This is a genomic window from Collinsella aerofaciens (genome assembly GCF_001404695.1).
Lineage (GTDB): Bacteria > Actinomycetota > Coriobacteriia > Coriobacteriales > Coriobacteriaceae > Collinsella > Collinsella aerofaciens_E.
The window spans coordinates 1-161766 of record NZ_CZAQ01000001.1; the positions used below are offsets into that span (position 1 = coordinate 1).

At 60.4% G+C, this 161766-nt stretch carries 153 protein-coding genes and 7 tRNA genes; 103 read left to right on the plus strand and 57 right to left on the minus strand.

Features of this window, described 5'->3' with window-relative positions:
• Positions 1–53 precede the first annotated feature (53 nt).
• Positions 54–1508, plus strand: coding sequence for a sugar nucleotide-binding protein (locus tag AQ996_RS00005; protein ID WP_055249952.1), 1455 nt, complete (start codon positions 54–56; stop codon positions 1506–1508).
• A 102-nt stretch (positions 1509–1610) separates the two neighbouring features.
• Here AQ996_RS00005 and AQ996_RS00010 read toward each other — a convergent pair whose 3' ends face one another.
• The gene (locus AQ996_RS00010; protein WP_055249954.1) at positions 1611–2582 is read right to left on the minus strand and encodes a glycosyltransferase family 2 protein; all 972 of its coding nucleotides are present in this window, start codon (positions 2580–2582) and stop codon (positions 1611–1613) included.
• 160 nt (positions 2583–2742) lie between these two features.
• Between AQ996_RS00010 and AQ996_RS00015 the strand changes: the two genes are divergently transcribed.
• From AQ996_RS00015 to AQ996_RS00025, 3 genes are all read left to right on the plus strand, one after another.
• Positions 2743–3588, plus strand: coding sequence for an ABC transporter permease (locus AQ996_RS00015; protein ID WP_253274571.1), 846 nt, complete (start codon positions 2743–2745; stop codon positions 3586–3588).
• A gap of 11 nt (positions 3589–3599) precedes the next feature.
• On the plus strand, positions 3600–4367 hold the full coding sequence (locus AQ996_RS00020; protein ID WP_022094777.1) for an ABC transporter ATP-binding protein: 768 nt from the start codon (positions 3600–3602) through the stop codon (positions 4365–4367).
• A 54-nt stretch (positions 4368–4421) separates the two neighbouring features.
• Positions 4422–4498 (plus strand) — tRNA-Arg (locus tag AQ996_RS00025).
• Positions 4499–4805: 307 nt separating this feature from the next.
• Here AQ996_RS00025 and AQ996_RS00030 read toward each other — a convergent pair.
• The 10 genes from AQ996_RS00030 to aroF form a co-directional block, all read right to left on the minus strand.
• Positions 4806–5807 carry a DEAD/DEAH box helicase family protein gene (locus tag AQ996_RS00030; protein ID WP_055249956.1) on the minus strand — a complete coding sequence of 334 codons (1002 nt, stop codon included), beginning with the start codon at positions 5805–5807 and terminating at the stop codon, positions 4806–4808.
• Positions 5807–6256: a DUF4869 domain-containing protein gene (locus AQ996_RS00035; protein ID WP_055249958.1), complete on the minus strand. Its 450-nt coding sequence runs from the start codon at positions 6254–6256 to the stop codon at positions 5807–5809. Before AQ996_RS00035 ends, AQ996_RS00030 begins: the two co-directional genes overlap by 1 nt.
• Positions 6257–6386: 130 nt before the next feature.
• Complete coding sequence (gene aroQ, locus AQ996_RS00040; RefSeq protein WP_055249960.1) at positions 6387–6824, minus strand: type II 3-dehydroquinate dehydratase; 438 nt, start codon at positions 6822–6824, stop codon at positions 6387–6389.
• A gap of 64 nt (positions 6825–6888) precedes the next feature.
• Positions 6889–8139, minus strand: coding sequence for a shikimate kinase (locus AQ996_RS00045; RefSeq protein WP_055249962.1), 1251 nt, complete (start codon positions 8137–8139; stop codon positions 6889–6891).
• Complete coding sequence (gene pheA, locus AQ996_RS00050; RefSeq protein WP_055249964.1) at positions 8140–9285, minus strand: prephenate dehydratase; 1146 nt, start codon at positions 9283–9285, stop codon at positions 8140–8142.
• Positions 9286–9339: 54 nt separating this feature from the next.
• The gene (gene aroC, locus AQ996_RS00055) at positions 9340–10437 is read right to left on the minus strand and encodes a chorismate synthase (protein ID WP_055249966.1); all 1098 of its coding nucleotides are present in this window, start codon (positions 10435–10437) and stop codon (positions 9340–9342) included.
• Position 10438: 1 nt separating this feature from the next.
• Positions 10439–11758, minus strand: a complete 1320-nt coding sequence (gene aroA / locus AQ996_RS00060; RefSeq protein ID WP_055249968.1) for a 3-phosphoshikimate 1-carboxyvinyltransferase — start codon at positions 11756–11758, stop codon at positions 10439–10441.
• Positions 11752–12858, minus strand: coding sequence for a 3-dehydroquinate synthase (gene aroB / locus AQ996_RS00065; protein ID WP_055249970.1), 1107 nt, complete (start codon positions 12856–12858; stop codon positions 11752–11754). The genes aroA and aroB overlap by 7 nt, the downstream gene beginning before the upstream one ends.
• Before the next feature lie 36 nt (positions 12859–12894).
• Entirely contained in the window at positions 12895–13809 is a 915-nt protein-coding gene (locus AQ996_RS00070; protein ID WP_055249972.1) for a prephenate dehydrogenase, read from the minus strand.
• 3 nt (positions 13810–13812) lie between these two features.
• Positions 13813–14838 carry a 3-deoxy-7-phosphoheptulonate synthase gene (gene aroF / locus AQ996_RS00075; protein ID WP_055249974.1) on the minus strand — a complete coding sequence of 342 codons (1026 nt, stop codon included), beginning with the start codon at positions 14836–14838 and terminating at the stop codon, positions 13813–13815.
• A gap of 204 nt (positions 14839–15042) precedes the next feature.
• Here aroF and AQ996_RS00080 point away from each other — a divergent pair.
• From AQ996_RS00080 to rsfS, 19 genes are all read left to right on the plus strand, one after another.
• Positions 15043–15119 (plus strand) — tRNA-Arg (locus AQ996_RS00080).
• Between the two features lie 76 nt (positions 15120–15195).
• Complete coding sequence (locus AQ996_RS00085; protein WP_055249976.1) at positions 15196–17913, plus strand: HAD-IC family P-type ATPase; 2718 nt, start codon at positions 15196–15198, stop codon at positions 17911–17913.
• A gap of 103 nt (positions 17914–18016) precedes the next feature.
• Entirely contained in the window at positions 18017–19159 is a 1143-nt protein-coding gene (locus tag AQ996_RS00090; RefSeq protein WP_055249978.1) for a zinc ribbon domain-containing protein, read from the plus strand.
• A gap of 107 nt (positions 19160–19266) precedes the next feature.
• Entirely contained in the window at positions 19267–19809 is a 543-nt protein-coding gene (locus tag AQ996_RS00095) for a peptidylprolyl isomerase (protein ID WP_055249980.1), read from the plus strand.
• 11 nt (positions 19810–19820) lie between these two features.
• Positions 19821–21125 (plus strand): tetratricopeptide repeat protein, encoded by a 1305-nt coding sequence (locus tag AQ996_RS00100; protein ID WP_055249982.1) that lies wholly within the window; start codon positions 19821–19823, stop codon positions 21123–21125.
• A gap of 127 nt (positions 21126–21252) precedes the next feature.
• On the plus strand, positions 21253–22284 hold the full coding sequence (locus AQ996_RS00105; protein ID WP_006236061.1) for a rod shape-determining protein: 1032 nt from the start codon (positions 21253–21255) through the stop codon (positions 22282–22284).
• Positions 22285–22362: 78 nt separating this feature from the next.
• Complete coding sequence (gene mreC, locus AQ996_RS00110) at positions 22363–23304, plus strand: rod shape-determining protein MreC (protein ID WP_082435448.1); 942 nt, start codon at positions 22363–22365, stop codon at positions 23302–23304.
• A gap of 11 nt (positions 23305–23315) precedes the next feature.
• Positions 23316–23882: a rod shape-determining protein MreD gene (locus tag AQ996_RS00115; protein ID WP_055249984.1), complete on the plus strand. Its 567-nt coding sequence runs from the start codon at positions 23316–23318 to the stop codon at positions 23880–23882.
• A 13-nt stretch (positions 23883–23895) separates the two neighbouring features.
• Positions 23896–25965, plus strand: coding sequence for a penicillin-binding protein 2 (mrdA, locus tag AQ996_RS00120; RefSeq protein ID WP_055249986.1), 2070 nt, complete (start codon positions 23896–23898; stop codon positions 25963–25965).
• 9 nt (positions 25966–25974) lie between these two features.
• The gene (locus AQ996_RS00125) at positions 25975–27201 is read left to right on the plus strand and encodes an FtsW/RodA/SpoVE family cell cycle protein (protein WP_055249988.1); all 1227 of its coding nucleotides are present in this window, start codon (positions 25975–25977) and stop codon (positions 27199–27201) included.
• Positions 27202–27219: 18 nt separating this feature from the next.
• Positions 27220–28149: a YcjF family protein gene (locus tag AQ996_RS00130; protein ID WP_055249990.1), complete on the plus strand. Its 930-nt coding sequence runs from the start codon at positions 27220–27222 to the stop codon at positions 28147–28149.
• Between the two features lie 10 nt (positions 28150–28159).
• Positions 28160–30037 carry a TIGR03960 family B12-binding radical SAM protein gene (locus AQ996_RS00135; RefSeq protein ID WP_055249992.1) on the plus strand — a complete coding sequence of 626 codons (1878 nt, stop codon included), beginning with the start codon at positions 28160–28162 and terminating at the stop codon, positions 30035–30037.
• A complete protein-coding gene (locus AQ996_RS00140; RefSeq protein ID WP_055249994.1) occupies positions 30034–30846 on the plus strand; it encodes a TIGR03936 family radical SAM-associated protein in 813 nt (270 codons plus the stop codon). Before AQ996_RS00135 ends, AQ996_RS00140 begins: the two co-directional genes overlap by 4 nt.
• 67 nt (positions 30847–30913) lie before the next feature.
• Positions 30914–31288, plus strand: a complete 375-nt coding sequence (gene rplU / locus AQ996_RS00145) for a 50S ribosomal protein L21 (protein WP_035138585.1) — start codon at positions 30914–30916, stop codon at positions 31286–31288.
• Between the two features lie 33 nt (positions 31289–31321).
• Complete coding sequence (gene rpmA / locus AQ996_RS00150; RefSeq protein ID WP_006236075.1) at positions 31322–31579, plus strand: 50S ribosomal protein L27; 258 nt, start codon at positions 31322–31324, stop codon at positions 31577–31579.
• An 84-nt stretch (positions 31580–31663) separates the two neighbouring features.
• The gene (gene obgE / locus AQ996_RS00155; protein ID WP_172674577.1) at positions 31664–33130 is read left to right on the plus strand and encodes a GTPase ObgE; all 1467 of its coding nucleotides are present in this window, start codon (positions 31664–31666) and stop codon (positions 33128–33130) included.
• A gap of 3 nt (positions 33131–33133) precedes the next feature.
• Positions 33134–33811 carry a nicotinate-nucleotide adenylyltransferase gene (gene nadD / locus AQ996_RS00160; protein WP_055249998.1) on the plus strand — a complete coding sequence of 226 codons (678 nt, stop codon included), beginning with the start codon at positions 33134–33136 and terminating at the stop codon, positions 33809–33811.
• 86 nt (positions 33812–33897) lie between these two features.
• Positions 33898–34431, plus strand: a complete 534-nt coding sequence (yqeK, locus tag AQ996_RS00165; RefSeq protein ID WP_197736885.1) for a bis(5'-nucleosyl)-tetraphosphatase (symmetrical) YqeK — start codon at positions 33898–33900, stop codon at positions 34429–34431.
• Between the two features lie 28 nt (positions 34432–34459).
• Entirely contained in the window at positions 34460–34915 is a 456-nt protein-coding gene (gene rsfS / locus AQ996_RS00170; RefSeq protein ID WP_055250002.1) for a ribosome silencing factor, read from the plus strand.
• A gap of 98 nt (positions 34916–35013) precedes the next feature.
• Here the strand turns inward: rsfS and dinB are convergent, their stop codons facing one another.
• The gene (gene dinB, locus AQ996_RS00175) at positions 35014–36267 is read right to left on the minus strand and encodes a DNA polymerase IV (RefSeq protein ID WP_082435449.1); all 1254 of its coding nucleotides are present in this window, start codon (positions 36265–36267) and stop codon (positions 35014–35016) included.
• 201 nt (positions 36268–36468) lie between these two features.
• On the opposite strand from dinB, the gene rpsP reads away from it, so the two are divergent.
• The 26 genes from rpsP (at position 36469) to AQ996_RS00305 (ending at position 63153) form a co-directional block, all read left to right on the plus strand.
• The gene (gene rpsP, locus AQ996_RS00180; protein WP_022094749.1) at positions 36469–36810 is read left to right on the plus strand and encodes a 30S ribosomal protein S16; all 342 of its coding nucleotides are present in this window, start codon (positions 36469–36471) and stop codon (positions 36808–36810) included.
• Between the two features lie 42 nt (positions 36811–36852).
• The gene (locus tag AQ996_RS00185; protein ID WP_171021534.1) at positions 36853–37098 is read left to right on the plus strand and encodes a KH domain-containing protein; all 246 of its coding nucleotides are present in this window, start codon (positions 36853–36855) and stop codon (positions 37096–37098) included.
• 34 nt (positions 37099–37132) lie between these two features.
• Positions 37133–37621 carry a ribosome maturation factor RimM gene (gene rimM / locus AQ996_RS00190; RefSeq protein WP_253274575.1) on the plus strand — a complete coding sequence of 163 codons (489 nt, stop codon included), beginning with the start codon at positions 37133–37135 and terminating at the stop codon, positions 37619–37621.
• A gap of 13 nt (positions 37622–37634) precedes the next feature.
• On the plus strand, positions 37635–38393 hold the full coding sequence (gene trmD, locus AQ996_RS00195) for a tRNA (guanosine(37)-N1)-methyltransferase TrmD (protein WP_055250008.1): 759 nt from the start codon (positions 37635–37637) through the stop codon (positions 38391–38393).
• Positions 38394–38395: 2 nt separating this feature from the next.
• The gene (gene lepB / locus AQ996_RS00200; RefSeq protein ID WP_055250011.1) at positions 38396–38959 is read left to right on the plus strand and encodes a signal peptidase I; all 564 of its coding nucleotides are present in this window, start codon (positions 38396–38398) and stop codon (positions 38957–38959) included.
• Between the two features lie 59 nt (positions 38960–39018).
• Positions 39019–39930 carry a glycine--tRNA ligase subunit alpha gene (locus AQ996_RS00205; RefSeq protein ID WP_006236091.1) on the plus strand — a complete coding sequence of 304 codons (912 nt, stop codon included), beginning with the start codon at positions 39019–39021 and terminating at the stop codon, positions 39928–39930.
• A gap of 3 nt (positions 39931–39933) precedes the next feature.
• On the plus strand, positions 39934–42030 hold the full coding sequence (gene glyS / locus AQ996_RS00210) for a glycine--tRNA ligase subunit beta (RefSeq protein ID WP_055250013.1): 2097 nt from the start codon (positions 39934–39936) through the stop codon (positions 42028–42030).
• A gap of 34 nt (positions 42031–42064) precedes the next feature.
• Positions 42065–42940: a pyruvate, water dikinase regulatory protein gene (locus AQ996_RS00215; RefSeq protein ID WP_055250015.1), complete on the plus strand. Its 876-nt coding sequence runs from the start codon at positions 42065–42067 to the stop codon at positions 42938–42940.
• Between the two features lie 296 nt (positions 42941–43236).
• Complete coding sequence (gene ppdK, locus AQ996_RS00220; protein WP_055250017.1) at positions 43237–45987, plus strand: pyruvate, phosphate dikinase; 2751 nt, start codon at positions 43237–43239, stop codon at positions 45985–45987.
• 210 nt (positions 45988–46197) lie between these two features.
• Positions 46198–46539 (plus strand): 50S ribosomal protein L19, encoded by a 342-nt coding sequence (rplS, locus tag AQ996_RS00225; RefSeq protein WP_006236098.1) that lies wholly within the window; start codon positions 46198–46200, stop codon positions 46537–46539.
• Positions 46540–46632: 93 nt separating this feature from the next.
• Complete coding sequence (rnhB, locus tag AQ996_RS00230; protein WP_055250018.1) at positions 46633–47421, plus strand: ribonuclease HII; 789 nt, start codon at positions 46633–46635, stop codon at positions 47419–47421.
• 189 nt (positions 47422–47610) lie between these two features.
• Positions 47611–48096 carry a YraN family protein gene (locus tag AQ996_RS00235; protein WP_055250020.1) on the plus strand — a complete coding sequence of 162 codons (486 nt, stop codon included), beginning with the start codon at positions 47611–47613 and terminating at the stop codon, positions 48094–48096.
• Positions 48096–49619 carry a YifB family Mg chelatase-like AAA ATPase gene (locus AQ996_RS00240; RefSeq protein WP_055250022.1) on the plus strand — a complete coding sequence of 508 codons (1524 nt, stop codon included), beginning with the start codon at positions 48096–48098 and terminating at the stop codon, positions 49617–49619. Before AQ996_RS00235 ends, AQ996_RS00240 begins: the two co-directional genes overlap by 1 nt.
• Complete coding sequence (locus tag AQ996_RS00245) at positions 49619–50551, plus strand: DNA-processing protein DprA (RefSeq protein WP_117745984.1); 933 nt, start codon at positions 49619–49621, stop codon at positions 50549–50551. Before AQ996_RS00240 ends, AQ996_RS00245 begins: the two co-directional genes overlap by 1 nt.
• 14 nt (positions 50552–50565) lie before the next feature.
• Complete coding sequence (gene trmFO / locus AQ996_RS00250; RefSeq protein WP_055250026.1) at positions 50566–51903, plus strand: methylenetetrahydrofolate--tRNA-(uracil(54)-C(5))-methyltransferase (FADH(2)-oxidizing) TrmFO; 1338 nt, start codon at positions 50566–50568, stop codon at positions 51901–51903.
• Positions 51904–51911: 8 nt separating this feature from the next.
• A complete protein-coding gene (locus AQ996_RS00255) occupies positions 51912–52820 on the plus strand; it encodes a tyrosine recombinase (protein ID WP_316242502.1) in 909 nt (302 codons plus the stop codon).
• Positions 52821–53039: 219 nt separating this feature from the next.
• On the plus strand, positions 53040–53768 hold the full coding sequence (rpsB, locus tag AQ996_RS00260; protein ID WP_006236109.1) for a 30S ribosomal protein S2: 729 nt from the start codon (positions 53040–53042) through the stop codon (positions 53766–53768).
• Between the two features lie 45 nt (positions 53769–53813).
• Positions 53814–54683, plus strand: coding sequence for a translation elongation factor Ts (gene tsf / locus AQ996_RS00265; RefSeq protein ID WP_022094736.1), 870 nt, complete (start codon positions 53814–53816; stop codon positions 54681–54683).
• A gap of 118 nt (positions 54684–54801) precedes the next feature.
• Positions 54802–55524 (plus strand): UMP kinase, encoded by a 723-nt coding sequence (gene pyrH, locus AQ996_RS00270; protein ID WP_035138557.1) that lies wholly within the window; start codon positions 54802–54804, stop codon positions 55522–55524.
• Between the two features lie 2 nt (positions 55525–55526).
• Positions 55527–56063 carry a ribosome recycling factor gene (gene frr / locus AQ996_RS00275; protein WP_055250029.1) on the plus strand — a complete coding sequence of 179 codons (537 nt, stop codon included), beginning with the start codon at positions 55527–55529 and terminating at the stop codon, positions 56061–56063.
• Position 56064: 1 nt separating this feature from the next.
• Positions 56065–56859: an undecaprenyl pyrophosphate synthase gene (uppS, locus tag AQ996_RS00280; protein ID WP_055250031.1), complete on the plus strand. Its 795-nt coding sequence runs from the start codon at positions 56065–56067 to the stop codon at positions 56857–56859.
• A gap of 2 nt (positions 56860–56861) precedes the next feature.
• Entirely contained in the window at positions 56862–57761 is a 900-nt protein-coding gene (locus AQ996_RS00285) for a phosphatidate cytidylyltransferase (protein ID WP_253274573.1), read from the plus strand.
• Positions 57761–58948: a 1-deoxy-D-xylulose-5-phosphate reductoisomerase gene (gene dxr, locus AQ996_RS00290; RefSeq protein WP_055250033.1), complete on the plus strand. Its 1188-nt coding sequence runs from the start codon at positions 57761–57763 to the stop codon at positions 58946–58948. The genes AQ996_RS00285 and dxr overlap by 1 nt, the downstream gene beginning before the upstream one ends.
• 25 nt (positions 58949–58973) lie before the next feature.
• Positions 58974–60335 carry a M50 family metallopeptidase gene (locus tag AQ996_RS00295; protein ID WP_055250035.1) on the plus strand — a complete coding sequence of 454 codons (1362 nt, stop codon included), beginning with the start codon at positions 58974–58976 and terminating at the stop codon, positions 60333–60335.
• 13 nt (positions 60336–60348) lie between these two features.
• A complete protein-coding gene (gene ispG / locus AQ996_RS00300) occupies positions 60349–61431 on the plus strand; it encodes a flavodoxin-dependent (E)-4-hydroxy-3-methylbut-2-enyl-diphosphate synthase (protein WP_082435450.1) in 1083 nt (360 codons plus the stop codon).
• Positions 61432–63153 carry a proline--tRNA ligase gene (locus tag AQ996_RS00305; RefSeq protein ID WP_055250039.1) on the plus strand — a complete coding sequence of 574 codons (1722 nt, stop codon included), beginning with the start codon at positions 61432–61434 and terminating at the stop codon, positions 63151–63153.
• A 179-nt stretch (positions 63154–63332) separates the two neighbouring features.
• Here the strand turns inward: AQ996_RS00305 and AQ996_RS00310 are convergent, their stop codons facing one another.
• The 3 genes from AQ996_RS00310 to rpmB all read right to left on the minus strand — a co-directional run bounded on the left by AQ996_RS00310 (position 63333) and on the right by rpmB (position 67334).
• Positions 63333–64097, minus strand: a complete 765-nt coding sequence (locus tag AQ996_RS00310; protein ID WP_006236119.1) for an aminoglycoside phosphotransferase family protein — start codon at positions 64095–64097, stop codon at positions 63333–63335.
• An 88-nt stretch (positions 64098–64185) separates the two neighbouring features.
• Complete coding sequence (gene adhE, locus AQ996_RS00315) at positions 64186–66834, minus strand: bifunctional acetaldehyde-CoA/alcohol dehydrogenase (RefSeq protein ID WP_055250041.1); 2649 nt, start codon at positions 66832–66834, stop codon at positions 64186–64188.
• A gap of 311 nt (positions 66835–67145) precedes the next feature.
• Complete coding sequence (gene rpmB, locus AQ996_RS00320; protein WP_022094725.1) at positions 67146–67334, minus strand: 50S ribosomal protein L28; 189 nt, start codon at positions 67332–67334, stop codon at positions 67146–67148.
• 452 nt (positions 67335–67786) lie between these two features.
• Between rpmB and pyrR the strand changes: the two genes are divergently transcribed.
• The 42 genes from pyrR to hflX all read left to right on the plus strand — a co-directional run bounded on the left by pyrR (position 67787) and on the right by hflX (position 113573).
• Positions 67787–68371, plus strand: coding sequence for a bifunctional pyr operon transcriptional regulator/uracil phosphoribosyltransferase PyrR (gene pyrR / locus AQ996_RS00325; protein WP_006236123.1), 585 nt, complete (start codon positions 67787–67789; stop codon positions 68369–68371).
• A 4-nt stretch (positions 68372–68375) separates the two neighbouring features.
• Positions 68376–69320, plus strand: a complete 945-nt coding sequence (locus tag AQ996_RS00330; protein ID WP_035138537.1) for an aspartate carbamoyltransferase catalytic subunit — start codon at positions 68376–68378, stop codon at positions 69318–69320.
• Positions 69304–70593: a dihydroorotase gene (locus AQ996_RS00335; protein ID WP_055250043.1), complete on the plus strand. Its 1290-nt coding sequence runs from the start codon at positions 69304–69306 to the stop codon at positions 70591–70593. Before AQ996_RS00330 ends, AQ996_RS00335 begins: the two co-directional genes overlap by 17 nt.
• Positions 70594–70709: 116 nt before the next feature.
• Positions 70710–71477 (plus strand): dihydroorotate dehydrogenase electron transfer subunit, encoded by a 768-nt coding sequence (locus AQ996_RS00340; RefSeq protein WP_055250193.1) that lies wholly within the window; start codon positions 70710–70712, stop codon positions 71475–71477.
• Positions 71478–71491: 14 nt separating this feature from the next.
• Positions 71492–72400: a dihydroorotate dehydrogenase gene (locus tag AQ996_RS00345; protein WP_055250195.1), complete on the plus strand. Its 909-nt coding sequence runs from the start codon at positions 71492–71494 to the stop codon at positions 72398–72400.
• On the plus strand, positions 72394–73110 hold the full coding sequence (gene pyrF, locus AQ996_RS00350) for an orotidine-5'-phosphate decarboxylase (protein ID WP_055250045.1): 717 nt from the start codon (positions 72394–72396) through the stop codon (positions 73108–73110). The genes AQ996_RS00345 and pyrF overlap by 7 nt, the downstream gene beginning before the upstream one ends.
• 240 nt (positions 73111–73350) lie before the next feature.
• On the plus strand, positions 73351–73659 hold the full coding sequence (mihF, locus tag AQ996_RS00355) for an integration host factor, actinobacterial type (protein ID WP_006236130.1): 309 nt from the start codon (positions 73351–73353) through the stop codon (positions 73657–73659).
• On the plus strand, positions 73660–74229 hold the full coding sequence (gene gmk, locus AQ996_RS00360) for a guanylate kinase (protein ID WP_055250048.1): 570 nt from the start codon (positions 73660–73662) through the stop codon (positions 74227–74229).
• Positions 74230–74234: 5 nt separating this feature from the next.
• Positions 74235–74516 carry a DNA-directed RNA polymerase subunit omega gene (locus tag AQ996_RS00365; protein WP_055250050.1) on the plus strand — a complete coding sequence of 94 codons (282 nt, stop codon included), beginning with the start codon at positions 74235–74237 and terminating at the stop codon, positions 74514–74516.
• Positions 74517–75761, plus strand: a complete 1245-nt coding sequence (gene thiI, locus AQ996_RS00370) for a tRNA uracil 4-sulfurtransferase ThiI (protein ID WP_055250052.1) — start codon at positions 74517–74519, stop codon at positions 75759–75761.
• A 214-nt stretch (positions 75762–75975) separates the two neighbouring features.
• Positions 75976–76686, plus strand: a complete 711-nt coding sequence (locus tag AQ996_RS00375) for a helix-hairpin-helix domain-containing protein (RefSeq protein ID WP_055250054.1) — start codon at positions 75976–75978, stop codon at positions 76684–76686.
• A gap of 203 nt (positions 76687–76889) precedes the next feature.
• Entirely contained in the window at positions 76890–78986 is a 2097-nt protein-coding gene (locus AQ996_RS00380; RefSeq protein WP_262348761.1) for a DNA internalization-related competence protein ComEC/Rec2, read from the plus strand.
• Between the two features lie 78 nt (positions 78987–79064).
• The gene (holA, locus tag AQ996_RS00385; protein WP_055250058.1) at positions 79065–80027 is read left to right on the plus strand and encodes a DNA polymerase III subunit delta; all 963 of its coding nucleotides are present in this window, start codon (positions 79065–79067) and stop codon (positions 80025–80027) included.
• A 133-nt stretch (positions 80028–80160) separates the two neighbouring features.
• Positions 80161–80427 carry a 30S ribosomal protein S20 gene (gene rpsT, locus AQ996_RS00390; protein ID WP_022094714.1) on the plus strand — a complete coding sequence of 89 codons (267 nt, stop codon included), beginning with the start codon at positions 80161–80163 and terminating at the stop codon, positions 80425–80427.
• Between the two features lie 96 nt (positions 80428–80523).
• Complete coding sequence (gene lepA / locus AQ996_RS00395) at positions 80524–82335, plus strand: translation elongation factor 4 (RefSeq protein WP_055250059.1); 1812 nt, start codon at positions 80524–80526, stop codon at positions 82333–82335.
• Between the two features lie 5 nt (positions 82336–82340).
• Positions 82341–83384, plus strand: coding sequence for a tRNA dihydrouridine synthase DusB (gene dusB, locus AQ996_RS00400; protein ID WP_055250061.1), 1044 nt, complete (start codon positions 82341–82343; stop codon positions 83382–83384).
• A gap of 2 nt (positions 83385–83386) precedes the next feature.
• On the plus strand, positions 83387–84619 hold the full coding sequence (locus AQ996_RS00405) for a coproporphyrinogen-III oxidase family protein (RefSeq protein ID WP_055250063.1): 1233 nt from the start codon (positions 83387–83389) through the stop codon (positions 84617–84619).
• Between the two features lie 58 nt (positions 84620–84677).
• A complete protein-coding gene (locus tag AQ996_RS00410; protein ID WP_172674578.1) occupies positions 84678–85781 on the plus strand; it encodes a DnaJ domain-containing protein in 1104 nt (367 codons plus the stop codon).
• A gap of 81 nt (positions 85782–85862) precedes the next feature.
• Positions 85863–87011 carry a molecular chaperone DnaJ gene (gene dnaJ, locus AQ996_RS00415; protein WP_055250065.1) on the plus strand — a complete coding sequence of 383 codons (1149 nt, stop codon included), beginning with the start codon at positions 85863–85865 and terminating at the stop codon, positions 87009–87011.
• 9 nt (positions 87012–87020) lie between these two features.
• Complete coding sequence (locus AQ996_RS00420; RefSeq protein WP_055250067.1) at positions 87021–88313, plus strand: MiaB/RimO family radical SAM methylthiotransferase; 1293 nt, start codon at positions 87021–87023, stop codon at positions 88311–88313.
• The gene (locus AQ996_RS00425) at positions 88294–89280 is read left to right on the plus strand and encodes a PhoH family protein (RefSeq protein ID WP_055250069.1); all 987 of its coding nucleotides are present in this window, start codon (positions 88294–88296) and stop codon (positions 89278–89280) included. The genes AQ996_RS00420 and AQ996_RS00425 overlap by 20 nt, the downstream gene beginning before the upstream one ends.
• Positions 89277–89786, plus strand: coding sequence for an rRNA maturation RNase YbeY (gene ybeY, locus AQ996_RS00430; RefSeq protein ID WP_055250071.1), 510 nt, complete (start codon positions 89277–89279; stop codon positions 89784–89786). The genes AQ996_RS00425 and ybeY overlap by 4 nt, the downstream gene beginning before the upstream one ends.
• 9 nt (positions 89787–89795) lie before the next feature.
• On the plus strand, positions 89796–90173 hold the full coding sequence (locus tag AQ996_RS00435) for a diacylglycerol kinase family protein (RefSeq protein ID WP_022094706.1): 378 nt from the start codon (positions 89796–89798) through the stop codon (positions 90171–90173).
• Positions 90174–90185: 12 nt separating this feature from the next.
• Complete coding sequence (gene era, locus AQ996_RS00440; protein WP_172674579.1) at positions 90186–91262, plus strand: GTPase Era; 1077 nt, start codon at positions 90186–90188, stop codon at positions 91260–91262.
• A gap of 15 nt (positions 91263–91277) precedes the next feature.
• Positions 91278–92027: a DNA repair protein RecO gene (recO, locus tag AQ996_RS00445; protein ID WP_055250073.1), complete on the plus strand. Its 750-nt coding sequence runs from the start codon at positions 91278–91280 to the stop codon at positions 92025–92027.
• A 138-nt stretch (positions 92028–92165) separates the two neighbouring features.
• Entirely contained in the window at positions 92166–92444 is a 279-nt protein-coding gene (gene rpsO, locus AQ996_RS00450) for a 30S ribosomal protein S15 (protein WP_035138510.1), read from the plus strand.
• A 150-nt stretch (positions 92445–92594) separates the two neighbouring features.
• The gene (locus AQ996_RS00455) at positions 92595–94841 is read left to right on the plus strand and encodes a polyribonucleotide nucleotidyltransferase (RefSeq protein WP_055250075.1); all 2247 of its coding nucleotides are present in this window, start codon (positions 92595–92597) and stop codon (positions 94839–94841) included.
• 639 nt (positions 94842–95480) lie between these two features.
• Positions 95481–97151 carry a ribonuclease J gene (locus AQ996_RS00460; protein ID WP_055250077.1) on the plus strand — a complete coding sequence of 557 codons (1671 nt, stop codon included), beginning with the start codon at positions 95481–95483 and terminating at the stop codon, positions 97149–97151.
• A 1-nt stretch (position 97152) separates the two neighbouring features.
• Positions 97153–99930, plus strand: a complete 2778-nt coding sequence (locus AQ996_RS00465) for an FtsK/SpoIIIE family DNA translocase (protein WP_253274574.1) — start codon at positions 97153–97155, stop codon at positions 99928–99930.
• A complete protein-coding gene (locus AQ996_RS00470) occupies positions 99930–101441 on the plus strand; it encodes a helix-turn-helix domain-containing protein (protein ID WP_055250079.1) in 1512 nt (503 codons plus the stop codon). Before AQ996_RS00465 ends, AQ996_RS00470 begins: the two co-directional genes overlap by 1 nt.
• Before the next feature lie 26 nt (positions 101442–101467).
• Complete coding sequence (locus AQ996_RS00475) at positions 101468–101965, plus strand: YajQ family cyclic di-GMP-binding protein (protein ID WP_055250081.1); 498 nt, start codon at positions 101468–101470, stop codon at positions 101963–101965.
• Positions 101966–101992: 27 nt separating this feature from the next.
• Positions 101993–103342, plus strand: a complete 1350-nt coding sequence (gene rimO, locus AQ996_RS00480; protein WP_055250083.1) for a 30S ribosomal protein S12 methylthiotransferase RimO — start codon at positions 101993–101995, stop codon at positions 103340–103342.
• Between the two features lie 99 nt (positions 103343–103441).
• On the plus strand, positions 103442–103990 hold the full coding sequence (gene pgsA, locus AQ996_RS00485) for a CDP-diacylglycerol--glycerol-3-phosphate 3-phosphatidyltransferase (protein WP_233502347.1): 549 nt from the start codon (positions 103442–103444) through the stop codon (positions 103988–103990).
• 12 nt (positions 103991–104002) lie between these two features.
• Positions 104003–104533 carry a CinA family protein gene (locus tag AQ996_RS00490; protein ID WP_055250088.1) on the plus strand — a complete coding sequence of 177 codons (531 nt, stop codon included), beginning with the start codon at positions 104003–104005 and terminating at the stop codon, positions 104531–104533.
• Between the two features lie 257 nt (positions 104534–104790).
• Positions 104791–105939 carry a recombinase RecA gene (gene recA, locus AQ996_RS00495; RefSeq protein WP_055250090.1) on the plus strand — a complete coding sequence of 383 codons (1149 nt, stop codon included), beginning with the start codon at positions 104791–104793 and terminating at the stop codon, positions 105937–105939.
• An 11-nt stretch (positions 105940–105950) separates the two neighbouring features.
• The gene (locus AQ996_RS00500) at positions 105951–106643 is read left to right on the plus strand and encodes a regulatory protein RecX (protein ID WP_082435453.1); all 693 of its coding nucleotides are present in this window, start codon (positions 105951–105953) and stop codon (positions 106641–106643) included.
• Between the two features lie 257 nt (positions 106644–106900).
• On the plus strand, positions 106901–108451 hold the full coding sequence (gene rny, locus AQ996_RS00505) for a ribonuclease Y (RefSeq protein WP_055250092.1): 1551 nt from the start codon (positions 106901–106903) through the stop codon (positions 108449–108451).
• A gap of 1 nt (position 108452) precedes the next feature.
• Positions 108453–109538, plus strand: coding sequence for an ATP-binding protein (locus tag AQ996_RS00510; protein ID WP_055250094.1), 1086 nt, complete (start codon positions 108453–108455; stop codon positions 109536–109538).
• Between the two features lie 74 nt (positions 109539–109612).
• Positions 109613–109930, plus strand: coding sequence for a stage V sporulation protein S (locus AQ996_RS00515; RefSeq protein ID WP_006235982.1), 318 nt, complete (start codon positions 109613–109615; stop codon positions 109928–109930).
• Positions 109931–109975: 45 nt separating this feature from the next.
• Positions 109976–111346 (plus strand): tRNA (N6-isopentenyl adenosine(37)-C2)-methylthiotransferase MiaB, encoded by a 1371-nt coding sequence (gene miaB / locus AQ996_RS00520; protein ID WP_055250097.1) that lies wholly within the window; start codon positions 109976–109978, stop codon positions 111344–111346.
• Positions 111346–112284: a tRNA (adenosine(37)-N6)-dimethylallyltransferase MiaA gene (gene miaA / locus AQ996_RS00525; protein WP_055250099.1), complete on the plus strand. Its 939-nt coding sequence runs from the start codon at positions 111346–111348 to the stop codon at positions 112282–112284. Before miaB ends, miaA begins: the two co-directional genes overlap by 1 nt.
• A complete protein-coding gene (gene hflX / locus AQ996_RS00530) occupies positions 112284–113573 on the plus strand; it encodes a GTPase HflX (RefSeq protein WP_055250101.1) in 1290 nt (429 codons plus the stop codon). The genes miaA and hflX overlap by 1 nt, the downstream gene beginning before the upstream one ends.
• Here hflX and AQ996_RS00535 read toward each other — a convergent pair.
• Positions 113558–114262 carry a heparan-alpha-glucosaminide N-acetyltransferase gene (locus tag AQ996_RS00535; protein ID WP_055250103.1) on the minus strand — a complete coding sequence of 235 codons (705 nt, stop codon included), beginning with the start codon at positions 114260–114262 and terminating at the stop codon, positions 113558–113560. The genes hflX and AQ996_RS00535 overlap by 16 nt on opposite strands.
• Entirely contained in the window at positions 114262–114906 is a 645-nt protein-coding gene (gene lexA / locus AQ996_RS00540) for a transcriptional repressor LexA (RefSeq protein WP_055250104.1), read from the minus strand. Before lexA ends, AQ996_RS00535 begins: the two co-directional genes overlap by 1 nt.
• 163 nt (positions 114907–115069) lie before the next feature.
• Between lexA and AQ996_RS00545 the strand changes: the two genes are divergently transcribed.
• Genes AQ996_RS00545 through dut form a run of 3 tightly spaced genes read left to right on the plus strand, consistent with a single transcriptional unit; the run spans position 115070 to position 116462 of the window.
• Positions 115070–115519, plus strand: a complete 450-nt coding sequence (locus AQ996_RS00545; protein ID WP_055250106.1) for a LysM peptidoglycan-binding domain-containing protein — start codon at positions 115070–115072, stop codon at positions 115517–115519.
• 51 nt (positions 115520–115570) lie between these two features.
• Entirely contained in the window at positions 115571–116014 is a 444-nt protein-coding gene (nrdR, locus tag AQ996_RS00550; protein WP_055250107.1) for a transcriptional regulator NrdR, read from the plus strand.
• Positions 116015–116018: 4 nt separating this feature from the next.
• Complete coding sequence (gene dut / locus AQ996_RS00555; protein ID WP_055250109.1) at positions 116019–116462, plus strand: dUTP diphosphatase; 444 nt, start codon at positions 116019–116021, stop codon at positions 116460–116462.
• Between the two features lie 393 nt (positions 116463–116855).
• Here the strand turns inward: dut and AQ996_RS00560 are convergent, their stop codons facing one another.
• Positions 116856–118157, minus strand: coding sequence for an MGDG synthase family glycosyltransferase (locus tag AQ996_RS00560; RefSeq protein WP_082435455.1), 1302 nt, complete (start codon positions 118155–118157; stop codon positions 116856–116858).
• 119 nt (positions 118158–118276) lie between these two features.
• Between AQ996_RS00560 and AQ996_RS00565 the strand changes: the two genes are divergently transcribed.
• Positions 118277–119215 carry an NAD(P)/FAD-dependent oxidoreductase gene (locus AQ996_RS00565; RefSeq protein ID WP_055250111.1) on the plus strand — a complete coding sequence of 313 codons (939 nt, stop codon included), beginning with the start codon at positions 118277–118279 and terminating at the stop codon, positions 119213–119215.
• Between the two features lie 154 nt (positions 119216–119369).
• Positions 119370–119981: a DUF1836 domain-containing protein gene (locus AQ996_RS00570; protein WP_172674580.1), complete on the plus strand. Its 612-nt coding sequence runs from the start codon at positions 119370–119372 to the stop codon at positions 119979–119981.
• Between the two features lie 72 nt (positions 119982–120053).
• On the opposite strand, the gene AQ996_RS00575 is transcribed toward AQ996_RS00570, so the two are convergent.
• The 6 genes from AQ996_RS00575 to AQ996_RS00600 all read right to left on the minus strand — a co-directional run bounded on the left by AQ996_RS00575 (position 120054) and on the right by AQ996_RS00600 (position 124908).
• Positions 120054–120920, minus strand: a complete 867-nt coding sequence (locus AQ996_RS00575) for a DegV family protein (protein ID WP_055250113.1) — start codon at positions 120918–120920, stop codon at positions 120054–120056.
• A gap of 178 nt (positions 120921–121098) precedes the next feature.
• On the minus strand, positions 121099–122217 hold the full coding sequence (locus AQ996_RS00580; protein ID WP_055250114.1) for a C40 family peptidase: 1119 nt from the start codon (positions 122215–122217) through the stop codon (positions 121099–121101).
• 32 nt (positions 122218–122249) lie between these two features.
• A complete protein-coding gene (locus AQ996_RS00585; RefSeq protein WP_055250116.1) occupies positions 122250–122780 on the minus strand; it encodes an adenine phosphoribosyltransferase in 531 nt (176 codons plus the stop codon).
• A 40-nt stretch (positions 122781–122820) separates the two neighbouring features.
• Complete coding sequence (gene ftsR, locus AQ996_RS00590) at positions 122821–123699, minus strand: transcriptional regulator FtsR (RefSeq protein WP_055250118.1); 879 nt, start codon at positions 123697–123699, stop codon at positions 122821–122823.
• 3 nt (positions 123700–123702) lie between these two features.
• The gene (locus AQ996_RS00595) at positions 123703–124137 is read right to left on the minus strand and encodes an FHA domain-containing protein (RefSeq protein ID WP_006236002.1); all 435 of its coding nucleotides are present in this window, start codon (positions 124135–124137) and stop codon (positions 123703–123705) included.
• Between the two features lie 66 nt (positions 124138–124203).
• The gene (locus tag AQ996_RS00600; protein WP_055250120.1) at positions 124204–124908 is read right to left on the minus strand and encodes a CDP-alcohol phosphatidyltransferase family protein; all 705 of its coding nucleotides are present in this window, start codon (positions 124906–124908) and stop codon (positions 124204–124206) included.
• Between the two features lie 396 nt (positions 124909–125304).
• Between AQ996_RS00600 and AQ996_RS00605 the strand changes: the two genes are divergently transcribed.
• The 6 genes from AQ996_RS00605 to AQ996_RS00630 are packed head-to-tail and all read left to right on the plus strand — an operon-like array spanning position 125305 to position 130140.
• Positions 125305–126033 carry a lantibiotic protection ABC transporter ATP-binding protein gene (locus tag AQ996_RS00605; RefSeq protein ID WP_055250122.1) on the plus strand — a complete coding sequence of 243 codons (729 nt, stop codon included), beginning with the start codon at positions 125305–125307 and terminating at the stop codon, positions 126031–126033.
• The gene (locus tag AQ996_RS00610; RefSeq protein WP_055250124.1) at positions 126030–126800 is read left to right on the plus strand and encodes an ABC-2 family transporter permease; all 771 of its coding nucleotides are present in this window, start codon (positions 126030–126032) and stop codon (positions 126798–126800) included. The genes AQ996_RS00605 and AQ996_RS00610 overlap by 4 nt, the downstream gene beginning before the upstream one ends.
• Positions 126800–127615, plus strand: coding sequence for an ABC-2 family transporter permease (locus AQ996_RS00615; protein WP_055250125.1), 816 nt, complete (start codon positions 126800–126802; stop codon positions 127613–127615). Before AQ996_RS00610 ends, AQ996_RS00615 begins: the two co-directional genes overlap by 1 nt.
• Complete coding sequence (locus tag AQ996_RS00620) at positions 127608–128009, plus strand: hypothetical protein (RefSeq protein WP_055250127.1); 402 nt, start codon at positions 127608–127610, stop codon at positions 128007–128009. The genes AQ996_RS00615 and AQ996_RS00620 overlap by 8 nt, the downstream gene beginning before the upstream one ends.
• Positions 128010–128053: 44 nt before the next feature.
• Positions 128054–128716 (plus strand): response regulator transcription factor, encoded by a 663-nt coding sequence (locus tag AQ996_RS00625; protein WP_055250129.1) that lies wholly within the window; start codon positions 128054–128056, stop codon positions 128714–128716.
• Between the two features lie 26 nt (positions 128717–128742).
• The gene (locus tag AQ996_RS00630; protein WP_055250131.1) at positions 128743–130140 is read left to right on the plus strand and encodes a sensor histidine kinase; all 1398 of its coding nucleotides are present in this window, start codon (positions 128743–128745) and stop codon (positions 130138–130140) included.
• Between the two features lie 607 nt (positions 130141–130747).
• On the opposite strand, the gene AQ996_RS00635 is transcribed toward AQ996_RS00630, so the two are convergent.
• The 20 genes from AQ996_RS00635 to AQ996_RS00730 all read right to left on the minus strand — a co-directional run bounded on the left by AQ996_RS00635 (position 130748) and on the right by AQ996_RS00730 (position 148135).
• A tRNA-Pro gene (locus AQ996_RS00635) sits at positions 130748–130824 on the minus strand.
• An 80-nt stretch (positions 130825–130904) separates the two neighbouring features.
• The gene (gene coaBC / locus AQ996_RS00640) at positions 130905–132119 is read right to left on the minus strand and encodes a bifunctional phosphopantothenoylcysteine decarboxylase/phosphopantothenate--cysteine ligase CoaBC (protein ID WP_055250133.1); all 1215 of its coding nucleotides are present in this window, start codon (positions 132117–132119) and stop codon (positions 130905–130907) included.
• 2 nt (positions 132120–132121) lie between these two features.
• A complete protein-coding gene (locus tag AQ996_RS00645; protein ID WP_055250135.1) occupies positions 132122–132841 on the minus strand; it encodes a zinc ribbon domain-containing protein in 720 nt (239 codons plus the stop codon).
• Positions 132838–133647 carry a Nif3-like dinuclear metal center hexameric protein gene (locus AQ996_RS00650; protein ID WP_055250137.1) on the minus strand — a complete coding sequence of 270 codons (810 nt, stop codon included), beginning with the start codon at positions 133645–133647 and terminating at the stop codon, positions 132838–132840. Before AQ996_RS00650 ends, AQ996_RS00645 begins: the two co-directional genes overlap by 4 nt.
• Positions 133644–134822: a cysteine desulfurase family protein gene (locus tag AQ996_RS00655; RefSeq protein WP_055250138.1), complete on the minus strand. Its 1179-nt coding sequence runs from the start codon at positions 134820–134822 to the stop codon at positions 133644–133646. Before AQ996_RS00655 ends, AQ996_RS00650 begins: the two co-directional genes overlap by 4 nt.
• 6 nt (positions 134823–134828) lie before the next feature.
• On the minus strand, positions 134829–135500 hold the full coding sequence (rpe, locus tag AQ996_RS00660) for a ribulose-phosphate 3-epimerase (protein ID WP_055250140.1): 672 nt from the start codon (positions 135498–135500) through the stop codon (positions 134829–134831).
• An 18-nt stretch (positions 135501–135518) separates the two neighbouring features.
• Positions 135519–136526, minus strand: a complete 1008-nt coding sequence (locus AQ996_RS00665) for an NAD(P)H-dependent glycerol-3-phosphate dehydrogenase (protein ID WP_055250142.1) — start codon at positions 136524–136526, stop codon at positions 135519–135521.
• Positions 136527–136535: 9 nt separating this feature from the next.
• Entirely contained in the window at positions 136536–137219 is a 684-nt protein-coding gene (plsY, locus tag AQ996_RS00670) for a glycerol-3-phosphate 1-O-acyltransferase PlsY (protein WP_055250144.1), read from the minus strand.
• The gene (gene der / locus AQ996_RS00675) at positions 137212–138546 is read right to left on the minus strand and encodes a ribosome biogenesis GTPase Der (protein ID WP_055250146.1); all 1335 of its coding nucleotides are present in this window, start codon (positions 138544–138546) and stop codon (positions 137212–137214) included. Before der ends, plsY begins: the two co-directional genes overlap by 8 nt.
• 10 nt (positions 138547–138556) lie before the next feature.
• The gene (locus AQ996_RS00680) at positions 138557–139999 is read right to left on the minus strand and encodes a DUF512 domain-containing protein (RefSeq protein WP_055250148.1); all 1443 of its coding nucleotides are present in this window, start codon (positions 139997–139999) and stop codon (positions 138557–138559) included.
• Positions 140000–140001: 2 nt separating this feature from the next.
• Complete coding sequence (locus AQ996_RS00685; protein WP_082435456.1) at positions 140002–140901, minus strand: 4-hydroxy-3-methylbut-2-enyl diphosphate reductase; 900 nt, start codon at positions 140899–140901, stop codon at positions 140002–140004.
• Between the two features lie 2 nt (positions 140902–140903).
• The gene (locus AQ996_RS00690; protein WP_055250152.1) at positions 140904–141632 is read right to left on the minus strand and encodes a lysophospholipid acyltransferase family protein; all 729 of its coding nucleotides are present in this window, start codon (positions 141630–141632) and stop codon (positions 140904–140906) included.
• Between the two features lie 3 nt (positions 141633–141635).
• On the minus strand, positions 141636–142322 hold the full coding sequence (gene cmk, locus AQ996_RS00695) for a (d)CMP kinase (protein ID WP_055250155.1): 687 nt from the start codon (positions 142320–142322) through the stop codon (positions 141636–141638).
• 66 nt (positions 142323–142388) lie between these two features.
• Entirely contained in the window at positions 142389–143321 is a 933-nt protein-coding gene (locus tag AQ996_RS00700; RefSeq protein ID WP_148315791.1) for a pseudouridine synthase, read from the minus strand.
• 31 nt (positions 143322–143352) lie between these two features.
• Positions 143353–144072, minus strand: a complete 720-nt coding sequence (gene scpB, locus AQ996_RS00705; protein WP_055250158.1) for an SMC-Scp complex subunit ScpB — start codon at positions 144070–144072, stop codon at positions 143353–143355.
• Positions 144073–144083: 11 nt separating this feature from the next.
• On the minus strand, positions 144084–144893 hold the full coding sequence (locus AQ996_RS00710; protein WP_055250163.1) for a segregation and condensation protein A: 810 nt from the start codon (positions 144891–144893) through the stop codon (positions 144084–144086).
• A gap of 84 nt (positions 144894–144977) precedes the next feature.
• Positions 144978–145661, minus strand: a complete 684-nt coding sequence (locus AQ996_RS00715; RefSeq protein ID WP_055250166.1) for a site-2 protease family protein — start codon at positions 145659–145661, stop codon at positions 144978–144980.
• Between the two features lie 9 nt (positions 145662–145670).
• Entirely contained in the window at positions 145671–145967 is a 297-nt protein-coding gene (locus tag AQ996_RS00720; protein WP_055250169.1) for a hypothetical protein, read from the minus strand.
• Entirely contained in the window at positions 145954–147987 is a 2034-nt protein-coding gene (locus tag AQ996_RS00725) for an ABC-F family ATP-binding cassette domain-containing protein (RefSeq protein WP_055250171.1), read from the minus strand. Before AQ996_RS00725 ends, AQ996_RS00720 begins: the two co-directional genes overlap by 14 nt.
• A gap of 75 nt (positions 147988–148062) precedes the next feature.
• Positions 148063–148135 (minus strand) — tRNA-Ala (locus AQ996_RS00730).
• A 649-nt stretch (positions 148136–148784) separates the two neighbouring features.
• On the opposite strand from AQ996_RS00730, the gene AQ996_RS00735 reads away from it, so the two are divergent.
• A tRNA-Ile gene (locus AQ996_RS00735) sits at positions 148785–148860 on the plus strand.
• A gap of 209 nt (positions 148861–149069) precedes the next feature.
• Here the strand turns inward: AQ996_RS00735 and AQ996_RS00740 are convergent.
• From AQ996_RS00740 to AQ996_RS00790, 13 genes are all read right to left on the minus strand, one after another.
• Positions 149070–149142 (minus strand) — tRNA-Ala (locus AQ996_RS00740).
• 367 nt (positions 149143–149509) lie between these two features.
• Positions 149510–150667 carry a putative endonuclease domain-containing protein gene (locus AQ996_RS00745; RefSeq protein WP_055250173.1) on the minus strand — a complete coding sequence of 386 codons (1158 nt, stop codon included), beginning with the start codon at positions 150665–150667 and terminating at the stop codon, positions 149510–149512.
• Between the two features lie 447 nt (positions 150668–151114).
• A tRNA-Val gene (locus AQ996_RS00750) sits at positions 151115–151189 on the minus strand.
• A gap of 138 nt (positions 151190–151327) precedes the next feature.
• On the minus strand, positions 151328–152116 hold the full coding sequence (locus AQ996_RS09525) for a DUF3825 domain-containing protein (protein ID WP_070097101.1): 789 nt from the start codon (positions 152114–152116) through the stop codon (positions 151328–151330).
• Positions 152117–152161: 45 nt separating this feature from the next.
• Positions 152162–152581, minus strand: a complete 420-nt coding sequence (locus AQ996_RS09575; protein ID WP_082435457.1) for a helix-turn-helix domain-containing protein — start codon at positions 152579–152581, stop codon at positions 152162–152164.
• Positions 152582–152593: 12 nt separating this feature from the next.
• Positions 152594–152869: a hypothetical protein gene (locus AQ996_RS09580; RefSeq protein WP_055250177.1), complete on the minus strand. Its 276-nt coding sequence runs from the start codon at positions 152867–152869 to the stop codon at positions 152594–152596.
• A 1155-nt stretch (positions 152870–154024) separates the two neighbouring features.
• Entirely contained in the window at positions 154025–155650 is a 1626-nt protein-coding gene (locus tag AQ996_RS00770) for a reverse transcriptase domain-containing protein (RefSeq protein ID WP_055250178.1), read from the minus strand.
• 1192 nt (positions 155651–156842) lie between these two features.
• Positions 156843–156977: a hypothetical protein gene (locus AQ996_RS10180; RefSeq protein WP_262348760.1), complete on the minus strand. Its 135-nt coding sequence runs from the start codon at positions 156975–156977 to the stop codon at positions 156843–156845.
• Between the two features lie 300 nt (positions 156978–157277).
• Positions 157278–158054: a DUF1828 domain-containing protein gene (locus AQ996_RS00775; protein WP_055250181.1), complete on the minus strand. Its 777-nt coding sequence runs from the start codon at positions 158052–158054 to the stop codon at positions 157278–157280.
• Between the two features lies 1 nt (position 158055).
• Complete coding sequence (locus tag AQ996_RS09710) at positions 158056–158559, minus strand: DUF6978 family protein (protein WP_124786174.1); 504 nt, start codon at positions 158557–158559, stop codon at positions 158056–158058.
• A gap of 556 nt (positions 158560–159115) precedes the next feature.
• The gene (locus tag AQ996_RS00780; RefSeq protein ID WP_055250183.1) at positions 159116–160210 is read right to left on the minus strand and encodes a hypothetical protein; all 1095 of its coding nucleotides are present in this window, start codon (positions 160208–160210) and stop codon (positions 159116–159118) included.
• A 157-nt stretch (positions 160211–160367) separates the two neighbouring features.
• Positions 160368–160586, minus strand: a complete 219-nt coding sequence (locus AQ996_RS00785; protein ID WP_055250185.1) for a type II toxin-antitoxin system RelB/DinJ family antitoxin — start codon at positions 160584–160586, stop codon at positions 160368–160370.
• Between the two features lie 46 nt (positions 160587–160632).
• On the minus strand, positions 160633–161688 hold the full coding sequence (locus AQ996_RS00790; protein ID WP_216594980.1) for an IS1595 family transposase: 1056 nt from the start codon (positions 161686–161688) through the stop codon (positions 160633–160635).
• Positions 161689–161766: the final 78 nt, after the last annotated feature.

Consider the following 161766-nt stretch of genomic DNA (forward strand, 5'->3'; position numbering starts at 1 on the left):
CCCCGCGCGGGCGCCCCCGGTTACCCAACCTCTTCGATAGGAGCTTTTCCCACATGGCAGACATCGCATTCGAGAAGGACCTCTCCGTCGCCGAGACCGGCATCGGGGGCCTCAAGGTCGTCGACCTCGCCGTCCACGGCGACTCGCGCGGCTGGTTCAAGGAGAACTGGCAGCGCGCCAAGATGTGCGCCCTGGGCATCCCGGACCTCCGCGTCGTCCAGAACAACATCTCCTACAACGACAGCCGCGGCGTCACCCGCGGCATCCACGCCGAGCCCTGGGACAAGTTCATCTCCGTGGCCCGCGGCAGCGTCTTCGGCGCCTGGGTGGACCTGCGCGAGGGCAGCGCCACCTACGGCAAGGTCTACACGACCGTGCTCGACCCCTCGAAGGCCATCTACGTGCCGCGCGGCGTGGGCAACTCCTTCCAGGCCCTGGAGGACGGCACCGCCTACACCTACCTGGTGGACGCCCACTGGTCGCCGGAGCTCAAGAGGACCTACACCTTCGTGAACCTCGCCGACCCCGAGCTCGCCATCGAGTGGCCCATCCCGCTCGACGAGGCCACCGTCTCCGATGCCGACCTCAACCACCCGATGCTCGGGGACGTCGTCCCCATGGCGCCGAAGCGCACCCTCGTCACCGGCTGCAACGGCCAGTTGGGCCATGCGGTCCGCGCGCTGGCGGAGGAGCGCGGCGTCGCCAAGGACTTCGACTTCTGCGACATCGACACCTTCGACATGTCCGACCCGGACGCCTACTCAAAATACGACTGGTCGCTTTACGGCACCGTGATCAACTGCGGCGCCTACACGGCCGTGGATAAAGCGGAGACCCCCGAGGGCCGCGTGACCGCCTGGAAGGCCAACGCCGCCGGTCCCGCCCTTCTCGCACGCACCTGCGCCGAGCACGGGATCACCCTCGTCCACGTGTCCTCCGACTACGTCTTCGACGGCACCGCCGAGGTGCACGACGAGGACGAGCCGTTCTCCCCGCTGTCCGTCTACGGCCAGACCAAGGCCGCCGGCGACATCGCCGTGGCCGGGTGCCCGCGCCACTACGTCATGCGCAGTTCCTGGGTCATCGGCGAGGGGCACAACTTCGTCAAGACCATGAAGGGGCTGTCCGACCGCGTCGCCGACCCGGAGGATAAGCTCACGCAGGTCACGGTCGTTGACGACCAGCTGGGCCGCCTGACCTTCACGCGCGACATGGCCGAGGCCATCTTCCACGTGCTGGGGACGCACGCCCCCTACGGCACCTACGACTGCACCGGCTCCGGCACCGTCAAGTCCTGGGCCGATATCGCCCGCGCCGTCTTCGAGGCCGCCAACGGCAACGGGGACAGGGTCGTGCCGGTATCGACCGCCGACTACTACGCGAGCGCCGAGGGCCCCGTCGCCCCGCGCCCGGTCCACTCCGCGCTCGACCTGTCCAGGCTCGAGGCTGCCGGCTTCCACATGCCCGACTGGGAGGAAGAGCTGGGGGAGTACATCAAGACGCTCTAGGCGCTATTAACTTTTCGAGAGTAAAAGCCGCCGTTCTTTAACGGCGGCTTTTCTTGTTGGTGGCTATCTGCGCAGTGGTGCCAATAGTATTTTGCGGAAGATCTACCTCTCGCTTGGCTTGGAAGTAGGGTGGCCGGGCTGGTCGTCGTAGGCGTATTTGCTGTACACGTTGACCTCCCACTGCTTTTTTTCGACCTTTGCTACAGAATCTAGGATGAAGCCGGTCGCAAGGCTCTGGCCGCACAGGAACATAAACGAGGCGGCGAGCATAGCGGTGGGGAAGCGCGGGACGAGGCCGGTCTGGAAATATTCGACAACGATGGGCATGCCCAGGGCGAGGCCGAATACCGCGAACAGAAGCGCTACGAGGCTGAAGAACTTCAGCGGGCGGTAGTCCTTGAACAGCGTGCCGATCATCGCAACGACTTTAATGCCGTCGCTCACTGTGTTGAGTTTGGACTCGGAACCCTCGGGACGGTCGCGGTACTCGATGGGCACATCTTTGATGCGCCAGCGGTGGTCGACGGCGTGGATCGAGAGCTCGGTTTCGATCTGAAAGCCCTCGGAAAGCACTGGGAAGGTTTTAACGAACGGGCGGCTCATGGCGCGGTAGCCGGTCATGACGTCATCGAAGCTGTAGCCATAGATCCACTTGATCATGGCGCGGACCAGATTGTTGCCAAAGCCGTGGAAGGCGCGCTTGTTTTCCTCGGCGTAGGTGCCGTTTGAAAGGCGATCGCCTACGGTCATGTCGGCCGTACCGTTAAGGATGGGCTCGCAGAGGGCCTTGGCCGCCTCGGCGGGGTAGGTGTCGTCGCCGTCGACCATCAGGTAGCAATCGGCGTCGATGTCGCGAAACATCTGGCGGCATACGTTGCCCTTTCCCTGACGGGGCTCAAAGCGGACCGTGGCGCCGTGCTCGGTGGCGATGCGTGAGGTATCGTCCGACGAGTTGTTGTCATAGACATAGACCGTCGCTTGCGGAAGCTCGCGGTGAAAGTCGTCGATGACTTTGCCGATCGTGGGCGCTTCGTTGTAGCAGGGGATGATGACGGCGATGGATTCAGAATTCACTCAATGCTCCTTATACGTTCAATCCTTGAAAGTATAGCCGTTTGGGCTTGGCATCCTAAGATGTGGGTTAGTTCTCCAGTTTTGTTGCGCGAATCGTTTGCATGGCCGTCGGGTCTATACTGTTCGTTTGTCAACGATTACGAGTAAAGGAGTTGCATCCGTGTCGGATCAGACAAAGCAACAAGAAACTCGCAGTCTGCCTGCGACGTTTGCTAAGAACGAATTTGAGAAGGACGCGTTTATCCTTCGTCAGCTGGTTACCAAGGATTTTAAGATCAAGTATCGCCGCAGCGTTCTGGGCGTCGCATGGTCGGTGCTCAACCCGCTGCTGATGATGATTGTCATGGCCATCGTGTTCTCGACGATTTTTGGCCAGGGCCGCAATGGCTCAATGACGCCCGAGATGTACCCGCTGTACTTGATCGTGGGTAACGTTACCTTTGCCGTCATGTCCGAGTCTACGAACCAGGCCCTGACGTCGATCGTGGGTGCTGCCCCTCTGCTCAAGAAGGTTAAGGTGCACCGCTGGGTCTTCCCGGTGCAGAAGGTGCTCTTCTCGCTGGTCAACTTTGCCTTCTCGCTGGTCGCCGTCGCCATCGTTATGCTGTGGTTCCGCGTTATGCCTTCTTGGCATCTGATTCTGCTGCCGGTTTGCCTGCTGCTGCTTATGTGCTTCTGCATGGGCCTGGGCATGTTGCTTTCTGCCCTTACGGTCTTTTTCCGCGACGTTATGCATCTGTGGAGCGTCGTCATTACGGCGTGGACTTATATTACGCCCATCTTCTGGACGACTGACTTTATTGCGCAAATGCCGCATCTCGTGCGTATCTTGATGTATGCGAACCCCATGTACAACTACCTGCAGTTTATGCGCGATATCTTTCTGTTCCAGACTACGCCCTCGCTTATGACGTTTGGTATGTGCGCTGCTTGGGCGGTTCTTGCGCTTGTTATTGGCTATACCGTGTTCCATAAGTCCGAGCGCAAGTTCATCCTCTACATCTAAGGAGTGCTGTGATGACTGAATCTGTTGTTGATTACAGCGAGCAGCCTCTGGCTGTCGAGGTCGACGACGTCACCATGATTTTTAACATGGCGTCCGAGTCGCTGACCAACCTCAAGGAGTACTTCATTAAGCTTGCCAAGCATGAGTTGTTCTTTGAGGAGTTTAGGGCGCTTAAGCATATCTCGTTTGATATTCATCGTGGCGAGGTCGTGGGTCTGGTCGGCACCAATGGCTCCGGCAAGTCTACGATGCTCAAGATTATCGCTGGCGTGCTTGAGCCAAGCGAGGGCAGCGTTAAGGTGCACGGTAACATCGCGCCGCTGATTGAGCTTGGTGCTGGTTTTGACCCCGAGCTGACCGCCCGCGAGAACATCTATCTGAACGGCGCCCTGCTTGGCTATACCAAGGAGTTCATCGATGCCAACTTTGACGGCATTATCGAATTCGCTGAGCTGCAGAACTTTGTCGATATGCCGCTTAAGAACTTCTCCTCGGGCATGGTGGCGCGTATCGCCTTTGCAATCGCGACGATTACCGAGCCCGATATTCTGATCGTTGACGAGACGTTGTCCGTCGGTGATGTGTTCTTCCAGCAGAAGTGCGAGGACCGTATCCAGCACTTTATCCAGAGCGGCGACGTGACGGTTCTGTTCGTTTCGCACTCTATGGAGCAGGTTGAGCGCATCTGCCAGCGTGCCGTTTGGATTGAGAAGGGTGACCTTCGCATGGACGGCCCGGTTGATGAGGTCTGCAAGGCGTATCGCGAGCAGTTCAACTAGGTTATAATTACTTGTGCCTGACAGGCTTGCGCTTGCTTGGGCGTGCGGCTATTTGCTCCATTAGCTCAGTTGGATAGAGCAGGGGACTTCTAATCCCAAGGTCGACGGTTCGAATCCGCCATGGAGCACCATCGTTTATTAAGCCCAGACCGCTTGGTGGTCTGGGCTTTTTCACATGCTGGTGTTCTTTGTTCTTGCCGGGTATACGTTTAGGCCGAAGCCGTGGCGTGAGCTGCTATTGTGCTGCTGATGTGGATTGGTTATACGGCGCGCCAAAGGGGGCTGGAGCCGAGCGTGAGCAAGCCTCTGCTTATGACGCTGCCAGCATCGTGGTTCTTCGCGTCAATCGTACGCTGTGCCTGCGATATTGGATTGGCGTACGTGATCAAGAAGGCGTAACAAAAGCGGGGAGGACCAACTTGGCCCTCCCCGCTGTATCTAGTCTGCCTTCAGGCACTCGGGCAAGACGTTTGCAACTGCATTCATCGCCTGCGGCCTCAGGTACTGCTCATTGAGCTTTACCTTTCTGTAGGCGTAGCGAGTGTCTGCCGAGTATTTGATCAACACATCGGTGAAGAACCGCTCCCAGCTCAGGTAGTCGCGGCTTTCGATATAGCTTGAGGGATCCTCGAGGATTTTTAAGATATCGTTACTGGGAATGAGGCCAGATTGCAGGAGTGTCCACTCGAATGATTCGGGGAGGAACAAGCGTACGTTCTTGTAAACGCGCTGTCCGAGCACCTTTTCGATGTAGGGACCAAATGCTGCTCCGTCTCCAATAGCAAGGATGTTTTGCTCGGGACATTCGTGAATCGTACGTTTTAGATTCGCAACGCCGGTGGCGGTATAGCAGGGGATCCCGAGTCGGTTGCAAAGAGCGTCGTAGAATTGATAGCCAGATTTGCTATCCTCGACAACTACGGCGTCGGGTACCTCGAATCCAACATTTAGATCCTGATACAGCATACTTGCCGTGTGGTCATATAGCGGCTTGGTCACCGAGTAGAAGCGCCTGTCGCTCTTGCGGCCATTGATTGTTTTACTTGTCGTGTTGACTAGCTTCAGGATCTCATCAACGCTGTAGGGGAGCTCGTTGGCATCGCGACGAGATATCAGAACAAAATAGTTGGACGAGCCGTTGACGGCTTTGGCGAAGTCCTTTGAGTAGATAAACTCGTTACCCTCATCTAGAAAGACGATTGAATCTTCGATGATCGATAGCTCGCGCTCCCAGCGTCTGCCGGAAAGCGTTTCGCAAGGCACGTCGCAACTGAGTGCAACGCCGCTTTCCGGTCCTCGGTCGTTGTAGTCGCGAATCATCGAGATGAGCGTCGTTTTACCCGTGCCGCTGTTGCCGCGTATAAAGGAAATATTGCGCTTAAACGTGAGTGTGTATTTGACCTTTGCACGCTCTACGACAACGGTATGCGTTCCCTTCATTACTCATCAACATCCAAAAAGTCATTCGTGGCGCCGACAAACTCCTGCATGTTTCTGACGATGCGGCCATCGTTTTCAATGCGGATTTCAAAGCTCTTCCAGGGGAATTTCATGATGTGGTATAAGGTCACCATCACATCCTGCTCTTTGCCGATCTTGAGTAGCCAGCGGGCACAGTTGTCTCCGCAGGTGGATGCGTTGAACACCATATTTGGGAGATTGCGCACCAGCAGCAGCGTCTTAACGCCGCCGGACAGTTCGAGTGGGGTGATCGAGCCCAGCTGTTTGCTTACGATGTTGTGGGGACCGATGAGCTCTGATCCGTCCACGCTTTTAATAATCTGTGCGGCCATAGGGTCTTCGAACCATGAGTCCAAGTATGAGTTCCTAAAATAGGTTTCGGTATCGTAGATGGAACCGGGGTAATCCCCCAGATGGATGCTTAACATGCGCGTCTCCAGACGTTGTGTGACTGCAATGATTATATGCCAGTAATAAAGTGCCGCCAGTAGCGAGGTTGCTGCTGGCGGCACTGGCATTATTAGCGTGTGAATCGCGTTGATGGATTTGCTCGCGAGGCTACTTTTCGAGACGTTCCCTCAGCAGCTCCAGCGCGTGGGCGTAGCCTTGCAGGCCCTCGCCGGTGATGGTGGCGAAGCAGGCTAGGCGGGCGTAGCTCACCTGGCGGAAGTCTTCGCGCGTCTCTACGGCGCTGATGTGCACCTCGACGGCAGGGATGGCAACGGCCTTGAGGGCGTCGAGGATCGCCACGCTCGTATGCGTGTAGGCAGCCGGGTTGATGACGATGCCGTCGACCTTTCCGTAAGCCTCCTGGATCTTGTCGACGATGCTGCCCTCGTGGTTAGACTGGAAGACATCGACCTCGTCGAAGCCCTGTGCGGCACCCGCTTCCTGGCAGATCTGCACTAAGCGATCGTAGTTGTCGCTGCCGTAGATGCCTGGCTCGCGAATGCCGAGCATGTTGAGGTTGGGGCCGTTAATGACGAGTGCTTTCATGGTTGCTTCCTTTGCAGTTGAAAAACCACCACAAAGGTGCCTGCCCCCTTTGTGGTGGTTTTGGTTAGAGAGCGGGTGGGAGGGTGTCGAGGAGGGCATGGGCGGTGTTGGCGGCGCAGTCGCGTGAGTCGATGATGTAGTCGGCCCAGGCGCGGTAGCGCGGCATACGCTGCTCGGCCAGCTTGTCGATGCCGTCGCGCGCGGTGATGGGGCGGCCCTTGTGGGCGAGCTCGTCGAGCTTGCGGTTGAGCATCACGATTTGGCTGTTTTGGTGCAGCAGAGGGTAGTTCTCGTCGCGCGTAACCACGCCGCCGCCGGTGGAGAGCACCAAGCCGCTGCGCTTGGAGATGTCGGCCAGCGCTGCCGTCTCCTGCTCGCGGAAGGCCGCCTCGCCGCACTTGATGATAAAGTCGGCGCAGGGCATGCCCAGGCGCTCCTCGAGGGCGCGATCGAGATCGATGTGCTCGCGGCCCGTGAGCTGGGCGATCTGCTCGCCCACGCGGGTCTTGCCCGAGCCCGGCATGCCGATCAGCGCGATGTTCTGTTCGCGGCGTGACAGGCGCTCCGTTACGTCCAGGATCCTCTCGCGCGGGGTGGCTTTGCCGGTATAGCGCTCGACAGCTTGTGCCGCCTGGGCAACAAGCATAAGCAGGCCGCCGATGCAGGGGATGCCGCGGCGCTCGGCCTCGAGCATCAGGCCCGTGCGGGCGGGGTTGTAGACAATGTCGATGACGCCCTCGAGCGCATCGAGGCCTTCGAGCGTGCAAGGCGCGTCGGGGCAATGGGGGAACATGCCGGCGGGCGTGCAGTTGACGAGTAGGGAGGCGTCGGACTGCTGCGCGATATTGTCGTAGTTGACCTCGCTCGTGCGACCCACGGGTACGACGATGGCGCCCATGTCTCCCAGCACCATACTTGCCGTGGTGCCGGCGCCGCCGGTGGCACCGAGCACGAGGGCCTTCTTGCCGGCAACCTCAACGCCCAACTCCTCGACCAGGCACTGGAAACCGAAGTAGTCAGTATTATCGCCGTGCAGGCGGCCGTCGGGCAGGCGCGTGATGGTGTTGACGTTGCCCATGCGCTCGGCGAGCGGGCTCAGCTCGTCCAGGTATTCTATGACGGCGCGCTTGTAGGGGATGGTCACGTTGGTACCCTCCCATTCGTCGCCCGTCATAAAGGCCGCGAGGTCCTCGGGCTCGCGCTCAAAACGCACGTACTCAAGCCCCGCGAGCTCCTTGTAGATGGTCGGGGTGTAGCTGTGGCCCAGCACACGGCCCAGCACGCCGTAGGGGCGGGTTGGGGCGACGTCAGTCATCTAGAGCACCTCCGTGTAGCTGCCAAAGTAGGTGAAGCTCTCGCACACGTCGTCAATCGAGTCGAGCAAGTCGTCGAGGGCCTTGCTGCCAAAGGGACAGTCCAGATCGAAGTAGAACATAAACTCAAAGTCGCGCCCGGGGATGGGGCGGCTCTCGAGCTTGATGAGGTTGATGTTGAGCGCATAGAAGCGCTCGAGCACGCGATAGAGGGCGCCCGGCTCGTTGGCCGTGGTGATCATGAGCGAGGTACGGTTGGCGCCGGGGTAGACACGGGGCTCGCGACTGATGACGACGAAGCGCGTGTAGTTGTTGTCCGAGTCCTGAATGTTGGGCTCCAGCACCTCCAGGCCGTAGAGCGCCGCGCAACTGCGCGAGGCGATGGCGGCGACGTCGGTGCGCTCGGAGTTGGCGACCATCTCGGCCGACATGGCCGTGTTGAGATGCTTGGTGGCGTGCAGCTCGTGCGCGTCGATAAAGCCGGCGCATTGTGCGATGGCCTGACCGTGGCTATAGACCTCACGAACATCCTGCAGCTTGGTACCGGGTTTGACGAGCAGGTTGTGATCGATCTTGAGGCGCAGCGAGCGCACAATGTGGAAGTCGAACTGTGCGAGCAGGTCGTAGACCGCGTTGACCGAGCCCGCGGTGGAGTTTTCGATGGGCAGTACGCCAAACTCGCAGAAGCCGTCTCGCACGGCGCGCATGACACCTTCGAAGGTCTCGAAGAACGCGATATCGGGCACGTCGAAGAGCTTGCACGCGGCGATCTGGCTGTAGGCGCCTTCAACGCCCTGGCAGGCGACGCTGGCAGTTTGGGGGAAGGGCATGTCGAAGGCCTCGGCAGTGGCGTGGGCCTTTTGCGAGACCGTGGTGCCCTTGAGCTCGTTGATATAGCGCTGCTGCTCGGCCTTGCTCATGCTCATGAGGAGGCGGAACAGCGTGATGGTCTGCGCCTCGTAGCGCTCGGGCGCGCGGCCGGCAAGGTTGTTGAGCTTGGAGCGCTCGCGGGCGGGGTCGAAGACGGCCTTGCCCATCTCGATTTTTGATTTGGCGACCTCGGTGGCAATGTCCATGCGTTCGACAAAACTGTTGAGGAGCGTGGTGTCGATGCCATCGATGGTTTGGCGGATGTCAGCAAGGTCCATTGGGACCCCTTTCACTGGGTGGGCGTGGGGGCCGGAGTTGGTCCCCGGAGATTTTTAGCGCTGGGCGGCGTCTTCTAGGAGGGCGTCCCAGATGGCCAGCGCTGCGGCTGCTTCGGCTACGGGGACGGCACGCGGGACGATGCAGGGATCGTGGCGGCCGTGGACCGAGAGCTCGGCATTTTCCATAGCGTCCATGTCCACCGTCTGCTGCTCGCGGCCAATGGAGGGCGTGGGCTTTACGGCCATGCGCCACATGACGGGTGCGCCGGTCGAAATGCCGCCCAGGATGCCGCCGGCGTTGTTGGACTCGATCTCGATCTCGCCGGTCTCGGCGTCGATGCGATATGGATCGTTGTTCTCGCTGCCGCGCATGGCGGCAACGGCAAAGCCCATGCCAAACTCCACGCCCTTCACGGCGGGAATCCCAAACGCAATCTGCGCGATGCGGTTCTCGATGCCATCGAACATGGGGTCGCCGATGCCCGCGGGCAGGCCGTAGATACCGCACTCCACGATGCCGCCGATGCTGTCGAGCTCGTCGCGCGCGGCCAGGATCTCCTCGCACATGCGACCGGCAGCTGCGGCGTCAATGCACGGTAGGTCGTTCGAAAGGATCGCCTTGCGGTCGGCCTCGCGATAGACCATGTCGTCCATGGGCAGATCGGAGATGCCACCGATCTGCGCCACGTGCGCCATGACCTTAATGCCGCGGGCCTCGAGCGCCTGCAGCGCGATGCCGCCGGCGATGCACAGGGGCGCCGTCAGGCGGCCAGAGAAGTGTCCGCCGCCGGCGACGTCGTGCATGTTGTGGTACTTCACGCGTGCCGGGAAATCCGCATGGCCCGGGCGGGGCTTGCGGCGCAGCTCGGAGTAATCCTTGGAGCGCGTGTTGGTGTTCTCGATGATCGCGGCGATAGGCGCGCCCGTGGTGTGTCCATCAATTATGCCGGCGATAATGTGGGCGGCGTCGGCCTCGCGGCGCTTGGTCGCGGTCTCGTCACGGCCGGGGGCGCGACGGTCCAAAAAGGACTGCAGCTGCTCCAGGTCAACGGCGATACCTGCCGGAACGCCATCGAGCGAACAGCCGATGGCGGGGGAGTGCGACTGGCCGAAGATGCTTACGTGCAAGACGTTGCCAAAGGTCGAGGACATGCTATTCCTCCTCGAGCGCGACTTTGCCGCCCAACAGGCGGTAGTGGTCGAAGAAATCGGGATAGGACTTGTTGACGGCCTCGGCGCCGTGGATCACGACCTCGCCGGTGGCGCGACTCGCGGCGATGGCGGCCATCATGGCGATGCGGTGGTCGTTGTGCGAATCGACCTCGCCGCCGGTAAAGGCATCGACGCCCTTGATGATGAGGTCGTCACCGGCGATGCGCACCTGCGCGCCCAGCGCGGTGAGCTCGCGGGTGGTGGTGACCAGGCGGTCGGATTCCTTGATACGCAGGCGCGCGCAGTCACGGATGAACGTGCGGCCCTGAGCCAGCGATGCCACGGCAGAGATGACGGGCACCAGGTCCGGAATGTCGTGGGCGCTCATCTCAAAGCCGGCGAGCTTGTCGGACTGGACAGTGGCGGCGTTCGTGGAGCGCACGATGCGGGCGCCAAAGCGCGAAAGCGCGGCGAGCACGTTGCGGTCGCCCTGTGCGGAGCTCAGCGACACGCCCTCTACGGTGATAGGGTCGGTACCGATGGCACCAGCGCACAGCCAAAAGGCGGCGTTGGACCAGTCGCCCTCGACGGCTACGCTGCCGGGCGTGCGGTACGAGCCGCTGTTCACGCGGAAGTTCGTGACCTCGGGCTGGCCATCCTTGGCCGGAATACGCTCGACGTTGACCTCGACGCCGAAGGCCTTCATGGCCTGGATGGTCAGGTTGATATAGGGGCGGCTTTCGATGAGGCCGGTCACCTGCACGCAGGAGGGCTGGGCCAAAAGCGGGGCCGCCAGCAGCAGGCCGGAGATATACTGCGAGCTCACGTTGCCCGGAAGCATAAAGGTGCCCGGGCGCATACGGCCGCTCGTCTTGAGCGGAAAACCGCCCAGCCCCTGCAGGTCGCAACCGGCGGCGATGATCTCGTCCGAGAGCGGGGAGAGCGGGCGGGCGCCCAGACGGCCCTGGCCCACGAAGGTGGCCTCCGCGCCCAGCGCACAGGCGACAGGCAGCATGAAGCGCAGCGTGGAGCCGCTCTCGCCGCAGTCGAGCGTGCCGCCGGCAAGGGCCTTGAGTAGGCCAAATTCAATGCTCTTCATGGTGGGGTGGACCTGGAAGCCGTCCTCGACGGTCTCGATGCGGGCGCCGAGTGCCGTGAGGCAGCGCACCGTGGCCTCGATATCGGCGCAGGTCGTGTTGCAGGTAACGTGCGTCTCGCCGTTGGCAAGCGCGGCGCAGATGATGAGGCGATGCGCCATCGACTTGGACGCGATGGCGGGAACGGTGCCCTTGAGCGGGGACGGGGTGATCCGGGCTAGCATGCGGATGCGTCTCCCTTCTGGCCGAGGCCCTCGGCAATCAAATCGTGGAAGGTGGAAAGCGGCGTGCGGTCGATGCTGCAGCGGCCAATACCGTGCGGAATTACCAGGTCGATGGTGTCGCCCGCGCGTTTTTTGTCGTGGAGCGCCTCGGCAAAGACGGCATCGGCGGAAAGGTCGCAGCGGGTCTCGAGGCCGTGGCGGGCGCAGAGCTCCTCAATACGATCGGGCAGCTCGGCATCGCAGATGCCATGCAGGGCTGCGGCACGCGTGATGATGCCCATGCCGATCGAAACACAGTTGCCGTGGCCGAGCTCAAAGTGCTCGCAGGCTTCGACGGCGTGCCCGGCGCTGTGGCCAAAGTTGAGGAGTTTGCGCTGATTGGTTTCGCGCTCGTCCGCAACGACCACGGCCCGCTTGATGTCGATATTGCGGGCAATGATGAGCGCCACACGGGCCACGTCGCGGTTGAGCAGCTCAAGCGTGAGCGGGGTCTTCTCCAGCTCGGCGAAGAGCTCGGGGTCGGCGATCACGGCGTGCTTAACGACCTCGCCGCAGCCGTCAGCGAACTGCTCGGGCGTGAGGGTGGCAAGGCATCCCACGTCGGCGATGACCACGCTCGGCTGCCAAAAGGCGCCGGCCAGGTTCTTGCCGGCTGCCAGGTCGATGGCCGTCTTGCCGCCGACCGACGAATCCACCATGGCGAGCAGGCTTGTGGGAATCTGCACAAACTTGCAGCCGCGCATGTAGGTGGCGGCCACAAAGCCCGCAACGTCGCCCACGACGCCGCCGCCGAGCGCCACGATCACGTCTGAGCGCGAAAGCTCGTGCTCGGCCACAAACTCCAAAATGGCAACGTAGGTCTCGGCACGCTTATGGGCCTCGCCGGCCTCGAAGGTGCAGATGCTCACCTCGTAGCCTGCGGATTCGAGGCTCTGCTTAACGGGCACCTGGTAGAGCGGGCCCACGTTGGTGTCCGTCACGATGACGGCGCGGGTGCCGCCGGCGGTGGCGCGTACGAGCGGACCTGCCTGCTCCAGCAAAAACGTGCCCACATGCACCTGGTAGGGGCGTGCGGTGTCGATATCGATGGTAATCGCCATAAGCTTCGGTCCTTTCGACCTGGCGTGATGGGTGGTCTAGTGGGAGGCCTTGTCGTCGAGCGCGCGCTTGATGCGGTCGCCCTCGGCAAGGAGATTCTCCAGATAGCGCTGGTCGCGGTCCTTAAGGGCGCGGCTGTATGCGCCAAGCGATTCGATCAGATGGTCGATCTCGAAGGCGAGCGCATCGGCGTCGTCGATCATGAGCTCGGACCACATCTGCGGATTGAGGTGCGCCACGCGGGTGAGGTCGCGGTAGCTACCGGCCGAAAAGCCGTGGTGGACCTGAGCGGTTGGGCTCTTAACGTAGGCGTTGGAGACGACGTGCGCGAGCTGGCTCGTAAAGGCGATGACGCGGTCGTGCTCGGCGGCGCTCGTTACGCTGAACTTGCCAAAGCCCAGGGGACGTACCATCTCGCGCACCTGGCCCAAAAGCTCCAGCTTAAGTGCGTCGTCCACTGCGGGCGGTACAAGCACGAGTGGTGCGCCCTGGAACAGGTCGGCGCGGGAATGCGCGTAGCCCGAGAACTGCGTGCCCGCCATGGGGTGCGCGCCCACAAAGTAAAAACCGTGCTCGCGGGCAAGCTCAAAGGCGCGCTCGCACACGATACCCTTGACGCCAACGGTGTCGATCACCACGGGGCCCATGATGGCCTCGGTGTCGGTGGCGTCGGCGAGTGCCCGGGCGTGCGCCTCGAGCCATTCGATGCAGGCCTCGGGGTAGCATGCCAGGACGATGATGTCGCACTCGCCGAGCGTCTCGTCGTTGAGCTCGCCGGCAACGGTGCCCATGCTGGCGGCCGTCATCACGTCGTCATCGGGGTCCCAGGCCAGCACGCGGACGCCCGCCTGCGCATAGCCGCGGGCAAAGCTGCCACCGATGAGACCCAGGCCCACGATGCCGGCGCACTTGGGGCCACCCTGGTTAACGCGTGCGTTTCTCACCGTACCCATGGGCTACTCCTGAACGGTCTCTTGGCAGACGACCTCGCGGATGGCGCGGATACGGCGCATGGTGTCGTCGAACTGGTCGGGCGTGAGGGCCTGAGCGCCGTCGGACCAAGCGTGGCTCGGGTCGTCGTGGACCTCGATCTCCAGACCGTTGGCGCCGCAGGCGGTCGCGGCGAGCGCCATGGGCTCAACATAGCGGGTGTAACCGGTGGCGTGGCTGGGGTCGGCGACGACGGGCAGGTGCGACAGGTGGTGCAGCACCGGCACGGCGTTGAGGTCGAAGGTGTTGCGGGTGCGGGTCTCGAAGGTGCGGATGCCGCGCTCGCACAGGATGACGTTGTCGTTGCCCTCGCTCATGATGTACTCGGCTGCCATAAGCAGCTCGTCGACGGTGCCGGACATGCCGCGCTTGAGCAGGATCGGAGTCTGCGTCTTGCCGACCTCCTTGAGCAGGGGGAAGTTCTGAGCGTTGCGGGCGCCGATCTGCATGACGTCGATCTTCTTGTCCAGGAAGACCTGCACGTCGCGCGGGTCCATGATCTCGGTGACGATCGGCATGTCGAGCTCGGCAGACGCCTCGCACAGCAGGTCGAGGCCGGCGGGGCCCATGCCCTGGTAGGCGTAGGGGGAGGTGCGGGGCTTGTAGGCACCGCCGCGCAGCATCGTGGCGCCGGCGGCCTTTACGCGGCGGGCGATGCGGATGAGGTTCTCGCCCTCGACGGAGCACGGGCCGGCGATGACCTGGAACTGGTCGCCGCCGATCTTGACGCCGTGGCCGCAGTCGATGACGGAGTCCTCGGGGTGGAACTTGCGGTTGGCACGCTTAAAAGGCTCGGAGACGCGCTGCACGCGCTCGACGACATTCATGGACTCGAGCAGGAACGGGTCGATCTTGGTCGTATCGCCCACCAGGCCGATGATCGTCTCATTCTCGCCGCGCGAGACATCGGTCTTCAGACCCTTTTTCTCAATCCAGCTGACGATATGGCTGACGGCCTCGTCGCTGGCGCTCTGCTTTAAAATTGCAATCATGGTGTGCCTCTCACCTCGATGGATAACTTTTGCAAAAACGGCCCGCATCGCGAGCCGTGTATATATGGTGCATGAGAGTTTATACTATCTGACTCGCTTTTGCCTTCTAAAGCGGGCCGTTGCGCCGCGTCTCCCACGTAATTGCAAAGCTTTTTCTTTTATTTTGATAGCCCGTGGTGCACTTGGGTATAATGCCAAATGTTGGCCCTATTAGCTCAGGGGATTAGAGCGTCTGCCTCCGGAGCAGAAGGCCGTTGGTTCGAATCCAACATGGGGCACCATCGAACGTAAGACCGTCCGAACCTCGCATGGTCCGGGCGGTTTTTCTTATACCGACGCGACGTGATGGGACGTGGTATGGCAGCAACGGATATCGAGCGCGGACTCTCGACCGTCGAGGTCGAGGAGCGCATCGCCGCCGGTAAAATCAACCGCAACATGGAGCTCAAGACCAAGTCGGTCAAAGAGCTCATCATCGAGAACCTCTGCACGCTGTTCAATTTGATCAACGTGATCTTGGCGTTCTTGGTCATTTTGACCGGTTCGTTTAAGAATCTGACGTTCCTGTTCGTGGTGTTCCTCAATACCGCTATTGGCGTCATTCAGTCCATGCGTTCCAAGAAGATGGTCGATAAGCTCACACTGCTGACCTCCAAGAAGGCCATCGCGGTGCGCGACGGTGCCGAGGTGGAGCTCGACTTGGACCAGATCGTACTCGACGACATCATCCGCCTGGGGCGCGGCGATCAGATTCCCGCTGACGCCGTGGTGGTTTCGGGCGAGGCGCTCGTGAACGAGAGCTTGCTGACGGGCGAGAGCGACCTAATTAAGAAACAGCCCGGTTCCGAGCTCATGAGCGGCAGCTTTATCGACTCGGGCCTGCTGCGCGCCCGCGTGATCCATGTCGGCGCCGACAACTACGTTGCCAAAATTAATAACGAGGCCAAGTACGTCAAAAAGGTCAATTCCGAGATCATGAACGCGCTTAACGCCATCGTGCGCTTTGCGAGCATCATCATGATTCCGCTTGGCCTGGCTCTGTTCGCCTCGAGTGTAAGTGGGCTGTGGGATGCCGCGGGAACCCCGGGCGATAGCGCGCTTTCGTGGTGCTTCTCCGAGCTGTTGGCTGGTCATGTGCCTTCGTCGGCGCTGCTGTCCACGGTGGGTGCCCTGCTGGGCATGATCCCGCAAGGCCTGGTGCTGCTGACCTCGTCGGTGCTCGCCATCGCCACGGTGCGCCTGGCCCGCCGCAAGGTGCTGGCGCAGCAGCTCTACTGCATCGAGACGCTCGCGCGCGTCGACGTGCTGTGCCTGGACAAGACGGGCACCATCACGTCGGGTCGTATGGAGGTCGAGGGTACCTATCCGCTGCCGGTCGAGGGTATGGGTGCGGGGGAGGGCGACGCCGCCGTTCCCGTCGATACCACGGTGCTCGATTTTGCGCTGGCTAACGTCGCACGTGCGACCTCGGCCGATGCCAACGAGACCTGTCAGGCGCTGCTCAACTATTACGCCGACCGTCCGGTCGAGGTGTCCGAGCCACTGTCGGTCATTCCGTTCTCGTCTTCCAAAAAGTGGAGCGGCGCGTCGTTTGCACAGGGCTCATATGTGATGGGTGCGGCGCAGTTTGTGCTCTCTGATCGTGCGTTTTCCCAGGTCGAGAACCGTGTCGCCGAGCTTGCCGATACCTGCCGCGTGCTCGTGGTGGCGCTCGTGGACGGCTTTACGCCCGATGGCGATATGGTGGGCGAGGCCGAGCCCGTGGGCTTTGTGACCATCCGCGACGAGATTCGTACCTCGGCGGCCGAGACCATCGGCTACTTTAACGAGCAGGGCGTGACCCTCAACGTGATCAGTGGCGACGACCCGCGTACGGTGTCGTCGATCGCGCGCGTGGTGGGCGTGCCGGGGGCGGACGCTTATGTGGACGCCACGACGCTCGATACGCCGGCCAAGCTCGATGCCGCAGTGGACCGCTACCATGTCTTTGGTCGTGTGACCCCGCAGCAGAAGCGCGAGCTCGTGCAGGCACTCAAGCGCCGCGAGCACACCGTGGCCATGACGGGCGACGGCGTCAATGACGTGCTGGCGCTCAAGGAGGCCGACTGCTCCGTCGCCATGGCGGCCGGCTCCGATGCCGCGCGTAACGTGGCCGAGATCGTACTTGTCGACAACGACTTTGCCTCGATGCCCGCCGTGGTGGCCGAGGGCCGTCGCTCCATCAACAACCTGCAGCGTTCGGCTTCGCTGTTCTTGACCAAGACGCTGTTCTCGATGGGCCTGGCGGCGCTGTGCATCGCGCTGCCGCCGTACCCTTTCGAGCCGATTCAGATGACGCTCATCAACTTCTTCTGCATTGGCGCGCCGGGCTTTGTCTTGGGCCTGGAGCCCAACAATGCTCGCGTGAAGGGGTCGTTCCTGACGAACGTGCTCAAGCGGGCACTGCCGGCGTCGATTGCGGTCATTTTGGCCGCGGCGCTCGATATCTTTGTGGCGCGCGTGTTTGGCTTTAACCAGCTCACGCTGTCTACGATGTGCCTGCTTACGTCGTGCGCGGCGAGCGTCAGCCTGATCTGGCGCATCTCGCAGCCTCTCACGCCCTTGCGCGTGGTGCTCTTTGTGTTTGTAGTCGCTGGCATCTTGGCGGGCGTTATCGGATTCCCGGAGCTGCTGTCTATTGCCAACCTGTCGATGGGCCAGATGGTTATCTTGGCTGTCATCGTGGCCTTTACCTGCTCGGTGTTCTTTAAGCTCGCCACGATGATGGATTCGCTTAAGCCGCGTCGTTGTCATGCCGCAACTGGTTTTGGTCGCGGTGTGCGCGTCCGCCTGGGTCGCGGTGGCGGCAAGGTGAGCTCGACGGGTTCGACGGCGGAGCGTTTTGCCAAGCGCGTCGCCGCCGACATGGCGCAGCGCCGCGAATCTCGCACCGTTCGTGAGGCCGAGGCCCGCGCACTCGAGGGCGTGGCCCAGGCCCAGCCCAAGAAAAAGAAGGGTACCGGAGCCAAGCGCTCTCGCGTAACCAAGTCCGCCCAAGGCATCAAAGTCTCGATGCCGAGCAAAAAGAAGAAGTAACTACGCGCCTTGGCGATGTTGAATTGGTGCCTTGCTCCTGTGGGGCCGTGGCGATGTTATGCTCTAACCTCGATTGTTTGAATTGCTTCGAAAAGAGGATGCCGTGATCTGCCCGCATTGCCTTAAGACTATCGAGGACGGCGCCTCGTTCTGCCCCTACTGCAACGCCTATGTGGGTCCGGGCGATGGTCCCGAGCACACTGAGTTCGTGTTCTGTGAGGGCTGCGGTGCCCGTCTTTCTCCGCATGATCGTACGTGCCCCAAATGCGGACGCCCCGCTCCGGGTATCCTCTCCGAGGACGCGGCAGCATCCGACCTGGCAGCGGGCCGCACGGCGGGCTTTCCGCGCCTAACGCAAGAGCAGATCGATACCGAGGTGCCGCATGCGCCGGCCTCTGCCGCTGCGGTGCTTTCGGACGCCGCCGACCCCAATGAGACCTGCGTGCTGCCAGCTTTCGATAAGGATTTCGGTATCCCCAAGGTCGATATTCCCACGCCCGTTTCCCTGCATGACGATGCTCAAAAACCCAAGCGCAAGGTGCACCCCGACGAGGACGCCTATCACAAGCATAAGCGTCATATCCCCAAGCCGCTCGTCGTCATCGCGGTCCTTGCCGTCGTTTGCGGCGGTGCCTATTGGTTCGTGACGACCGATCCCATGGGTGTCATGCCCGGCTTTTACGACCAGTTTGGCCAAGCTGCACAGACCACCTTCCCCACGCGCCAAAAGGGCGAGGCCACTGAGGACGATACCAAGCAGGACGATTCTGCCGAGGTGGTCCAGGAAGAAACCGTGCTCACCGATGATCAGCTCTATACCAGGCTCGACGGTCTGTATCAGACCATCGTGTCCTACGCTGACGAGGACCAGATCGGCGAGGTCATCGATTCCTTTAACAACGGTTATCTCCGAACGCCGCTGTCCACCCGTCAGGAGCTGTCGCAGAGTGCCTACGCCCTGCGCGACCAGATCAAAAAGACGCAAGATGAGCTCAACAACCTGAAAGTACAGGACGATACGGTCTATGCGGATGACATCGCCCACTTAAAGCAGCTTGCCGAGTGGATGTATGAGCGCGTCGACGTGATCTGCCAGAGCTGGGATATCTCGCTGGCCATTCCCGATAGCGAGTCGATGAGTTCCCACCAAAGCGAGATCCTGGCGCCCATCGCGCAGGGCGGCAACAGCGCGCTGAACCAGTACGACGCCAATGTGGGTTCCTGGAAGCCGCAGCAGCGTTCCTAAAATTAGTTCGCCATAGTCGGCATAACCTACGTGCGCAATTGATGTAAGCCCGTGCTTATTGCTACAATTCGTACAAATATGCTTTAAACGCACGAGGAAGGAACCACATGTTTGGTTTTAAGAAAGAGCTCTACACGCCCGAGTATCAGCTTGTCGGCGACGAGTGCGCCGTAATCGAGACGTCGAAGGGTACCATCAAGGTCAAGTTTGACGGCGAGGGCGCTCCCATTCATGTCGCGAACTTCTGCGAGCTTTCCACGATGGGTTTCTATGATGGCCTTAAGTTCCATCGCTATGTGCCCGGCTTTGTTATCCAGGGCGGCGACCCCAATACCCGCGACATGTCCGGCGCCGACGTCGCCGCCGGTCTTGAGGGCCCCGACGGCATGCCCGGTACCGGTGGCCCCGGCTACTGCATCAAGGGCGAGTTCGCCACCAATCCGCGCAACAGCCATGTCGATGGCGCCCTTGCCATGGCACGCTCCATGGACCCCGATTCCGCGGGTTCGCAGTTCTACTTCTGCCTGGGTGCCCAGCATAACCTCGATTCCGGTTACACCGTCTTTGGTACCACGGTCGAGGGTCTCGATGTGATTTCGCAACTGCGTGCCGGCGACGAGATCGTCCATGTCGAGATCGTTCACGAGTAAAGGGGACTTCCTTGAATAGCCAGCTGATCCAACAGGGCCGCGCCGCTTACCGCGCGGGTGATTTTTCCGCTGCAGCTCAGATGCTTGGGGCGGCAAAAACTCCCGATGAGATTATGGGCGAGGCCGATCACCTTCGTGGCAACGCCTTGATGCACCTGGGCATGTATGCCGAGGCCGCCGAGGCCTATGCCGCCGCCCTCAACGACGGCACCTACGGCAAGCGCGGCGCGCTGCTCACCAACCGCGGCAAGGCGCTCGCCGCCGTGGGCGACTACACGACGGCCGCTCAGGCGTTCTCTGCTGCTACGCAGGATGCTTCCTATGCCACGCCGTTCAAGGCCTATCTGGGCTTGGGCAATGCGCTGTTTCAGTCGGGCGACTATGCCAACGCGGGAACCGCCTTCCGTCAGGCTGCCATCGACGGTGCCAATCCGGCTCCTGCCGCCGCACTCGGCGAGCTCGGTCGTTGCTTCATTAAGCTCGGCCGTCCGGCGGATGCCGTGGAGACCTACCGCACGGCTATCGACTTTGCCGGCCCCCGCGACGACACGCGTGCGCTCAACGCCGGCATGGGTCAGGCCCTTTCTGCCGCCGGCCGTCCCTCCGACGCACTCGACGCCTTTAACGCCGCTACTGCCGATGGCATCCACCAGCTCACCTCCGAGCAGGCCGATGAGCTTGCCCGCGTGCAGGATTCGCTTGCTGCGCTGTCTGCCCAGACGGCTATGGCCACGGCTCCGGCGCCCGCGATGGACGCTCCTGCCGTCGATCCGCTCGATCCTACGGGTGCGACCGGTCAGTTTATGCCCGATCCCTCGGACACCGGCTTCTTTACGCTGTCCGAGTCCGAGATGGTCCAGCAGGACCGTCAGGATCGTAAGCAGGCCAAGGTCCGTCGTCGCCATCGCCACACGGGCCTCAAAGTCTTCATCGTGCTGCTTCTGCTCATTTTGATCGCCGCGGGCGGTCTGGGCTTTGCCTACACGCGCGGCTTTGGCTTCCCGTCTCAGGAGTCTGTCGTTACCGATCTGTTCCAGGCTGCCGGCGACGGTGACACCGCAAAGGCCGAGTCTTGCCTGGCCTCGAGCCTGTCCGAGGACGCTAAGTCGATGATCATCTCCTCGATTCCGCAGGGTGCCACCGTGTCCGTCGAGGGCATGGATCAGTCCATGACCGAGACGACCGCCAAGGTGAAGGCATCGCTGTCCAAGGGCGGCGAGCAGGAGTACACCGTCAAATTCGTGCGCTCCGATAACCATATCGGCTGGGCCGTTTCTTCGCTCGATATGGATTTCTCGGCTGCTGACAACCAGTAGTGACCTTATGGGATTTAGCTTTGCCCGGCGCTTCACCGCAAGTGAGGTGTCGGGCTTGCGCTAGTATGATGAGCTAGTAGTTTTCCAGCAATCATCCAACACATCAGGAGTTGCGTTGTTTTCTTTGATGGATATGTTCTTCGGTAGCTATGCGGGCGATCTTGCCATCGACCTCGGCACCGCAAATACGCTTGTCTCCGTGCGCGGGAAGGGCATCGTCATTCGCGAGCCCTCTGTAGTCGCCATCGACAAGAACGACGAGCGCATCCTGGCGGTCGGTATCGAGGCAAAGCGCATGCTCGGCCGTACGCCCGGCAACATCGTGGCCGTTCGTCCCCTGAAGGACGGCGTCATCGCCGACTTCGATGTTACCGAGGCCATGCTTCGCTACTTTATCGACAAGGCGTCCGAGAAGCGCTATCCGTGGACTCCGCGTCCGCGTGTTGTCGTCTGCGTTCCCTCCGGCGTCACGTCGGTCGAGAAGCGCGCTGTCTTTGAGGCCACGATCCAGGCCGGTGCCCGCCAGGCCTATCTGATCGAAGAGCCCATGGCTGCCGCTATCGGCGCCGACCTGCCCGTCGAGGAGCCCACCGGCTCCATGGTCATCGACATCGGTGGCGGTACCACCGAGGTTGCCGTTATCGCTATGGGCGGTATCGTCGTCTCGCAGTCCATCCGTATTGCCGGCGATGAGTTCGACCAGGCTATCCTCACGCACGTTCGCGATGCCTACAACCTTGCCATCGGCGAGCGTACGGCAGAGGACATCAAGATTAAGGTCGGCTCCGCCGTGCCGCTCAAGGACGAGCTCGACGTCGAGGTCAACGGCCGCGACGTGATCACCGGTCTGCCCAAGACCGTGCGCATCGAGAGCGAGGAGATTCGTCGCGCACTCAACAAGCCGCTCGACGAGATGGCCAAGGCCGTCAAGGACGCGCTCGACGCTACGCCTCCCGATCTTGCCTCGGACCTTATGTACTATGGCATTTTGCTGACTGGAGGCGGCGCGCTGCTGCGCGGTCTCGACGTGCGCCTGCGCGATGAGACCGGCGTTTCGGTCAACGTCAGCCCCACGGCGCTCGATAACGTTGTTAACGGCTGTGCCCGCGTGCTCGAGGCCAATGCGTTTGATGGCGGCTTCGTCCAGACCAATGCTTAATTTCCAAAAGGTGGATTCCATTTGGCACGATCTTCGGGTTTCTCTACAAATCTGAATACCAAGCGACAATCAACGGGTATGCGCCCGTTGATTGTTTTCAGCCTGATTTCGGTGTTGCTGCTCACGTTTTATATCCGTGAGGGCGAGGCCGGGCCGATTCATGCCGTGCGCTCGGGCGTGACGACGATTACCTCGCCGGTGCGCTTTGTGGGCTCGGCTGTGGCGGCTCCCTTCAATGCGATCGGCAATGTGTTCTCTAACCTTACGGCGTCGCAGGACACGCTTGACGAGCTTAAGAAGCAAAACGAGGAACTGACCTCTAAGGTTGCCGAGCTCTCCGAGGCTCAAAAGACCGCCGAGCGTCTGGAGGGGCTGGTCGGCCTCCAGTCGACCTACAACCTCAAATCAACCGCAGCTCGTATCGTCGGCGCTTCGGGCGATGCCTGGACCTCGACCGTCACCATCGACAAGGGTTCTGCCGACGGGCTTACCATCAACATGCCTGTGACGAGTTCTGCCGGTGTCATAGGCCAGATTATCGAGGTCTCGGCCAAGACGTCCACCGTGCGTCTGATTGGCGATGAGAGCTCGGGCGTGTCCGCCATGGTGCAGGACACGCGCGCCCAGGGCATGCTGCAGGGTCAGGCTGACGGTACGCTGCGTCTTGAGTATGTGAGCGTCGATTCCGACGTTAAGGTTGGCGACATCATCGTGACCTCGGGTATTGGCGGTGTGTTCCCCAAGGGTCTACCGCTCGGCACCGTCTCATCGGTTGAGAAATCGGCTAACGACGTGTACTACACCATTGTGGTGCGCGCCCAGACGACGGCCGAGAATAACGAGGAAGTGCTGGTCATTACCTCGCTGACCGACGAACAGTCGGCCTCGGATGAGGACGTGAACACGGCCAACAGCACGCCGCAGGGAACGTCGCGCGATGCTGCGACCAAGACGAAGGACGAGAGCCCGGATGACGGTTCCGACACGTCCGAGACGACCGATTCCGGCTCGAGCGAATAGGGGGCATGTCCATGGATCTACACGAGCAGGGGATGAGCTCCCGCACGTTTGTAATCGCCGCCATCGTGTGCGTGCTGCTGCAGGCAGGCCTGGCACCGCAGATCTCCATTGCGGGCGGTCGCGTCAACTTTATGATTATCCTGGTGTGCCTAAGCGTGTTCTCGGGCGACCCGACCCGTGCCGTCGTATGCGGTTTTTGCAGCGGCTTGTTCTATGACCTTTCCGCTGCCGTGCCGGTGGGCGTTATGTCGCTCCTGCTGACCGTGGGTTCTTTTGCCCTGGTGCATAGCGCCGCCGGTCAGACGGGCGGTACCCCGAGTGCGCGCGGCATCACTGTGGGTGCCTTCGCGCTCGTTATTAATGTGATCTACAGCATCATCTTGCTGTTTATGGGTTTGGAGACGAGCTTTGTCGTGGCGATCTTCGGCCATGCGCTGCCGTCTTCGATCCTGACGGGTCTGGTTGCCATTCCGTTTTTGATGTCCGGCGTCGTGCCGCAGTCCGGTTATGGATTCTCGGCACGTGGCGGACGCCAGACGGGCATGCGCTTTAAGCCCAAGACCCGTAAGCTCAAATAGGGGAGGCCTGTAGATGTCTTCCCAGATGACGGTTATTATCGCCGGTATCGTGCTGGTTGTGGCCATCGTGGTCGCGCTGGTCATCATGCGTCGCGGCGATTCCCGTTTTACCTACGATACGCAGCATGGAACGGCCCCGCGCGCCACCGAGGGCGAGGGCAATACCGCGGCGACCGCCTTTAAGGGCCGCTTCTCCATCCTCACCACGGGTGTGGGCGCGATGTTCGCGGCGCTTGCCGTCAAGCTGTGGGGTATGCAGATGGTCTCGTCGGACTATTACGAAAAGCAGGCTAATAGCAATCAGACGCGCACCGTTACCACACCCGCTGTGCGCGGCCGCATCCTCGACCGCAATGGCGTGGCGCTTGTCCAGAACCGTCCCTCACTTGCTGTCGTGGCCTACCGCGACCTTGCCGAGGATGAGGTTCTGGTTCGCCATCTTGCCAACGTGCTCGGTATGCCCTACGTGGCGGTTCTGCGCAATATTCAGGACAATTCCGAGGGCGCCCAGAGCCTGCATACCATCGCGACGGACGTCCGTCGCTCTACGGTTGCCTATATTCAGGAGCACGCCGGCGAGTTTCCGGGCGTCAAGATTGCCGAGCGTACCGAGCGTCAGTACCCGTACGGCGAGACGGCCTGTCACATTTTGGGCTATACCGGCACCATTACCTCCGAGCAGCTCGAGGCCCAGAATAAGAAAACCTCTGGCGATGATGATGCTTCTGCTGGCCGGATTACGTACCAGTCGGGCGATATCGTGGGCCAGGCGGGTGTTGAGAGCTACTACGAAAACCTGCTGCAGGGTATTCGTGGCGAGCAGACCGTCAAGGTCGATGCCTCGGGCAATGTGACCGGTCAGGCCGGCGCCGTGCCCGCCAAGGCCGGCTCCGACATTAAGCTCACGCTCGACCTTAAGATCCAACAGGCCTGTGAGACGGCGCTGGCGAGCGCCATCGAGCTTGCCAAGACCACTGGCTACAGCAATGCCGGCAACGGCGCTGTGGTGTGTCTCGATCCCAACAATGGCGAGATCCTGGGTATGGCGAGCGAGCCCAAGTTCGATCCGTCCGTCTTTATCGGCGGCGTCTCAAATGACGTGTGGACCGAGCTCAATGACGACAAGGGTTCGCACCCGCTGCTCAACCGCGCCATTAGCGGACAGTACATGTCGGCCTCGACCATCAAGCCGCTCTCGGCACTGGCTGGTCTTGAGTTTGGAACTTACACTTCAACGCAGACAACCAACTGCACGGGCTATTGGACGGGCTTGGGCAAGGCGTGGGGCAAGCGCTGCTGGCTGACGTCTGGCCACGGCACCATGACGCTGCAGTCGGGTATCGCCAACTCGTGCGACCCCGTCTTCTACGACATGGGCAAGGCGTTCTTTTATGACGAGCAACATTCCGAGGGCCTGCAGGAGGTCTTTCGTCGCTGGGGCCTAGGCAAGACCTGCGGTATCGATCTGCCGAGTGAGGGCGCGGGCCGTATTCCCGATGCCGAGTGGAAGGAGTCGTACTTCACCGACGCCTCTGCCGAGGACCGCAAGTGGAATGCCGGCGATATGACCAACATTGCCATCGGCCAGGGCGACATCCTGGTGACGCCCCTGCAGATGGCGTGCGCCTACATGGGCCTTGCCAACGGCGGCAAACAGTACGTGCCTCACGTGTTTTTGTCTGCCGTGTCGCGCGATGGCGACGGCGATGCCTATAAGTACAACGGCAAGGGCAAGAAGAAGCGCCTGGAGGCCAAGATCAACAGCGATTCGGATTTGACTCTTGTTCGCAACGGCATGCACGACGTGATTTACACGGCATCGACGTCCCTGGCGGCTCACTTTGGCACCCTGACGCCGCAGGTATACGGCAAGTCGGGCACGGGCGAGAAAAGCGGCGAGGACGAATACGCGTGGTTCTGCGCCTATGCACCGGCCGATGATCCCAAGTATGTCATCGCTACTGTCCTGGAGCAGGGCGGCGGTGGCTCAGATACCGCGATGCATGTCGTGCGCGACGTGCTCGGCGTGATTTATGACGAGCCCGATACCTCTTCGGCCTCGGGCGATTCTTCGGTTCGATAGGAGGTTGCGATGGATTTTTCTCCGGCGGATCTGTTCCGTTCAACCAAGACCGGCTCTCGCAGCAGCCTGGACCGCGTCAACAAGCAACTTTCGGCCTCGCGCGGCACGTTTCGCCAAAAGGTGCATATCGGAGTTCTGCTTGCCACCGTGGCACTTGTTGCCTACGGCGCCATCATCATCTGGTCGGCTTCGCAGTTTAAGGCCGATGCCTCGTTCTCACGTCATCTGCTGGGAATTGGCATCGGGGCGGTGCTGGCGGTGCTGGTCTGGCGTACCGACCTGCGCGGTATTTCCAATTTCTCGACGGCGTTGCTCGTCATCGACCTGATCGTTATCTTCTCGCCCAAGATTCCGGGTCTGTCCTATACGGGCGGTCTGGGCATGACGGGCTGGATCAAGATTCCCGGTATCGGTTTGACATTCCAGCCGGTTGAGCTTGCCAAGCTCATCACCATCTTTTTTATTGCCACGCTTGGCTCGCAGTATAACGGTCGCATCGATACCGTTCGCGACTACGTCAAGCTCTGCGGCATGCTGTCCATTCCGTTTTTGGCCGTTGTCGCCATGGGCGACCTGGGCTCGGGCCTGGTCGTGCTGGTTTCGGGCGCCATCGTCATTTGTATGAGCGGTGCACGCCGCGAATGGGTGCTGTCGACCCTGGCCCTGCTCGTGGGCCTGGTGGCCCTCGTCCTGGCGCTCGATTCGGTTTTTGATTCGTTGCTCGGCCACGATGTGCTCATCAAGCAGTATCAGATGAACCGCCTGACGGTCTTTATCGATCCCGATAATGCCGATTCGGACGATGCCTACAACCTGCAGCAGTCGCTTATCGCCGTTGGTTCGGGTGGCTTCTTTGGTAAGGGTTTGGGCCATGCGACGCAGTCGGCCGGCGGCTTTCTGCCTGAGTTCCACACCGACTTCGTCTTCGCCTTCCTGTCCGAGACCTTTGGCTTTTGCGGTTCCTTTTTGCTCCTGTGCCTCTACGTGCTGCTGATCTTTTCGACGATTCGCGTCGCCTTTAAGTGCGAGTCGCTGTTCTTGCGCCTATCGTGTGTGGGCATCGTTGGCATGTGGGCGTTTCAGACCTTCGAAAACATCGGCATGTGCATCGGCATGATGCCGATTACCGGTATTCCGCTACCGTTTATTAGCTTCGGTTCGTCTTCGATGATGATTCAGCTGCTGACGGTGGGTATCGTACAATCCATATGGCGGCATCGTTCGGGCGCCGCGTAACCGCTGGAGGGGTTTGCTATGAAAATTCCGGTAGATAAGCTGACCCGCGCTTTTAAGATGGGCGCGTCCGTTAAGAAGGATTCCGATACGCCGGTGCGCGTCTCGGTCTATCTGGATTCGTCCGCCTCGCGCTTTCTGGCCGAGACGGTGCGTGACGCCTTTGTGCCGCAGACGACCTCGGGCATTGTGCGCGTCGAGCGTCTGGGGGAGGAGCGAATTGCTCCAAAGACCGATACCGATGTGGTACTGGTGCTCTCGTGCGGTTCCGACCGCTTGGAGAGTGCCGTGCAGGAGCTCGTGATCGCCGGCGCGCCCGTGTGCGTGCTTGCCGAGTCTGCTGTGGAGGTGCCGTTTATCGAGGAGTCCACGCCCATGCTCGGCGTGGTAGCGGCAACCGATAAGACGTATCTGCTCGAGACGCTTGCCCGCTGGATTCTCGATCGCACCGAAAAGGAAACGGCTTTTGCGGCGAACTTTGCCTTCATGCGCATCGCGGCGGCCAATCGTATCATCACCTCGTGCGCGCTCACCAATATGGCGACCGGTGCGCTGGTGTTTTTGCCGGGCGCCGACTATCCCGTTATGGCGCTGGCGCAGGTGGGCATGCTCTTTGAGCTCGCTGCCGTCTTTGGACGCGGCATTAAGCCTGAGCGCGGCTACGAGGTCGCGGGCGTGCTTGCCGGCGGTCTTGTGATCCGCGCGGTCACCCGTGCGCTCGTCAAGCAGACGCCGCATATTGGGTTTGCCGTCAAGGCGCTCACTGCTGCCGCGGGCACTTATGGCATGGGCCGTGCGCTCGTTTCGCTCTACGAGCGTGATGTCGACTACAGCCGTGCCAACGAGGTGGTCACTGCCACGTTCTCCCGCGTTCGCGATCTGGTGACCACGGTCGCGGGTGCTACCCGTCCTATGGCGTCCTACCAAGACGCATCCGATCTCGCTGCTTAGGGGTTTTCCGTTGCGCGTTCCGTATCAAGACTGTTTTCATTTAATTGAGCCACTGCTCGCCAAGGTCGAGAAGCCGAGTCGCTATATCGATCACGAGTGGGGCACACTTTCAAAGGCCGATGCCGACTACCGTTGCTGCCTGATCTACCCGGATGTGTACGAGGTTGGTCTGCCCAACCAGGGCATCGCCATCCTCTACAACATCCTTAACCAGGCCGAGGGCATCTCCTGCGAGCGTGGCTATGTGCCGTGGCCCGATATGGGTGATGCCATGCGCGAGGCAGGCATTCCGCTGCTCTCGCTCGAGGGTGCAGCGCCGGTCGCTTCGTTTGATATCGTCGGCCTGCATGTGCCGCACGAGATGGCGGTGACGAACTTCCTCGAGGCTCTCGATCTCGCTGGCATTCCGCTGTTAGCGGCCGACCGAGGCGAAGATGACCCCATCATCATCGCCGGCGGTCCCTCGGTGTACAACCCCGAGCCGTACGCGGCCTTCTTCGATGCCATCCTCATCGGCGAGGGCGAGGAATCGCTGCTCGAGACCTGCCAGCTGCATCGCCGCCTGCGCGACGAAGGAGTCCCGCGCGCGCAGATTGTTGAGCAGCTTGCATCCATTGCCGGCAACTACGTGCCGTCGCTCTATGAGGTTCGTCACGACGAGCCCTGCTCGCCGCATGGCTACACCGTGCCGCGCGAGGGCAAGGATGCGCCGACCGTGGTCTACAAACGCGTCGTCGAGGATTTCGGCGCCACGAATCCGCTGTCGCAGTCGTGCGTGCCCTATGCGCAGCTGGTTCACGATCGCCTGTCTATCGAGATTCTGCGCGGCTGCGCCCGCGGCTGTCGTTTTTGCCAGGCCGGCATGACGTATCGCCCGGTGCGCGAGCGCTCGGCCGACCAGATCGTCTCGTCGGTGATTCAGGGTCTGGAAAAGACCGGCTATGACGAGGTGTCGCTGACCTCGCTCTCCACGACCGACCACTCCTGCATTCGCGACGTGCTCGGCAGGCTCAACCGTCGCCTGGAGGATACGGGTATTCGCGTGTCTATTCCGTCGCAGCGCTTGGATTCGTTTGGCGTGGATATGGCCGAGTCGGTCGCCGGCGAAAAGAAGGGCGGCCTGACGTTCGCGCCCGAGGCCGGTAGCCAACGCATGCGCGACATCATCAACAAGAACGTGACCGAAGAGGACTTGGATCGCGCGGCCAAAGCAGCCTTCGAGGCCGGCTGGAACCGCATGAAGCTCTACTTTATGATGGGCCTTCCCGGCGAGCGCGACGAGGACATCGTGGCCATCGCCAATCTGGCCGATCACGTGCTGGAGCTCGGTCGTTCCGTGGTGCCCAAGGCTCGTCGTGGCTCGATCTCGGTGTCCATCTCGGTTTCGGTCTTTATCCCCAAAGCTGCCACGCCGTTCCAGTGGTGCCCGCAGCTCGACTACGACGACGTCAAGCGTCGCCAGAAGCTGCTTATCACGAGCGTTCGCAACCGTGCCGTCCGCGTGCATTACCACGATGCCGAGACCTCGCTCATTGAGGCCGCGCTCTCCCGCGCCGGTCGTGACATGACGCCCGTCATCATCGATGCTTGGCGCGCTGGCTCTCGCTTTGACGCCTGGGTAGAGCATTTCTCGCTCGATAACTGGAAGGAGGCTGCTGCCAAAAACGGCATCGACCTCAATGAGCTCGTGCACCTGCCCTACGAGTTGGACTGGCGCCTGCCGTGGGAGCACGTGAGTCCCGGCTGCACGCGCGGCTTTCTCGAGCGCGAGTACCGTCGCTCGCTCGAGGGTGTCACGACTCCCGACTGCACCCGCACGTCGTGCACCGGCTGCGGAATCTGCCCCACGCTCCACGCCAAGAATGTATTGATGGGTGATCGCGCATGAGTGAGCGCCTGACCGACAACCCCACGCTCTTTAGGCTTCGTGTTCGCTATGGCAAGCGCGATCGCCTTAAGTACCTGGGCCATCTCGAAGTAATCCATACCATTGAGCGCATCGTGCGCCGTGCGGGACTTCCCTATGCCGTCACGCAGGGCTTCTCTCCGCACATGCGAGTGGGCTTCTCTTCGGCGCTACCGGTGGGTACGTCGTCGATCTGCGAGTGGTATGACCTGTTTATGACCGAGTTCGTGGCGCTCGACGAGGCGTTTGGGCGCCTGGCTGCGGCGTCTCCGGCCGATCTGGCGCCCATCGAGGCGGCGTATATCGACGTGCGCACGCCGGCGTTGACGGCGCAACTCACGCGTCTGTCGTATCGCATCGACCTGCACTTGGATCCCGAGGCGCCCGTAAGCACCGACGAGGTGCGTCGTGCGATCGACACGCTGCGCGCGGACCATGGCATCGACTACGCGCGCGGCAAAAAGAGCAAGCGCTTGGATTTGGATCACACGCTCGTGGGCTATGAGCTCACGGCGGGGGAGCGCCCGGACCATTTGGTGCTCATGCTCGATACCCATGCCGATAACGAGGGCTCCATGCGTCCGGAAATTTTGCTTTCTGCAGCTGATGTTTTGTTGCAGGGCTTGACCCCGGGCGTGGATGCACCTATTGTTTCCACCGGTATGCAAGACCTCGTGACCATCTGCTCCTACGATGTCGAGCGTCAGAATCAAGCATGCGAGGACGACGAGGGCCGACTCGTCAGCCCCATACCTGTGCGAACTTGTGGATTTGCTCCACATACTCGTTGACGGGGGTATTTTCGCCTGCTACTATATTCGGCTGTTGCACTAACTGATGCATGAAGGGCAAGTAAACATGTACGCAATCGTTAACACGGGCGGCAAGCAGTACAAGGTCGCCACCGACGATGTCATCACCGTCGAGAAGATCGAGGGCAATGAGGGCGACAAGGTCACCCTGCCGGTCATCTTCCTCAACGATGGTAAGAAGATCGTCACCGATCCCGACAAGCTGGCCAAGGCCAAGGTTACCGCTCAGATCGTTGAGCAGTTCAAGGGCGAGAAGCAGCTGGTCTTCAAGTTCCACAAGCGTAAGCGCTATCGTCGTCTGAAGGGTCACCGTCAGCAGCTCACCAAGCTGAAGATCGTGAAGGTCCAGGCTACGTCCCGCGCCAAGAAGGCTGTCAAGGCAGAGGCCGAGGCTGTTGCCGAGGCTCCCGTCGCCGAGTAGATAACACTCGTAACGAAAGAGTAGGTATACACAATGGCACACAAAAAAGGACTCGGTTCCTCCCGTAATGGCCGTGACTCCCGCGGTCAGCGCCTTGGCACGAAGCGCTATGCCGGCCAGACGGTAACCACGGGCACGATTCTCGTCCGCCAGCACGGCACTCACATCCATCCGGGTGAGAACGTTGGCCGTGGCAAGGACGATACGCTGTTCGCGCTGGTCGACGGTACCGTTGAGTTCCACAAGGGTATCAAGCACAGGGTCAGCGTACGCCCGCTCGCGAACGCGTAATTCACCCTTCATAGAGCACATATGTGGGAGGCACTTGAGTTTTAGGATTCAAGGGTCTCCCTCTTTTTGTAGGAGGCGATTCTGTTGTCACAGTTCACCGATATCAGCCGCATTAACGTGTGCGGCGGCGACGGCGGAGCCGGATGTATGTCGTTTAGGCGCGAGGCATTTGTCCCCAAGGGCGGCCCCGATGGCGGCGACGGCGGTCGTGGTGGCAATGTCGTCATCCAGGCCGATGCTCAGCTGTCTTCGTTGATCGATTACCGCTTTAAGCATCACTTCCGCGCCGAACGCGGCACGCACGGACAGGGTGCCCGTCGTAACGGTAAGAGCGGCGAGGACCTGATCCTGAAGGTTCCCATGGGCACCGTGGTGCGCGAGCTCGACCCCGAGACGCAGACCCCGATGTTCGAGATTGCCGATCTTGTGCACGACGGCGAGCGCGTTGTCGTGGCGCCCGGTGGCGCCGGCGGCCTGGGCAACACGCACTTTGTGACGTCGGTGCGCCGCGCGCCCGCGTTCGCTCAGCTGGGCGAACCGGCCGAGGAGCACTGGATTGAGCTCGAGATGAAGCTTATGGCCGATGCCGCACTCGTGGGCTTTCCCTCGGTGGGCAAGTCCTCGCTTATCGCGCGCATGAGTGCCGCCCGTCCCAAGATCGCCGACTATCCGTTTACAACGCTCGTGCCGAACCTCGGCATGGTGCGTGCCGGTGAGTATTCTTACGTCGTTGCCGACGTTCCTGGTTTGATCGAGGGCGCGAGCGAGGGCCGTGGCCTGGGCCACCAGTTCCTGCGCCACATTGAGCGTACGGCCCTGATCATGCATGTCGTCGACATGACGGGCGGTTTTGAGGATCGCGATCCGGTTGAGGATTACCACATCATCAACCGTGAGCTCGAGCAGTATGGCGCCGAGCTTTCGGAGCGTCCGCAGATCGTCGTCGCCAACAAGTGCGATGCGCCGGGCACGGCCGACAAGATTGCCGACCTTAAGCGTGCGGCACTCGACGACGGCCATATGTTCTTTGCCGTGTCCGCCGTGACGGGTGCCGGGCTCAATACGCTGATGCTTGCCGTCGGCGAGCAGGTTGCTAAGCTTCGCGCCGAGCTGGCGGTCTGTGATGAGCCGGTCGATCTGCGCGACGAGGAGTGGGAGCGCCGCCGTCTGCAGCGCGAGAAACGTTTCCGCATTGTCCAGGAAGAGCCCGGTGCCTTCCGTGTGGTCGGTCGCGCGATTGAGCGCATGGTCATCCAGACCGACTGGGAAAACGAGGAAGCCGTCATCTACCTGCAGCATAAGTTTGCGCGTATGGGTGTTGACGACGCGCTCGAGAAGGCCGGTTGCCGTGCGGGCGACGAGGTCCGCATTTGCCAGCGTGCCTTTGACTTTGAGGGCGCTGAGGACTTCTCGGAGTACGAGGAGCTCGAGGACGCTGGCGAGGACGTTGCCGTTGAGGCCATTGACGTGGCCGATGCTGCGGATGAGGGCGTCGAGGCTATCGATGCGGCGGATGCCGCGGACGATGCCGAGACCTCGGAGGGCGAGTAGGCCATGTCGCTGCGCGGTGGAATCGGTTTGCCCGAGCTGCCCATAAAAGAGGGCAAAGAGTTTCGGCTTGGCATTATGGGCGGCACATTCGACCCGATTCATTACGGGCACCTGGTGACTGCCGAGCAGGCGCGCGAGTCGCTCGACTTGGACGCTGTGCTCTTTATGCCGGCGGGCTCTCCCGCCTTTAAGCTTGACAAGCCGGTGACGCCTGCCGAGGACCGTTATGCCATGACTGTCCTCGCCACCGCCGCGAACCCGGCCTTTTTGGCGAGCCGGTTCGAGATTGACCGTCCGGGCGTAACCTATACGGCCGATACGCTTCATGCCCTTCGCGACTTTTACCCGCCGCAGGTAAAGCTCTACTTTATTACGGGCGCCGACGCGATTATCGATATTGTGACCTGGCATGATGCCGAGCGAATCGCTGAGCTTGCTACTTTTATTGCGGCGACGCGACCGGGTTTTGATATCGATACGGCTCGTGCCCGAATCAAAGAGTCGGGGCTGCCGTTCGATGTGCGCTATATTCAGATTCCGGCGCTGGCGATCAGCTCGACGAACATTCGTAAGCGAGTTGCCCGCGGCATGAGCGTGCGTTATCTTACGAGCGAGTCTGTGCTCGGCTACATTCGCAAGCGCAGTTTGTATGTCGATCTGGGTCAAGAAGATTTTGAGTGATGGGGGCTACGTTGTCGGTAGAGGATCAGTTTGAGGGCGATGAGCGCGCGCTGCTCAAGCGCATTCAAGAGCTGCTCGATGTTCGCATGAAAGATAAGCGCAAGCGCTATGTGCATTCGCTGGGTGTTGCCGAGACCGCACTTCATCTGGCCGAGGTCTACGGCGTTGACCGCTTTGATGCCGCTGCCGCCGGCTTAATTCACGACTGGGACAAGGTGCTTTCCGATGACGAGCTCGTGGCCCGCGCGCTTCACTATGGCATCAAGGTTGCCGGCTCTCCTTCCGCCGCGACGCCGCTTTTGCATGGCCCTGTTGCCGCCTATGAGCTTCCGCAGCTTTTTCCCGAGCTGTCGCCGGCAGTCTTTCAGGCTGTCGACCGTCACACCGTGGGTGCTTGCGACATGACGCCGCTCGATATGGTGGTCTTTGTGGCAGATGCCATCGAGCCCAACCGCCACGGCGACTATGCCCATGCGCTGCGCAAGATGGTGGGGAAGTCCTCGCTCGACGAGTTGTTCTTCTCCTGTTTTGCGCAGGGCCTGGTCTATGTGATCCAGTCCGGGCGCTATCTTTATCCCACGGCTATTACGATTTACAACCATTACGCCCAGCTGCGCTAGCTCGGGTGTGTCTAGAAAGAGGTATTCCATGGCCGACGAGACCATGACTGACGAGCAGATTCTTGAAGGTGTGGAGCACAAGAGTTTCGTTGCCACGTCCGACCGCACCGCCGCCTCGCTGTCCGCGAGCGGTGTCGCCGCCGAGGATGTCGCCCGCGCCGCCGCGCAGGCCGCCTACGACAAGAAGGGCGAGGACGTGCAGGTGCTCGACCTGACCGAGCTTTCCGACGTGTGCGACTACTTTGTGCTTGCCACCGGTACCAACAACCGCCAGGTCGATTCTATCGTCGACGAGATCGAGGAGAAGGTCGCCGCGGCTTGCGGCGAGCATCCGTTCTCCATCGAGGGCCGCGAGCAGAAGACCTGGATGCTCATGGACTACGGCTCGGTCGTCGTTCACGTCTTCACTCCCGAAGCCCGCGACTTCTACCGTCTAGAAAAGCTCTGGGGTGACGCCCCCCAGCTCCCCCTCGACCTCCTCTAGTGGCTCATTTGATACGGGGCTTTTAGTTAGCCTCGCGCATTTTGCCTGGCAGTTGCGGTTTTCCGTACCTGCCCGGCTTTCTTTTTGCCCAAAGGCGGTTAATCGTTGAAGCGGGATTGGCGGCCGAAGGATAGGGCGGTGTCGCCGAACTTGTCTCGGACGGCGTCGATAGCAACCGAGAGGTCGCGTCGGTCGCTGGATTGGGCTCCGCGGTCGTCGACTTCGCAGAACAGGTCGGTCTGGATGCCGCCCTGATGGTCAAAGTCGCTCATCCCGATACCCGCCAGACGCACATGCATGCCTTCCTGCCAGATGTTGTCGAGCAGTTCGAGCGCAACCGCCACAAAGATGTTCTCATCGTCGGTCGGATGAGGCAGCCGGCGCTGTGCCGAGCGACCGCTTCCATACGAATACTTGAGCTTGAGCGTCACCGTGGCGCCCGTCAGTCCCTGACGGCGCAGGCGGCGTCCCACTGACTCGCCCAACAGCGCAATCGCCGCTTCGATGTCCCCGCGCTCAGTCAAATCTTTCGCAAAGGTGCGCTCATTGCTCACCGATTTAACCTCACGCTCTTCATCGAGACTTGTGACTTCGGAGATTTCGAGTCCCAGCGCACGCTGGCGCATGCGTTCGCCGTTGACGCCAAAAATAGAGGCCAAGGTGGATTCCGGTGCACGTGATAGCTCGCCGAGGGTGTAGATGCGCATGCGGCGCAGTCGTTCCTCGGCCGAGCGCCCGATGCCGCTCATGGCAGACACTGGTAGCGCGGCCAAAAAGCGCTGTTCCGTCCCGGGGCGCACAATCGTCAATCCAAACGGCTTGTCACGCTCGCTTGCGATCTTTGCGACCGTCTTGTTGCAGCCCACGCCAATGGAGCACGTCACTCCCAGCGCTGCCACACGGTCGCTTATACGCCGTGCAACCAGCAGTGGGTCCTCGGGCGCAAAGCGACCCGGTGTGATATCGATAAAGGCTTCGTCGATGGATACGCGCTCAACGCGCGGCGTCTCCTCGGCAAGAATCGCCATGACCTGCGCGCTCACCTCGCGGTAGCGATCAAAGTGCCCGTGCGTCCAAATGGCTTGTGGGCACAAGCGCCGCGCCTCGGCCGAGGCCATGGCAGAGCGCACGCCAAAGCGACGTGCCTCATACGAACACGTGGACACGACGCCACGCGAATCGGCGTCTCCGCCCACGATGAGCGGCTTTCCGCGCCATTCGGGATGATCGAGCATCTCCACGCTCGCAAAAAACGCATCGAGGTCCATGAGGCCCACCGCCGAACCCGTCCAGGGAGGCGGTGTGACGCCCATGGCATCCTCATAACCGTATGTATGTTCGCGTCTTTCCATGTCATGAGTATACCGCGCAGCTCATGTGGGGTGCGTGTATGTGCTTGCAAATCCCGAATTCTTGTCTAAGATATGGATTTGCCCTCGACTACACCGAAGAAGTTGGTCTCACGGACTTCACCTGCCCGCGTCGATGGCGTATTATGTTCAACTGTTTGTTTGTAGTTGCAGCCTAAAGCTGCTTGGTTGGAGGAGTTTCCTTTGGCAGTCAAGATTCGCCTTGCTCGTCACGGCGCTAAGAAGCGTCCGTACTACCGTGTCGTCGTCGCCGATTCCCGCGCCCCGCGTGACGGTCGTATCATCGAGGAGGTTGGCCGCTACAACCCGATGACCGCCCCCAAGACCATCAACCTCGACCTCGAGAAGATCGCCGACTGGCAGTCCAAGGGCGCTCAGCTCACCGACGCCGTCGCCGCTCTGGTCAAGGCCGCCAACGAGGGCGAGAAGACCGAGACCGTCGTCAAGAAGTCCAAGAAGCAGCTCGCCAAAGAGGCCGAGGCCGCTAAGGCTGCCGCTGAGGCCGCTGAGGGCGCCGAGGAGTAAATCGTGCCTGAGGTTGACGCTGCACAGCTCGAGGGTGAGGCAATGCTCTCAGATCGCATCGCCGATCTCGTCGAATATCTCGTTGTTCAGATCGTCGACGACCCGGATTCCGTGAGCCTTGAGGTCATCGATGGTGACGACGCCTCTACGATTGAGGTTTCTGTCGCCGAGGATGACGTCGCTAAGGTCATCGGCCGTCGTGGCCGTACCATCAAGGCCATTCGCACGCTCGCCCGTGCACTGGCCGCTCGCCTCGACACTGCTGTCGAGGTAGAGGTTCTGGGCTAGGACCTTGAGGTCCCAGTACAAAAACATCGCCCGTGTGGTCAAGCCGCACGGAAGGAAGGGGGAGGTCCTCGCGCAGCCGCTGCGGGGGCTTCCTTCTGTATTAGAGCCGGGTATGCGCGTCGCCCTGACGCCGCCGGCGCTCAAGCGCGACCGCTTTTGCACGGTCGTGTCCGTCACCGATACGGGCGATGGCGATCTGGTCTACTTTGAGGGCATTGACGACTTGACGGCCGCCGAGGGCATCACGGGATGCTATGTGTTGGCAAATCGTGACGATTTTGAGCTCGATTCACTCGACGCCGCCTATACCGACCTGATGGGTCGCGAGGTGGTCGACGAGCGCTTCGGTTCACTCGGCACGATCGTCGAGATCATGTCGACGCCCGCTAACGATGTTTGGGTTGTCGAGGGTGATCGGTACGGCGAGGTACTGATTCCCGTGATCGAGCAGGTTGTGCTCGATCTTCCCGACACAGGAACAATTTCCGTCCACGTTATGGACGGCCTGATCGATATGGACTAGTAGGGAGGACAACATGCTGATTGAGACCCTTTCGGTCTTTCCCGAGATGTTTGAGCCCGTCATGTCCACATCGATTTTGGGCCGCGCCCGCAAGGCCGGCCTTTTTGATTTTAAGGCGTATAACCTGCGCGACTGGACGCACGACCGCCATCGTACCGTCGATGACGAGCCGTACGGCGGCGGGCAGGGCATGCTCATGAAGGTCGAGCCTATTGCCGAGGCCATCGAGGCTATTAGCTCCGAGGGTCCTAAGCCCACCGTGGTGTTTTTTACCCCCTGTGGCGAGCCCTTTACACAGCATGTGGCCGAGCGCCTGCTCAAAAGCGAGCGCTTGCTGTTTGTGTGCAGCCGTTACGAGGGTGTCGACGAGCGTGCCTATGCGTATGCCGACGAGCGCCTGTCGATCGGCGATTACGTGCTCACGGGCGGCGAGCTTCCCGCTATGGTCGTTGCCGATGCCGTCGTACGCCTGATTCCCGGCGCCCTTGGTGACGAGATGAGCAACGTCGACGAGTCGTTCTCGACCGCCGAGGACGGAGGCCTGCTCGAGTATGCGCAGTACACTCGCCCTGCTGAATTCAACGGCGAGGGCGTGCCGCCGGTGCTCGTGAGCGGTGACCATGCCAAGGTTGACGCCTGGCGCCGTAAGAATGCCATCGAGCGCACCTGCCGCTGGCGTCCCGACCTGATCGAGACGGCACGGCTTACGCCCCAGGAGCGCGCATACGCGCAGGAGATTCTGGACGCTTCGTATTCGCAGAGCGAGGAGTGAGAATGGTTCCATCGCAGCATTCCGCGTTGAGGGGCGCTTTTGAGTGGGTCGCGGTCATCGCGATCGCGCTCGTGGCCACCTTCCTGATCCGCACCTTTGTGGTCGAGCCCTTTGTGGTACCCACCGGCTCCATGGAGGACACGATCGAGATTGGCGACCAGATCCTGGCACAAAAGGTGAGCCTCGAGCTCGGTCAGCCCGTCAAACAGGGTGATATCGTGGTGTTCCACAACCCCGATGCCACTTCCGAGCATGATGTTCTTGTCAAGCGTGTTATTGCCACGGCCGGTCAGACGGTCGACCTGCAGGACGGCAAGGTGGTCGTTGACGGCCAAGCGCTCGACGAGGACTATACGACGGGCATGAGCTGGCCGCTTTCGGTCCAAGCGCCTGGCGCCCAGGTGAGTTATCCCTACACCGTTCCCGACGGGTGCGTGTGGGTGATGGGCGACAACCGCGAAAACTCTGCCGACTCGCGCTACTTTGGTCCCGTCGATCGCTCTGATTTGATCGCTGTGGCGCTTGTGCGCTACTGGCCGCTCAACCGCATCGGCGCTATCGACTAAAAACCGCTATAGTACAGTACCTAACCGTGTAATCGTTTCGACGAGGGGATATTAGAGGCATGAACGCTTCATCGCTTTCCTTCCAAGACATCATCCTGCGCCTCCAGCAGTACTGGGGCGAGCAGGGCTGCGTCATTATGCAGCCCTATGACTCCGAGGTCGGTGCCGGTACCTTCCATACCGCGACCACGCTGCGCTCGCTCGGTCCCGCCGAATGGCGCACCTGCTATGCGCAGCCCTGCCGCCGTCCCGCCGACGGCCGCTACGGCGAGAACCCTAACCGCATGCAGCACTACTATCAGTTCCAGGTGCTCATTAAGCCCTCTCCGGTTAATGCTCAGGAGCTTTACCTGGGGTCTCTTGCTGCCATTGGCCTGGACCCCAACGACCATGACGTCCGTTTTGTCGAGGACGACTGGGAGAGCCCGACGCTCGGCGCCTGGGGCCTTGGCTGGGAGGTCTGGCTCAACGGCATGGAGGTCACGCAGTTCACGTACTTCCAGCAGGTGGGCGGTATCGAGGTCGACCCCGTGCCCGTCGAGATCACCTATGGCCTGGAGCGTATCGCCATGTACGCTCAGGGCGTCAACTCGGTCTACGACTTGGTGTGGAGCTACCTGCCCGACGGCACGCCCATGACCTATGGCGACGTGTTCCTTGAGAACGAGCGCGAGTTCAGTGCCTATAACTTTGAGGTCGCAAACGTCGAGATGATGCGTCAGAAGTTTGACGACTACGAGGCCGAGTGCCATTCCTGCCTGGAGCGCAAGCTGCCGTTGCCGGCGTACGACTGTGTCATGAAGTGCAGCCACGCCTTCAACCTGCTCGATGCCCGCGGCGCCCTGTCCGCGGTCGAGCGTGCCAACTACATCCTGCGCGTCCGCGCCGTCGCCAAGGCGTGCTGCGAGGCCTACATGGCCGAGGTCGCCGGAGTCAACGAGAATGCCGACCAGGAAGGCGAGGTGGCGTAAGCCATGGCAGACGCTAAGGATTTCCTGTTTGAGATCGGTACGGAGGAAATGCCCTCTGCACCGCTGAACAATGCCGTCAAGCAGCTTGGTACCATGATCGCCAAGGGTCTCGACGAGGCCGGTCTGGCCCACGGCGAGGTCCGCGTGATCTCGAGCCCGCGTCGCCTGGCTGCGCTCGTTGCCGACGTTGCCACCGCGACCGATGAGGTTCACGAGGTCAAGCGTGGCCCCGCGGCAAACATCGCCTTCGACGCTGACGGTAACGCCACCAAGGCCGCCCAGGGCTTCGCCCGCAAGTGCGGTGTGGCTGCCGAGGATCTGGTCCGTCGCGAGGACACCGACGGCCGTGAGTACGTCTTTGCCGAGAAGAATATCCCTTCCGCACCGGCTACGCCGATTCTGACCGCTCTGTGCGAGAAGACCATCGCCGGCCTGCAGTGGCCCAACTACCGCTCTCAGCGCTGGGGTCACGAGCACGCGACCTTTGTTCGTCCGGTCCGTTGGATCTGCTGCCTTCTGGGCGAGGATGTTGTGCCCGTGTCGTTTGCCGACGTGACGAGTGGCAACACCACGCGTGGCCATCGCGTGCTTGGCCCCGGTGACCATGTGGTCGCCAGCCCCGCTGTTTACGAGCAGGTGCTCGAGGATGCCGGCGTGCTTTCTGCCGAGCGCCGTCGCGAGGCGATTCTCGCCGGTATCGCCGAGGTCGAGGCTGCCCGTCCCGGCTGCCATGTCGATACGCCCAAGAAGGTCTTTGAGGAGGTCATCAACCTCTGCGAGTGGCCGACGGTGCTCGTTGGTACCTTCGATGAGGAGTTCCTCAAGGTCCCGCACGAGATCATCTGCGAGTCCATGCTCACCAACCAGCGCTACTTCCCGATCTATGACGGCGAGGGCAAGCTCACGCGTGAGTTCGTGGTCGTCTCCAACAGCAAGCCCGAGAATGCCGAGCGCGTGATCGACGGCAACGAGCGCGTCGTGCGCGCCCGTCTGGACGACGCCAAGTTCTTCTACGAGGAGGACCTGAAGATTTCCCTTGACGAGTTCCGTGAGCGTCTGGCCAAGGTTGCCTTCCAGGAGAAGCTCGGTAGCGTGCTCGCCAAGTCCGAGCGCATCGAGCAGCTCGCGCTCGCTATTGCCCGCGAGGCTCATCTGGGCGCCCACCTTGCCGCCGATGCCGGCCGTGCCGCGCACCTGTGCAAGGCCGACCTGGTGTCCAACGCCGTTGTCGAGTTCACGAGCCAGCAGGGCGTGATGGGCGGTTATTACGCGACCGCGATGGGGGAGAACGACGAGGTCGCCCACGCCATTCGCGATCACTATCGTCCCCGCTTTGCCGGTGACGAGCTGCCCGAGGGCACCGCTGGCTGCATCGTGGCCTGCGCCGACAAGCTCGATACCATCGCCGGTATCTTTGCCATCGGCGAGCCCCCGACCGGCTCTTCGGACCCCTATGCGCTGCGTCGTGCCGCTATCGGCATCATCAACATCCTGCGCGACCGCCTGCCGATCGACCCCACGTCGCTTATCGACTTTGAGCTCGAGCTCTATAGTGAGCAGGGCATTGAGTTTGACGCCGCCGAAGTCGCCCAGCAGGTTCGCGACTTCTTCCATGGCCGCCTGGTGAGCATGGCCCGCGACGAGAAGATCCCGGCCGACACCGTTGCTGCCGTCTCCGCGGTGCACATCATCGCCCCGTCCGTCTTCTTCGCCCGCTGCGCCGCCCTCGACGAGGCCCGCAAGAACGATGCCGAGACCTTTGACAACCTGGCTACGGCCTATGCCCGTGCCGCGCATATCTCCAAGTCCGAGCTGGGCGCGGAGTACGACCGCAGCCTGATGGGCGAGGCCGAGCTCGCGCTTGCCGATGCTTCCGAGGCTGCTCAGACTGCTGTCGATGCTGCCCTTGCTGCCGAGGACTATCCGGCCGCATTTGCCGCCCTCGCCGCCCTGCGCGCGCCCATCGACCGTTTCTTCGATGAGGTTATGGTCATGGACAAGGACGAACAGCTCCGCGATAATCGCCTTAAGCTGCTCAACCGCTTCGAGGCCGTTTTCTCCGGCATCGCCAACATCGGCGAGCTTGCCCGCAAAAAGTAAGCTAGCCTGCGCATAAGCGCAAAAGGAGCCCCGCATGGATTGCCCGGTCACCGCTCGTCCCACCGTTATCGTTATCTCCGACTCGCTCGGCGATACCGCTTGTGAGGTGGTGCTTGCGGCGTCCGGGCAATTTGATGAAGGGGCTTTTCGTTTGTTGCGCCTGCCCAAGGTGACCTCGGTGGAGCAGGTGGAGTCGTTTGTGGGCCCGCGCGTCGATGCCGACCATCGCGATATTGCCGTGTTTCACACCATTGTCGATCCGGCGCTTCGCGCCCGCGTGCTCGATTACCTGGGCATGCTGCATATCCGTTCGGTCGACCTGATCGGTCCGACGCTCGCCGTGCTATCGTCGCTCATCGGTGTGCCGCCCAAAGGCGTCGCGGGCGTGATTCACAGGACCGATGACCGCTATTTCCATCGTATCGAGGCCATGGAATATTTCGTTGAGCACGATGACGGGCGCGGTTGCGACGATTTGTCGGGTGCCGATATCGTGCTGCTGGGCGTATCGCGCACGTCCAAGACGCCGCTGTCGATGTATCTGGCTTATCAGGGCTACAAGGTTGCCAATGTTCCGTTGGCCCATGGCATGGAGCCGCCGAAGTCGATTTACGAGGTTGACCCGATGCGCCTGTTCGGCCTGATTTCGACCGTCGATGTGATTTCTGAAATTCGCGATAGCCGCTTGGGCGATGACTACGCTCGTGCCGTTGCCGGCTCCTATGCCGAGCCCGAGAGCGTGCACAGCGAGCTCGAGGAAGCCCGTGCGCTCATGAAGCGCCTAGGCTGCTTTGTGGTACGTACCGACGGCAAGGCCATCGAGGAGAGCGCCTCCGAGATCATCAGCCACTTGGAGGAAATCCAAGAAGCCCGCGCCCGCCGCGCCGCCCGTCGAGCCCAACAAAGCTAGCTTATTGGGGTAGCTAAAAAGCCCCGTCTAAAAAGACTAACTAAAAATAATGCACGATAATGGTAAAGCGATTTAGCAAATTACTTGCATTTGACCTGCAAGTTTATTGAAGTGGTCTCTTCATAAGGTAACCACCTTTACCTACCGTTTACCGCCAGTTTTAGCACGTTTACCAAACCGCGCATCCTCTGCTCAAGCCTGCCCAAAACGCGCCGTATAGTTCCCTCACGGCCCGCATCCGGTGGGTCGATTCGTTACCACGGTCGTGCGCGTTAGTGCATGGAAGGGGAAGTATCGTGAGCGATTGCAAGAGGGTTTACCGTTTTGGAACCGACGCCCAGGGCACCTGTGTCACCGAGGGCGACAAGTCCATGAACTTCGTGCTTGGCGGCAAAGGCGCTAACCTTGCCGAGATGAGCCGTATCGGCCTGCCGGTTCCCGGTGGCTTTACCATTACCTGCCAGACTTGCGTCGAGTACTCCGGTGCCGGCAACGTGTGGCCCGAGGGCGCACTCGATGAGATCGTTGCCGCCGAGGCGGACCTCGAGGCCCGCTGCGGCAAGAAGCTCGGCGACGCCTCCGATCCGCTGCTCGTGTCGGTTCGTTCGGGCGCTCCGTTCTCCATGCCCGGTATGATGGACACGGTCCTCAACTTGGGCCTCAATGACGATTCCGTCCAGGGCCTCATCGCGCAGACGCAGAACCCGCGTTTTGCCTGGGATAGCTATCGTCGCTTTATCCAGATGTTCTCCAACGTCGTCATGGGTGTCGATGCCGACCTGTTCGAGAACGCCCTGACCCAGGCCCGCCTGGTCGCCGGCGTTCGCGTCGATTCCGAGCTTTCGGCCGAGGACCTGCAGGAACTCGTCGAGACCTTTAAGGGCATCTTCTCCGAGAACGTCGATGCCGCCCTGTATCCCGAGCTCGAGGTCGCCGATGGCAAGCCCGTCTTCCCACACGATCCGGAGCTCCAGCTGCGCCTTGCCATCCAGGCCGTCTTTGGCAGCTGGATGAACGAGCGCGCCTGCATCTATCGCAAACAGCACGGCATCTCCGACGAGCTCGGCACCGCCGTCAACGTGCAGGCCATGGCCTTTGGCAACAAGGGCGAGACCTCTGCGACAGGCGTCGCCTTTACGCGTAATCCGGCCGACGGCACCAAGGAGTTCTACGGTGACTTTTTGGTTAATGCCCAGGGCGAGGACGTCGTCGCCGGTATCCGCAACACCGAGCCCATCGCCGACCTCAAGACCACCCCGGGCCTCGAGTCCGCAGGTGAGGAGCTCGAGCGCGTGTTCCTGACGCTCGAGGATCATTACCGCGATATGTGCGATATCGAGTTTACCATCGAGCAGGGCAAGCTCTGGATGCTCCAGACCCGCGTGGGCAAGCGCACCGCCACCGCCGCCCTGCGCATCGCCATCGAAATGGTCGAGGAAGGCCTGATCACCCGCGAAGAGGCCGTGAGCCGCATCGATCCCGCGCAACTCGACCAGCTCCTTCACCCGCAGTTCGACGCCTCCAAGAAGTACGAGGCTCTCGCCAGCGGTCTTAATGCCAGCCCCGGTGCCGCCGTGGGCGAGGTCGTGTTCTCGAGCGACGACGCTGTCGCGCGTTCCGCCGAGGGTCACAAGGTCATTCTGGTTCGTTGGGAGACCAACCCCGACGACCTGAAGGGCATGGTCGCCGCCGAGGGCATCCTGACCAGCCACGGTGGCAAGACGAGCCATGCCGCCGTTATCGCCCGCGGCATGGGTACGCCCTGTGTCTGCGGCGTTGAGCGCTTCCACATCGACGCCGCCGAGAAGGTCGTGCGTATCGAGGGCATCGACCGCGTGCTGCGCGAGGGCGATGTCATTTCCATCGACGGTACCCAGGGTATCGTCGTCGACGGCGCCGTTGATCTGGTCTCGGCCGAGCTCACCGGCGATCTGGACACTATCCTGTCCTGGGCCGATGAGATTCGTCTGGACGAGACCTGTGGCCATGCCAACCATGTGCGCGTCAACGCCGACAATCCCGAGGATGCCGAGCTCGCACTCGAGTTTGGCGCCGAGGCTATTGGCCTGTGCCGCACCGAGCACATGTTCCTAGGCGACCGTAAGAACATCATCCAGAGCTTTATCCTGTCTGACGATGAGGCCGTGAAGCAGCAGGCCCTGGCCGACCTGCTCAAGGTTCAGACCGAGGACTTCCTGGCGATGTTCAAGACCATGTCCGGTCGCGATGTGGTCGTCCGCCTGCTCGATCCGCCGCTTCATGAGTTCCTGGATAATCCTCGCGACCTCGAGGTCGCCATCACCAAGAAGGAAGCCGCCGGCGCCAGCGAGGAAGAGCTTGCCGTCCTGCGCGCCCGCCTGCGTCGTATCGACGGCATGATCGAGTCCAACCCGATGCTCGGCCTGCGCGGCGTTCGCCTGTCCGTCGTCTTTAGCGATCTGCCGCTCATGCAGGTTCGCGCCGTCGCCACGGCCGCTGCCCGCCTAATCAAGGAGGGCGTCGATCCGCGCCCCGAGATCATGGTTCCGCTCGTTTCCATCACGGCCGAGCATGTCCAGACCCGCGAGGTCATCGAGCGCGTGATCGCCGAGGTTTCCGTCGAAGAAGGCGTCGAGCTCAATATTCCCGTGGGCACGATGCTCGAGCTGCCGCGCGCCTGCATGGTCGCTGACGAGATCGCCCACCATGCCGACTTCTTCTGCTTTGGCACCAACGACCTCACCCAGACGACCTTCGGTTTCTCGCGTGACGACGCCGAGGCTAAGTTCATCCCGCTGTACATGCATAAGAAGATTCTGAAGGACAACCCCTTCGAGACCATCGATACGGCAGTACTCGAGCTGGTACGCATGGCCGTCGAGAAGGGCCGTGCCACCAACCCCGACATGCACTTTGGCGTGTGCGGTGAGCACGGCGGCGACCCCAAGTCCATCAAGGGCCTGTTTAACGTGGCCGACGTGGACTACGTGTCCTGCTCGCCCTACCGCGTGCCCCTCGCGCGCTTGGCTGCCGCCCAGGCCAAGCTCGAGGCCAAGCGTCCCGCCTAACGTTTTGGGCGTAGACGCCTAGTGTAGCCCCCCTTCATGCCGCCCGTCTCATTTGTGAGACGGGCGGTTATCATGTGCGGGTTTTGTCTTTTTGTCTGCGTAAAAAATTGTTCTTGCAGCAGAAACCCGCGCGTGTATACTCGAATACGTTTGTTCAACTACGTGCCGGCCATGGTGGTACGGCACCTCTAGAAGAGTAAGGAATTGCACATGGATTACATCCGCGCAATCGAGCGTCAGCAGATCCGCGAGGACATTCCTCAGGTTCGCGTCGCCGACAACGTCAAGGTTCACTACCGCATTAAGGAAGGCGACCGCGAGCGCATCCAGGTCTTCCAGGGCGACGTCATCCGCATGGCCGGCGCCGGTGCCCGCGAGACCTTCACCGTCCGCAAGATGTCCTTCGGTGTCGGTGTTGAGCGTACCTTCCCGCTTCACAGCCCCAAGATCGCCAAGCTCGAGGTCGTTCGTCATGGTCGCGTCCGTCGCGCCAAGCTGTACTACCTCCGCGACAAGGTGGGCAAGGCTGCTCGCATCCCCGAGAAGCGCTAAGAAGATCGCAGCGTCTGTCCACTCGTTTGGACACAAGGGTCACCTTCGGGTGGCCCTTCTTTTTATCTGATTTGCATGCAAGGAGGGCCTGGTATGGCCAACATGACGAGCTCGGTTTCGGCATCGCAGGTTGCCGGTGAGTTGGCGAGCGCCACGTTTGAGGAGATTCCCGCCCTCGTGGAGCATTATCGCGAGGACCCGCGCCAGCAGGTGATCAAGGCTTGCGAACGCGCCCTCAAACGCCATGCCAAAGAGCTTGCCGAGCGCGAGCGCGTCAATGACATGTACGAGCTTATGCATGAGCTTGGCGGCGATGGAGTGGTCGTTGGTGTCGACGAGGTGGGTCGCGGATCGGTGGCCGGTCCTTTGACGGTATGCGCTGTCTGCCTTCCTATGGAGCCGCGCGTCTGGGGCATCAACGATTCCAAAAAGCTCACGCCGGCGCGCCGCGAGTTGCTCTCAGTGAAGATTGCCGAGGTGGCGACGGCGATCGGTTTTTGCCATATCGCGCCTAAGGATATCGATGAGATGGGCATGGCCCGTGCTATCCGTACCGCCGTTGCGGGCGCCGTGGCCGATACGGGGCTCGAGCCCGATTGCGTGCTTATGGATGGCAACCCCTTGGGCGCCGTTCCTAACGAGCGCGATGTGGTGAAGGGCGATGCCAAGATCGCCTGCATCGCCGCGGCGTCCATCATGGCCAAGGTCACGCGTGACGAGATGATGGTCGAGTACGACGCCGAGTATCCCGAGTACCATCTGGCCGAGTCGAAGGGCTATGCGAGCCCCGAGCACATCGAGGCCATTCGCAAACATGGACTTTGTCCGCTGCACCGCGTGAGCTTTTGCGGAAACTTTCTGCAGACTGAGCGCCTTTTCTAGGCCAATTGTGGAGACATGGACCTCTGGGGTTTTATAAACCTGCTGGTAGCGGGCCGTATGCAACACCATTGTTGCGTACGGCCCGTTTTTTGACGGCATTTGGTCAGCTTTTGGTTTGCTTCCGGTACTTACCCGCATGAAAGGTGCCCTCATCATCGGGGCAATGCAGTGTGCGGGAAAGGAGACCCCATGAGTGCCGCAAGCAAAAAGAGCAAGACGCAGCAGCTCAAGGAGCGTTGGGAAAACGGCGAGCTCGACTCCGGGGCGATGACGCCCGAGTTTATCAAGGGACTCAGTCCCCGCGAGCTAGGCATGCTGGGCGAGCTGATCACCATCGACTACTTTAACGAGCGCGGCTACACCTTGCTGGAGCAGGGCTATCGTTGCACCGAGGGCGAGGCCGATCTGGTGCTGCTCGATGAGCTCGACGATGTCGTGGTGATGGCCGAGGTCAAGACCAGACGCGTTTCGCTGGATTGCACCACGCGGGTCTTTCCCGAGGAGGCCGTGGACGCCCAAAAGCAACGCCGCTACCGCCGCATCGCAAGTTGCTATCTCATGGAGCATTATCCGCTCAAGGCGATTCGCTTCGATGCTGTGGGTGTCACCATCCGCGGCGGGCATATCGCCGAGATCGAGCATCAGTACAACGCGTTCGATTGGCAGGTGTCGTGATGGCGTTCGAGACGTTTGCCGTTCACGCGGCCTGCATCCGCGGCGTCGAGGCGATTCACGTCACGGTCGAGGTCTCGCTTGCCGGTGGCGTTCCGGGCATCCAGATGCTCGGCATTCCGAGTATGGAGGTGATGGAGTCACGCGGTCGTATTCGCTGCGCGATGCGCTCCGCCGGGTTCGAGATCCCGCGCTCGGGCATTACCGTTAACCTGGCACCCGGCGATATCCGCAAGACCGGTAGCGGCTTTGACCTGCCCATCGCCATCGCGGTTCTAGCGGCCGATGAGCAGATTCCCCGTGACAACCTCGATCGCTGCCTTATCGCAGGTGAGCTTGGTCTGGACGGTACGGTGCTTCCCGTCAAGGGCGAGGTGGCGTTTCAGCTATTGGCTCGCGACATGGGGCTGTCTTTTATCGCCGGCAGGTCCGACCAGCATGTGCCACTCGCGGGCGTAGATTGCGGCTTTATCGACCATCTGTCTCAGCTTGCTCATGGCATGGGCGATGCCGCACGGCACTACTTGGATTCCGAGGGTGTCGAGGCGACCTTTGAGCCCGAGCTCGACTATGCAGACGTGCTGGGGCAGGAAGTCGCTAAACGCGGCATGGCGCTTGCGGCGGCAGGAGAACTCGGCTTGCTCATGATCGGGTCTCCGGGATCGGGCAAGACGATGCTCGCACGCCGTATGACCGGCATCCTGCCCGAGCTTTCCGTTGAGGATCAGCAGGAGGCACTGTGCATCCATTCGGTTTTGGGTGAGAACATTGATGGCTTGTTGGCGGGGCACCGCCCCTTCCGCAGTCCCCACCACAGTATTTCGACCGCAGGCCTTATCGGCGGCGGGCGCCCGGTGCACCCGGGTGAGATCAGCCTTGCTCATGGCGGCGTGCTCTTTTTGGACGAGCTTGCCGAGTTTCCCACTGGCGTGCTGCAGACGCTGCGTCAGCCCATCGAGCGCGGCTACGTGAGGATCGTACGCGTCGACGGGGCTTTTACCTTCCCGTCGCGCTTTCAGCTGCTGGCTGCGAGCAATCCCTGCCCCTGCGGCTTTTTGGGCGATCGCGAGGTGCCGTGTCGCTGCTCGGCGGCGATGGTCGAGCGCTATCGGTCTAAACTGCGCGGTCCTTTGGCCGACCGTATCGACATGATGATCGATGTGACCCGTCCCGACCCTCAAGTGATTATCGAGGGTGCGGAGGGCATGTCGTCGGCCGAGTTACGTGACTACGTTGTGCGCGGTCGCGCCTTTCGCGCTTGGCGCGAATCCCGCATGGACGATGCGGATGCCGAGGCCGAGGATGACGAGACTCGGTCCATTGACGGCGTCGTTTCGACCTTTGAGCTCGATGATGCGGCGGAGAAGTGTGTGCTCGGCCTGTCGAAGCGCACGCATCTCACAGGGCGTGGCATCGTGCGCCTTGTTCGCATTGCGCGCACGATCGCAGATGTCGCCGAGAGCGAGCAGGTGACGCAGGACCACGTGCTCGAGGCGGCGATGTACCAGGGAAGGAGGGACCAATGATGGCTGAGGGGACCTTCGAGCTGCATCCAGGTGACGCGTTGTATCCCGAGACCGTTTTGGAGCTTTCTGATGTACCTCAGACGCTCTATGTGCGCGGCAACCCCGAGGCGCTTTCGACGCCCGCGCTCTCCATCATCGGTGCGCGAAAGGCCTCGCCGTATGGTCTTGCCGTGGCAGAGCTTGCGGCGAAGGTGGCGGTTGAGGCGGGAGTGACGGTAGTTTCGGGCGGTGCAGTCGGTTGTGACCAGGCCTCGGGTTGGGCTGCGGTCAACGCCGGCGGCAAACACGTCGTGGTGCTGGGGACGGGCGCCGACGTGGTCTACCCGCGTTCGAGCGCGGGGCTTATTACGCGCACGCTCGATACGGGCGGCGCGGTCGTGTCGATCTCTCCGTGGGGCATGGGTCCGCGCAAGTTTGCCTTTCCGCGTCGCAATCGCGTGATCGCGGCCCTGTCGCAAGCCCTCTTTGTATCCGAGGCGGGTATGCCTTCCGGGACGTTTTCTACAGCCGAGGCTGCTATGGATTTGGGGCGCGAACTTCTTGCCGTGCCGGGGTCGATCCTATCGCCCGAGTCGCGTGGCACGAATTACCTCATTGCGAACGGTGCCTGCTGCATTGTCGACGAGGAGTCCATCGAGATGGCTATCTCTCGCATATACGGCACCCTGCGCTACTCGCGCCCCGATGCTCCCGGCATTGCCGACCTGAATCCAACACAGCAGACCGTGATGCATGCGCTCATCGCCTCTCCGCTCAAGGTCGACGACATCGCGGCGCTCGTCTCACTCGATGCTGTCGGCGTACTCAAACTCTTGGGTTCGCTTGAACTCGAGGGCCTTATCGAGCGCATGATGGATGGAAGGTATGCGCCCTCCAAGTTTGCCCTTCACGCCCAGACGCCCTTCGGTCACAATGGAAAACGTGTCAATTAGAAAGGTGTTTGCAGATGCAGTTCGATCAGGTGACGGTTATCGGTGGCGGTCTGGCGGGTTCGGAATGCGCGATCCAGCTGGCAGACCGCGGGTTTGCCGTAAAGCTGTGCGAGATGCGCCCCCAGGTGAGCTCCCCGGCTCACCATACCGATCACCTGGCAGAGCTCGTCTGCTCCAATTCGTTTAAGTCGACCCGTCCGGATTCCGCGGCTGGTTTGCTGAAGGCCGAGCTTGAGCGCATGGGTTCAGTCCTGCTCGACTGCGCCCATCGCGCTGCTGTTCCCGCTGGTGGCGCCCTGGCGGTCGACCGCGTCAAGTTTTCCGAGCTTGTCGAGGACGAGGTTGCCGCCCGTCCCAATATCGAGATCGTTCACGGCGAGGTCACGCAGATTCCCGAAGGTCACGTGGTCATTGCCGCCGGCCCCTTGTGCTCGCCGGCGTTGAGCGAAGAGGTCGTGAAGCTTGTCGGTGGCGACGCCCTTGCGTTCTTCGATGCCGCGGCGCCGATCGTCGATGCCTCCACGCTCGATATGGACGTGCTGTTCTCGCAGTCGCGCTACGAGGAGCAGGGGAGCGGCGACTATCTCAACGCTCCGCTCAACAAGGAAGAGTACGAGGCCTTTATCGAGGCGCTTACCACGGCCGACCGCGTGGTGCTCAAGGACTTTGAGGGCGGCGATCTGTTCCAGGCCTGCCAGCCTGCCGAGGAGGTTGCGCGCACCGGCAAGGACGCCATTCGCTTTGGCGCCATGAAGCCCGTCGGCCTCACCGACCCGCGTACCGGACGTCGCCCTTGGGCGGCGATTCAGCTGCGTGCCGAGAACAAGGAGAAGACCGCCTATAACCTGGTGGGCTTCCAGACCAACCTGACCTTTGGCGAGCAGAAGCGCGTCTTCCATATGGTGCCGGGCCTGGAGAACGCTGAGTTCTTCCGCTACGGTGTCATGCACCGCAATACCTTTGTCGACGCCCCGCACGTGCTCGATGGCACCTTTGCCGTGCCCGGTACCGGCGTGCGCCTGGCCGGTCAGATCACCGGCACCGAGGGGTACATGGAAGCCGTGGCGACCGGTCTGCTCGCGGCGCTCAACACCTATGCAGAGGCTATCGGCGCCGATTCCGTCGAGTTGCCCCGCGTGGGCGCCCTGGGTGCGCTCGTGGGCTATGCGACCGATCCTGCCACCGTGGGCTATCAGCCCATGCATGTCAACTTTGGCCTGGTGCCGCCGCTCGAGGACGGTAAGCGCCGCAGCAAGCGCGACCGCTATCAGGCCTATGCGGACCGTGCGCTCGAGGCCCTCGATGCCTACTTGGCCACGCGTTCCGACTTGTTTGGAGGCGACCGGTCATAGCCTTTGACCTGTACGACACCGTCGACTCTTTTATCGCCTATATCGCACGCGTTGAGGGGCTTTCTCCCAACACGGTGACGGCCTATGGCTCGAGACTGGAGCGCTTTGCTGCCTGGTGCGAGCGCGAGGATATTGATGCTTTCGCTGCCGACGTGCGCACCATTCGTCGCTATCTTGCTGAGCTTTCGCGTGAGCAGGTGGCTCCCCGAACGCTTGCGGCGCACCTGTCGGCTATCCGATCTCTCTATCGCTGGATGGCTGCCGAGGGGATTGTCGAGGGCGATGCGGTCTCGGCGATCGCGTCGCCCAAGCTGCCGCGTGACCTGCCGGGCGTCCTTACGACCCAGCAGGTCGAGGCGCTGCTCAAGACGCCTGATACCTCAACACCCGCGGGACTGCGCGATGCGGCGATGCTCGAGTTGCTCTATGCCTCGGGTGCCCGCATCTCAGAGCTTGCGGCGCTCAATGTGGAATCCATCTCATGGTCCGAGCGCACGCTGCGCCTGTGGGGCAAGGGGAGCAAGGAGCGTATCGTCCCTCTGTATCGTCGTGCGCTCGAGGCGACGCGTCTCTATATTGAGGAGGGGAGGCCGGAGTTGCTCGCTCAGGCAAAGCGTCGTGACCCCGCTACCGGGCCGCATCCGCTGCTTATATCGGCGCGCGGTAATCGCATGAGTGCCGCCATGCTCAGGCGGCGGTTTCATATGCTGGCGACGCTCGCCGGCATTCCGGCCGACATCGCCCCGCATGCGATGCGCCATACCTTTGCGACCGACTTGCTCGAGGGCGGCGCGGACCTGCGCTCGGTTCAAGAGCTGCTGGGTCATGCGAGCCTGTCCACGACGCAGATCTACACGCATCTCACGCCCGATCGGCTCAAACGTGCCGTGGCTCAAGCCCATCCCCGAGGCGAATAGTGGCTGGGACGTCCCGCGCCGCACTCAGGTGTGTGGTTTTGATTGCGGGTTGGCACGAAGATGCATTCCTGCTATCATTCATCGGGTTGCTTCACGGCAACATGTATTTATCACGCACGCGCGGCTACTTCATACCGTGGTGCCCGGGCTTTGGTAGCACATGTCCGGGTTGGTTTTGGAGGATGACCCCGCGCGGAGGCAAACCACAGGAGGTTTAACATGGCTACCAAGATTAATATCCGCACCCTGCTCGAGGCCGGCTGCCACTTTGGTCACCAGACCCGTCGCTGGAACCCCAAGATGAAGCCGTTCATCTTCGGTGAGCGCAACGGCATCTACATCCTCGACCTCAAGCAGACCATCCTCGACGCCGACCAGGCCTACACCTTCGTCAAGAACGTCGCCAAGGGTGGCAACGTGCTGTTCGTCGGCACCAAGAAGCAGGCTCAGGAGGCCGTCAAGAACGCTGCTGAGCGCGCCAACATGCCCTACATCAACCAGCGTTGGCTCGGCGGTATGCTGACCAACTTCGTCACCATCCGCTCCCGCATCAACCGCATGGAGGAGCTCGAGGCCATGGTCGAGGACGGCCGCATGGCAGTCCTCCCCAAGAAGGAGCAGGCTGTGCTCGGCAAGGAGCTCACCAAGCTCCAGACCAACCTCGGTGGCGCCCGCGACATGAAGGGTCTGCCCCAGGCTCTCTTCGTCATCGACACCAAGCGCGAGGAGAACGCCATCAAGGAGGCTCAGCGCCTGAACATCCCCGTCGTCGCCCTGATCGACACCAACTCCGATCCCGACGAGGTCGAGTACGGCATCCCCTGCAACGATGACGCTATCTCCGCTGTCACCCTTATGTGCGAGCTCATGGCTGACGCCTGCCTCGCTGGCTCTGGTAAGGAGCAGGTCTCCGAGGCCGAGATGGCCGCTGAGCCCAAGGCCGAGTAAATCAGTCTTAGTTAATTCTTTTTCATCTCTTTGAAAGGAACCACAATGGCCCAGATTACCGCCGCTATGGTCAAGCAGCTCCGCGAGATGACCGACTCCCCGATGATGGAGTGCAAGAAGGCTCTCGTCGAGGCTGACGGCGACATGGACGCCGCTGTCGACGTTCTGCGTAAGAACGGCCTTGCCAAGGCTGCCAAGAAGGCTGGCCGTGAGACCAACGAGGGCGCTGTCGCCGCGTTCGTCTCCGAGGATGGCAAGACCGGCGCTCTGCTCGAGCTCTCCTGCGAGACCGACTTCGTTGGCTCTAACGCCAAGTTCACCGGCTTTGCTTCCAAGGTCGCTGAGGTTGTCGCTACCACCGAGCCTGCTGACGTCGACGCTCTGCTCGAGAAGCCGATGGGCGAGGAGACCGTTTCCTCCGAGCTCACCGAGATGATTCACATCATGGGCGAGAACATGAAGATCTCCCGCTTCGCTGCCCGCAAGGCTGAGAACGGCGCGCTCGCTTCTTACATCCACATGGGTGGTAAGATCGGCGTCCTCGTCGAGTTCGCCTTCGAGAAGGCTGAGACCGCTCAGGCTGAATCCTTCAAGACCTTCGCTCACGACGTTGCCCTTCAGGTTGCCGCTGTCGCCCCGATCTGCGCTACCCGCGATCAGGTTCCGGCCGAGACCGTCGAGCACGAGAAGCAGATCTACATGGCTCAGGCTGCCGAGTCCGGCAAGCCCGAGGCCATTCAGGAGAAGATGGCTGTCGGCCGTCTGGAGAAGTTCTACAAGCAGTCCGTGCTCACCGAGCAGGAGTTCATCAAGGACAGCTCCCTCACCATCAAGAAGTACGCAGAGCAGGTCTCCAAGGAGCTCGGCGACACCATTACCGTCGTTGCCTTTGACCGTCTGGTCCGTGGCGAGTAAATAAGCTCTTGTAGCTGGTAATGAGCAGGCTGTGGGTTTTACTCACAGCCTGCTTTTTCATGGCTCTTCTTAGAGCCTTTGATAGAATGTTGAGAGTTCAATCTAAAGGAGGATCGCTTTGTCCGACATCCGATATAAACGCGTGCTTCTTAAGCTTTCCGGCGAAGCGCTGATGGGCGACGGCCAATATGGCATCGACCCCAAGGTTACCGACCATCTTGCCAAGCAGGTCAAGGAGCTGCTCGCCGTTGGCCATGAGGTCGGCGTCGTTGTCGGCGGCGGCAATATTTTCCGCGGCATGGCCGGCGCTGCCGGTGGCATGGAGCGTGCTCAGGCCGACTACATGGGCATGCTGGCAACCGTTATGAACGCGCTCGCCCTGCAGGATGCCTTCGAGCATAACGATGTTCCCTGCCGCGTGATGAGCGCTATCCAGATGAACGAGATCTGCGAGCCCTATATTCGCCGTCGCGCCATCAACCACCTTTCCAAGGGCAACGTCGTTATTTTTGCCGCCGGTTCGGGCAATCCGTACTTTACGACCGACACCGCCGCGGCTCTTCGTGCGTGCGAGATCGGCGCCGAGATTCTGATTAAAGCCACCAAGGTTGACGGCATCTACGACAAGGATCCCGTCAAGTGCGCCGATGCCGTCCGTTTTGACAAGATTACCTATCACGAGGTTCTCGTCCGCGGTCTGCAGGTTATGGATTCCACGGCTACGGCACTGTGCCAGGATAACCGTATGCCGATTTTGGTCCTCAACATCGATGGCGAGGACACCGTCAAGCGCGCGCTTTCGGGTGAGCCCGTCGGCACGCTCGTCTATCAGGAGGATTAAGCATGGCAGATAACATCACCGCCCATATGGACAAGTCGCTCGAGTCCCTCAAGCATAACTTCTCCAAGGTCCGTACCGGCCGCGCCAATGCCAACATTCTGTCCGACATCACCGTCGATTATTACGGTGTTCCCACGCCGGTCACGCAGGTTGCCGCCGTCAAGACCCCCGAGGCCCACATGCTGCTCATCGAGCCGTGGGACAAGGCACTCATCAATGCTATCGTCAAGGCCATCGGCGCTTCCGATCTGGGTATTACCCCCAACTCCGATGGCACCGTCGTTCGTCTTCCGTTCCCGGCTCCCACTGAGGAGCGCCGTCGCGAGCTCGTCAAGGAGTGCCGCGAGTACGCCGAGCAGGCCAAGGTGTCTATCCGTAACATCCGTCGTGACTTCAACAACAAGCTCGAGCGCGATGAGGAGCTCACCGAGGACGATGTCCGTCGCGAGCAGGCCAAGGTCCAGAAGCACACCGATGAGTATGTCGCCAAGGTCGAGGAGCTTCTGAAGGAAAAAGAAGCCGAGGTCATGGAGATCTAAGGTGCACTACGACGAGCATAAACTGGTCGAGTACTTTGCCGACGCCCCTGCGGGCGTCGGTTTTTCCGACCTTGACCTCAATAACATTCCGCACCATATCTCGTGCATCATGGACGGCAACGGTCGCTGGGCCACGTCGCGCGGTCTTGCGCGCACTGAGGGCCACAAGGCGGGTATCGTCTCCCTTCGTGAGATTATTACCGCCTGCGTGCGTCTGGGCGTCGACGTGCTTTCTGCCTATGCGTTTTCGACCGAAAACTGGAATCGCCCTCAGCACGAAGTCAACGTTCTGATGCACCTGTTTGCCAAGACGTTCATCGACGAGCTGCCGCTTCTGAAGCGCGAAAACGTGCGCGTTGTCTTTTTGGGTGACATTTCCGCGCTGCCCAAGAAGACCCGCGACGTTTTTGAACGCGGTCTTGCTGAGTGCGCCGATCACACCGGCATGACGCTGGCGCTTGCCGTCAACTACGGCGCGCGTGCCGAGATTACCCGCGCTGTCCGTCAGATCGCACTCGACGCTGCCGCCGGTAAGATCGATCCTGCCGCAATTGATGACGACATGGTGGCTTCCCACCTCTATACCGCCGGCCTTCCCGATCCTGAGCTTGTGATTCGCACTTCTGGTGAGCTGCGCCTTTCGAACTATCTGCTGTGGCAGGTGGCTTATTCCGAATTCTACGTCACCGATACCTATTGGCCCGACTTTGATCGTTGGGGCCTTGTCGACGCCATTTTGGCCTATCAGGGCCGTGACCGTAGGTTTGGTGGTCTGAGCAAGACCGAGGAGGCTTAATCGTGTCCGATCGTCCCAAGGCAACTGCTCCCAAGACATCTGAGCGCAAGGCTGTCGCTGCGGGAGCGCCCGCAGCGAAGAATGGCACCGGTTCGTGGCTTGCGGGCTTTATCACCCGTGCCGCCGCCGGTATCGTTTACGCCGTTGTCTTTATCCTGTGCCTGGTTTTGGGTATCGTGCCCACGGCCATCTTTGTTTCTGTCATGAGCGGTCTGTGCTGCTATGAGTTTTTCCGTATGACGAGGCTCGATGGCAAGATGGCTAACGAGCGCATGGGTATCGCTGCCGCCGTACTCTTTCCGCTGTCGGCGTTGGGCGATTCGATGTTGCTGAATGCCCTGCTTTTTGCCCTGATGCTCGCTGTGGGCATTTGGTATGTCTGGTCGCCGCGTACCCGCATCTCTGATGTGGCCGTGACGCTCATGGGTCCCATCTACACTGGCTTTATGCTGTCGGCTATCGTGCTGCTGCGCGATGCCGTGCCCGGTTTTGCCGGCGCCTTGCTTTCGGTGGGCGTTTGCGCGTCCCTTTGGGTCTCCGATTCGTTTGCCTACATCGTGGGCAGCCGTATCGGCAAGCACAAGATGGTTCCCAAGATCTCTCCTAAAAAGAGCTGGGAGGGATTTGTCGGCGGCATTCTGGGCTCGGTTTTGATTTGGCTCATCCTGTGGGCGACGCACTTCTACAAACTCAGCCTGCCCTATGCGCTGCTGTGCGGCTTGGTCGTGTCCATCCTGGGCGTTATCGGCGACCTCATTGAGTCGCGCATCAAGCGTGGCGTGGGCGTCAAGGATTCCGGCAACCTTATCCCGGGCCATGGCGGCATGCTCGACCGTAGCGACTCGCTTATCTTTGGCTGCATTACCGCGCAGCTGCTTTTGATGATCGGGGGCGTGCTGTAATGTCATTCCAGACGACGTATGGCTCCGATGGACGCCTTCGTGTTGCCATCCTGGGTTGTACGGGCTCTATCGGCACGCAGGCACTCGACGTGTGCCGTCAGCATGCCGATCGACTGCAGGTAACGGCGCTGTCCGTCAATTCCAGCACCTCGGAGCTCGTTGCCGCCGCCCGCGAGTTCTCGGTTCCGGCCGTTGCCGTGGCCGACTCCGCCCACGGTGCGGACGCCGTGCTGCAGGAGCTGCCCGAGGGCACGGAGCTCGGTGTTGGTGCGCAGGCGGTTTGTGAGCTCGCACGTCGCGATGATGTCGACTGTGTGCTTGTTGCCATTGTGGGCGCTGCCGGGCTCGAAGCGAGCCATGCGGCCTTGACCTCGAATAAGCGTCTTGCCCTTGCCAACAAGGAGTCCCTCGTCGTCGGTGGCGACTTGCTTATGCCGTTGGCGCAACCGGGCCAGCTTATTCCAGTTGACTCTGAGCACTCCGCCATCTACCAGTGCTATCTGGGGGAGAACCCACGCGAGGCTCATTGTATTTGGCTCACCTGCTCGGGCGGTCCGTTCTTTGGCCGCACGCGCGACGAGCTCAATCGCGTGACGCGTGCCGATGCCCTCGCACATCCCACGTGGGCCATGGGTGCCAAGATCACCATCGACTCCGCCACCCTCATGAACAAGGGCCTGGAGCGCATCGAGGCCATGCACCTGTTTAACTGCGACCTCGATTTCATTAACGTGGTCGTGCAGCGTCAGTCCAAGATTCACTCTATGGTCGAGTTTGCCGACGGCTCCGTGATGGCGCATCTCGGTGCTTCCGACATGCGTATTCCCATCCAGTTCGCGTTCTCGTATCCCGAGCGTTGGGATACCCCGGCGCCTCGTATCGATTTTCGCGAGCTGGGGCAGCTCACGTTTGATGCTGCCGACATGGATACCTTCCGCTGTCTGGCACTGGCCGAGCGTGCCGGCAAGACGGGCGGCACCATGCCGTGCGTGCTCAATGCCGCCAACGAGGTTGCCGTCGATGCCTTCCTGCACGATAGCTGCAGCTTTACCGATATCGATCGCATTGTGGAATCCTGCATGGATGCCCACGATATGCAGGCGGTCGATTCGTTTGAGCAGCTTCGCGACATCGATGCGTGGGCGCGTGAAAAGGCTGCGCAGGTGCTCGCCGCAACCCGTTCCTAACCCATAAGGATTGCTTTTTCGTTTTATGGATACTGTTCTGAGCGTTCTCTCATCGGTCTTTTGGGGCCTGCTGATGCTTTCCGTCCTCGTGTTTTTGCACGAGGGCGGCCACTTTTTGGCGGCGCGTGCCTGCTGCGTCCGTGTGACCGAGTTCTTTTTGGGCCTGCCGTGCCGCTTTGACATTCATTACACGTCGCGTCGCATTGGAACCAAGTTTGGCGTGACCCCGCTGCTGCTGGGTGGCTACGCTGCCATCTGCGGTATGGATCCGACCGACGTCTCGTGTGCCGATCGCGTGCTCGCGGCTATCTATCGTCATGGTCGCGTGACCGTGGCCGACCTTGCTGTCGAGCTCGAGCTTTCCGAGGAGGATGTGCTTGAGGCATGCGCCCTGTTGCTTGGCTGGGGCTCCATCGCACCCTGGTATGAGGAAGGGGAGAAGCCCTCGCCGAGCTACTATCCCACCAAGTATCAGACGCTGCCGCGAGATGCGGCGGGTTACACCACCTTTGACGGCCGCCGTTTCGATCGCGAACATTCAACTGCCGAGGGCGATGCGTGGGAGCTGCCGTGCGGCGAGGCCGAGTTCCTTGCACAAGAGCGTTCGCACACCTATCTTGGCCAGGGCTTTCTCAAGCGCGCCTTTATGCTGCTCGCGGGCATTCTCGTCAATATCCTGACGGGCTTTTTGCTGCTTATGAGCATCTACTCTATTGCGGGTGTCACCGTGCCGATGGATACCAACGTGATCGGTCAGGTTGACGAGGGGTCTATTGCCGCCAAGGCGGGTATCGAGGGCGGCGACGCGATCCTTTCGGTTGACGGAGTATCGTGCTCTACCTGGATGGACGTTTACGATGCCATCGGTAAGGCTGCCGGTAAGGACGATATCGCCATCGAGTACGAGCGTGACGGCAAGCAGCATTCGACCGCGGTTGCGCTCAAAGAGGACGAGCGCCTAGGTGTGTATGCCTCTACGCAGGTGGTCCGTTTAGACCCCATCACGTCGGCTCGACTTTCGTTCTCCTATGTCGTGCAGACAGCGGAGGGCGTGATGCGCCTGCTCCAGCCGCAGCATACGATGGAGATTCTCGATCAGTCTTCTTCGATCGTGGGCATTAGCGTTATGTCCTCACAGGCTGCTGCTGCCGGCCCTGCCACGTTCCTTTCGTTTGCCGCCCTCATTTCGTTCTCGCTTGGCTTTATGAACCTGCTGCCCATCCCACCACTCGATGGCGGCAAGCTGGTCATCGAGATCATTCAAAAGATTGCTGGCCGCGAGCTTCCGCTCAAGGTCCAGACGATTGTGAGCTATGTGGGCATCGCGCTCTTTGTGCTGCTGTTTGTCTATATGCTTCGTTCCGACATCCTTCGATTTATCCTGTAGGGGAGTGTTTGGATTGTCTTTATCCCATCCTTTGCCTCGCGAGTTGACGTGCCCCGTGCATGTGGGCGGCGTGCAGATCGGTGGCGGCGCTCCGGTCGTGGTTCAGTCCATGACCTGCACCGATACCGCTGATGCCCAGGCAACGCTTGCGCAAGTGTGCGCGTTGGCGCAGGCTGGCTGCGATATCGTGCGCGTGAGCGTGCCCACCGAGGCCGCGCTTGAGGGTTTTCGCACCATCTGTGCCGAGTCTCCGGTGCCGATCGTTGCCGATATTCACTTTAACCATAAACTCGCCATCGGCGCCGTCGAGGCTGGTGCCGCCAAGCTTCGCATCAATCCCGGCAATATCGGCGATTGGGCCAAGGTTGACGCGGTGATTGATGCTGCGGGTGCCGCTGGGTGCGCGATTCGCATTGGCGTGAACGCGGGCTCGCTTGAGCAGGATATCGCCGAGCGCGATGACCTCACGCAGCCCGAAAAGCTCGTGATGTCTAGCGAGCGCTTTGTGCGGCACTTTGAGGATCGTGGGTTTACCAACATTGTGCTTTCCGCCAAGGCCCATAGCGTACAGACGACGCTCGATACCTATCGAGCCCTGTCGCGTGAGATTCCACACGTTCCGCTTCATCTGGGCGTTACGGAGGCCGGTACCAAGCTCCAGGGCACCATCAAGAGCTCTGTAGGCTTGGGTATCTTGCTTTCCGAAGGCATTGGCGACACCATGCGTGTGTCGCTCACAGCTGATCCGGTTGAGGAGCCGCCGGTTGTCTGGGGTATTCTGCAGTCGTTGGGCCTGCGTCGCCGTGGCCCCGAGATTGTCTCGTGCCCCACGTGCGCCCGCTGCCAGGTTAACCTTATTCCCATTGCCGAGGAGGTTACCGAGCGGCTTAAGAACTACTCCGCGTCGCTTTCGATCGCCGTGATGGGATGTGCGGTCAACGGCCCCGGAGAGGCATCTGACGCCGACCTGGGTGTTGCCTGCGGGCGTGGTCAGGGCCTGCTCTTTTCGCATGGCCAGATCATTGGTAAAGTAGCTGAGGATCAAATTGTCGACGCGCTGATGGCCGAGGTCGACAAACTTATTGAGGAGAAGTAAATGACTCGAGCAATGTTTATGTCTAAGCTCTATGCGCCGACGCTCAAAGAGGATCCGGCGGACGCTGAGCTCGCCAGCCACCGCCTGCTGCTCCGTGCCGGCATGATCCGCAAGGAGGCCGCCGGTCTGTATTCCTACCTGCCGCTTGCTTGGCGCTCGATCCGCAAGATCGAGAATATCGTGCGCGACGAGATGGACGCCGCCGGCGCCCAGGAGCTCATGATGCCCATTATGGTCGATGCCGAGCTGTGGCGTGAGTCCGGCCGTATCGATGCCTATGGCAAGGAACTCGTGCGCTTTGACGACCGTCATGGTCGCGAGTTTGTGCTAGGCCCCACGCACGAGGAGACCGTCACGGCCCTTGTACGCAACGAGCTGCGCTCCTATAAGCAACTGCCCGTCAACCTGTACCACATTCAGGACAAGTTCCGCGATGAGTTCCGTCCCCGCTTTGGCCTGATGCGCGGCCGCGAGTTCATCATGAAGGACGCCTACAGCTTCTCTGCCACGCAGGAGAGCCTGCAGGAGGAGTACGACAAGATGAAGCAGGCCTACGCTAACATCTGTGAGCGCTGCTACATCAAGGCTCTGCCCGTTGTCGCCGATTCCGGCGAGATCGGTGGCGATACCTCCGTCGAGTACATGGCTCTGGCTGACGCTGGCGAGGCCTCGCTCGTCTACTGCGACGATTGCGGCTTTGCTGCCGATGACGAGGCGGCAAGCACCAAGGTCGTTGTGACCGAGGGCCCCGGCGACGGTACGCTCACCAAGGTCGAGACTCCGGGTATGGGTACCATTGAGGCCGTCGCCAAGTTCTTTGGCTTCCCCGAGAATGGCACGCGCAAGTCCCTGGCTCTCATCGACGCCGAGGGCAAGCCCGTCGTGGCCATTGTCCCGGGCGATCATGAGCTCAACGACTGCAAGGCCGAGCACGTCTTTGGCAAGGGCTATCGCATGATGACCGACGAGGAGCTCCAGGCCTACGGTCTGCACAAGGGCTTTATCGGACCTGTTAACCTGCCCGAGGGCATTCGTCTGGTCTGCGACGAGAGCCTGCACGAGTCCAAGCAGTGGGCCTGTGGCGCCAACGAGGCCGACTACCACTTTACCGGTGCCTGCCCCGAGCGCGACTTTACCGTCGATGAGTGGGCAGATCTGGTCACCGTCGTTGCCGGCGATCCCTGCCCGCACTGCGGCAAGCCGCTCTCTGCTGCCCGCGGCATCGAGGTCTCCCAGGTGTTCCAGCTGGGCACCAAGTATTCCGAGGCTATGGGTGCCACCTTTATGGATGAGGACGGCAAGGAGAAGCCGCTTATCATGGGTTGCTACGGCGTGGGCGTGTCCCGCTCGCTCGCTGCCGTCGTGGAGCAGCACAACGACGAGCACGGTATCGTCTGGCCGGTCTCCGTTGCCCCGTACGAGGTCTCGGTGATTCCGCTCGATCCCAAGAAGGAGGAGTGCGCTACCGTCTGCGATCAGATTGTTGATGGTCTGTGCGCCGAGGGTATCGAGGTCGTCGTCGACGATCGCGACGAGCGTCCCGGCTTTAAGTTTGCCGACAACGACCTTATGGGCTTCCCGTATCAGGTAGTGCTCGGCAAGCGTGGCCTCAAGAACGGCACCGTCGAGCTCAAGGACCGTGCCACGGGCGGGCGCGAGGACGTGGCTATCGACGAGGTCGTCGCCAAGGTTGCCGAGCTTGTTAAGGCGGCCCGCCGTTAATCGACGATTCCGCTTGTAGTTCGATATACGGGAAGGCCTCGCATTTCTCCAGATTGGGGAGATGCGAGGCCTTCCTTTTATCCTGTCGGCGTGCTCAATCGCCAAAAGGAAACCCCACAGCCCATATGAGCTGCGGGGTTTTTCCTTGTGCCTCCGATGCGAAATAAATCGCTCAGATATTACTGATAATCGACGACGTCGATCCAGTTCTTCAGGAACTCATCGTTCACGTTGCGCTTACGAGCGAGCTCGGAAGCGGCGACGATGCTCGTCCACTGACGCACGACCTGCATGGGCATGTCGGCGCGGTCGCAGTAGAGCTCCAGGTAGGCCTCGGCCTGGTCCTTGCTGTTGAGGGCAAAGAGCAGGTAGGTGGTGGCAACGTCGGCAGCAGGGGAGCCCTGGGTAGCGTGTGCCCAGTCGCACACATAGAGCTGGCCGTCGTCGCCGACGATGACGTTGGAGGGGTTGAAGTCGCCGTGGCAGACCTTGAACTCCTTGGTCATGCCGTCCAGACGCTCCTGAAGGTTGTAGCGCGTGGTGGCATTGAGCTGATCAAGGCTGTCGATCATGCGGGCGAACTTGTCGCGCTGACGGTTGAGCAGCGGGGAGGTGTAACCGTGGATCTCGATCTGGAGGTCGACGAACATCTCGAGGTACTCACCAAAGCGCTGGGGCTCGGCAGTCATCTTCTCGGCAAGGGTGGTGCCCGGAACCTTCTCGGTCACGAGCGCCCAGCCGTTGGCGTTCTCGAGCTGGGAAACCTCGAGCGCCTTGGGGCTGCGGATGCCGCACTCATTGATGCGGGCAAGATTCAAAGCCTCGTTGAACACGTCGGAGACAGGCTTGGTCTCGTTAAAGACCTTGACGATCTTGTCGCCCAGGTCGTAAACGACCTTGTTGCCACGGCGGACGAGCTCGGTCTTGGAATCGGGTAGCAGCATGGTTGCATCCTTTCAACGATGCGATAGAAGCGACGGCGGGGGTGTGTGAAACACCCGTGCACCCCCGCCGTTAAAAACCGTGCTAAAACTAGCAAACGGCGTAGTCCTGAGGCTCGCGGCCGTAGTAGGCGTCCAGGTAGAGCTCCTTGATCTCGCTCATGAGCGGGTAGCGCGGGTTAGCGCCGGTGCACTGGTCGTTGAATGCCTGCTCGGTCATCTCGTCGAGGGTGTCGAGGAAGTACTGCTCGTCAACACCGTAGTCGGCGATGGTCTTCTTGACGCCGATGAAGTCCTTGAGCTCCTCGAGCTTCGTGATGAAGTTCTCGAAGACCTCCTTGTCGTCCTTGCCCTCGATGCCGCAGTACTTGGCCATCTCGGCGTAGTTGTGCAGCGCGTTGGGGTAAGGATACTGGGAGAAGGTACCCATCTTGACGGGAGCCTCGGCGGCGTTGTAGCGCATAACGCGGGTCAGGATGACGGCGTTTGCGAGGCCGTGGGGCAGGTGATGGAAAGCGCCGAGCTTGTGGGCCATGGAGTGGTTGAGGCCCAGGAAGGCGTTGGCGAAGGCCATACCGGCCATGCAGGAGGCGTTGTGCATCTCCTCGCGGGCATGCGGGTCCTTGGCACCGTTCGTGAAGCTGGAGGGCAGGTTCTCGAAGACGAGCTTAGCAGCGCGCTCAGAGAGGCCCTTGGTGTAGTCGGAAGCCATGATGGAGACGTAGGACTCGATGGCGTGGGTCATGACGTCGATGCCGGAGGCAGCGGTCAGGCCGCGCGGGGCGGTCATGCAGTTGTCGGCGTCGACGATAGCCATGTTGGGGAGCAGCGCGTAGTCGGCGAGCGGCCACTTGATGCCGGTCTCCTTGTCGGTGATGATGGCGAACGGCGTGCACTCGGAGCCGGTACCCGAAGAGGTCGGGACGGCGACGAAATAGGCCTTCTTGCCCATCTCGGGGAAGGTGAAGATACGCTTGCGGATGTCCATGAAGTCCATGGCCATGTCCTCAAACTTGCACTCGGGGTGCTCGTACATCATCCACATGATCTTGCCGGCGTCCATAGCGGAGCCACCGCCGACGGCGATGATGACGTCCGGCTCAAAGAGAGCCATCTGCTTGGCGCCGCGACGTGCGCACTGCAGCGACGGATCGGGCTCGACGTCGTAGAAGCAGTCGTGGGCGATGCCCATCTCGTCGAGCTTGGCCTCGATGGCGCGGGTGTTGCCATTCTTGAAGAGGAACTGGTCGGTGACGATGAAGGCGCGCTTCTTGCCCATGACGGTACCGAGCTCGTCGAGGGCGACGGGCGTGGAACCCTTCTTGAAGTAGACCTTCTCGGGAGCGCGGAACCACAGCATGTTCTCACGGCGCTCGGCCACAGTCTTAACGTTGATCAAGTGCTTCACCCCAACGTTCTCGGAGACGGAGTTGCCGCCCCAGGAGCCGCAGCCCAGGGTCAGAGACGGCTTCATGCCAAAGTTGTACAGGTCACCGATGCCGCCGTGCGAAGACGGGGTGTTGATGACGATACGGCAGGCCTTCATGACGTGCTCGAACAGGCTGATCTTCTCGGCCTGGGCGGGGTGCACGTACAGAGAGGCGGTGTGGCCCGGGCCACCGGCGAGCACCAGGTGCTCGGCCTTGTCGACGGCCTCCTGGAAGTCCTTGGCGTGGTACATGGCCAGGACCGGGGAGAGCTTCTCGTGGGAGAACTCCTCCTTGGCGGGGTCGGTAGAGGTGACCTCGGCGATCAGGATCTTGGTCTTGGCGGGAACCTCGATGCCGGCGAGCTCGGCGATCTTGGCGGCAGCCATGCCGGGGATGCGGTGATCGAGAGCGCCGTTCTTGAACATGGCGGCACGCAGGGCCTCCATCTCGGCACCCTGCTTGACGAAGTAGCAGCCGCGCTTCTGGAACTCGGCCTTGACCTGGTCATAGATGGTGTCGATGACGGTCACGGACTGCTCGGAAGCGCAGATCATGCCGTTGTCGAAGGTCTTGGAGTGGATGATGGAGTTGACGGCGAGCAGCACGTCGGCGGTGTCGTCGATGACGACCGGGGTGTTACCGGCGCCAACGCCCAGGGCGGGCTTGCCCGAGGAGTAAGCGGCCTTGACCATGCCCGGGCCACCGGTGGCGAGGATGATGTCGACGTCGCGCATGACCATGTTGGTCAGCTCGATGGAGGGGACATCGACCCAGCCGATGATGCCCTCGGGGGCACCGGCCTTGACGGCGGCGTCAAGCACGAGCTTGGCGGCGGCGATGGTGCACTTGGCGGCAGCCGGGTGCGGGGAGATGATGATGGCGTTGCGGGTCTTCAGGCTGATCAGCGTCTTGAAGATCGCGGTAGAAGTGGGGTTGGTCGTCGGGATGACGGCGCCCACGATGCCGATGGGCTCGGCGATCTTGGTGATGCCGTAAGCCTCGTCGCGCTCCAGGACACCACAGGTCTTGGTGTTCTTGTAAGCGTTGTAGATGTACTCTGCGGCGTAGTGGTTCTTGATGACCTTGTCCTCAAGAACGCCGCGGCCGGTCTCCTCGATGGCCATCTTCGCCAACGGGATACGAGCCTTGTTGGCAGCCATGGCGGCCTCATAGAAGATCTTGTCGACCTGCTCCTGCGTGTACGTAGCAAAAAGCGCCTGGGCCTCTCGCATCTGAGCGAGCTTAGCCTCAAGCGCCTCTACGTTGTCCACAATTGCGGGAGTAGTGTTTTCCGGTGACTTTTTCACCATTTGTGTCTCCTTGCGATCGGAGATTTACCCTACGTCTTGCATGATAGCAAGAAATTAATCGGCGAACGGTCAGATTCCTCTAAAAGGCACACTAAAACGCTTCAATATACTGAAGCGTTTTAACTAAACTATCCTATAGCATCGCCCCACTCATTGGGGACAGGCTTACATGAGTGCTTTCACTCATGTAAGCCTGTCCCCAATGAGTGCAAAAAGGCGCCCTCCGTAGGGGAGAGCGCCTTTGGTAAGTTCTATGTGAACGCGAGGTCTTTGACCCGGAGAGTCCGAGGTACTTGTTGGTAAGACCTTATTTAGGAGCGCGCAACCTTGCCGGACTTGAGGCAGGTGGAGCAAACGTTCATCTTGCGACGGTGACCATCGACGACGACGTAGACGCGCTGGATGTTGGGGCGGAACTTACGGTTGGTGACGCGGTGAGAGTGGCTGATGGAGCGACCGGCAACGGGGTGCTTACCGCAAACTTCGCAAACTTTGGACATAACTGACCCTCCTTGGGCGACAAACGAACATGTCGCGTTAACAAACAAGCCTGAACTATAGCACAGAAGCAGCTCCCTGTGCGTAATCTACACAGAGATATTTCTCTTTTGGCGATAGTGCCCACGCCACGGCCCTGGACGTAGATCCGATTTGCGTGCAGCAGAGGGGATTATGCCAGCTCGTGTGTGCGTTTTCAAGCTCGTCCCATAAATATATATAGGTTTATTGAGCATTGGGCTCCGTTTACGGAATGCTCTGTATTTATGCTCGCAATTCAGCTTGAGGTTGGCTACACTATCCCATGACCATTAAAGGAGTACGAGATACCCACATGGAATTACATAGCTGCCAAAGAGCAGCCCTTCCTGTGGGTGTCTGGTTCCGCTTTGAGCGGTCGGGCATCTATTTTTTTGACTGTGTCAGCAGTCAAGACATGTGAGGAAGGAGATCGATGGGCACGACTTCCCCCAAGGCGGTCATTATGGACGAGACCGCCGTCAATCGAGCGATGACCCGCATCGCGCACGAGATTCTCGAGCGCAACGAGGGCTGTGAAGACCTCGCTCTGGTCGGCATCGTCACGCGCGGCGACCTTCTGGCAAAGAAGCTCGCCGAGGAGATCAAGGAGATCGAGGGCGTCGACGTTCCGCTCGGCAGCCTCGACATCAGCTTCTACCGCGATGACTACGCTACCAATTTCGCTCCCGCGATCCACGCCACCAACATTCCCTTTAGCGTCGACGGCAAGCGCGTCGTGCTGGTGGACGACATCCTGTATACGGGCCGTACCATTCGCGCCGCTCTCGACGCCGTCATGGACTTGGGCCGTCCGAGCCGTATTGAGCTGGCAGTCCTCGTTGACCGCGGCCACCGCGAGCTCCCCATCTCGCCGGACTTTGTCGGCAAGAACGTTCCCTCGTCGCATGAGGAGAACGTGCACCTATATATGAAGGAAGTCGACGGCCACACCGCCGTCGAGATTAACGACGTCGCGCCGGGTTCCCACGTGGGCTCCGCGCCGCTGGGAGGTGAGTAGTACCGTGGCGTTCAACCATAAGCACCTGATCGACATTACCGAGTACTCCGAAGAGGACATTAAGCTCATCCTCGAGACCGCCAAGGCGTTCTCCGAGGTCAACGAGCGTGCGATCAAGAAGGTCCCCACGCTCAAGGGCAAGACCATCGTCAACATGTTCAACGAGCCCTCGACGCGCACCCGCAGCTCCTTCGAGCTCGCCGAGAAGCGTCTTTCGGCCGACAGTCTTAACTTTGGCGGCTCCTCGACCTCCACGGTCAAGGGTGAGAGCCTCGTCGACACCGTCGAGACCCTCAACGCCTATAAGATCGACTGCATCGTCGTTCGCGATAAGCACGCCGGTGCTCCCTACATCGTCACGCAGAACTCGCCCGCAAGCGTCATCTGCGCCGGTGACGGCAAGCACAACCATCCCACGCAGGCCTTGCTCGACCTGTACACCATCTGGGAGCACAAGGGTGACTTCCACGGTCTGAAGGTCGCCGTCGTCGGCGATATCGCCCACTCCCGCGTGTGCGGCTCGCTGATCCCCGCCCTTAAGATCATGGGCTGCGAGACCTACGCCGTCGCCCCCGGCACGCTGCTGCCGCCGGCGCCCGAGGTCCTGGGCTGCGACCACGTGACGAGCGACCTCGATTCCGTCCTGCCCGAGCTGGACGTCGTCTACATGCTGCGCGTGCAGCAGGAGCGCCTCGAGGGTGCCCCGTTCCCGACCATTCGCGAGTACCACAAGCTCTTCGGCCTGACCAAGGACCGCGAGAAGCTCATGAAGCCCGATGCGATCATCTGCCACCCGGGCCCCATCAACCGCGGCGTTGAGTTCGACTCCTATATGGCCGACCACCCGCAACGCTCCGTCATCCTGGAGCAGGTCTACGCCGGTATCTGCGTGCGTATGGCTATCCTGTATCTGCTGCTTGGAGGTGCCGATAATGGCCTTGCTTCTTAAGAATGCCCACGTCGTCGACCCGTCCGTCGAGCTTGACGGTGTCGTTGACGTCCTGATTGACGGCGACAAGATCGCCGAGGTCGGCGAGAATCTCGCCGTCGAGGGAGCCGAGGTCCGCGACCTTTCCGGCAAGTACCTCGTCCCTGGCCTGGTGGATATGCACGTTCACCTTCGCGAGCCCGGCTATGAGGTCAAAGAGGACATCGAGAGCGGTACCCGCGCAGCTGCCAAGGGCGGCTTCACCGGCGTGTGCGCCATGCCCAACACCGATCCCGTCACCGATAACGGCACCGTCGTGGAGTTCGTCAAGTCCCGCGCTGCCGAGGTCGGTCACTGCCGCGTCTATCCGTCGGGCGCCATGACCCGCGGCCTTAAGGGCGAGGCTATGTCCGAGATGGGTGATATGGTCGCCCACGGCGCCGTCGCCTTTACCGACGACGGTCGCGGCGTACAGGGCGCGGGCATGCTCCGTCGCTGCATGGACTACGGCAAGATGTTCGGCAAGGTCTTTATGAGCCACTGCCAGGACGAGGACCTGGTCGGCCACGGCCAGATCAACGAGGGCAAGGTTTCGACCCGTCTGGCCCTCGAGGGCTGGCCGGCTGCCGGCGAGGAGCTCCAGATCGCTCGCGACATCGAGATTGCTAAGCTGACCGGTGCCAAGCTGCACATCCAGCACATCTCCACCGCCCATGGCCTGGAAATCGTGCGCGCCGGTAAGGCCGCTGGCGTTCGGGTTACCTGCGAGGCTACCCCGCACCACATGTTCCTGACCGAGAACGACCTGGACGAGACCTACAACACCTCGCTCAAGGTCAATCCGCCGCTGCGCACCGACGAGGACGCCGAGGCCATCCGTCAGGGTGTCATCGACGGTACCGTCGACGTTATCGTCACCGATCACGCTCCGCACACTCCGTGGGAGAAGGCCCGCGAGTTCGAGCTCGCACCCTTTGGCATGATTGGCCTCGAGACCTCGCTGTCGCTCGTGCTCACCGAGCTGGTCAACACGGGCAAGATGAGCGTGGGTCGCATGGTCGAGCTCATGGCCATCAAGCCGCGTGAGATCCTGGGCCTCGACCAGGTTCAGGTCAAGGCGGGCTCCGTTGCCGACCTGACCGTGTTCGACCCCACCGTAACCTGGACGGTTGGCGAGGACGGCTACGAGTCGCGTGCCGAGAACTCCGGTTTCGCCGGCCGCACGCTTACCGGTCGTGCCACCGATGTGTTTGTCGGCGGTAAGCAGACGCTCGCCGACGGCTGCATCTGCTAGCATAGCCTTATCGCTTTTGTGCGCGGTGCCCTTGCGGTGCCGCGCTTTCTGTTCGTTTTGACCATGCAACCGCATGGGGGATTGGAGCGTCTATGCCCACACCTTCCACTGCACGCATGCACGACTTCGAGGTCGTATCGAACCAGGAGATCGCCGACGGCATCTTCTCGCTCGTCATCTCGGCCCCCAAGCTTGCAAGTGCGCTCAAGCCCGGTCAGTTTGTGAACATTGCCGTGCCCGGCGATGCGTCCTCGCTGCTTCGCGTGCCCCTGAGCTTCTATCGCGCCGACGCCCAGGCCGGCACCGTCGAGCTGTGGTACGCCGTCGTGGGCGACGACACCCGTCGTCTGTCGCAGATGGCCCCCGGTTCCACCTCTAATCTGCTGGGCCCTGGCGGCCGCGGCTGGCTTGTGCCCGAGGGCACCAGGAAGGCACTACTCGTTGCGGGCGGCATCGGTGTTCCGCCCGTGCTGTGCCTTGCCGGTAAGCTTGCCGAGCAGGGTGTGGCCGTTGACGTGTGCCTGGGCTTTTGCACTGCGTCCAAGGCCGTGGGCATCGATGAGTTCCGCGCGCTGGGCGCTACAGTTAACGTGTGCACCGATGATGGCACGCTGGGCACGCACGGTTTTTGCACCGACCCGGCAGCTGAGCTGCTCGGCGAGGGCGGCTACGACTATGTGGCCAGCTGTGGCCCCGCTGTCATGATGAAGAAGGTCGCCGCCGCTGCCGCCGAGGCCGGTGCGTACTGCGAGGTGTCGCTTGAGCGCATGATGAGCTGTGGCTTTGGCGCCTGCAACACCTGCAATGTCGAGACGGTCGACGGTATGAAGGGCGCCTGCATGTGCGGCCCCGTGTTCGATGCTTCCAAGGTGGTGGTCTTCTAGTGGGTACCGTGAACATGGCCGTCGATTTCGGCGGCGTCAAGATGCAGAACCCCATCAACACCGCAGCCGGTACCTTTGGCTACGGTTGGCAGTTCCAGAACTTCTTTGATGTCTCCCAGCTGGGCGCCATCACCACCAAGGGTTGTGCTGCCGAGCCCTGGCCCGGCAACCCCGCGCCCCGCATGGCCGAGATCCCGGGCGGCATGATCAATTCCGTGGGCCTTCAGAACCCCGGTGTGGCCGCCTTTGCCCGTGAGTCCGGCCCGTGGCTCGAACAGCTTTCCAAGGACGGCTGCCAGGTCATCTGCCAGGTCGCCGGCCACTCCGTTGACGAGTTTGTGCGCGCGCTCGAGATGTATGTCGAGCTGTGCCCCTGGGCTGCCGGCTACGAGATCAACGTGAGCTGCCCCAATATCGCCGCCGGCGGTGCCGCCATGGGTTCCTCGCCCGAGGGCGCCTCTGCCGTTATGGCTGCTTGCCGCAAGGTAACCGATAAGCCGCTGTTCGTAAAGATGGCTCCGGTCAACGTTGCCGAGATTGCCAAGGCTCTCGAGGCCGCTGGCGCCGACGGACTTTCAGTCATCAACTCCATCCAGGGCATGGCCATCGATGTTCATACTCGCAAGTCCCGCGTGGCCAAGCCCAAGGGTGGCCTTTCGGGCCCGCTGTGCCACCACATCGCCGTGCGCATGGTCTGGGAGGTCGCCCAGGCTGTCGATATCCCCATCAATGGCGTCGGCGGCGTCATGACAGGTGAGGACGCGGCCGAGTTTATCCTGGCCGGTGCCACCTGCGTATCGGTCGGCATGGCCAACTTCGTCGATCCGTGCGCTTCGATTAAGATTGCGCGCGAGCTCGAGGCCTGGGCCGAGTCCCAGGGCGTGAAGGACATCAACGAGCTGGTAGGTGCTTTCGAATGCTAGAGACCGATGCCCGCGACCGCGTTATCGTCGCTCTCGACTGCGACCGTGAGCGTGCGTTCGAGCTCGCCCACGAGCTTTCTGGTCATGCCGCCTGGCTTAAGGTCGGCATGACGCTCTATTACGCTGAGGGCCCCGAGATCGTCAAGACGTTCAAGGACCTGGGCTTTAAGGTCTTCCTCGACCTCAAGTTCCATGACATTCCGCATCAGGTGCGCGGTGCCGCCCGTTCGGCCTCGCTTGCCGGTGCCGACCTGCTCTCGGTCCATGGCTTGGGTTCTGGTGCCATGCTCGCTGCGTGCCGTGAGGGTGCCGAGGAGGCGCGCGAGGACCGCGCCAAACTCGTTGCCATTACCGTGCTCACGAGCATGAACCAGGAGTCGCTGGCCGAGATTGGCGTCGATTCGCCCGTGGCCGAGGAGGCCGCCCGCCTGGCAAAGCTTGCCCAGGCCAACGGCATCGACGGCATCGTGTGCTCGCCGATGGAGGCCCATGACATGCGTGAGCTGCTCGGTCCCGACGCGCTGATCGTGACTCCGGGCGTGCGTCCGGTGGGCGCCGCCTTGGGCGATCAATCCCGCGTGGCGACGCCCTCCCAGGCTATCGAGCGCGGTGCGAGCCACATCGTGGTTGGCCGACCCATCACCGGTGCCGACGACCCGGTTGCCGCCTTTGACGCTATCGTTGCCGAGCTGGTCGAAAACGTCGCCTAAAAGATTCCCTCAAGTCACCACTTTTAGGTCTCATTAGCACAAATTAGCCCCTGTTCCTGCGAAAACTTTCCCATCCTTTGTGTGGAATCGCAGGGCAGGGGCTCAACTTTGACCTCCGTATATTGCACTTTTCGCAGGTATCGTCTAACCTATGATGCCGTCGATTGGGCATTTAGTGCGTTTGACGTGCTAAAATGCCAATTATTGCATCAGATATAACCCAACTATTTGGAGGTTCGAATGGCACTCCCTCAGCTTACCGACGAGCAGCGCAAGCAGGCTCTTGAGAAGGCTGCCGCCGCACGTCACGCCCGCGCTGAGCTTCGCGAGCAGATCAAGAAGGGCGAGAAGTCCCTCGAGTCCGTGCTCAACTCCGATGACCCCATCGCTTCCCGCATGAAGGTTTCCACCCTCATCGAGTCTCTCCCCGGTTATGGCAAGGCTAAGGCCGCCAAGATCATGGAGGAGCTCGGCATCTCCGCTACCCGTCGCGTCCAGGGCCTCGGCGTCCGTCAGCGCGAGCAGCTCCTCGAGCAGCTGACCAAATAAGTGAGCGCTCAGGATTCAAAGCTCTTTGTGATTTCTGGACCGTCAGGTGCAGGCAAGGGCACGCTCGTCACTCGTGTGCGCGAGCGTCGCTCGAACCTGGGCCTGACGGTTTCGGCTACCACGCGAGCACCACGCAAAGGTGAGGTCGACGGCGTCAACTACTTTTTCCTGACGCGCGAGGAGTTCGACCGCCGCGTGGCAAACGGTGAGTTTGTTGAGTGGGCCGAGGTCCACGGCAACTGCTACGGCACGTTGGTGAGCGAGGTCACATCCAAGCTCGCCTCTGGCTCGTCTCTGATCTTGGAGATCGATGTCCAGGGAGCCCTGCAGGTCAAGGAGCGTTTCCCCGAGGCCGTGCTGATTTTTATCAAGCCTCCTTCGCTCGAGGTGCTTCGCGATCGCCTGGTCGGTCGCGGTACCGAGACGCCCGAGACGATCGAGCTGCGTATGGCAAACGCCGCCGATGAACTTGCCCTTGCCGACCGCTACGACGACGTCGTGGTGAATGACGATCTCGACCGCGCGACCGATGAGCTCGTTCGCGTTCTCGATATGCATGAAAGGATCTGAGGTCCGTGTCCGTTGTAAAGCCTTGCATTGACGATCTTCTGGAGAAGACCGATCACAACCGCTTCCTGCTCGCCTCGCTTGCCTCCAAGCGCGCCTGCGACATTAACAGCATGCTGCGTGGTCAGCACAACCGCGTGCTCGCCGTCCAGGATGTCGACGACATCACCATTGCACTCTCCGGTGCCGATACCATCTCGATGGCTATGGACGAGATTGTCGACGGCGATATCTCCTACGACGAGGCCCGTTACGAGAAGGCGCTCGGCCACAAGGTCGCTGAAGCCTAAATGGCAGCTCGCGTCTGCCTGGTCCACTATCACGAGGTTGGACTGAAGGGCAAGAACCGCGCACATTTTGAGCATATCCTCATGGATAACATCAAGGCGGCCTTGGCCGCCTTTTCCGTGAATGCCGTGTCTCGAATTTCCGGTTATATCCTCGTGACCTTTAACGAGCATCAGGCCGACGAGGCGGCGCGCGTCATTCGCACCGTCCCCGGCGTTGCCCGCGTGTCCCTGGCATATCACACGAACCGCGACCCGCAGGAATACTGCGCCGCCGCCGTGAAGGCGCTGCGCGAATTTGGTCCCTTCGAGTCGTTTAAGGTGCATGCCAAGCGCTCTAACACCGACTACGAGCTCACCTCGATTGATATCAATCGACAGGTCGGCGAGGTACTGTGCGAGGCGTTTCCCGATAAAAAGGTCCAGATGCACGATCCCGACGCGATGGTGCACGTGCTGGTGGTCCAGGGTAGCGTCTATGTGTATGCGCGCTCTGAGCGCGGCGTGGGTGGTCTTCCGGTGGGGTCTGCCGGCAAGGTTGTGACGCTGCTTTCCTCGGGTATCGATTCGCCGGTGGCGACCTGGATGCTCGCGCGTCGCGGCGCGGTGTGCGTGCCGGTACATTTCTCCGGTCGTCCTCAGACGCCCGATACGAGCGAGTATTTGGTGCAGGACATCATCCGTGCGCTTGAGCCGGGTGTCCAGATCGGCCGCCTGTACGTGGTGCCGTTTGGCGATTGCCAGCGTGAGATCTCGGTGACCTGCCCCAGCAACCTGCGGGTGATCATGTATCGCCGCATTATGTATTCGGTTGCTGAGCGCATTGCGCATATCGAGGGCGCCAAGGCTATCGTGACCGGCGAATCGCTCGGTCAGGTTGCATCCCAGACGCTCGAGAACATTATGGCCGTCAACGAGGCCGTCAAGATCCCCGTGTTCCGCCCGCTGATCGGTTCGGACAAGCAGGAGATCATTGCACGCGCTGAGGAGATCGGTACGTTCGGTATCTCGACCGAGGCTGCTCCCGACTGCTGCACGCTGTTTATGCCGCGTCGTCCCGAGACACACGCCAAACTCGATGCCGTGCACGAGGCCTGGGAGCTGTTCGACCACGAGGAGATGATCGAGCGCCTGCTTAAGCAGACCGAGTACATCGACTTCTCCAGCAACACGTATAAGGCCCCTAAGACCTTAAAACGCAAACATTCCGAGCTCGCTCCACGTGAGATTTACCAAGATCACGAATAATGTTGTGTATAGACCGGCGGTGATTTTGCATCGTCGGTCTTTTTCTATCTGGACTTTTGGCGATAAACGGTTCATTTATCGACGTGTGCCTGAATTAATGGACATTTTTTCGCAAGGTTTTGGTCAGCTTTTGGTTTGACCGTGATAGCCGGTGTGGGCATGTGGAGGCTGCAGCGCTCGTTTCCTGACACGATGGTGTTGGGAGGTGTTTGCTATGGCGCAGCGCGAGCAACACGAACGGGTTAAACGGATGGATCGCTTGGCAGAAAAGCTGCTCGGCCATAAGGCGGTGGTCGTGGCGATTCTGGTTGCCATTGCCGCCGCGAGCGGCTTGGCGATGGCAAGTTTTAGTAGCCGCTCCAGCGGCGTGTCGTTTGAGCGTAGTGATGAGGCGAGCGCCTCGGATGTGCGCGAGGCCGGGGATGCGTCACCCGACGATGCTGATGAGTCGTCTGCCAAGAGCTCTTCTGCTGCCGAGGTGTACGTCGATGTTGATGGCGCCGTTGTGAGGCCAGGCGTGTACCGGCTCAAAGATGGAGCACGGGTGTCCCAGGCGATTGATGCCGCCGGAGGGCTTACGGCCGAGGCGGATGTGACGGGTCTTAACCGTGCGTCCAAGATCACCGATGGTCAAAAGATCTATGTGCCGACGGTAGGGGAGCAACAAACGGCTGCGGCCGTCGGCGGCGCCGAAAGCAGTGCTTCCACGACCCCTGGTACAGGGTCTTCGTCGGGACTTGTGAATATCAATACGGCAAGTGCGGCGGAGCTGCAGACGCTTTCGGGCATCGGGCCTTCTATGGCCCAGTCAATTATCGACGAACGGACGCAAAACGGGGCCTTTGCCTCGGTCGATGACCTTATGCGCGTATCGGGGATCGGTGAGAAGAAACTCGCCAAAATTAAAGATTGCATCTGCGTATGAGTGCGACCGAGCGCGAGCATGTGATGCCACCGCGCCCATTGATGCCGTGGACGATAGCCCTTTGTGCCGGCTTGTGTGCGAGCTGTGGGTTAGTGCTTAACATGGCGGCCGATGCGCTGCTGGGAGAGCGGGCGGCGCCCGTCACATTGCTTATGGCCATTCCCGTTGCGGCAGCAGGGTGCATCGTATTGGCTCGGTCCTGCATGCGCCTTGTGCGGTGGAGGCGATGGCTGTATGCCGCGGCCCTCGGCCTCGTGGCGGGAGCGGTAGTGTCCGCGGGTTGGGCGATAGGGGCGCTGCGCGCTTCGAGGGCGTTGGATAATCGGGCTGCGAGCAGTCTCGAGTTTGTTGTGTGTGGCGACCCGTCCATCAATGACGGTGCGTACTCCTATACCTGTGATGCGTATGCGGGCGAAAAGCGTTTGGGTCAGGTACGGCTGTCGTGTGATCGTGAGCTTGGCGCCGGTTCGCATGTACGTGCTATCGGTCGAATTTCGCGCTTTGAGAATGATGCGTATGGGCGCTCACGCGTGCTTCGGGGCGAGCTTCGAAAGGTTAAAGTCGTCCGGTTGGTATCGATCGACGAGGGCCCTCCAGGCCCGTTGTCTTGGCTTCGAAACGAGCTCCTTGCCGTTATCGCGCCCGCGACCGACCCAGCGCGCTCGCTCATCGCCGGCGTTGTCTGTGGGCGCTCGTCCGAGCTGCGCGCCCAGCCTGCGGGCGAATGGTTTTCGGTAACGGGCACCGCACATCTCATCGCCGTTTCGGGCAGTCATCTTGCCATCGTGGGGTTTGTGATTGAGAGTGCCCTGCAAAAGACGCGTCTCTCTCGTGGGTTTCAGCGGGGGCTGTTGGTGCTGGCCCTCGCTGCCTATGCCGTTTTTACTGGCGCTTCGCCCTCGGCCGTGCGCGTGTGCTGTATGGTGGCGGCGACGCTTGTCGCCAACGGCGCCGGACGTCGTCGGCATGGCCTCTCGGCTCTGTTTGTCACCATGGCAATCTTTGTGTTGCTGCGCCCGACGGTATTGTTCGAGATGGGTTTTCAACTATCGTGCGCCAGTGTTTTTGCCATCCTTTGTTTTTGCCCCTACGCTACCTACGCCTTGTGCGAGATGAGCGTGCCATCGGGGGTTGCCGGTATTTTGTCCGTCACGATGTGCTCACAACTCGCGACACTTCCTGTAACCATTCCCGCATTCGGGACGTTTTCGCTCATTGCCCCGCTTGCAAATGCCGTGATCGGTCCGGTGATAAGCGTACTGCTTGCTATATCGGTTGTGCTGGTGCCCTGCTCGCTTGTGCCGCTGTTGCGTCACGGGGCGCTCGTGGGGCCCATGATTGTCGCTCGCTGCGCCCTGTTCTTTGAGCAGCTCTTTGCTGCCGTTCCGGGCGCATCCGTAAGCGTGCCGCCCGATGCGCCCTTGGTATACGTGGTGCCGTTTGCGCTGGCGGTCCTCTTGGTCTGGTGGCCACGTCCCCGCGCGCGGCCCATGGCAGTGGGGCTGCTGTGTTTGATGCTTGCGGCGGCTGTTCCGTATGTCTATTGGGATCGATGTGCGCCGCCTTCGGTAACAGTCCTCGATGTCGGCCAAGCCGATGCGATTCTGGTTCGTCAGGGTAGCGCCGTGGCGCTTGTCGACTGTGGGCTCGATGAGCGCGTGGTGTCGGCGTTGGTTCGCAATAACGTTCACCATATCGATGCCGTCTTCGTGACGCATTGGGATGAAGATCATTGGGGTGGTCTTCCCGACGTACTCGATCAGTTTTCGGTTGGAACCATTGCGGTCGCGGCCGATGCACTGGACGGCGCGCCTGTTGAGGTCCTGAATCGCCCCGGCGTAACGTATCGGCAGGTAGCCCGCGGAGACGCGGTCGATATCGGCGCATTTCGGGCTCGTGTGATGTGGCCGTTTGACACGGTGGATGGTGAGGGCAATGAGGACTCGCTTGTCTTGCTGCTCTCCTATGCTCAGGAAGGTAAGAGTCTGCGTATGCTCCTCACTGGTGATGCCGAGCTCGATCAGGAGCGCGAGTTTGTACAGGAGGTGGGCGATATCGATGTGCTCAAGCTGGGGCATCACGGCTCAAAAGTTTCCGTCGACACAGACCTGCTGGAAACGCTTAAGCCCGAGCTCTCTATCGCGAGTGCGGGCGAGGGCAACCGCTACGGCCATCCATCCGATGCCTGCATCGATGCCGTTCGCGATGCGGGCGGCGCGTTCGCATGCACCATCGAACAAGGAGACATCACCGTCTCGCCGACCGTAACCGGATTTGCCATGCGATGCCAGCGACCGTGATGCTGCCGTTGGCGCGGGATAAGCCCGTGGGCTAGAATGGCACGGTACGAACACGAGAGCCTGCGGGAGGGGAGCGCGATGTCCGAAACCGGTCTGCTGCCGGCATATCTGATTGTCGGTACCGACGGAGTCAAACGCGACCACGCCGTCTCGCGTATGAAGGCGCGTCTGGAAAAGACGGGCATGGTCGAGTTCAACCTCGACGAGCGCGATATGACCAAAGACCCCGATATCGAGTCGATTATCGGATCGCTCAACACCTTTCCCATGGGCAGCGAGTTTCGCCTGGTAATCCTTGACGGCTGCTCAAAACTCGCCAAAGCGATTTCCGAGCCGCTTGTCGAGTATCTGGCGAGTCCCAGCCCCACGACGGTTTGCCTCATAATCGCCGATTCGCTTGCCAAGAACACGCGCCTGTACAAGGCAATCGCCAAGATTGACAAGAAGGCCGTGATCGACTGTTCGGGCACCAAGCGCTGGGAGCTCCCGCGCCGCGTGCAGCAGATGGCGACGCAGCACGGAAAGTCCATTTCGACGGCGGCTGCCGAGGAGCTCGTTTCCCGCTCGGGCGAGAACACTCGCATGCTCGATAACGACTTGGCAAAGCTCGCCCAGATGGTCGAGGCACCCCAGATTGAACTTGCCGACGTGGAGCGTTGGATCGTGCGTACGGCCGAAGTCCAGCCCTGGGACTTTCTCAATGCGGTCTCGGCCCGTGACATGCGCCGCTCGCTTGAGCTCTTCAATCTACTGCCCGCCAAGAGCTACGTGTGGACTTACACATTGCTGTGCGGGCGCATTCGCGAGCTTATCGTTGCCAAGGCGCTCGATGCGCGTGGGCAGGGTCGTGAGCTTGCCGCGACGCTTAAGCTTCAGGCCTGGCAGGTCAAAAATCACTTTACCTGGGCACGCCGCTTTTCGATGGCGGAGCTTGTCGCTGCGCTCGAGGGTGCCGTCGATGTGGAGCTCGCGCTCAAGGGTTCGGCTGATTCCCAGACCGCGCTTTTGCTCTGGATTACGAACATCTTGAGAAAATCGTGATGATACCTGCCTATTTGACAAATTCGTTCTATCCCTTTGAGGGGGAGCGTGCTATAGTAGGCGCTTGCATGACCTCACCGTGTCTCAGAGGTGTCATACATTTTTTGCAAGGAACTCGAAAGGAACTCCAGAAGTGGCAAACATCAAGTCTCAGAAGAAGCGTATCCGCACCAATGAGGCAGCTCGCATGCGTAACAAGGCTGTCAAGTCCGAGCTCAAGACGCTGACCAAGCACGTCCAGTCCGCCGTCGCCGAGGGCGACGCCGAGAAGGCCCAGGCTGCCCTCAAGACCGTTACCAAGCGTCTCGACATGGCTGCCGCCAAGCATGTTATCCACAAGAACCAGGCTTCCAACCGCAAGTCCGGTCTTGCCAAGCTCGTGAACAGCATCAACGCCTAAGTTGTAAATTTCACACCACACAGATTACGCGCATAAAAGGAGCCTGTTTTATGGAACAGGCTCCATTTTTTGTACCGCTCGGGTAAGATAGTCCGCATGAATACTTCAATTGACATTTCCCACATCCGCAACTTCTCGATCGTTGCGCACATCGACCATGGCAAGTCCACGATCAGTGACCGCATCCTCGAGCTCACCCATACCGTCGACGAGCGCGACATGGAGTCGCAGCTGCTCGACACCATGGATATCGAGCGCGAGCGCGGCATCACGATCAAGTCCAATGCCGTTCGCGTTTCCTATGACGCCGACGATGGTGAGACGTATCAGTTCAACCTGATCGATACGCCGGGCCACGTGGACTTTACCTATGAGGTCTCGCGTTCGCTGGCCGCCTGTGAGGGCGCGGTGCTCGTCGTCGACGCCACGCAGGGCGTCGAGGCGCAGACCGTCTCCAACGCGACGCTCGCCATGAACGCCAATCTGGATATCGTGCCCGCCATCAATAAGATCGACCTGCCCTCGGCGCACCCCGACGAGGTCAAGACCGAGATCGAGGACGACCTGGCGATTCCCGCCGACGATGCCGTATGCGTATCGGGCAAAACTGGCGAGGGTATCCACGACCTGCTGGAGTCCATCGTCTTTTTGATCTCACCGCCCAAGGGCGATGCAAACGCGCCGCTCAAGGCGCTCATCCTGGACTCGTATTTCGATGAGTACCGCGGCGTCGTTGCCACGGTCCGTGTCTTTGACGGCTCCATCAAGAAGGGCGATACCCTGCGAATGATGCAGGCCAAGGGCGACTTTTTGGTCGATGGCGTGGGCGTCAAGCGTCCCGCCGAGACCCCGGTCGATGCGCTGACGGTCGGCGAGGTGGGCTACGTGGTCACGGGCCTGAAGGATCCCGAGGCCGTACGCGTGGGCGATACCCTCACGTGGGCGTCGAATCCCTGCCCCGAGCCACTTCCCGGCTATCGCGAGGCCAAGCCCATGGTCTACACAGGCCTGTTCCCCATCGATAACAAGGATTACGAGAACCTGCGTGACGCTCTCGATAAGCTGCATGTCAACGACCCGTCGTTGGTGTGGGAACCCGAGACCTCGGTGGCGCTCGGCTTTGGCTTCCGCGTGGGCTTCTTGGGCCTGTTGCATATGGAGGTCGTCAAGGAGCGCTTGGAGCGCGAGTTCAACCTGGACCTGATTGCCACGAGCCCTTCGGTGGATTATCACGTCTACAAGACTGACGGCGAGATGATTGATGTTCGCAGCCCGCAGGATCTGCCCGAGGCTACGCGCATCGAGCGCATCGAGGAGCCTTACCTCAAGGCCAAGATTATCTGCCCGCCCGAGTATACGGGTGCCGTCATGCAGCTCGCTATCGAGCACCGCGGCATTACGACCGACATGATCCATCTCACGAGCAAATCGGTCGAGATGCGCTTTGACATGCCACTCGCCGAGCTCATCCTGGACTTCTTTGACCAGCTCAAGAGTCGCACCAAGGGCTATGCCTCGCTCGACTATGAGTTCAACGAGTATCGTCCCTCCGAGCTCGTCAAGCTCGATATCCTGCTTTCGGGCGATGAGGTGGACGCGCTTTCGTTTATCGTGCACAAGGACAAGGCCTATGGCCTGGCCCGCGGGCTGTGCGACAAACTCAAGGAAATCATTCCACGCCAGCTGTTCGAGGTGCCCATCCAGGGCGCTATCGGCAACAAGATCATCGCCCGCTCCACCGTTAAGGCACGCCGCAAGGACGTGCTTGCCAAGTGCTACGGCGGCGATATCTCGCGTAAGCGCAAGCTGCTCGAGAAGCAGAAAGAGGGTAAGAAGCGCATGAAGGCCATCGGTTCGGTCGAGGTCCCGCAGGAGGCCTTTATGGCGATCCTCAAGGTGGACGAGTAGGTCCCATGGCGCTTTCTGAATACAGCAAGCGGCTGCTGGGCGCCTATGCCGAGCAGCCGTTCCTTATGGCTCCCATGGCGGGCGTAACCGACCCCGCCTATCGCATCATGTGTCGCCGCCGCGGTGCCAACCTTGCCTACAGCGAGATGGTGAGCGTTGCGGGCCTTGTCTATGCCAGCAACAAGACGTGGCGCCTGGTGTTGCCGGCCGACGAGGAGCAGCAGATCTGCGTGCAGCTCTTTGGTTCCAAGCCCGATCAGTTTGCGGGTGCTGTCGCTGCCGTCGAGGAGCGTGTGGGCGATCGCCTGTCGCTCATTGATATCAACATGGCCTGCCCGGCTCGCAAGGTCGTCACCAAGGGCGAGGGCTCGGCGCTTATGCGCACGCCCGATCTGGCAGAGAAGATCGTTGAGGCAGCGGTGGGCGCGGCGCACGTGCCCGTGACCGTAAAAATCCGCAAGGGCTTTTACGCCGAAGACCGCAATGCCGCGACGTTTGCCCAGATGCTCGAGGGGGCAGGGGCCGCTGCGGTGGCGGTACATGGTCGCTGTGCCACGCAGCTCTATACGGGCCAGGCCGATTGGTCGGTCGTCGATGAGGTGGCCGACGCCGTCGAGATTCCCGTTATCGGTTCGGGCGACGTGTTCTGCGCCGAGGATGCCGCGGAGCATCTGCGCAACTCCGGCGCCAGCGCCGTGTTCATCGCGCGCGGTATCTATGGCAATCCCTGGGTGTTCGGCGATGCTCGAGCCCTTGCGCTCGATGGCACGCCGGTACCGGTACGTAGCTCGGTCGAGCGCCTGGATGCCCTGCGCGAGCACCTGACGCTCACGCACGAGCTGTTGCCGCTCATGTCGCGTGCCCGTACGTACGCAAGCTGGTATCTAAAGGGGATGCCTCATGCTGCGGCCTGGCGCGCCCAAGTGGTGCGTTGCTCCACATACGAGGAGTTCATGGCATTGGTCGATGATATCGAGCGCGATGTGGTGGCCTGCGAGGCCGCACTTGCCGCCGGCGAGTCGGTGCCCGCTCATCCGCTGGAGGCCTAACGGTGGCCGTTACCGCGCTGTACGTGCATGTTCCGTTTTGCGCCCAAAAGTGCCGGTACTGCGACTTTGACTCGCGCAGTTTTGCTCCGTGCGACCTGAGCGCTGCGCTCGATGCCTATTTTGAGCAGTTGTATGCGCGCCTTGATGCCTTTGGAGACGTCGGGGCGCTTGCGCAGATCCGTACCGTCTATGTTGGCGGCGGCACGCCGTCGCTGGCGGGGGAGCGCCTGGTAGAACTCGCCCGGCGTATCTCTGCGTGCTGCAAGCCAGTTGAGTTTACCTGCGAAGCCAATCCTGAGTCGTTGACTTCGCAGCTTGCTGCGGCGCTTGCCGGGGTGGGCGTCACGCGCATTTCTCTGGGAGTTCAGACCCTCGACAACGCCGAGCTTGCCGCGATTGGCCGCATCCACGATTCGCACCGCGCCCTTGCAGCCATCGCCGCGGTGAGGGACGCTGGGCTCGATGTGTCCTGCGACCTGATGTGCGGACTTCCCGGGCAGACCGCCGTAAGCTGGCAGCGCACGCTCGATGGCGTGTTGGCGGCGGCGCCGCATCACGTGTCGGTTTACCCGCTCACGCTCGAGGAGGGCACGCCGCTTTACCGCATGGCGTGTCACGACGAGTCGCTTGAGCCCGACGAGGATTTTCAGGCTGCGTGCATGGATGCGGCGCGTGAGTGCCTGGGTGCGGCCGGCTATCACCCGTATGAGGTGGCAAGCTACGCGCTCGACGGCCATGAGTGCGCCCACAACATTGCCTATTGGACCGGACAGGGCTATCTGGGCTTGGGCCGCTCTGCCGCCGGTATGCTCGATGCCGAGGATTTCGATCGCTTGGCCGGGCTGTTTCCCGACGTGCCTGCTCGCGGCGATGCGTATCGCGTGCGCTTGGTGCAACGTGACGATGATGCGACGGCGTTTGATGCCGAGTATCTGTCGCAGCGCGAGGCTGCGGCCGAGGATCTGATGCTCGCCTGCCGCATGACGCGTGGCATTGGGCCCGACCTGTTGGTTCGCTCGGCAAGCGTGATCGCTGCAGATGAGTTGGCGGCGGCCTGTGACCGTGCTCTCGAGTTGGGCCTTGCCACCTGGGTGCCCGATCATGTTGAAGGACATGCTGGGAGCGTCACCTTAAAAGACGTTATCGCAGGTCGCGTCCGTGCCCGCTTAGCGCCCACCCACTTGGGCTGGCTCGATGGAAATGTGCTGTTCGAGCTGTTTTGGGGTCTAGCTTAGGCCGCTCGGGTAGAATTACCGCAATATATACGCTGCTGTGAGCAGGAGGTTGCCGCGCATGGCGACGATGAACGAAAAAGATTACTACGAGATTTTGGGTGTCTCCAAGGACGCCACCTCGCGTGATATACAGAAGGCCTTCCAGCAAAAGGCACGTAAGCTCCATCCTGACGTCAACAAAGAGCCGGATGCCGAGGAAAAGTTCAAAGAGGTTTCCGAGGCCTACGCTGTGCTTTCGGATGAGCAGAAGCGTGCGCGCTATGACGCCATGCGTTCGGGTAATCCCTTCGCCGGCGCTCCCACGGCTTCGCCCTATGGCGGCGGCTACGCCGGCAGCGCAGGCTATGGTAATCCCTTTGAGGGCGGCTTTCCCTTTGGTGGCGCCTGGGGCCAGCCCCGTCGCGGCCAGGCGGCCTACAACCCCGAGAGTGGCGCCAACGTGGTCGTCGATATCAAGCTCGACGCCAAGGAGGCCAAGGGCGGTGCCCGCAAGACCGTCCGCTATACGCGCTTCGATACCTGTGGTCACTGCGGAGGCTCGGGATCTGTTTCGTCCGAGCATGCACATACCTGTCCGAGCTGCGGCGGTCGCGGCCACATCGACGTCGACCTGTCCTTCCTGTTCGGTGCCGGCACGTTTCAGTCTGTCTGCCCCGAGTGCGGCGGTTCCGGTAAGGTCGTCGCCGACCCCTGCCCCGATTGCGGCGGCAGCGGCCGTGTCCGTGTGACCTCCGAGCAGACGATTGAGTTTCCCGCCGGCACGCACGATGGTGACGAGGTTCGCATTAGTGGCATGGGTCACGCCGGCACCAACGGTGCCTCGGGTGGCGATCTGGTCGGCCGCGCCCATGTCGAGGCCGAGCGCCTGGAAGGCAAGGCCCGTACAGGTTTTTACCTGATGGGCATCGTGGCGCCGTTTTTGGTGCTGTCGGCCATCTCGGGCGTGTTCTCGGCCTTTGCCATAATGTGCTTTATTCCGTTTGCCATGGGCCTGTTTATGGTGGTCTCGGACGGCGTGCTGCACCGCAGCCTGCTGTGGTGGAAGCGCGGCGCGATGCAGTTTGCCAACGGTTTTGCCAACGGATTTATGTTTGCGCTCGTGTCGGTTTGGTTTGCGAGTTGCTCGCAACGTGCCATGCTTTCGCCCTACGCAATGCAATAACATCTAGCCCTCTGTTTGCGGCCGGCCCAGCTTGGGTATAGGACGCACTGTGACAAAAATGAAAGTCGGAAGGATTCGGTCGTGTCGGAAAATAGGGATTACTACGAGGTACTTGGCGTCGACAAGGATGCCGACGCGCGGACGATTAAGCGCGCGTTTCTAAAGAAGGCCCGTACCGTACACCCGGACGTTTCGGACGACCCCGAGGCCGAGGCCAAGTTCAAAGAGCTTAACGAGGCGTATTCCGTTCTTTCCGACGAGCAGAAGCGTGCTAACTACGACCGTTACGGCACCGCGGACGGCCCTGGTGGTTCGGGGTACGTCGATATCAACGATATCTTTGGTGGCATGGGCATGGACGACCTGTTCTCGTCGTTCTTTGGCGGCGGTGCCGGCGGTGGCGCCCGAAATCGCCGTGAGCGTCGTCGCGGCCGCGATATGGCCATCTCCCTTTCGGTGACCCTTGAGGAGGCGGCGCTCGGTTGCAAAAAGACGATCAGCTATGACCGCCTTGCCCCCTGCGAGGATTGCAACGGCACCGGCAGGGCCGAGGGTGCACGGGAAAAGCAGTGCAGCCGCTGCCACGGCACGGGCTATGTCACGACGGTCCAGCGTTCGTTCCTGGGCCAGGTTCAGTCTTCTTCGCCCTGTCCCGACTGCCATGGCGAGGGCACGGTTATCGACCATCCCTGCGAGACCTGCGACGGTCAGGGCCGCACGCCTTCGCACGAAAAGATCGACATCGATATTCCCGCCGGCGTTTCGACCGGTTGCCAGCTGCGCGTGAGCGGCTTTGGCGAGGCCGGTCTTCGTGGCGAGCCCTCGGGCGACCTGATCGTCAACGTGCGCGTCGCCGACCACGAGCGTTTTAAGCGCAACGGCGACGACCTGTACCTCGTGAGCGATATCTCGATTGCGCAGGCTGCGCTCGGATGCGAGATCGAGGTCGAGGGTATTATGCCTGACGAGGTCGTCAAGCTGTGCGTCCCCGCCGGCACACAGTACGGTGACACCGTGAGCGTTGGCAACTACGGCATGCCCCGTATCGGCGGTGGCGGTTCGCGCGGTCGTCTGATCGTGCAGATGCGCGTGGTCGTCCCCACCAATCTCTCCAACAAGCAGCGCGAGCTGCTTCGCGCCTTTGCCGACGAGATGGGCGATGACGTCGCATCCGGTAAGAAATCCGTGACCGATCGTATCAAGAGCGCCCTCGACGATATCCTCGATTAAGGAGCCCGCGTGCTCGCACCTCATATCTCTGTCGTCAACCTCGGCTGCCGTGTCAACCGGGTTGAGTCCGACCGTATCACTGCCGATTTAATGCGCCTGGGCTTTGCGATGGTGGAGCCTCAGGATGCTGAGCTGATCGTCATTAACACCTGTGCCGTTACGGGCGAGGCCGAGGCCAAGACCCGTAAGGCCGTTCGCCATGCGCTGGCCTATCCAAACGAGCCCTATGTGGTCGTGACCGGATGTGTGGTCAATCTGCATCCCGAGGAGCTGCTGGAGCTTTCGGACCGCGTGATCGCCGAGCCGTCCAAGATCGATGTCGCCGAACGCGTCTGTGAGGTGCTGGGCGTTGAGTCAGATGACGTTCCCGCCTGCAGCGACGGCGAGGTTGTCGACGCACTCGGTCGCTCGCGTCTGGGCGTGAAGATTCAGGACGGCTGCAACCATCGCTGCACCTATTGCATCGTGTGGAAGGCACGCGGTCCCGAGCGCTCCGTGCCCGTCGAGTCCGTGCTCGAGCAAGTTCGCGAGGCCCAGGAGGCCGGTGTGCCCGAGGTGGTGCTGACCGGTGTGAACCTGGGTGCCTACGATGGCAAGAGCGCGACTGATGAACACGTCGAGATCGATGAGCTGCTCGAGGCGATCATGGAGCGCACGTCCATTCCGCATGTGCGCATTTCCTCGGTCGAGCCCATGGATATCTCCGAGTCCCTGCTTAAGGTCATGGCGCGCTATCCGAAGCGCATCGCCCCGTTTTTGCACCTGCCCGTGCAGTCTGGCTGCACCAGGACACTGCGTCGCATGGGCCGTCCCTACAGCGCCGAGGCCTTCGAGGAGACGGTGCACATGATTCGCACCAACTTGCCCCAGGCGTCTCTTTCGTGTGATGTCATCGTCGGTTTTCCCGGCGAGACGGACGAGGAGTTTGAGGAGTCGCTGGCGCTGTGCCGCCGTGTGGGATTCTCGCGTATGCACGTGTTCCGCTACAGCAAGCGTCCCGGTACCCTTGCTGCCGACATGCCCGACCAGGTGCCGCCCGAGGTTATGGCCGAGCGCAGCCGCCGCATGCGAGCCGCGGCGCAGGAGCTCGCTATTGCCGACGCTCGCCGTCGCGTGGGAACCGTCGAGCGTGCCGTGCTCGAATATGGCGACAACCTGACGCTCGGTTCGTTCCATCATGCCCGTCTTGACGATACCCGTGGACTCACAGCCCCGTGCCTGCTCGATGTTGCTATCATCGGAGTCGATGATTCCGGCTTGGTCCATGCACGCAGGGAGGTTCATGGAAGCCTCGAAGATTAGACTTACCGTTCCCGAGGGTATTGACCCTTCGCGCGTTTTGGGTGCCGGTGACGGCGTCCTTCGTGCGCTCGAGAGCTTGGTTCGCGCCCATGTGGTCGCCCGTGGCGACAGTATCGCCGTGAGCGGTGACCCGGACGAGGTCGAGCTCGTGGCGCGTTTTTTCGAGCATGCTTTTCGCGAAGCGGCCGCCGGACGCACACTGTCTGCCGACGATGTCTCTCGCTGCCTGGCCGTATTGCGCGACGGTGAGCACGAGGCTACGTCGCTTCGCGATGATGTGCTGCTTTCGTATCGCGGTCGTGCCATTCGCCCCAAGACGCTCGGCCAAAAGCGCTACGTGGATGCCATCCGCTCGCATACCATCACGTTTGGCCTTGGTCCCGCCGGTACCGGTAAGACCTATCTGGCCATGGCGCTCGCCGTTGCCGCGCTCAAGCGTCACGAGGTGGGCCGTCTGATCTTGACGCGTCCGGTTGTCGAGGCGGGGGAGAATCTGGGCTTTTTGCCCGGTACTCTCGAGGAAAAGATCGACCCCTATATGCGTCCGCTCTACGACGCCCTTTTTGACATGATGGATCGCGAGCGCACCGATGAGCTCATGGAGCGCGGCATGATCGAGATCGCCCCGCTTGCCTACATGCGCGGCCGCACGCTGAGCGATGCCTTCGTGGTGCTCGACGAGGCGCAAAATACCACGCCCGAGCAGATGAAGATGTTCCTGACGCGCCTGGGTTTTAACTCCAAGTTTGTGATTACCGGCGACCTGAGTCAGCGCGACCTGGTGGGTCGTCGCGGCGGTCTTGCCGACGTTGAGCGGATTTTAGGCCGTGTCGACGATGTCGCATTTTCTCACCTCGAGCGTGCCGACGTGGTGCGCCATGCCTTGGTGGGGCGTATCGTCGAGGCATACGATGCTTATGATGATGTACGCGATAAGCGCGTGCACGACCGAAAGGAGTCCCGTTGAGTGTATTGATCAGCAACGATGCCGAGCTCGATACGCTACTCGACGCGCAGGAGGTAGAGCACATCTGCGAGGTCGTGCTTGCCGCCGAGGGCGTTGAGCGTGAAGTTGAGATTTCCCTTTCGTATGTCGATGAGGACGAGATGCACGAGCTCAACCACGAGTGGCGCGGTATCGACCGTACCACCGATGTCCTCTCGTTTGAGTGCGACTCGGCCTTTGACGAGGATATTCCCGCCGACGAGACGCTCGAGCTCGGCGATATTATCCTGGCCCCGGAGGTCATTGCCCGTCAGGCCCCCGGCTTTGGTAATAGCCCTGCCGACGAGTGCCGCCTGATGCTCGTGCATGGCATGCTGCACCTGCTGGGGTATGACCATATCGAGGACGACGAGGCCGAGGTCATGGAGGCCCGCGAGGACGCCATCCTGCGCGATCTGGCGCTCGAGCGCGGCGAGGACCCCAAGCTGGTCCACATCGGCCCCATCACCAACCACGCCCACGACTAGGAGCCGTCTATGATTCCTGGATCGAACAAGGACCATCCGTCCTTCTTAAAGTCGTTCTCCTACGCCATGGAGGGCTTCGTCACCGCCGTTAAGACCGAGCGCAACATTAAGGTCATGCTCGTGGCGGGCGTGTGCACCGTCATTGCCGGCTGCATCGTGGGGCTCGACATTGCCGAGTGGGCCACGGTTATCATCTGCTGTGGCTTGGTGATTCACGGCGAGCTGTGCAACACCGCCATGGAGGCGATCGTCGACCTGGCGACCCAGGAGCTCCATCCGCTGGCAAAGCGTGCGAAGGATATCGCCGCCGCCTCCGTATACGTACTTTCCATCACCGCCGCGATTGTGGGATTGCTGGTATTTGCCCACGCGCTCGACTTTATTTAGAAAGGGATTTTCATGTCCGACAATATGCAGCTTATCGATGAAACTCTGGACGACGAGTCCCTGGATGCGGTGGATGCCGAAGCGAACGATGCCTATGAGGATGTCGAGGAGTTCGATCCGTTTGAGGGCATGAGCGACGAGGAACTCGACGCCCTGTGCGACGAGGGCGACAGCCTCGCGGGCTTTGGCGACGTTGAGCCTGGTTTCCGCAGCGGCTTCGTGGCGCTGGTCGGCCGCCCCAACGCCGGCAAGTCCACGCTGCTCAACGCCTGCTATGGCAAAAAGGTCGCCATCACCTCGCCGGTGGCCCAGACGACCCGCCGCCGCATGCGCGCCGTCGTCAATCGTCCCGGTTACCAGCTGGTCTTTGTCGATACCCCGGGTATCCACAAGCCCAAGGACGGCCTGGGGTCCGAGCTCAACAAGAGCGCGTTGTTCGAACTGAACGATGTCGATGTCGTCGCGTTTTTGATTGATGCCACCAAGCCGATCGGCAGGGGAGACGCCTGGGTTGCCGAGCGCGTCAAAAACGCCCGTTCCAAGAAGGTCCTGGTGCTCACCAAGGCCGATGAGGCCGACCCCGCACAGGTCATGGAGCAGCTTAAGGCCGCCCACGAGCTCATGGAATATGACGATGAGATCGTGACGTCGTCGGTCAAGAACTTCAACGTCGATGCGTTTATCGAGACCGTTGCACGCTTTTTGCCCGAGGGTCCGCGTTGGTTCCCCGAGGACATGGGTACCGACGCTTCCGACGAGACGCTCGTTGCCGAGTTTGTGCGCGAGAAGGTCTTGCGCCGCACCCGTGATGAGATCCCGCACTCCGTTGGCGTGATCTGCGATGCGCTCGAGCAGACCAAGAAGGTGCTGCGCATGCACGCCACCATTTACGTCGAGCGCGAGGGGCAAAAGGGCATCATCATCGGCAAGGGCGGCGAGATGATCAAACATATCGGTATCGACGCCCGTCGCGATCTTGAGCGCATCTTTGGCACGCAGGTCTTTTTGGAGCTGGACGTGAAGGTCAAGGCCGGCTGGCGTGACGACGAGGCCCAGATTCGCCGCTTTGGCTACAACGCCGAGGACTAAGGACGCGCGGCGCGCATGGCAGGCTCCCGGACATATCGCACGAAGGTGCTCGTCCTCGATAAGACGAAGCTCAAAGAGACGGACCTGATCTTGACGATGCTTGACGAGCGGGGTCGGCAGGTTCGTGCCGTGGCAAAGGGCGCCCGCAAACCCGGTGGGCGCCTTGCTGCGCGCTGCGAGCTGTTCTGCACCGTCGATATGCTGCTCGCGCATGGACGGTCGCTCGACGTGGTTTCCCAGGCCGAGCTTATGGAGGCGCCGCTCGGCGCTGCGCCCGATTACGAGACGACCTGTGCCGCAAGCGCGATTGCCGAGGTAGCGCGCGTGTGCTCGTTCGAGGACGCCGAGGACCCGTATACCTTTGCCATAACGCAGCGAGCGCTTGCCCTGGTGGGCAGCGGGCTCGACACGGCGCATATGGATCTACTTGTGGCGGCATATGTCTTTAAGCTGCTGTCGCACGTTGGCTATCGACCCGATTTTTCGGCCTGCGTGCTGTGCGGAGACCCCATGCTGTCGTATTTTTCGCCCCGGGCGGGCGGGCTCATGTGCGGGTCGTGCGCGTCGAGCGTTCCGGGTGCCGAGCTGGTGTCGACCGGTGAGGTCGCGTGGCTGCGCGCCCTCATGTCCATGACCTTCGATGCACTCATGGCCGAGAGGATCGATCCCCATACCGCTGCCTTTTTATTGGGGCTTTCGCATGTTTGGGCTGCGACGCACACCGATCAGCGCCTCCGTGCGATGGAATTCATGTTGGGTCGGTGATGACGCGCAGGCGCGGGCTGCTTGTGGTAACATACCGACCTGTTGGTACCTCGATCTTGGATGCTCGCTCCACCGGCGGCTTCCCAGTCCGAGGCGAATAGCGTCGCCCGAGGGCGACAAGAAACGAAAGGTGAAACAATGACTGTTTCCAAAGAGCGCAAGGCGGAGCTGACTGCCCAGTTCGGTAACACCCCGGTCGACACCGGCAACCCCAAGGTTCAGGTCGCCATCCTGTCCGAGCGCATCAAGGAGCTGACCGAGCACATGAAGTCCCACCAGAAGGACTTCCACACTCGTCGTGGCCTGCTCATGCTCGTCGGCCGTCGTCGTCGTCTTCTCTCCTACATCAAGAAGAACGACATCGTCGAGTACCGTGAGCTCATCAAGGCTCTGGGCATTCGCGACAACATCCAGTAAGGATTTGTACATGCTAAGAGCGTCCTGCGCAGCGGGGCGCTCTTTTTGTGTAAGGGCGTGAACAATCACGCTCTGAAGCGTGGCGGGGGCAGGGGGCCCGTGTCACATGAGAAGCCCGCAGGCAAGGGGCCTGTGGGGTAAAGGAGAACAATGACACTCGTATCCAAGACCTTTGAGCTGTACGGCAAGACCTACACCTTTGAGTCGGGCGAGCTTGCCAAGCAGGCCACCGGCGCGTGCCTGGTCAAGCAGGGCGACACCACGATGCTCGACACCGTGGTCGTCTCTAAGGAGCGCAAGAACTACGACTTCTTCCCGCTGACCGTCGACTTCAACGAGAAGATGTACGCCGCCGGCCGCATCCCGGGTGGTTACCTCAAGCGTGAGGGCCGTCCCAGCGAGAAGGCCACGCTCACCGCGCGCATGATCGACCGCCCGATTCGCCCGAGCTTCCCGGACGGCTTCCGCAACGAGGTACACATCGTCGCTACCTCGCTCGTCGCCGACCAGGTCAACCCCTTCGACGTCATCAACGTCATGGGTGCTTCCCTGGCCATGACGCTCGGCGGCGTTCCCTTCGAGGGCCCGCTTGCCTGCGTGCGCATCGGCCGTAACGTGGAGACCGGCGAGTTTATCGTCAACCCCACCTATGAGGAGCGCGAGAACTCCGACCTGGACCTGGAGCTGGGCGGATCCGCCGACTTCATCTCGATGGTCGAGGCCGGTGCCGAGGAGATCTCCGAGGACGACATGCTCGCCGCCATGAAGTTTGGCCAGGAGGCCCTTGCTGCCTTCTGCCAGGCCCAGGACGAGTTTGTCGCCGAGTGGGAGCAGGTCAACGGCCCCATCGTCAAGAAGGAGTATCCGCTCGACCAACCCGTCGAGGAGGTCCAGGAGCGCATCTTCGCCCACTACGACGAGATGGCAGCTGCCCTTCGCGACGCCGACAAGCTCTCTCGTATCGGTAAGGTCGAGGCTCTGAAGGAGTCCATCCGCGCCGAGTTTACCGAGGAGGAGCAGGCCGCTTGGGAGCGCGAGATCCCCGTGGCGCTCAAGAAGCTCGAGAAGAAGGCCATGCGCACCATGGTCGTCGAGACTGGTGAGCGCGTCGACGGCCGTGCCGCCGATGAGATTCGTCCCATCATGGTGAAGGATAACTATCTGCCGCTCGTTCACGGCTCCGGCCTGTTCCAGCGTGGCCAGACCCAGGTGCTCTCGGTTCTTTCGCTCGGTATGCTCAACGAGGGCCAGCGTCTGGATACCATCGAGCCCACCGAGGGCAAGCGCTACATGCACCACTATAACTTCCCGCCGTTCTGCACCGGCGAGACCGGCCGCATGGGCAGCCCCAAGCGCCGCGAGATCGGCCACGGCAACCTTGCCGAGCGCGCCCTGCTCCCGGTGCTCCCCGACGAGAACGAGTTCCCCTACGCCATCCGCGTCGTCTCCGAGGTCATGGAGTCCAACGGCTCCTCTTCGATGGCTTCGACCTGCGGCTCCACGCTCGCCCTTATGGACGGCGGCGTGCCCATTAAGCGCCCGGTCTCCGGTATCGCCATGGGCCTGATCCAGGAGGAGGGCAAGACCGTGGTCCTGTCCGACATCCAGGGTCTCGAGGACTTCCTGGGCGACATGGACTTTAAGGTCACCGGTACCACCGAGGGCATCACCGCTCTGCAGATGGACAACAAGGCCACCGGCCTCACCTTCGACATCCTGGCCCGCGCCCTGCAGCAGGCCAAGGAGGGTCGCGCCTTCATCCTGCAGAAGATGCTCGATGTGATTCCCGAGCCGCGCCACACCACACGCAGCACCGCTCCGCGCATCGTCTCCATCCAGGTTCCTACCGATAAGATTCGCGACGTCATTGGCTCCGGCGGCAAGGTCATCCGCGGTATCCAGGACGAGACCGGCGCTTCGGTCGACATCCAGGAGGACGGCACCGTCTTTGTCGGCGGCACCGGCGAGTCCGTCGACCAGGCCGTCGAGCGCATCAAGCTCATCATCAAGGTTCCCGAGCCGGGCGAGGAGTACACCGGTCGCGTGGTCTCCATCCAGCCCTTCGGCGCCTTCGTCAACCTGCTGCCTGGCAAGGACGGCCTGCTGCACATCTCCCGCGTCGCCAAGGGCCGCGTGGAGAAGGTCGAGGACGTTCTCAACGTGGGCGACGAGGTCAAGGTCGTCGTCATCGAGGTCGACGATCGCGGCAAGATCTCGCTTGATCGTCTCGACAAGCCCGAGGCCCCGGCTCGCTCTGAGGGTTCCTCCGAGGGCGATGGCGAGCACTTCCAGCGCCGTGAGCGTCCGCGTCGCGAGCGCTCCGAGCGCAGCGACCGTCCGCGCCGTCCCGGCGACAACGGAGGCCGCAAACCCCGCCGTCACCACGACGCCGAGTAACGGCTACGCATAAGCAGCTCAACAAGGGCGACTCCGGACAGGGGTCGCCCTTTTGCTTGCGCCCGGGAGGGACGCATATGAAGTTTCCTGCTCTACAGTCCTGCGCAAGACGGAAAGCACATTAAGTGCTTTCCTTTGCGTGCGGAACTCGCGATAAACTTCATATACGGCCCTCCCGGGCGCAAGCAAAAGGGCTGGTTAATGCCGCTTGCTATTTAGTTAGACGGTCTATTCAGTAGTCAGATTTCAGATCTGTAGATAGCCGCAGCAGCATCTTCCAGATAAAACCGACCAAAATAATCCTGTCTTGTTTTGGCAGGTTTCCCGTGGGGCGGGCACTGATGAAGTTTATCGCGAGTTCCGCACGAACAGGAGGCCACTTAATGTGGCCTCCGTCGTGAGCAGGACTGTAGAGCAGGAAACTTCATCAGTGCCCGCCCCACGGGAAACCGGCGGGATAGACCGGTTCAGATGGGGCTTTGATGCATGGGTGGTCTGTTGGTGGGCAAATGGGTATCATACTGTGGTTACTGCATCGACTCTGTGATGCATGTTTGTACGTTCCCGGCGGTCGGTTTGCCAGAAGCGCCCCGTCGGTTGTTCCAGACCCGTTTCGAAGAAAGGAAACCACACGAACCTATGGCAGCTAAAAAATCATCTCCCTTGAAGATCATTCCGCTCGGCGGCCTTGACGGCATCGGCAAGAACATGACGGTCTTCGAGTGCGGCGACGACATGGTGCTCGTCGACGCCGGTCTCATGTTCCCCGACGACTCCCAGCCCGGTATCGACTTGGTACTTCCCGACTACACCTATGTCCTGGAGAACGAGGAGAAGCTCCGCGGTATCGTTGTCACCCACGGCCACGAGGACCACACCGGTTCGCTTCCGTACCTGCTGCAGGACCTCAACAACAAGGTGCCCATCTTCTCGAGCAAGCTGACGCTCGGTTTTATCGAGGGTAAGCTCTCCGAGTTCCGCATTCGCGCGCCCAAGTTCCGTGAGGTCAAGGGCGGCAGCCACGTCAATCTCGGTGGCATCTCGCTCGATTTCTTCTCCATGACGCACTCCATTCCGGGTGCTTTGGGCGTGTTTATTCGCACCAACCAGGGCACCGTTATGCACACGGGCGACTTTAAGCTCGACCAGACGCCCATCGACGGCGTCACGCCCGACTATGCCGCCATCAGCCGCTTTGCCAAGCAGGGTATCGACCTGCTGCTTTCCGACTCCACCAACGCCACGGTTCCCGGCTTTACTAAGTCCGAGGCCGAGGTTGGCCCCAACCTGCTGCATGCCATCAAGAACGCCCCGGGCCGCGTGTTCGTCGCGTCGTTCTCGAGCCACATCCATCGCCTGCAGCAGATCTGCGACGCTGCCCGCAAGTGCGGCCGCAAGGTCGTCGTGACAGGACGTTCCATGCTCACCAACACTCGCGTGGCGCGCGAGCTTGGCTACCTCAACATCGACGATGCCGATATCCTCGATGCCTTTGATATCGATAACCTACCCGACGACAAGATCGTCGTCATGTGCACCGGTTCGCAGGGCGAGCCGCTGTCGGCCCTGTCCCGCATGGCCAACGGCGAGCACAAGACGCTCTCCATCCACGAGGGCGATACCGTCATCCTGTCCGCTACGCCCGTTCCTGGCAACGAGAAGGCCGTGCAGCAGGTCGTCAACAGCCTGGCAAAGCTCGGCTGCGACGTGTGGGATAAGAATCGTGCCCTCGTCCATGTCTCGGGCCACGGCAGCCAGGAGGAGCTCAAGCTTCTGATGGCCATGGCCAAGCCCACCTACTTTATGCCGGTTCACGGCGAGGCCGTGCATCTGCGTGCCCATGCCCAGCTTGCCCGTAAGATGGGCATTAAGGATGATCACATCTTTATCCTCGATAACGGCGACACGCTCGAGATGCGTGGCGGTATCGTCAAGCGCGGTACGCCTGTCGAGTCCGGCGTCGTCTATGTTGACGGTCTGCGCATCGGCGACACCGACCCCATCGTCCTGCGCGATCGCCAAAAGCTCGCCAACGACGGTATGGTCACGGCCGTTGCCATCGTCTCGCTCAAGCATAAGAAGATCGAGGCTATCGAGTTCTCGGGCCGCGGCGTCTCGTTTGCCATCGACGACCAGTTCTCCGAGGATGCCTCCGCGTCCATTATGAAGACGATCGAGAAGGGTAAGTTTAGCTTTACCAGCAGCGGTTCCGATGCCATTCGCAAAGCCGTGCGCGATTCGCTCTCTAACTTTATCTGGAGCCGTACGCGCACCCGTCCGATGATCATCCCGGTCGTCATGGAGGTTTAGTTTGGCGCGCGGATCTGCACAAAACGCCAAAGGCAATAAGGCCAATAACCAACCGGCATCTGCTAAGGGTGCCGGTTCCCATCTGCGTGCCAATAAGGGCCACGAGTCCGAGTTCGATGAGTTTGAGCCCTTGGTCGAGCCTTCGGCCAATCGCGATATCGCCGGTGTGGTCATCGCCGTTTTGGCGATCGCGTCCTTCATTGCCGTGATCTCTCCGGCAACAGCGCCCGTGACGGCTGCGGTTGCCGGTTTCTACCACCTGGGCTTTGGTCTGGGCGCCTACGTGCTGCCGATCGTCATCTTGCTGTTTGCCGCCACGCTCTTTTTGGGTGAGGACTCGCCGCTCAACGTGCGCTCTGTCGCGGGCGGCGCCGTGGTCTTTATCGCCGTCGTCTCCATTCTTTCGCTGATGGTGCCGGGCACGAGCGATTCGTGCGACCTTATGTTTACGCCGCAGAACCTTTCCGTGTCGGGCGGCTACATTGGCGCCTTTATCGCAAGTGCCTTGCAAAACGCCCTGGGTAAACCTATCGCCATGGTTGTCTTGCTGGGGCTTGTCGTCGTTGGTTTGGTCATTATCGGCTTTTCGGTGGGTGGCGTTTTGCGCTCCGCACGCGATCGTGCGGCAGATTTTGCCGAACGCCGTCGTGCCGATGTCAACGCCAGCCCGTGGGGCGATGAAGAGGCCCTGTCTGTTCCCGGCGTCGCTCGTCCGCACCTGAGCATTCTGCGCCAGAAGGGGACTGACGCAGCGGTGACCACGGTCATGGGTGGCGATGTCGACCCGGTTTTGGATGACGACGAGGACGATGACCCGTTTGTCGACGTATCCGAGTCGGTTGAAGCCGAGCGGGCCAAGACCACGCTGCTGCCGCGTCGCCATGTCAAGAAGGGCAAGGCTGCGCCTAAGCTCAATACGAGTGAGCCCGACCCGTCTTGGTCCGATAGCGAGATTGAGCTCACCGAGGGTGACGACGAGGACGACGAGGCTCCGCTCGAGACCGCCAAGACAACCTTGCTGCCGCGTCGCCACGCCAAGCGCGGGCAGGTCACTGGACAGCTTTCGATGGAGGACGATCCGGACAAGGTTGACGAGTCCGAGCCGCCGTTTGCCGTGAATCCTGTTTCGGCAGCACCTCAGATCCCCGACTTCTTGAAGCATCCCAAGGTTGCCGATGCGGCTGCCACGAGTGCTGTCGAATCGGCTGCGGCTCGTGATGGGGGAGTGGACGACGGCGCCGCAGATAACGAGGGCGAAGAGGAGGACGGCCTCAAGCTTCCGCCGCTCGAAATCCTGCATGCCAACCCGCAGTCGGCTTCCGCCGCGTCTTCGGACAAGGAGCTGGAGCAGACCGCTGAGTCACTGCAATCCACCTTGCTTGAGTTTGGCCGCAGTGCCCGCGTGGTCGGCTGGATCGCCGGCCCCACGGTGACGACCTTTAAGCTGCAGCCCGGTGAGGGCGAGCGTGTGAGCAAAATCTCGAGCCTCGAGGACGATATCGCGCTTTCGCTCGCTGCCCAGTCGGTGCGTATCTTTGCCCCGATCCCCGGCACCTCGCTCGTGGGCATCGAGATTCCCAACCGTAAGCGCCAGAACGTCAATCTGGGCGACGTGCTGCCCTATGTGAAGGGCGGTCCGCTCGAGCTCGCCATCGGCCGCGACGCCGAGGGCACGCCGGTCGTCGCCGACCTCGCCAAGATGCCTCACCTGTTGATCGCCGGTACGACCGGTTCTGGTAAGTCGGTGATGATCAACTCCATCATCACGACCTTGCTCATGCGCGCCCTTCCCGAGGACGTTCGCCTGATTATGGTCGACCCCAAGCGCGTCGAGCTTGCGGGCTATAACGGTCTGCCGCATCTCTATGTGCCCGTGGTGACCGAGCCTAAGCAGGCCGCGAGCGCTCTGCAATGGGCTGTGTCCGAGATGGAGCGTCGCCTGAAGGTCTTCGAGCGTCTCAACGTGCGTAAGATCTCGACCTACAACGAAAAGCAGGCTGCTGGCGAGTTTGAGCATTACGACAACCCGCCGCAAAAGATGCCCTACCTGGTCATTATCATTGACGAGCTCTCTGACCTGATGATGGTCGCCGGTAAGGATGTCGAGGCCTCGATCGTTCGTATTGCACAGCTGGGCCGTGCCGCCGGTATTCACCTTATCGTTGCCACGCAGCGCCCCAGCTCCAACGTGGTGACGGGTCTCATCAAGGCTAACATCACCAACCGCATCGCCTTTAACGTCGCCACGGGCATCGACTCGCGCGTCATCATCGACCAGATGGGCGCCGAGAAGCTCACCGGTTTGGGCGACATGTTGTTCTCCAAGGTCGACTGGGGCAAGCCCCGCCGTATCCAGGGCTGCTTTGTCTCGGACGACGAAATCAACGAGATTGTCGAGTTCGTTAAGTCGCAGAGCGAGCCCGACTACCACGAGGAGATTCTGTCCGCCGTGGCGCCCGCTTCCATGTCCATGGCTGGTGGCGGCGGCATTGTCCGCACCGGAGTCGCCGAGCCGCAAGACGATGATCCGCTCATTTGGGAAGCCGCCCATATTGTGGTGGAATCGCAGCTTGGCTCCACATCTGGTCTGCAACGTCGTCTGAAGGTTGGCTATGCGCGTGCCGGGCGTATTATGGACATGCTGGAAGAAAAGGGTGTCGTCGGCCCGCCCGACGGTTCCAAGCCGCGCGAGGTCCTGTTGGACGAGGAGGGGCTTGCCGCGCTGGAATCTGTCGACGCCGAGATGGCACGTGAAGATCGTGAGTTTGGAGGATTCTGATGGCTGCACGCTTTGGTGACATGCTGCTCGAGCAGCGTCGCCGAATGGGCCTTTCCATTCAGCAGGTCGCCAACACCATCAAAATCAGGCCGCAGATCATCGAGTTTTTCGAGACCGGTAACTTTGCTTCGATGCCGCCGCGCGGCTATGCGCAGGGCATGATTTCGAGCTATGCTCGCTTTTTGGGCCTCAATCCGCGCGAGGTCGTCAATGCCTACTTTGACGAGCTGATGGCATACGAGCGCGAGACGTCGCAGCAGGGCGGTCGTTTTCAGGACGCCGCCGGCTACGTCAATTCGCGTTCCTCCGTCGATAACGGGCGCTTCCTGATGGTTCAGGGCGGTCGTTCGACCCGCTATGGACAGCGTCCTCAGCAGGCCGGTTATATTACCGAGACGGGTTCGGGCGAGGAGATTCGCTCGCAGCGTGACCGGTTCCGCAGTACGCCGATGCCCGAGGACCGTGCACTTCCCGCTGCCCGCGGCGTGGCGCGTGACCCTCGTGCCGGCTACGGCGACGGCGGCTATTCCGATCGCGGTCACCGTGGTATCTCCACCGGACGCTCTCGCAGTGGCTATGCGGACGCCGATACCACGCAGGTGACGCCGCGTCTTCGCTCTCAACCACAGCCGTATGGCCAGCGCTCTTCGGCTCCGCGTGCGGGCCAGCGTGGCTATCAAGGCCGCGGTGAACTTGCGCCCCGCTCGGGTCAGCGCGGCCTTCAGGGCCAGGGTGGCTATCGTGGCCGTTCCGATAGCAATCGTGGTCGTATGCCTCAGGGAGGTGGCCGCAGCAGTTCCAGTCGTGGACGCGGCGGATCTCGTACTCCTCAAAACAACGGGCTCGATCCGCGTATCGTCTACGCTGGCATCGGTGCCGTGGCGTTGCTGCTGATCGTGCTCATCGTGGTACTTCTGCGCGGCTGCGCATCTTCGACGCCCGAAACCACGCCCGAGACGCCTGCTGCTACCAAGACGACGACCAAGAAGTCTTCTAAGAAGACCGAAACGGTCGACGAGGACGAAGACACCGATGAGGCGACGGATGAGTCGACCGGTTCGGACGCCACCAAGACGACGGCTAAAAAGGAAGAGAACGAGGCAACGAAGGTCAAGGTCTCCGTTGCCAAGGGAAAGACCGCGTGGATTGAGGTCAAGGTCGACGGAAAGTCGGTCTATGGCGCCCAGGCGACTGGCCCCTTTGAGCAGGAGTACACGCCCGAGTCCTCGATCGAGATCACCACGTCCAAGCCTTCCGATGTCACCGTTACCAAGAATGGCGAAAAGGTCCGTTACGATACCAAGACTTCGGGCGTGGCGCGTGTGACGATCACCGTTCCCAAGAAGGAGACGACCTATTCCGAGAATGGTGAAAGTTCTGATGGTGCCGACACCACCGACGGTACCGATACCACCGACGGCACCGATGCCCAGTCCACGGATGGCGCCGATGCCGCAACTGACGGTCAGACGCCCACCGATTCTACCGACTATTCGTACGATAGCTATTAAGCCGCTCGTACGCGAAAGGAAACATCATGGCTAAAGATTCCAGCTTCGACGTCGTGTCCGAGGTCAATATGCAAGAGGTCGACAACGCCTTCCAGCAGACCACGCGCGAGATTTCCCAGCGCTATGACCTGAAGGATTCCGGCGCCACGATTGAGCTTTCGAAGGGCGACAAGCTCTTTACGATCAACGCCCCGGCCGACTTTGTCTCCAAGCAGATCATCGATGTCCTGAGCTTCAAGCTCATCAAGCGCGGCATCGACCTCAAGGCTGTTTCGTGGGATGCTCCGCAGGCGGCATCGGGCGGCACCGTGCGCGTGCTCGGCCATATCGTCGAGGGTATCGACCAGGCGACCGCCAAGAAGATCAACAAGGACATCAAGGACCAAAAGCTCAAGGTCAAGGTGACCATCGAAGCTGACAAGCTGCGTGTTTCCTCTGCTTCGAAGGACGCGTTGCAGACCGTGATTCAGTTCCTGCGCGACCAGGACTACGGCCAGCCGCTGCAGTTCACCAACTACCGCTAATATCATTCGAAAGGACCGCTCTCCAACATGGATACACCGTTGGGCTCCGTGCTCTACATCACCCTCGGGTGCGCCAAGAACGAGGTCGATACCGACCGCATGCGTTCTCTTTTGACCGCCGCAGGCTACGAGGAGGCATTCGACCCGCAGGAGGCCGATATCGCCATCGTCAATACGTGCTCGTTCCTCGCCTCCGCAACGTCCGAGAGCATCGAGACCACGCTCGAGCTCGCCAACGAGGTGCAGGACGGCGTTCGTTCTTGCCCCATCGTCATGTGCGGCTGTGTGCCGTCGCGCTATGGCGACGACCTGCCTGACGAGCTGCCCGAGGTCGCTGCCTTTGTGAAGGCCGACGAGGAAGACGGCATCGTGGCAGTCATCGATGGCGCGCTGGGTGTCGAGCGTGAGATCGCGGCCTATATCCCTCAGGTCAAGCGTACCGTCGAGGGTGCCGTTGCCTACGTCAAGATTTCCGATGGCTGCAATCGTTTTTGCAGCTTCTGCATGATCCCCTATATTCGCGGTCGTTATCACTCGCGCAATGCCGAGAGCATTATTTCTGAGGTGCGCGACCTGGTTGCCGGTGGCGTGCGCGAGATCGTGCTGATCGGCCAGGACACGGGCATCTGGGGCACCGACTTTGCGGATGAGGACGTCGCCGAGGGCTCGCCGCGCAATCTGGCGCAGCTGCTGCGTGCCGTCGCCGAGGCCGTGCGCCCGCAGAACGTCTGGGTCCGCGTGCTCTACCTGCAGCCCGAGGGCATGACCGATGAGCTCATCGAGACGATTCGCGATACGCCCGAGGTGCTTCCCTATATCGATATCCCCGTGCAGCACTGCGACGCGCGCATTCTCAAGGCTATGCGCCGTTCTGGTTCGCGCCAGGAGCTCGAGGACCTGTTCCGCGATCTGCGTGAGCGTATCCCCGGCATCGTGATCCGTTCCACGGCCATGGTCGGCTTCCCGACCGAGACCGACGACGAGTTCCGCGACCTTATCGACTTTATGGACACCGTCGGCTTTGACTACACGAGCGTCTTTGCCTACTCGCAGGAGGAGGGCAGCCTGGCCGCTAAGATGGAGGGTCAGGTCGACGAAGAGGTCAAGCTCGAGCGCGCCCAGGAGGCCATGGACCTGGCTGAGTCGCTCGGTTTTGCCGCCACCGCCGCACATGTGGGCGAGCGCGCCCAGGTGATCGTCGACGGTATCGAAGAAACCGAGGACGGCGCCGAGCTGATCGGCCATGCCTGGTTCCAGGCGCCCGATTCCGATGGCGCGGTGCATCTGGACGCCAGCGAGGCGTCCGTGGGTGATATTCTGACCGTCGAGTTTACCGATAGCTTCTGCTATGAGCTTATCGGACATGTTGTGGAGTAGGAGAGCGTCGTGGCAAACGAGAGCAATAAGGAACTGACGAGTGTTTGGACGCCCGCCAACATCGTGACGTGCGTTCGCATCGTCTTTATCCCGGTGTTCATGATCGTGTCGGCGCTGTCTCACACGAGCGTTGCCGGTACGGACTGGAGCACCTTCGACGGCCCGCTCGCCGCCGCCGCCTTTATTCTGTACGTTATCCTGTCGTGCACCGATAAGGTCGACGGCTATCTGGCGCGCTCGCGCAACGAGATCACCGACTTCGGTAAGTTTTTGGACCCCATCGCCGACAAGCTACTCGTGTTCTCGGCCCTGCTGCTGTTCCTCGATTTTGGCGCGGTGACCGTGTGGTCCGTGTTCATTATCTTGTTCCGCGAGCTGTTGGTGAGCGCCCTTCGCATGGTCGCGAGTGCGGCCGGTGTGGTCATTGCCGCCGATAAGCTCGGCAAGTACAAGACGGCGACCACGATGGTCTCCATCTGCGGCTACCTGTGCGTCTTTGCGATGACCGGCCTCCAGTTGGGGCCTGCGGAGCTGTTGCTCGGTGTCTATGGCGTTTCACGCTTCCTGTACGCTGTTGCCGTTGTCCTGACCGTTATCTCGGGCGCCCAGTACTTCTGGAACTGCCGCAAGATCGTCTTTTCGGTCTAGGTCCTGGTGGGTATGGCGGACTCTTTTGAGCAGATTTCCGCACATAACGAGGAGCTGGCGCGCGATATTGTCGAGCGCGCGAGCGCTCGGGGCGTGACGGTTTCTACGGCTGAGTCGCTGACGGCGGGTATGATCGCCTCGACGATTGCCGATATCCCGGGCGCCTCGGCGGTGCTGCGCGGCGGTGCGGTGACCTATTGCGATGAGATCAAGCATCGTGTTCTGGGTGTTGAGCAGGAGACGCTCGATCGGTTTAGCGCCGTGTCGCACCAGACGGCGCGCGAGATGGCCGCGGGCTCGCTGGACCTCTATCAGAGCGATGTGGCCGTGAGCGCAACGGGCTACGCTGGGCCCGGTGGTGGCACCGAGCAAGACCCCGCCGGCACGTTCTATATTGGCTGGGCGTATCGCGTGGCTGATGGGGAAGTGCCGATCGTGGACTCTGTGCGTTGCCACTATGAGGGCGACCGTTCGTGTGTTCGTGCCCATGCGGTCACGGAGGCATTGGGACGCATTGCCCTTGTGCTCAACTCTATGGAATAGGCGTGTTTTAAGGGGCCTTAGGGCCCCTTAATTGTGGAGATGGGAACCTCTGACGAATTTAGCTTTTGTGCTGGTCATAGGTGTATTATCTCCTTCCTTGTTTTTATTTGGCCCTATGTGGTCAAGCATTTGGACAGTGTTTGGTCGGCGTTTGGTTGGGTTTTGGAAAGACTGCCTGCATATGATTGGTCTGAACGGTTGACCACGAACAGCCGTTCGTTTATTATCGATGCAGGTTGTTAAGAGGAGGGCTATTCATGGCCAAGAATTCAGGTCCCGTACGTACCGTCCATGCACCCACGACGGGCAAAGAGCGCGAAGAGATGATCGCCACCACCAAGGCCGAGATCGAGAAGAAGTTCGGTCAAGGTTCCATCATGAGGTATGGTGACGGCGGCCCCGAGCTCGAGGTCGAGGCTATTCCGACGGGCTCTCTGGCACTCGATGCCGCCTTGGGTATCGGCGGCGTGCCGCGCGGCCGTATCGTCGAGATTTATGGCCCCGAGTCCTCCGGTAAGACGACGCTTTCGCTCGAGATCCTTGCAGAAGCGCAAGCCATGGGCGGCGTCGTTGCATTTATCGATGCCGAGCACGCGCTTGATCCCACCTATGCCGCGCGCATTGGTGTCGATATCGACGAAGTGTTGATTTCCCAGCCCGATACGGGTGAGCAGGCGCTCGAGATCGTCGATATGCTTGTGCGCTCCGGTGCCATCGACGCCATCGTCGTCGACTCTGTTGCCGCCTTGACTCCGCGTGCCGAGATTGAGGGCGAGATCGGTGACACGACGGTGGGTCTGCAGGCTCGCTTGATGAGCCAGGCGCTGCGCAAGCTCGCCGGCTCGCTTGCCAAGTCCAACACGACCTGCATCTTCATTAACCAACTGCGCGAGAAGATCGGCGTCATGTTCGGCAATCCCGAGACCACCACGGGCGGCCGCGCGCTCAAGTTCTTCTCTTCCGTGCGAATCGATATTCGCAAAATTGATACCATTAAGCTCAAGGACGAAGTTATCGGCAATCGCGTGCGTGCCAAGGTCGTTAAGAACAAGGTGGCCGCTCCGTTCCGCTCGGCTGAGTTTGACATCATGTACGGCACCGGCATCTCCAAAGAGGGCTCGATTCTGGATATGGCCGTCGAGTGCGGCATCTGCAAAAAGATGGGGTCCTGGTTTGCTTATGGCGAGGACAAGCTCGGCAATGGTCGCGAGGCCGCCAAGACGTTCCTGCGCGAGCACCCCGATTGCGCCGACGAGATCGAGCACAAGGTTCGCCTTGCCTGCGGTCTTGAGTATGACGACGATGCCCCCTCTGAGGTTGAGTTGACCGATCAGCCCGCCCCCGAGGAGTTTGATGAGCTGTACGCCATCGATGGCTCCGCAATGCTCGACGATGACGACGAGTAGCGGATGCCGACATGTCGTATACGGTGACCGAGGCTACGGTCGTCTTTCCTGATAAGAAGGCGGCCTCTTCGTTCTCGAGTGGTTATGCGTCTAAAAAGCCCTGCGCGCATATCGATTGCGATCTTGAGGGCGGTTTCGAACGTTCCATTTGGATTCCCGTGCGCGTGGCGCGCCTGTACGTTAAGAACCGCCCCGATCTTCCCTGTGATTGGGATGACTTTCGCGAGGCGGTGCAGCTTATCGAACGCAAATGTGCACTCACCATGGTGACCGAGATGCTTTCGCGCCGCGATCATGCCACGGGCGAGGTGCGCGATAAGTTGGCGCGCTATGGCTTTCGACAGCCCGCGATCGATTTTGCGGTTGCTCGAGCGACCGAGTATCGGTTTTTGGACGAGAACCGTTTTTGCTCGTACTTTATCGAAGAACGCAAACGTCGCGGCTGGGGACAGCGCAAGATCGAGGTTGAGCTCAAGCGTCGTCATGTCGTGCTTGACGATATCCCCGGGTATCCCGAGGCATATTTTGCCGTGGATGACGACTTGGCCCGCGCTTCGGCCTTGCTCGCTAAACGTCGCGTCCCCGAGGTCCGTGCATTCGAAAAGCTCGTCAGATTTTTGATGGGTAAAGGCTTCTCGTATCACATCGCCGCCGATGCCGTTAAGGCGCGCCTTGATGCCTTAAGCGAGGAATGCGCCGTATAAGCGTTCGCCCGTTACGCCCCTGCCGTTCTCCGCTCGATTGGCGCCGTGCCGGGTGCGTTTATTTGACAGTTGTTGCGGTTCAACGTAGGATATTTACTGTCATTTGCTCTGTGATATGTGCTCATCTGTGATGAGTTTGTTTATATGTTTATCTGTATCCGACCCGCATAAGCTGCGCCCATATTACTCAAATGTCGCGAGCCGTTCGTAAGGACGGTTCGCTTTGCTGTGTAACGAATCCATAAAAAGGAGTGAGCATGCCTATCATTGCAGCGCTCGTTGGCCTCGTTTTGGGTGCCATCGCCGCCATTGCCTACATGCGCACCGCCAAGCAGGGTAGTCTTCACGAGGCCGACGAAAAGATTCAGTCGGCACACGCGCAGGCAGAGTCCCTGATCGGTGATGCAAAGCGTCAGGCCGAGACCCTCAAAAAAGAGGCTCTGCTCGAGGCCAAGGAAGAGATCATCAAGAACAAGCAGGCCGCCGAGGCCGAGGACAAGCAGCGTAAGAACGAGATTCGTACGCTCGAGAACCGCGTGATGCAGCGCGAGGAATCCCTCGATCGCCGCAACGACGCTCTCGACAAGCGCGAGCATCAGCTGTCCAGCCAGGCCGGTCAGGTCGAGAAGCGCTCTCGTGAGCTCGAGGAGCTCTGCGCAAAGCAGACCTCCGAGCTTGAGCGTATCGCCGACCTTACCCGCGAGGATGCCCACAAGGAGCTCCTCGATAAGGTTCGCGGCGAGGTCACCCACGAGGCCGCCACGATCATTCGCGAGTCCGAGCAGCAGGTTCGCGCCGAGTGCCACAAGACCGCCCAGGAGATTCTGTCCCTGGCGATTCAGCGCTGCGCAGCCGACCACACTGCCGAGGTCACCGTTACATCCGTGCACATTCCCTCTGATGACCTCAAGGGCCGTATCATTGGTCGCGAGGGTCGCAACATCCGGACCTTCGAGCAGGTTTCCGGCGTCAACCTGGTGATCGATGACACGCCCGAGACCGTCGTTCTTTCGAGCTTCGACCCGGTCCGTCGTGAGACCGCCCGTGTCGCCCTCGAGAACCTCATCGCGGACGGCCGCATTCACCCCGCCCGCATCGAGGAGATGTATCACAAGGCTGCCGACCTGGTTCAGCAGCGCGTGCGCGAGGCTGGCGAGCAGGCTGCCTTCGATACTGGCATCCACGACCTGCATCCCGAGATCGTCAAGACCCTTGGTGCCCTGCGCTACCGCACCTCGTTTGGTCAGAACGTGCTTCAGCACTCCCTTGAGGTCTCTGATCTGTGCGGCGTGATGGCTTCCGAGCTTGGCCTGGACGTTGTGACCGCCAAGCGCGCCGGCCTGCTGCACGACCTGGGCAAGGCAATCGACCACGACGTCGAGGGCCCGCATGCCGTCATCGGCGCCGAGCTGGCCCGCCGTTATGGCGAGAAGCCCGTTATCGTCCACGCTATCGAGGCTCATCATGCCGATGTCGACCCCAACACGGTGCTCGATGTCCTGGTACAGGCCGCCGATGCTGTCTCTGCCTCTCGCCCCGGTGCCCGTCGCGAGTCTGCCGAGAACTACATCAAGCGTCTTGAGAAGCTCGAGGAGATAGCCAACTCCCATGACGGCGTCGAGCGTACCTATGCCATGCAGGCCGGTCGCGAGGTCCACGTCATGGTCCAGCCGGACAAGATTTCCGATGCCCAGTCCACGGTTCTGGCTCACGATATCGCCCATCAGATCGAGGAAGAGATGGAGTATCCCGGTCAGGTGCGCGTTGTCGTGATTCGCGAGAGCCGCGCTGTCGATATCGCTAAATAACATGAGCGACGCGAACGAGCTCATCTCATTTATCGCGTCGATGTCGGGGGAGGGCAACCTTCGCGTCGAGGAGAACCTTGGCGAGGGGTATGTCCGCCTCCGCGTTTCGGAGGCCGAGCGGCGCCAAGCTAAGCACGACATTCAGCATGTCGAGGACATCGTCATCGAAATGCTCCGTAATGCTCGCGATGCCGGCGCCGACAAGGTCTATCTCGCCACGACCAAGGAAGATGGCGTCCGCACGCTTGTCTTTCTGGATAACGGTTCTGGCGTTCCGCAGGATATGCAAGAGCGAATCTTTGATGCCCGCGTTACCTCCAAGCTCGAGAGCATGAAGATGGACCGTTGGGGCGTTCACGGTCGTGGCATGGCATTGTTTTCGATCAAGCAGAACACCGACGAGGCCCGTGTGGTCACGTCCGGCGTCGATCTTGGTTCAGCCTTCAAGGTGAGCGTTGCGGCTAACCGCCTCAGTGAGCGTGCCGATCAGTCCAGCTGGCCCCAGGCCGTCAAGGATGAGGACGGACGTTATGTCTGTGCTCGCGGTCCGCATAATATTATTCGCGCTGCTTGTGAGTTTGCGCTTGAGGAGTTACGTGGTTGCGATGTCTATCTTGGTTCTCCGTCTGAGATTGCCGCGACCCTTTATGCTCAGGCGTCAAGTCGGCTCGATACGTCGCGCCTCCTGTTCATTGATGACGAGAGCGAGCTTCCGGTTGTCGACCGTTTAGGCCTTGCCTCTGATGCCGAGGACTTTATCCGTATCTGTTCGGGTTTGGGTCTTGAGATGTCCGAGCGCACGGCTCATCGCATTTTGGCGGGGCAGATTAAGCCCGTTCGCGGTGTGACCGCGCGTTTGCTGCGCGAGCGCGATTCTTCCTCGCATGCGCCGGCTCCTGTCGATCTTGCGAAGGATCGTCGCGGGCTACGTATTGCCAAGGACGATATGGCACAGTTTTCGCGTGCTGTGGAGCGCGACTTTAATGACCTTGCCGCCCGGTACTATCTCAACCTTTGCGGCGACCCAAAGATTCGCGTTTCGCGTGATCGAATCACCGTGACCTTCGATCTTGCCAAAGAGGAATAGTGCCTTTACCGAGTCCACTCGGTACGATACAGTTATTGCAGTTAAAACGTACTTTTAAACGCAGGAGTTTCTTCATGGATTGCCTGAAGGTATCAAGCAAATCATCGCCCGCGTCCGTTGCCGGCGCCATCGCCGGCATGGTCAAGGATGGTGTACCCGTCAACATCCAGTGTGTCGGCGCCGGTGCGGTCAACCAGGCCATTAAGGCCGTGGCTATCGCGCGCGGTTTTTTGATTCCAACTGGTTTTGATATTTCCTGCGCGCCCGTGTTCTCCGACATCCTTATTAACGGGGAGTCACGCACGGCCATCCGCCTTTCTATCTACGTTCACCAGATCAATCGAGCTGCTATGGATAACGTCGTCATGGATGATGTTAAGCCGGTGGCATAGCTTCTGATTGCCTCGTTTAGCTCCCCATTGTTAGGACTTATGCACATGGACCAGCGTTCCGTACGCGATATTCTTGCCGGTAAAACCTACTTTATCCGCACCTTTGGCTGCCAGATGAATCAGCACGACTCTGAGCGCGTGAGCGGTCTGCTCGATTCGTATGGTTGCCTCATGGCGCTCGATCCCGAGCATGCCGATATCGTTGTCTTCATGACATGCTGCGTGCGCGAGGCTGCCGATACTCGCCTGTACGGCCAGTGCAACTCTTGCAAGAGCCTGCCGCCTTCGCCTTCGGGCAAACGTGTTGTTGCCGTTGGTGGTTGCATCGCGCAGCGCGATGGCGAGGGCCTGCTCACCAACGTCGATAACGTCAACGTCATCTTCGGTACACATTCCATCGCTCATGTGGCCGAGCTCATTGCCGAGGCGTTCCTGGACGGCAAGCGTCATATCCGCACCAATGAGCATGAGGATACGGATGCCATGAGCATGCCGTGGCATCGCGAGACCCAGTATCACGCCTGGGTGCCTATCATGACGGGCTGCAATAATTTCTGCACCTATTGCATCGTGCCGTACGTGCGCGGTCGCGAAAAGAGCCGCCCCTTCGATGAGATTGTCGACGAGGTGACCGGTTTGGTGCGCCAGGGCGTGCGTGAGATTACGCTGCTGGGTCAAAACGTTAATTCATATGGTCGCGATCTGTTTGGCAAGCCGCGTTTTGCCGATCTGCTGCGTGCCGTGGGCGATACGGGTGTGGAGCGCATCTTCTTTACGTCTTCGCATCCCAAGGACCTGTTGCCCGAGACCATCGACGCCATGGCCGAGACGCCTGCCGTTATGCCGCAGCTGCATCTGGCCGTCCAGTCAGGTTCGACGCGGATCCTCAAAGAGATGAATCGCCGTTATACACGCGAGGACTATCTGGGCCTGGTCGATCGCATTCGCAACCGCATGCCCGATATCGCGCTCTCGACCGACATTATCGTTGGCTTCCCGGGCGAGACTGAAGAAGACTTTGAGCAGACGCTCTCACTTGCCGAGACGGTCCGCTATGCTCAGGCATATACCTTCATCTATTCCAAGCGCGCCGGTACCCCGGCCGCCGAGATTGACGATCCTACGCCGCATGAGGTTATTCTCGAGCGTTTCAATCGCCTTGTTAAGGTTATCGAGACCACGGCACACGAGTATAACCAGGGCGAGCTTCATACTGTGGTTTCCGCGCTCATTGAGGGAACGAGTAAAAAGAACGATGCGGTCCTGCTGGGCAAGAGTCCCAAGAATCAGACCGTGCATGCGCCTATCCCCGTGGGTTACAGCATCGATCAGCTTGTTGGCAAGATCGTTGATGTTGACGTTGACGTTGCCAAGACCTGGTATTTGTCCGGTTCTGTTGTGGGCGAGCCGCGCTAATGGTTGCTCCCGGGGCAGGTCTTTCCGCCGTTGCGATCGTCGGTCCGACGGCGGTTGGTAAAAGCGATGTTGCCGACCGTTTGGCAGCTCGTCTTTCGTCTGAAGTGCTGTCGTGCGATGCGATGCAAATCTATCGCGGCATGGACATCGGTACCGCAAAGATGGCGCCCGATGAGTGCACGGCGCCGCTGCGTCTCGTCGACATTGTAGAGCCGGGTGTGGCATATTCTGCTGCGCTTTATCAGGCTGACGCTCGCGCGCATGTTGAACGTCTCCTTGGTTTGGGTTGCCTGCCGGTTTTTTGCGGAGGTACGGGGCTATATCTCAAGGCCGCCCTTGATGAGATGGACTTTCCCTCGGGTGAACTTGAGGACGATCGTCGTGCGGGCTATCAGGAGCTTGCCGAGCGTATTGGCGAGGAAGAACTGCATGCCCTGCTTGCCGAGCGCGATCCAGAATCGGCTGCTGTTATTCATCCCCATAACGTGCGGCGTGTGATTCGCGCGCTCGAAATGCACGATGATGGGGTTTCCTATGCGCAGCAAAAGTCGCAGTTTAGTGTTCCGCGCGAGCATTATCATGCGTTATGGTTTGGCCTGACGCGAAATCGCGAGGTGCTCTATGAACGCATTAACCTGCGCGTCGATCTGATGTTTGAGCAGGGTCTTGTCGATGAGGTCCGCGGTCTTATGGACCAGGGGCTGGGAGATGCCCTGACGTCGATGCAGGCAATTGGCTATAAAGAGATCATCGATGCTTTCAATGGCGTGATGAGCATGGATGAGGCTCGCGAACTCATTAAGATGCGTTCGCGTCGTTATGCCAAGCGTCAGCTTTCGTGGTTTAAGCGCGATGACCGTATCGTGTGGTTTGATATGGATGAATGTACGATCGATGGGGTCGTTGAGGATATCCTGCATCGTATTGAGGCTGCCTAATGGCCCGTTTCCCCCTTGTTCCCACGGCACCCGAGCCCGAGCGTGCCATTTTAGTTGGTGTTGAGTGGCGCGACAATGCATGGCCACTCGATCGATCGCTCGATGAGCTGGAACGCCTTGCCCACACGGCTGGTGCCCAGTGCGTGGCACGCTTGTCGCAGCGTTTGGTAAAGCCGTATCCTAAATCGTTTATCGGTTCCGGTAAGGTTGAAGAGCTGTGCGGCCTGGTGCATCGCATGGATGCCGATGTCGTTATTTTTGACGACGACCTGACCCCCTCGCAGCAATCCTATTTGGAGAAAGCCGTGGGCGAGCCGGTAAAGATTATCGATCGTACAGCACTGATCCTGGATATCTTTGGCCTGCATGCTCAGACGCGTGAGGGACGCCTGCAGGTACAGCTGGCACAGCTTCAATATTTGTTGCCTCGCCTGCGTGGCATGTGGAGCCATCTCGCCAAGGAGCAGACGCGCGGCGGCATCGGCTCACGTTTTGGTCAGGGCGAAAGTCAGCTCGAGGTCGACCGTCGCCTCATTCGTAATAAGATCGCTGCGCTTCGTGGTGAGCTCAAGCAGGTTGAACAGCGTCGTGATGTTCAATCCAAGAGTCGCATTGAGTCACCGGCGTTTCGCGTCGCGTTAGCCGGTTATACCAATGCCGGTAAATCGACGTTACTCAATCGTCTGACCGGCTCTACGGTACTTTCGCAGGACAAGCTGTTTGCTACGCTCGACCCGACGACGCGTTCGTATCGTCTGCCCGGCGGTCGCGGCATGACGATTACCGATACCGTCGGCTTTATTCAAAAGCTGCCCCATGGTCTGGTCGATGCCTTTAAATCGACGCTGTCCGAGGTTTTGGGTGCCGATCTAATTCTCAAAGTCGTAGATGCGTCTGACGAGGACTATGAGCGGCAGCTGGAGGCTGTCGACCGCGTGCTTGATGAGATCGGCGCCGGAGAGCGTTTAACGCTGACCGTATTCAATAAAATCGATCTTCTCGATAGCGTCGATCGATTGAGTTTCCGTCGTCGCTATCCGGAGGCCGTTCTGTTCTCGGCCCAAACGGGCGAGGGGCTCGACGATCTCGTCGACCGGATTGCTCGCGAGGCAGCTGCCACCGATGTGTTGCTCTCCGCTGATATCCCGTATCGTGAGGGCGCTCTCATCACGCTGGTGCATGAGCAGGGAACCCTTCTGCATGAGGAATATCTCGAGGACGGCGTTCGCATTGTGGCGAAGTTGCCGGCTCGCATTGCACCGCGGCTCGAGCGTTATCGCACCGAGTAGACGAGCTCCAAAATGCCCAGAATGATGGGCTGATGCAGCAGATAAAAGGGGAGAGCGTGACGTCCAAGGCTGGCGAGCGCCGGCAGGGGGTTGGCGTAGGCCCAGCTAGGGACGGTCTCATCGATTCCCTGCGCTATGTGTGCGGCGAAGTATCCTGCAAGATACATAAAGATAAACGGGATGATGGGGTAGTAATCACCCGAGACAAACCCAGGGCTCGGAAATCCCAGCCACGCCAGGTAGGGGACAGGGTAGATCGTTTTGGGGATGCTCCAGGTGAGGGCGAACAACACAAGGCATAGGGGCATGCCCCATCTCGCCGTTATCTTCTTAAGGACGGGATCGGTCAACGCCACGATGCCGGTGCATGCGGCCATGCAGTAGATGATGCCAAAATTAACCGAATCGTCGACTGAGACAAGTGTTGTTGCCAACCAGACAACGAGTGCTGCTAAGGCGTATTTGGCGGCACGTTTGATATTGTTGCGCGAAAGAGTACACATCCAACCCGCGATAAACAAAAATACCCAGCTGATGCTGGCGCGCCAGACGTCTTGAAAGACAGTCTGGGTAAACCAAGGCATATCCCAGCCGTACAGGTAGGCAAGATCATAGCAAGCGTGAAAACCTGCCATAGAAATCATCGTAAACCCGCGGACGGTATCAAAGATGGTGATGCGTTTTTGCATTACGAGAACCGGCGCATCAAGCCGACGACTTTGCCCAGGATAACGGGATTCGTTGCATAGATAGGCTCCATGGTGTCATTCTCAGGCTGCAGGCGTACGCGTCCCTGCTCCTTGTAGAACGTCTTGACGGTCGCTGAACCATCGATCATGGCCACGACAATTTCGCCGTTCATGGCATTCTTTTGTTCACGGACAATGATGTAATCGCCATTGAAGATGCCGACATTGATCATTGAGCTCCCATGCACCTCAAGGATAAAGGAACCCTGATCAGTCGCGATTTCGGTCGGGATAGTAAACGTGTCTTCGATATTCTGCTCGGCCAGTATGGGGATCCCAGCCGCGACGCGACCAACGAGCGGTAGCGAGACCGTTCCGCGAGGTGCGGTGGGCTCGTCAGATTTAGAAATTGAGACAGAGGAACCGTCCTCGTTAAAGAGTTCCAGGGCGCGCGGTTTGGTGGCATCGCGCTTGAGTAGCCCGCGCGCCTCCAGGGCAGAGAGATGGGCGTGCACGGTGCTTGGGGAGGAAAGGCCCACGGCAGAAGCCATCTCGCGCACGCTGGGCGGATAACCCTTCTCCTGCTGATATTCCTTGATGAAGTCGTAAATTTGCTGCTGACGCTTGGTAATTTTGCGAGCCATCAGGGCATCCTCTCTACCCATGTCAAACAAATGTTCGAATTTTGCTTGACAGGAACAACTGTTCGAAGATAATAATAACCGAACATTCGTTCTCGCGCTAGACATTTTTGTCCGCGCGGCTTGATAAAACTGTTCTCAGCAAAACACGCGAGAGGAGAACATGATGAACGCAACGAATATGGTCCAGGGAAACCTCGCCCTTAAGCTCGAGACGCCTGCAGAACCCGCTTTTACGGTTGTTCAGGGTGGCCGCTCCGGCATTCAACCTTTGACCGTACAGCCTGCTCGCAATCAGCAGGCTGTAGTCGCGCCGGCCCGCGTTGCCCTGAAGGTTCCGACGATTGTCGCCGTCGCCGTTGCGCTTACGCTCTTCTTTGTCCTCGCTACTTCGGTCTTTAGCGCTCGTCACGCCGCGTATGCCGAGTCCGTTTCCAACATTACTTACGAGACCATTCGCGTTCAGACTGGCGATTCTCTTTGGTCGCTTGCCGAGGAATATCCAATCGAAGGCCTTTCCACGCAAGAGACTTCCGACATGATCCGTAACGTCAATCATCTGGAGCATGGTTCGCTCGCCGCCGGTGCGCATCTTAAGGTTCCTGCTCGTTCGTAATCATTATCGCGCTGCGCATGGTACCCTTGTTATCGTTTAAGAGGAGGTACCATGCGCTGTCCCAAATGCGGCAAGGCACATACCCGCGTCGTTGATTCTCGTATGCAGGAGTCAAATAACACCATTAAGCGCCGTCGCGAATGTTGCTCGTGTAACTATCGCTTTACAACGTTCGAGCGATGCGAAGACCCAATCGAGGTCATTAAGTCAGACGGAACCAAGCAGCGGTTCGATCGCAATAAGCTGCTCATCGGCTTGATGCGAGCCACCATCAAGCGCGATATCGACACTAAGAAGCTCAATGAGATTATCGATGACATCGAGGTCGAGCTGCGCTCTCGCACGCTGACGGCCGTCACGTCCCATGAGTTGGGTGACATGGTGCTCAAGCGCTTGGCCAAGATTGACAAGGTGGCGTACATCCGCTTTGCCTCGGTCTACCGCGATTTCAAAGACGTCGATGAGTTTCTGCAAGAGCTCGACAAGCTAAGGTGATTCCATGCCCAACATTACCGTCAACATAAAGCGTCTCGATCCCACCGTCGAGCTTCCCAAATACGCCCATCCCACCGATGCCGGCTTGGATTTGCGCTCCAACGAGGACTGCGTCCTGAAGCCCTTCGAACGCCGTCTGGTCTCTACTGGGCTGGCCATCGCCCTGCCCGACGGCTACGCCGGCTTCGTCCAGCCCCGCAGCGGCTTGGCCATCAAGCAGGGCCTGTCTATAGTCAACACGCCGGGCCTCATTGACGCCCACTACCGAGGAGAACTCAAGGTTATCCTTATCAACCTGGATCCCACCAACGACATCCAAATCAACAAAGGCGACCGCATCGCCCAGCTCGTCATCCAAGAAGTCCCCACGGTCAACCTCGTAGAAGTAGAAGAACTAGACAAAACCGACCGAGGCAAAGGAGGCTTCGGCTCCAGCGGCATCGCCTAGGGCGCCCGTATCCCTCCCGCCCGGGGCTTACCTATATCATTCCATGCTCAAACATTCTCGCGTCGCTTCGCTCGCTGCGAAACTGCGCGTAGAACGATATAGGTAAGCCCCGGGCGGGCGGCTACTCGCTTGAAACAATATTTACTTTTCTAGTAAGTCGATGCTATGAAGGGACGCCTCCTTTGTCGCATCGACTTACTGTATTTATATTTTCTGGTTCCCCTTTGCAGATTCTACTGGTGGGGAATCTGGTATAGCCGCTGGTACGTTAACGCAGCTTACCTGCGGGAGGCCCCTATATATCGTCCCGCGCGCAGTTTCGCAGCGAAGCGAGAATGTTTGAGCACGGGATGATATATAGGGGCCTCCCACAGGTAAGCGGACATTAAGACGCTAGCGGATATGCGCGGGTTTTCCGCCCCAGTAGAAGCGGCAAAAGGCTCTTTTGCGCTTTTGGGGTTTGCCTACGAGCTCCATGGTTGCGATGGCTATGTCTTCGGCTGCGTGGGGGCGGCGTAGTACTTCGCCGTTGATGAGTAGGGCTTTGAGTGATTCGGGATGGTCGTGCAAGTGACGTAGGGTAACGATGAGTTCTCGTGCGGTGGTGACATGCATGCTGGCGCCCATGCCGGTGAGCATCGTGGTGTTGGCCTTTTCCTGGCCGTATGATTTGCCCAACAGGATCATCGGCAGATGCGCGCACAGGCACTCGGTAACAGTGAGTCCGCCCGATTTTAGGATTGCCAGGTCGCAGCCGTGCATGAGGGCCGCCATGTCGTCGACATAGTCCAACACCGTGACGTTATCGAGCTTCATGGCGTCGAAGAGCGTTTTGAGGCGGGTGGCATATTCGGTGTCCTTGCCGGGCAAAAAGACAAAGTGCATGTCTTCGAAGCTGCGCAGGAAGGGGAGTGTATGGTCCATCGCCGCGCGAAAGCGGACGTACGGTTGAGGTAAACTGGCGCCGGCCATAACCAGCACGACGGTCTTGTCGGTGGGGAGGTTGAACTTGGCTAGCTCTTCCTCGCGATCGTAATCCGTGTCGAATCCGGCGCGAATAGGAATGCCGGTAATGCGAATCTTTGCCTCGGGCACCTTGCGCGGACGCAGCGTTTCGGACATAAATTCGTTGGCAACACAGAATAAATCGGTGTCCTTGTGGGGCCACCATCCCTCGACTTCGTAGTCGGTCGGTACGCAGATGACCGGATAATCGATACCCGTAATTACGCGGGCGCCCACGGCAACATTGGCTGCTGTGATGTGCGTTGCAACCACGGCTATGGGCCTGCGGCTACGAATATATTCGTTGAAGGCGGGGAACATAATTCGCGACCATGCCGTTCCGCCACCCCAGAGAAGATGTCCCGTAAGCGTATATCGCCAGGTCAGGTCGTAAATGGGGCGCGTGGCTCCCGTAAAAGAAGCCGCGGTCTTATTACCGTCGAATTTAATACGTCCAAAATCAAGGATATCGAGCACTTCAATCTCAATATCCTCGGGGATGCCATTGGTGCCGCGGATGAGGTCGAATGCCTGCGCAATCGCATTTGCGGCGGCCTTGTGGCCCGAGCCAACGGAGGCGTGCACGATGGTCACGAGAGGTTTTTGCTGAGCCAGGAGCGTGGTTTGCTCCGATTGGGGAGTGCTGTGCGTGAGCAGGGGAGCGTCGTCACTCGTCTGCGCCTGATCCATCGATAACTCCCCTTCGACGTTGTAACACGGGATTTATCATTGTAGTGCATGAGTGTCATGTTCACGTAAATTTGGGTATGAGCGCAAAGAACGACAACGTTTCGACGAGAGGACTCTTCATGACTACCGATCAGACGATCGATGTTGCGATTATCGGCGGAGGCCCCGCGGGCTATGCTGCCGCCATTTATGCTGCGCGTGCCAACCTGACGACGACTGTCCTTGAGCAGGGCATGTCGGGCGGACAGATCGCTACATCCAACGAGATTGAGAATTATCCTGGCATTCCGCTGCTGAGCGGTGCCGAACTTGGTGAGCGGTTCCAACAGCATGCTGAAGGCCTGGGGGCTCAGGTTGAATGGAGTATGGTGACGGGCGTCGATTACGATGCCGATGCGGCGCTGTTTACGGTGCATCACGATATGGGCGATACGCTGGCCTCAAGCGTTATCGCTTGCATGGGTGCCACGCCGCGTCCGGCAGGTTTCGCTGGCGAGGATACGTATCGCGGTCGTGGCGTTTCGTATTGCGCAACATGTGACGGCATGTTCTTCCGTGGCAAACAGGTATTTGTAATCGGCGGTGGCAATTCGGCATGCGAAGAGGCGCTTTTCCTGTCTGACATTGCCAGCAGCGTGACCATCGTGCTGCGCCGCGACCAGTTCCGTGCGCCCGAGGGCGTTGTGAATAAGGTGATTGCTAAGGACAATATTACAGTTAGGTACCAAACTAGTATTGTGGAGCTATCGGGCGAAGCCATGCCAACGACGATTACCTTTAAGGACAATGCATCCGGCGAGACTCATACCGAGTCATTTGAGCCCGGCTCGTTTGGCATCTTTGTCTTTACCGGAACGCAGCCCCATACCGAGCTTGTTGAGCATCTAGTCGATCTGGCGCCTGATGGCGGCATTCTGACTGATGAATCCATGGCGACCCGCACGCCAGGTCTATTTGCCGCTGGCGATATCCGTTCCAAACGTTTACGCCAGGTTGTGACCGCTGTTTCGGACGGAGCCATAGCGGCAACGAGCGCATACGCGTTTCTCCGTGGATAAGTACGATAATATATCTTATGTAAGGTTGCTGTCTTTAAGCAAAGTGGTTGGACGGTGCATCAATGTGCCGCCCAACCACTTTTACTTTGCGGCTATGTGGTATGTAAAACTAGATAACCTAGAATACAATATAGAAAACGAACGGAGGCCTCTTATGAACCACGCTAAACATGTTATCCCGATGTCAGATACATCGGTCAGCATTAAGCCGGAGGATATTCAGCCGACGGTGCTGCCGGATGCATTTATTCAGTCCGATATGGTCGGTAAACTCAACGCGTTGAGCCTGCCGCGCTATGAACAGCTGCCCAATGTAACGCTCTATCGCGATCAAGTTATTGAATATGTTGCGCTGTGGATGGAGCCGCTTTCGATTTGCGTAGAGCAGCCCGTTATCACGCCATCGATGATCAATAACTACGTGAAGGTTGGCCTCGTTCCTGCTCCGGTTAAAAAGCAGTATGGCCGTGAGCAGATCGCGCGTCTCATCGCCATTTGTATCTTTAAGCAGGTGCTGCCCATCGCTGCGGTTCAGGCGCTTTTTAATATTCAGCGCTTGAGCTACGACGCTCCGACGGCTTTCGATTATGTGGTTGATCAGCTCGAGGCATCGATTCGTGCGGCGTTTTCCGTCGAGCAGACTCCCGTGCCCGATACCGCACATCAGGTTACGCGCGAATCGCTGCTCGTGCGCAGTGCGGTATCGTCCTTCGTTTCGAAGGCGTATCTGATGAGCTATCTAAAGTTCAATGGGTTTAATAGCTAACCGAGGTATAAGACGGGTGGGATAAAGAGCCATTGGCTCCTTATCCCACCCGTACGCTTGTCTAGTTGGATATTATCGGCCCGACGCCACGCCCATACCGTAGCCGATAATGAGACCGTGCATTTCGGCATAATATGAATCCAGTCCGTTGCAGGGCATGATAATCGTCTTGGAGCCGGGCCAATGCTCCACAATGCGGTCAGCAAGCGCCTGGGCGCCCGCCTCATTCTCGACATGGTCGATAACGACCTCGCCGCCAGTAAAGCCCTCGGCCTCCATGGTATCGACAATCTTGCCAAGCGTCTTCTTTTCGCCACGGGTGTGACCAACGAGTTCAATCTTGCCCGCTTCGCTCGCCGTGCCCAAAATGCGGATATTGAGCTTGTTGGCAATAACACCGGCCGCCTTAGGGATGCGTCCGGCCTTCGCAAGGTTTTCGTAATTGCATAAACTAAAGAGGATCTTGCTCTGCTGCTCTAGGTGATCGAAATAGGCGCAGGCCTCTTCAAACGTCACATCTGGATTGCTTGCCAGATAGCGGTCGAACAGCAGGAAGATCAGGTCCATTTTGCCGCCGGCTCCGCGTGAATTAACCAGATGAATCTGACGGTCCGAATCCTCGGCAAGCACCATGTCACGTGCGGTGGCTGCGGCATTGTAGCTTCCCGAGACGCCCTCCGAGATGGGCATGCAGATCGTCTTGTCGGCAAGCCTGAAGAGTTCGGCCCACTCCCCTACGCTTGGACAGGCGCTCGAAGAAGCGCTCGACTCCGCCTGCACGGCGCAATTGAGCTCGTGAACGTCGAGTGTGAGGTCATCGACAAACTCACGCTCCCCCACTCGAATCTTAAGGGGTGCAAATGCAAAGGTGGTATGAGGTGCGGTTGGTTGCCAATCGCGAAGATTACAGCTCGAATCGGAGATAAGTGCCCAGCTCATTGAGGGTCCTTTCTAATTGTTCCTCAACAATTATAGCCGTCTTTCTCATAAATTGAACGGCTATCTAGTTTTGAATACTAGATAGCCGTTCTGTTCATAAGGCAAACGGTAGGCGCAAAAAGAATGGGCCTCGTGACTCAAGATCGCGAGGCCCACGTTCGTTCGCTGTAGTAATAAATTAGTAGCGTACGAAGATGTAGTTGTTGTTCATACCGGCTGCAACGGAGCTGATGATAACGCCGGTTTTGTAGTCGGAAGCATGGATCATCTGACCATTACCGATATAGATGCCTGTATGGTAGGAGTTAACCACAACATCGCCGGGTTGCGGATCGGACACACGGGTCCAACCCATGAAGGTGCCGGTGGTGCCCAGGCGGCAGTAGCGGCCGGTGAGGCAATAGCTTACAAAACCGGAGCAGTCAAAGCTGTTCGGTCCAATGCCGCCCCAGGAATAAGCGTATCCGAGCTTGCTGTAGGCGCGCGAAACAACGGTACCGCCGTCAACGGACTGGCTCGGTGCGGAAGGCGTCGGAGTCGGAGCGGGCGTCACGGGCTGCGGCGTGGGAGCAGGAGCCGGAGCGGGCGCGGGCGTGTTGCCGCCGTTGTTGGTCGTTCCGCCACCATTGTTGGTGTTCTCGGTCGTACCGGCGGTGTCGTTGCTCACCGTGGCCTTTTCGGCAGTGCTGGCGTTGATACCCGCCTGCAGCGTGGCGTTGGCCTCGGCCTCGGCAGCAAGCTCGGCCTGCAACTGTGAATCCAGGGAGTTCACGACACTCTGGGCCTCAGCCTGCTGAGCGTTGAGCTCGTCGACCTTCTTCTGCGTGGCGGCGACGTTCTTCTCCTGCTCGGCCTGCTTATCGGTGAGCTGCTGCTTAAGCTCCTTTACCTCTTGAATGGTCTGAGCCTGCTTATCGGAAACTTTGCCGTAGTAGAACAGACGGTTGAGCATATCGCTCAGATCATCGACACCCGTCAAAACCTGAAGCAGGCTTAGACCGCCGGTTTTGTACTCGCCGGCGACATAGGTCGAGAGCTTGGCCTGACCATCGGCGATCTCCTGCTGCTTTTGCGTGATCTCGCCGGCAGTCTGATCGAGCGCCTGCGTCTGCGTGGCGAGCTCATCGTAAATCTGCTGAGTTTGGGTACCGATCTGCTCGAGCTTCGTACGAGCAGCGGCAAGGTCGGATGCGGTATCGGCGTAGGCAGGAGCCGCGAGGCCCAAGCCCAAAACACAAGCGAGGGTTGCCGTAGCAGCGCAGCGTGCCATGTTTTTGTGCGTGTTTGCTGTGCGCATGTAGCTTCCTTTCCAGTAACTAAGGGTAACGGCTAGTCCACCATCACCAGGCTAAAGAGCTCAACATCGTCGTCAGTCGGCGTGAGCTTCTCGCGCGGGTTGAGAAACGCAAGCTCAAGGATACACCCGTAGCCCACAAGCTTTGCTCCCATATCTCGCACAAGTTTACCTGTTGCCTCGACGGTTCCGCCCGTCGCGACCAAGTCGTCCAGAATCAACACGGTATCTTTAGAGGTAATGGCATCGGCATGGATCTCGATAGAGTCGGTGCCGTATTCGAGCTCATAGCTCTGGCTCACCGTCTTGCGGGGTAGCTTGCCCGGTTTACGTGCGGGAACAAAGCCGGCGCCCAGAGCGACGGCCACGGGAACGCCCACCATAAAGCCGCGAGCCTCGGGACCCACGACCTTGGTGATTCCCATGTCGGCAAAGTGCTCGGCGAGGGCATCGGTCATGGCTTTGAGCGCCTCGGGATTGCCAAAGAGCGGCGTGATGTCTTTAAAGACGACTCCGGGCTCGGGATAGTCGGGGATGTCGACGATTTGAGATTCGAAGTCGTACATTGCATGACCTTTCAATGGGTTGCCGAAATATCAACAGCGGTTATTTGCCCGCGGTGACGGTGCCGGATTGCGAAGGGGCGACGACCTTGAGCGGCTTTACGAGAGAATCCTCGTGCGAAGCCGGCGCGGCAGTTTCTTCGTTTTTGGCCTTGGTGGACTCGGAGCGAGCGATTTCCTCATCGAGTGCATCAATGTCGGCGTCCTCGACCACGGCGTTGAGCGACTCAAAAACGCGGTTCTTGAGCAGCGCAGTGTGCACACCCTCGGTCAGGTCGTGAAGCTTCTTAAACGCACGCTCGAGCTTGGCGTCGCGCTCGTCATCGGAGGTATCCATTCCGAGCATGCTCACGAGCACCTGCTCAAACATCGAGGACTCGCGGTTGGCGGAAGACACGTACTGACGCAGGTTGCGGGGCTCGATATGGAAGCGTGACAGCTCGGAGCAGTAGCGGATGATTGGAAAATCGCGACCATCGACGAGCTCACGATTCTGCGGACTCTTGATGATGCGAATGAGGTCGTTCTCGGCGAGCGAGCGGATAAACGAAATCTCGACGCCCAGCATATCGGGAATGGTCTCAATGGGATGCAGCTTTTGCTTAGTCTCCTTGGGCTCCGTCTTGAGCGGAACATCGGACAGCAAGCCCACCTCGTAAGCGAGCGTTGACAGGTCCGTGGCGTTTTCCAAGCGCTGCTTAATCACGTTGAGCGGCATGTAGCGGGTCTTCTGCAAGTGCAGGATGACCTCCAGGCGATCAACGTCCTCCTTAGAGTACTGACGGTATCCCTTAGGCGTACGATGAGGGGTAATGAGCCCCTCATCTTCTAGAAATCTAATTTTTGAGTTCGAAAGATCGGGGTATGCGCCTCGAAGAAGGTTGACGACTTGGCCGATACTCAGATAGTTGCGTTCGGCCATGCCCTACTCACCGGTTTCGATGCGCTCCGGCGTGCTCTCGTGGTAGATGAGCGTAAACGTACCGATCTGGACGGAAGAACCATCGTGCAGCGGGGCCGCGTTGACAATGGCGCCGTCGACCCAGGTGCCATTGAGCGAGCCCAGGTCCTCAATGCGAGCGCCGAGGCCCTCGCGAATAATGCGCGCGTGGCTACGCGAAACGGTCATGTCATTGAGGAAGATGCCGTTCGCAGGATCGCGGCCGATGGTGGTCACGTCGTCCTCGAGCTCAAAGGCGGCACCGGTCTGCGGACCCTTGACGATGGACAGAACGGGTGCGGTGATGCGCACGTTGGCCATGAGGTCGGGAACGGTGACGTCGCTTGAAGGCACGCGGAATACGCAGGTAGCGTCAGCAGTCTTATCATTCTGAGGCATATTGTTAACCATGTTGTCCATGACAACCCCTAACTTATCGCGGACGTGCCGCAAATAATGAACCGTACGTAATCATACCCCAACGAATCAGTCTTCGATTTCGGGGTTCAGAAAGTCGATGTCCTCGTCCTCGGGATGCGCGAGAGCCTGTTTAATGGCCACTCCGCCCTTAATGGAATAGATGACAGCCGTGAGCATGGAGAAGATCACGCCGCCGTACACAAAGAGGATGCCGAGGGGCACCGAGCTTCCGTTGAGGCCCGGGAAGGCCGTAAGGGTTGAAGGTAAAAGATGCAGGCCGTCAATAACGGGGAACCCGAGCAGCATGAGCGAGAAGCCGGTCATGAGCAGCGCGGTGGCAATCTTTCCGGGAAAGACGACATCGATGGGGCGACGGTGATAATGACGAACGATAAGCGTGCCGATGCCCAGATAGATGTCGCGGCCAATAATGAGCACGCAGACCCAGATTGGCAGCTCTCCGCGAACCACCAGCCCAAGTACGCCGGTGAACAGCAGCGCGCGGTCGCAGATGGGATCCATGACCTTGCCGAGCCACGAGACCGTCTTGGTCATGCGGGCGATCTGACCGTCCATCCAGTCGGTAGAGGCGGCAACGGCGTAGATAACGATGGCGATGACGCGGTTGTTATCCGTCACAAACAGGTACAGAAATACCAGGGTGAGGATCAGGCGCGTAAAGGTGATGAAATTGGAGATCGTAAAGATCTTATTCGACGGGTAATCGGAAGTGCCGATAAGCTCCTTTTTGATCTTCTTTTTGATGCCCACAGGACTCCCCCGCTGGTTAACGACAATACTTTCGATACTATAGCCGTTCCGGCGATGTCTATCCAGCGTAAGCATAGAGAGTCCAGACATATGGAGGATGCTACTGGGTTGTGCGGGATTCTGCATTTGTGTACATCAGCCTCCAAATATGACATTTTTCGGCATCTTTGATGGCTGATGTACACGTTTTGATTCGGTGATTACATCGATCGGGAAAGTTGTTGCCTTAAGCGAATTAATCATGATGTGCGGGTCGAGAAGGGTTGGCGCTAAAAGAACCCAACGGCCGTTACGGCTTCGTTAGAAACGCGCCCCACCATGGATGGTGAACCCGAAAGGTAAAGCGTGCGGGCACGGTGGCTCGGCCCGCGCGCCCGGAAGAGAAAGGATAAACCCATGGGTTACATGCTCGAGACGCGCGGGCTCACCAAGCGCTTCGGCCGCGGCGACCAGGCGCAGGACGCCGTGGCCGACGTGAGCCTTCATATCCGCGAGGGCGAGGTGTACGGGCTGCTCGGTCCCAACGGCGCCGGCAAGTCGACAACGCTCAAGATGATCTGCGGGATGCTGCGGCCGACGGCCGGGGAGATCCTCTTTGCCGGGCACGCCTGGCGCCGCGAGGACCTCTACGCAATCGGCAGCCTCATCGAGGAGGCGCCGCTCTACCCCAACCTCACCGCGCGCGAGAACCTGCGCGTGCGCACCACGCTGCTGGGCCTTCCCGAGAGCCGCATAGATGAGGTGCTCGCCGCCGTGGACCTCGCGGACACCGGGAAGAAGCGCGCCGGGCGCTTCTCGATGGGCATGCGGCAGCGCCTGGGGCTCGCGCTGGCGCTGATCGCCCGGCCACGCCTGCTCGTGCTCGACGAGCCCACCAACGGCCTCGACCCCATCGGCATCGAGGAGCTGCGCGACCAGATCCGCGGCTTCGCGGCGGCGGGTACGACGGTGATCGTTTCGAGCCACATCCTCTCCGAGGTGCAGCAGATGGCGGACACCATCGGCATCATCTGCGGGGGGCGCCTCGCCTACGAGGATGCGCTTCGGCCCGGGCAGGACCTCGAGGAACTCTTCATGAGCTTCTGTCGGGAAGGGCGACGAGCACGCGGGGAGGTGGCGGCATGACGGGCGAGAAAGGCGGCCTGCTCGCGGGCCTGCGCGCCGAGGCCCTGAAGTCGCGCCACGCGGCACCGGTTCGCCTGGCCGTGCTCATGGCGCTGCCGATGCCGCTGCTCGGCGCGATGCCCTACCGGGGCGTGCAGATCTTTAGTGCGTGGAACTACTGGTACGCGCTCTTCCTGCCCGTGTCTCTATCGCTCGTGGTGGCGTGCGTCGCACGGGCGGACGCTCGCACGCGGATGCGGGGGCTTCTGGGCCTGGGCTTCCCGCTCGGGCGCGCCTGGTGGGCCAAGGCGCTCTGGTGCCTTGCTCTTTGCACGCTCTCGAACCTCGTGGTCTTCGGCATCTACCTCGCGGGATCGGCGTTCTCCTCGCAGGGTCTCACGGCCGCGGGCACGCTCACGATGCTCCTCTGCGCGCTCGCCAACACGGTGACCGCGGCGTGGATGATCCCCGCAGGGCTCTTCCTCACGGCGCGGCTCGGCATGCTCGCGGGCATCTTCTGCCCGCTCGCCGCGCAGCTCGTGGGTGGGTTCGCCTGGTCGCTGATGCCGCTGCCGCAGCTCTTTCCGCCGTCGGCGAGCATGGTCATCCCCACGAGCTTCATTCCCGTGCTGCCGAGCGGCGAGCCGCTCGCGGCGGACATGGCGCTCGGCGGGGCGCTCACGGCGGACGGCATGCTCACGCTGGCGGGCCTTGCGGTCAGTGCGCTCGCGTTCGCCGCGCTCACGGCGGCGGGCGCGGCCTGGTTTGCGCACTCCGAGGAGAGGTGATGGCCATGACACGACTCTCCGATCCGACGCCGCGCATGACTCTCCCGCGGGCCCTGCTTTCCGAGGCCCTGCGCCTGGCGCGCTCCCCGCTCTCGGCGGTGCACCTCGCCTGCGGCCTGGCAGCCGGTCTTGCCTGCGGCGAGTACTTCTCCGTAACCCGATGGGACCCGGCGCTGGGCGCGGACGCCTACGCCCAGTTCCTCGGCGCCCTCATGCCGCTCATGTCCGCCATCGTCTGCGGGCTCGCCGTGGACGAGGAGCGCGCTGCCGGGCGCCTCGCCAACCTCACGGCGGTCCCCTCGCGAGGGCGCGCCGTCGCGGCGAAGCTGCTCGCCCTTGCGGCGCTCGGCGCGGGCGCGCTGGCCGTGGCGCTCGGCGTGTTCGGGGCCGTGCTCGCCGTCGCCGGGCGCCTGCCGCTCGGGCCCGCTCCGCTTGCGGCCGCCTGGGCGGGCATCGTGCTGGGCAGCTTGCCCCTCTACGCGCTGGGGCTCGGCGTGGCCCTGCGCCTCGGCCGCAACGCCGCCATCGGCGCCGGCGCGGCGGGGGTGCTCCTCGCGTTCTTCTCGGTGGGCGGACTTGCGCACGGCCTCATCACCGGCGAGCTCACCGGCGCTCTGGCGACGCCCCTGAGCTGGGTGCCGCTCGCCTGGCCCGCGCGCCTGGGGTCGCTCGGGGTGGAGGCCTTCATCGACGCCGCACGCGCGGCGGGCCCTCTCCTCACGACTGCGCTCGCTAGCCTCGTTCTCACCCTGGCAGCCGACGCCGTCCTTCTTGCCTGGTTCTGCCGCTTCGAGGACGGGAGGGTAGATGCGTAGGAAGCCGCTCGCCGCCATGTTCGTCCTCCTCTCCGCAGCGCTCGTCCTGGGCGGGAATGCCCTGCTCGACGCCGGCTGGGGGTCGGCGCTGCGCTCGATCGCCGACCGCGTGCTGCCTAACCCTGAGATCGCCATGTGGGCGCCCGCGCCCGAGCCCGGCAGCCACGCGAGCTCCTACGCCGACGCCACCGGGGCGGGGGCAAACTACGTCTACCTGGTGGACGCGGCGGACGACAGAGGCAATGTCCGAGAGCTCCAGCTCATCTTCTTCGGGCGGGAGTCGGACGGCGAGGGCTGGCTCGAGATCGAGGCGCGCGGCGGCTCGGGCGTGCGCTACCGCGCGTGCGACGCGGCCGAGACACCCGTGGCTGCGCGCAGGGCTCTGGACCGCTGAGCGCGGCGTTAGTACAATTCCGACGGAGTTTCAGGAGGTCGAACATGGCGAGGATACTGGCAGTGGATGATGAACGGGCGATCCTCGACGCGCTTGCGCGCGTCCTCGGCCGCGACGGCCATGAGGTCGTCAAGGCGGAGGACCCGACGGCGGTCCCGGGGATGGACCTCTCGCGCTTCGACCTCGTGCTCTGCGACGTCATGATGCCGGGGCTCGACGGCTTCGAGCTCGTGCGGCAGATCCGCCCGGACTTCGACGGCCCCATCGTCTTCCTGACCGCTCGCGTGGCCGAGGAGGATGCCGTGGCCGCCTACGGCCTGGGCGCCGACGACTACGTCCGCAAGCCCTTCGGGGCCGCGGAGCTGCGCGCCAAGGTCGCGGCCCATCTACGCCGTGAGCGCCGGCCGCGCTCGCACGCCCTCTCCTTCGGGGAGGTGCGGATCGACCTCAGGGCGCGCGGCCTCGCCGTGGGCGGCGAGGCCGTGCCGCTCACGCCCACCGAGTACGCCATCTGCGAGTACCTCGCCCGCCACCCCGGGCAGGTCATGAGCCGCGCGCAGATACGCGAGGCGGTGCTCGGCTGGGAGAGCGACGCCGACGACGCGGCCATATCCATGCAGGTCAGTCGCGCCCGGAGGAAACTCTCCGAGGCCGGCGCCGATCCGATCGCGACCGTCTGGGGGATGGGGTACAAGTGGCAGCTCTGAGGATCGGGGCGCGAGGTCGCGGGGGCATGCCGCTCTCCTTCGTCATCGCGCGCTACTTCGCCTACGCGTTCGCGGCAGTCGCCACGGCGTGGCTCGCCTCGTTCATGATGCTCTCTGTGGCGATCAACGCGGGCTTCGTCTACGAGGCAAGCTGGGGGCCGGCCAATGCGCGCGAGGTCGCGGAGGGCCTGGCACGCGACGGCGTCTGCGGGCAGCAGGACGTGCCGACGGCGTACCGCTACCTCATCCTGAACAAGGACGGAAACGTGCTGATGACAGACCTCGAGAGCACGCGGCTCGAGGACGCGAAGGAAATGGCTCGTACGGCACTCGCCGCGGATCCGGGCACAGTGGAGATCGAGGGCGGGGGTTCGGGCGTTACCTACGCCGCGTTCCCGCTCAAAGGTGGCGGGGCCTGCGCGCTCGTCAGCGAGTATCTGCCGCAGTGGGTCTCGCGCGACCTCGCCGGCCTGCTTCCCAACCCGCAGAACCTCATGCTCGTCGGCGCCACGGCGGGAAGCGCACTTGCGCTTGCGCTCGTCGCGCGCCGCGCGAGCCGCGTGATCTCGCGCAAGATGGCGCCGCTCGCGGAGGCGGCGGGGCGCGTCGGCGCGGGGGAGCTCGACTTCGCGGTCGGCAGCACCAACGTGCGCGAGGTGAACGACGTCCTCGCCGCGATGGACGCCATGCGGGCCTCCCTCGCCGAGTCGCTCGAGGCCCGCTGGGCCGCGGAGCGGGGGCAGCGCGAGCAGATGACGTCGCTCGCCCACGACCTCAAGACGCCGCTCACCGTGCTGCGCGCCAACGCCGACTTCGTAGCGGAGGAGCTGGAAGACGAGAAAGACGCCGACCTCGCGGCCGCCGCGCGCGACATAGCCGGCAGTGTCGAAAGGCTCGACGGCTACGTGCGCCTGCTCATCGAGGCCTCGCGCGGGTCCGGCGGGGCGGAGAGGGCCCCCATGCGGCCGGCCGAGCTTTGCGAGCAGGTCCTCGCCGAGGCCGCCCAGATCGCCCGGGCGCGAGGCGTGACGCTCGACGCGGCCACGGGCCCCGCTGTCGCGGGCGCGCCCGAGGCCGCGCTCGACCGAACCGCCCTGGCGCGAGCCGCCGCGAACCTCGTGGCCAACGCCGCCGAGCACGCACGCTCGCGCGTGGCTGTCTCCTGCGACGTCGCGGGCGGGCACCTCGTCATCGAGGTTGCCGACGACGGACCGGGCTTTTCTCCCGCCGCCCTCGAACGCGGCTGCGAGCGCCTCTTCACAGACGACTCCTCCCGCTCCTCGCGTGACGAAGGCCGCCACTACGGGCTCGGCCTCCACGTCGCCTCCGAGGCCGCGAGCGCCCACGGGGGATCCGTCTCGCTCGCCAACGGCCCCTCGGGCGGTGCGGTGGCCACCATCGCGGTCCCCCTGTGCGGGATCTGACGATTTCCTCGATGTCTACCTCGACTGCGATATGTCGCTCGCCGAGGCCGCGACGAGATGGTGTTGCGTCTGCCCCGTTTGGTGCTTCTAGCTCAAATTTGATCTGATGTAAGGCCCGTGCAATCCTGCATGGGCCTTACTTTTGGCAATTGCTCGACCGATTCGTGGCTTGAAACACAAATTATCGAGTTAAGGAGAAATGGGGTCATACAGCAGCTCTCAGAGCGCTTGCCGCACTCCCCCGCCATTACCTCTGCGGCGTCCTCGTATAGAGCCCATACCGTTTGGCATATCGTTGCAATCGCCCACTTGTCCACCGGTCAAGTGAACTACTGGAATAAATACAGCGACACGCTTGTCCGTTACAGTCGCTATATCTGTGTAAATCGCCGCGATAAATACAGCCTGTACTCGGCTGTATACCAACTACGCGTATGTAGATTCATATCGCGTTAATAAATCGGCTCAAGCGTGTGCAAAACGCGCAAGTAACCGCAAAAGGCGATTATCGCTCAGGTAGATTTTTGGCACCCCGTTGCTTAATCAAAATTAAGCAATTGCTTAAAACAAAAAAGGTCAGGCACTAGATGCCTGACCTGCAAACTTCTGGTCGGGACGACTGGATTCGAACCAGCGACCCCTTGACCCCCAGTCAAGTGCGCTACCAAGCTGCGCCACGTCCCGAAGCTTTTGTTTGTTGCTCTGCTCTCGCTCGCAACAGGGAGTATATTAACCCGAAACTTTAGACTTGTGCAAGAACTTTTTTATAAATTTTGAAGCAAGTCCAAAATTGTATCTGCGAGCTGGGGTTTTGTTAGAACGGGAAGTTCTTTCGTACCCGTTGTGCTCACAATCCAGGCCTTGTTGGTATCGGTTCCAAAGCCCGAATCGGCGCGTGAGACATCGTTGGCGATAATGGCATCGCAGCCTTTGCGTGCCAATTTGCGCTCGGCGTACTTGACGACGTTATCGGTCTCGGCAGCAAATCCGATTACGAGGCGATCGCCCTTTTGGCGTGAGAGTTCGGCCAAGATGTCAACGGTCTCGACGAGCTCGATTCGATCCAGGCGCTCGTTGGCCTTTTTGAGCTTATGGTCCGCCGGGGCCGCCGGCGTGTAGTCGGCGACGGCGGCGGCGCAAATGGCAGCGTCGGCCGTCTGGAAGGCGCTCAGCGCCGCCTGCAGCATCTCTGCGGCGGTCTGCACGCTTACGCACGCCACGCCGCGGGGAACATCGAGCGATGTCGGTCCCAGCACGAGCGTGACCTCGGCACCGCGGCGAGCGGCCTTCCCCGCCAGGGCGATGCCCATCTTGCCCGACGATCGGTTTCCAATAAAACGCACGGGGTCGATCGGTTCGTGCGTAGGACCGGCAGTGATGACGATGCGCTTGCCCGCCAGGTCTTGCGGCACGGGATTGAGCACCTCGCAGATGGCTTCGACGATGTCCTCGGGCTCGCTCATGCGCCCCGTGTCTACGTCGCCGCAAGCAAGGTAGCCACTACCGGGCCCAACCACGTGCACCCCGCGGTCGCGCAGCGTGGCCATATTGGCCTGGGTTGCCGGCACCTTCCACATGCCATTGTTCATGGCCGGCGCGATCACAATGGGTCGCGGCGTGGCGAGTAGCGTCGTAGAAATCAGGTCATCGGCAATGCCGTTGGCCATCTTGGCGATGATATTGGCCGTCGCGGGCGCCACGACCACCAGATCGGGCTCCTGCGCCAGCGAAATGTGGTGGATGGGGTCGGAAGGATCGTCGAATAGCCCAACCGCGACCGGCTCGTTGGTGAGCGCGCGGAAGGTAAGCGGCCCCACAAACTCCGTGGCATGCTCGCTCATAACGACTTTGACACGTGCGCCGCGCTTTTGCAGCAGGCGCACGATATTGCACGACTTATAGGCGGCGATCCCGCCGGTAATGCCCAGCAGGATCGTTTTTCCCTCAAGTTGCATTGAATTGTTGGATGCCGCCGTCATCGCTAGGCTTCCTTACTCGGGAGCACCAGGAGGCGGTGGCAGTACGGACAGTGCGTAATCTCGCTACCGTCGTGGTTGAGGTCGCTCATGGACGATGCCTGCAGCGCGGTGTGGCAGACCGTGGGGATGTTGCCCTGGATGGTCTCGACGGCCAAGCCGCGGAACTGCTTGAGCAGACGCTCGTAGTCGCTGAGCACGTCGGTGGGCAGCGTAGCGGCCAGCGCGGTGCGCTCCTTGGTGGCGGCATCGATCTGGGCCTGGAGGTCGGCTGCCTTGGCGCGGGCGGCCTTGGTGTCGGCCTTCACGCCCTCCTCGAACTTGGCGATGATTGCCTGTGCGCGAGCCTCGCGGTCGAGCGCCTCCTTGTGGGCGACTACGACGTCCTTGCGGGTGTGCTCGATCTTGTCCAGGCGCTTGGCCAGGGTGGCGAGCTCGTTCTCCAGGTCCTGAACCTCGCGATAGTCAGAGCCGTCGACGTGGCGCTTCTTAGCGGCCTCAATGGCGTTATTGGTCTGGATCTCGGTGGTGTTGAGATCGTCGAGCTCAATATCCAGGTCCTTGCGCTGAGCGTAGAGCTTGGTCATTTCGGCCTTGAGCTTTACATAGGTCTTGCGCTTGGAAGCGAGCTCCTTGAGCTCCGGCATATTGGCAAGTTCGCTCTTGTTGCGGGCGAGCTCCAAATCGATCTGTTGCAGCTTGAGTAGCGTAGCGCCGGCGCTCATAAGTTCTCTCCTTTTGTCACAGTCCACCATTGGCAAGGGTTCAGTATTTTAATCGCATGACGGGGGTCGACCCCGGCGTCAACTGCAGAGTTCATCAATATATCAACGAACGGCTCCTCGGAGCGGTCGTGGCCGAGCAAGATCACCGACAGCCCGCGCAAGGCAAGGTCTTGCGCCACGTGGTAGCCCGCCTCGCCCGTCACGACAACATCTGCGCCCGCGGCGATGGCGAGCTCTCCGAAGTCGCCCAGGGAGCCGCCCAAAATGGCGACGGTGCGGCACGGGCGATCAGCTTTGCCCCACACACGCGGGTCGCTGCCAAAGGCCGTGGCAGCACGGGTGGCAAGATCGCGCAGCGTGCACGGGTCGTTGAGCGTTGCAAGTGCGCCCAGGCCGGTGGCCTCGGGGTCGTCCACGTGCTCCAGTGAGCTCACGGGTGCGGCACCCAGCAGCTTGCTCAGGCAGACACGGGCTTCGTGCGAGCGGTCCAGGTTGGTGTGGAGCGAGATAATGCTCACCCCGCAGCGGGCAGCCTCGTAGAGGGCCGCACTGCACTGGGGTCGTGTGGCATCCGCCGGACAAAAGGCCTCGGGTGCCTTGATGTATATGGGATGATGCGTCAGCAGCACGTTGGCGCTTGCTTCTTGGGCGCGGCGAACATTAGCCTCAGTCGCATCGAGTGCGCAGGCAACGCCGGTGATCTCCGCGGCCGGATCGCCAACGGAGAGTCCTACGTGGTCCCAGGGCTCGGTGTCCGTCTTGGGATAGCGTGCCAGTAGCGCGCGCTCGAGCTCGGCGACGATCATGCGGCACCTGCGATCGAGAGCAGCGTCTGGGCAAACTCGTCCAGATCGTCCGGATTCACGCGGTCGTCAAAGGAAATGCGCAGTGCACCTAGTGCCTGCTCGCGACCAATGCCCATGGCGCTGAGCACATGGCTCGGGTCCATGCTGCCGCTCGAGCACGCCGAGCCGGCCGAAACCTCAAAGCCGGCGGCGTCGAGCTTGATGATGAGTTCCTCTGAGTCCATGCCGTCAATGTAGATCGATAACATGCCGGGCAGACGGTCGGCTTGCGCGTAGTCACCCATGGTGGCGTGAATGCGCGGATGGGCCGTAAGCGTGGCGTAGAGCTTGTCGGAAAGGGCTTGCAGCTTCGCGCGCTCCTGAGCCACATGGGGCGTCAGAGACGAGGCGGCAGCGGCAAAGGCGAGCTGCGTGCGCAGGTCTTGCGTGCCGGCACGACGACCGGCCTCCTGTCCGCCGCCGAAGATGCGCGGGCGCAGCGGCGTGCGGCTCTTAAGGTAGAGTGCGCCAGATGCCACGGGACCGCCAATCTTGTGGGCTGCGACGGACATGGCGTCGACGCCCAGCTCGGTGACATCGAGTGGAATATGCAAGTAGCCCTGGATGGCATCGGTGTGGAACAGGGCACCTGCGGTGTGCGCAGCTGCGGCAAGCTCGCGGATGGGCTGCACCACGCCGGTTTCGTTGTTGGCGACCATAATGCTCACGAGCGCCACGTCGTCGCCTAGCAGCTCGACAAGCGTGGCAGGCTCAACGTAGCCCGCGCGGCAGGGCTGCACCAGGTCGACGGTAAAGCCGGCGGCACGCAGCAGCGGCAGGTTGTCCAGAATCGAATCGTGCTCGATGGCCGAAACGATTACGCGACCGCGCTTGCGATCGCGCTGACGAGCGCCCTCGGCAAGACCGAGCAGCGCCAGCTGGTTGGCTTCGGTGCCGCCGTTGGTCAGTACAATCTCGGACGGGCGGACGTGCGCGCCAAAGCTGCGGGCGATCTCGCGACGTGCAACCTCCAGACGCGCGGCAGCCTTGCGGCCGAGCGAATGCAGCGAGTTGGGGTTGACGCCGGCAAGCTCGCTGTCGTCGTACTCGCGCTGCGCAAGGAGCGCCTCGGCGCGCATTGGCGTCGAGGCGGCATAGTCAAGATTCACGGGTATGCGGTTTTGACCTGCGGTCATAAGGGTTTATGCCTCCTGTGCGGCCTCGTTGCCCAGCTTCTGCAGCAGCGCAACCTCGGCAGCGGGATCTTCGGACTTAAATACGGCGGAGCCGGCCACGAGCACGTTGGCGCCGGCCTTGACGACCTCGGCGATGTTCTTGGAAGAGATACCGCCGTCGACCTCGATCAGGGGCGACACGCCGTGGCGCTCGCACATGGCCTTGAGCTCGTGAAGCTTTGCGATGGTGCCCGGGATAAAGCTCTGGCCGCCAAAGCCCGGGTTCACGCTCATGAGCAGCACCATATCGACGACGTCGATGATGCTCTCGAGCACGCACACGGGGGTGGCGGGGTTGAGCACCACGCCGGCCTTGACGCCGCGCTGCTGCAGATGCGTGAGCGTGCGGTGCAGGTGCGTGGAAGCCTCGTAGTGCACGGTGATCATGTCGGCACCGGCGTCGGCGTACCAATCGACCGTCTCGTCGGGGTTCGTCACCATGAGGTGCGCGTCGACCGGTACATCGGTGGAGCGCTTGACGGCCTTAAGGATGTCAACGCCAAAGGTGAGGTTGCCGGTAAAGTGACCGTCCATAACGTCGAAGTGCACGTAGTCGGCACCGGCGATCTTGTCGAGTTCGCCCTTGAGGTTGGCCATGTCGGCCGAAAGGACAGACGGAGCGATTTTGATGGAACCCATGGTAGAAGCCTTTCTGCGCTAGTCGGTGAGTCCGTAGAACTCTTGAGAAGGGACGCGATCTGTGAGAATCTCGAGCGCCCTATCCAAAGTAACACCGTTGTAGAGCGTTTGCTCCACGGCAAAGGTGAGCGGAATGTCTACGCCCAGTGAACGGGCAAGCTCACTGACGCTGCGGGCCGCGACGGCGCCCTCGACCACCATATGCGTACGTGCCTGGTACTCGTCGAGCGAGATGCCGTGGGCAAACTCGTAGCCAAAGGTGCGGTTGCGCGAATGCTCGGAGGTGCAGGTGGCAATGAGGTCACCCATGCCGGCAAGACCCATGCAGGTCATGGCTTGACCGCCGCGGGCGTGCACCAGACGGCTGATCTCGGCCAGGCCGCGCGTCATGATAAGGGCAAGCGTGTTGTCGCCCGCACCAGAACCGGCGGAAATGCCGCACACGATGGCGATGACATTTTTCATGGCGCCGCAAACCTCGACGCCGGTCATGTCCTGCGACAGGTAGATGCGGAAGGCCGTGGATAGGAGCAGGTCCTTAAAGGTCTCCCCTACCTGTGGATCATTGCTGGCGATGACGGCGGCAGAAAGCCCGCCGCGGCAGATCTCCTCGGCATGGTTGGGGCCCGAGAGCGCCGCGACACGCGACTCGTTGCCGATCTCACTGGCGATTACCTCACTCATAAGCAGGCCGGATTCGGGCTCAATACCCTTGGTGAGGCAGAGTGCCGGGGTGTCGGCGGCGATGAAGGGTGCTGCCTGATGGCATACGCTGCGCAGGTGCGTGGAGGGCACGGCAAAGATGATGGCCTCGGCGCCGTCGAGCGCCTGCGACAGGTCCGTGGCGGCGACAACGTTGCCGGGCAGCTCGTAGTCCACCAGATACCGGGGATTGCGGTGCTCGGCATTGATGCCGGTGGCCGTCTGCTCGCTATGGGCCCACATGGTCACGCGCTCGGCTCGCTCGGCGGCGAGGCCGGCGACGGCGGTTCCCCAGGAGCCGGAGCCAATCAGCGCAACATTCATGACTCTCTCCTACTTATCGTCGGGCTCGGTGACGCGCTTGGTAAACGAGAGCTTGGACTCCTTACCGGCCATGAGCTTTTGGATATTCGAGCGATGGGCCCACACCACGGTGATGCCGATCATCGCCATGCAGAACTTGAGGCCCAGGCTGCTGTACGGAAAGACCGCGCAAGCAGCGATAGGAAGTCCGATGGCCGCGGCAAGCGAACCCACTGACACATACTTGGTGATGGCGACGGCTACGATAAACATGCCCAGCAGCGACAGGCCAATAGGCCAGTACCAGGCGAGGATGACACCCAGACCAACTGCGATACCCTTGCCGCCGTGGAAGTTGAGATAGGGCGAGAAGATATGGCCCCACACGGCTGCCAGGCAAATGACACCGAGCATCCAGTCGCCGGGGGCTCCGGGCGCCATGATGTTCGGCGGAAATCCATAGCCCACGCTCGCGATGAACGGACGGGCGATGACAACGCAGATGGCGCCCTTAAGGCAGTCGAGCAGCAGCGTGAGCGCGGCCACCTTGGGGCCGGCTACGCGCAGGGCGTTGGTGGTGCCGATGTTACCGGAGCCCGCCTTGCGAATGTCGGTGTGGTTAAACACGCGGCCCAAGATCAGGCCAAACGGAATCGCTCCGATAAAGAACGAGACCACGGCGCAGATGGCGGTCAGCAGAATCGGATTATGCATCCTTTTGCTCCTTCTTCCTAAAGAAGAGTCGAATGGGCGTGCCGGCAAAGTCGAAGGTCGAGCGCATGCGGTTCTCCACGTAGCGCTGGTAGGTGTCGTTGACCAGGTCACTGTGGTTGACGAAGAACGTGAACGTCGGCGGGTTGACGCCCGTCTGGGTCACGTAGTGCATGCGCAGGCGGCGCTTGCCGTCCACCACGGTATGACCGAACTCGCGCAGGTCGGTGAGGAACGCGTTGAGGCGCGAGGTGCTAATCTTCTGCGAGCGCGTCTTTTCGGCGGCGTCTACCATCGCCCAGATCTTCTCGACGCTGCGGCCGGTGAGAGCAGAGATGCGCAGGTACTGGGCCCAGGGAGCCATGACGCCCAGACGGCGGTCGATGGTCTCCATGCAGGCCTCGCGCTTACGGTCGTCGTCGAGCAGATCCCACTTGTTGAGCAGCACAACGATGGCGCAGCCGCGCTCGATGGCAAGACCCATGACCTTCTGGTCCTGCTCGGTGACGCCCACGGAGGCGTCGACGACGAGCAGCGCCACGTCGGCGCGGTCGATGGCGCGCAGGCCGCGGACCATGGAGTAGTACTCGATGTTCTCGTACACGGTGCTCTTCTTGCGAATGCCCGCGGTGTCGACCATGCGGTAGTGCTTGCCGTCGCGCTCGACGACGGTGTCGATGGCATCGCGCGTCGTGCCGGCGATGTTGGACACGATGGAGCGGTCCGCGCCCAGGATGCGGTTGAACAGCGAGGACTTACCGGCGTTGGGGCGGCCGATGATGGCCACGTTCAGCGCATCGGGGAACTCGTCGGCGATCTCGTCCTCCTCCTCGGGCAACAGGGCCACGATGTCGTCGAGCAGGTCGCCCGTGCCATGGCCATGCAGGGCCGAGAGCGGCGTGGGCTCACCGATGCCGAGCGAATAGAACTCCCAGATGCTGTCGTTCTCGCGATCGGGATTGTCGAGCTTGTTCACCAGCAAAAAGACCGGCTTGTCGCAGCGCTTGAGCATGCGAGCGACCGACTCGTCCTCCTCGGTGACGCCGGTGCGGCCGTCGACAACAAACAGGATGACGGCGGCTTCCTCGGCGGCGGCGAGGGCCTGGTCGCGGATGGACGTGGCAAAGACGTCGTCGCTCTTGAGCGGCTCGATGCCGCCCGTGTCGACGATGGTGAACTCACGGCCGTTCCAGTCGGCCGTGTGATACGAGCGGTCGCGCGTGACGCCGCGGGACTCGTGGACGATGGCGTCCGAGGTCTGGGCCAGGCGGTTGACGAGCGTGGACTTGCCCACGTTAGGGCGTCCGACGACGGCGACGATAGGTTTCATCTGCTCTCCTTTAATGGGTAGGGTCAGCGGGAATAGTTGAATCGGCGGGCGTTGTGCCAAGGATGTGCTCCAGGGTATCGAGCAGCTCATGCGGCATGGTCGATACCACATGAACCTCGGCGCCGCGACCGGTAAGGCGTGCGAGTAATTCGTCACGATGATACTCGTCAAGGGTCATACCGTCGGCGTTGAACATGAGCTTAGGCACAAAGAGCATAACCCCCGACAGTTCCTGCGGCAGCTGCTCCAAGATGTCGCAGGCGACGATGAGGCCGGTCACGTCCACATTGCCACCAAAGTAACGGTTTTTGATGGCCGTGACGGTACCGGCAAGGCCCTGCGGCGATTCCACAAAACGCGCCACCGTATCGCGCGCGCTGGCGCCCGAAAGGCACAGCAGGCGCTGGCCACGGGCGGCGATTGCCTCGCGAACGCGGCGCAGGCGCTCGGCATCGGCGGCGAGCACGTTGTCGGTCTCGTCCAGATAGGAGCGGATCATGCCGATGCCGTCGTAGTACTGCGGGTAGCCGTCGTAAAAGTCCGCCTCGGGCGGCTCGATGCCGGCATCCAGGTAGAACTCGTCGCTCATCTGGAAGGTGTGGCGGCCAAATCGCTCGAAGGCACGGTCCTGGAAGGGCCGGATCATGGCAATGGTCTCGCGCGCCAGCTCGGGCTTGTCGCTGTAGGACCAGCTAAAACGGTTCTGATGCTTGGTAAAACCGAGCGGCACAATGCCCAGGCTCGTGATTTGCTCGTGCTCCTCGCAAAACCGCAGGGTCTTTTCCAGCTCCTCGCCGTCGTTCATGCCGGGGCACAGTACGATCTGCGCGTGAATCTCGATGCCGGCGGCCATGATGGTCTCGAGCACGTCCATGCCGCGCTGGGCGTTGCGGCCCATCATGCGGCGGCGAACATCGGGGCTAACGGCATGGACCGAAACGTTCATGGGGCTCATGTTGCGTTGGATGACGTTTTGAACATCATCATCGGTGAGGTTCGTGAGCGTGACAAAGTTGCCCTGCAAAAAGCTCAGGCGATAGTCGTCGTCGCGGATGTAGAGCGTGGAGCGACCGCCCTTGGGCAGCATCGTCATAAAGCAGAACACGCAGGCGTTTACGCAGGTACGCATGCCATCGAAGATGGGGCCATCGAACTCCAGACCCCAGTCCTCGCCGGGAAAGCGATCGAGCTCGACGGGGGTGACGGTGCCGTCGCGCGGATCGAAAACCTCCAGCTCGACGGTGTCGTCATCTGCCTCCCATAGCCACACGATCATATCGGTCAGTTGCTCGCCGTTGACCGTGAGCACGCGCATGCCCGGCTCGATACCCACATCCCATGCGGGCGATTCGGGGCGCACGTTTTTAACGAGCGCGCCCTCACCCGGCTCGGGGTCGCGGCTGCGCCCGTAATCGGCCACCTCGGCGGCGTATGCGGGTACGGTCTGGTCCATGATTAGCGGCAAAGCTCCTTGATGCGCTCGAGGGCGCGCTCGATGTGTTCTTGCGGTGTGGAGGCGCCGGCGGTGATACCGATGTGGTGAGCGTCGGTAAACCATGCGGCCTGGATCTCGGAGGCCTCCTCGATGTGATGCGTGTGCTCGCAGACGTCGGCGCAGATCTGCGCCAAGCGGCGGGTGTTGCCCGAGTTCTTGCCGCCCACCACGACCATGCAGTCGCAGCGGTTGGCAAGTGCGGCTGCTGCCTGTTGACGCTCGCTCGTGGCGGCGCAGATGGTGTTGATCACGCGCAGTTCCTGCACGCGCGGCGTGATGGCAGCCACGACCTCGGCCAGGTTCTGCGCGGTCTGGGTGGTCTGAACGACGAGTCCGACCTTGCCCTTGAGCGGCAGCGCGTCCGCATCGGCGGCGCAGCTCACGACTTGAGCGTCATCGCCGGCATGGCCCAGGATGCCCTCAACCTCGGGGTGGCCCGGCTCGCCCACGACGATCACGCGGTAGCCCTCGCGTACCAGGCGCTCCGCCGCCACGTGGACTTTTTTCACGTAGGGGCAGGTGGCATCGACCACGTCGAGACCGCGCTCGCGAGCGGCCTCGATCACCTGCGGCACCACGCCGTGCGCGCGGATGATCACGGTGCCCGATGCGGCGTCGTCTAGGGTCTCGGCCAGACCGACGCCTGCCTCGGAAAGCTCGCGCACCACGATGGGATTATGGATGAGCGGGCCCAGGGTGTGGACTTGAGCGTTCTCCCCCGCCTGCGGGGCGGCCGCCAGGGCCATATCGAGCGCACGCTGCACGCCGTAGCAGGTGCCGGCGTGGGCGGCGATTTCGATAGTGGGGGCGTTTGCCTTGCCGGGCACAGCCTCGGCGGTGTTCATAACTTCCTCGCCCATGGCTAGAACCTGCCCGGATGCTCGGCGCACAAGTCATCGCGCATGGCGTAGACACGATTCATGGCTTCGGACTCAAACCATGCCAGGCGCTCCTTGCGCTTGAGCTCGTCCGGAGCGTCGGATAGTGAGATGGCCTTGCCGGCACGGATCCAGCACTTTTTGGGGCGCATGATCTTTTTGCCCGCAGGCGTGATATCGGACCAGCCGCAGATGGCGAGCGGGTTGACGGGCGCCTTGCCCATCTGGGCGATAAGCGCAAAACCGCCGTGGACCTCGGGCTTGATCTCGCGCGAGCGGATGCGCGTGCCCTCGGGGAAGATCAAGACGTCCTCGCCGCGCTGCAGCGCATGCTGGGCGGCACGCAGACACTTCATGTCGGCCGTGCCGCGCTCGACGGGAATACCGCCCACGCGGCTAAAGGCCCAGCGCACGATCTTGCTCTTGGCGAACTCAGATTTAAAGATAGGGCGCACACGGCGGCCGCCGAAGAACAACGCCGTCTCAACGGCCAGCAGCTCGGCCATTGAGGTGTGGTTGCAGATGACCACGCTGCCGCGGCCTTCCTGGCGCTCAAACAGCAGGTCGCTGTCCTCGACCTTCCAACGCCACATGAGCTTGGAGAAGACCCACAGGATGCCCATGACTACGGCGACAGTGCCGCGGATGAGCGCCGGGAACTCGGCGTAGGGGGCGTTGTAGTAATCCTCGGGCGTCTGCTTAAACAGGCGCATGGGCTACCTCCTTTGGTTGATGAGGTCCTCGATAATGCGGACGACCTCGTCGATGGTGTGGGCGGTGGAGTCGACGTGCACGGCGTCCTCGGCGGGAACGAGCGGCGCGACCTCGCGGCTGCTGTCGAGCTTATCGCGCTGCTTGAGGGCGTCGAGGGTCTCGTCGACCTCGGCCTCGAGCTGCTCGGTGGTAAGCGGCTGGGCGTCGTTTTGGTGGCGCTGCAGCACGCGGCGACGGGCGCGCTCGCGCGGGTCGGCGGTCAGGAACACCTTGACCTGTGCGTTGGGGAACACGACAGTGCCGATGTCGCGACCCTCGGCCACGATATCGCGGTCCTCGGCGGCGCGGCGCTGGTGGATGAGCATGGCCGCGCGCACGCCCGGGTAGGCCGAGACCTTGGAGACGTTGGCGTCCACCTGCGGGGTGCGGATGGCGGCCGATGCATCCTGGCCGTCGATGGTCAGGCGCGTGTCCTCGCCGGTGCCGTTGGTAAAGCGAATCTCGATTTGCTCGGCGAGGGCGTCAATGGCTGCCTCGTTATCCAGGTCGATGCCGCGGTCGAGCGCAGCGAAAGTTACGGCGCGATACATGGCGCCCGTGTCGAGCTTGTTAAAGCCTAGCTGGCGGGCAATCTCCTTGGCGATGGTGGACTTGCCGGAACCGGCGGGGCCGTCGATGGCGACGATCATACAATGCTTCCTTTCGGTGGTTGACGTACTGGTATGGGACGCAGGCGCTGGGGCGTGGCGGACTGACTAGCCCGTGTAGCGCTCGCGGTAGGTGTTGCGCTTGGGCGCGGAGCCGTGGCTGCCGTGGTGACGCGTGCGGGTCGCGGGGTTGACCGCTGTCGCGTTGGGGTCGCCCTGCTTGGAGCTGGCCTGCTTGGGCGGGATGCCGCCGGCCTTGAGAATCTGCACCTCGCGGTCGGTGAGCTCGCGCCACGAGCCCTTAGCCACGTCTTTGAGCTCCAGGCCGGCAAAGTTGCAGCGATGCAGGCGGATCACCGGATGGTGAATCTTGCTCAGCATGCGCTTGACCTGGTTCTTGCGGCCCTCGCGGATGATGACCTCCACGGCGGTGGTGCCGGGCTTGATGCCTTGCGGGGCTACGGCCTCGGCCTCGCGCGCGTTAATGACGCGGCAGATCGCCGGTTGGCATAGGCCATCGTCGAGCTCGATGCCGCGGCGCAGCGGCGTGAGGTCGCGATCGGTCAGGTTGCCGTCCACCAGCGCCTGGTAGGTCTTGTAGACGTGCTTGCTGGGATGCAGCAGGTCCTGCGACAGGTCACCGTCGGTGGTAAAGAGCAGAAGGCCCGTGGTGTCGCGGTCCAAACGACCCACCGGAAAGAGCCCCGGAAAGCGGTCGCGCGGGACCAGGTCGGCCACGCAAGGGCGTTCCTGTGGATCGCTCATGGTGGTGAGGTAGCCGGTCGGCTTGTAGAGCATCAGGTACACGGCACCCTGGTTGAGCTTGACGGGCATACCGTCGACCTCGATGTGGTCGCGGTCGACATCGACCTTGGTGCCTAGTTCGGTTGCGACCTGGCCGTTGACGGTTACGCGGCCGGCAGTCATCAGGTCCTCCGAGCCGCGGCGGCTCGCCACGCCCGCGCGCGCCAAAAAGCGCTGCAGGCGCATAGTGTGCGTGTAGACGGGCTGGGCGTCGCCCGTGGGCGCTGCGTTGTCCATGGCGCTTGCGAAGTGCGTTTCCCCTGCTTCGTTAGTCCTCGTCATGCATATCCTCCGAGGTATCGACGGTGGGCAGAAGCTCCTCGCCATCGGTGTCCTCAACATCGGTATCGATCAGTTCGCGTTCTTCGTCCAGGTCCTCGGCCTGCTCCTCGAGCGTGGACTGAATGCTGCGGCCGCTCAGGCGCTCGCGGATAAACTGGCGCGACTGCTCGTCGGGGGCAAACTGCTCCAGATCGGGCAGGTCCCGGGTGGAGCGCAGGCCGAACTTTTCCAAGAAGGCGTTGGTCGTGCCGTAGATGATGGCCTGACCGCGCTCGGGGTCGCGGCCGAGTTCGCGCACCAGGCCCTTATCCACGAGCGACGCGATGACGCCGTCGGAGTTGACGCCGCGGATGCCCTTGACCACCTCGCGCGTGACGGGCTGGTGGTAGGCGATGACGGCCAGGGTCTCAAGCGCCGCCTGAGACAGCTTTTGCGTGTCCCAGCTCAGCACGTAGGCCTCGACCACATCATGGTAGGCGGGGTGTGTAAACAGGCGCCAGCCACCGGCGACCTCGCGCAGCTGAAAGCCGTGGTTGGCCTCTTCGTACTCAACCTTGAGCTCGGCCAAAAGCGACGCGCACTCGCCCGGGGCGATATCCAGCGCAGCTGCCAGCGCGGGTGCGCTGACGGGGTCGCTCGACACCAGCAGCAGCGCCTCGAGGGCGCCTTTGAGGCTGTTTGCCTCCAGCGTGGAAAGGGTTGACATGGTTGCCGCTCCTATTCGGTGAGCTCGGGGCCCTCGCCAGGCACGTATGCCTCGGCGCCCTCGACGCGGTTGATTTGAATGGTTCCAAAGATCTCGTCCTGGCTTAGCGTAAGCGAGCCGCGCTTGGCAAGCTCTAGCATGGCCAGGAAGGTGACAACGAGCTGCTCGGTGGTGGCGTCGCCGTCCAGCAGCTCGCGGAAGGTGCAGGCTTGGTGTGCCATGGTAAAGCGGTCGACCGAGGCCACCGTCAGGTCGAGCGGCACGCGATGCGGTGCCACGTGCTCGGCCTCCAGCAGGAAGGTCTGGCGTTTGCCATCCAGGTCGGCGCAGATGACGGCGAGGCCGCGCAGGGTAATGCCGGCCAGATAGTCGGGCATAAGGCCTAGGAACTCGGGGTCGGGGCCGGCCACGCGCGTATGCATGCGGCTCTCGGCCTGCATACGCGCGCCAAGGGCTGCCGCCGCGCCCTTAAACTGCTTGTAGGCGATCAGACGCTGGATCAGGACCTCGCGCAGGGCGTCGCCGTCGAGCGCACTGAGCTCCTCGAGCTCATCGTCATCCTCGTCATCGTCGTCTGTCTTGCGCGGGGCCTCCTGGGGCACCAGCGAGGCGGCCTTGATGTCCAAAAGGGTTGCCGCGACCAGCAAAAAGTCGCTCGCCACGTCCAGGTCCAGCGCCTCGATGCGCTCGGCCTCGGCCAGGTATTGCTCGGCCACCTCGCTGATCGAGATGGCTGCGATATCAACTTTTTGGCGGGTTACCAGCTGCAGCAGCAGGTCGAACGGTCCGCTGTAGACCTGCGTCGACACGCGATACGACATCTTCGACCTCCTTTGACGGCGCCTTCGCGGCGCGGTTTGGGTGCATGTTGCGACCGTTTTGCACGGTCGACCTGTAAGTTTACCTTAGATGCCGGCGATTGCGAAGTTGAGCAGCCACTCGGCCAGCGGATACACGGTAACGTCGAAATACCGTCCAATCACGTCGATGCCGGTCCACATAGGCAACAGGTACAGCACCAGGATGAGGATGGGCATGGCGTATTGCTGCAGGCGGTAGTAGTTAGAGAGCGCTTTGCCTTTGAGGAACGGCACGATGATCGACGAGCCGTCGAGTGGCGGAATCGGAATGAGGTTAAAGAACGCGAGCGACAGGTTGACCACAATAAAGGTGGCACCGAAGTTCATGATTTGGGAAGCCACAGCAAAGGACATGCTGGTGTAGAGGTTGCCGTATGTCGCGTGCATGAGAGCGGCCGCAAGGCATGCCAGCGCAATGTTCGATGCGGGGCCGGCCACGCTCACCAGGACCTCGTCGCGCTTGGGGTGCTTGAGGTTGTTGAGATAGACGGGCACGGGCTTGGCGAAGGCGAACACCGGGCCGCCGGCGGCGAGCATCAGCAGCGGCAAGAGAATGGTGCCAAACGGGTCGATGTGGTTGAGCGGGTTGAGCGAGACGCGGCCGCGCGAACGGGCCGTCTTATCGCCGAGTGCCCAGGCCGCGGCGGCGTGCGCGCTCTCGTGGATCACGATGCCCACGATGACGGCGGCGGCGCTGGCGAGCAGGTTCATGAGGTAGCTGCTGGACATGTCACTCCCCTAGCGGACGCGGCGCGAGGCGCGCGTAAGCAGGTAGTCGGCCACAAACAGGATGACGGCCACGATGGCGTAATCCAAGCGGAAGACACCGCCAAAGGGCGAGGTGATAACGCCGTAGCCGGCGATGGCGCTCGGCAGGGCGCGCGAAAGCTCAACGACAAAGCCCACGATCTGCAGCTTGGCGGTGAGGCCGCTGAAGCACAGCAGCACGGTCATCGCGCTCATAAATATGCCGCAGATGCGACAAGCGATGGCTATGATGCTCATCGCCACGGCGGTGGCTTTACGAGAGTTCACGCGCGGTCTCCTCTTCGATCTGGGTGGAAAGCTCCAGCCATTCGTCCTCGAGCTTGGGCAGCTCTTGCTTAAGGCCGTTATATTCCCCCAGCGCGGCGTTGAACTTGTCCTGATCGGCATAAAGCTCTTCGCTTGCCATCAATTCCATAAGCTCGTCATAGCGGGCACGCTTTTTGTCCAGCTCTGTCTCGATCTTCTTGAGCTGGTTGCGCACGCCCTTGAGCTTTTTGTTGAGCGCGGCACGGGCCTGGGCCTCGGCGCGCTTTTGCTCCTTGGTCTTTTTGCCCTCGGCAGGCTTGGGAGCCGCGGCTGGGCTGCTGGCCTGGGCGGCGTTGGCTTTGGTGGACTTGGCCGCGGCAGGTGCGCTCTCCCCTGCTGCCTCGGCGGCGGCGCGGGCAGCGAGGTCCTCGCGTTTGAAGAGGTAGTAGTCGTAGTCGCCATCGTAGACCGTGACCTTGCCGTCGCGGATGTCGATGATGCGGTTGGCCACAGCGCGCACCAAGTGCTCGTCGTGGCTGATCAGCACAATGGTACCGGGGAAGTTTTGCAGAGCGTTCTCGAGCATGTCCACCGAGTCGATGTCCAAGTGGTTGGTGGGCTCGTCTAGGCACAGGAGCGCCTCGGGCGCCACGAGCATCTTGGCGAGCGCCAGGCGCGCCTTTTCGCCGCCGGAGAGGACTCGAACCTGCTTCTCGATGGAATCGTTGTCGCTAAACAGGAAGGCGCCCAGCAGGCTGCGCTGCTGCGGTACGGTCCACTTGGGCGTGACAGTGTCGATCTCTTGCAGGACGGTATTGGACTCGGTCATGCCCTCGAGCGCGTGCTGGGCGTAATAGGCAACGCCCACGTTGGTGCCCAGGTCGCGCGTGCCGGTAGTGGGCGGCTCCAGGCCGGCGATGATCTTCATGAGGGTGGACTTGCCGGCGCCGTTGGGGCCGACGAGCGCCACGTGCTCGCCGCGGTAGAGTTTGAGGTCGATGTCGCTGTAGATGTGCTTGTCGCCGTAGGACTTGGAGACGCCCTCCAGGCTCACGACCATATCGCCGGAGCGCGGCGGGTCGGGGAACTTAAAGTCGATGTGCTTGTGGCCCTCGGGCAGGATGACGAGCTCCTTTTTGATCTGCTCGATCTTGCGGATGCGCTCCTGCGCCTGGGCGGCCTTGGTGGGCTTGTAGCGGAACTTGTCGACGAAGACCTGCATGTGGGCGATGTCGCGCTCCTGCGCGGCACGCTTGGCGCGCATCTGCTCCAGATTATCCTCGCGCTGCTTGAGGTAGCTGCTGTAGTTGCCGGTGTAGGTGGTCACGCGGCGGTTCTCGAGCGCGGCGACGTGGTCGACGCAGGCGTCCATGAAGGCGCGGTCGTGACTGACGATGAGTACGGCGCCGTCGTAGTTAGCGATAAAGCCGCGCAGCCACTGGACGCTTTCGAGGTCCAAGTGGTTGGTGGGCTCGTCGAGCAGCAGCAGGTCGGGATGGCGCAGGAAGAGCTTTGCCAGCGCGATGCGCATCTGCCAGCCGCCCGAGAACTCGGAGCACGGGCGCTCAAAGTCGGTGACCTTAAAGCCCAGACCGGACAGGATCTTGCGGGCGTTGCTCTCGAGTTCATAGCCGCCCAGGTGCTCAAAGCGGTCCTGGACCTGGCCGTACTCGTTCAGGAGTGCGTCGACGTCCTTGCCCTGCTCGGAGAGCTCGGTGATCTGGGCCTGCAGCTCGTTGGCGCGCTTGCCCATGCGGCGGATTTCCTTGGCGGCGGCCATGACCTCGGCGAGGATGGTGGTGTCCTTTTGCTCCAGGTTGGTTTCCTGCTCTAGGTAGCCCACCTGGCAGTCCTTGGCGTACTGGACCTGGCCGGCGTCGGGGCTGTCGATGCCCATGATGATCTTGAGCATGGTGGTTTTGCCGGCGCCGTTGGGTCCCACGAGCGCAAAGCGCTCGCCGGGGTTGATCTGGAAGGACGCGCCGCTAAAGAGGACGCGCGCGCCGAAGCTTTTTTCGATCTTGTCGACCAGAAGGATCATGGTGCCGCCTTTGACCTTGTGTGCCTATATGAAAAAAGGCCCCAACTTGCGTTGGAGCCTCATTCAATGCTCGGGTGGAGACGAGGGGGATCGAACCCCTGACCTCTTGACTGCCAGTCAAGCGCTCTCCCAGCTGAGCTACGCCCCCGTGCGAAGAAGTACTATACGGGAACTCGGACGGCGATGCAAGGACAATTTTGGAAAAACTTTCGCGGGCGCCGGCGCGCACGTGCGGGTGCGCGGGCCATCTCAGGGCCGAGGGGCGCGCGATGCCCGCGGGGGCAGCGGCCCACGCACGGTCCGTGCGCCGGCCGACTTGGCGCGCGGAACACGACTCTCCCCGTGCAACAGGGTTTTCCGTGCACCGCCAGTCCCATTATCGGGTCTTATTGCGAAGCGCCCCTCCCCTGCGCTTCAGAACCATGCCGGTTTACTACGATGAATCAGGAATGTCCGACCACACACGCCTTTTGGCGTAACCGGCAGGCTTCCTACCTGCGGTTTTGCAAACGGAGAACACACGGTGCTCAGGGGTCGCCGATCCGTCGTAGTAAACCGGCATGGTTTTGAAATGGCATCAGGTTGATTTCACAGTTAAATGTGTTGGAGCACTGAATTAATGGCCTTAACTTTTTCTAAAACACGTCTTTTCTGCGATGCGCCTAGATTAGCTGTTGTTTAGCATCGGATTTGATCTTGCGTTGTGCGACTTGCTCGTGCATGGTAGTATTTCACGACGTGAAGCGAAGAAATTTGGCCTGAGTTGCCTTTGTTAGAATTGCATTCACCGTTCATAAGGGCTCTTGGCGCAACGGTTAGCGCAGGGGACTCATAATCCCTGGGTTCTGGGTTCGAATCCCGGAGGGCCCACCAGAGTATTTCGAGGCCGGGCATTACGCCCGGCCTCTTTGTTATTGGGCTGCAGACTAGCTTTGTCATCCAGAGACGTAAAGTTATCAACATTCATATTCGTAATTAGCAATGGGTATGTCGCCAAGATGCTACCCAGCCAATACATGGCGTAAATCGATAAATATGAAAAAAGGCCCCAACTTGCGTTGGAGCCTCATTCAATGCTCGGGTGGAGACGAGGGGGATTGAACCCCTGACCTCTTGACTGCCAGTCAAGCGCTCTCCCAGCTGAGCTACGCCCCCGTGCGAAGAAGTACTATACGGGAACTCGGACGGCGATGCAAGGACATTTTTGGAAAATTTCGCAGTCGCGGCGCGGGCCGCCATCCGCCCAACGGCCGTCTTGCCGGCGCCAGGCCCATTACCGGGGCCAATCGCGCTCCCGCCGACCCGGCGATTTCAAAACTATGCCGGTTTACGGGGCCAGGCCGGGAACCCCCGAGCATGCCGTAATCGGTAAAATCAAAACCGCAGGTAGACGGCTTGCGTATTCCGTGAAATGCAGGGTATGGACGGCCAGTCCGGGTCCAGCCCCGTAATCCGGCATAGTTTTGAAATGACATTATTTCACTAACAGGCAAACTAGGTAGTTCTAGCGCCTTGTCGCCGACTAATTTCCGATTTCCAACCAGTTGCACAAAACATTTGCTCGCAGTCTCGTCTCGGCGCACTTCATTGCCTCAGTTTTGGCTTTATAGCGAATCCCTAAACGGTCGCAGACACTTCTGACTATGGTGTCTAGCAGCTTTGAATCGTTGAGCATATCGTGAGTCACCAGGAATACATCGAATCCCATGCTCTGCAACGCAGTCATGCGCTCCGCATCGTGGTCAAGTATTGCACCTGAGCCATGAATGACCTCACCTTGGATCTCGATAATAACTGCCTTCATTAGGATTGGGTTTACGATCACGATGTCGCCGTAGCAGACCTTTTGGCCTGCGATGCTTTGGGCTGCCACGGATAGAGGGGTTAAATCGTTGAGGTACACGTATCTGAATCCTGAACCACCTAGACGTCGAGAACGACTTAGAAGCAGTACCCCCGCGACCTCGAGCGGAGACGCAGCAATGCCGATAACCTGCTGAGCGGCATCATAAAACTGCTTTCCCCACATTTGACTTTTGACCTTGTCGGCGAATCGATGTAGATCGCTTAGCTCGATGAGCGGCTTTCTCATCCAAAGAGAAGTGCCTTTGAGTTTCGTAACCTCTCTTCCATCCTCACGCTTGTTCGTTTGGTCTTCTTTATCTGTGGCCTTTACGGTTGCGCGGGCGTAAACTCGTTTCCAAGGAACCTCGTCTTCGCCTTCTCCAAGTTCGAACAGATCCTGCGTGCTGGAATTGCGATTCTCCTCTACCGCCATTTTTAACTGCATTTCGGCAGCGGGAGCAAGCTCGAAAACGGAAAAGCAACCGCAAAGTTCGTACATAGCCAGTACGAGATCTATTTGGGACACAAAGCGTGTCATAGTAAATAATGTGTTAAGCGGATTGGTAACACTAAAGCCTAAATTAGTGTCGATTGTTGTGCTGACATCCGATGTCCCTTCCCAGCGAATAGTGGAGCGCAATCCCGAGTGGTGATTGCAATAACCTGGCGAAGCAACAGCGATAATCGGGGTCTTGAGGACGTCGGTTACGAATGGGGCTTGGGATAGAGCTCGCCAGCCTTCTTCGGAGTTGGGTAGGCGCGGGTAGAGGTCGCGCACCTGCGGTGGGCAGCGCCAATAGCGGAATGCGGTGTTTGCGCAGACGATTTCGTCCATTTGCGCCTCCCTTGGTATCGGCCGTAGGCCATGCGGTTGTGGTCGTGGACGATTATCTACTGGGGCATCATGCGGGTAAGTACCGGAAGCTGACCAAACGCTGACCAAAAAATGGATGGGATGTGTTGAAAGGTTGTCACGAGGCGTGAATGTGCTGGTACGAGCTGTGAGCCAGTGGTCTTTTTCTCCACAATTGCGTATGAATCATGCAAAGAATTCATTGAAAGATCGCGTGAACTATTTTCAAAATGTTCGACGACGTCACTCTATAGTTGGTCAACGAACGAAAATAATATTCAATATGTAGGAACTATGAAGGGTTTGCGATCAATAAAAAATAGGACCCCATGCTAATAAAAATCGAAAATTTGGTGTCACTTTTGGTGTCACCCTTGGTATCAAATAGAAAAAGGCCAGAGGCTTAACACCTCTGACCTGCGCTTTTGATGGTGGGCGATACAAGATTCGAACTTGTGACCCCATCCGTGTGAAGGATATGCTCTACCCCTGAGCCAATCGCCCGTCGCCTTTCGGCAAAAGAGATACTATCATAGCCGCGCCTGGTTTACCAAGAACTTTTTGCCCCCGATTTTAAATTCGTGGATGCTAGCTAAGCCAAAGCAACCAAAGCAATAGGTAAAACAGCAGCTTAACCACCATTTACCGCTTTATCCACGAGGTCTCGGGGCGACAGATTAGTCGCGCATTGTTGTATGCCATGTCGAGCGTGAGGCAGGTGCGCGCGGCGTAGAAACCGTCCTCGCGCTGGATGGTCAGCGCCAGTTCGGGCTTGTCGCCGGTTAGGCACAGCGGCAGCAGCAGTTGGATCCGACCGCCGTAGAACTGCGGCACGGCGAGCGTGTAGTTGGCGGCGGCGCGGCGGGCGGCCTCGACGACGGCGCCCTCAAAGGCACGGCGCAGCAGCAGCGAGTTGCCCTCCCCCATCAGGCTAGCGGGAATACGCGTAAGGTTCTCCTCATCGCCCAGAATGTGGTCGATGTTGGAGCGGATGGGCAAGCGGTAGTCAAAGACCAGCTCGGAGGGGTCCTCGGCAAAGCGCACGCGGCACGGCAGGTACTCAAACGAGACCAGCATGGGGTCGCTCTCCTTAAAGAAGCCCTTCAAAAACCAGCGCTGGCGCGCGTCGGGCTTGGTGTTGGGCTCAAACAGGCCGTAGATGGTCTCGTAGCGACGCGTGTACAGGCCGGTGTTGAACAGGCATTGGTCGTTGTCGAACACCAAAGGCAGGTTGGACGGCGCGGTCTGGTCCACGTCGCGCTCGGTCAGGAACACCGCACGGCTAAACGAAAACGACAGGTAGTTTTTGAGGATGCGGTTGCCGGGACCCCAGTCCTCGGGGTCGGCGAGGTCGGCCAGGCGTTCGTAGCAGGGCTCGGGGCAAAACGCGAAGTCGTACACATTGCTGCACAGGGTGCTGGGGATTTCCATGTGGCGTCCATTCCATTTCATAGCTGGCGTGCGGATGCTTAGATTCTATACGCGCGACGCAATGCCGGGGAGCACATCACAGTGGCAACAGGAGTCGTACTCAAGAACGATCGGTTGCCAGACGAGGTCTTCGATGCTGCAGTGTAAGGTTTTTGCGAGCGCCAATGCCGAGGATACCGAGGCACGGCGCAGGTCCAGTTGGTTTTGCTCGTAGAGCTGTATGGCACGGATTTTGACTCCCGATTGGGCGGCCAGCTGCTTTTGGGTCAGGCCGGCTGCCTTTCGTGCTGCCTTGAGGCCCTTTTTGCCTGCCTGGGCTTTGTTCCATTTATCAATGACTATCTGGGCGAATTTAACTTCGGAGGCCTCGTGAAGCGGATGGTACGAGCCGATAACCCAATCGAGTGGCGCCACTTCAAAAAGGTCGCTAAAACCTAGGCCGCACGTCCATTGCGTGTATGCCAAAACCCAACCTGCTCAGTATTGCGGGGAACGGTCGAACGGATAGGCCTCCCTGAATTCGACGGGCTTCAGACCCGCGTGGACAATGATCTCGCGCACAAGCTCATCGCCCGACATGCCGCAGACAACGCGTGGGATACCGCGCTCAAACTGTTTCATCTCAAAAGCGTTTGACAAGATCGCCGTCAGTTCGGTCGGAGTCAGTCCCTGGTCGCAGAGGGCAAAATCGACTGCCTCGCCCAGCGTTCTCATAGCGTCCTCGAGATAAACTTCACTGTAGGCGCGGGTCATTTTCGGTCATCCCCTCTCGAACGATGTCTACGATACAGATCTCGCCGGTCTGACACTTTTGATGCTGCAGGCTCTTCGGTGTTTGAATCCTTTCATAATTCTTCTGTTCTTAGAGCTGCGTCGATCAGGTCGGCGACGTTGCAGGTGTGGTCCACGCGAGAGAATGCAGAGGCTATATCGGCGAGCGTAACCATGGCGAGATTTTACCGCCGATTGCATGGGAAGTAATCGCCGCGCGTTAATATAACCTTAATCGAGGGGTCGTATACGGAAGTGCGGGAAAACAGAGATCAGCCGACTAAACCCCGGATTTACGCTTCTGCGACCGACGGTATTGTTGCCAAAAATCGGGTTGTGCTCAGCCGCCCCTATTTTCCCCGAATTTCGGAAAACGGGAGTTTCGACAGCCAGTTGTGGCCTAAGAAGCGATGCTATTAACGAGGGAAGCGCCAACAGCGTGACAATTCAGACGATGTCGTCGGCATGGGTGAGTGGTGTCGACAGTAATTTTGGTAATCAACTTACTGGGCATTTAACAATAGAACGTCAGGAAATCATCGCCGAAGGCTTTGGTCCGACTTTTTGCTGTTCGGCGAGCTCAAAGATAAACGGGGCGTTTTATCAATAAATTCTGTCAAGAAATTGAGGTCATCAGTAGTAAATCCTTCGACGTTGAACCTTCTAACCGCAGGCAGATGGTTCAACGTGGTAAACACCAAAATCAACCGGGCGTTCGACAGCTACGCGAACGGCTCCGTCCTCTCGTGTCTCTGAGTAGGCAAACTGAATGCCATAATCAAGTTGAACGTAACCCCCAAGTATGGTTGCCTGATCTATGAACATGAGTAGAGCCCATCGGTCCGCACGCTGCCTTAAATAAAAAGCACCCGTCTCCAGACCGACGAAATCCGCGAGCTTTATCTTTCCGGAGAAGCCGCTCCCCTCATGCTTTCCCGCATAGGTCTCAGAGTCGTACTAGAACGAAATGTTATACAGTCCGCCGCTCTATATCTTCCTGACTGGCCCGTTTTCCAGCATCTAACTCAGCACCCCCTTATGGCTTTTCCGATTGTCACCGTTTAAGTAGAAGCAGCAGACACCTTGTTTCAAGTCTGACGCGATGAGCGTTTTGGGCCAGAATGTATGACAATCTAGTTAGAAGACCTGCCACTCTCCATAAGCATCGGATGAGCGGATACAATCCCTTAAAGGAAGGAAAGAGCCAAGTTTTCCCTGCTCAGTTGCAGTATGTACTATGCCAATGACCTGACCCAAGTCATTAAACACTGGCCCACCACTCATTCCATGCTGAAATGAGCAATTCGTATAACAAAGTGTGCCCTCTTCGCTTGGATCTCCGACTCTGAGCAAATCCCCACTGTGCAATTCAAGGCTGAATCTAGATTCGGAAAAATGCTGTTGATAAGCGGAGATCTTATCCCCCTTTACGGGCAAATCCATGACTGCTGGAAGCTTGGGGATCTTCTTTAAGATTTCTTGAGGAACTTCTCGTAGTATTACAGCATCGCGCTTGTTGTCTTGAACGATCGATTTGCTAAATTTAAATTTAGCAAGCGGGGTCTTATCTGAGCTGGATACTTTTATTTCCCTTCTTTCCATGTCATGAGAAACGGCATCGCATATCACGTGCCACGCCGTCACAAGGCCGTAGCCGGTTAAGTAAAACCCTAAACCCTCAAACGGGGTTTCTTTGTCATCCTCTCCTTCTAGATACAGAAGCGAGTCTTGCTGAAGTGCGACTGGGAAAACAGGCGTATCTTCTGGTTTCGTTTTATTGTAGAGGCTGCCTAAACGCAGGAGCGGTCCCGATGTCCAGGGATTCTTAATAAGAGACTTATAAAAATTTAGACTTCCTCGAAGAGCCGCTTGAAATATCCCTCTCTCTGCGTCGGTGAGTTTAGCGATGGATTTACCGTAATAGCAGCCCATCGCGCCTTCAATGTCGCTATTGCTTAGTCGGTGGAGCGTTGAGCGGAGTCGCCGATATTGCTCGCGCTTTATATTTGTCTTTTGGTTACAGACAACGCCCGTGACTAGCTGTCTTGAGAAACTGCAACTGTAAAACGATTTATCTTCGTTGATCTCAAATGACTCGGTTCCATGGAAGTCAGTGATCGCGTTTCGTATTTTGTTGGGCAACCTGAGCTTTTCCTCTGAGCAAAAGTGTCGATAAAAATAAAAAGAGCTTTTAAAAGAGAACGTTAGGTCATCGGCATATCGCGTGTATTGATAATGATACTCATGCGATAGATGCATAAGCTGTTTGTCCATGCCAAGGCAAATCATGTTCGAAATTAAAGGGGATGAGGGAGCTCCCTGAGGGAGCCCTTTTGGTGTGGCGACAAGTCTAGAAATGCAGAATGCAACTTCAGGGGTGAGACCTAACTTCTTCGAAACAAGAAGGCCATATACCCGTTTAGATGAGATTGAAGGAAAGAAATCCTTAATATCAATGCCAGCAATTACTTGTGAGCCAATATGGGTCTCAGCATTTGTTTGTATTGATCGACCCTTTACAAAACCGTGCACACAAGGCAAAGGGTTGTAGCTTTTTTCTAGCTCTTTAGCGATAATTCGTTGAACCTTTTTTAAATCAGATCTTGGGATTAATAGCTCTCGATAGCCGCCATTTCTTTTAGGAATCAATTTATTTCTGTATAGGTCATACATGGAGGATGAATTGACAAAGAAATCAAGCTTTTCTATAGACAGGCCAAGAAACCCTGCCAGATCTGTCTTCGACTGCAGCTCGTTGAGCATCAGATTTTCCTTAAAGTTGATAGCCGGTTCCTCCGTAGAGTCGTACTTAATAGACACGTAGCAGAATATAATGTGCAAACAACACATATCCGATTGCGATGCGCAAACGCTAATTCGAACCGGCTATGAAGTGTATTTTACCAGTCATCCATTTGATGCAAATTCAAAATTAGGTAACTGTGTCAAATCAGGAACCCTGAATACAGGAATGACCCCTAAGGCCGAAGGTGCCTTCTGCATTGATAATTGAACATCGTTCGCAACTAATAGACGGTCGATGCATTTTGAGCTAATGAAGCGAGGCGAGGCACCTCTTCACCGGTCTTCTACAGATAGTTCAAGAAGAGGGAGTGGAACTCAAGACCCGGCGGCGGAATCAATACGCATGCAATCATGGGCGGGATCGCGCTCAACGCGGTCAAAGTCGACATATGCAAGGTCGACATACAGCGGCTCCCTGGGGCGGATCGCAGGTAAAAATAATTCACCGGGGACTAAGCTCAATATTGGCGGTACCATTTCACGGTACTTGGTGGTGCCTAAGCTAGAAAATTCAAAAAGTGTTTCAGCAATAATATGCTGCACCTAGAAACACTATTCCCGGAAAAAGCAGTGTAAAGGTAGCAGTAATCCAGTTGTTGTCGCCGGTTTTGAGAAGAGCTAAAGTTGTCGCGGTGGCAGTCTTGGGCTTGGACGACGTGGCCACCGTGGCCTGGTCGTTGTGATTGTCTTGGGCGCTGCGTTCGTGGGCTTCGCTACGAGGTCCGTCAACTACCAAGCACCGGGCTGCCCTGCAACATGACCGGCACCGCCAGCAGGCTAGCCCGCCCTGCCACCCACGCGCCGCATCCATCGGTCTCCACACAGCCGGTGGCGTGGCCACAACGGGTCCAATCACCACATACGCGGCCACGGCCCCCGGCAGCATCTACCCACCTCAGCACCAAAGACCCCGCCGGAAGGCACCACAAACCGCGCAGACACAAGCGAGCCGCCCGTGCGCGCAACGCTGCCATCGGCACCGGTCGTATCCAGCCACGAGGCATCGACGGTGCAACGTCCAACGCGAACGCCTGTGAAACGTTATCATGCACTGGGGGCTCGTCGCCGTCAGGGTCCCGGTACCGCGAAGTGCCTGGTTGCCCCACACTTCCATGTCGCATAGCGTGATGACCGCATCGGTCGCATGCGACTATATCACGGAGTTTTGCCCGGTAAACGTCAGCACCATGTCGCCATCTGCGCCGATGGCCTCAGCCACGTAGCCGTTAAACTCCAGGTGGTCAGCATCGGTCCAGGCCCATCCGGGGCCCGACACGCTCGGCACGTAGTATGCTTCCGGCAGGAAAAACGCGAATTACCCTCAGCTGCACAGGTTAAGTCGATACCGCTTGTAAATCAAGACGCCTTCAACCTAAGCAGTTGAAGGCGTCATCTTCGCGAGCATTATTTATATTGCATTGGTCGTGCTCTGCAACCAAGATCTTCGCGGTAGTCGTTCTTTTGATTTCATTGGTCGCGCCTTACGAACAAAAACTGAGTAAAGCATACAGACGAATGGAATGAGTAGCAAGGCATGCCTAATTGCCATTCATCAGCTTGCATGAGCATTTCAAAATTAAACCGCCTATGCAGCGAGCATGGGAACATAGGAGTCTTGATCGACGCCCCAAATGATTGGAGTAAGTCCGTAGTTTTTGCAAGCTTCGATAGACTCGGGGGAGACAACACCATCTTTAGTGTTGGTGGAGTTGAGAAAAACGACTCCTTCGCAATCGTTGCGTGCCGACTTAATGTCTTCCCATCCAAATAATGCATTTTGAATGCCTTGCTTACCAGGATTATTTACCGTTTTAATAAGGCGCATGGGTCTTCTCTTGTTTTTACCAATTGCATAGTCAAATTTAAACGAAAGTCCGGATCGGCCCTGGAAAGACGGGCCAGGAACATAAGGGATTTCATTATCAAGCAGCCAATTGCCGACATCTTCAGTGAAGAGGTTTCTCACACTGCTTTGAGATAACAAGAACATATCATCAACAGAGGCCATAGCCTGAAGAAGCATATTCATCTTCATAGGAAGGTCAGATCCGGAAGCCGTTATACACAGTTCGCCTTTTTCTTCCTTTACCGAAAAGCCAGAAAGAATCGAATTGAGCTTATCGATTCGCTGTCCTTTCATGGTGAATCCAGACAATTCAAGATCATTGATGGTTTCACCAAGATCAGAAATGACATAGCCGCCTGCTGGGTCATCACCCAGATAAACCCGCATGCAATCGTTGTTTCGATTGAGCATGGGGGTGGAGATGCAGACGCCATTACCTTGCTGGACCGGGACCATATTTGCCTCTACGAACTTGGCGTATGCGCTGATAAAGCCTCGAGCCTGATCTACGTTCATCTCACACCCCCAGAGATAGCTCTACTTTAAGCTTGTCTGTAATATTACAAGTTTCCTGAAATGACCAAAAGAGTGATGCAAAATCGTCGTTCAGAGGTTTCAGAATATTTTGACCTGGGATGCCACAAGCCCATTTGGCGCCGTATCCGTCTATATCAAAATGGACATGAGTACCAAGGACCAGCGATCCGTCTGGATTTCTGTGACGAAGGACCTCGGGATTATCACTATAATCAAGACGAATTAATGGACGATCCGATACGCGTGTCTGCATGGTGCTTTTTCTGTCAGCGGAAAGTCCAAGGATTAAGGAAGAACTTCTTTTATTCTCTGTAAGATCAAGATAAAACTTAAGGGCTTTATTCTCGTTAGCAACGAGTTCGATTAGCGTTTTACCTCCAGGCGTAGGCCATTGTTTGCGATATTGCATATCACGCACATCTTTGGCCATCAAGATGTATTCGCGAGCAGTTGGATTCAAGTCGTTCCAGCTGAAGATATTCACAGCAGTTCCAATCCTTATGGCTATTGCCCAGTAATCTCATCCTATGATAGATGCTCGCTGGGACAGATATTCGAAAATGTAGCGGAAGCGTTTCCCGCAGGGGCTTTCTTCGTTATGTGTGTATCACTTTGGCATAACAAAAGGTATCGATGCGCCGGCAGTTGCAAGGCTTGAACCCAGGAGTAAAAATTTCTCGGTCCCAAGAGCCTGCCCTCATTCGGGAACTGAACTAAATCCATCCCAAGCCAAACGATGCTTTGGTAGAAATTATATCATCATGAGCCTCGTGAATATCGTAGCGAGGTAGCACGCGTGAGATGGTGAATGATATGTCGGCAAGCGCAATCATGGCCAATTTTAACTAACTGACTGCATGAGATACAATCGCCGACTGTTGGTTGGCCTCTAATGGAGACAATTCCGGAAGTGCGGGATAAAACCGAGATCTGCTGACCAGCCCACGGTTTTACGCTTTCGCGACCTGTGGTTTTGTTGATAAATAGCGGGTTACGGTCGACAGGTTCTGCTTTCCCCGCACTTCCGAAAAATTAGTGTTTCAGCAGCGGCGTACGGCGACGAGCAGCACTGTCCCCAGCAGCAAAAGCGCCACGGACGCGGCGATCCAGCAGTTCTCGCCGGTCTTGGGGAGCGTGGCGGTTGTCGTGGTAGCCGTCTTGGGCTTAGTGGTCTTGGCGACCGTGGTCTTGGTTGCTGTCGTTTTTGTCTTGGTTGTCGCGGCCGCGGGTTTCAGTGCGGGATTTGCCGTGGGCCCTGTGGTGGGCTCTCCGGCAGCGGGGGTAGCATTGGCGGGAGACTTGTCCGTGCTATCACCCGGTACCTCGCCCCCATCGGTCTCCCCCGTTGACGGCGTGGCCACATCGGGCTCAACTACCACATGCGGTGCTACCGCACCGGAGGCATCCACCACGCTGCTAGCACCAAAAGCCCCACCGGCAGGCGTCACAAACCGTGCGGACACAAGCGACCCGCCCGTGCACGCAACGCCGCCGTCGGCACCGACCGCATCAAGCCACGAGGCATCGACGGAAAGCCGACAGCCGGCCGTACCAACGCCAAGGCCCGCATCCTGCAGATACACGCCGTAGGCGCGCACGCCCGCTCCGGTCCCGGCGCCCGCGGCAACGACGCGCCCGCCGCCGCGCACGGCTATGTCGCCTGCGATCACGCCGGCGACCGCCTCGTCCGTAATATCGGCCCCGTCCGCCCGGGCATCGACAGTGCAGCCGTCCACCACGAGTGCCTGCGATACGTGGATCCCGCACTGCGAGCCCGTCGCCATCAGGGTCCCTGAGCCGCGAAGCGTCAGGTTGCCCCACACCTCCATGCCGCACAGCGTGATGTCTGCATCGGGCGCATGCGACTCCGTCACGGAGTTTTGCCCGGCAAGCGTCAGCACCAGGTCGCCCTCGGCGCCGATGGCCTCGCCCGCGTAGCCGTTAAGCTCCAGGTGGTCGGCATCGGTCCAGGCCCAGCCTGGGCCTGACACGCCCGGCTCGTAGTACGTCGCGCCCGCGATGATGAGGCTCTCCGCGCCCGCGGCATAAGAAGGCCCGCCCAGCAAAACGCATAGGCAGGCCATGGCAGCGATCGCAATGTGATGACGGCTGGCGTGGGACTCGGCAGCAAACATACCCGCTCCGATCTTCGAAGGAGCCAATAGAATGTGCACCAGAAAATGCCCTGGTAGCAGCAAGTATTAGTCTAGCGAGATCAATGCGGGGGCAAAGAAAAAGGCTCTGTTAGACCGGAATTGACACGACCGGCCGCTCCCTTGCCCTCAAGTTGATCTATCGCGGCCGTTGGGGCGAGCCGGTGCCATCCTCGTCGGCCTTCTCGGCGGGCGCGAGCCTTACGTCGAACGGCATGCCGCCCTCGCGTATCACGGCGCGGAGGAACACGTTCACGGCCCCCGACATCGAGAGCCCCAGCTCGTCGAGGACGGCCACGGCCTCCCTCTTGACCTCCGGGTCGATTCTGATGGTGGTCGCGGGCACGCTCGACGTCATGGTGGCTCCTCCTGCCTTCCTGCTCGTACGCCGCCATTCTATCGGACTATGCCGCCCGCGTGCCCCAGTAGTCCATGTACGGCGGCCGGACGTTGAACATGTCGCGGATGCGGGTCGAGCAGGTGCCGTTGGCGAGCTGACGTGCGACCGTGGACTCCGCGCTGCGGGAGTCGGCCGCCATGAAGGTGCGGCACCAGCGGAACCAGTCGAGGTAGGCGGCGAGGTGCTTGGTGGACACTCCCTTGAAGCGCGCCATGAATGAGTCGAGGAGCGAATGGACGGTGTTGATGCGGTTGATGGTGCCCCCCGAGCGGTCCTTGGAATCATAGGATTCATGCGAGGCGACCTTCAGGTCGCGCAGCACGTCGATGTATGCGGTCGCCTTGTCAGTGGCGACGACCGCGCCCGCGCCGATGCGGTCGCGGAGGGCCTCCGCCGCACGCTTGCGCGAGACAACGCCGCGGCCCGAGACCTCGAAGAAGGTGGCGTTCGTGTCGCTGATGCCCGTCATGACGCAGATCTGCTCGCGGGAGAGGCCGCGCCTGTGGACCTGCTTGCCGCGGTGGCGAGCCTTTCTCGGCAGGGTGAAGGAGCCCTTTGAATGGTTGCCCTTGAAGGACTCGGGGAAGTACGTCTCGTCGAGTTCGCAGGCCTGCCCCTGCCCCACATGGAACGCGGGCGAGTATTCCTTCAGGCACTCGATGAGCCTGTGGCGCATGGTGTAGGCGGTCTTGAGGCAGACACCGCAGCGGCCGGCGCACTCGCGGAGAGGGAGCATGAGGACGAAGCACTCGGCATAGGCCATCCAGGTCTCGCGGGGCAGCTTGCTCGTGCCGAGGATCCGGTCGGTGGAGCCTGAAAACGTCCTGCCGCAGTCGCGGCAGAGGTAGCGCTGCCCGCCGTTCCCGGACCTGCCCTTCTTGACGATAGCGACCGAACCGCAACGTGGGCAGCGCCGGATTTCGTAGCCAGCTCCCGCCGCGTCGTCGAACATGGCGGCGCGGATGACGTCGCGCACCGACTCGATTGCGCGGCGGCGCTCGGACTTGCTGAGCCGGGATAGGCCCATCTTCAGGCTGATGACAAGATCGTCGGCGTCCATGGTTCCTCCTTCAACGTTAATGAAGGATAGCCCGTCGCGGTGACATCGGATTTATGTCACTCCTGGTCTAACAGAGCC

Excerpts from the sequence above, each read along its gene's own strand:
- AQ996_RS00775 (WP_055250181.1), bottom strand. The coding sequence starts at position 158,054 with ATGAACGTAGATCAGGCTCGAGGCTTTATCAGCGCATACGCCAAGTTC.
- aroQ (WP_055249960.1), bottom strand. The coding sequence starts at position 6,824 with ATGAAAGCACTCGTCATTAACGGCCCCAACCTCAACATGCTCGGCATT.
- AQ996_RS00045 (WP_055249962.1), bottom strand. The coding sequence starts at position 8,139 with ATGACTGACGTCGCCCCAACCCGCCCCTACGGCGTGCTGGGCCGTGTG.
- rplU (WP_035138585.1), top strand. The coding sequence starts at position 30,914 with ATGTACGCAATCGTTAACACGGGCGGCAAGCAGTACAAGGTCGCCACC.
- AQ996_RS00140 (WP_055249994.1), top strand. The coding sequence starts at position 30,034 with ATGAGTGAGCGCCTGACCGACAACCCCACGCTCTTTAGGCTTCGTGTT.
- nadD (WP_055249998.1), top strand. The coding sequence starts at position 33,134 with ATGTCGCTGCGCGGTGGAATCGGTTTGCCCGAGCTGCCCATAAAAGAG.
- adhE (WP_055250041.1), bottom strand. The coding sequence starts at position 66,834 with ATGGTGAAAAAGTCACCGGAAAACACTACTCCCGCAATTGTGGACAAC.
- aroB (WP_055249970.1), bottom strand. The coding sequence starts at position 12,858 with ATGGCGATTACCATCGATATCGACACCGCACGCCCCTACCAGGTGCAT.
- AQ996_RS00020 (WP_022094777.1), top strand. The coding sequence starts at position 3,600 with ATGACTGAATCTGTTGTTGATTACAGCGAGCAGCCTCTGGCTGTCGAG.
- AQ996_RS00725 (WP_055250171.1), bottom strand. The coding sequence starts at position 147,987 with ATGATCCTTCTGGTCGACAAGATCGAAAAAAGCTTCGGCGCGCGCGTC.
- AQ996_RS00455 (WP_055250075.1), top strand. The coding sequence starts at position 92,595 with ATGACACTCGTATCCAAGACCTTTGAGCTGTACGGCAAGACCTACACC.
- dxr (WP_055250033.1), top strand. The coding sequence starts at position 57,761 with ATGTCATTCCAGACGACGTATGGCTCCGATGGACGCCTTCGTGTTGCC.
- scpB (WP_055250158.1), bottom strand. The coding sequence starts at position 144,072 with ATGTCAACCCTTTCCACGCTGGAGGCAAACAGCCTCAAAGGCGCCCTC.
- rny (WP_055250092.1), top strand. The coding sequence starts at position 106,901 with ATGCCTATCATTGCAGCGCTCGTTGGCCTCGTTTTGGGTGCCATCGCC.
- glyS (WP_055250013.1), top strand. The coding sequence starts at position 39,934 with ATGGCAGACGCTAAGGATTTCCTGTTTGAGATCGGTACGGAGGAAATG.
- aroC (WP_055249966.1), bottom strand. The coding sequence starts at position 10,437 with ATGTCCTCGACCTTTGGCAACGTCTTGCACGTAAGCATCTTCGGCCAG.
- AQ996_RS00475 (WP_055250081.1), top strand. The coding sequence starts at position 101,468 with ATGGCTAAAGATTCCAGCTTCGACGTCGTGTCCGAGGTCAATATGCAA.
- AQ996_RS00650 (WP_055250137.1), bottom strand. The coding sequence starts at position 133,647 with ATGATCGTCGCCGAGCTCGAGCGCGCGCTACTGGCACGCTATCCCAAG.
- AQ996_RS00605 (WP_055250122.1), top strand. The coding sequence starts at position 125,305 with ATGGGTTACATGCTCGAGACGCGCGGGCTCACCAAGCGCTTCGGCCGC.
- AQ996_RS00770 (WP_055250178.1), bottom strand. The coding sequence starts at position 155,650 with ATGCTCAACGAGCTGCAGTCGAAGACAGATCTGGCAGGGTTTCTTGGC.
- lepA (WP_055250059.1), top strand. The coding sequence starts at position 80,524 with ATGAATACTTCAATTGACATTTCCCACATCCGCAACTTCTCGATCGTT.
- rplS (WP_006236098.1), top strand. The coding sequence starts at position 46,198 with ATGGATTACATCCGCGCAATCGAGCGTCAGCAGATCCGCGAGGACATT.
- AQ996_RS00565 (WP_055250111.1), top strand. The coding sequence starts at position 118,277 with ATGACTACCGATCAGACGATCGATGTTGCGATTATCGGCGGAGGCCCC.
- lepB (WP_055250011.1), top strand. The coding sequence starts at position 38,396 with ATGGTTCCATCGCAGCATTCCGCGTTGAGGGGCGCTTTTGAGTGGGTC.
- AQ996_RS00235 (WP_055250020.1), top strand. The coding sequence starts at position 47,611 with ATGAGTGCCGCAAGCAAAAAGAGCAAGACGCAGCAGCTCAAGGAGCGT.
- AQ996_RS00620 (WP_055250127.1), top strand. The coding sequence starts at position 127,608 with ATGCGTAGGAAGCCGCTCGCCGCCATGTTCGTCCTCCTCTCCGCAGCG.
- AQ996_RS00615 (WP_055250125.1), top strand. The coding sequence starts at position 126,800 with ATGGCCATGACACGACTCTCCGATCCGACGCCGCGCATGACTCTCCCG.
- AQ996_RS00595 (WP_006236002.1), bottom strand. The coding sequence starts at position 124,137 with ATGGACAACATGGTTAACAATATGCCTCAGAATGATAAGACTGCTGAC.
- coaBC (WP_055250133.1), bottom strand. The coding sequence starts at position 132,119 with ATGACGGCGGCATCCAACAATTCAATGCAACTTGAGGGAAAAACGATC.
- AQ996_RS00460 (WP_055250077.1), top strand. The coding sequence starts at position 95,481 with ATGGCAGCTAAAAAATCATCTCCCTTGAAGATCATTCCGCTCGGCGGC.
- rpmB (WP_022094725.1), bottom strand. The coding sequence starts at position 67,334 with ATGTCCAAAGTTTGCGAAGTTTGCGGTAAGCACCCCGTTGCCGGTCGC.
- AQ996_RS00295 (WP_055250035.1), top strand. The coding sequence starts at position 58,974 with ATGGATACTGTTCTGAGCGTTCTCTCATCGGTCTTTTGGGGCCTGCTG.
- thiI (WP_055250052.1), top strand. The coding sequence starts at position 74,517 with ATGGCAGCTCGCGTCTGCCTGGTCCACTATCACGAGGTTGGACTGAAG.
- AQ996_RS00575 (WP_055250113.1), bottom strand. The coding sequence starts at position 120,920 with ATGAGCTGGGCACTTATCTCCGATTCGAGCTGTAATCTTCGCGATTGG.
- AQ996_RS00070 (WP_055249972.1), bottom strand. The coding sequence starts at position 13,809 with ATGGGTACGGTGAGAAACGCACGCGTTAACCAGGGTGGCCCCAAGTGC.
- AQ996_RS00205 (WP_006236091.1), top strand. The coding sequence starts at position 39,019 with ATGAACGCTTCATCGCTTTCCTTCCAAGACATCATCCTGCGCCTCCAG.
- AQ996_RS00780 (WP_055250183.1), bottom strand. The coding sequence starts at position 160,210 with ATGTTTGCTGCCGAGTCCCACGCCAGCCGTCATCACATTGCGATCGCT.
- mihF (WP_006236130.1), top strand. The coding sequence starts at position 73,351 with ATGGCACTCCCTCAGCTTACCGACGAGCAGCGCAAGCAGGCTCTTGAG.
- AQ996_RS00510 (WP_055250094.1), top strand. The coding sequence starts at position 108,453 with ATGAGCGACGCGAACGAGCTCATCTCATTTATCGCGTCGATGTCGGGG.
- AQ996_RS00030 (WP_055249956.1), bottom strand. The coding sequence starts at position 5,807 with ATGAAGGGAACGCATACCGTTGTCGTAGAGCGTGCAAAGGTCAAATAC.
- pyrR (WP_006236123.1), top strand. The coding sequence starts at position 67,787 with ATGGGCACGACTTCCCCCAAGGCGGTCATTATGGACGAGACCGCCGTC.
- AQ996_RS00340 (WP_055250193.1), top strand. The coding sequence starts at position 70,710 with ATGCACGACTTCGAGGTCGTATCGAACCAGGAGATCGCCGACGGCATC.
- der (WP_055250146.1), bottom strand. The coding sequence starts at position 138,546 with ATGAAACCTATCGTCGCCGTCGTCGGACGCCCTAACGTGGGCAAGTCC.
- hflX (WP_055250101.1), top strand. The coding sequence starts at position 112,284 with ATGGCCCGTTTCCCCCTTGTTCCCACGGCACCCGAGCCCGAGCGTGCC.
- tsf (WP_022094736.1), top strand. The coding sequence starts at position 53,814 with ATGGCCCAGATTACCGCCGCTATGGTCAAGCAGCTCCGCGAGATGACC.
- ftsR (WP_055250118.1), bottom strand. The coding sequence starts at position 123,699 with ATGGCCGAACGCAACTATCTGAGTATCGGCCAAGTCGTCAACCTTCTT.
- AQ996_RS00095 (WP_055249980.1), top strand. The coding sequence starts at position 19,267 with ATGTTTGGTTTTAAGAAAGAGCTCTACACGCCCGAGTATCAGCTTGTC.
- AQ996_RS00545 (WP_055250106.1), top strand. The coding sequence starts at position 115,070 with ATGAACGCAACGAATATGGTCCAGGGAAACCTCGCCCTTAAGCTCGAG.
- lexA (WP_055250104.1), bottom strand. The coding sequence starts at position 114,906 with ATGGCTCGCAAAATTACCAAGCGTCAGCAGCAAATTTACGACTTCATC.
- AQ996_RS00005 (WP_055249952.1), top strand. The coding sequence starts at position 54 with ATGGCAGACATCGCATTCGAGAAGGACCTCTCCGTCGCCGAGACCGGC.
- AQ996_RS00435 (WP_022094706.1), top strand. The coding sequence starts at position 89,796 with ATGATTCCTGGATCGAACAAGGACCATCCGTCCTTCTTAAAGTCGTTC.
- rpsO (WP_035138510.1), top strand. The coding sequence starts at position 92,166 with ATGACTGTTTCCAAAGAGCGCAAGGCGGAGCTGACTGCCCAGTTCGGT.
- yqeK (WP_197736885.1), top strand. The coding sequence starts at position 33,898 with ATGAAAGATAAGCGCAAGCGCTATGTGCATTCGCTGGGTGTTGCCGAG.
- recA (WP_055250090.1), top strand. The coding sequence starts at position 104,791 with ATGGCCAAGAATTCAGGTCCCGTACGTACCGTCCATGCACCCACGACG.
- AQ996_RS00685 (WP_082435456.1), bottom strand. The coding sequence starts at position 140,901 with ATGGGCGAGGAAGTTATGAACACCGCCGAGGCTGTGCCCGGCAAGGCA.
- trmFO (WP_055250026.1), top strand. The coding sequence starts at position 50,566 with ATGCAGTTCGATCAGGTGACGGTTATCGGTGGCGGTCTGGCGGGTTCG.
- AQ996_RS00125 (WP_055249988.1), top strand. The coding sequence starts at position 25,975 with ATGGATTTTTCTCCGGCGGATCTGTTCCGTTCAACCAAGACCGGCTCT.
- AQ996_RS00115 (WP_055249984.1), top strand. The coding sequence starts at position 23,316 with ATGGATCTACACGAGCAGGGGATGAGCTCCCGCACGTTTGTAATCGCC.
- pheA (WP_055249964.1), bottom strand. The coding sequence starts at position 9,285 with ATGGACCTTGCTGACATCCGCCAAACCATCGATGGCATCGACACCACG.
- AQ996_RS00305 (WP_055250039.1), top strand. The coding sequence starts at position 61,432 with ATGACTCGAGCAATGTTTATGTCTAAGCTCTATGCGCCGACGCTCAAA.
- rpe (WP_055250140.1), bottom strand. The coding sequence starts at position 135,500 with ATGGGTTCCATCAAAATCGCTCCGTCTGTCCTTTCGGCCGACATGGCC.
- AQ996_RS00680 (WP_055250148.1), bottom strand. The coding sequence starts at position 139,999 with ATGGACCAGACCGTACCCGCATACGCCGCCGAGGTGGCCGATTACGGG.
- AQ996_RS00245 (WP_117745984.1), top strand. The coding sequence starts at position 49,619 with ATGGCTGAGGGGACCTTCGAGCTGCATCCAGGTGACGCGTTGTATCCC.
- rimO (WP_055250083.1), top strand. The coding sequence starts at position 101,993 with ATGGATACACCGTTGGGCTCCGTGCTCTACATCACCCTCGGGTGCGCC.
- AQ996_RS00645 (WP_055250135.1), bottom strand. The coding sequence starts at position 132,841 with ATGAGCGCCGGCGCTACGCTACTCAAGCTGCAACAGATCGATTTGGAG.
- holA (WP_055250058.1), top strand. The coding sequence starts at position 79,065 with ATGTCCGAAACCGGTCTGCTGCCGGCATATCTGATTGTCGGTACCGAC.
- AQ996_RS00610 (WP_055250124.1), top strand. The coding sequence starts at position 126,030 with ATGACGGGCGAGAAAGGCGGCCTGCTCGCGGGCCTGCGCGCCGAGGCC.
- AQ996_RS00585 (WP_055250116.1), bottom strand. The coding sequence starts at position 122,780 with ATGTACGACTTCGAATCTCAAATCGTCGACATCCCCGACTATCCCGAG.
- AQ996_RS00710 (WP_055250163.1), bottom strand. The coding sequence starts at position 144,893 with ATGTCGTATCGCGTGTCGACGCAGGTCTACAGCGGACCGTTCGACCTG.
- AQ996_RS00715 (WP_055250166.1), bottom strand. The coding sequence starts at position 145,661 with ATGTCCAGCAGCTACCTCATGAACCTGCTCGCCAGCGCCGCCGCCGTC.
- rnhB (WP_055250018.1), top strand. The coding sequence starts at position 46,633 with ATGGCCAACATGACGAGCTCGGTTTCGGCATCGCAGGTTGCCGGTGAG.
- AQ996_RS00500 (WP_082435453.1), top strand. The coding sequence starts at position 105,951 with ATGTCGTATACGGTGACCGAGGCTACGGTCGTCTTTCCTGATAAGAAG.
- rsfS (WP_055250002.1), top strand. The coding sequence starts at position 34,460 with ATGGCCGACGAGACCATGACTGACGAGCAGATTCTTGAAGGTGTGGAG.
- pgsA (WP_233502347.1), top strand. The coding sequence starts at position 103,442 with ATGATCGTGTCGGCGCTGTCTCACACGAGCGTTGCCGGTACGGACTGG.
- AQ996_RS00490 (WP_055250088.1), top strand. The coding sequence starts at position 104,003 with ATGGCGGACTCTTTTGAGCAGATTTCCGCACATAACGAGGAGCTGGCG.
- AQ996_RS00535 (WP_055250103.1), bottom strand. The coding sequence starts at position 114,262 with ATGCAAAAACGCATCACCATCTTTGATACCGTCCGCGGGTTTACGATG.
- dut (WP_055250109.1), top strand. The coding sequence starts at position 116,019 with ATGCCCAACATTACCGTCAACATAAAGCGTCTCGATCCCACCGTCGAG.
- AQ996_RS00515 (WP_006235982.1), top strand. The coding sequence starts at position 109,613 with ATGGATTGCCTGAAGGTATCAAGCAAATCATCGCCCGCGTCCGTTGCC.
- AQ996_RS00570 (WP_172674580.1), top strand. The coding sequence starts at position 119,370 with ATGAACCACGCTAAACATGTTATCCCGATGTCAGATACATCGGTCAGC.
- trmD (WP_055250008.1), top strand. The coding sequence starts at position 37,635 with ATGCTGATTGAGACCCTTTCGGTCTTTCCCGAGATGTTTGAGCCCGTC.
- AQ996_RS00380 (WP_262348761.1), top strand. The coding sequence starts at position 76,890 with ATGCGCCTTGTGCGGTGGAGGCGATGGCTGTATGCCGCGGCCCTCGGC.
- dinB (WP_082435449.1), bottom strand. The coding sequence starts at position 36,267 with ATGGAAAGACGCGAACATACATACGGTTATGAGGATGCCATGGGCGTC.
- AQ996_RS00665 (WP_055250142.1), bottom strand. The coding sequence starts at position 136,526 with ATGAATGTTGCGCTGATTGGCTCCGGCTCCTGGGGAACCGCCGTCGCC.
- AQ996_RS00790 (WP_216594980.1), bottom strand. The coding sequence starts at position 161,688 with ATGGACGCCGACGATCTTGTCATCAGCCTGAAGATGGGCCTATCCCGG.
- mrdA (WP_055249986.1), top strand. The coding sequence starts at position 23,896 with ATGTCTTCCCAGATGACGGTTATTATCGCCGGTATCGTGCTGGTTGTG.
- pyrF (WP_055250045.1), top strand. The coding sequence starts at position 72,394 with ATGCTAGAGACCGATGCCCGCGACCGCGTTATCGTCGCTCTCGACTGC.
- AQ996_RS00375 (WP_055250054.1), top strand. The coding sequence starts at position 75,976 with ATGGCGCAGCGCGAGCAACACGAACGGGTTAAACGGATGGATCGCTTG.
- era (WP_172674579.1), top strand. The coding sequence starts at position 90,186 with ATGTCCGACAATATGCAGCTTATCGATGAAACTCTGGACGACGAGTCC.
- AQ996_RS00425 (WP_055250069.1), top strand. The coding sequence starts at position 88,294 with ATGGAAGCCTCGAAGATTAGACTTACCGTTCCCGAGGGTATTGACCCT.
- miaA (WP_055250099.1), top strand. The coding sequence starts at position 111,346 with ATGGTTGCTCCCGGGGCAGGTCTTTCCGCCGTTGCGATCGTCGGTCCG.
- AQ996_RS00130 (WP_055249990.1), top strand. The coding sequence starts at position 27,220 with ATGAAAATTCCGGTAGATAAGCTGACCCGCGCTTTTAAGATGGGCGCG.
- AQ996_RS00240 (WP_055250022.1), top strand. The coding sequence starts at position 48,096 with ATGGCGTTCGAGACGTTTGCCGTTCACGCGGCCTGCATCCGCGGCGTC.
- AQ996_RS00335 (WP_055250043.1), top strand. The coding sequence starts at position 69,304 with ATGGCCTTGCTTCTTAAGAATGCCCACGTCGTCGACCCGTCCGTCGAG.
- AQ996_RS00035 (WP_055249958.1), bottom strand. The coding sequence starts at position 6,256 with ATGTTAAGCATCCATCTGGGGGATTACCCCGGTTCCATCTACGATACC.
- miaB (WP_055250097.1), top strand. The coding sequence starts at position 109,976 with ATGGACCAGCGTTCCGTACGCGATATTCTTGCCGGTAAAACCTACTTT.
- AQ996_RS00105 (WP_006236061.1), top strand. The coding sequence starts at position 21,253 with ATGGATATGTTCTTCGGTAGCTATGCGGGCGATCTTGCCATCGACCTC.
- AQ996_RS00085 (WP_055249976.1), top strand. The coding sequence starts at position 15,196 with ATGGCAGCAACGGATATCGAGCGCGGACTCTCGACCGTCGAGGTCGAG.
- AQ996_RS00630 (WP_055250131.1), top strand. The coding sequence starts at position 128,743 with ATGCCGCTCTCCTTCGTCATCGCGCGCTACTTCGCCTACGCGTTCGCG.
- AQ996_RS00625 (WP_055250129.1), top strand. The coding sequence starts at position 128,054 with ATGGCGAGGATACTGGCAGTGGATGATGAACGGGCGATCCTCGACGCG.
- aroA (WP_055249968.1), bottom strand. The coding sequence starts at position 11,758 with ATGCTAGCCCGGATCACCCCGTCCCCGCTCAAGGGCACCGTTCCCGCC.
- AQ996_RS00410 (WP_172674578.1), top strand. The coding sequence starts at position 84,678 with ATGGCGACGATGAACGAAAAAGATTACTACGAGATTTTGGGTGTCTCC.
- AQ996_RS00310 (WP_006236119.1), bottom strand. The coding sequence starts at position 64,097 with ATGCTGCTACCCGATTCCAAGACCGAGCTCGTCCGCCGTGGCAACAAG.
- dusB (WP_055250061.1), top strand. The coding sequence starts at position 82,341 with ATGGCGCTTTCTGAATACAGCAAGCGGCTGCTGGGCGCCTATGCCGAG.
- frr (WP_055250029.1), top strand. The coding sequence starts at position 55,527 with ATGGCAGATAACATCACCGCCCATATGGACAAGTCGCTCGAGTCCCTC.
- nrdR (WP_055250107.1), top strand. The coding sequence starts at position 115,571 with ATGCGCTGTCCCAAATGCGGCAAGGCACATACCCGCGTCGTTGATTCT.
- rpmA (WP_006236075.1), top strand. The coding sequence starts at position 31,322 with ATGGCACACAAAAAAGGACTCGGTTCCTCCCGTAATGGCCGTGACTCC.
- AQ996_RS00470 (WP_055250079.1), top strand. The coding sequence starts at position 99,930 with ATGGCTGCACGCTTTGGTGACATGCTGCTCGAGCAGCGTCGCCGAATG.
- AQ996_RS00185 (WP_171021534.1), top strand. The coding sequence starts at position 36,853 with ATGCTCTCAGATCGCATCGCCGATCTCGTCGAATATCTCGTTGTTCAG.
- AQ996_RS09525 (WP_070097101.1), bottom strand. The coding sequence starts at position 152,116 with ATGGAAATCCCCAGCACCCTGTGCAGCAATGTGTACGACTTCGCGTTT.
- cmk (WP_055250155.1), bottom strand. The coding sequence starts at position 142,322 with ATGATCGTCGCCATCGACGGCCCCGCCGGTTCCGGCAAGTCCACCATC.
- mreC (WP_082435448.1), top strand. The coding sequence starts at position 22,363 with ATGCGCCCGTTGATTGTTTTCAGCCTGATTTCGGTGTTGCTGCTCACG.
- AQ996_RS00580 (WP_055250114.1), bottom strand. The coding sequence starts at position 122,217 with ATGCGCACAGCAAACACGCACAAAAACATGGCACGCTGCGCTGCTACG.
- AQ996_RS00785 (WP_055250185.1), bottom strand. The coding sequence starts at position 160,586 with ATGACGTCGAGCGTGCCCGCGACCACCATCAGAATCGACCCGGAGGTC.
- AQ996_RS00345 (WP_055250195.1), top strand. The coding sequence starts at position 71,492 with ATGGCCGTCGATTTCGGCGGCGTCAAGATGCAGAACCCCATCAACACC.
- AQ996_RS00215 (WP_055250015.1), top strand. The coding sequence starts at position 42,065 with ATGGATTGCCCGGTCACCGCTCGTCCCACCGTTATCGTTATCTCCGAC.
- recO (WP_055250073.1), top strand. The coding sequence starts at position 91,278 with ATGGCAGGCTCCCGGACATATCGCACGAAGGTGCTCGTCCTCGATAAG.
- AQ996_RS00745 (WP_055250173.1), bottom strand. The coding sequence starts at position 150,667 with ATGGACGAAATCGTCTGCGCAAACACCGCATTCCGCTATTGGCGCTGC.
- plsY (WP_055250144.1), bottom strand. The coding sequence starts at position 137,219 with ATGCATAATCCGATTCTGCTGACCGCCATCTGCGCCGTGGTCTCGTTC.
- AQ996_RS00655 (WP_055250138.1), bottom strand. The coding sequence starts at position 134,822 with ATGACCGCAGGTCAAAACCGCATACCCGTGAATCTTGACTATGCCGCC.
- AQ996_RS00560 (WP_082435455.1), bottom strand. The coding sequence starts at position 118,157 with ATGGATCAGGCGCAGACGAGTGACGACGCTCCCCTGCTCACGCACAGC.
- AQ996_RS09580 (WP_055250177.1), bottom strand. The coding sequence starts at position 152,869 with ATGACCCGCGCCTACAGTGAAGTTTATCTCGAGGACGCTATGAGAACG.
- rpsB (WP_006236109.1), top strand. The coding sequence starts at position 53,040 with ATGGCTACCAAGATTAATATCCGCACCCTGCTCGAGGCCGGCTGCCAC.
- AQ996_RS00700 (WP_148315791.1), bottom strand. The coding sequence starts at position 143,321 with ATGGACAACGCAGCGCCCACGGGCGACGCCCAGCCCGTCTACACGCAC.
- aroF (WP_055249974.1), bottom strand. The coding sequence starts at position 14,838 with ATGATTGCAATTTTAAAGCAGAGCGCCAGCGACGAGGCCGTCAGCCAT.
- AQ996_RS00690 (WP_055250152.1), bottom strand. The coding sequence starts at position 141,632 with ATGCGCCTGTTTAAGCAGACGCCCGAGGATTACTACAACGCCCCCTAC.